202 protein-coding genes, 2 pseudogenes, 1 riboswitch and 1 other annotated feature (2 of these 206 only partly in view) are annotated in these 230,686 nt (G+C 48.3%); of the genes and pseudogenes, 63 read left to right on the top strand and 141 right to left on the bottom strand.

All coding sequences use genetic code 11. The annotated features are described in order from the left end of the window. Positions 1 to 390, bottom strand: the 5' portion of a protein-coding gene (locus GNE05_RS02655; protein WP_160182402.1) for an EcsC family protein. The gene continues 417 nt to the left of window position 1, outside the view; the window shows 390 of its 807 coding nt (coding positions 1-390); the start codon lies at positions 388 to 390; the stop codon falls past the left edge of the window. Positions 391 to 556: 166 nt separating this feature from the next. Here GNE05_RS02655 and GNE05_RS02650 point away from each other — a divergent pair, with 166 nt between their 5' ends. The 3 genes and pseudogenes from GNE05_RS02650 to GNE05_RS02640 form a co-directional block, all read left to right on the top strand. Then, positions 557 to 922, top strand: coding sequence for a DMT family transporter (locus GNE05_RS02650; protein ID WP_007609539.1), 366 nt, complete (start codon positions 557 to 559; stop codon positions 920 to 922). After that, positions 919 to 1,326, top strand: coding sequence for a DUF5360 family protein (locus GNE05_RS02645; RefSeq protein ID WP_015416856.1), 408 nt, complete (start codon positions 919 to 921; stop codon positions 1,324 to 1,326). Before GNE05_RS02650 ends, GNE05_RS02645 begins: the two co-directional genes overlap by 4 nt. 57 nt (positions 1,327 to 1,383) lie before the next feature. After that, positions 1,384 to 1,599 (top strand): annotated as a pseudogene (locus tag GNE05_RS02640) (DUF2188 domain-containing protein); the annotation flags it as partial. 58 nt (positions 1,600 to 1,657) lie between these two features. Here the strand turns inward: GNE05_RS02640 and GNE05_RS02635 are convergent. Further along, positions 1,658 to 2,011, bottom strand: coding sequence for a hypothetical protein (locus GNE05_RS02635; protein ID WP_007410203.1), 354 nt, complete (start codon positions 2,009 to 2,011; stop codon positions 1,658 to 1,660). A 656-nt stretch (positions 2,012 to 2,667) separates the two neighbouring features. Here GNE05_RS02635 and GNE05_RS02630 point away from each other — a divergent pair. The 5 genes from GNE05_RS02630 (at position 2,668) to GNE05_RS21145 (ending at position 6,382) form a co-directional block, all read left to right on the top strand. Continuing rightward, the gene (locus GNE05_RS02630) at positions 2,668 to 3,945 is read left to right on the top strand and encodes an Nramp family divalent metal transporter (protein WP_156240260.1); all 1,278 of its coding nucleotides are present in this window, start codon (positions 2,668 to 2,670) and stop codon (positions 3,943 to 3,945) included. Between the two features lie 105 nt (positions 3,946 to 4,050). Then, positions 4,051 to 4,317 (top strand): hypothetical protein, encoded by a 267-nt coding sequence (locus GNE05_RS02625; RefSeq protein ID WP_014416946.1) that lies wholly within the window; start codon positions 4,051 to 4,053, stop codon positions 4,315 to 4,317. Between the two features lie 515 nt (positions 4,318 to 4,832). After that, the gene (locus tag GNE05_RS02620; RefSeq protein WP_014720743.1) at positions 4,833 to 5,117 is read left to right on the top strand and encodes a hypothetical protein; all 285 of its coding nucleotides are present in this window, start codon (positions 4,833 to 4,835) and stop codon (positions 5,115 to 5,117) included. Positions 5,118 to 5,213: 96 nt separating this feature from the next. Further along, a complete protein-coding gene (locus GNE05_RS02615; protein WP_160182401.1) occupies positions 5,214 to 5,771 on the top strand; it encodes a hypothetical protein in 558 nt (185 codons plus the stop codon). A gap of 380 nt (positions 5,772 to 6,151) precedes the next feature. Continuing rightward, on the top strand, positions 6,152 to 6,382 hold the full coding sequence (locus GNE05_RS21145) for a hypothetical protein (RefSeq protein ID WP_022552619.1): 231 nt from the start codon (positions 6,152 to 6,154) through the stop codon (positions 6,380 to 6,382). A gap of 394 nt (positions 6,383 to 6,776) precedes the next feature. On the opposite strand, the gene GNE05_RS21370 is transcribed toward GNE05_RS21145, so the two are convergent. Continuing rightward, positions 6,777 to 6,911 (bottom strand): hypothetical protein, encoded by a 135-nt coding sequence (locus GNE05_RS21370; RefSeq protein WP_254926347.1) that lies wholly within the window; start codon positions 6,909 to 6,911, stop codon positions 6,777 to 6,779. Next, complete coding sequence (locus GNE05_RS02605; protein WP_160182400.1) at positions 6,911 to 8,041, bottom strand: Rap family tetratricopeptide repeat protein; 1,131 nt, start codon at positions 8,039 to 8,041, stop codon at positions 6,911 to 6,913. The genes GNE05_RS21370 and GNE05_RS02605 overlap by 1 nt, the downstream gene beginning before the upstream one ends. 299 nt (positions 8,042 to 8,340) lie before the next feature. On the opposite strand from GNE05_RS02605, the gene GNE05_RS02600 reads away from it, so the two are divergent. After that, on the top strand, positions 8,341 to 8,619 hold the full coding sequence (locus tag GNE05_RS02600) for a hypothetical protein (protein ID WP_022552616.1): 279 nt from the start codon (positions 8,341 to 8,343) through the stop codon (positions 8,617 to 8,619). Between the two features lie 94 nt (positions 8,620 to 8,713). On the opposite strand, the gene GNE05_RS02595 is transcribed toward GNE05_RS02600, so the two are convergent. The 13 genes and pseudogenes from GNE05_RS02595 to GNE05_RS02530 form a co-directional block, all read right to left on the bottom strand. Then, entirely contained in the window at positions 8,714 to 9,271 is a 558-nt protein-coding gene (locus tag GNE05_RS02595; protein WP_022552615.1) for an SMI1/KNR4 family protein, read from the bottom strand. A 13-nt stretch (positions 9,272 to 9,284) separates the two neighbouring features. Continuing rightward, positions 9,285 to 10,268 (bottom strand): HNH endonuclease signature motif containing protein, encoded by a 984-nt coding sequence (locus GNE05_RS21140; protein WP_076983723.1) that lies wholly within the window; start codon positions 10,266 to 10,268, stop codon positions 9,285 to 9,287. A gap of 121 nt (positions 10,269 to 10,389) precedes the next feature. Beyond that, positions 10,390 to 10,653 (bottom strand): annotated as a pseudogene (locus GNE05_RS21480) (peptidoglycan-binding domain-containing protein); the annotation flags it as partial. 498 nt (positions 10,654 to 11,151) lie between these two features. Continuing rightward, positions 11,152 to 12,873 (bottom strand): pyruvate oxidase, encoded by a 1,722-nt coding sequence (locus GNE05_RS02575; RefSeq protein ID WP_160182399.1) that lies wholly within the window; start codon positions 12,871 to 12,873, stop codon positions 11,152 to 11,154. A gap of 57 nt (positions 12,874 to 12,930) precedes the next feature. Further along, positions 12,931 to 13,377 carry an NUDIX hydrolase gene (locus tag GNE05_RS02570; protein ID WP_061890428.1) on the bottom strand — a complete coding sequence of 149 codons (447 nt, stop codon included), beginning with the start codon at positions 13,375 to 13,377 and terminating at the stop codon, positions 12,931 to 12,933. A gap of 53 nt (positions 13,378 to 13,430) precedes the next feature. Next, a complete protein-coding gene (locus GNE05_RS02565) occupies positions 13,431 to 15,251 on the bottom strand; it encodes an APC family permease (RefSeq protein ID WP_025649980.1) in 1,821 nt (606 codons plus the stop codon). Between the two features lie 156 nt (positions 15,252 to 15,407). Continuing rightward, positions 15,408 to 15,554, bottom strand: a riboswitch (cyclic di-AMP (ydaO/yuaA leader). Positions 15,555 to 15,688: 134 nt separating this feature from the next. Further along, positions 15,689 to 17,794, bottom strand: a complete 2,106-nt coding sequence (locus GNE05_RS02560) for a cellulose biosynthesis cyclic di-GMP-binding regulatory protein BcsB (RefSeq protein ID WP_128496457.1) — start codon at positions 17,792 to 17,794, stop codon at positions 15,689 to 15,691. Positions 17,795 to 17,799: 5 nt separating this feature from the next. Beyond that, positions 17,800 to 19,062, bottom strand: coding sequence for a glycosyltransferase family 2 protein (locus GNE05_RS02555; protein ID WP_061861165.1), 1,263 nt, complete (start codon positions 19,060 to 19,062; stop codon positions 17,800 to 17,802). Next, positions 19,055 to 20,782: a DUF2334 domain-containing protein gene (locus GNE05_RS02550; RefSeq protein WP_160182398.1), complete on the bottom strand. Its 1,728-nt coding sequence runs from the start codon at positions 20,780 to 20,782 to the stop codon at positions 19,055 to 19,057. The genes GNE05_RS02555 and GNE05_RS02550 overlap by 8 nt, the downstream gene beginning before the upstream one ends. Beyond that, positions 20,772 to 21,620, bottom strand: coding sequence for a diguanylate cyclase domain-containing protein (locus tag GNE05_RS02545; protein WP_160182397.1), 849 nt, complete (start codon positions 21,618 to 21,620; stop codon positions 20,772 to 20,774). The genes GNE05_RS02550 and GNE05_RS02545 overlap by 11 nt, the downstream gene beginning before the upstream one ends. Beyond that, positions 21,601 to 22,686, bottom strand: coding sequence for a lipoprotein YdaJ (locus GNE05_RS02540; RefSeq protein ID WP_160182396.1), 1,086 nt, complete (start codon positions 22,684 to 22,686; stop codon positions 21,601 to 21,603). Before GNE05_RS02540 ends, GNE05_RS02545 begins: the two co-directional genes overlap by 20 nt. Before the next feature lie 232 nt (positions 22,687 to 22,918). Continuing rightward, positions 22,919 to 25,105 (bottom strand): DNA topoisomerase III, encoded by a 2,187-nt coding sequence (locus tag GNE05_RS02535; protein ID WP_160182395.1) that lies wholly within the window; start codon positions 25,103 to 25,105, stop codon positions 22,919 to 22,921. A 63-nt stretch (positions 25,106 to 25,168) separates the two neighbouring features. Next, positions 25,169 to 25,603: a transcriptional regulator LrpC gene (locus GNE05_RS02530; RefSeq protein WP_003156263.1), complete on the bottom strand. Its 435-nt coding sequence runs from the start codon at positions 25,601 to 25,603 to the stop codon at positions 25,169 to 25,171. A 175-nt stretch (positions 25,604 to 25,778) separates the two neighbouring features. Here GNE05_RS02530 and GNE05_RS02525 point away from each other — a divergent pair, with 175 nt between their 5' ends. Further along, entirely contained in the window at positions 25,779 to 26,069 is a 291-nt protein-coding gene (locus tag GNE05_RS02525; protein WP_007410179.1) for a DUF3817 domain-containing protein, read from the top strand. Between the two features lie 37 nt (positions 26,070 to 26,106). On the opposite strand, the gene GNE05_RS02520 is transcribed toward GNE05_RS02525, so the two are convergent. The 9 genes from GNE05_RS02520 to GNE05_RS02480 form a co-directional block, all read right to left on the bottom strand. Further along, entirely contained in the window at positions 26,107 to 26,916 is an 810-nt protein-coding gene (locus tag GNE05_RS02520; RefSeq protein WP_014416933.1) for a lipid II flippase Amj, read from the bottom strand. A 497-nt stretch (positions 26,917 to 27,413) separates the two neighbouring features. After that, positions 27,414 to 27,836, bottom strand: coding sequence for a pyridoxamine 5'-phosphate oxidase family protein (locus tag GNE05_RS02515; protein WP_029974297.1), 423 nt, complete (start codon positions 27,834 to 27,836; stop codon positions 27,414 to 27,416). A 6-nt stretch (positions 27,837 to 27,842) separates the two neighbouring features. Next, positions 27,843 to 28,466: a GNAT family N-acetyltransferase gene (locus GNE05_RS02510; protein WP_022552606.1), complete on the bottom strand. Its 624-nt coding sequence runs from the start codon at positions 28,464 to 28,466 to the stop codon at positions 27,843 to 27,845. 86 nt (positions 28,467 to 28,552) lie between these two features. Continuing rightward, the gene (locus GNE05_RS02505; protein ID WP_021495101.1) at positions 28,553 to 29,056 is read right to left on the bottom strand and encodes a D-lyxose/D-mannose family sugar isomerase; all 504 of its coding nucleotides are present in this window, start codon (positions 29,054 to 29,056) and stop codon (positions 28,553 to 28,555) included. Between the two features lie 12 nt (positions 29,057 to 29,068). Further along, on the bottom strand, positions 29,069 to 29,929 hold the full coding sequence (locus tag GNE05_RS02500; RefSeq protein WP_160182394.1) for an SDR family oxidoreductase: 861 nt from the start codon (positions 29,927 to 29,929) through the stop codon (positions 29,069 to 29,071). Positions 29,930 to 30,087: 158 nt separating this feature from the next. Further along, positions 30,088 to 31,602: a class I adenylate-forming enzyme family protein gene (locus tag GNE05_RS02495; protein ID WP_160182393.1), complete on the bottom strand. Its 1,515-nt coding sequence runs from the start codon at positions 31,600 to 31,602 to the stop codon at positions 30,088 to 30,090. A gap of 222 nt (positions 31,603 to 31,824) precedes the next feature. Beyond that, entirely contained in the window at positions 31,825 to 33,909 is a 2,085-nt protein-coding gene (locus GNE05_RS02490; RefSeq protein WP_160182392.1) for a BglG family transcription antiterminator, read from the bottom strand. Between the two features lie 299 nt (positions 33,910 to 34,208). Continuing rightward, complete coding sequence (locus GNE05_RS02485; protein ID WP_021495104.1) at positions 34,209 to 35,111, bottom strand: aldo/keto reductase; 903 nt, start codon at positions 35,109 to 35,111, stop codon at positions 34,209 to 34,211. Between the two features lie 113 nt (positions 35,112 to 35,224). Further along, complete coding sequence (locus GNE05_RS02480) at positions 35,225 to 37,228, bottom strand: penicillin-binding transpeptidase domain-containing protein (RefSeq protein WP_160182391.1); 2,004 nt, start codon at positions 37,226 to 37,228, stop codon at positions 35,225 to 35,227. Between the two features lie 156 nt (positions 37,229 to 37,384). Between GNE05_RS02480 and GNE05_RS02475 the strand changes: the two genes are divergently transcribed. After that, positions 37,385 to 37,705 carry an antibiotic biosynthesis monooxygenase family protein gene (locus GNE05_RS02475; RefSeq protein WP_003156282.1) on the top strand — a complete coding sequence of 107 codons (321 nt, stop codon included), beginning with the start codon at positions 37,385 to 37,387 and terminating at the stop codon, positions 37,703 to 37,705. Here GNE05_RS02475 and GNE05_RS02470 read toward each other — a convergent pair. The 9 genes from GNE05_RS02470 to GNE05_RS02430 form a co-directional block, all read right to left on the bottom strand. Then, the gene (locus tag GNE05_RS02470) at positions 37,676 to 37,891 is read right to left on the bottom strand and encodes a YczI family protein (protein ID WP_369719110.1); all 216 of its coding nucleotides are present in this window, start codon (positions 37,889 to 37,891) and stop codon (positions 37,676 to 37,678) included. The genes GNE05_RS02475 and GNE05_RS02470 overlap by 30 nt on opposite strands. Positions 37,892 to 38,087: 196 nt before the next feature. After that, a complete protein-coding gene (locus GNE05_RS02465; RefSeq protein WP_007609458.1) occupies positions 38,088 to 38,729 on the bottom strand; it encodes a spore germination lipase LipC in 642 nt (213 codons plus the stop codon). Positions 38,730 to 38,793: 64 nt separating this feature from the next. Further along, positions 38,794 to 39,543 carry an IclR family transcriptional regulator gene (locus GNE05_RS02460; protein WP_060563092.1) on the bottom strand — a complete coding sequence of 250 codons (750 nt, stop codon included), beginning with the start codon at positions 39,541 to 39,543 and terminating at the stop codon, positions 38,794 to 38,796. A 17-nt stretch (positions 39,544 to 39,560) separates the two neighbouring features. Then, a complete protein-coding gene (locus GNE05_RS02455) occupies positions 39,561 to 40,568 on the bottom strand; it encodes a 5-oxoprolinase subunit C family protein (RefSeq protein WP_160183183.1) in 1,008 nt (335 codons plus the stop codon). A gap of 2 nt (positions 40,569 to 40,570) precedes the next feature. Next, the gene (gene pxpB / locus GNE05_RS02450) at positions 40,571 to 41,302 is read right to left on the bottom strand and encodes a 5-oxoprolinase subunit PxpB (protein WP_121984521.1); all 732 of its coding nucleotides are present in this window, start codon (positions 41,300 to 41,302) and stop codon (positions 40,571 to 40,573) included. Positions 41,303 to 41,331: 29 nt separating this feature from the next. Further along, positions 41,332 to 42,126 carry a putative hydro-lyase gene (locus GNE05_RS02445; protein WP_160182390.1) on the bottom strand — a complete coding sequence of 265 codons (795 nt, stop codon included), beginning with the start codon at positions 42,124 to 42,126 and terminating at the stop codon, positions 41,332 to 41,334. 4 nt (positions 42,127 to 42,130) lie between these two features. Then, complete coding sequence (locus GNE05_RS02440) at positions 42,131 to 43,345, bottom strand: NRAMP family divalent metal transporter (RefSeq protein WP_121984523.1); 1,215 nt, start codon at positions 43,343 to 43,345, stop codon at positions 42,131 to 42,133. A gap of 22 nt (positions 43,346 to 43,367) precedes the next feature. Next, positions 43,368 to 44,132: a 5-oxoprolinase subunit PxpA gene (locus tag GNE05_RS02435; protein WP_160182389.1), complete on the bottom strand. Its 765-nt coding sequence runs from the start codon at positions 44,130 to 44,132 to the stop codon at positions 43,368 to 43,370. A gap of 205 nt (positions 44,133 to 44,337) precedes the next feature. Beyond that, the gene (locus GNE05_RS02430) at positions 44,338 to 45,087 is read right to left on the bottom strand and encodes a Cof-type HAD-IIB family hydrolase (RefSeq protein WP_003156292.1); all 750 of its coding nucleotides are present in this window, start codon (positions 45,085 to 45,087) and stop codon (positions 44,338 to 44,340) included. Positions 45,088 to 45,214: 127 nt separating this feature from the next. Here GNE05_RS02430 and GNE05_RS02425 point away from each other — a divergent pair, with 127 nt between their 5' ends. Then, entirely contained in the window at positions 45,215 to 45,379 is a 165-nt protein-coding gene (locus tag GNE05_RS02425) for a hypothetical protein (protein ID WP_003156294.1), read from the top strand. 38 nt (positions 45,380 to 45,417) lie between these two features. Here the strand turns inward: GNE05_RS02425 and GNE05_RS02420 are convergent, their stop codons facing one another. The 5 genes from GNE05_RS02420 to GNE05_RS02400 form a co-directional block, all read right to left on the bottom strand. Beyond that, complete coding sequence (locus GNE05_RS02420; protein ID WP_160182388.1) at positions 45,418 to 45,813, bottom strand: 3-hydroxyacyl-ACP dehydratase FabZ family protein; 396 nt, start codon at positions 45,811 to 45,813, stop codon at positions 45,418 to 45,420. A gap of 68 nt (positions 45,814 to 45,881) precedes the next feature. Continuing rightward, positions 45,882 to 47,003 carry a mannitol-1-phosphate 5-dehydrogenase gene (locus GNE05_RS02415; protein WP_017419262.1) on the bottom strand — a complete coding sequence of 374 codons (1,122 nt, stop codon included), beginning with the start codon at positions 47,001 to 47,003 and terminating at the stop codon, positions 45,882 to 45,884. Position 47,004: 1 nt separating this feature from the next. Continuing rightward, entirely contained in the window at positions 47,005 to 47,436 is a 432-nt protein-coding gene (locus GNE05_RS02410; RefSeq protein WP_012116817.1) for a PTS mannitol transporter subunit IIA, read from the bottom strand. A 25-nt stretch (positions 47,437 to 47,461) separates the two neighbouring features. Then, positions 47,462 to 48,901, bottom strand: a complete 1,440-nt coding sequence (locus GNE05_RS02405; protein WP_014720723.1) for a PTS mannitol transporter subunit IIBC — start codon at positions 48,899 to 48,901, stop codon at positions 47,462 to 47,464. Between the two features lie 175 nt (positions 48,902 to 49,076). Further along, positions 49,077 to 49,418, bottom strand: coding sequence for a hypothetical protein (locus GNE05_RS02400; protein ID WP_014416915.1), 342 nt, complete (start codon positions 49,416 to 49,418; stop codon positions 49,077 to 49,079). 176 nt (positions 49,419 to 49,594) lie between these two features. Between GNE05_RS02400 and GNE05_RS02395 the strand changes: the two genes are divergently transcribed. From GNE05_RS02395 to GNE05_RS02385, 3 genes are read left to right on the top strand one after another with little or no spacing between them, the layout of a single operon-like run. Beyond that, complete coding sequence (locus GNE05_RS02395) at positions 49,595 to 50,167, top strand: DeoR family transcriptional regulator (protein ID WP_007609432.1); 573 nt, start codon at positions 49,595 to 49,597, stop codon at positions 50,165 to 50,167. 32 nt (positions 50,168 to 50,199) lie between these two features. Next, entirely contained in the window at positions 50,200 to 51,828 is a 1,629-nt protein-coding gene (locus GNE05_RS02390) for a copper resistance CopC/CopD family protein (protein WP_014416914.1), read from the top strand. A gap of 12 nt (positions 51,829 to 51,840) precedes the next feature. Further along, on the top strand, positions 51,841 to 52,458 hold the full coding sequence (locus GNE05_RS02385) for a YcnI family copper-binding membrane protein (RefSeq protein ID WP_022552595.1): 618 nt from the start codon (positions 51,841 to 51,843) through the stop codon (positions 52,456 to 52,458). Between the two features lie 45 nt (positions 52,459 to 52,503). On the opposite strand, the gene gdh is transcribed toward GNE05_RS02385, so the two are convergent. The 4 genes from gdh to gabT form a co-directional block, all read right to left on the bottom strand. Then, positions 52,504 to 53,289 (bottom strand): glucose 1-dehydrogenase, encoded by a 786-nt coding sequence (gene gdh, locus GNE05_RS02380; RefSeq protein ID WP_015416819.1) that lies wholly within the window; start codon positions 53,287 to 53,289, stop codon positions 52,504 to 52,506. Between the two features lie 20 nt (positions 53,290 to 53,309). Then, positions 53,310 to 54,173: a RhaT/GlcU family sugar-proton symporter gene (locus GNE05_RS02375; RefSeq protein ID WP_060563085.1), complete on the bottom strand. Its 864-nt coding sequence runs from the start codon at positions 54,171 to 54,173 to the stop codon at positions 53,310 to 53,312. A gap of 155 nt (positions 54,174 to 54,328) precedes the next feature. Further along, positions 54,329 to 55,717 (bottom strand): succinate-semialdehyde dehydrogenase, encoded by a 1,389-nt coding sequence (gabD, locus tag GNE05_RS02370; protein WP_100261603.1) that lies wholly within the window; start codon positions 55,715 to 55,717, stop codon positions 54,329 to 54,331. A gap of 105 nt (positions 55,718 to 55,822) precedes the next feature. Continuing rightward, positions 55,823 to 57,130: a 4-aminobutyrate--2-oxoglutarate transaminase gene (gabT, locus tag GNE05_RS02365; RefSeq protein WP_160182387.1), complete on the bottom strand. Its 1,308-nt coding sequence runs from the start codon at positions 57,128 to 57,130 to the stop codon at positions 55,823 to 55,825. 107 nt (positions 57,131 to 57,237) lie between these two features. Here gabT and gabR point away from each other — a divergent pair, with 107 nt between their 5' ends. Beyond that, positions 57,238 to 58,647 carry a MocR-like transcriptional regulator GabR gene (gabR, locus tag GNE05_RS02360; protein ID WP_160182386.1) on the top strand — a complete coding sequence of 470 codons (1,410 nt, stop codon included), beginning with the start codon at positions 57,238 to 57,240 and terminating at the stop codon, positions 58,645 to 58,647. Between the two features lie 27 nt (positions 58,648 to 58,674). Here the strand turns inward: gabR and GNE05_RS02355 are convergent, their stop codons facing one another. Further along, positions 58,675 to 58,989 (bottom strand): ArsR/SmtB family transcription factor, encoded by a 315-nt coding sequence (locus GNE05_RS02355; RefSeq protein ID WP_003156322.1) that lies wholly within the window; start codon positions 58,987 to 58,989, stop codon positions 58,675 to 58,677. A gap of 141 nt (positions 58,990 to 59,130) precedes the next feature. On the opposite strand from GNE05_RS02355, the gene GNE05_RS02350 reads away from it, so the two are divergent. From GNE05_RS02350 to GNE05_RS02335, 4 genes are all read left to right on the top strand, one after another. Further along, the gene (locus GNE05_RS02350) at positions 59,131 to 59,418 is read left to right on the top strand and encodes a putative quinol monooxygenase (RefSeq protein WP_003156323.1); all 288 of its coding nucleotides are present in this window, start codon (positions 59,131 to 59,133) and stop codon (positions 59,416 to 59,418) included. Positions 59,419 to 59,434: 16 nt separating this feature from the next. Beyond that, on the top strand, positions 59,435 to 60,181 hold the full coding sequence (nfsA, locus tag GNE05_RS02345; RefSeq protein ID WP_015416815.1) for an oxygen-insensitive NADPH nitroreductase: 747 nt from the start codon (positions 59,435 to 59,437) through the stop codon (positions 60,179 to 60,181). Positions 60,182 to 60,341: 160 nt separating this feature from the next. Then, the gene (locus GNE05_RS02340) at positions 60,342 to 61,217 is read left to right on the top strand and encodes a TetR/AcrR family transcriptional regulator (RefSeq protein WP_003156326.1); all 876 of its coding nucleotides are present in this window, start codon (positions 60,342 to 60,344) and stop codon (positions 61,215 to 61,217) included. A gap of 17 nt (positions 61,218 to 61,234) precedes the next feature. Further along, positions 61,235 to 62,659, top strand: coding sequence for an MDR family MFS transporter (locus GNE05_RS02335; RefSeq protein ID WP_017419270.1), 1,425 nt, complete (start codon positions 61,235 to 61,237; stop codon positions 62,657 to 62,659). Between the two features lie 41 nt (positions 62,660 to 62,700). On the opposite strand, the gene GNE05_RS02330 is transcribed toward GNE05_RS02335, so the two are convergent. The 4 genes from GNE05_RS02330 to GNE05_RS02315 are packed head-to-tail and all read right to left on the bottom strand — an operon-like array spanning position 62,701 to position 66,309. Further along, positions 62,701 to 63,645 (bottom strand): siderophore ABC transporter substrate-binding protein, encoded by a 945-nt coding sequence (locus GNE05_RS02330; protein ID WP_012116805.1) that lies wholly within the window; start codon positions 63,643 to 63,645, stop codon positions 62,701 to 62,703. Positions 63,646 to 63,666: 21 nt separating this feature from the next. Then, positions 63,667 to 64,425 (bottom strand): iron ABC transporter ATP-binding protein, encoded by a 759-nt coding sequence (locus GNE05_RS02325; protein ID WP_012116804.1) that lies wholly within the window; start codon positions 64,423 to 64,425, stop codon positions 63,667 to 63,669. Then, the gene (locus GNE05_RS02320; RefSeq protein ID WP_014416905.1) at positions 64,419 to 65,366 is read right to left on the bottom strand and encodes an iron chelate uptake ABC transporter family permease subunit; all 948 of its coding nucleotides are present in this window, start codon (positions 65,364 to 65,366) and stop codon (positions 64,419 to 64,421) included. Before GNE05_RS02320 ends, GNE05_RS02325 begins: the two co-directional genes overlap by 7 nt. Continuing rightward, positions 65,356 to 66,309, bottom strand: a complete 954-nt coding sequence (locus GNE05_RS02315; RefSeq protein WP_014416904.1) for an ABC transporter permease — start codon at positions 66,307 to 66,309, stop codon at positions 65,356 to 65,358. Before GNE05_RS02315 ends, GNE05_RS02320 begins: the two co-directional genes overlap by 11 nt. 412 nt (positions 66,310 to 66,721) lie before the next feature. Between GNE05_RS02315 and GNE05_RS02310 the strand changes: the two genes are divergently transcribed. Together GNE05_RS02310 and GNE05_RS02305 are read left to right on the top strand one after the other, a co-directional pair. Next, the gene (locus GNE05_RS02310) at positions 66,722 to 68,086 is read left to right on the top strand and encodes an aspartate kinase (protein ID WP_045508518.1); all 1,365 of its coding nucleotides are present in this window, start codon (positions 66,722 to 66,724) and stop codon (positions 68,084 to 68,086) included. A gap of 79 nt (positions 68,087 to 68,165) precedes the next feature. Next, positions 68,166 to 68,276, top strand: a complete 111-nt coding sequence (locus tag GNE05_RS02305) for a YjcZ family sporulation protein (protein ID WP_369878517.1) — start codon at positions 68,166 to 68,168, stop codon at positions 68,274 to 68,276. Positions 68,277 to 68,426: 150 nt separating this feature from the next. Here the strand turns inward: GNE05_RS02305 and GNE05_RS02300 are convergent, their stop codons facing one another. The 4 genes from GNE05_RS02300 to GNE05_RS02285 all read right to left on the bottom strand — a co-directional run bounded on the left by GNE05_RS02300 (position 68,427) and on the right by GNE05_RS02285 (position 71,933). After that, the gene (locus GNE05_RS02300) at positions 68,427 to 68,546 is read right to left on the bottom strand and encodes a phosphatase RapC inhibitor PhrC (protein ID WP_003156334.1); all 120 of its coding nucleotides are present in this window, start codon (positions 68,544 to 68,546) and stop codon (positions 68,427 to 68,429) included. Beyond that, entirely contained in the window at positions 68,530 to 69,678 is a 1,149-nt protein-coding gene (locus GNE05_RS02295; protein WP_014304340.1) for a Rap family tetratricopeptide repeat protein, read from the bottom strand. Before GNE05_RS02295 ends, GNE05_RS02300 begins: the two co-directional genes overlap by 17 nt. A gap of 157 nt (positions 69,679 to 69,835) precedes the next feature. Continuing rightward, the gene (locus GNE05_RS02290; RefSeq protein WP_100261600.1) at positions 69,836 to 71,263 is read right to left on the bottom strand and encodes a two-component system sensor histidine kinase YclK; all 1,428 of its coding nucleotides are present in this window, start codon (positions 71,261 to 71,263) and stop codon (positions 69,836 to 69,838) included. Beyond that, entirely contained in the window at positions 71,250 to 71,933 is a 684-nt protein-coding gene (locus tag GNE05_RS02285; protein ID WP_014416901.1) for a two-component system response regulator YclJ, read from the bottom strand. Before GNE05_RS02285 ends, GNE05_RS02290 begins: the two co-directional genes overlap by 14 nt. A 212-nt stretch (positions 71,934 to 72,145) precedes the next feature. On the opposite strand from GNE05_RS02285, the gene GNE05_RS02280 reads away from it, so the two are divergent. Both GNE05_RS02280 and GNE05_RS02275 read left to right on the top strand, forming a co-directional pair. After that, complete coding sequence (locus GNE05_RS02280; RefSeq protein WP_061861849.1) at positions 72,146 to 73,579, top strand: ABC transporter permease; 1,434 nt, start codon at positions 72,146 to 72,148, stop codon at positions 73,577 to 73,579. A 14-nt stretch (positions 73,580 to 73,593) separates the two neighbouring features. Next, a complete protein-coding gene (locus GNE05_RS02275; RefSeq protein ID WP_071181529.1) occupies positions 73,594 to 74,277 on the top strand; it encodes an ABC transporter ATP-binding protein in 684 nt (227 codons plus the stop codon). A gap of 103 nt (positions 74,278 to 74,380) precedes the next feature. Here GNE05_RS02275 and GNE05_RS02270 read toward each other — a convergent pair whose 3' ends face one another. The 10 genes from GNE05_RS02270 to gerKA form a co-directional block, all read right to left on the bottom strand. After that, positions 74,381 to 75,727, bottom strand: a complete 1,347-nt coding sequence (locus GNE05_RS02270) for an MmgE/PrpD family protein (RefSeq protein WP_109566693.1) — start codon at positions 75,725 to 75,727, stop codon at positions 74,381 to 74,383. Then, a complete protein-coding gene (locus GNE05_RS02265) occupies positions 75,724 to 76,875 on the bottom strand; it encodes a M20 peptidase aminoacylase family protein (protein WP_053285475.1) in 1,152 nt (383 codons plus the stop codon). The genes GNE05_RS02270 and GNE05_RS02265 overlap by 4 nt, the downstream gene beginning before the upstream one ends. Positions 76,876 to 76,892: 17 nt before the next feature. Next, complete coding sequence (locus tag GNE05_RS02260) at positions 76,893 to 77,642, bottom strand: amino acid ABC transporter ATP-binding protein (protein ID WP_014416896.1); 750 nt, start codon at positions 77,640 to 77,642, stop codon at positions 76,893 to 76,895. A gap of 13 nt (positions 77,643 to 77,655) precedes the next feature. Then, positions 77,656 to 78,330 (bottom strand): amino acid ABC transporter permease, encoded by a 675-nt coding sequence (locus GNE05_RS02255; RefSeq protein WP_007410261.1) that lies wholly within the window; start codon positions 78,328 to 78,330, stop codon positions 77,656 to 77,658. Positions 78,331 to 78,352: 22 nt separating this feature from the next. After that, a complete protein-coding gene (locus GNE05_RS02250) occupies positions 78,353 to 79,144 on the bottom strand; it encodes an amino acid ABC transporter substrate-binding protein (RefSeq protein ID WP_014416894.1) in 792 nt (263 codons plus the stop codon). Between the two features lie 28 nt (positions 79,145 to 79,172). Then, positions 79,173 to 79,664, bottom strand: a complete 492-nt coding sequence (locus tag GNE05_RS02245) for a GNAT family N-acetyltransferase (RefSeq protein ID WP_003156352.1) — start codon at positions 79,662 to 79,664, stop codon at positions 79,173 to 79,175. 13 nt (positions 79,665 to 79,677) lie between these two features. Further along, positions 79,678 to 81,003, bottom strand: a complete 1,326-nt coding sequence (locus GNE05_RS02240) for an LLM class flavin-dependent oxidoreductase (RefSeq protein ID WP_025650003.1) — start codon at positions 81,001 to 81,003, stop codon at positions 79,678 to 79,680. A gap of 168 nt (positions 81,004 to 81,171) precedes the next feature. After that, positions 81,172 to 82,290, bottom strand: coding sequence for an endospore germination permease GerKB (locus GNE05_RS02235; protein WP_014416891.1), 1,119 nt, complete (start codon positions 82,288 to 82,290; stop codon positions 81,172 to 81,174). A 24-nt stretch (positions 82,291 to 82,314) separates the two neighbouring features. Beyond that, positions 82,315 to 83,541, bottom strand: coding sequence for a Ger(x)C family spore germination protein (locus tag GNE05_RS02230; RefSeq protein WP_022552581.1), 1,227 nt, complete (start codon positions 83,539 to 83,541; stop codon positions 82,315 to 82,317). Next, a complete protein-coding gene (gene gerKA, locus GNE05_RS02225) occupies positions 83,528 to 85,168 on the bottom strand; it encodes a spore germination protein GerKA (protein ID WP_014416889.1) in 1,641 nt (546 codons plus the stop codon). The genes GNE05_RS02230 and gerKA overlap by 14 nt, the downstream gene beginning before the upstream one ends. Positions 85,169 to 85,289: 121 nt before the next feature. Between gerKA and GNE05_RS02220 the strand changes: the two genes are divergently transcribed. Beyond that, a complete protein-coding gene (locus GNE05_RS02220) occupies positions 85,290 to 85,511 on the top strand; it encodes a YczF family membrane protein (RefSeq protein ID WP_014720711.1) in 222 nt (73 codons plus the stop codon). 92 nt (positions 85,512 to 85,603) lie between these two features. Here GNE05_RS02220 and GNE05_RS02215 read toward each other — a convergent pair whose 3' ends face one another. Continuing rightward, complete coding sequence (locus tag GNE05_RS02215; protein WP_160182385.1) at positions 85,604 to 87,349, bottom strand: right-handed parallel beta-helix repeat-containing protein; 1,746 nt, start codon at positions 87,347 to 87,349, stop codon at positions 85,604 to 85,606. A 278-nt stretch (positions 87,350 to 87,627) separates the two neighbouring features. Here GNE05_RS02215 and GNE05_RS02210 point away from each other — a divergent pair, with 278 nt between their 5' ends. Continuing rightward, entirely contained in the window at positions 87,628 to 89,106 is a 1,479-nt protein-coding gene (locus GNE05_RS02210) for a peptide MFS transporter (protein WP_160182384.1), read from the top strand. A gap of 42 nt (positions 89,107 to 89,148) precedes the next feature. Here GNE05_RS02210 and GNE05_RS02205 read toward each other — a convergent pair whose 3' ends face one another. From GNE05_RS02205 to GNE05_RS02190, 4 genes are read right to left on the bottom strand one after another with little or no spacing between them, the layout of a single operon-like run. Continuing rightward, positions 89,149 to 89,610 (bottom strand): pyridoxamine 5'-phosphate oxidase family protein, encoded by a 462-nt coding sequence (locus GNE05_RS02205; protein ID WP_160182383.1) that lies wholly within the window; start codon positions 89,608 to 89,610, stop codon positions 89,149 to 89,151. Further along, positions 89,610 to 89,837, bottom strand: a complete 228-nt coding sequence (locus GNE05_RS02200) for a non-oxidative hydroxyarylic acid decarboxylases subunit D (protein ID WP_007410250.1) — start codon at positions 89,835 to 89,837, stop codon at positions 89,610 to 89,612. The genes GNE05_RS02205 and GNE05_RS02200 overlap by 1 nt, the downstream gene beginning before the upstream one ends. A gap of 17 nt (positions 89,838 to 89,854) precedes the next feature. Further along, on the bottom strand, positions 89,855 to 91,276 hold the full coding sequence (gene bsdC / locus GNE05_RS02195) for a phenolic acid decarboxylase BsdC (protein ID WP_012116784.1): 1,422 nt from the start codon (positions 91,274 to 91,276) through the stop codon (positions 89,855 to 89,857). A 2-nt stretch (positions 91,277 to 91,278) separates the two neighbouring features. Further along, the gene (locus tag GNE05_RS02190) at positions 91,279 to 91,893 is read right to left on the bottom strand and encodes a non-oxidative hydroxyarylic acid decarboxylases subunit B (protein ID WP_160182382.1); all 615 of its coding nucleotides are present in this window, start codon (positions 91,891 to 91,893) and stop codon (positions 91,279 to 91,281) included. Positions 91,894 to 91,984: 91 nt separating this feature from the next. Here GNE05_RS02190 and GNE05_RS02185 point away from each other — a divergent pair, with 91 nt between their 5' ends. The 6 genes from GNE05_RS02185 (at position 91,985) to GNE05_RS02160 (ending at position 96,733) form a co-directional block, all read left to right on the top strand. Then, positions 91,985 to 92,857 carry a LysR family transcriptional regulator gene (locus GNE05_RS02185; protein WP_127070444.1) on the top strand — a complete coding sequence of 291 codons (873 nt, stop codon included), beginning with the start codon at positions 91,985 to 91,987 and terminating at the stop codon, positions 92,855 to 92,857. 129 nt (positions 92,858 to 92,986) lie between these two features. Beyond that, the gene (gene tcyA / locus GNE05_RS02180; protein ID WP_003156373.1) at positions 92,987 to 93,784 is read left to right on the top strand and encodes a cystine ABC transporter substrate-binding lipoprotein TcyA; all 798 of its coding nucleotides are present in this window, start codon (positions 92,987 to 92,989) and stop codon (positions 93,782 to 93,784) included. Then, positions 93,771 to 94,475: an amino acid ABC transporter permease gene (locus GNE05_RS02175; protein WP_003156375.1), complete on the top strand. Its 705-nt coding sequence runs from the start codon at positions 93,771 to 93,773 to the stop codon at positions 94,473 to 94,475. The genes tcyA and GNE05_RS02175 overlap by 14 nt, the downstream gene beginning before the upstream one ends. 12 nt (positions 94,476 to 94,487) lie before the next feature. After that, complete coding sequence (gene tcyC / locus GNE05_RS02170) at positions 94,488 to 95,231, top strand: cystine ABC transporter ATP-binding protein TcyC (protein WP_021495131.1); 744 nt, start codon at positions 94,488 to 94,490, stop codon at positions 95,229 to 95,231. 117 nt (positions 95,232 to 95,348) lie between these two features. Further along, positions 95,349 to 95,960, top strand: a complete 612-nt coding sequence (locus tag GNE05_RS02165; RefSeq protein ID WP_014416881.1) for a YczE/YyaS/YitT family protein — start codon at positions 95,349 to 95,351, stop codon at positions 95,958 to 95,960. 98 nt (positions 95,961 to 96,058) lie between these two features. Continuing rightward, complete coding sequence (locus GNE05_RS02160) at positions 96,059 to 96,733, top strand: 4'-phosphopantetheinyl transferase family protein (protein WP_007410244.1); 675 nt, start codon at positions 96,059 to 96,061, stop codon at positions 96,731 to 96,733. Between the two features lie 34 nt (positions 96,734 to 96,767). Here GNE05_RS02160 and GNE05_RS02155 read toward each other — a convergent pair whose 3' ends face one another. The 6 genes from GNE05_RS02155 to GNE05_RS02130 all read right to left on the bottom strand — a co-directional run bounded on the left by GNE05_RS02155 (position 96,768) and on the right by GNE05_RS02130 (position 125,314). Continuing rightward, positions 96,768 to 98,078, bottom strand: coding sequence for an aminotransferase class I/II-fold pyridoxal phosphate-dependent enzyme (locus GNE05_RS02155; RefSeq protein WP_025650007.1), 1,311 nt, complete (start codon positions 98,076 to 98,078; stop codon positions 96,768 to 96,770). Positions 98,079 to 98,199: 121 nt separating this feature from the next. After that, on the bottom strand, positions 98,200 to 98,931 hold the full coding sequence (srfAD, locus tag GNE05_RS02150; protein WP_014416878.1) for a surfactin biosynthesis thioesterase SrfAD: 732 nt from the start codon (positions 98,929 to 98,931) through the stop codon (positions 98,200 to 98,202). A gap of 18 nt (positions 98,932 to 98,949) precedes the next feature. Beyond that, positions 98,950 to 102,786 carry a surfactin non-ribosomal peptide synthetase SrfAC gene (gene srfAC, locus GNE05_RS02145; protein WP_160182380.1) on the bottom strand — a complete coding sequence of 1,279 codons (3,837 nt, stop codon included), beginning with the start codon at positions 102,784 to 102,786 and terminating at the stop codon, positions 98,950 to 98,952. 34 nt (positions 102,787 to 102,820) lie between these two features. Next, complete coding sequence (srfAB, locus tag GNE05_RS21125) at positions 102,821 to 113,584, bottom strand: surfactin non-ribosomal peptide synthetase SrfAB (RefSeq protein WP_160182379.1); 10,764 nt, start codon at positions 113,582 to 113,584, stop codon at positions 102,821 to 102,823. Between the two features lie 21 nt (positions 113,585 to 113,605). After that, complete coding sequence (gene srfAA, locus GNE05_RS02135; protein ID WP_160182378.1) at positions 113,606 to 124,360, bottom strand: surfactin non-ribosomal peptide synthetase SrfAA; 10,755 nt, start codon at positions 124,358 to 124,360, stop codon at positions 113,606 to 113,608. A gap of 591 nt (positions 124,361 to 124,951) precedes the next feature. Next, the gene (locus tag GNE05_RS02130; protein ID WP_007409352.1) at positions 124,952 to 125,314 is read right to left on the bottom strand and encodes a transcriptional activator HxlR; all 363 of its coding nucleotides are present in this window, start codon (positions 125,312 to 125,314) and stop codon (positions 124,952 to 124,954) included. A gap of 231 nt (positions 125,315 to 125,545) precedes the next feature. Here GNE05_RS02130 and hxlA point away from each other — a divergent pair, with 231 nt between their 5' ends. The 4 genes from hxlA to GNE05_RS02110 all read left to right on the top strand — a co-directional run bounded on the left by hxlA (position 125,546) and on the right by GNE05_RS02110 (position 127,922). Continuing rightward, positions 125,546 to 126,181: a 3-hexulose-6-phosphate synthase gene (hxlA, locus tag GNE05_RS02125; RefSeq protein ID WP_160182377.1), complete on the top strand. Its 636-nt coding sequence runs from the start codon at positions 125,546 to 125,548 to the stop codon at positions 126,179 to 126,181. Then, positions 126,178 to 126,735 carry a 6-phospho-3-hexuloisomerase gene (gene hxlB / locus GNE05_RS02120; protein WP_021494205.1) on the top strand — a complete coding sequence of 186 codons (558 nt, stop codon included), beginning with the start codon at positions 126,178 to 126,180 and terminating at the stop codon, positions 126,733 to 126,735. Before hxlA ends, hxlB begins: the two co-directional genes overlap by 4 nt. A 330-nt stretch (positions 126,736 to 127,065) precedes the next feature. Further along, positions 127,066 to 127,503 (top strand): NucA/NucB deoxyribonuclease domain-containing protein, encoded by a 438-nt coding sequence (locus GNE05_RS02115; protein ID WP_003156588.1) that lies wholly within the window; start codon positions 127,066 to 127,068, stop codon positions 127,501 to 127,503. A gap of 20 nt (positions 127,504 to 127,523) precedes the next feature. Beyond that, positions 127,524 to 127,922 carry a competence protein ComJ gene (locus tag GNE05_RS02110; protein ID WP_014416873.1) on the top strand — a complete coding sequence of 133 codons (399 nt, stop codon included), beginning with the start codon at positions 127,524 to 127,526 and terminating at the stop codon, positions 127,920 to 127,922. 40 nt (positions 127,923 to 127,962) lie between these two features. Here the strand turns inward: GNE05_RS02110 and GNE05_RS02105 are convergent, their stop codons facing one another. The 6 genes from GNE05_RS02105 to GNE05_RS02080 all read right to left on the bottom strand — a co-directional run bounded on the left by GNE05_RS02105 (position 127,963) and on the right by GNE05_RS02080 (position 134,145). Then, the gene (locus tag GNE05_RS02105; protein ID WP_160182376.1) at positions 127,963 to 129,399 is read right to left on the bottom strand and encodes a glycoside hydrolase family 1 protein; all 1,437 of its coding nucleotides are present in this window, start codon (positions 129,397 to 129,399) and stop codon (positions 127,963 to 127,965) included. 103 nt (positions 129,400 to 129,502) lie between these two features. Further along, positions 129,503 to 129,781, bottom strand: coding sequence for a YckD family protein (locus GNE05_RS02100; protein ID WP_263612330.1), 279 nt, complete (start codon positions 129,779 to 129,781; stop codon positions 129,503 to 129,505). Between the two features lie 116 nt (positions 129,782 to 129,897). Next, a complete protein-coding gene (locus tag GNE05_RS02095; protein WP_160182375.1) occupies positions 129,898 to 130,332 on the bottom strand; it encodes an RDD family protein in 435 nt (144 codons plus the stop codon). A gap of 14 nt (positions 130,333 to 130,346) precedes the next feature. After that, on the bottom strand, positions 130,347 to 131,483 hold the full coding sequence (locus GNE05_RS02090) for a zinc-dependent alcohol dehydrogenase (protein WP_007609290.1): 1,137 nt from the start codon (positions 131,481 to 131,483) through the stop codon (positions 130,347 to 130,349). Between the two features lie 64 nt (positions 131,484 to 131,547). Further along, positions 131,548 to 132,750 (bottom strand): GTP-binding protein, encoded by a 1,203-nt coding sequence (locus GNE05_RS02085; protein WP_160182374.1) that lies wholly within the window; start codon positions 132,748 to 132,750, stop codon positions 131,548 to 131,550. Between the two features lie 189 nt (positions 132,751 to 132,939). After that, positions 132,940 to 134,145, bottom strand: coding sequence for an MFS transporter (locus GNE05_RS02080; protein ID WP_160182373.1), 1,206 nt, complete (start codon positions 134,143 to 134,145; stop codon positions 132,940 to 132,942). Positions 134,146 to 134,326: 181 nt separating this feature from the next. On the opposite strand from GNE05_RS02080, the gene nirB reads away from it, so the two are divergent. The 5 genes from nirB (at position 134,327) to cobA (ending at position 143,165) form a co-directional block, all read left to right on the top strand. After that, a complete protein-coding gene (gene nirB, locus GNE05_RS02075) occupies positions 134,327 to 136,654 on the top strand; it encodes a nitrite reductase large subunit NirB (protein WP_160182372.1) in 2,328 nt (775 codons plus the stop codon). Then, the gene (gene nasC / locus GNE05_RS02070) at positions 136,647 to 138,779 is read left to right on the top strand and encodes an assimilatory nitrate reductase catalytic subunit NasC (protein WP_160182371.1); all 2,133 of its coding nucleotides are present in this window, start codon (positions 136,647 to 136,649) and stop codon (positions 138,777 to 138,779) included. The genes nirB and nasC overlap by 8 nt, the downstream gene beginning before the upstream one ends. Before the next feature lie 121 nt (positions 138,780 to 138,900). Continuing rightward, complete coding sequence (gene nasD / locus GNE05_RS02065; protein ID WP_114354905.1) at positions 138,901 to 141,318, top strand: NADPH-nitrite reductase; 2,418 nt, start codon at positions 138,901 to 138,903, stop codon at positions 141,316 to 141,318. Between the two features lie 20 nt (positions 141,319 to 141,338). Further along, a complete protein-coding gene (gene nirD, locus GNE05_RS02060; protein WP_007409365.1) occupies positions 141,339 to 141,659 on the top strand; it encodes a nitrite reductase small subunit NirD in 321 nt (106 codons plus the stop codon). 66 nt (positions 141,660 to 141,725) lie between these two features. Continuing rightward, positions 141,726 to 143,165, top strand: a complete 1,440-nt coding sequence (cobA, locus tag GNE05_RS02055) for a uroporphyrinogen-III C-methyltransferase (protein WP_160182370.1) — start codon at positions 141,726 to 141,728, stop codon at positions 143,163 to 143,165. Between the two features lie 54 nt (positions 143,166 to 143,219). On the opposite strand, the gene GNE05_RS02050 is transcribed toward cobA, so the two are convergent. The 9 genes from GNE05_RS02050 to GNE05_RS02010 form a co-directional block, all read right to left on the bottom strand. Next, positions 143,220 to 144,230, bottom strand: a complete 1,011-nt coding sequence (locus tag GNE05_RS02050; RefSeq protein WP_095273262.1) for an NAD(P)/FAD-dependent oxidoreductase — start codon at positions 144,228 to 144,230, stop codon at positions 143,220 to 143,222. A 198-nt stretch (positions 144,231 to 144,428) separates the two neighbouring features. After that, positions 144,429 to 145,664, bottom strand: a complete 1,236-nt coding sequence (locus GNE05_RS02045; RefSeq protein ID WP_021494194.1) for a proline utilization transcriptional regulator PutR — start codon at positions 145,662 to 145,664, stop codon at positions 144,429 to 144,431. A 157-nt stretch (positions 145,665 to 145,821) separates the two neighbouring features. After that, positions 145,822 to 147,276 carry a sodium/proline symporter PutP gene (gene putP / locus GNE05_RS02040; protein ID WP_076983722.1) on the bottom strand — a complete coding sequence of 485 codons (1,455 nt, stop codon included), beginning with the start codon at positions 147,274 to 147,276 and terminating at the stop codon, positions 145,822 to 145,824. A 91-nt stretch (positions 147,277 to 147,367) separates the two neighbouring features. Further along, positions 147,368 to 148,915 (bottom strand): L-glutamate gamma-semialdehyde dehydrogenase, encoded by a 1,548-nt coding sequence (pruA, locus tag GNE05_RS02035; protein WP_160182369.1) that lies wholly within the window; start codon positions 148,913 to 148,915, stop codon positions 147,368 to 147,370. A gap of 17 nt (positions 148,916 to 148,932) precedes the next feature. Next, positions 148,933 to 149,844: a proline dehydrogenase family protein gene (locus GNE05_RS02030; RefSeq protein ID WP_087920787.1), complete on the bottom strand. Its 912-nt coding sequence runs from the start codon at positions 149,842 to 149,844 to the stop codon at positions 148,933 to 148,935. 187 nt (positions 149,845 to 150,031) lie between these two features. Then, a complete protein-coding gene (locus tag GNE05_RS02025) occupies positions 150,032 to 150,817 on the bottom strand; it encodes a nucleotidyltransferase domain-containing protein (protein WP_029973915.1) in 786 nt (261 codons plus the stop codon). Between the two features lie 65 nt (positions 150,818 to 150,882). Beyond that, entirely contained in the window at positions 150,883 to 151,839 is a 957-nt protein-coding gene (gene cah, locus GNE05_RS02020; RefSeq protein ID WP_160182368.1) for a cephalosporin C deacetylase, read from the bottom strand. Positions 151,840 to 151,979: 140 nt separating this feature from the next. Beyond that, positions 151,980 to 152,540 (bottom strand): shikimate kinase, encoded by a 561-nt coding sequence (locus GNE05_RS02015; protein ID WP_003156609.1) that lies wholly within the window; start codon positions 152,538 to 152,540, stop codon positions 151,980 to 151,982. Positions 152,541 to 152,665: 125 nt separating this feature from the next. Beyond that, positions 152,666 to 153,976 (bottom strand): MFS transporter, encoded by a 1,311-nt coding sequence (locus GNE05_RS02010; protein WP_160182367.1) that lies wholly within the window; start codon positions 153,974 to 153,976, stop codon positions 152,666 to 152,668. A gap of 219 nt (positions 153,977 to 154,195) precedes the next feature. Between GNE05_RS02010 and GNE05_RS02005 the strand changes: the two genes are divergently transcribed. From GNE05_RS02005 to GNE05_RS01995, 3 genes are all read left to right on the top strand, one after another. Then, positions 154,196 to 154,984: a sugar phosphate isomerase/epimerase family protein gene (locus tag GNE05_RS02005; RefSeq protein WP_159353751.1), complete on the top strand. Its 789-nt coding sequence runs from the start codon at positions 154,196 to 154,198 to the stop codon at positions 154,982 to 154,984. A 53-nt stretch (positions 154,985 to 155,037) separates the two neighbouring features. Then, complete coding sequence (tmrB, locus tag GNE05_RS02000) at positions 155,038 to 155,631, top strand: tunicamycin resistance ATP-binding TmrB (protein WP_061861825.1); 594 nt, start codon at positions 155,038 to 155,040, stop codon at positions 155,629 to 155,631. A gap of 178 nt (positions 155,632 to 155,809) precedes the next feature. Then, entirely contained in the window at positions 155,810 to 156,088 is a 279-nt protein-coding gene (locus GNE05_RS01995; RefSeq protein WP_007609269.1) for an antimicrobial peptide LCI, read from the top strand. Positions 156,089 to 156,137: 49 nt separating this feature from the next. Here GNE05_RS01995 and nadE read toward each other — a convergent pair whose 3' ends face one another. Together nadE and GNE05_RS01985 are read right to left on the bottom strand one after the other, a co-directional pair. Next, a complete protein-coding gene (gene nadE, locus GNE05_RS01990; RefSeq protein WP_014416856.1) occupies positions 156,138 to 156,956 on the bottom strand; it encodes an ammonia-dependent NAD(+) synthetase in 819 nt (272 codons plus the stop codon). A gap of 134 nt (positions 156,957 to 157,090) precedes the next feature. Next, complete coding sequence (locus GNE05_RS01985; RefSeq protein WP_014416855.1) at positions 157,091 to 157,687, bottom strand: DUF1989 domain-containing protein; 597 nt, start codon at positions 157,685 to 157,687, stop codon at positions 157,091 to 157,093. 124 nt (positions 157,688 to 157,811) lie between these two features. On the opposite strand from GNE05_RS01985, the gene GNE05_RS01980 reads away from it, so the two are divergent. Continuing rightward, entirely contained in the window at positions 157,812 to 159,140 is a 1,329-nt protein-coding gene (locus tag GNE05_RS01980) for an amino acid permease (protein ID WP_029973917.1), read from the top strand. Between the two features lies 1 nt (position 159,141). Here the strand turns inward: GNE05_RS01980 and GNE05_RS01975 are convergent, their stop codons facing one another. The 3 genes from GNE05_RS01975 to GNE05_RS01965 all read right to left on the bottom strand — a co-directional run bounded on the left by GNE05_RS01975 (position 159,142) and on the right by GNE05_RS01965 (position 161,122). After that, on the bottom strand, positions 159,142 to 159,903 hold the full coding sequence (locus GNE05_RS01975) for a YqcI/YcgG family protein (RefSeq protein ID WP_160182366.1): 762 nt from the start codon (positions 159,901 to 159,903) through the stop codon (positions 159,142 to 159,144). Between the two features lie 64 nt (positions 159,904 to 159,967). After that, positions 159,968 to 160,597: a LysE family translocator gene (locus GNE05_RS01970; protein ID WP_007409057.1), complete on the bottom strand. Its 630-nt coding sequence runs from the start codon at positions 160,595 to 160,597 to the stop codon at positions 159,968 to 159,970. Between the two features lie 63 nt (positions 160,598 to 160,660). Next, the gene (locus GNE05_RS01965; RefSeq protein WP_160182365.1) at positions 160,661 to 161,122 is read right to left on the bottom strand and encodes a MarR family transcriptional regulator; all 462 of its coding nucleotides are present in this window, start codon (positions 161,120 to 161,122) and stop codon (positions 160,661 to 160,663) included. Between the two features lie 113 nt (positions 161,123 to 161,235). On the opposite strand from GNE05_RS01965, the gene GNE05_RS01960 reads away from it, so the two are divergent. After that, positions 161,236 to 162,768, top strand: coding sequence for an MDR family MFS transporter (locus GNE05_RS01960; RefSeq protein WP_160182364.1), 1,533 nt, complete (start codon positions 161,236 to 161,238; stop codon positions 162,766 to 162,768). Between the two features lie 41 nt (positions 162,769 to 162,809). On the opposite strand, the gene GNE05_RS01955 is transcribed toward GNE05_RS01960, so the two are convergent. From GNE05_RS01955 to GNE05_RS01940, 4 genes are all read right to left on the bottom strand, one after another. Further along, on the bottom strand, positions 162,810 to 163,763 hold the full coding sequence (locus GNE05_RS01955; protein ID WP_021495277.1) for an L-lactate dehydrogenase: 954 nt from the start codon (positions 163,761 to 163,763) through the stop codon (positions 162,810 to 162,812). 263 nt (positions 163,764 to 164,026) lie between these two features. Beyond that, positions 164,027 to 166,012 (bottom strand): alpha-amylase, encoded by a 1,986-nt coding sequence (gene amyE / locus GNE05_RS01950; protein WP_160182363.1) that lies wholly within the window; start codon positions 166,010 to 166,012, stop codon positions 164,027 to 164,029. Positions 166,013 to 166,244: 232 nt separating this feature from the next. Further along, positions 166,245 to 166,733, bottom strand: a complete 489-nt coding sequence (locus GNE05_RS01945; protein WP_029973922.1) for a DUF6773 family protein — start codon at positions 166,731 to 166,733, stop codon at positions 166,245 to 166,247. Between the two features lie 91 nt (positions 166,734 to 166,824). Further along, a complete protein-coding gene (locus tag GNE05_RS01940) occupies positions 166,825 to 168,258 on the bottom strand; it encodes a YfcC family protein (protein WP_160182362.1) in 1,434 nt (477 codons plus the stop codon). Between the two features lie 135 nt (positions 168,259 to 168,393). On the opposite strand from GNE05_RS01940, the gene GNE05_RS01935 reads away from it, so the two are divergent. Further along, on the top strand, positions 168,394 to 169,515 hold the full coding sequence (locus tag GNE05_RS01935) for a M20 peptidase aminoacylase family protein (RefSeq protein WP_128496421.1): 1,122 nt from the start codon (positions 168,394 to 168,396) through the stop codon (positions 169,513 to 169,515). Positions 169,516 to 169,550: 35 nt separating this feature from the next. Here the strand turns inward: GNE05_RS01935 and GNE05_RS01930 are convergent, their stop codons facing one another. The 10 genes from GNE05_RS01930 to GNE05_RS01885 form a co-directional block, all read right to left on the bottom strand. Next, the gene (locus GNE05_RS01930) at positions 169,551 to 170,432 is read right to left on the bottom strand and encodes a glycine betaine ABC transporter substrate-binding protein (RefSeq protein ID WP_014416846.1); all 882 of its coding nucleotides are present in this window, start codon (positions 170,430 to 170,432) and stop codon (positions 169,551 to 169,553) included. Beyond that, a complete protein-coding gene (gene opuAB / locus GNE05_RS01925; RefSeq protein WP_003156639.1) occupies positions 170,432 to 171,280 on the bottom strand; it encodes a glycine/proline betaine ABC transporter permease subunit OpuAB in 849 nt (282 codons plus the stop codon). Before opuAB ends, GNE05_RS01930 begins: the two co-directional genes overlap by 1 nt. Further along, a complete protein-coding gene (gene opuAA / locus GNE05_RS01920) occupies positions 171,281 to 172,537 on the bottom strand; it encodes a glycine/proline betaine ABC transporter ATP-binding protein OpuAA (RefSeq protein WP_003156640.1) in 1,257 nt (418 codons plus the stop codon). A gap of 381 nt (positions 172,538 to 172,918) precedes the next feature. Continuing rightward, the gene (locus GNE05_RS01915; RefSeq protein WP_137988013.1) at positions 172,919 to 174,121 is read right to left on the bottom strand and encodes an MFS transporter; all 1,203 of its coding nucleotides are present in this window, start codon (positions 174,119 to 174,121) and stop codon (positions 172,919 to 172,921) included. Positions 174,122 to 174,236: 115 nt separating this feature from the next. Then, positions 174,237 to 175,325: a toxic anion resistance protein gene (locus GNE05_RS01910; RefSeq protein WP_007609246.1), complete on the bottom strand. Its 1,089-nt coding sequence runs from the start codon at positions 175,323 to 175,325 to the stop codon at positions 174,237 to 174,239. Positions 175,326 to 175,331: 6 nt separating this feature from the next. Then, positions 175,332 to 176,954: a YceG family protein gene (locus GNE05_RS01905; protein WP_160182361.1), complete on the bottom strand. Its 1,623-nt coding sequence runs from the start codon at positions 176,952 to 176,954 to the stop codon at positions 175,332 to 175,334. Positions 176,955 to 177,027: 73 nt separating this feature from the next. Beyond that, positions 177,028 to 177,801: a TerC family protein gene (locus tag GNE05_RS01900; RefSeq protein ID WP_003156644.1), complete on the bottom strand. Its 774-nt coding sequence runs from the start codon at positions 177,799 to 177,801 to the stop codon at positions 177,028 to 177,030. A 38-nt stretch (positions 177,802 to 177,839) separates the two neighbouring features. Continuing rightward, positions 177,840 to 178,418 carry a TerD family protein gene (locus GNE05_RS01895; RefSeq protein ID WP_003156645.1) on the bottom strand — a complete coding sequence of 193 codons (579 nt, stop codon included), beginning with the start codon at positions 178,416 to 178,418 and terminating at the stop codon, positions 177,840 to 177,842. Between the two features lie 32 nt (positions 178,419 to 178,450). Further along, on the bottom strand, positions 178,451 to 179,032 hold the full coding sequence (locus tag GNE05_RS01890; RefSeq protein WP_003156648.1) for a TerD family protein: 582 nt from the start codon (positions 179,030 to 179,032) through the stop codon (positions 178,451 to 178,453). A gap of 23 nt (positions 179,033 to 179,055) precedes the next feature. After that, entirely contained in the window at positions 179,056 to 179,652 is a 597-nt protein-coding gene (locus GNE05_RS01885) for a TerD family protein (RefSeq protein WP_015239102.1), read from the bottom strand. A 275-nt stretch (positions 179,653 to 179,927) separates the two neighbouring features. Here GNE05_RS01885 and GNE05_RS01880 point away from each other — a divergent pair, with 275 nt between their 5' ends. Beyond that, a complete protein-coding gene (locus GNE05_RS01880; RefSeq protein WP_014416842.1) occupies positions 179,928 to 180,923 on the top strand; it encodes an LLM class flavin-dependent oxidoreductase in 996 nt (331 codons plus the stop codon). Between the two features lie 43 nt (positions 180,924 to 180,966). On the opposite strand, the gene GNE05_RS01875 is transcribed toward GNE05_RS01880, so the two are convergent. From GNE05_RS01875 to GNE05_RS01850, 6 genes are all read right to left on the bottom strand, one after another. After that, positions 180,967 to 181,806, bottom strand: a complete 840-nt coding sequence (locus GNE05_RS01875; protein WP_007409044.1) for a metal ABC transporter permease — start codon at positions 181,804 to 181,806, stop codon at positions 180,967 to 180,969. After that, positions 181,764 to 182,459, bottom strand: coding sequence for a metal ABC transporter ATP-binding protein (locus tag GNE05_RS01870; protein ID WP_021495283.1), 696 nt, complete (start codon positions 182,457 to 182,459; stop codon positions 181,764 to 181,766). Before GNE05_RS01870 ends, GNE05_RS01875 begins: the two co-directional genes overlap by 43 nt. 54 nt (positions 182,460 to 182,513) lie before the next feature. Further along, positions 182,514 to 183,473, bottom strand: a complete 960-nt coding sequence (locus tag GNE05_RS01865; protein WP_029973931.1) for a metal ABC transporter substrate-binding protein — start codon at positions 183,471 to 183,473, stop codon at positions 182,514 to 182,516. A gap of 185 nt (positions 183,474 to 183,658) precedes the next feature. After that, positions 183,659 to 185,338 (bottom strand): glycoside hydrolase family 13 protein, encoded by a 1,680-nt coding sequence (locus GNE05_RS01860; protein ID WP_160182360.1) that lies wholly within the window; start codon positions 185,336 to 185,338, stop codon positions 183,659 to 183,661. Between the two features lie 81 nt (positions 185,339 to 185,419). Beyond that, positions 185,420 to 186,199: a glucose 1-dehydrogenase gene (locus GNE05_RS01855; protein WP_021495285.1), complete on the bottom strand. Its 780-nt coding sequence runs from the start codon at positions 186,197 to 186,199 to the stop codon at positions 185,420 to 185,422. A 115-nt stretch (positions 186,200 to 186,314) separates the two neighbouring features. Continuing rightward, positions 186,315 to 187,436, bottom strand: coding sequence for a response regulator aspartate phosphatase (locus tag GNE05_RS01850; RefSeq protein ID WP_061861817.1), 1,122 nt, complete (start codon positions 187,434 to 187,436; stop codon positions 186,315 to 186,317). Between the two features lie 109 nt (positions 187,437 to 187,545). On the opposite strand from GNE05_RS01850, the gene GNE05_RS01845 reads away from it, so the two are divergent. After that, on the top strand, positions 187,546 to 188,049 hold the full coding sequence (locus tag GNE05_RS01845) for a peptidoglycan L-alanyl-D-glutamate endopeptidase CwlK (RefSeq protein ID WP_021495286.1): 504 nt from the start codon (positions 187,546 to 187,548) through the stop codon (positions 188,047 to 188,049). On the opposite strand, the gene GNE05_RS01840 is transcribed toward GNE05_RS01845, so the two are convergent. After that, the gene (locus tag GNE05_RS01840) at positions 188,046 to 189,404 is read right to left on the bottom strand and encodes a YcdB/YcdC domain-containing protein (protein WP_160182359.1); all 1,359 of its coding nucleotides are present in this window, start codon (positions 189,402 to 189,404) and stop codon (positions 188,046 to 188,048) included. The genes GNE05_RS01845 and GNE05_RS01840 overlap by 4 nt on opposite strands. A gap of 200 nt (positions 189,405 to 189,604) precedes the next feature. Then, entirely contained in the window at positions 189,605 to 191,005 is a 1,401-nt protein-coding gene (locus GNE05_RS01835; RefSeq protein ID WP_160183182.1) for a YcdB/YcdC domain-containing protein, read from the bottom strand. Between the two features lie 122 nt (positions 191,006 to 191,127). Between GNE05_RS01835 and GNE05_RS01830 the strand changes: the two genes are divergently transcribed. Next, positions 191,128 to 192,123: a DUF5105 domain-containing protein gene (locus GNE05_RS01830; protein ID WP_017419346.1), complete on the top strand. Its 996-nt coding sequence runs from the start codon at positions 191,128 to 191,130 to the stop codon at positions 192,121 to 192,123. A gap of 43 nt (positions 192,124 to 192,166) precedes the next feature. Here the strand turns inward: GNE05_RS01830 and GNE05_RS01825 are convergent, their stop codons facing one another. The 4 genes from GNE05_RS01825 to GNE05_RS01810 form a co-directional block, all read right to left on the bottom strand. Next, positions 192,167 to 193,099, bottom strand: coding sequence for an aldo/keto reductase (locus GNE05_RS01825; RefSeq protein WP_060563024.1), 933 nt, complete (start codon positions 193,097 to 193,099; stop codon positions 192,167 to 192,169). A gap of 130 nt (positions 193,100 to 193,229) precedes the next feature. Then, entirely contained in the window at positions 193,230 to 194,300 is a 1,071-nt protein-coding gene (locus GNE05_RS01820) for a helix-turn-helix domain-containing protein (RefSeq protein WP_011996276.1), read from the bottom strand. A 137-nt stretch (positions 194,301 to 194,437) separates the two neighbouring features. Beyond that, positions 194,438 to 195,082, bottom strand: coding sequence for a lipase EstA (locus GNE05_RS01815; RefSeq protein ID WP_011996275.1), 645 nt, complete (start codon positions 195,080 to 195,082; stop codon positions 194,438 to 194,440). A 196-nt stretch (positions 195,083 to 195,278) separates the two neighbouring features. Further along, the gene (locus GNE05_RS01810; protein WP_160182358.1) at positions 195,279 to 196,394 is read right to left on the bottom strand and encodes a type II asparaginase; all 1,116 of its coding nucleotides are present in this window, start codon (positions 196,392 to 196,394) and stop codon (positions 195,279 to 195,281) included. A 177-nt stretch (positions 196,395 to 196,571) separates the two neighbouring features. Here GNE05_RS01810 and GNE05_RS01805 point away from each other — a divergent pair, with 177 nt between their 5' ends. Together GNE05_RS01805 and lmr(B) are read left to right on the top strand one after the other, a co-directional pair. Next, positions 196,572 to 197,138: a transcriptional regulator LmrA gene (locus tag GNE05_RS01805; protein WP_011996273.1), complete on the top strand. Its 567-nt coding sequence runs from the start codon at positions 196,572 to 196,574 to the stop codon at positions 197,136 to 197,138. A gap of 36 nt (positions 197,139 to 197,174) precedes the next feature. Then, positions 197,175 to 198,614, top strand: a complete 1,440-nt coding sequence (lmr(B), locus tag GNE05_RS01800; RefSeq protein ID WP_160182357.1) for a lincomycin efflux MFS transporter Lmr(B) — start codon at positions 197,175 to 197,177, stop codon at positions 198,612 to 198,614. A gap of 35 nt (positions 198,615 to 198,649) precedes the next feature. On the opposite strand, the gene GNE05_RS01795 is transcribed toward lmr(B), so the two are convergent. After that, positions 198,650 to 199,777 carry an aminotransferase class V-fold PLP-dependent enzyme gene (locus GNE05_RS01795; RefSeq protein WP_160182356.1) on the bottom strand — a complete coding sequence of 376 codons (1,128 nt, stop codon included), beginning with the start codon at positions 199,775 to 199,777 and terminating at the stop codon, positions 198,650 to 198,652. Between the two features lie 71 nt (positions 199,778 to 199,848). Here GNE05_RS01795 and pcp point away from each other — a divergent pair, with 71 nt between their 5' ends. Further along, positions 199,849 to 200,496: a pyroglutamyl-peptidase I gene (gene pcp, locus GNE05_RS01790; RefSeq protein ID WP_160182355.1), complete on the top strand. Its 648-nt coding sequence runs from the start codon at positions 199,849 to 199,851 to the stop codon at positions 200,494 to 200,496. On the opposite strand, the gene tatC is transcribed toward pcp, so the two are convergent. The 4 genes from tatC to GNE05_RS01770 form a co-directional block, all read right to left on the bottom strand. Then, on the bottom strand, positions 200,493 to 201,218 hold the full coding sequence (tatC, locus tag GNE05_RS01785; protein WP_160182354.1) for a twin-arginine translocase subunit TatC: 726 nt from the start codon (positions 201,216 to 201,218) through the stop codon (positions 200,493 to 200,495). The genes pcp and tatC overlap by 4 nt on opposite strands. Before the next feature lie 61 nt (positions 201,219 to 201,279). After that, the gene (locus tag GNE05_RS01780) at positions 201,280 to 201,477 is read right to left on the bottom strand and encodes a twin-arginine translocase TatA/TatE family subunit (protein ID WP_003156681.1); all 198 of its coding nucleotides are present in this window, start codon (positions 201,475 to 201,477) and stop codon (positions 201,280 to 201,282) included. A gap of 12 nt (positions 201,478 to 201,489) precedes the next feature. Next, positions 201,490 to 203,241 (bottom strand): alkaline phosphatase D family protein, encoded by a 1,752-nt coding sequence (locus tag GNE05_RS01775; RefSeq protein ID WP_160182353.1) that lies wholly within the window; start codon positions 203,239 to 203,241, stop codon positions 201,490 to 201,492. Between the two features lie 263 nt (positions 203,242 to 203,504). Continuing rightward, complete coding sequence (locus GNE05_RS01770) at positions 203,505 to 203,933, bottom strand: cell wall hydrolase (protein WP_003156683.1); 429 nt, start codon at positions 203,931 to 203,933, stop codon at positions 203,505 to 203,507. A gap of 153 nt (positions 203,934 to 204,086) precedes the next feature. Here GNE05_RS01770 and GNE05_RS01765 point away from each other — a divergent pair, with 153 nt between their 5' ends. Further along, on the top strand, positions 204,087 to 204,470 hold the full coding sequence (locus tag GNE05_RS01765) for a DUF2512 family protein (protein ID WP_003156684.1): 384 nt from the start codon (positions 204,087 to 204,089) through the stop codon (positions 204,468 to 204,470). Between the two features lie 41 nt (positions 204,471 to 204,511). On the opposite strand, the gene GNE05_RS01760 is transcribed toward GNE05_RS01765, so the two are convergent. The 4 genes from GNE05_RS01760 to GNE05_RS01745 form a co-directional block, all read right to left on the bottom strand. Beyond that, positions 204,512 to 204,673: a tryptophan RNA-binding attenuator protein inhibitory protein gene (locus GNE05_RS01760; RefSeq protein WP_014416821.1), complete on the bottom strand. Its 162-nt coding sequence runs from the start codon at positions 204,671 to 204,673 to the stop codon at positions 204,512 to 204,514. Positions 204,674 to 204,760: 87 nt separating this feature from the next. Continuing rightward, positions 204,761 to 205,011, bottom strand: a binding site (T-box leader). Between the two features lie 48 nt (positions 205,012 to 205,059). Further along, positions 205,060 to 205,980, bottom strand: a complete 921-nt coding sequence (locus GNE05_RS01755) for a macrolide 2'-phosphotransferase (RefSeq protein WP_160182352.1) — start codon at positions 205,978 to 205,980, stop codon at positions 205,060 to 205,062. A gap of 295 nt (positions 205,981 to 206,275) precedes the next feature. Then, positions 206,276 to 207,223, bottom strand: coding sequence for a glutamine utilization two-component system response regulator GlnL (locus GNE05_RS01750; protein WP_160182351.1), 948 nt, complete (start codon positions 207,221 to 207,223; stop codon positions 206,276 to 206,278). Between the two features lies 1 nt (position 207,224). Further along, positions 207,225 to 208,517, bottom strand: a complete 1,293-nt coding sequence (locus GNE05_RS01745; RefSeq protein ID WP_022552528.1) for a two-component system sensor histidine kinase GlnK — start codon at positions 208,515 to 208,517, stop codon at positions 207,225 to 207,227. A 243-nt stretch (positions 208,518 to 208,760) separates the two neighbouring features. Here GNE05_RS01745 and GNE05_RS01740 point away from each other — a divergent pair, with 243 nt between their 5' ends. From GNE05_RS01740 to GNE05_RS01725, 4 genes are all read left to right on the top strand, one after another. Next, a complete protein-coding gene (locus GNE05_RS01740) occupies positions 208,761 to 209,744 on the top strand; it encodes a glutaminase (protein ID WP_014416818.1) in 984 nt (327 codons plus the stop codon). Positions 209,745 to 209,768: 24 nt separating this feature from the next. After that, the gene (locus GNE05_RS01735) at positions 209,769 to 211,205 is read left to right on the top strand and encodes an alanine/glycine:cation symporter family protein (protein WP_129090938.1); all 1,437 of its coding nucleotides are present in this window, start codon (positions 209,769 to 209,771) and stop codon (positions 211,203 to 211,205) included. A 115-nt stretch (positions 211,206 to 211,320) separates the two neighbouring features. Beyond that, positions 211,321 to 212,268, top strand: coding sequence for a homocysteine S-methyltransferase (gene mmuM / locus GNE05_RS01730; protein ID WP_160182350.1), 948 nt, complete (start codon positions 211,321 to 211,323; stop codon positions 212,266 to 212,268). Positions 212,269 to 212,381: 113 nt separating this feature from the next. Then, positions 212,382 to 213,785: an amino acid permease gene (locus GNE05_RS01725; protein WP_201741791.1), complete on the top strand. Its 1,404-nt coding sequence runs from the start codon at positions 212,382 to 212,384 to the stop codon at positions 213,783 to 213,785. 40 nt (positions 213,786 to 213,825) lie between these two features. On the opposite strand, the gene GNE05_RS01720 is transcribed toward GNE05_RS01725, so the two are convergent. After that, a complete protein-coding gene (locus GNE05_RS01720; RefSeq protein ID WP_029973949.1) occupies positions 213,826 to 214,893 on the bottom strand; it encodes a branched-chain amino acid aminotransferase in 1,068 nt (355 codons plus the stop codon). A 370-nt stretch (positions 214,894 to 215,263) separates the two neighbouring features. Here GNE05_RS01720 and gltP point away from each other — a divergent pair, with 370 nt between their 5' ends. Beyond that, positions 215,264 to 216,514 carry a glutamate-aspartate/proton symporter GltP gene (gene gltP, locus GNE05_RS01715; protein WP_007409006.1) on the top strand — a complete coding sequence of 417 codons (1,251 nt, stop codon included), beginning with the start codon at positions 215,264 to 215,266 and terminating at the stop codon, positions 216,512 to 216,514. Positions 216,515 to 216,550: 36 nt separating this feature from the next. Here gltP and trhO read toward each other — a convergent pair whose 3' ends face one another. The 10 genes from trhO to GNE05_RS21365 form a co-directional block, all read right to left on the bottom strand. Beyond that, positions 216,551 to 217,519, bottom strand: a complete 969-nt coding sequence (trhO, locus tag GNE05_RS01710) for an oxygen-dependent tRNA uridine(34) hydroxylase TrhO (RefSeq protein ID WP_061861803.1) — start codon at positions 217,517 to 217,519, stop codon at positions 216,551 to 216,553. 104 nt (positions 217,520 to 217,623) lie between these two features. Beyond that, positions 217,624 to 217,899, bottom strand: a complete 276-nt coding sequence (locus tag GNE05_RS01705) for a hypothetical protein (protein WP_022552524.1) — start codon at positions 217,897 to 217,899, stop codon at positions 217,624 to 217,626. 42 nt (positions 217,900 to 217,941) lie between these two features. Then, the gene (locus tag GNE05_RS01700) at positions 217,942 to 218,757 is read right to left on the bottom strand and encodes a phosphatidylserine decarboxylase (protein WP_021495306.1); all 816 of its coding nucleotides are present in this window, start codon (positions 218,755 to 218,757) and stop codon (positions 217,942 to 217,944) included. Beyond that, entirely contained in the window at positions 218,750 to 219,238 is a 489-nt protein-coding gene (locus tag GNE05_RS01695) for a DedA family protein (protein ID WP_003156711.1), read from the bottom strand. The genes GNE05_RS01700 and GNE05_RS01695 overlap by 8 nt, the downstream gene beginning before the upstream one ends. Continuing rightward, complete coding sequence (gene pssA, locus GNE05_RS01690) at positions 219,229 to 219,762, bottom strand: CDP-diacylglycerol--serine O-phosphatidyltransferase (RefSeq protein ID WP_007409002.1); 534 nt, start codon at positions 219,760 to 219,762, stop codon at positions 219,229 to 219,231. Before pssA ends, GNE05_RS01695 begins: the two co-directional genes overlap by 10 nt. Before the next feature lie 477 nt (positions 219,763 to 220,239). Next, positions 220,240 to 221,394: a phosphoribosylglycinamide formyltransferase 2 gene (gene purT / locus GNE05_RS01685; RefSeq protein WP_160182348.1), complete on the bottom strand. Its 1,155-nt coding sequence runs from the start codon at positions 221,392 to 221,394 to the stop codon at positions 220,240 to 220,242. Between the two features lie 81 nt (positions 221,395 to 221,475). After that, positions 221,476 to 222,546 carry an iron-containing alcohol dehydrogenase family protein gene (locus GNE05_RS01680; protein WP_011996251.1) on the bottom strand — a complete coding sequence of 357 codons (1,071 nt, stop codon included), beginning with the start codon at positions 222,544 to 222,546 and terminating at the stop codon, positions 221,476 to 221,478. 72 nt (positions 222,547 to 222,618) lie between these two features. Further along, on the bottom strand, positions 222,619 to 223,089 hold the full coding sequence (locus GNE05_RS01675) for a helix-turn-helix transcriptional regulator (RefSeq protein ID WP_003156718.1): 471 nt from the start codon (positions 223,087 to 223,089) through the stop codon (positions 222,619 to 222,621). Positions 223,090 to 223,352: 263 nt separating this feature from the next. After that, a complete protein-coding gene (locus GNE05_RS01670; RefSeq protein ID WP_160182347.1) occupies positions 223,353 to 223,796 on the bottom strand; it encodes a hypothetical protein in 444 nt (147 codons plus the stop codon). 191 nt (positions 223,797 to 223,987) lie between these two features. After that, a complete protein-coding gene (locus GNE05_RS21365; protein WP_021495310.1) occupies positions 223,988 to 224,122 on the bottom strand; it encodes a hypothetical protein in 135 nt (44 codons plus the stop codon). A 51-nt stretch (positions 224,123 to 224,173) separates the two neighbouring features. On the opposite strand from GNE05_RS21365, the gene GNE05_RS01665 reads away from it, so the two are divergent. From GNE05_RS01665 to hpaB, 3 genes are all read left to right on the top strand, one after another. Continuing rightward, positions 224,174 to 226,381, top strand: a complete 2,208-nt coding sequence (locus GNE05_RS01665; protein ID WP_072177562.1) for a glycoside hydrolase domain-containing protein — start codon at positions 224,174 to 224,176, stop codon at positions 226,379 to 226,381. A 71-nt stretch (positions 226,382 to 226,452) separates the two neighbouring features. Continuing rightward, complete coding sequence (locus tag GNE05_RS01660) at positions 226,453 to 227,340, top strand: hypothetical protein (RefSeq protein ID WP_014416805.1); 888 nt, start codon at positions 226,453 to 226,455, stop codon at positions 227,338 to 227,340. A gap of 149 nt (positions 227,341 to 227,489) precedes the next feature. Next, the gene (gene hpaB / locus GNE05_RS01655) at positions 227,490 to 228,935 is read left to right on the top strand and encodes a 4-hydroxyphenylacetate 3-monooxygenase, oxygenase component (RefSeq protein WP_025284162.1); all 1,446 of its coding nucleotides are present in this window, start codon (positions 227,490 to 227,492) and stop codon (positions 228,933 to 228,935) included. Between the two features lie 55 nt (positions 228,936 to 228,990). On the opposite strand, the gene GNE05_RS01650 is transcribed toward hpaB, so the two are convergent. Continuing rightward, entirely contained in the window at positions 228,991 to 229,233 is a 243-nt protein-coding gene (locus GNE05_RS01650; protein WP_007408994.1) for a DUF2651 family protein, read from the bottom strand. Between the two features lie 334 nt (positions 229,234 to 229,567). On the opposite strand from GNE05_RS01650, the gene glpT reads away from it, so the two are divergent. Continuing rightward, positions 229,568 to 230,686: the 5' portion of a glycerol-3-phosphate transporter gene (glpT, locus tag GNE05_RS01645; RefSeq protein ID WP_003156725.1), read on the top strand. Its footprint extends 216 nt past the window's final position; only the first 1,119 of its 1,335 coding nucleotides appear in the window; its start codon is at positions 229,568 to 229,570; the stop codon falls past the right edge of the window.

Below are 230,686 nucleotides of genomic sequence, written 5' to 3'. Positions count from 1 at the left end.
GAATACGCCGCCGACTCCCGTTGCGGCTCCCTGCACCGTCGCGGCCTTTACGCTTGTACGCGCTATGGCTTCTGCGATTTCGTCCATGACGGCAAGCGGCGCATTGCGGATGTCGCGAAGCGTTTGACATGTACCATGCGGCAGCCGTTTTTGAAACTTTTTCATGATGCGCTTTTCTGATGTCAGGTACTGTCCGCCTGACTGAATAAACGTTCCCGTTTCATCGAGAATGAGTCCGATTTTCCTCTGAATAAATTGCGGTGTCAGCTTGTCCAAAAGCTGAAACGGCAAGCGGGTGAATGTTTGCCAGAACATCACCCTCTGCTGCGCCTTTTCCCATTTTTGAATATCTCTCAGTTGTCTTTCCAGGTCTGTCCGCTCTTCTGTCACCCGTCCTGCACGTCCTTTCTGATTTCTTTGTTCATAGTATACCTTTATGGCGTTTTCTTTTTACACCCGGCCGGATTTTTTATCCGGAAAACATTCCATTGTTTAATTTTCTTCAAATTCTATATATTGTATAATTTTGAATAATACGATTGAAGGAGAATGTTGAATGCAATGGATTTATTTAAGTTTAGCGATCATTTTTGAAGTATTGGGTACGGTCAGCATGAAATTATCAAATGGATTTACAAAACTTGTCCCAAGTATTTTATTATTATTGTTTTATATCGGCAGCCTTTGTTTTCTTACTTTGACTTTGAAATATATAAGTGTCTCCATCGCGTATGCGGTCTGGTCGGGAATGGGGATCGTGCTGATTTCCGCGATCGGAATTTTTTTCTTTCATGAACAGTTCTCTGTCATAAAAGCTGTCTCTGTTCTTCTGATCATCATCGGTGTTGTTTCCTTAAACTTTATTTCTGAAAGTGAAACATCATCAAACGGCATCAGCGTTCATACGGACAGAAACAGATGATGAAAGGGTTAAAGGTTCTCTTCCTCATTACAGATATTGGATTTATCGTTTATTGGATTGTTACTTTTTTTGAGTGGATTCCAAAAAACATGGTGTTTAAAGATTATGATAACGCCATGATAATGGCCTGGAACTGGTCATTCTTTCCCTTAGATATTTTCATTTCGATAACCGGGCTGTACAGCTTGTTTCTTTATAAACGGAAACATGCGTTATGGCGCTCTTTCGCATTAATATCACTTGTGCTGACCTTTTGTTCAGGCCTGCAAGCGATTGCCTTTTGGGTATTTATCGGTGATTTTGATCTTATGTGGTGGGCATTCAATCTGTACTTGCTTCTTTATCCTTTATATTTTATTCGGAAATTGCTGGTCTCTCGTAAAACTAGCTGTCATTCTTTTTGATGAAGCGGTTTTCTTTTTCTCCAGGCGGGAAACACTTTTCATAAAGGAGTGATAGACATGCCTTGGTCTATGAAGGATTATCCGCAATCATTGAAGAATCTCGAGGAACCTGTGAAGAAAAAAGCAATCGAAATCGCGAATGCGATGATAGATGAGGGTTATGAAGAAGGACGGGCCATTCCCATTGCGACAAGTCAGGCGAAAGAGTGGAAAAAAAACGCTTCTAAGGAAGAAATCGATCAGCTGATGAAACACGATGATGAAACGAAACGCGGAAATTGAATCGGAATAAAGGAAAAACCCCGCTCTCAAGAGAACGAGGTTTTTCTGATTATAAACCGTAATAATAAGATAGTGTGGTGACTGAAACGTAGCCTGTCGCTCCTGCATACGTGACTTTCAGCCATTTATTAGAATTGGTGTAGTGGCCTTGAACATATTCTCCGGTTACCCAAGAACCTGTAATTTTTTTACCGCTTGAGAATGTTGTGATCGTTGAACAGCTGACCTTAGAGCATGAGCGCATATTAGCACCGTAAATACCGACTGTGCCCCCGCTGGCTAAAATGGAAACGTCCGGTTCAGCTTTAGGTTTGAAAGCTGCTGCTGATGCAGAGCCGCCAAAAGCGAATAAAGAAACAGCAAAAATCATGGCTAAAGAAATGATCGACAAACGACGTACCAAGAAAATTCCCCCTCTTTTATCATATGGCTGGAAAGCTTTCCTGACGTTATTATACTTTTTTGCCCGGGAAACTGAAATAAGTCTAATGCTCCAACTTCTTTTCTTCGCAAGTGACCATGCCGATTCTTTATTTGATAAATAACAGCGGTTTATTGGACTGGAATCACTGATATATCGTTGATTCAAACGTTTATTCAGAGCGGCCGGAGTTTTTCCGGAGGTCATTTGAATGGTACAGAAAGGTTTTATCTTCCAATGGAAAGAAACATTATTATTCTATTTACCCGGGAAAACGGAGGAAATACAGCGTCTTTTTCTCAGGATCAGTTGGGCGGACAGGAAGTTGTGAAGTTATATGAGCAAGTGTCCTCTTTTCATCTTTTTAAAAGAACGCTCAACGCATCCGCGCATGATCGGACGCGGAAACACGCTTTGCGAACGGCATCGCTTCTTTCCCGGAACGATGCCGTTTTCATTTTCGGACCTTTCTTCGGCGGGATACATACCATAGATAAAACAGGGCATCAATGTACCGGTTTATTGAACATAAAGAACTTGACATCTCATAATAGCGGATTTATGATGTAGATAAAATAATTTGCATCTAGGAAACTTTTTGTTATTTAGCTAAAAATCTATCGGAATTTAGGTGAGACATAATGAGCAAAGACATCTCAGCACAATCACTGCAAGCAAAAGCCGTGCAGGATGCACTTGACGGCAAAAGCAAGGGATTCAAGCGGCTTCTGCCTTTCTTAGGCCCAGCCTTTATCGCGGCGATTGCCTACATTGATCCGGGAAACTTCGCTACGAATATCTCAGCTGGTTCGAAATTTGGGTATATGCTGCTGTGGGTCATCCTCTTTTCAAACTTGATGGCTTTTTTAATTCAAGTTCTTTCTGCGAAGCTCGGCATTGCCACGGGTAAAAACCTTCCGGAAATCGCCAGAGACCGGTATCCGAAATGGGTATCAGCCGGGCTGTGGATACAGGGTGAACTGGTGATTATGGCAACTGATCTGGCAGAATTTATCGGGGCGGCGCTCGGGCTGAACCTGCTGTTCGGCATACCGATGGTTGAAGCGGCCATTATCGCGGCAATCGGATCATTCGCGATTTTAGAGCTGCAGCGCCGGGGTTACCGGGCGCTGGAAGCGGGCATCGCCGGACTTCTGTTTGTCGTGGTGATCGCCTTCGCTCTGCAAACCTTCTTTGCCAAACCTGACGCCGCTTCCGTTCTCGAAGGGCTGTTTATCCCGAAAATTGACGGAATGGACAGTGTGCTTCTGGCAACCGGGATACTCGGCGCAACCGTGATGCCGCATGCCATTTACTTACATTCCGCACTGACACAGCGCCGTGTCGTCGGAAAAACGGATAGTGAGCGGAAAAAGATTTTTAGATTCGAGACGATTGACATACTTATCGCGATGGTGATCGCCGGGGCGATTAACGCAAGCATGCTCATCGTCGCTGCCGCGCTTTTCTTCAAGAACGGGCTGTATGTAGAAGATTTAGACGTGGCTTATCAGCAATTCGGCCACTATATCGGACCGGCTTCAGCCATTCTCTTCGGGATCGGGCTGCTGGCCGCAGGGCTTTCAAGCTCTTCTGTCGGCACATTGTCAGGCGATATTATCATGCAGGGCTTCATCCGTTACCGTATCCCGCTTTATTTGCGGCGTTTCATTACCATCATTCCGCCGATGATCATCATTATCTCGGGGGTCAACGCCACAGAAGCGCTCGTATGGAGCCAGGTCGTTCTTTCATTCGGCATCGCCTTTGCGCTCGTGCCGCTGATTATGTTTACAAGCAACAAACGCCTGATGGGCGCCCTGACGAACCGAAAATGGGTGACGGCTCTCGCCTGGCTGATTGCGGTTTTGGTGATCGCGCTTAATCTGTTTGTGATCTACGATTCCTTCCGTTAGAAAAAAACCGGCCATAGCGGCCGGTTTTTCTTTTGGCGCCGGGTACCGTTCGTATCTTTTTCCGGGCGTTTTTGGTATGATAGAAGAAAAATCGGAGTTTTGCTTATGTCAGTATTTATCCTTTTTTATCTGTGGATTGTGCCGATTGTCATCGGCATCTTCTGTTCTCTTTTTGCTTATCGGACAACGGGTAAGAAACGTCTGATTCCCGGCTTTTTGATGATCGCATTAAGCATCGTTTCCTTAATCACGGGGCTTTGGATCGGCGGGGTGAACTATCATGTGTTCATCGGGGGCATGTTTTTATTCGGTACGTTATTGGCCGGCTCCGCCTTCCCGTTTTTCTTCGCTCTTTCACGCAAACGAAAATAAACAGGCATGCCGCCTGTTTATTTTTATTCATTAACCCTGAATTATAAACCGCTCCGATAATGTGATTCCGCCTCAATCAGCCTGTACATGTGTTATATAGGCTTCAGCCCATGTCCCATCATCGAAACTGCAGCCAAAATGAATCCTGCTAAAGAAGATTTTGAATTATAAGAAAAATACTGTATGAAAATCCTATTTACCCCAAAAATACCTATTGATAGAATGGTATCTGAGAGGGGAAATGTTCAAAGCGGATCATATCGGTCCCGCCTAAATACATAGACTTTCATTTCTCTCTACACTACATTTCTAAAGGAGGATTTCCCATTAGACACGCAGCTAAAGGCATTCTGTTTGCCGCATCTTTAGCCCTTGTAACTACTACTTTTGTCCCCGCATCCTTAGCTAAAGAAAATCATAATAATACTGCCAATGCCACTGGAACGACCAAATCATTTTTTTATCAGACTGATACGCAATTTTCCTACGGACTTAAAGCACAAAGCGATGCATCTGTGTCAAAACCAGTCAAAGATGTAATCAGAGAAGTGCTGAAAAATAAAACAAAATTATTCAATCTTGTTGAAAAATTAGCAGGAAAGAAAATAAGAAATGAACTCGAATCCGTTTTCAATCAACACATAGAACCGGTTTTAAAGAAAATGCTGAACGAGTATGTCGCCTTAAGCTGGACTGACGTGGAAAAGAATCTTTATCTTTCACTTAAAAAGTCCGGACTTTCTGACAGTCAGGCTAAAAACCTCGCTCATTTGACAACTTTAGCAATGAAAGCATTTTAAAATCATTCATAAATGATCGTCAGGAAAATACGTATGAAGTAAATGCAAAGTGCTGTTAGATTCACTCTAATAGCACTTTTTCATTGGAGATGTCACATGACTGTCTTTTTTACTGTTTTGCTCACTTTCTTATGCTGCCTTGTGATTTCATCTCTTATTTTTATGATTCTATTAAAAAAAGAGATCGTGGATACACCGCCAAACCGCTTAGCTCATGCAGCATTCATCGCACTTATTGGATTCTCCCTGTTCTTCGCTATAATTGTACCTAGCCTAGTTATTTATTTTGTAGCTATAACTGTAAATCATTTTTTCGGAGAGTATATCATCTATGGTTCACTTTCAGACTTATACATATTTTCTGTCGTCGTCAGTATCTTAGCTTTAGTTTATATGCTTATCCTTACGGCAATTGTAAAAGGAATGACTCATGTTTTTACATTACCTGCTTGGTCAGCCTATATCCTTGAATTCATTTTTGCATGGGCTGCTGTTTACTTCTCAATCCAATACGTCTCCAATCATATCATTGAGAACATATCTATATTTCAAGGTGGAGAAATTCTTCTTTCATTGTTCATCACTTTCTTATTTTCGGGATTGGATATCCTTTTTACTAATTTGGATAAGATCACAAAAGAGAAATTAGGCTAAGGGGGTAACAAATATGAGGATCATGACATATATATCTTATTTTTCTATTTCTTTAGTTTTGCAGGTGGTATGGCTGCTATTAATAAAAGATACTCCTAATATATTTCTGATAGATATGATTACGGTGTCCTTCTTATTCACCCTCTTTATGTTCATCTTAGATCAAATTTTCCAAAAAAAGCGGACACATTAGGGACTGTTTTTTAATAATCCTCGGGCTTCTCTTTCGTTTTAAAATGATTTCGGATCTGGAGATGTTGCGGCGAACCGTTCATTAATGTTTAATACCAGCCTCTGTAAAATACTTCTCCTTTTATATAACATTCTGACTTTTCCGTCATATATTCAAACGAAAAAACTGCAAAAGGGAGTAATGAAACATGATATTGTTTATTGGCAAATTCATGTTGCTCTTTTTATTCTGTTCGCTGGCATATTATTTATTTAAAATTGTTTATTACAATATAGGGAAGAACATTGCGCTTAAAACCCCGAAAGGGACAAAGACAAACCGTACGGCACTTGTGTTTGTCAAAAATGGAACTACACTGAATGATGGAGATTACTTTATGATCGCTGTTGTGACCGCTCTCTGGCTGTTCTTGAGATGAATTGCACTGAGCACTGGTCCTTCATAAGTTTCTTGATCAGCTATCGCCCGCCAGCTGTGGTTTTTCACAATCTCCGTTTCCGTTTAGGGCGGCTATATGCAAGCCAAGTCGCTCAACAAACAAAAAAAATAAACAGGCATGCAGGCTGTTTATCAAGGTCGAAATCTTCTCGATAGCTCCTTTGTTTTTCCTTGAATGATTGAAGAAAGGCTTAAAAATGGACGGCGTCTTTCTCATGCATGCATAGTTCAAGAAAACACTTCACAGCAAAACGGAAAGGTGAACGCAATACACTCAGCGGTTAAGAACCATATGAGGCTGCGTATGTTGATTACTGGATAAGAAAAAGAAATCCCCCAGTCTTAAAAGGTGGAGGTCAAAAATTGGAGAACACTTAAATATTTATAGCTTTTTCAGCGATGTGGAAAGTTCCAGAATCACTCATTTCAGCAGTATAAACATTTGTTACACTTAATAATCCAGTAAAAAGAATACCGATTAAAGCGGAGCTGATTATAACCTTCTTCATTATATAGCCTCCGTAACCTTAAGTATTTGTGTTTGGGCGTGTATGGTTTTCTTTAAAAAGTTTCTTCCCTCTGCATAGTTTCTCTTCTCAAAATGAAAGTCACCTAATTTTTCAGTCAGCTCTGCGAAATCAGACCAAAGGCGTTTCTCTTCTAAGTAGCCTAAGCTTTGTTTCACTGCTGGTTCATTATATTCTTCGTATAATGAATTAATGATTTTTAATTTCGCCAAATATTCTTCTTCATTAGAAGTCCGAGCACGATTTAAAGCCGTTTCATAAAAGAAACGTGCTTCATTGGCTTTATCACATTGGTACAGGACATTTGCCATCATATATAATGATCTCACACCATACACTGTATCAATATGTTCTTTCACGTCTATTGCCTTTTTGAAATTCTCTTCAGCGGCAATTAAATTTTTCCCTCTTAAATAAACTAAGCCTAAGTTATGAAAGATCACTCCGATAATTCTTTTCACTTTTTCCTCATCCAACCCACGGGCGATACTTAATGCTTCCCGATAATATGATTCTGCCTCCGTCAGCCTGTACATATCGTACATGTTAGCACCGACCATCATATTACAGCCAATCACTTTCACTATATATAATTGATTTTTTTCAAACAATTGCTTGGCTTTTTTCAAATGATTTAGGGAAACAAAGTGCTGATCAATTTGATAATAGGCATCAGCTATTTTGTAATGAAATTCAGCTTGCTCCATTTCATCTGATACAGCATTCAACTCTCTCTCTGCTTTGCGATAATAGCTTATCGCATCAACATACTCTTTATGATCAAATTCATACATTCCACGAAAAAATAATGAGTAATACTTCAAGAGGCCTGTAAGTCTTTTTTGCGGCTTTTCTATTTTTTCAAGTAGTTCGTCGACTGTGGGGCGATCTCGATATCTGTCTTCCGGCTCCAAGGAATCTAACATCAATTGGTGACGAAAGCACATCAATGAATAAAAAACAAGCAAATCCTGATCCTCTTCCATCTCCTCTATTTCCTGTTCGACTTCAGCCTTCAAAATCTCAGCATCAGGCACACTGAACTGGCGAATCATTTTGTACCATTCATTGATCTTGACACCAACTTGGGACGACGGCAAAACTTGATCCATATATACCTCTCCCTCTAATCACTATTTTTGTAATATTATAACTATTTATACAATAAACACAAACGAAAAAATCCCGCAATCATTTTGCGGCTTTACTGCATGCAGCTATTTAGACTCCATTCTAAAGAATCATTTAAGTTAAAAAAACATGTTATTGATCATGTTCCTTTTCAACATGGTAAAATTCAGCCAACATTTTCATTAGGAAAGGATGCTGGACAAAAAGAGACACGGAATATTTAGTAAGAGGCGAAATACCGAGCGAGTATTTCAAATTGCAATCAAAGGAGTGAAGATAAGTGTTCCTTTACTATAAAGATGAGAAGCTGGGCGAAATTCACGACGTCAGCGGAGAAGGCATGTGGATGTACGGAATACTCAGTCCATATGAAAACATCGAGGTTTTTAGAGGCCTCTTTAATGACCTCATTGACGAAGAATGTGATTTCGATGAAACGAAATACGATGAAGATTGGCTAAAGGACGAAAACTGGTTTGTTTCGGATAACGGGAATAAAAGAGGCATCATTGTTCCTGCTGTCTATCCTGATGGGGCTATAAACTGGAGATGGACATAAAAAAGGGCCCTAACAGTGGCCCTTTTTTAGTAAAGTATTTGTTTTTGCCCATACAGGCCAGCTAGAGGCGGGCTACCATTAACTGTAGGAAAGGTTAATCCTCATCACCCTGGTGAGTCCTATAATAATTTTCAGCAGTATAGATATTCCACTCCCAAAAATTTGCTCCTTGAGACAAGATATACCTATCTAAAAATATCTCAAAATTAAGTTGCATTGGTTCATACTCAATAAATCCGCGGAACCATAAATAGTTTGGATCTGTGGAAATTTTGGTTTTGTCAATTAACAAATAACATCCGTCTAACAGATGTGCGACAGGAATAAACTGAGGCTCTAAAAAACCATTTTGCATATACTTTTCAATCTCTTCTAAATTAAGAATATGCAAACCCCCACCCACATTCTCACCGTAAATCAACGATTCAAATATTCTGGCTCCATTATGCAGTTTCAAAAAAGCTTTATAGTCATTAGGGAGCGAAACATTTATTTTCTTTTCAAAAAGTGCAATCTCTTCGTCTGTGGCACCATTAGAAAAGGTACACTCCACTTCAGCCAGATCTCCTTCACTTCGTAAAATTTTTAATTGTCTTTTTTCATTAAGTAATTCTTTTAAGCCATTTAATGTTTTTTCAATAAAAACCGCCATTGCGCCACCTCTTTTAATACTTCATCCACCAAGGGTTTAAAATTTGTTGATGTATATCTCTTGTCAGTGGGTACAAGTTGTTAAAGCTGTTATTCCCTCCATATTCTCTCGGAAGCACATGGTGAATATCAAATTCTGACCATTTCCACTTTGGATTACCATATTTTTCGATATATTTCTTTATATAATTATCTCGATCCTTCGAGCTGTCCCATTTTACTCTATCTTCAAGTGGGATTTTAGGGAAATTTGCTTTAGCCGGTAAAGGCATTGTTTTATTGTTGTGAGTATTTATTATTTTTGGATACAGCCATGCTATTTTATTCGCAAGAGCTGGAGCCAACGTTCCAGTTGAAGTATCGGGTAGTGAGCCTTTCCAGCCGGCTACTGAAGTATGTTGGGACATAAAAAACTTTGTCTTTTTTGGATAATACGACTTTGAATATGATTTACCTACTTTAATGTCTTTTCCTAAAAATTCTCTGTTATGGAGAAAAACCCTTCCATATTTTCCGCTATAAGTGTTACTTTCATATAAATCGTTTCTGGCTTCAATGACTATAGGCTTTTCGCCAACTATGCTTGCTATTTTTATTGTAGTTGTGATGGATTTTTTGTTGGGGTCATATATTGTTGTGTAGGACATCGTAACTAAGCTAGCTGCTTTAGTGTGCGCTTTCTCTTCTTTTTTTTCAACGACTGGCACATTAACAATGTTGTTTTCTTCTTTAGCTAAGGGGTTCTTATACGTTATTTCATTGTGGCTATCCTGCTTGGCAAGTTGTCGTGCCTCCTTAATGGCAGAAACCTGGTCATCATTATTGCTCTTAGCCACTCCATTCTTATCTACTGTTAAAGTTTCTTTTTCTTCAAAGGTTACTGGTTTTGCTAATCCAAACGAGTCCTCTTGTGTTGCTTTCGTTTGTGGCGAAAATCCAATAGTAGCAATCAATAAAGTTACGACCAGAAAGCAAATTGAGTTTTTTAGCAATTTCATACAATTCCTCCTTAATTTGTTTTCTAGTCTAACATACTATTTTTTTACTTTTATTTCAATAATATGTAAACATTTTTCACTACTATTATTAGGTCTTCTCAAAAGAGAAGACCCAGTAGACCTATTTTAGTAGAGATTCCAGCTTTGTTTTCGTTTTCGGTCCGTAAATTCCATCAGCAGTTAACCCATACATAGATTGGAATCGTTTGACCGCGTTTGCTGTTTTCGAACCGTAATAGCCATCTATTCCGTTGTTCTTTGCCCCTTTGTCCGGATAATAATAGAGAGCTGCCAAAGCTGTCTGGATCTGTTTCACGGCCGTTCCCTTAGTTAAGGGGCTTGTCACTTTAAAAACGCCCGATGGCAGCGTGTAAGATGATTTTTTTCCTTTTGTTGGAGAGCTGGCCGAGTCCGTCAGCTTTAATACTTGGCCGACTTTGATAAAATTCGGGTCCTTGATACTGTTCAATCTCTGGATGGTGGCCATGTTTACGGCAGTTTTCTGTGCAATTACAGGGAGGACATCTCCCTTCTTGACGGTGTACGTCGCCACGCCAGTCTTTGTTCCTGTTTTTGCTGATAAGGGCTGTGCGATGCTAATGTGCGAACCACGTTTGTTATGAACTGTCCTGTCCCTCCAAAAGCTTTTTTATCAGCCATCGCTTGCTAGCTGCAGATTTTACGATTTTCTTTACCGTTTCCGCAGATTTTAATACGATATACTTTCGGTTACGGTTCCCGTCCTCTAAGCTTCCAAGCGGGTTCAAACTGCTGACCACTTCCTTACCATGGAAGGGGTCAGTAAAGAAATAATCATCAATAAGAAAGCCTAAAAAAATAAACAGGCATGCTGCCTGTTTATTTTTTTATAACCGCCGGCTTGTTAAAACAGCCGTTTTAAGCTTTTCTTGAGTGACGGCATTTCGATTTTTTGGTTTTCAAAGAAGTTTTTCAGCATGTATTTGCTGAAGCCCTTCGCTTGGCCGTAAGTGATTTTTCCCGGAAGCGGCGGCTCGTCGCCGATGACGGCGTCGATGACGACCGGCTCATTTGAGTTGAGCGCTTCATGAAAAGCGGGAGCCAATTCCTCGTGTTTCGTCACTTTGATCCCTTTTGCCCCGCAGCTTTCTGCAAAAGCGGCGTAATCCATATTTTGCAGCTGGGTGACGTAGTCAATGTTGCCTTTGACCCGCTGTTCATATTCAATCATGCCTAAATTTTCGTTGTTTAAAACGACAACCGTAATCGGCAGTTTATATTTAACAGCCGTCGGCAGGTCCTGCATCACCATTGAAAATCCGCCGTCTCCGCAAATGGCGATGGACTGCCGTTCAGGTTCGGCAAGGCTTGCGGCAATCGCTCCCGGAAGCCCGCATCCCATCGTGGCGAGCCAGCTTGAGACGATAAAGTCCTGCTTCTTCATCTTAAAATGGCGGGCCATCCACACCGTAACCGTTCCGACATCCACCGACAGGACGGCGTCCTCTGCGGCGGCATCCTGAAGCCGGGCAATGACCTGCTGCGGCTTGAGCGGATGAGTCGCTTCGGTTTCATCCTTTTCGATTTCCTTCCACCAATGCTTCATGTGCTCGGTGCAGGCGTCCAAAAATCTTCTGTCTTCTTTATATTCAATGTATTCCGTCAGCTCTTTCAGTCCCAGAGCCGCATCACTGACGATTCCCGCATTGACGGGATAGCGCTTCCCGATTTTCGCCGGATCCGAATCAAGCTGAATAGCAGGCGTATCATCCGGGAGATAATCCCTGTATGGGAACGACGTACCGAGCATGATCAGCAGATCGCATTCCTCCATTGCTTCGTAGGCGGGCTTTGTGCCGATTTGCCCGAGATTCCCGAGAAAGTGGGGATGGCTGTCAGGCACGACGCCTTTTGCCGGAAGGGTAATGACAATCGGAGCGGCCGCTTTATCGGCGAATACCAGCAGCTCCTCTTTTGCCGATTTTAACCCTTGGCCGGCGAGAATGACCGGTTTTTTTGCGTTGTTAATATATTGCGCGCATGTCACGAGATGTTCTTTTTTCGGCTCTATATCGGCTTTGAGGTATATCGGCGATGTGTAAACCGGCTCCCGTTTGATTTTTTGCGCGAATAAATCATCAGAAACGGTTAAAACGGCAACGCCTTTTTTGCTGTAAGCCGTGCGGATCGCCTGATTCAGAAGATCGGGCAGCGCTTCTGCCGTATGTACTTGCTGGTTGAACACCGCCACGTCCTCAAACATTTGCTCTAATTTGATTTCCTGAAAGCTGTCACGGCCGATTTCATCTGAGGCAACCTGTCCCGCAATCGCCAGCACCGGAACACCGTCCGCTTTGGCGTCGTATAAACCGTTCAGCAGATGAACGGCCCCCGGTCCTGCGATTGAAAGGCAGACACCGATCTGCCCGGTCAGTTTTGCCTCAGCCGCGGCGGCCAGGGCTGCGACTTCTTCGTGCCGGGTTTGGATGAATGTCAGGTTATTTCGTTCATGTCTCAGTTCTTCGATAAATTCATTAATGCTGTCTCCGGGAATGCCGTATATATGACCGACTCCCCATTGTTCAAGCAGCTCCGTCATTACGTGTCCTGCTGTTTTACTTGGCATACTGCATCCTCCTTTTACCTGTATTCATCCCCTTTTTCATACGGGTTGAAACACGGGCTATACTCTCAGCTTTTTTCTCAGCAGATCAAGGATGGATAACAGATTTCGGTCTTTAAGGACTGCCTTACGATTTGCCGCCCCATTGAGTCCGTCTTTTATTTGGAGTTTCCTGTTCGGCACCATGAACAGCGGCAGCCGGTTTGGGGAAAACCAGCGTAATGCGGCGGTTTCCGGCCCGTTCATCAGCGGTGTTCCTCCGGTAATGGCTCCGATGAAGACATGTTGTGTATCTTCAAATGCCGGCCTTTCATACTCACCGGCTTTTTTTATGATGGTCACGTTATAACCGGTTTCTTCGAAGGCCTCTCTTACGGCTGCGGATTCAGGTGTTTCACCTTCTGCGATCCTGCCCCCGGGCAAATCCCATAAGGGAATGTCTTTCCGTTTTACGAGCAATATGCCCCGCCCGTCATTTTGAATGATAACAAAAGCGCCTTGAGCCATGGCGTCCTCCTTTACAAAAAAGACCGCGGCATTTCAGCCTGCGGTCTTTGCCGTTACTTTTTAAAATGATACGGCAGGGTGGCGACGATTATGTCCTTCTTCCAAAACAGCCGGACTCGGAGCAAGAAGGCTGATTGGTTGTGAAGGATGGTCTGCCAGCGTTTTTTCGTAATGAATTGCGGAAACAGCACCATCACGGAGAACTGTTCTTTTTTCGCTTTTTGTTCGACCGTTTCCAAAAATTTATCAAACGGGTGAACCAGACTGCGGTATGAGGAATGCAGGGTGACGAGGCGGACGCCGTTATGAAGCTCTTCCCAGCGCTTTTCCACCTTTTTTTCGTTTTCTCTGTCAAAGGAAACATGAACCGCAATGACCTGATCCGATAATGATTTCGCATACTGAATCGATTTTTGGACGACGGTGGTGACACCGGCGACAGGCACGATGACGACGGTTCCCCTGATTTCCTCAGGCTGCTGATCAACGACCCGCAGCTGTTCGCCGACCGCGGTGTAGTGATTTTTAATGACGAAAAACAGCATGACGACAGCAGGCATGAATAACAGCACCGGCCAGACAAGATTGAACTTCGTCGCGAATAAAATACACAGCACCATAAATGAAATGGCGGCGCCGCATGAGTTGATCAGCATTTTTACCGCCCAGCCCTTCGGCTTCTGCCTGATCCACTTGATGCACATTCCCGTCTGCGACAGCGTAAACGGAATGAACACGCCGACGGCATAAAGCGGAATTAAATGTTCCGTGCGGCCGCCGAATAAAAGAATGAGCAAGATGGACGCGATACCGAGAAAGATGATTCCGTTTGAAAATCCTAATCGGTCGCCTCGTACCGTAAACATTCTCGGCATATACTGATCGCGCGCTAAATTAAACGCCAGCTGCGGAAAAGCGGAAAAGCCCGTATTCGCCGCAAGCACGAGAATCAAGGATGTAACGCCTTGAATGAAATAATACACCGTATGCCGTCCGAAAGTTTCCGCGGCGATTTGCGAAATAACGGTCTCGTCATGCTTCGGTCCCGTGCCGTATCCGTACGCCAGCACCGTAATCCCCGTAAATAAGATCGCCAGCAGAATCCCCATCATGGCCAAAGTGCGGGCCGCGTTTTTTGCCGGAGGATTTTTAAAGGCCGGGATCGCGTTTGAAATGGCTTCCACACCGGTCAGTGCCGAACAGCCGGATGAAAAGGCCTTCAGCAGCAAAAACAGCGTGATGCCCGCCACGGGTGTGCCGATCGGCGTGTGTTCGGCCGGATGAACCTGGCCCGTCATGAGCTTAAACAGTCCGACGACGATCAAAAGGACAAGCGCCGCCACAAACAGATAGACGGGATACGCCAAAATGGACGCCGACTCTGACAGTCCTCTCAAATTTAAAATCATAATCAGAATTACAAGCAAAACAGCAATGAGCAAATGATACGGGTGCAGGGCCGGAAATGCCGATGTAATGGCGTCAGTTCCGGCAGAAATGCTTACCGCCACCGTCAGAATATAATCAACAAGCAATGAGCCGCCCGCAATCAGACCCGGCTTCTCACCAAGGTTTTCTTTTGAAACCATATAAGCGCCCCCGCCTTGCGGATAAGCGTAAATAATCTGTCTGTAGGACAGAATCAAAGCTAGCAGCAAAATGAGAACACCGGCTGCGATCGGAATGGAATACCAAAACGCGGCCGCGCTTACCGCAGCCAAAATGATCAGAATCTGTTCCGTTCCGTAAGCAACTGATGACAGCGCGTCTGAAGAAAGCATGGCGAGCGCCTTGAGTTTCGTGAGTTTCTGCTCTCCGGCCGCCTGTGATTTCAGCGGTTTCCCAATCAAAAATCTTTTGATTGAATGGTACATTTGTTGTTTTCCCCTTTTTTTCATTTTCCGTTTGATTTACAAACCCTTACTGCTATGATGTCTCCGAATAACGATTGCATGCCATATTTCAGCACAGCAAAAAGACACAGAGGCAAACGGATGCCCCTGCGCCATAATCGTGCACAGGTTTCATTCATCTCCTCTCATGAACGCTTACGAGGTTAGCTGTCGGATTCGGGCTGATGAGAGTTGGCCCTACCTGAAAAAGGATTCACCCCAAGCGGCATCACGCGCCGCAAATTGGTTCCCCCGCTCTGATTACAGATTAAGCGATATAGATTATAAAAGAGATCATACTCCCGTCCCGTTCAGTTGTAAAGGGGCTTTTATGCTGTTTCAAAAATAAAAAAATCACCGCCAAAAATGGAAATGAAAATACAAAAAAAGAGGCCTGTTAACGGCCTCTTTTTCCTTCATTACTCTTCGCTTTTTTCATGATCCGTTTTTCTTTTTTTCCTTCTTGCCGTCAGCCAGATCAGACCGGCCGCAATGATCATAAGCGCCGCGAAAACAGCAATATACGTAACGTTCAGTGGTGCGGAACGGCTTTTCGTATCAGCCGATGGACTGCTGTCATCGGACTTGATTTGCTGATGATTCGAAAACAGCTGCCGGCCGGCCGTTTCGTTAATGACGGTTGCGGCATCGCTTGTGCTGTCTAAAAAGCTGATCAGCTCTTTTGTGACAGACGCGCCGCTTCCTGATAACGGAGCAAAAACAGCGATGCTCCGGCCGGAGTCCCAAGGTGATTCCTGGGTAAACGCGACTTGTTTCGTTGTCTCATTCAGCATTTGAAACGAAGAAACATCGTACGCGCCGCTGCGGTCTGAGGGCACGAGAAGCTTAGAAGCGTTTGATTTCAAAAGCGGAATTTGCGGCAGGCCTCCGATAAACACAACATTCCGGCCTTTGGCATCCGCTTCCTTCATGTCTGATGCCGTCTTTACGGTAAAGCCGTTTCCGAATGAATCCGCCACCAGAGAAAGCTCTTTCAGTGTCTGCATGTTTACGTCATCCGGGATGACGATCACTGTTTTCTCTTTCCCGCCGCCCGCAAACGGGAGCGGCCATTGCCCGAAATCAGCTTTCTGCGCCGCATCGCTTACCGGATACGTCAGCGTGCTGCTTTTATCAATATAGACCCATTTGTTTTCGTCACGGTCGATACACGGATTGTTATGTTTCAAGCCTGATGTGACAAATTGCAGATCAATGTACCTGCTGCTTCGCAAAAGCTTCGGATCAATCGGGATTGAGACGTGGTAAAAGCCGTCTTTATCTTTATTGCCGAGATCATCAAGACGCACCGCATTCGGCTGTCCGTTGACCATGACGTTCAGCTCCGCTCTCTCGGCGTCATTTGCTGAATCCGCCTTCGTCCGGATCGATTCCGACGTTTTTAATGTAAGTGAAAGCTTGACCTTACCGTCTTTATCAACAGCGGCCGCCGCAGGGTAAAAGAAGTGCTCTGACGCCGTTTTGTTTGATCCGATCGTTACATTTCCCGCGCCGAAGTCCTCTAATGTCAGTTTATTGCCTGTCTTTTCCGCAGCGGGCTGAAGGCGGCCGATTGTCAAAGTATCTCCGCCCAGCTGAGCTGAATAAGCGCTGTCTGTGATGACGCGGATTTTATCCGCCAGCGTTTTGTCTGATTGCGCCGTGACAAACAGGACGGGCTGCCGTTTGTCCCCTGATGTCAGAACCCGTTCAGCGAGAAGAAGTTTGTTGTCTTCCGCTTTGATGTTCCCCTGTTCGAAAAGTTCTTTTATTTTCCCGTTCCAATGCTGATCAGCGCCGATGACAATTGACGGATTGCTGATTTTGCCGGCGTCGGATTCTTTTACATAGGATACCTTCAGCCTGCTGTCTGCCGTTTTCAGAAATGCTTCTGTTTTGACTGCGGCTTCAGCTTCCGCCGAGGTCGGTTTGTCAGGAAGAATAATATCGGTTTCTTCACCCGTATTGCCTGATTGGGCAAACGGATACGGGAAATGGCCGAGATCCGCTCCCTTTGACTTGCTTGCTTCTGAAAGTACAAGGCGGCTGTCCGGATAAATTTTTATCCAGTTGCCTGACGTATCCTGCCTGACGCAGACGCCCTCTTTTAATACGCCGTAAAATCGTAATGATACATTGTGATAGCCTTGGGCGGATTGGCTTTTGCTGAGATTGAGCTTCACCGTTTTCCGCTTGGAACTGCCGTCAAGCTTTATGGATTTGACGGGTTCATCATCAATGACAATGGTTAAAGAAGACGGGGCAATTAATAAGTTTGACGCCTCGTAATCAATCAGAAGCGACTGATCGGCATTCGAAGCTCCCGCAGGAATCTGATAGGTCAGCTCTGCGCTGTCTTTCGCCCCGTACAGTGTCATCAGATCGCCAGTCAGCGCCTGCTGCTCTTTTGCGCCGGCGCTTGTTCCGAGGGCGGAACCGTCCGTTTTCAGTTCCCGGGCCGCGGCCGCCTGCCCGTTATACATCAATAGCAAAAGGCCAGTTATCAATATGATCGCTTTTTTCAAAAAGGTCACCCGCTTTTATTTTGATTGTATCGCTCCGTTTTGTACCACCTGACTTCCTGCTTGAACAAGCGGTGCTTGATCTCTGTGAATAATGACCAGATGACGAGCACGATCCAAGCCTGAGAGTATGTAAAGTACATCAGAAATACGATAAAGAAGTTTTGTTTGTTCATTTCTGTTTTTTCAATGCTTAAAGTAATCATGACCTCAGTCATAAACAGGAAAAAGGCCAGTATCCACAAAATCATCGCCAAAAACCCGACTGCCAGATGCAGGTCGTAAAAAAGATTGATGATAAAAATCGTGTTTGACATGATCACACCGAAGAAAAACAAAAAATACGTAAAAAAGAAATAAAACAGATCGAAGATGATCCGCTTGCGTTTCAGCTTGAAAAATTGGGATAAAAACTTGAGAACAACGTATTGGTTGCCGCGCGCCCATCTTGTCCGCTGACGCCACCACACCTTCCATGTCTCAGGCTCCTGCTCCCATGTCACAGCCGCCGGGAAAAAGCGGATATGGTACCCGAGATTATAGACGCGGATGGTCAGCTCGGTATCCTCCGCCAGCGCCTTATCATCCCAGCCGCCGAGCTGTTCGATAATGCTCCGCCTGATCGCGAAGTTCGTTCCCGGGATGGTGGCGATTTTGAACCATTTCCATCTGCCGCCCTGCGCCATCCACTGAAAGCAGATGGTTTCAATATTGATAAACTTCGTCAGGATCGTTTTGGCCGCGTTGATGACACGGAATTTCCCGACAACAGCTCCCGCTTTCTCATCATTCATCAGACCGAGAACCAGGTAGTACACCGCCATTTTTTCCGGCGTGTTGTCCGCATCATACACGCAGATCACGTCTCCGTTCGATTCCGCGAACCCTGAGTTCAGCGCCGAAGATTTTCCTTTTCCGGCGTTCGGGGGCTTTGTGATGACCATTTTAATGAAGTCATACTGACGGGAAAATTCATTGACGATGTCTCCCGTCCGGTCGGAGGAATTATCATTAACGACGATGATCTCAAGCCTGTCTTTCGGATAATACAGGTTCACCATCGCCTTCAGCGTCTGCCTGATGACGACCTCCTCATTATGCGCGGGAATGAGCACGCTGACCTTCGGGAGCTCCCCCATCTTTGCGCGCCATTTCGGAATGTTCCGTTCGAAGGTCATATAATGCCTGAATCCGCCCTGCATCAGAAACATGTGATAGAGAAGCATCACCCATATTAAACTTAATGAGATAAAAAACAGAATGTTACTCAAGGCTTCTTCTCTCCTTAAAGATTCGTTTTTTTAATGTGGCGCGCAAATAAAGAACGTAGCAGGCGAACATGATGATAAACAATAACACCACGCCGGAGAGAATCCAAAGCGCTTTTTCCAGAGGCGTCTGCTGATGGTGATTGAAAAAGGCCGTTATCGGATGAATCTTGTTTTCCACATGAATGGTTCCGTCTCCGTCCGTTTTGATCCTGACGCTGTCCGACGTTACCGTTTGCTTCGTTTTCTTCAGATCGAGCCACTCGCCGCCGGGAATCCGCTCCATCTGATTGACGAGCTCGGGGAGGTATTTCATGCCGAGATACGGATGGTAGAAACCGCCCGCCACTCCGCCGCCGAAATCAATCATCTGCGAAATATGATTCTCCATATCTCCGAGCGGATTTTCCTTTGAGTTATCGGCATAACCGATTGTTTCAGGGTACAGCGTCATCCCGTCCAGCATAGCCGGCTTTGAGACGAACGGAGGGGCGCCCGAGGTTTTCCACGTCGTGCCGCTGAGCTGCACTTGTCCGAAAATGCTGGAGAAATAAGAAGATGCGATTTTGTAGCCTTCTTCAGACATCGTATAGTGCGGCGCTTCAAATGACAGCGGGTAAAGGCCGAGCTCTGTCAGATCGTCAATCGCCTGCTCCAGCTTCGTTCTCGTGTAGATGTTTTCTTTTTCACGGAAAGGCTTCACATACGTCCGGTACGCTTTTTCATTCGGAAAATCCTGTTCCTTTTCAAGCTTGACCGGAGTATCATCCGCATTTTCTGACGTAATCGGCTGATCCGCTTTGGCATCCCAAAATTCAAAGCCTTCTCCCGTTTCGCTGTATCGGTATGCGTGCGTGTAGCCGTGAACAATGATGCTGCCGCCCATTTGCTGAAGTTTTTTCAGGACGCTGACCATTTTCGGTTTGTCCGCCAAGTATACTTTTTCTCCGTTTTCCGGATTGAGATAGACCGGAATGACCGCCAGAATAAACGGAATGTGTCTTTTATGCAGGTAAGCACCCGCTTCGTAAAGCAATGTTTCATCTGACATCGGACTGATGTCTTCAAGCCGCAAATAAAGGAGGGTGCCGCCCGCTGATTCTCCGAAAGCGCTGCGCAGCGCTTTCGCCGTCAGAAACGAATCATTTAACAGGCTCGTCACACCGAAATAATAGTCAGAGCGCGCCGTTTTCCACATAAAAGGGCGGGTGCCGCCGTCACCGGACCGGTATGTATAAAGGGACTTCCCTTTTACTCCCGATACGCCGAGCACGGACATCCCTTTTTCAAGCGGCATGTCTGTTTTTTCTTCTTTGCCGTAAATGCGGTATACCGTTTCTTTCTCTGTCAGGGACAAACCCGCAAATTGGCGGAACTGTCCGGCGTTATAGCCGATGCTGATAAGCTGCTGCGGCATGCTGCTGATCAGTGACACAAATGATGTGCTGAGCTTTTTTTTCGTGACGCCGTAATAGATGACGCGCCGATTCTTTTTGAGGTCCGCGGCTGTGATGTCTCCGTCGCTTTTCACGGTGACGGCTGATGAGAAATGGCCCGCGGTCAGATCAAGCATTTTGACCTCAGCGGTTTCTTTGCCGTCCGTGCTTGTATAAATAATGAGAATGCCGTCCTTTTTGTCTTTTGCTTCCGCCGTAAGGGGAACATAAACCGCCGAAATCATGAAGAGCGCCGAGAGTAAGAGACGTATCCATTTAGAGTTCATTCATCATCATCTCGTTTTCCAGTTCATTTAAAAATTGCTCGGCCGTTTGTAAATCCTTTCGGTACGCCAAGTAACATACACGGAAGGTGATGGAGACGTATTTACCGTTTTGCAGCCGGTACGTATTCAATTCCTTTTTCAGCTTCGCCAGAACGGCCGGCATGTTTTCTTCAGGCGTATGGGTCAGCACGATGCCGAACCGTTCGGCGGACGGCCTGAATTTTTTGTCTGTTTCCCGAACGCTTGACCGGATTTGGCGGCTGATAAATGCCAGCAGGCGGTCGGTCTCTTTTTCTCCGTAGAGGGATTTGAATTCCTTGAAATAATGCATGTGCAGCAGCAAAAAGACGAAGGAATTGCCGTAGCGTTCCGCCCGCTTGATTTCCTCAGAAAGCTCCAGCTTCATCCGCAGATGGTTGTCAAAGCCGGTCACCCTGTCGACGGCGACAAAGCTCGTAATCTCTTCACGCAGCTGTTTCACTGAGCGCTCAAGCCCCTTCGCCAACTCGTGAATCCTTCCCGCTATGTAAGAAAAGAGCAGCAGCGCAATCCCCCAAATGACCAGCACCTGCAGACTTTCGGCACCGGCAGACGCCATAAAGCCCCCGGTCTGAAACCACAGGAGCAGGCTGCCGAGAACAAATAAGACGAGTAAGGTGATGACGAGCGCGTAGATTGCCCCGAACCATATGCCGGCTCCCGTGACAAGCAATGTGATGCAGGTTATCAGAAGCCCTGCGGATTGCTGAGACGCATAGTAAATAAAAAAAGACAGCAGCACCAGCATAACTGCTGTGTAGCTGCACAGTTTTTGTGATTCATTGAATGATATTTTCATTAAACAATTTCCTTTCAGCCAGAAGCGGCAGCAGGTTATCGAAAGAATGTGTATCGCCCCCGCTCATATAACCGCCGTAATCAGGTTTCAGCGTGTCCAGCGTTTCAAATGAAGTCATTCTTTCATAAAGCGGCTTGATGACAGCCGGATCAGCTTTTTGTTCTGCTAAAAAAAGAACGGCCAGGGCGTAAACGGACGGTGATTCGTACTGAACCGCCGGCTCCTTCGTGTCTGCGCTGTACCGTCCGTACAGCTGTCCGCGCGACTTAAATTCCTCTATCATCCATTTTGACAGCACGGCGGCTTTGTCATCGCCCCGCTTCAGATTCACGGCAGCGTACAGCTGGTCGATGACATTCACTTCGCTGTCATATTTGTATTCCTTTGTTTCAGTATTGAACGATTTCGGCAGAAAACCATTTTTCAGGGGCGCAAGATTGAGAACATCAAGGTTCCGGTTTTCCGTTTTCTCATCGATAATCCCCTTTTCTCTGAGCATCTGTAAGGCGCCGGGGTCGACATAGGACAACGTCACGGTCTTTGATGCGGCATTTGAAGCGGCATCATAATAATCCGTAAAATACCCGTCATTCGTATTGAATTTTTCCAGCGCCTTCCCGATCTGCACCGCTGTTTTCCCGTATTCACTGTTACCCCACAGGGTTCCGGCCTCATTCAGACAGTTCATAATTCTGAAATCGTCAATTAAGGCATTGGTGCCGCTCGCTTTATTCCCGTCAATCTTCCACGACACGAGCCCGTTTTTCGTCAGAAACGAATCGGTGAGAAGCTGATATTGCGCTTGAAACTGCCGTTCATCTTTCCTGTTCAGCAAAAATGCCATCCATAGTCCGAGAGACTCAGATAAATATTCCGGCTCACCGGATATGTTCGTCCGGATCATCCCCCGCCCGTTCATCAATTTATGATAAATAAAATGCTCTGCGGGCTGAAGCGGTCCGGACGGTTCGGCCGCCGCCTGTTTTTCAGTGCCGGCCTCCGCGCACCCCGCCGTCAGAACGATCGAAATCAAAAGGATCATCAGACGAAAAACGAATTGCTTCACAGTCTATCCTCCTATTTTACAAATCCTTTTTTAGACCCATATCTTATTTTTTCACAAAGTATTTTTACTATATAGGAAACGATAAAAGAATACTAGCATTTTTTCACATTGGAAAATTTTAAATGGGAGCACCGCCTGCTCACCTTTTCCCTCTTCACAGGATCGTATTCCCATTACAGTAAAAAACACAAAAAAAGGCAGCATTTCGTTACAAATGCTGCCTTTCTCTGATCTATTTATCCAGGCCGAGTTTTTTCAGCTGTTCTGCCAGCGCGTTGTTCATCGGCTCCTCTTTGTTTTGGCTTTTCATATAAGAGTTGATGTCCCGCTTGGATGCGCGTCCGGATTTATCTTTCGCCTTGCGCTTTTCAAAGACGGACAGTTTCTCCCGGTGGCCGCATACACATGCGAAGGTTTGGCCTTCGCCCTGGCCGCGAAGCTCCATTTTCTTATGACAGTTCGGACAGCGGGCGTTTGTTTTTCTTGCCAGCGTTTTCCGGCTGCCGCACTCACGATCCTGACATACGAGCATCGTGCCGCGTTTGCCGTTGACTTTAAGCATCATTTTGCCGCAATCAGGGCAGGCGGTGCCTGAAATGTTGTCATGTCTGAAAGTTTGGCTGCTGTTTTTGATTTCCTTCACCGTTTTGCCCGCATATGTTTTCATGTCTTTAATGAACACGGCGGATTTCAGTTTGCCCGCTGCGATGGCGGAGAGCTTTTGCTCCCACTCAGCGGTTAAGGCCGGCGATTTTAAATCTTCCGGGACGAGCTGTAAGAGCTGCTTCCCTTTTGACGTAATGAAAATATCTTTTTCTTTTTTCTCGATTAAGAAACTGTTGAACAGTTTTTCAATGATATCAGCGCGGGTGGCGACTGTTCCGAGTCCGCCGGTTTCACCCAATGTTTTCACAAGGTTCTTCTCTTCTCCCTGCATAAAGGCGCTTGGGTTCTCCATTGCGGATAACAGCGTGCCTTCATTAAAGCGCGCCGGCGGTTTCGTCTGTCCGCTCGTTTCTTTCAGTGATGAGACAGTGAGGCGCTGACCCTGCTGAAGATCCGGGAGCGTCTGGTCTTTGTCTTCCTCATGATCGTCGTCATCCTCGTACATATCATACACGGCTTTCCAGCCCGGCGATTGAACCGTTTTCCCTTTTGCGGTAAATGTTTCGCCGCCGATATCGGCTGTAACCTTTGTTTCTTCGTATTCGAACGCCGGCATTAACACGGCGAGAAAACGTTTGGCAATCAGATCGTAAAGTTTTCGTTCTTTGTCGCTGAGGCTTGAAAGGATCAGCGGCTCCTCTGTCGGAATGATGGCATGGTGATCCGATACTTTCGCATCATTGACGAATCCTTTATGCGCCTTGACGCCCCGCTTCAGTATTTGATTGACGTACTGTGCGTACGGCTTAACTTCCATGCCGTTTAAACGGTCTTTTAAAGTCGGCACGATGTCTGCGGAAAGGAATCTGGAATCCGTCCGCGGGTAAGTGACAAGCTTATGCTGTTCATACAGCTTTTGAAGCACGGACAGCGTCTCTTTTGCGGAGAAACCGAAGCGCTTATGAGCGTCCCGCTGCAATTCCGTCAAGTCGTAAAGACCGGGAGCGAAGCTTTTCTTCGCCGTTTTTTTCAATTCTGAAATGACTGCCGGCTTTCCTTGGAGATCTTTTGCCAAACGGCCGGTCACCGTCTGATCGAATGTTCTTGTCTGCTTTGTTTTTTTATCCTGCCATGTCAGCGTCATCTGATCAGCTGCCGCGCGGAGACCGTAATAAGGAACGGGTTTGAACGCCTGAATATCCGCTTCACGCTTGGCGATCATCGCCAGTGTCGGAGTCTGAACGCGTCCGCATGACAGCTGTGCGTTAAATTTCGTCGTCAGGGCGCGGGTCGCGTTGATGCCGACGATCCAATCCGCTTCCGCTCTGGCAACCGCGGAATGATACAGGTTTTCGTACTCTTTGCCGCTGCGGAGCTTCTGGAATCCTTCTTTAATCGCCTTATCTGTCACAGAAGAAATCCACAGCCGCTTAATCGGTTTGCGGACGTTTGCCTTCTCGATGATCCAGCGGGCCACAAGCTCCCCTTCCCGTCCTGCGTCTGTAGCGATTACGATCTGGCTGACGTCTTTCCGGACAAGCTGAGCTTTGACCGCATTGAACTGTTTTCCTGTTTTTTTAATGACGACGAGCTTTAAAGGCTCCGGAATAATCGGCAGATCCTCAAGCCGCCATGATTGAAATTCTTTGCCGTATCCTTCAGGGTCAGCGAGCGTTACCAGATGTCCGAGCGCCCATGTGACGATGTAGCGGTCGCCTTCAAGATACCCGTTTCCTTTTTTATAACACTTCAGCACGCGGGCCAAGTCCCGGCCGACTGAAGGTTTTTCAGCTAATACAACTGTTTTTGACATGCTTTTCACTTCTCTTTCTTTCACAATCATCCTGTTATTATAACAGACTTCCTCACGCTCTCTCTAATCGAGGACGTTTTTTGTGTCAATTTCTGAGAAAATGACGTGGGTCACGGTTTGGGCATACGGAGAGGTGCGGTTAATGAAGTGTTCGATCGTTTCCAGGCTGTCCGCGTTAATCTTCAGCATATAACACGCCGCGCCGGCGACCCGAAAACAAAATTCAATGTTGGGAATGGATTGAATGTAGGTTTTGAATTGATCGTATTTTCCGTTTTTCACCGTCGCTTCGACAATGCAGGAAACGGGAAGTCCGATCTTTTTTTGATCAATGTCCAATGTATAGCGTTTAATAACGCCGAAGGATTCAAGCTGTCTGACACGCTCTGTGACGGACGGGGCTGACAATTTGATTTTTCTGCCAAGCTCCCGCATGGACAGGCGGCTGTCCCGCTGCAGCTCTTTAATGATGCTCAGATCAACATTATCTAGTTTCATGACTGTAGTCCTTCCTTACCCTTTTGGCTATATTATCAAGAGAAATCCGAAAAATGACAAGAACAACAGGCTGAAATCATGCAGGTTTTTTAGGAACAGACGCGAAATGGTCATATTAGGACTGCCCTTTGCTTATAGTATAGAGGAAAAAAGATGTCCGACAGGAGGGAGCTGTATGTTACACACGCCGATCGGCAGACTTCGCACGATGGGGTTTATTGAAGGAATGTCGCTTTTGGTGCTGCTGTTTATCGCGATGCCGCTGAAATATTGGGCTCATCATCCGCTCGCCGTCACCATTGCCGGTTCCATTCACGGCGGTTTGTTTATCATTTATCTGGCGGTGCTGGCGTATGCGGCGTTTACTGTCAAATGGCATGTGAAATGGTCAGCCGCCGGTTTTATCGCGGCCTTTATTCCGTTCGGTAATTTTATTTATGATCGCGGCCTGAGACATTATCAATAAAAAAGCTCCTCTTCTGCAGAGGAGCTTTTTTCATGCGTTACATCCATTTCGTCACCCAGGCGATATAATAAGCGCCGGGGATGAATACGAGCTGGGCGAGAAGCGTGCCCGCGACCCTTGATGTGACCATCGTCAATGATGTCCATTTTAAGGAGACGTAGCTGCGCTTGCCCTTCGCCACATCGTCTGCCAGTACGGAAACTTTCGGATCAACAAACACAGCCAACAGCATAGTCGCAACTCCGTTGATTAAGCCTGATGCCATCACGGCCGTCGTGCTGTGCTCAGGCGCCAGAAGGCCGGCGTACAGAGCGGACAGAACACCGATCGTGTAAATAGACGTAATGACCATATTAATGACAAACAAGCGTTTCGGGATCATTCGGAATTGAAGCCCCTTTAAATAGGAGACTGACGGCAGTCTGATATAAGAACGCGCATGCTTCAGCCCGTTCAGTGAAAATCCTTTTTTAAATACCTGCATAACGGAGCCTCCTCCGTCCGCCAAGTGTATAATCGCCCTGGTGAATAACGCGACGAATGTCGGCAAAAGACAGATGCCGAGTATCGTTCCGACCGTGGAGCCGAATATTAAAAATCGAAACTGGGCGCCCACAAGAGACAGGGCGTTTGATCCGGCGGCATCAATCAGATGTCCGGTAAACGGCTGCTGAACCATGTTTGACATGCGCGACACGATGACCATGACATTAAATAATGACAGCGCGGACGCGATAAAACCGACTCTCGCGCCGGAAAGGCGTGTTGCATAGGCAAGCGTTTCAATCGAATGTATCAGCAGCAGAAAACAGAAGATAAACAGTACTTGTGAAGTAATAACGTGCAATGTATGATTCCTCCAAATCTTTTCTACTGATTAGACTCTGCAGACTGCGGCGAGGTTTCGGCCGGTTACATAAAAAAACCGCCCGGATGCCCGGCGCGGTTTTGTCTTATTCTTTTCTTACGCAAATAAATAATATATGGTTGCCCGCCTTAGCCCGCGGGTGATTCGTATTAACAGTTCCGACAGAATCATTCTTCGAAAGTAAACACCATGGAAGTTCTTGAACACAAGACAACGAAAGCCCTACCTCTCAATCGTCACTGCGGCTCCGAAGCCGCGCCGGTGTGAATTGTAAAACAAAAAGTCTTTTTTCCATCTCTTCGTTAGGGGCGAATGTCAGAAGGAAAAGAATAAGCTCAGCTTTTTTTCAAGCTGTCCGTTGAAGCCTGAAGCTTCTATATCAAAACAGAAAAAAGAAGTTTACTTTCTTTTTTATTTGCATGTTGTCACTTAGCAATTAAGTATAACAGATTGCCCCTGAATGATCAAATGATTTATTAAAGTTCCAGCTCGGCCGGCGTTTTTTCACCCGCGTTCATGAGCTTGATCTGCTTCGGTTCAATTTCAAGAATCACCATGTTCGGATCGTCTTTTCCGTCAAACCAGCGTTCCAGTTTCGGATCCCACAGCTTTTCTTTTAAATCGGCTGAGTTGTTCAGTTTGGCGGTTCCGGCCACTTCCACATAAGCGTCACCGAATCCTTCGCAGTCATACCCTAACAGAATATGAACATTCGGATTGTTTTCAATTTCTTCCGCTTTATGAGTGTCTTTGCTCGTCGGCGTGTAAATCGTTAAGCCGTCATGGAAAAATGTCATGTAGCGTGAATGCGGTTTGCCTTGCTCTACCGTCGCAAGCGAACCGACTTTATGATGATCCAGTACTTCAAGCACTTTTTCTTTGATTTCATTTTGATTCATGAAGAATCACTCCTTTTTAACGTCTCCGCTGTTACTTTTCCACATTGGGGAGACATTTAAACCAAGAAATGTGCTCTTCTGCCGATCTTCGCTCCATTCCCGCTTCAGCATGCTGTAGGTCACCGTGTCATGATAGGCGCCCTGTACGAAAATGCCTTCTCTCGTCAGTCCTTCTTTCTGAAATCCGAGCCGCTCCGCCACCGCCCTGCTTTTCGTGTTTTTTTCAGCCGCGCTGATCATGATGCGGTTCAGGCCGAGATCCTGAAATGCATGGGTGATGACCGCCCGGCAGCTTGCGGTGATAATGCCGAATCCTTCATGCTCTCGATCCAGCCAGTAGCCGATCTCTGCTTTTTGATTGACTGGATCGGCATTATGGATGCTGATCATGCCGCAAAACCGGCCCTTCACAAAAATTCCGGCGTCAAACCCATTCTCTTCCGCGTATTTATAACGCCATTCAGGGATGATCACATCTCGGTACGTATCGATATCAGCCAGTTCTTCCGCCCAGCTGAGCCATTCGCTGAGATGGTTTTGATTTCGCTTCATAACAGAATACAATTCGTCCGTATCTTCTTTGGCAAGCAATCTGATCGTCAGATGTTCCCGGATTTGACAGGAAAACACGACCACACCTTCTTTCCTTTATTAGCCATTATACAGGTAAATTCATTTTTTTCCATACAAAAAAGATGAGGCGAGCAGCCTCATCCTTAAATGCGCGGGTCGGTGAAAACATCGTGATCATCCGTGCTTGTCGATGACATTTCCGTAATGACCGCCCCTTCTTCTCCCGCTTGAAACCAATGCTTCGTATCCGGCGGAATGGTGTATTGTCCGCCCGGCTCAAGCACAATCTCATGCCAGACGGTGTAGTATTCCTTGTCTTCTTCCGGCGGGAGGACGCTTGGGTTCTCTGTCTTTTCACCTTCCACGTAGAGGTACACCTTCCCCCAGCGGCAGCGGAATGTCTCTTGTTTTCCCTTCTCGCCGCCGACCGGCGGATGGCGGTGTTCCGGACACGTCTGGCCCGGGAAGAGCACCAATTCTTTCGAACAGTAGCGGTCGGTATTCACGTAAATAAACAGCTGAAGCCCGGTTTCCTCAAGCTTGTCTAAGCCGTAATCCATGATTTGAATGTCTTCGACTTCATCATCAGTCAGAACGATTCCCGCTTTTTGATAGTATGCATTCACGTCATGTTTCGATATCGTCATGCTTCAGCCCCCTTATGTGGTCACAAATCTGCCGCCGTTGACATGCAGCGTCTGCCCGGTCATATAAGATGATTCATCTGAGGCCAAGAGCACATAGCAGCCGACATGTTCAACAGGCTGGCCTGCCCGGCCCATCGGCGTAGTCTGACCGAAGGAAGCGACTGTTTCTTCTGAGAATGTCGCCGGAATAAGCGGTGTCCAGATCGGCCCCGGCGCCACGGCGTTGACACGAATACCGTCGTTGACGAGCGCTTGCGCCATGGATCTCGTAAAACCGTTAATCGCGCCTTTCGTAGCCGTGTAGTCAATCAGCTGCGGATTGCCTGTGTAAGGATTAATGGATGTCGTATTGATGATCGCGCTGCCCGGCTTCATGTAATCAATCGCTTTTTTAGTCAAATAAAATTGTGAGTAAAAGTTTGTCTTAAAGGTTCTGTGAAGCTGCTCGCTTGTGATGTCTTTAATGCTTTCTTTCGGATGCTGTTCCGCGGCGTTATTCACGAGAATATCAAGACGCCCGAATTCTTCAACCGTTTTTTCAACGGCTTCATTACAAAAGTCTTCCTCACCGACATCGCCGGGGATTAACAGACATTTTACGCCTTCTTCTTCCACTCGTTTTTTTGTATCTTTCGCATCATCGTGTTCATCAAAATAGACGATCGCGACATTTGCGCCTTCCTTCGCGTAAGCAACCGCTACGGCGCGTCCGATACCGCTGTCGCCCCCTGTGATAAGTGCGGTTTTCCCTTTTAATTTATCAGCGCCTTTATATTCTTTGTATTCATAAACAGGCGCCGGATTCATTTCGCTCTCAATGCCCGGCTGGCGGTTTTGTGATTCCGCCGGGAATTCCTTCGGATAGTTTTCCATGTCAAGTTCCTCCTTCTTGTTCGATCTCATATTTCTTGTCTACCTCGGCTGTCTTTTGGATAAACATGAATGAGACAGTTCAAAACGTTTTCGGAGAAAAATGTTTCACATGGAACGCAAGAAAAAAACCCGGCTGGCAGCCGGGTTTTTATTTTCTATTATGAACGTACCGCTTGTTTGCGGAGCACGTCTTTTCTCACTTTTCCAAGGTTGTTTTTCGGAAGTTCGCTGACGAACTCAATTTCCGGAATTTTAAAGGCGGCAAGACGTTCTTGAAGGAATCGGGTCACTTCTTCTTCTGTCAGGCCTTCTCTGCCGTTTGTCACGATGAACGCTTTCGGCTTTTCGCCGTAGAGCGGATCAGGGATACCGACAACCGCCGTTTCGAGAATTCCAGGCACTTGCTGAATGACCTCTTCAATCTGGTCGGGATAAATATTGTCGCCGCCGTAGATGATGACATCTTTATAACGTCCGGTGATAAAGATAAATCCGTCTTCATCCACATAGCCGGAATCGCCGGTATGGAACCAGCCGTCTTTCAGCACTTTTCGTGTCGCTTCTTCGTTACCTTCATAGCCTTTGAATAAAAACGGACTTGTCACAACGACTTCTCCGATTGAGCCTTGCGGAAGGACTTCGCCTGTTTCCGGATCTACAACGTGGACGTCCACTTCTTCCATCGGTTTACCCGCGGAAGCGGCTTTATCCATTCCCATTTGCGGATTCCAAGAGCTGATGCCCCACGCTTCCGTGCTTCCGTATCCGTGCATGAGCGGGATGCCGATGTCGAGATACTGCTGGATCAGACTGCTTGGCACCTTTGTGCCTCCCGTCATCATATAAACGATAGAAGACATGTCAGTCTGATGCGTTTCCCATGCTTTCAGCAGGTATGTGTAATAGACAGGCAGCGCCATCACGGTTTGAATTTTCTCTTTTTCGATGAGCTTCAAGTTTTCCACAGGGTCCTGATTGTCTGTCATAATGAATGTCGTTCCGCTCATCGTGCCGACCATCTGGCAGATAATCGCGCTCGTATGGTAATTCGGATGGCATGCTAAGAAGCGGACATGCTGCATTCTCCCCGTGTATGCCAATGTCGCGTTTACGTAGTTGTATATGCCGCCGTGAGTGATCATGCAGCGTTTCGGATTGCCGGTTGTACCTGAGGTAAACATCAGCAATGCCGTATCGTTTTCAGACACCGTTTCGACATCCGGTGTATCACCGGAGCCTGTCAATAAAGCGTCAAACTCAGGCGTTGTCTCCGCAGCTGTTCCTGTTACGACCTTCAGTTTAAGAGAAGATGCAAGCGCAGGAAGCACTTCTTCCATGATCTCTTTAAATTCAGTGCTGTAAAAAACAGCTTTCGGTTCACAGGCTGCTAAAATGCCTTTCATTTCGTAAGGTGTTAATTGCCAGCTGACCGGCACAACCACCGCGCCGATTTCGAGTGCCGCAAACATGACAATGGATGCCGCGTGGCCGTTTTTGCAAAGCATCGCCACTCTGTCGCCTTTTTTTATTCCTTTATCAAGAAGCGCTTGTGCAAGCTGGTTGATTCGTTTTCGATATTCCGCGTAGGTCAGGGTATACGCACCGCTTTTTACAGCTTCGATCTCTTCGCTATTTGAAATGTCATGCAGAATCAGATGCTGTAATGTCTCCATATTTTCATCTCCCATAATGATAAATCAAAAAAAAACTCTGTCAGATTTTCTTTCTCACGCAACCCATTTTAAACCAAAAAATATAACTTGTAAAACTATTTTGTTTTAGAACTATTCCATCAGTGAATGATACAATAGTCCCGTGTTTTTAGTTTCTTCCCTTCCCCTTACCCTCATACATGCACAAAAAAACACACCCCACATGAGGTGTGCGCTTCCTGTTTACCGCTGTCCTTTCTCCTGAATGAAATGATAAAACAGCTTGTTTAAACGTTTGTATAAATCGGCCTCATCCTCAGTCTGGAAGGCTTTTATACTGTCTTCAGACTCGATAATGGCCGAGCTGACCGCACTTAGTATTTCCGACCCTTCAGCGGGCATATCAGCCGGCGCCATCATCACCAAAGCGCGGTCGGCGGTCAGGGAATTTCCGTCCATGCCTTTGACACTGCATGGAGCTGTCAAATCATAAATTTTGAAAAAAGGCGTGACAATTTCTTCATTTTTGAGATGGTACAGGGCCATCGCCGTTCCCGGAATGCCGAGTCCGCCCTGTCGTTCACGCTCAGCAAGGCGCTGTGCGGTTTTTTGGGCATTATGAACCAATCCTTCTTGCTCCAGCATGTCAAACATACGGTTCAAAAACAGCTCATACGCCGTGTTTGAATCAATGGATTTGACCGAAAAGTTCCGCAGCACGCTTTGGATAACCGCCGCGTAATGCGCCATACGGCCGGCCGCTTCCAGCATATCAGGCGTCTCCGGCTGCTTCTCTTCTCTTTTACCGTTTCTTTTTTTGTCAAGAATCAGCGGAATTTTTCTTTTGATGTACTGCTTGACCTGATCAGCGTCTTCTTCGTTTAAAAGCGGACTGACCATGACGTAATCAATGTTTTCATACGGGATCGGAACAGTGGATACGATCATGTCATACGCAGCGGTGTCTCGGTCCTTCAGTTCGATGAGGGAAGACATATCAAAGGAACGGATTTCCGGAAGCTCTTTTTTCAGCCTGGATGCGAGCATTTTGGACGACCCGATGCCGCTAGAACAGACGATCAGCGCTTTGATCTTCGCTTCTTCCCGTTTGATTTCCAGAGCGGAGCCGAAGTGAAGAACGATGAAAGCGATCTCATCATCAGAGAAAAGAAGCCCCGGAAAGAATTTTTCCATTCCTTCTTCTACGGCCATGTACAGCAGAAAGTAGTCGCGTTTAATTTGCTCGGTCATCGGGTTGTACATGTCGATATTTTCTTTTACCCGGTTGATCGCAGGCTCCAGATGGGCGATTAAACCGTCGTATAAAGAACCGTTTTCCGTCAGATCAATTTTAATTTTTTCAGAAATGAAGCCGATCAGCTGCTTCGTTTGCAAGGCCGTTTCAACCTCTATGTCTTCCGGTTTGAATTCCGTTTTGTATTTGCGGTTGGCGCTCCGCAAATGAATGGTGATATAACCGATCTCAGCTTCCGGAATTGAAACGCCGAACGCTTTTTCAAGCTCTTTTGCCATTTCCAGCGCAGAGCCGTACTCCCTCGTCTGCTGCAGCGCTTTTAGTTCTGAAGCCTCCATCGTGATGGTTTCTCCGAGCCTGATCCGGTCCATCGCAAAGGTTAAATGAACCGCAAGCGCCATGTATGAGCTGTCAGATAAGGCGATCGCGATTTTTTCCTTGAGCTGAATTAAGAGCCGGTCCATTTTCAAAAGTTCCGCTTTATTTACGACGCCGAACATTTTTTCAGCATCGTCCGGTTTTCCTTTAATATTCAATTCAACCGCTTCCAAAAAGCTTTGAATATCAAGGCGGTTGACGATGAGATTGCCGACGATTTTCCGTTTCGCATTTTCCGGCCCCGTCAGCTGAATGCCGAAGCCCCTTTTTCGGATCAGCGTCAAGCCGAAGGGCGCAATCCAAGTCTCCAGCTCATCCAGGTCATAGCTGATCGTCGCGTTTGTCACTTGCAGTTCGTTCGCCAGACTGTAGAGCTTGATCGGCTCTTGAGACTCTAATAGTGAACATAGAATTAAAAGTTTCCGCTCCTCAGCGCTGTATTCATGCTGTTCATAGGACAGGTCTGACAGGAGTTTTTGTTTGTCCTCCGGGTTTCCTACCGCTTTCAGTCCTTTGCCGGGCTGTTTATCAAGTGCCAGACCGAATGATTCCATCATCGGTTTGATTGTTTTCAACTCGCGGTGAACGGTTCTTGTGCTGACTTGTAAAGCTTCCGCCAGTTCATGCACTGTCTCGTACCGGTTCTGCAGTAAAAGATGTTTCATTAATTTTTGTTCTCTCGCTGTCATATACATGAAACGCGCCTCCAGATTTTCTAGTTGTGAGAAGTATGGCATATGGGGAGTGCTGCCGGGGAAAGTGGTGTAAGTTATAATATAAAACGCTTTCAATGATTATTCAACCATTTTCAAATGGCAATTTGGCACTGGGCCGTGTGACAGTATTGAAAAAGAAAAATGTGTCAGATAATATGCCATGACGCTTGTTACTCTTGATCCGCACGGCTATACTTCAAAGTGACCTTACTTGTTTTTAGACATTGCACACCACATAAACAAACGCCCGGAAGATAGCTTCCGGGCGTTTGTTCTGTTTATGGAATATCGCAGCCTTGGACACCGGTATAAATCCGGAACCACTGATCATGGCTGAGTTTGTACGCGGATGCACGCACCGCGGCGGAAATGCGGTTCTTTTTTCCGCTGCCGACAATCGGCATAATGTCTGCCGGGTGGGTGAACAGCCATGCGTACATGACTTCGTCAATGGAAGCGGCGCCGATTTCTTCCTGTACGGAACGAAGTGCGGCACGGATTCGGACGTCCTTATCTGATTGTCCGGTAAAGACGCTCCCGCCCGCAAGCGGTGACCACGCCATCGGCGGAATGCGTTTTTCCTGACAGAAATCCAGCGTGCCGTCATGAATATTTTCCAGCTCGTACGCCGAGATTTCAATTTGGTTTGTGATGAGCGGATCATCCAAATAGGATTCGAGCATTCTGTACTGGTGCGCTTTAAAGTTCGACACCCCGAAATATCTGACCTTTCCCGAGCTTTTCAGCGCGTGAAACGCTTCAGCCACCGCCTCCGGGTCCATAAGCGGGTCCGGTCTGTGAATGAGCAGCACATCCAGATAATCCGTATTCAGATTCAAAAGCGACTGCTCCGCCGACGCTAAAATGTGAGACTTCGACGTATTATAATGATGCGACTTGTTTCCGGGCCGTTCCGGTGATTCAATGACAATCCCGCATTTTGTGACGATTTCGATTCGCTCCCTTATTGAAGGCGAAAGGGACAAAGCGCCGCCGAACAGCTTTTCACACGTATAACCGCCGTATATATCGGCATGGTCGAAGGTGGTGATGCCTTGGCTGATACACCATTCAATCAGATTCAGCAGCTCTCCGTCTGAAACATTCCATTCGTTCAAACGCCAAAGCCCGTGTATCACTCTTGAAAATTCCAGGTCTTCAGCCAATTGAATGCGCTGCATGTGAAATCCCCCTTTTTCTTAGAGCCTCTTGTATCTCTGTTTTCAGGAATTGCCCATGCTGTTTCATTCTGCTTCGGCGGCCGATTTTCCTTTCAGCCCGCAAAAATCGTCATTTAATGATTCTGAAACTGCTTTTTCGCTTTTTCAACGACGTAATGGCTTCCGCCGCGTTTTTTGACGTCTTGAATCATCATCGCGATCAAGAGGTCTTTCTTTTTATAATCGTAACCGACAAACCAGCCGTTTTCTTTGCCGTCTTTATCTTCTTTAGACGTTTTCAGCTCGGCTGTGCCGGTTTTTCCTGCTACGGTAATGCCGCTTACGGCCGGCTGATATGCAGAGCCGCGCGGATCTTCAACGACGCCTCTCAGCCCTTTTGTGATTTCTTCGGCATTGGCTTTCGACACCACTTGCTTATGCCAGATTTGCGGTGTTTTTTCTCCGTCTTTGATCAATGTCGGTTTGACGAGATTTCCGTCTGTTACAAATGCGGTATAGTCAGCCGCTAAGTGCAGCGGAGACATCAGCATCTGCCCCTGGCCGTAGCCCGTATCTCCGAGAAGGATCTCGGAATCAAGCTTGCCGTTAGCGATTGAGGACTTTTCAATCGGAAATTGGTACGGAATCTCTTCATCAAAGCCAAATGTTTTTAATCCTTTTGTAAACGCGTCCGCTCCGGCATCTATGGCATTTTGCGCAAAGTAGATGTTGTCCGATGTGATCAGCGCGTTTTCGAGATCCACTTCATTCAGGCGCTCTGATACGCGTGTGACATGGTAACCGCCCCAGCTCGAATCTTTCTGCCACTCTTTTCCGGTAATTTTTTTCTTTTCCGACGCTTTCAATGTGCCGTTTGTCAGGCCGACTGCCGCAGCAATCGGTTTAATCGTTGATCCCGGCGCATAAAGTTTGTTGAATTTCGCTGAAAACGGATTGTTTTTATCTTCATTCAGCTTTTTCCACTCTTTTCCGCTCCAGCCGAAAAGAAAGCCGTTCGGGTCATAAGACGGTGCGCTGACGAGCGCGAGTGTCTCTCCCGTTTGCGGTTCGAGGGCGACTGCCGCTCCGCTGTCATCTTTCATAGAATCATACAGCTTCGTCTGCGTTTTCATGTCAATCGTTACATGAATATCCTGCCCGCTTTCGGCTTTCTTTTCAGCAATGACCTCACCTGTTTGCGGGACGTAAATTTTCCAGCCGGTCGTGCCGCGCAGCTTGTCTTCATATACATTCTCAAGGCCGGCGATGCCGATTTTGGAAGTATCGCTGTATTGGCCGTCTTTCGCTTTTTTCAGCTGCTCCGCTGTGATGGTTTTAATATAGCCGGTCAGATGGGCCGCTTTTTCGCCGTACGGATAGTAGCGGGAGCTGACTTTCGTTTTCGTCACGCCGTCTAGTGCGAGCAGGCTTTTGACCTTGCTTTCATCATCCGGTCTGATTTTTTGAATCGGGACATAGGAGTCGTCTTTTACCCAGCCCTGGTTCAGTTTGCTTTTGATATCGTCTTCAGAAAGGTCCAGTTTTTCAGACAGTTTTTTGATCACGCTGTCTTTATCCTTGCCGAGTTTTCCAGGGATAATGCCGATTTCCGGCACCTCGGTATTCACGGCGAGACCTTTTCCGTCTTTGTCGTAAATTTGTCCGCGCTTCGGTTCCTCATTTGCGATCTGCACGGTTTTGTCATCGGAAAGCTGTTTGAAAATAAAAGAAGGATTCCAGTCGATATTCCATGATTCTTCATCGTCTGTTTTTTCTTTTTTCAGGACGGCCGTGTTTTCAAAAGCGACCTTCCCTGCTTTTGTATCCATGCTGACTTTATAATCGATGTGCTGGAGGTCATCTTTTTTCTTATCGTCTTCGTCCTGTTTTTCGGCAGTGACTTTCAGATTTTTGACCCCTGCTTGTTCATAAATGGTTTCATATCGTTTTACAAAATCCTTTTTGGATCGTTTTTTCTTTTCATCTTGGGTGAGGCTTTGGTACATCTTATCGTAATGACCGCCGTTCCAGTCTTTCACGAAATCTTTCATTCTGTCTTCGGCCGATTCCGTTTTCGAGCAGCCGATCAAACCTATGATTCCTGCGAGTAAAAGTAATAGGTATAACCCTTTTTTCACTGTCTATTCCCCTGCCTTCCAACTGTTATTTTCTCCTAAACCAAATCAGGCTGGCAAGGATTTTTTTCTCATAGCGTTTAAAATTTTTTTGTTTTTCCGGCCGTCACGGCCCATATTCTTATACAATGTATCTATTAAAAAAAGGAGGAATTTCAGATGATCAGAGAAGCAGCCATGCTGTATGTAAAAGAAGGCCTTGAGGGGGAATTCGAAGAGGCATTCCGCCGGGCGGAGCCGATTATCGCGGGCATGAAAGGTTATCTGTCCCATTCCTTGTCCAAATGTATGGAAAAGACGCATAAATATTTGCTGCTTGTGGAATGGGAGACATTAGAAGATCATACAAAAGGCTTTCGCGGATCGCCGGAATATCAGGAGTGGAAAGCCTTACTGCACCGTTTTTATTCACCATTTCCTGTTGTGGAGCATTTTCAGGATCTATCAGACTCAGATCGCGTGAAGCGTAAAACCGATTAAGGAGATTGACCATACAAAAACGGCGGTATAGATATTGAATTTCCCGGAGCCGTCGTTTTCTTTCCGTTTTTCCTCCAGCCCCTGAATGAACATGACCGCACCGAGAAACACGAGCATAACCGGCTGTATGACAGAGGTATGTTCCGCATACGTAAATGCGGCGGCCGCAAGTATAATAATCAGCATCGCGAGTGACAGTTTTAAGGCGCGCAGCAAAGCAATCCATCCTTTCTGTTATCATTTTTTGAACACAATTCTATTTCTGTCTTTATCCCCCATTATTCTAGCGTACTTTTTGTGCGGATAGAACGAAAGTCGGACAATTTTAAGTTTGTTTTAAGGAGCACGAAAAGCGCGCTCCCCATGAAAAGGAGCGCGCGGTTTATGAGCGGGCGAGGCTTCCGTATCCGAGCCCCCGCAGGACGCATGCCATGACTTCATACCCCTTGCTGTTGGGGTGTACGCGGTCATGAGAAAGATATTCATTCATTTTTCCTTTGAAAGCGCTGTGGACGTCGGCAATTTTGACGTGCGGCGCCGATGCGAGTGTGCTGAGGTGCGCATTATAAGAGGATATCCATTTTTCTGCAATGGAGATGCCCGGGAAAGGATTGTATAAATTGAAGACGCGGATCTCATAAGGAGACGGGTGCGGCCCTTTTAAGGCAGCGATCTTGGCTATCATCTTTTCAAAGTTCTCATGGCAGTGACTGGACACGCTGGTGAATACCGAAGCATCCGATGTTTGCTGATATGCCTGAACCGAATCAATCAAATCGTTTCCGCAGCCTGTAATCGTAATCATATCAGCAGCCTGAATCCGCCTCTGAATGTACGGCAAGGACATAAGCCCGAGAATTTCTCCCGTCTCAAGGCCTGATTTGGCAAAGATGGATACGTCGGTTCTTGTCTGTAAATCTTCTGCCATCATGCGCCCGAACCGCTGGACAAAACCGGCGGAAAACGGCCCGGATCCCCTCCCCGTCGTCAAAGAATCCCCCAGCGCCGTATAAACAAGTCCCATTTACTTTCCTCCACTCGTTACTATCGATATTGTAATGTACGCGAGTGAAGAAAAATTGGCTCGGTCAATAACCTAATTTCTCAGAAATATGCTGTGCGGCGTTTTTGACCTTTTCGGTTAAATACGGCAGCCTGTCCTCTGAAAACCGGGCTTCGAAGCCGGCGATGCTGATTCCGGCAGCCACCTTACCTTCGTGATTGAAAATCGGCGCCCCGATCGCCGCCGTATAATCTTCTAATTCCGAATAGCTGATCGTATAACCTGATTGCAAGGATCTTTCAATGGAGTGAAGCAGCTCAGCCCGATCCGTCATCGTGCCTGAGGCGATTGCGGCAAGCTTTGTCTTCTGAATGTATGTGTCAATCTCCTCTTCCGGCAGAAACGATAAAATGCTTCTGGCGCACGCTCCCGCGTACAGCGGCGACCGGCGGCCGATTGCCGTATACAGGCGGACGGTTTGGGTGCCTTCAATTTTTTCGACGTAAATGGCTTCATCCCCGTCCCTCATGATCAGCTGAACGGCCTCATCCACTTCGCCGCACAGCTCTTCCATAATCGGTTTGGCTATTTTCCTGATATCCAGACGTTCAGAGACGAGCTGGCCGAATTGTAAAAAGATCAGGCCAAGCTGATAACGGCCGTCCGCTGCCCGGGTGAGAAATCCCGTTTCTTCCAGTGAGCTTGCCATCCGGTGAACCGAAGTCTTCGGCATTTCCGATAGAGAAACCAGCTCATTTAAGCTCAGGCTCGGTTCAGTCAGAAACAAATGAAGCAGTTCCATTGATTTGATGACGGTTTTGTTTTTGTTTTCCATGGTCTTTAGCCCCTTTGTCAGATCAGCCATTCCATTTTGAGCCTTGCTTTCAGCTCCTTCAGCTGCTGTTCCTTCTCCAAAAGCAGCATTTCCGCTTCCTCCAGCGCAACGGCCCGGAACGTAATATGTTCCCCCGGCATCGTTTGGGCGACTAGAGGAAGATCGGCGGTTATGATATGCGCCATTCGCGGATAGCCCCCCGTCGTCTGTCTGTCAGCCAGCAGAATAATCGGATTGCCGTCCGGCGGCACCTGCACCGTTCCGAACGTCACAGCCTCAGATACCATTTCCAGCGGCTCCCGCAATTCAAGCGGAGCGCCCTTCAGCCGGTAGCCCATTCGGTCGGATTGAGGCGTGACCGTATATGACTCTTGATAAAAACGTAATTTTGCTTCTTCTGTAAAAGCGTGAAATTGAGCGCCTTCAAGCACTCGTATGACCGGATTTTTTTTCAGCGGCAGAAACCCTCTGCTGCTGACAGACCAATCAGGCGCTGAGAAACCATGCTGTCCGAAAGAATCGCTCAGACGGTACGCGATTGATTCCGAACATGGCGTCATACGGCCGAGCGGCAGCTCATCATCTTTTTGCAGCGCTCTTCCGCAAAAGCCGCCGATCCCCGCTCTGACATACGTGCTTTTGCTTTCCATGACGGCGGGCACGTCAAATCCCCCCGCGACGGCGAGATATGCGCGGCTCCCCAGCTTGCACGGCCCGAATGAGACGACGCTGTTTTCCTTTATCAAAACCGGTTTCCACAGAGGGGCGGGCTCCCCATTAATATGAAAGGCGAAATCCGCCCCCGTGACGGCAATAACCGCGGGTTCTGAGAACTCAAAGGAAGGCCCGGGCCCCATGAGCGTAACTTCAAGCCCCGCCTCTTTTTCTTGATTTCCGGCAAGAAGATTGGCGATGCGCAGAGAGATCGTATCCATTGCGCCGCTTCCCAATACACCGTATTTCTGATATCCCGTCCGTCCCGTGTCCTGAACCGTCGTCAAGAGACCGGGTTTTACCACTTTCATACTCATTCGGCTCCCTCCTTGATGCGGCTGTACTCCTCTGCTGTGATCCGGACGAATTTCACCGTATCGCCCGCTCTCAAAAGACTCGGCGGATGTTCTTCCGGCCTGAAAAGCCGGAGCGGGGTGCTGCCGATCAGCTGCCAGCCGCCGGGAGTGGATATCGGATACACACCGGTCTGCATTCCCGCGATTCCTACTGAACCGGCCGGGATGGACGGCCTTGGCGACGCCTTTCTCGGCGCTCTGATCCGCTCAGACATTCCTCCTAAAAACGGAAACCCCGGCGCAAATCCGAGCATATAAACGAGATATTCGCCTTCAGTATGAATGCGGATGACGTCTTCCGGGGTCAGATCGTTCATCTCAGCGACCTCTTCTAAATCGGGACCGAAATCACCGCCGTAGCAAACGGGGATTTCCATCACCCGGCGCTCTTCTTTGCGGCCGGTCATTATATGACTGAGACGTTCTGTCACTTCTTTCTTGACCAGGGCAAAAGGAGAGACGCCTTTTTTTATGTTTGAGACGGCATACACGTCATAAAAGATCGTTAAGCTTGTGAATGCCGGAATACATTCAACGAAGCCCGGAAACGGCCGTTCTTCCAGACAGGCTGCCGCCGCATGCACCCGGCTGTTGACCTCTTCGCTGATGTGCCCGCCAAAGCGGATGATAACGGCGGAATCACCATACGGCTGTATATCAAGCGCTGTATTTCCGCTATACTGCATCATTGTCATCACCTCGTTGTATTCTTTCTCACTTACAGGACAGCAAGCGATTCATTTCGTATATCGGTGATCAGCATGTGCCCCGGTGAATGTGTTATTACGATATCAGGCTTTGCTTCCATGATCACCGCCTGGGGTGTAACGCCGCAGGCCCAGAATACGGGAACTTCACCTTCCCGCACCGTTACGGCATCTCCGAAATCCGGCTGATGCAAATCGCTGATGCCGATGCTTTGCGGATTTCCGATGCGGACGGGGGCGCCGTGTACGGCGGGAAAACGTGACGTAACCTGCGCCGCGCGAACTGCAAGCCTTTCCGGAATCGGTCTCATGCTGACGACCATCTTTCCTGAAAACGGGCCCGCCGGAACACAGTCAATATTTGTTTTATACATGGGAACGTTCACGCCTTCATCGATGTGCCTGATTGAAATGTGCTGATTGATAAGGGCCTGCTCGAATGAAAAACTGCAGCCGATCAAAAACCCGATATAATCATCCTTCCAATACGGTGTAATATCCGTTACCTCTTCAGTAAGCACGCCATGCCGATAAATCCTGTATTTCGGAAAGTCCGTCCGGATATCAGCTCCCGGCGCCGCTATTGCCGGAACAGGTGAACCCGCATCCGTCACATCAAGCACCGGACAAGGCTTTTGATTACGCTGGCAGAATAAAAGAAAATCAAAGGCAAGATCCTTTTGCAAAACGACGAGATTGGCTTGTGCGTAAGAAACGGCCACCCCCGCCGTCGGCCCGGTCATCTGCCCTTTCCTGATAAGCTGTCTGACTTCTTCGGGACTCGTATCTCTCATATGGTTTTTCATATCATCAGCTCCATAGCTGCGGCATTTGCGAGAATAATGTAAAGATGCCCATAACCGCCATGACAACCACTACGATCGCCCCTGCAATCGTGAGCCAGATCGGATGCTTGTAATCGCCGACGATTTTTTTCTTATAAGCGCCCAACAGAATCATCGCTAATGCAAGCGGCAGAATTAAGCCGTTAAGCGAACCGACCGCGACCAGAATTTTGGCAGGCTGGCCGATCGTGACAAAAATAAGAGTGGATACGATGATAAAACCGATAATTACGCCATGTGAGTGCTTTTCGATTTTTGCCGAAAACGATTTGAAGAATGACACCGATGTATAGGCGGCGCCGATGACAGACGTGATAGCGGCAGACCACATGATGACGCCGAAAATTTTATAGCCGACATTTCCCGCCGCAAGCTTGAACACAGAAGCCGCGGGATTATCAGGATCAATGCGCAGGCCCTTTGAAACGACGCCGAGCACGGCGAGAAACAGGGCAATCCGCATAACAGATGTAATCAAGACGCCCGTGATGGAGCTTTTCGTCACCTGAGGAATGACTTCCTTCCCTTGGATGCCTGAATCAAGCAAGCGGTGGCCGCCGGCAAATGTAATGTATCCGCCGACCGTACCGCCGACAAGCGTCACGATTGCCAGCACACTGATATGATCAGGCATAAAAGTTTTCACAACGGCGTGTCCGACCGGCGGAGCCGTCGTTACGGCAACATACACCGTCAATACGATCATGACGATTCCGGCGATCTGCATAAAACGGTCCATGACTTTTCCGGCTTCCTTTATGACGAAAATCAGAACCGCAATCGCAGCGCTGATTAAAGCGCCGATCTCCGGTTTGATTCCGAATAATACTTGAAGACCGAGACCCGCGCCGCCGATGTTTCCGATATTAAACGCAAGTCCGCCGAGCACGACCAGAAAAGCAATGGCATAACCGGCGCCCGGAAGCACCATATTGGCAATCTCTTGGCCGCGCTTTCCGGAAACCGCGATAATCCGCCATACATTGGTTTGCGCGAAGATGTCCAAAATAATAGAGATTAAAATGATAAAGCCGAAGCTTGCCGCCAATGTATTGGTAAACGTGGCCGTTTGCGTCAGAAAGCCGGGCCCGATTGATGATGTCGCCATCAAAAATGTCGCGCCTAAAAGAAGCGACCATTTCCCGGAAGCCTTTCCGGCTGTTTTTTTCTTTTGCTCCATGCTGTCTTCCTCCCTCTGCTGCTCAGTCTTTTGCAAGCGCGCTGATTTGAATGTCTGCTGCTTTTAATTCTTTTTTGATTGTTTTTGCGAATGTCAGCGCGTGGGCGCCGTCTCCGTGAATGCAGACCGTGTCCGCTTTCAGGTTTACAGCTTGTCCCTTACGTGATGTCACCGTGCTGTCTTTCACCATTTGAATCACTTGACCGACCGCTTTTTTGTCATCCTGAATCAGCGCATCCGGCTCTGAACGCGGCGTCAGCGTGCCGTCTTCCTGATAGGTGCGGTCCGCAAACACTTCGCTTGCCGTCCTCAGTCCGATTCGATCTCCCGCTTTAATCAGCTCGCTTCCGGAAAGCCCGAAAAGAACGAGTCCGGGATCAAAATGAAAGACCGCCTGAGCGATGGCTTCTGACAGGCCGGGATTGACGGCGGCCATATTATATAAAGCGCCGTGCGGCTTCACATGCTGCATCTCGACACCTTCTGCTTTTAAAAACCCTGACAGCGCGCCGATTTGATACAGCGTCAGATCATACGCTTCCTCGGGCGTAATCGCGATCTGCCGCCGCCCGAATCCCTGCAGATCGAACAGCCCGGGATGAGCGCCGATTTTCACGCCTTTTTCCGCCGCAAGCGCAACCGTTTTGCGCATCACGCTGGGATCCCCCGCATGAAAGCCGCAGGCGATGTTTGCAGATGTCACATAATCCAAAATCTCTTCATCCAGTCCGATTTTATAAGCACCGAAACTCTCTCCTAAATCACAATTGATGTCAATCTGAAACATAAGCTCCCTCCTGTATTGTAAACGTTTTATTTTATTATCATTCCGATATTCGGAACGATTATTCCGAATTGTTGAATTTCTCTTCATTATATTTAATTCTGACAGGTTTGAACATCCTTTTGTCAGAAAACCTACCATAGACCTAGTCACAAATCTGACAAAACAAAAAAAGAGAGCCTCATGCTGAGACTCTCCCTTTTTTCTATTATAACACCCAGTGGCGGATCGCTTTGGCGACCCCGTTTTCCGTGTTGACATCAGTCACCCAGTCAGCTGTTTCTTTCACGATGTCCTGCGCGTTCCCCATGGCGACGCCGACACCCGCTTTTTCAATCATGGCAATGTCATTCAGACTGTCACCCATGGCCATCACATTTTCCATCGTGAAGCCGAGTTTTTCCGATACCTTCGCCAGCGCAGCCGCTTTGTTGATACCGAGGGCATTGACTTCGATGTTGATCGGACTTGAGTTTGTGATTTCGAGCTCCTTGTATTCTTTGAGCTCTTTCAGCACCTCATTCCGCACTTCGTCATCCTCGATTTCGAACCCGAACTTGAGCCACTGATGATCCGTAATCGTTTCCGGGAATTCCCCTCTCCACACTCTATCGACGGTAGAAGCCCAGAAATTCGTGTTGTGCTTATTCCTCAGATCCCATAATTTTTGAATATGATCGGTATGAAGAAGCTTGCGCTCAACCAGCTCAAAGTTGGAATCCCAGATTTCGCTGCCGTTTGCCGTGATTAAAAAGGATGACAGCTCGAGAGACTCAGCCAGTTCGCGGCAGGTCATCAGCGTGCGTCCTGTGCTGATGACGACGTGAATTCCTTTCGCCTCCGCTTCCTTGATCGCCCGCCGGTTTTCCTCCGGGATGAGCTGCTCGTCATTGAGCAGGGTTCCGTCCATATCAATCGCGATCAGTTTAATATCTGCGTCTTCTCTTTGTATCGGCATATATGTACCTCACTTTTTATATTGTAGTCGTCTCTATTTTAATACATATGACCCACAGGAACAAAAAACCGCTTCCTGCGTTTGGCAGGGCGAGCGTTGAGGAAAATAAATATTGAGGTGATGGAGGATGAAAGAAAGAAAACAAAAGAATAAACCGAATGAAAATCCTGAACATCATGATTTAACCGATCCGATTCCGCTGGAAGAGCTGAAGGAAAACGCCAATGACGAAAAACACAAACATGACCAAAGGGACAATTCACAAAGTGAAAGAGATTATGATACAAAATAACACGCTTGTCCGAAAGCCGCCGCTGGAGGCGGCTTTTTTTACGATGGCTGGATAAATATGCTGAGCTCCGCTTCCGCCACAGGCTTCCTGGCAACGGACGCTTTCGCCCGGCCGAACACAAAACCGCGTCTGATTCGCGTGACCTCAAAAAAAAGATCCAGACGGTCTCCCGGCAAAGCGGCACCTAACCTTTCCGCTTTCTTCACCGCGGATAAGAGACCGAGACCGTCACCGCCGGTAATTCCCGCGCAAGCCGCCGTTTGGGCCATTGCTTCAACGACGAGCGAAAATGGCATCTCTTTTTGGGATTCAGTTATAAACCAGTCATTTTCACTGATGTTTTTGTAAGCAGCCGCCCATTTTCCGGCTTCACTGTTCGTCGTGCCGTCAATCAAAAGAAACGGAAAACGATGGGGCAATAGCTTCTGATTCATCACGCAGCCTCCCTTCCCTCTCATTATAACGCAAGAAAAAACCCGCGTCCCCCGACGCGGGTTCATTTTTATTGATTGAGCTTTTTGAGCACGATGCCGTGCAGCGGCTCATGCGGCTGAATACCGCAAATGTCTTGAAGAACGCCGCTCGTGCCTTTTTCCGTGATAAGCTTTTGCAGCTCAACCGCTTCCGGATCATCCTGATAGTCAAAGCGCAGGGCGGCGGCGATGCCTTCTGCCAGCGCGTTCGGTTCTTTTATTTTTTTGGCCGGCCCTACTAATCTGTCATTCGCTCCGAGTTTTCTGAGCGGTGATCTGGCGACTCTTGTCACATCATCCGTGATGTATTCATTTTCAAAGCGGCCGATGATTTTCTTCATGTACTGCTCGTGTTCGGCTTGCTTAAAGCCGTACGCTTTCACCAAGTACTCGCCCGTTTCTGAAAGTGCATCGTACACGACACGCCGGATTTCCGGATGGCCGATGGCCTCTTTGACGGTTTTTAATCCGCGCTGATAGCCGACGTACGCCGTAACGGCATGGCCGGTATTGACGGTAAACAGCTTTCTCTCGATGAAAGGCGTAAGATCATCCGTAAACAACGCACCTTCCAGTACCGGCTGGCCGCCGGCAAAGCCGGTTCTGTCTATGACCCATTCAAAAAACGGTTCTACGGATACTTTCAGCGGATCTTCATGGTGCTGAATCGGCACGATCCGATCCACCGCAGAATCCGGGAAGCCGACCGTCCGGTTCACGAGTTCCCGCTCCGCTTCCGTCAAATGTCCGAAAACTTCTTTTTTCAGAAAACTGCTGCCGCCGATCATATTTTCACAGGCAATGATATTGAGAGGCTCAGAGGACGTTCTGCGCTTCAGCCCTTCCGCGATGGACGGGGCGATGAGTCTGAGAACGTTCGGGCCCACCGCCGTCGTAATGATCGCTGCTTCATTGATCAGCCCGTACAGCTCTTGTTCTTGCACCGCGCTGTTGATGGCTGAAACGGGGCCGATGATTTCGGTCTGCCGGCCGCCGTCGGCAAGCTCCACGGTATATTCCTTCTTTTCATTGAGAAGGCTGACCATCGTTTCATTCACATCAGCGAAAACTACGTCATAGCCGGAATGATGGAGCAGGGCGCCGATAAAGCCCCGCCCGATGTTTCCCGCTCCGAAATGAAGGGCAATCATGTCAGTTCACCTCGCTGAAAATAGCGGCCAGTTCTTCTTCCGTCTTTGCACTGATCAGCCGTTCGATGTTTTCTTCCTCTGAGCAGATGATGGCGATGTTTGACAGGATGTCTAAGTGTTCATTGTTTTTTCCGGCGATACCGAAAACGACCTTTGCCGTATTGCCTTCACCGTATTCAACACCGTCCGGAATCTGGATGACGGAAATGCCTGAATGAAGCACCTCATCCTTTGCATCTTCCGTGCCGTGCGGGATCGCGATGAAATTCCCCATAAACGTGGATGATGTTTCTTCACGTTCGAACATTTTTTCCACATAGCCGTTCTTCACGTAGCCGTTATCAATCAATGTCTGTCCCGCGAGGCGGATGGCATCCTCTTTTGAGTTCACCGTCTGGTTCAGTTTGATGTTCGCTTTAGCCAATACTTCCATGATGAAGATCCCTCTTTCTGTTTGATTAGTTTTTAAGCTTTTCAATCAGTTCATCGTATTTCGGACTGTTCAAGAAATTATCAACCGAAATGTGCACCGCCTGCGGCAGCTTCGCTTTCGCGCGGTCAGTCAGGTCCTTATGCGTAATGACGATATCCGCGTCATTCGGCAGATTATTGATCGACGTATTTGTCACATCAATATCCAGGTCTGCTTTTTTCACTTTGTTTCTTAAAATGGAGGCGCCCATTGCGCTCGATCCCATACCTGCGTCGCACGCGAAGATAATGCGGCTGACTTGGTCGGCGGAAATATCAGCGGCGCTGTTTTCCGGCTCTTCCTCTTTGTCTGCCAACGCGGCCGCCGCTTCGCTTTTCCTGCCTTTCATTTCCTGCATTTTTTCCGCCGCGGCTGTCAAATCTTCTTCACCCGCTTTAGACGATTTCAGAATAAGCGCCGAAACGATAAACGATACGGCCGCGGCAACGATGACGCCCGCCAGCACGCCGAGATAGCTTCCTTTCGGCGTCAGCGCCAAAATGGCGATGATGCTTCCCGGAGATGATGCGGCGACAAGACCCGCGTTAAAGATCGAGAATGTAAGCAGTCCGCTCGCTCCCCCGGCGATCGCCGCGAGGATCAGCATCGGTTTCATTAAAATGTAAGGGAAATAGATTTCATGAATCCCCCCGAAGAAATGAATGATCGCCGCTCCCGGAGCCGTCGATCTTGAAGAGCCTTTCCCAAAGAACATATATGCCAGTAAAATACCGAGTCCCGGCCCGGGGTTCGCTTCCACTAAGAACAGAATGGATTTACCCGCTTTGGCGGCCTGCTCGATTCCGATCGGACTTAAAATGCCGTGGTTGATCGCGTTATTCAGGAACAGGACTTTCGCCGGTTCTACGAAAACGCTTGCAATCGGCAGCAAATTCGCGTGGACAATGACTTCCACACCCGCCGCCAGCAATTTGTTAAGAGACAGGACGACCGGGCCGATCGCATAAAACGCGATAATCGTCAGCACAGCTCCGATAATTCCCGCCGTGAAGTTGTTGATCAGCATTTCAAAACCCTGTCTGACTTTATCTTTAAACACACGGTCTAATTGTTTAATGAGATAACCGCCCAAAGGCCCCATAATCATTGCCCCTAAGAACATCGGAATGTCCGCTCCGACAATGACTCCGATGGCCGCCGTCGCTCCGACGACTCCCCCGCGGTGATCGTAAATCATTTTTCCGCCCGTATATGCGATTAAAAGCGGCAGTAGATACGTAATCATCGGGCTTACCAATGTATTCAGCTGCGGATTCGGAAACCATCCCGCTGGAATAAACAGCGCGGTGATAATTCCCCATGCGATAAATGCGCCGATATTCGGCATGATCATACCGCTTAAATAACTGCCGAACCGCTGTATCTTCACTTTCATGCCAGCTTGCTGTTCTTGCTGCATGTTCATTCCCTCCCTGTTTGCTTGCCTTCAGATGAAAATAAATAAGACACGGGGTTTCTCTCTCCCCTGTGTCTTCATCATAAAACGCTTACAATCCCCATTCAATGAAAAGTAAAGAGGAGTTTGGCACAGAGACTGTGACAAATCCTTAACAAAAAAAAGACACCTCATCAAAGGTGTCTTACCGCTTTCTGTATATAATGTGTCCTTTTGTGACAACGAGTTTGGCAATGAGCCGCTCACTGATAATAAACACCGGATACGCACATACGAGCGCGAAAATGGCGGCCGGCACATACCGCGCTGCCGGAAACATCGGCATGACGGCGGTTCTGGCCATCTGCACAAGATAAATCAAAAGCACCGTGATCGCAATGGCCGCAGCCATAATCGGAGCGGATACTTTATATTCACGCAATTTCACATGGCAATGCCCGCACTGAAACTGGCACGGGATCATGGATGATCTGACCATGTCGCCTGTAATCGGCTTGCCGCAGTTCGGGCAGGTCGTTTCTTTCATGTTTATTCCTCCATTCAACTCTTCTATTATAACAGAGTCTGACTACGTCTTTTACACTTGTGATTGTTCAACATTTTTTCACATATTTTATCATCAGGCTCTTGTGTGCATTTGTGAAAACATCTACTCTTAGAGGGAGGTTCATCACTCATTCGCATAAAAAGGAGGATGCAGAATTGCTTCCGATTCACAGACAGCAAACCTTGCTTGAATGGCTGAAAGAAGAGGGCGCGCTGAAAATCTCTGACATAAGCGAGAGATTCGGCGTCTCCGAGATGACCGTGTACAGAGACGTCAATCAGCTGGCGGATGCAAACCGGATTATCCGGACACCCGGCGGCATTACGCTCCCTCCCGCTTCAGAACGAAGCGCCAATCAATGCGGCTATTGCCTGCGGCCGATTCAGCATTCATATTCTGTTCAGCTTATTACCGTTTCACAAGCCGTTGAGCAGATGTGCTGCATTCATTGCGCGATTTTGCGGTATGAGGATAAAAAGGAAGAAGTGTCCCACGTCATTTGTAAAGATTTTCTTCTCCAGACGACACTGACGGCAGCTTCCGCATACTTTTTAGTCCATGCCGATATTGACCTTCACTGCTGCCGGCCTCAGGCGATTCCCTTCTCAACGCTTGATTACGCAGAACGGTTTCAAAAAGGATTCGGCGGGGTCATTTGCACCTTTGACGAGGCGGCGGACATCATCTTACACGACAGGCAGAAGGGATGCACCTGCAGCAAGACATAACAACAACCAACCGGAAGGCGGTGTCATCATCCATGAGACAGAACAAACGCTGGCTCATCTTTTTGCTGTTCCTTGTTTTGATTCCGAAAACAAGCTTCGCCCACGCCTACATCACAAACTCAAATCCGGGTGAGAACAGCGAATTAAAACAAGCGCCGAAGCAGATTGAAATTGAGTTTAATGAACAGATTGAAGAAGGCTTCCACTCCATTAAGGTCTATAATTCATCCGGCGAACGGGTTGACGCGGGCAAAACGGTGATTCAAAAAAATGATGCCCGCATCATGACCGCGGCATTGAAAAAAAACCTGCCGCATGATATTTACAGAGCGGAATGGAACGCGGTATCGGCCGACGGACATCCGGTATCCGGCGTCATCCCTTTCAGTATCGGAAAAGCCGGCGGAGAACTTCAGGAGCAGACATCATCGCAAGCGGCGCTTCATCCCGAAGCGGCCATCGACCGCGGTATTTTGTACACCGCTCTCTCCCTGTTTATCGGCACGGCTTTTTTCCATCTGTTTTGGTACAGAAATAATAAAGATTCATCAAAAGCAAAACGAACTGTAAAGCTGCTCGTGATTTCTTTGTGTTTAACGGGGCTCGCGCTTATCTGCCAGCTCCCGATCCAGACGAAAGAAAACGCGGGCGGCGCTTGGAGCGCCGCGTTTCAGCCGGACTATGTAAAAGAAACGCTTCTGAAAACGGCAGGCGGGTACGTCTGGATGATCCAGATCAGCTTATTTATCCTGCTCGCCCTGTCCATGATCCCGCTGTTGAAGAAGAAAGCATTCCGGTCATTTGCGTACTGGACGGCGCCGCTTTTGTTCTTCTTCGCTTCGCTTTTGGCAAAAGCATTCGCCGGGCATGCGGCCGTTATCGACGAAAAAGCGGTCGGCATCGCAATGGACTTTCTCCATTTATCGGCCGCGTCTGTATGGATGGGCGGTATCGCCGCGCTTGTGCTGCTTCTTTCATCAGAGTGGAGAAAACCCGATAAAACCATCGCTTGGGAAACGGTCAGACGGTTTTCTCCTTGGGCGTTCGCCTCTGTCGGCGTGCTGTTATTTTCAGGTGTGCTGAACGGATTTTTCATTATCCGCACGTTTGATTCACTCTTTCACACCGCTTACGGTAAGACGCTCCTTTTGAAAATCGGACTGTTTGTCATCATGCTTGCGCTCGGCGCCGTTCACGTATGGATGACGAAGTTCAGCAGAAAAAGGAGCATCAGCGCAACGATAAAGGCCGAATGGGCACTAGGCATCGCGGTATTATTCACAACCGCCGTCTTCACAAGCCTGCCCAGCCCGCCGCCGCCTGCGCCATTGCCTTTTAACGGCTCAGAAACGATCGGAAACGGGGAGACCCTGTCCTTGCACATTACGCCGAACCAGCCGGGTAAAAATGAATTTCAAGTCATTGTCACCGATCACAACGGCAGCTTGGTAAAAGACATTCAGCAATTTACGGTCACTGTTTACCAGACGGGCTTCAGCGGCAAACAGCATGAAAGCACCTTTGATTTGAAGAAGACGAAGGAAGGCACATTCGAAGCCGCCAACCTGTCCATCACCGAAAAGGGAAACTGGAAGATCAAAGTCCACGGGCTGACAAACGATTTTAATGAAATCAACCAAATATTCTCAACGACAAACTAAGGAGTGTATCTCATGTTGAAAAAAAAGGCTTTATTATTCATATCCGCCGTGACCCTGTCACTCGTCGGTTTTACGGCGACAGCAAGCGCCCACGTCTCAGTCAAACCCGCGGAATCCGCGGCCGGTTCTTGGGAAACGTACACGATGAAAGTGCCTGTGGAAAAGAATGAGCCGACAACGAAAGTCGTGCTGAAAATGCCCGCCGGCGTTGAATTTCAGCAGTATCAGCCGATTCCGGGCTGGAAAACATCCGTATCCAAACATGATGACAAAGCGGTCTCCGTCACTTGGGAAGCAAAGGACGGCGGCATTCAGCCGGGCCAATTCCAGCAGTTCACGTTCGTTGCGAAAAATCCTGAAAAGAGCGGAGATGCCGCTTGGGACGCTTACCAATATTACAAAGACGGCAGCATTGTAGAATGGACGGGTGATGAGAAAGCCGACACGCCCCACTCGATTACGAAAATCACGAAATCGGCCAGCGTGACGGATGCGCACGGAGCTGAACAGTCAAACGAAGAAAGCAAATCCAAATCCGGCGTATCAGCGCTTGATATTGCGGCCATCGTTCTGTCAGCTGCGGCGATTATCCTTTCCATCGCGGCGCTTGTAAAGAAAAAACGCGCGTAAGCAAAAAGCGATCCGGCTCTAAAGAGCCTGCGATCGCTTTTTTTCTTATCCGCGTCCTGCCTGGAATGACGGATATTTTGTCATTCCGCCGTCAGCAAACAGCGTAATGCCGGTTACGTAGCTTGATTCCTTTGAGGCGAGCCAGACGGCGACAGCCGCGATTTCTTCCGGCTCACCGATATATCCCATCGGAATCATGCTTTCCACATCTTTTCTCTGAACGGGATCCGCAAATTTTTCCGCGTTGATCGGCGTATTGATGGCGCCCGGCCCGATGTTGTTGACACGGATGCGCTTCGGCGCGTACTCAAGCGCCAGCGTTTCCGTCATCAATTTGATGCCGCCTTTACTTGCCGCGTAGTGAACAAACAGCGGCCATGGAATCATTTCATGTACGCTTGACATGTTAATGACGTTTCCTTGAATATCATTCTCTACGTAATATTTAATGGCTTCGCGGCTTCCTAAGAAAGCGCCGGTCAGATTGGTATTGATGACTTTGTTCCAGTCTTTGAGCGGCATTTCATGCGACTGAACCGGATTTTCCATGCCGGCGTTATTGATCATGACATCCAATGTGCCAAATTCCTTCACTGCGGTCTGCACGATGTTTTTGACATCTTCTTCTTTTGTGACGTCTCCTTGAATGATGACCGCTTCGCCTCCCGCTTTTTGAATCTCTTCTTTAACGGTTTGGGCGTCTTTTTCATTACTATAGTAGTTAACCACGACTTTCGCCTGCTCCTGTCCGAAGCGGATCGCCATCGCTTTTCCTAATCCTGATGAAGCTCCCGTAATGGCAACGACTTTTCCTTTTAAATCCGTGTACATGTTCAAACCTCCTGCATATGTTATGAATTTGATTTCGCAACGCCTAAGAATACCGCGGCCACAATGATCAGGATAATCCCGATGGCAATGGCGACCAGCTGACGCTTCGTTTTGCTCTCACGGAGAATGAAGATTCCGCCGAGCGTGCTGATGACGATCCCCATTTGAGAGAGGGAAAAACTTGTCGCAACTCCGACGCGCGGCTGTGAGATGAACAGAAACATATTCCCGAGCGCCCAGATGATTCCCGGCAGAATGTTCTTGAGGGCGTACTTATTAAACGGTTTATGCTTGTACGTCAGGAGCAGTCCCCCGATGACCATCCCGATCGCCTGCGGCAGAAGCGCTGACCATCCGGATACGCCGAACAGCCGGGCCACAACGACATAGACCAAATAACCGAGCGTGGAGATCAGCAGGATGACAATGCCTTTTTTAAAGTTTCCCGGTTCTCCGTCCGCCCGCCCCTTTTTATCTTCTAAAGATGTGAGCACAATCCCGATGATGATAAAAATAAGGGCGAGAATACCCAGCGTAATCGCGATCGGGGTTGACCATTCTTTGAATACGATCACACCGAACAAAGAAGTCGAGACGAGCTGCATTCCCGTTGATATCGGCATCGTTTTTGAAACGCCCATCAGCTGTATGCTTTTAAGCTGATTGCTTTGGCCGAGCGACCAAAACAGTCCCGAGATGATGCCGACAATAAAAATGCGCCCAGACAGCACCGGGTGGACAAACAGATACAGCACAAACGAAACGATGAGCGCCCCGATTGTCGTTCCCAGCGTCTGGCTGTAAGGCCCGCCGCCTAATTTGACGTTAAATAACACGATGCTCCCCCAAAATAAAGCCGGGAGAAGAGCCAGTAATATATCCATGATGGCGACCTTCTTTCAATCGTATTTGCTGTTATTTTGTCTGGAATCGAACCGATTATTCCCGCAAGATCAAAAAAGCCTGCCGGGCGATATTCACCGGCAGACTGCTCAATAAAAACAGCCCCGCTTAGAAGCGGGGCTTTCTTTTCGGCTCATTAAAGTCCGATAGACATGTATTTGGTTTCCAGGTACGGTTCAATGCCTTCCGTACCGCCTTCACGGCCGATGCCGCTTTCTTTCATTCCTCCGAACGGCGCTTGAACCGCGGACGGACCGCCGTCATTCCAGCCGATGATGCCGTATTCAAGCTGTTCAGAAATATAGATGCCGCGGCGGTAGTTTTCTGTGAAGAAATAAGCCGCAAGCCCGAACGGCGTATCGTTCGCAAGCTTGATCGCTTCATCAATATCTGAGAACGTAACGATCGGCGCAACCGGGCCGAATGTTTCTTCATGCATGATGTTCATGGATGTATCTACGTTTGACAGCACGGTCGGCGTCACGAAATAGCATCCTTTTTCATCGTTTTGGTCATACGTTCCGCCCGTCAGCACTTTTGCGCCTTTTTCCACGGCGTCATTAATTTGGCCGACGATTTTATCGAAGCCTTTTTTGTTGATGACAGGGCCGACGTTTACGCCTTTTTCAAGACCGTTTCCGACTTTGAGTTTCGCAGCTTCTTCACTCAGTTTTTTCGCAAACTCGTCTTTTACGGATTCGTGTACGATCAGCCGGTTCGCACAGACGCAGGTTTGGCCGGCGTTTCTGAATTTAGAGGCCATTGTTTGGGCTACCGCCAGATCAAGATCAGCGGCTTCATCCACAATCAGCGGCGCATGTCCGCCAAGCTCCATTGACATATGTTTTACGGTGTCGGCGCTGTTTTTCATCAGGATTTTGCCGACAGGCGTTGAGCCGGTAAAGGTAATTTTGCGGATTTTCGGGCTGCTGGTGAAGACGTTTCCGATTTCAGCTCCGTCACCGATCACCACTTGCAGCACGTCCTTCGGAATTCCCGCTTCATATGCGAGACGCGCAAGGGCGTAAGCGGAAAGCGGCGTATCCTCCGCCGGTTTGATGATGAACGTACAGCCTGCCGCCAAAGCGGGCGCGGCTTTTCTTGTAATCATCGCATTCGGGAAATTCCACGGCGTGATCGCGGCTACCGGGCCGACCGCCTGACGGGTGACGACAATCCGTTTGCCCGTTGTCGGCGCAGGTACGGTTCTGCCGTAAATCCGTTTTGCTTCTTCGGCGAACCATTCAATATAGCCGGCGCCGTATAAAACTTCTCCGACCGCTTCTTCGTACGGTTTGCCGTTTTCTTTCGTAATTAATTCCGCAAGTTCTTCTTTATTTTCAACAATCAGCTCATACCATTTTCTCAAAAGTGAGGCTCGTTCTCCCGCTGATGTTTTGGACCATGATTGAAACGCTTGATGTGAACGTTCAATCGCTTTTTCAACATCATCGGCCGTCTGCTGGGGGATGCTTTCGATCGCCTCTCCCGTTGCCGGGTTGTACACTGTTAATTGTTCTGGCATATTGAACATTCCTTTCTTTCCTATAGTAAAACCATTGAATGCTTGTTGATGTATCTCACACTTTCATGATAGCAGACACATCCGGCGGCATTCCAATAATTGAACTCACAGAGCTGCTTCGATAATGGAAAGGCCTTCTTTGAGCTGCTCATCCGTCACCACAAGCGGCGTCAGGAATCTGATAATGTTGCCGTTAATGCCGGCCGTCAGCAGCAGCAGTCCGTTCTCGTTCGCCGTTTTAGCGATCGCCGCGGCTTTTGCTTTGTCCGGTTCCCGCGTGTGCGGATCTTTGACAATTTCGATGGCCGCCATCGCGCCGAGTCTGCGCACTTCTCCGATGCAGGCATGCTCTTTTTTCCACTCGAGCGCTTGATGCTCGATGATCCGGCCGATCTCTTCGGAACGCTGATTCAGCCCTTCTTCTTCAATAATATCCAAGACCGCGAGCGCAGCCGCACATCCGAGAGGGCTTCCCGCATATGTGCCCCCGAGTTCACCCGGCGCGGCGGCATCAAGCATTTCCGCCCGGCCGATGACGCCGCTCAGCGGCAATCCGGCCGCAAGTGATTTGGATACGGTGATCAAATCCGGAACGGCTTCGAAATGTTCAATCGCGAAATACGTTCCCGTTCTGGCAAAACCGGTCTGAATCTCATCCGCTACAAAAACGATACCGTGTTTTTTACAAAAAGCGGCGACGTGCTGCACGAAATGTTTTGAAGGAATGATGAAGCCGCCTTCTCCCTGAACCGGCTCCATTACGACACAGGCGACGGTTTCCGGTGCAACTGCGGCGATAAAGAAATCCTCAAAAGCGCTGATGATAAAGTCGTCATACTGCTCGTTAGTCATGCCGGCCGGCTTTTGATAATAGTAAGGAAACGGCGCTTGATATACCTCTGAGGCAAACGGGCCGAAACCGAATTTATAAGGCTTCACCTTGCTCGTCATGCTCATCGTCATGTTCGTGCGGCCGTGGAACCCTCTTGTAAATGACACGACAGCCTGGCGCTTCGTATATTTTCTGGCGATTTTCACGGCGTTTTCCACCGCTTCCGCCCCCGAATTGAGAAAAATCGCTTTTTTCGCATGATCTCCCGGCGCAAGGGCGCAAAGTTTTTCGGCCAGCTCAATATAAGACGGATACATCATGACGTTAAATCCCGGGTGAATCAGATCCTCCGCCTGTTTCTTCACGGCCTCCACCACTTTCGGATGGGAATGGCCGACATTCAGCGTTCCGATCGCTCCGGCAAAATCAATGAATCGTCTGCCGTCCAAATCGTACAAAAGCGCCCCTTCCCCTTTTACCGCCATGCTGCGGTTTCCGTTGCCGACCCCCTTGGAAACGAATTGATCCCGTTTTTGCTGCCACTGGGCTGTTGTCACTTCCGATGATGCTGTTCGACTCATAGATTCCATCCCCCTATATTGTTTTCTTATCATTCTGACTTCTTTTTGGTATGATGAAAAGTACCAAAATCAATTTTTCCATGGTGTCAGAAAGGAGCAGGGTCTGGATGCTGACGATTTCCATTGATCATTCGGAAACGGCGGATTATATATACCAGCAGATCTATCAGCACATAAAAGCGGCCGTTTTGAAACGCAGCCTGATGCCTCATACAAAGGTGCCGTCTAAACGGGAGCTTGCCGAGACGCTGAAGGTCAGCGTGAATTCAGTGAATTCAGCTTATCAGCAGCTGCTTTCGGAAGGTTATTTATATGCAGTCGAAAGAAAAGGCTTTTTCGTGGAGGAAATTGATACGGTTTATCATGAAGAAACGCCTTCGCTCTCATTGCCTGAAGATTTAAAAGAGCGGGAGCCGGATAAGAGCGGCTGGATTTCGTTTTCTCATATGAGCGTGGATACGGCGCATTTTCCCCTGAAAAGCTGGTTCCGCTGTGAGCATAAAGCAGCCGCCCGTTCATTTCATACACTCGGAGACCTCGTCCATCCGCAAGGCTTATATAAAGTCCGTGAAACCATTTCGCGGCTTATTTCCCTGACAAGGGGCGTTACATGCCGCCCGGAACAAATCGTGCTCGGGGCGGGCACGCAAATGCTGATGCAGCTGCTGACGGAACTGCTGCCAAAAGACGCGCTGTACGCCATGGAGAACCCGGGATATATGAGGATGTACCGGCTGCTGCAAAACCTCGGGAAAAAGGTTGCGACGATCAGCCTTGATGAAAAAGGCATGTCCATGGCCGAAATCGAAAAACGCCGGCCCTGTGTATTGATCACCACGCCTTCCCATCAATTCCCCTCAGGCGTGATCATGCCCGCTTCCCGGCGGATTCAGCTTTTAAACTGGGCCGCCGAACAGAACGGCCGCTTCATCATTGAAGATGATTATGACAGTGAATTTAAATATGACGCCGATACGATACCGGCGCTTCAAAGCCTTGACCGGTTTCAAAATGTCATCTACATGGGGACCTTTTCAAAATCCCTTTTCCCAGGTCTGCGCATCAGCTATATGGTTCTGCCGCCCGGGCTTTTGCGGACGTTCAAAGAGAGAACGTATGACCTGCATACGTGCAGCACGCTTGCCCAGCTCGCGCTGAAAGAATTTATCGACTCAGGTGAATATCAGAAACATATTAAAAAGATGAAGCAGCATTATAAGAACATGCGGGAACGCCTCATTTCGGCTTTGGAAGAAACATTCGGAGAAAGAATCAGTGTAAAGGGCGCCAATGCGGGGCTTCATTTTGTCACTGAGTTTGACTGCGCCCGTTCAGAAAAAGAGATATTGGCACGGGCGGATGCAGAACAGCTCGATCTGTTTGCGATGAGCCGGTTCCGTCTGAAAGCAGGAGGCGATTCAAATAAGCCGCAGCTCATTCTGGGGTTCGCCCGCCTGAAGGAGAGCGATATTCAAGAAGGCGTCCTCAGGCTTTACCGGGCGGTTTTCGGCGCATAAAAAAACCCCCGGAATTCGGGGACTTATTTACCAGCGGTCCGGTTCTGTCTGCAAAATCGCCTCCAGCAGGCCGGGAAACGCCGCTTGTAAATCATCTTTGCGCAGGGAATAATAACGGTGCTTCCCGTCTATGCGCACTTGGGCGATCCCCGCTTCCCGCAGCACTTTGAAGTGATGGGACAGCGTTGATTTGGCGACCCGGACATCAGCGCAGGTGCCGCACGTTTTTTCTGTTGTTTCCGCCAATTGTTTGACCAGCTCTAAGCGGAGCGGATCACTCAGAGCATGAAGAACCTTTGTCAACTGTAAGCGGTCGGTTTCAGGATGGTTTGGAATGTTCATGAGTCAAATGTAACACATAAAAGCGGCGGGTGACAATTTAGGCGGTGAGGGTTTTTCCTTTACCATTCACTGCGAAACATGTTACAGTTAGTTCGATAATATTCGAACTATAACAAATAAACCCAATCAGGAGGAATAACAATGATCGTCTTACAGGCTTACATGAAAGTAAAAGCGGATAAACGCGAGGAATTTTTAGGAGAAGCGCAATCACTTGTTCAGCATTCACGCGCGGAAGAAGGAAATGTGCAATACGACCTTTTCGAAAAAGTCGGTGAGGAAAATACATTCGTTATGCTTGAGCAATGGAAAGATGAAGAAGCGATGAAATTCCACAACGCAACTGACCATTTCCAAGGATTCGTGGCAAAAGCAAAAGAAGTGCTGAGTGCGCCGCTTGACGTCGTCCGCACAGAACTGTCAGAGTAACGAAAGGATGAATGACATGAACGAAGTCCTTCAAATATTAACAGACCACCGTTCCATCCGCAGCTACACAGATGAACCCGTATCGGATGAGCAGCTGGATCTTATCATCCAAGCAACTCAGGCAGCGCCGACTTCCATTAACGGCCAGCAATTTACCGTTATTGCGGTGAAAGATAAGGAGCGGAAGAAAAAAATATCCGAATTGGCCGGCGGCCAGCCGTGGATTGACCAAGCGCCTGTTTTCCTTTTATTCTGCGCTGATTTTAACCGCGCCAAAATTGCGCTTGAAGAATATAATGATACACCGCTTGAGATCACGAACGGTTTAGAGTCCGTTCTAGTCGGAGCCGTAGATGTCGGGATTGCGCTGGGTACGGCAACGGCTGCGGCTGAATCAATGGGACTCGGCACTGTGCCGATCGGCGCCGTGCGCGGCAAGCCTGACGAACTCATTGAATTGCTGAAACTTCCGAAATACGTTTTCCCGGTTTCCGGTCTCGTCATCGGCCATCCGGCAGACCGCTCCGCAAAAAAACCGCGTCTGCCGCAAGCAGCCGTTCTGCATCATGAAACGTATCAAGAAGAAGATGTAAGAACCCATATCGAGGCCTATGACAAGCAGATGTCCGAATACATGAAAAAACGCACCGACGGACAGGAAACAAGAAACTGGTCACAAGGCATCACTTCCTACTATAAGCAGGTTTATTATCCTCACATTCGTGAAATGCTTGAAAAACAAGGATTTAAGACGGATAAATAAACGTATCAGCCTGCCGGAACACTCCGGCAGGTTTTTTCTATTTCTCAAACAAAAGCGTTGACACTATGTAAAAATTTTTGTTAATATTTTCATCATATACTCATTGGTTTTCTGTGAACCGATGGGTTTTCTATTGTGACGAAAGAAGGAATCTGGGCTTATGAATGATAAGAAAACGGATATTCTGCTGGCGGCAAGGAAGCTTTTTTCCGGGAAAAGCTTTTCGTCGGTTTCGATGCAGGCGATCGCAGAGGAGTGCAAAGTCTCCAAAGCATCTTTATATAAGCTGTTTGAATCAAAGGAAGACCTGCTCCTGGAGCTGCTCGATTTTAACCAGAAACAGATGGTAGCGGCCGCTTCATTATTGAATGAAGAAACGAGCCTCTCCCCTGAGGAACGGTTTGCCAAAAAACTGATGGCTGAGCTTGAAGGCTTCAGGCGCAATCAGCAGTTTTTTAATATGCTGATGTACGGAAGCCCCTCTTCCATTAATGAGCGGGTAAAACGGCATATTCACAGGGCCCGCTCCACCTTTATCTGCTGGCATCGCGATTCACTGATTCAGACGTACGGCGAAGACATTATTCCTTATGTATGGGAGCTGGTGATCGTCCTGCAGGGGCTCCTGAGAGAATGCATCACGCTGATTAAGCTGGAAAAAGAACCGCTCGCTCTGGAGCCGCTCACAGACTTTATCATCCGCCATCTCAATCTCATCGTCGAAAACAGGAAAACCGAAACGGCTTTGCCTCAGGAGATGATTGACCTTTATACCGCCTCCGCTTCCTCATTTGAGCCGAAAGACAAAACCGTATTGCTGGCTGAAAGCCTGAAGGAACTGAAAGAAGCTGTCTCAGCCCTTCCGGAGGAAAAATATGATGCCGCAGGACTCGCTTCCGCGGCGGTTATGCTGGAGAAAGAATCAGCGGACAAACAGCCGCGGGATTTTCTTATAAAAGCGCTCATCGGTTATTTGGAGCAGGCCGGACCGCTGCACCAGCCGCTTGCAGCCGTTAAAACATTGCTCAAACTATAAAGAAAGAAGGAATCAGCTTGAATAAGAGTATTAAAACTGCACCATACAACCGCTCTGTCATTGTCGGGATTCTTTTGGCGGGAGCGTTCGTCGCCATTTTGAACCAGACACTGCTTATCACGGCGCTGCCGCACATTATGAATGACTTCAATATAGATGCCAACAAAGCGCAATGGCTGACAACATCGTTTATGCTGACGAACGGGATTTTAATCCCGATTACCGCATTTTTAATAGAGAAATTTACGAGCCGCACCCTCCTGATTTCCGCTATGAGTATTTTCACGGCGGGCACCATTGTCGGCGCATTCGCCCCGAACTTTCCGGTGCTCTTAACGGCCCGGATTATTCAGGCGGCCGGCGCCGGAATTATGCTGCCGCTCATGCAGACGGTATTTCTCACGATTTTCCCGATGGAAAAGCGCGGCCGCGCCATGGGTATGGTCGGCTTGGTTATTTCGTTCGCGCCGGCGATCGGCCCGACGCTTTCCGGATGGGCGGTTGAAGCATTCTCTTGGCGGTCTTTGTTTTACATCATCTTCCCGATCGCAGTCATCGATTTGCTTTTAGCGATTATTCTGATGAAAAACGTCACGACATTACGAGAAACACAGATTGATATTTTATCCGTGATCTTATCGACCCTCGGATTCGGCGGGCTGCTTTACGGCTTCTCAAGCGCCGGTTCATCAGGGTGGACCAGTACTGAAGTGCTGACTTCGCTGCTTGTCGGAGCGGTCGCGCTGATTTTCTTTATCGCAAGACAGATGAAGCTCAAAAAACCGATGCTGGAATTCCGCGTGTTTTCTTTCGGGATTTTCAGCCTGACCACCCTGCTCGGAACGCTTGTTTTCGCGCTGCTGATCGGAACGGAAACCATTCTCCCGCTTTACACGCAAAAAGTCCGGGGCGTATCCGCGTTTGATACCGGATTAATGCTTTTGCCGGGCGCGATTGTGATGGGGATGATGTCTCCGTTTATCGGCCGGGTGTTTGACAAAATCGGCGGAAAAGGCCTTGCGATGACCGGATTCTTCATCATCCTGCTCACGTCCCTGCCGTTTATGAATCTGACGGACTCGACGTCTCTCATTTGGATTGTCGTCGTTTATACCGCGCGGCTTTTGGGAACAGCCATGATTATGATGCCGGTAACGACAGCGGGAATCAACGCCCTGCCGCGCCACTTAATTCCGCACGGCACAGCCATGAACAATACCGTCCGCCAAGTCGGCGGTTCTATCGGTACGGCACTTTTAGTTTCCGTGATGAGCAGCCAGGCCGCGCACGCAAATGCGTCAACTCCGGCAAACGCCGCCCTGCACGGCATGAATGCGGCATTTGTCGTAGCCGCCTGCATCGCGCTGGCCGGCTTCCTCCTATCTTTTATATTGAAGAAAAAACCGCGTCAGCCCGAGCAGCAGCAGGCCGTTACGCGGTAAACCAAAAAGAACCCGATCACGTATGTGACCGGGTTCTTTTTTTACTTCTCGATTCCGTCTTTTACTTCTTTCACCATTTGCGCCATGGATTCCAGGCCGCCTCCTGATAAATACCATGTAGCTGAATCAAGGTAGACAACATGGTTGTTTTTCACGGCTTTCACCGATTTTACATAATCATTCTCAACCACTTGTTTTGTTGAAGATTTTGTGCCGATCGCTGTTCCGCGGTCAACGACAAACATGTAATCAGGGTTTGTTTTGGCGATATATTCATAGGAAATGCTTTGTCCGTGCAGTGAGGCTTCAATGTTTTTGTCAGCCGGTTTGACGCCGAACACATCATGAATGAAGCCGTATCTTGATTTAGATCCGAACGCGCTGATTTTGCCGTCGTTCGCCATCACCACTAACCCGTTTTTATCCGTGCTGCTTGTCTTTTTCTTCAGATCCGCAATGGATTTGTCAATTTTCGCAAGCTTATCTTTCACTTCATTTTCTTTGTTAAAGATTTTGCCGATCACTTCGGTGTTGTGCTTGAATCTGTCAACGTAGTTTGTATAGTCATCATCAAGATAAATCGTCGGCGCGATTTTTGAGAACTCTTTATAAGAATCAGATTGTCTGTGGGCGATAATGATTAAATCCGGATCAATATCCGCGACTTTTTCAAAATCCGGTTCTTTTAAACCGCCGGTATTGGCGTATTTATCACTTTTATATGAAGATAAGTATTTTGGAAGGTTTTGTTTCGGAAGTCCCGCCACGTGATCCTGTAAACCGAGTTCATCCATCGTGTCCAGCATTCCGAAGTTGAATACGACGACTTTTTTCGGATTCTTCGGCACTTTGACTCCTTCTTTGTTCAGGTCATCTTTGATTGTGATTGTTTCTTTTGATTTGCCTGATGTTTTGTCCCCGTTTCCGCATGCAGAAACAACAAAAATCGTAACTAGCGCAATGAATAGCAATGCGAATTTTTTCATGATTTTCACCTCATCTGGTTTTTAAGAAAAGTACACACCGATCCGCTGACTGTCAATCTCTTGAATCGGGATGGTCATATCATAAATATCTTCAAGCACGGAGGTTTCAATGATCTCCTCCGCCGGCCCTTCTTTGACGATCCGGCCGTTTTTCAGAGCGACGATATGGTCTGAATATACGGATGCGAAGTTGATATCGTGAATCACTACGACGACCGTTTTTCCGAAGTCTTCCACAAGCCGCTTCAGCAGCTTCATCATTTCAACGGAATGCTTCATATCTAAATTGTTCAGCGGCTCATCGAGAAAAATATAGTCGGTATCCTGAGCGATGATCATCGCGATAAATGCCCTCTGGCACTGGCCTCCGCTGAGCTGATCGAGGTATTTATCCTTTAATTCATCCAGCTTCATATAACTGAGGGCCTGGTTGATATGCACCCAATCTTCATCCGTCAGTTTCCCTTGGGAATACGGAAATCTGCCGAAGCTGACCAGGTCTTTAATTGTCAGTCTGATATTGATTTGGTTCGTCTGCTTCAAGATGCTGATTTTTTTCGCCAGATCGTTGCTTTTACAGGCCCCGATCTCTTGCCCGTCGACCGTGATTTCCCCGGAATCCGTCTTAATCAGCCGGCTCATGATAGACAGCAGCGTGCTTTTTCCCGCGCCGTTCGGACCGATAAATGAGGTGAGCCTGCCCTTTTGAATGGATAGAGACGTTTTCTCAAGGACGGTTTTCCCTCCGTATTGTTTGCTTACATTTTTGACCTCTACCATGATTTATTCTCCTTTAACAGCAGATAGATAAAATAAATCCCGCCGGCAAAATTAATGATGACGCTCAGCGTCGTGGAAAACGTGAACACTTTCTCCACGACGAACTGGCCTCCGACGAGCGCGACGATGCTGATCAGGACAGAACCCGCGATTAAATACGTGTGCCTGTAGGTTTTTAAAAACTCTCTCGCCAGATTGACGACAAGCAGTCCTAAAAACATAATCGGCCCCACAAGAGCCGTAGAGACAGACACAAGAATGGCGACGACAATGAGCATCTGTTTCACAAGCTTATCGTAATCAATCCCCAGGTTGACGGCGTGCTCCCTGCCGAGCGACAGCACGTCAAAAAACCGCGTGAACCGCCAGACATAAATGCCCGTCAGAAGAAAGACAGCACCGGCAAACCATAAAAGATCGGTGTTGATATTGTTAAAGCTGGCAAACATTTTGTCCTGAACAACCTGGAACTCATTCGGATCAATCAGCATCTGCATAAAGGATGACAGACTGTTGAACAGCGTGCCGAACACGACGCCGACAAGCAGAAGGAAAAACACGTTCCGCCCCTCGCCTTTAAACATGAGCTGATACAAAACGAGTGACAAGAGCACCATCAGCCCGACGGAGATGACGAAATTAAGATTTTTGTTCATCATGACGATATTCATTGAACCGAACAGGAACACGATGACGGTCTGAATGAGCATATACAGGGAATCGAGGCCTAAAATGCCCGGTGTCAGTATGCGGTTATTTGTAATCGTCTGGAAGATGACCGTTGAAAACGCGATCGCTCCTCCGGTGAGCATCATGGCAAGCACTTTGAAGCATCGTCTCGGCAGGGAGTATTCCCAATTGCCCAGTCCGTAGAACAGGAAGAATCCGATACATATCATGGCGAGCGCCGCCAGCAGCGTAATTTTTTTATTATGACTCATATGCTTTTCTCCTTAACAGCATATACAGGAAGATGCCGCTGCCGATAACACCGACCATCAGGCCGATGGAAATTTCGTACGGGAAAATGATCAACCTTCCCAAAATGTCGCAAAACAGTACAAAAACAGCGCCCAGCAGAGCGGTGTGGGGCAGGCTGCTCCTCAGGTTGTCCCCTTTGTAAATCGACACCATATTGGGAATGATCAAACCGAGAAACGGCAGCATCCCGACGGTCAGGATCACCAGTGAAGCGATGAGCGACACGATAATCAGACCGATATTAACGACGCGTTTGTATTTCAGGCCGAGATTGACGGAAAAGCTCTCTCCCATTCCCGCCACCGTAAATTTATCCGCATACACATAAGCGATGATCACCAGCGGGATACTCAGATATAAAAGCTCATACCGGCCTTTGACGACCAGTGAAAAATCTCCCTGCAGCCAAGATGACAGGTTTTGGATCAGATCGTATTTATATGCGATAAACGTGGCGATTGAGCTGACGATGTTCCCAAGCATTAAACCGACGAGAGGAATAAAAATCGCATCATTGAACTTGATTCTCTCGAGGATTTTCATGAAAAGGAAATTTCCCGCCAACGCGAAAACGAAAGCGATAGACATTTTCACAAGCGGACTCGCTGACGTAAAAAGCATTAATGAAATCAAAATTCCGAGCCTTGCCCAGTCCATCGTTCCCGCAGTCGTCGGCGATACAAATTTATTCCGGCTGATCTGCTGCATGATTAATCCGCAGATGCTCAGGCTCATGCCGGCGATGATAATGCTCACCAAACGCGGCAGCCGGCTGTCAAATAATGTACCTGCCTGTTCTTTATTTAAATGAAAAATATCCAGCGGCGACAAATCTTCTACACCGATAAATATAGAAGTACACGCCAAAACCGCCAGTAGCAAAAGTAAGTAACGTAGCTTCATGCTGCCTCCCTGCACCCATCACAAACGGTATGACTGATTGCCAAACAACTCCCATATATCCCACTCGTAATGATTATCATTATCAACGACAATTATAATCTTATCATCTTTCCAAGCGCAGTCAATACAGTTTTGCTTTCAAAAGCGGTCATCCGCGGGCCGTACACTAAATTGTCTTACAATCAGTCTATCAAGAATTTGCAGGATTTTCTATAACCTTCATTTGGCTGCTTATCATTTTTTGCACATGATGACACGCTTGAGGGAAACAATCTGACAAACAGCGGCAAAATTCCTCCATGAAAATACAAATGTTCTTCCCACGTAGAAAAAATCCTTGATTTACATGTTTGAAAGAGAGATAATAAAAATTAAATTTGTGAGAAAATTTAAATATTAGGGGATGTAAATCATGAAAGTTGTAAAATTCGGAGGCAGCTCTCTTGCGTCAGGAGCCCAGCTTGAGAAAGTGTTTCAAATCGTGACGGCTGATCCCGCGCGGAAAGCCGTCGTCGTATCGGCACCGGGAAAACGCTTCTCGGACGATACAAAGGTGACGGATCTGTTAATCCGCTGTGCGGAGCATTATTTACAAAAAGGTGCAGCGCCCGAGCTTGCCGAAACGGTCATTGAGCGGTACGCCGCCATCGCGCGTGAGCTGAACCTGGATTTCTCTATTATAGAAAGAATCCGCAGTGACCTATTCGCTCTCTTAAACAGCTGTAAAACCAATCCCGAACAATATATGGATGCGGTGAAGGCGAGCGGCGAGGACAACAACGCGAAGCTGATCGCAGCCTACTTCCGGCGCCAGGGCGTGAAAGCGGAATACGTAAGTCCGAAAGAAGCGGGGCTGTTTGTGACGAATGAACCCGGAAGCGCGCAGGTGCTCCCTGAGTCTTATGATCATTTGTACCGTCTGAGAAACCGGGAAGGCTTGATCATTTTTCCGGGATTTTTCGGTTACACGAAGGAGCATGAGATTGTGACGTTTTCCCGGAGCGGTTCTGATATTACCGGCTCCATTCTCGCTAACGGCTTAAAAGCCGACCTGTACGAAAACTTTACTGATGTGGACGCCGTCTATTCCGTCAACCCGTCAATCGTGCGGCATCCGAAAGAAATTAACGAACTGACGTATCGGGAAATGCGTGAGCTCTCCTATGCCGGATTTTCCGTTTTTCATGATGAAGCGCTGATTCCCGCATTTCGGGCCGGCATCCCCGTTCAGATTAAGAATACGAATAATCCGGATGCGAAAGGAACACGCGTCGTCAGCAGCCGTGACAATACGAACGGGCCAGTCATCGGCATCGCAAGCGACACGGGCTTTTGCAGCATTTACATAAGCAAATATTTAATGAACCGGGAAATCGGTTTCGGCCGCAAAGCCCTTCACATTTTGGAGGAAGAAGGGTTGACGTATGAACACGTTCCATCCGGCATTGACGACATCACGATCATCCTTCGGCACAATCAGATGGACTCAGAACTGGAACACAGGCTCGTCACCCGTCTGAAGCAGGAACTTCAAGCAGATGAAGTCACAGTCAGGCACAATCTGGCGCTGATTATGGTCGTCGGGGAAGCGATGCGCCATAATGTCGGCACAACCGCCAGGGCATCCAAAGCACTGTCGGAAGCGGGCGTCAACATCGAGATGATCAATCAAGGGTCCTCGGAAGTCAGCATGATGTTCGGAGTGAAAGAAGAACAGGAAAAACACGCGGTGCGGGCGCTGTATGACGAATTTTTCGCCGGAGTTTTACTCTCATAGGACACCGCCTCTTTTTTCTCTTGTCCACTAATATCCCTTACAAAGCAGCTTCTTTTACATATTGTATGGTATAGACAATATGGAGGTGAAGCTCATGTCAGGATATTCAGGAGTCAGCTCTTTCGCTTTGATCGTTGTTTTATTTATCCTGTTGATTATTGTTGGTACTGCCTTCGTTGGCGGTTTCTAAGCATCACTCCGTCTATATGAGGACGCTGCGGGTTTTGACCTGCGGCGTTTTCTTTTGTTTTCCGCCGCTGTCCGAGTCCGGCCGCGCAAAAAAAAAGACTGCCGGGAACATTCTCGGGCAGTCTTTTCCTTTGTTCAGGTTATTTTCTTCTCACGTCATTCCTCTTTCAGCTACATGGAATTCAGCCTGATCTGTCTGGCCTGCACCTGTCACTGTAAAAATCGCGGCGGCTGCTAAACAAATAACAAACCATTTAGATTTCAATTTCATACAAACCCTCACTCCTTTGTATTTGTTTCCTTGCCTCTTCGACTTTCAGAAAATAGTCAGAAGAAATTTTAAAGCAATTTTGTTCATAGTAATATTTAGCTGCTTCTAGTGCTAAATCCTCTATATCGGCGTATAAATTTTTATCTTCCAGGTAACGGAAACACGCGCTGATTGTTTCCTCATCCGGTTTCGCCTGATACAGAGCCTGCAGCCATTCGAATTTTACCGTGTAAACGGGATCGTCTGTTTCTTTAGCATATTCATATCCCCGCTTGTGATATTCCGACGCTTTTTCTTTTTTTCCGAGTTTAAAGTAAATGAGTGTGATTAGAAAATATGCTTGAGGAAGAGAATTGACGATTCTTTGTGATTCAAATGTATCGACCGCCCGTTCAAAGTACGGAATCGCTTCACCGATGCGGTCCTGATTGTAGTAGCACAGTCCGAGGTTATACAGCGCCCTCCCGACAAGCTGCGCTTTTTGTTCTTTTTCGGCCATTTGCAGAGCGTGCTGAAAATGTTTGGCCGCCTGTTCAAAGCGCCTTTCATCCATTAAATTGACGCCGAATACAAAATGGCATTGAATGATCCGGACGTTATATGTGTCCTGCTCTACGTAAATTTCATAAGCGTTTTTTATATGTATCAAAGAAAAATACGTTTGTTTCATATGATAATAAGCTTCGGCCACTTTAAAATAAAACTCCGCCCGTTCCACGTGGTCCGATACGAAGGCCAGTTTTTTCTCAGCTTGTTTATAATATGTAATCGCTGAGATAAATTCTCTTTTATCAAATTCAAACATGCCTTTGAAAAAGTTGACGTAATAATCGAGAAGCCCTTTGAGGCCGGCCTGGCTGTTATCAATGTTATCAAGAATTTCCGACAGGGTCGGCTGGTCTTCTATCTTCAGTTTTTCCAGCGGCTCCAAGTAGTCCAGCATCAGCTGATGGCGAAATTCCATGAGGGAATAATAAAGCACTAAGTTCGAATCAGGCTCCATACGGTCAAGCTCTTGTTTGATCTCGGCTTTCAAGATCTCCGCATCCGGCACGCTGAATGTTCTGATGTATCGATACCACTCGTTAATTTTCTGCCCGACTGCTGAAGAAGGAATTAACCCGCTCTTCATTCCTTCACCCTCCCCATCCAAGACCTGTTTACCAGTTATTTTATCACGTTTCCGTCTCTTTCCATCCCGAAAAACACGCAAACTTTGTTTCGGCAGAGCGCAATTTTCCGAGTGGAGTTAAAACAGACGGCGGCCAGACGGGACCGCCGGTTCAAGATTATTCATTTTTCGTATTCAGCGGAAGGCGGATTGTAAAGGTCGTGCCTTTTCCTTTTTCGCTGTTAATATCTATCGTGCCTTTGTGCATTTCGACGAGCTGCCTGACGATGGACAGGCCGAGTCCGTATTCGCCGTATGCCGTATTCCTCCGGGACACGTCCGCCTTATAAAACCGCTCCCATATATGCTCAATTTCCTCTTTGGAGATGCCGATCCCGGTGTCTTCGATTTCAATCACCGTTTCTTTATAGCCTTCATACCCGCGCAGCGTGATGTCTCCCTTTTGCGTAAATTGTATGCTGTTTTTCGTGATGTTGACGAGAATCTGGATCAGCCTGTCATAATCGGCGAACACTTTGACGCCGTCCTCCACTTGAATCCGCAGCTGATTTTGTTTTTCCTCCGCCTGCTGATTGAGATGCTCTTTAATAATTTCAAACACCTCGATGAGCGGCAGGCTGAGCTTATCCAGTTTGATTTGCTGGGATCTGATTTTTTCATAATCCAGGTTTTCTTTCACGAGCCTGAGCATCCGCTTCGTTTCTTCGCTGATCAGCGAGAAGCATTTCTCTTTATCTTTTTCCGGGATGGTGTTGCTGTTAAGCCCCTCCACAAGTCCGTTAATGGTCGTCAAAGGCGTTCTCAGCTCATGGGAGACATCGGCGATAAATTGGCGCCTCCGTTTTTCAAGGCGGTCAATCTGCTCTCTCGATTGCTTCAGATTTTTGGCCATGATGTTGAAATCGGACGCCAGCATGCCGATTTCATCGCCGCCGCTGTTTTTAAGAGAAATATCGTAATCACCGGATGCCACTTTTCCGGTCGCATCCCGCAATGTCTGAATCCGCTTGACGTGAAATTTAGATAAAAGCCAGCTCAGCAGAATCGTGATGATAAGGGTGCTGATGATCGCGTAAATCATATAGCGGTTGACCTGACTGATCATCTGCTCGACCCCTCTGACGGGAGACACGAGCAGCACCGCTCCTTTAAATTGATCGTTGATAAAAAGCGGTTTTGCGACAAGCGATACTTCCAATCCTTCCGTATTAAAACGGTTCATTTCTGCTCTGATCTGAACGGTTTTCCCTTGCTTCAGCATGTGCCACTCTTTACTTTTCAGCTTCTCGCGCGGCGGCATATCGTCAGGAAAAAAGTAAGGCTGCTGATGTTCATCAAAAATAATAAATCTGGTCTCGCGCGTTTTTAACATGTCCTGATACGGATACAGGCGGCGCAGATCAAGATCGCGGCCGTTCAGCTCACTTGTGATCTGCTGGGCGTAAGATGACAGCTCATCCACTTTATTTTGATACGCAAAATCTTTCACAAAGTGCGAAAACAGGGAAATGATGATGAAAAAGGCCAAAATCAAAATGCTGACATGGCTTAACAGCAGCTGATATAAGTATTTAATCCTCATCAAATTTGTATCCTACCCCCCACACCGTGTATAAAAACGGTTTTTCGTCACTGGACAGTTTTTTGCGCAGCCGTTTAATATGAACATCAACCGTACGTTCATCGCCATAAAATTGATAGCCCCACACCTGCTCAAGCAGCTGCTCTCTCGAAAAAACCTGGCGCGGGTTTTGTGCGAGATAAAAGAGCAGATCGAATTCCTTCGGCGTCAGATTCTCGACAGGTTTTCCGTGCAGAAACACTTCCCGCGTCTTCTTATTGATTGAAAAACACGCCGTTTCGATCAAGTCGTCGCTTTTTACGGCCTGCCCCGTCGCCCGGTATCTTCTGATCACCGCTTTAATCCGCGCTACTAGTGTCAGCGGGCTGAACGGCTTGGTGACATAGTCGTCGGCCCCCATTTCAAACCCGATCACCTGATCAGACTCCGTGTCCTTTGCGGTCAGCATAATAATCGGCACACTGCTCGTCTCTCTTATTTTCCGGCAGATCGTCACTCCGTCCATGGATGGAAGCATAATGTCCAGAATGACCAAATCCCAGTCCTCTTCCGTAAACCGCTGATAGCCTTCCACTCCGTCATGGACAAATTCGGCTTCAAACCCTTCTTTAAAAAAGAACATTTCCGTCATGGTGCATACGCTTATATTATCTTCTATCATTAATATCTTCATTTGTTCCTCCGCTTATCTTGACGCTTTTTCTTATAATAGCACCATTTTACCCGGATGTTTTCGGGTTTCACAAATGTTAGTTTTTATTTCATCACCCGGAAATAGTTTGTTCATATTTTTTTCATACATTTCTCCTACTATATACATATCGGATGGCCGGTGCTAAAGAAGGCCGGTTTTACAAGATCTGACATCCATACGGAGGAACAGACATGAACTTTATAAAAAGAGCCTTTTGGAGCATGAAGGCAAAAAAGGGAAAAACATTTTTGCAGCTGGTTGTGTTTTCAGTGATTTGCATTTTTGTCCTGTCCGGTCTTGCGATCCAGTCAGCGGCAAAGAAATCAAGCGAACTGGCAAGGCAGCAGCTCGGCGGGAGCGTCACACTCCAGGCTGACCGCCAAAAGCAAATGGCGCAGCAGCAAAAAGACGGTGAAAAGAGGACGTTTGAATCAACACCGATTTCCGTCTCAGATGCCAAGAAGCTTACATCTTTACAGCATGTTAAAAATTACAATTTCCTCACGACAGCGTCAGCAAATGCAGAAAGCTTTGATGCGATAAAAAGCTCAGGCGAATCAGCCGATAACAGTTCCGGCGCCGGCCGTTTTCAAGGCGGCGGAAGACAGATGATTTCAGCGGATATCTCGATCGAAGGCGTGCTCTCTACGGCATTGCTTGATGATTTCACGGACGGGAGCTCAAAAATCACTGACGGACGCGCCATCACAAAAACAGATGCGGACGCAAAAGTCGCCGTGATTAATGAAACGCTGGCAGATCAAAACAAGCTGAAGGTCGGCGGCTCCATTACCGTTTCTTCAGCAGCGGATGATTCTGTGAAAACGAAGCTTAAAATTGTGGGAATCTATAAAACAACATCATCAGGAGACGATCAGGCACAGCATTTTTCATTCTTAAATCCTGACAATAAAATCTATACGCCTTACACCGCCGCGGCGGCGTTAAAAGGGTCTGATAACAAAAACAAAATCAGCTCAGCCGTTTATTATATGGATGATGCCAAATATATTGACTCATTCGTTGCGGCTGCGAAAAAAACATCTGTAGATGATAAAACCTACGCGCTGACGACAAATGATCAGGTGTATCAGCAAATGGTCGGCCCGATTGAAAATGTCACGTCATTTTCTAAAAACGTGGTATACCTTGTATCCATCGCGGGCGCGGTCATTCTTGGGTTGATCGTGATGATGTCGATCAGGGAACGTAAGTATGAAATGGGTGTCTTGATGGCGATCGGCGAAAAGCGCTGGAAGCTCATCGGACAATTCTTAACGGAAATTCTGGTTGTCGCGGTTATCGCCATCGGGATCGCATCCGTCACGGGCAGCCTTGTGGCGAATCAGCTCGGAAATCAGCTTCTTTCCCAGCAGGTCAGCTCAGCCGGTGATTCGCAGCAAACAAGCGGCTGGGGCGGAGGAGAAATGCTGCGGGGAGGCGGCATGTTCGGTCAGCATTCATCCGGCGCGGATGTCATCAGTACAATGCAGGTAAACGTCTCGCTGAATGACCTTCTGATTCTTAGCGGAATCGGCGTCGCAATTGCCGTCATTGCCACATTACTGCCGTCTGTATCAGTCATGCGGCTTCACCCTAAAACGATCCTGACCAAGCAGGAATAAGAGGAGGCAGCATAATGAGCCTATTAACCTTTCAACAGACCGGCTACTGGTACCAAGACAAATCACAGCCGCTGTTTCAGGATATAACGATCAGCTTTGAAAAAGGGAAGTTTTATACAATTGTCGGCGCCTCCGGAACGGGAAAAACAACGTTTCTGTCTCTGGCGGGCGGCCTTGACACACCTAAAGAGGGAAGCATCCTTTATAACGGAGAAGACATCTCCAAAATCGGATTAACCAAATTCAGAAATCAATATGTCTCTATCGTCTTTCAATCTTATCATCTGATCCCGTATATGACGGCGCTCCAGAATGTCACAACGGCGATGGAGATCACCGGCTCTAAGGAGAACAACAAAGATGCGTTCGCGCTCAGCATGCTGAAAAAAGTCGGCTTCACCGAACAGCAGGCCCGTCAGCGGGTGCTGACATTAAGCGGCGGACAGCAGCAGCGCGTTTCAATTGCGCGGGCTTTCTGCTGTGACACGGATTTGATTTGCGCGGACGAGCCAACGGGAAATCTCGACGAGGATACGTCAAAGGAAATCGTCCGGCTCTTTCAGGACTTGGCGCATAAAGACGGCAAATGCGTCATCATGGTTACGCACGACGAACAAATTGCCAAAGTTTCGGATATCAACATCCGCTTATCAAGAGGAAGTTTCACGGTAAAAGAAAACGGCACGGCCGTTTCCTGATACCGCGCCCCTGCCAGCGCAGACAGGGGCGCACCCTATATCCCCCTATTCAATAGAAGTGAACGTAAAAAGAGCGAGGGCTGCATCCCCCCGCTCTTTTTATTTATATCAGCTGTAAATAACGGTCCATATTTGATTGTCCGGCTGCTTTGATCAATTCTTCCGCCTTTTCCTCTTCCCCCGGCAAAGCGAGCCGGAGTTTGTCTTCAATGTCTTTTTCAGAAAGGCCGTTTCCCGGCGCTCCCTTCGGACAGTCGATACGTGTTTCATAGACATGACCGCCGGAAGCCGTAACCCGTACAATTGTAAAACGGCCCTTCGGAACGGCGTTTTCAGCCGGCAGAATTTGGTCATCGGAGCTGCGGTGAATCCGCTCAAATCCTTTTTGAAAGGATTCCGGAATCGGCTCGGATGTGAAATGTTCAACTGAAAAATCCTTACCGTGCAAAGCTAAGGTGATCACATATTCCACGCTGAACCGTCCCGCTTCGCCTGTTTTCGGGCGCCGTTCTGTCAATGCGGCGTCCCCGCCCGGCGGATAAATCACGTCGATCCGTTCCGTTTGGCCGAAAGTGAGACCATGTTCGGCCTTCAGCTTGAGAATGGCGTCCGCCGCATGATGAGCCGCCGAGCAAAACGGATAAACCTTAAACCAAAGTCCCGGGCTCACAATCCGCCAAGGTTTTCCCCACCCGTTTACAAGCAGGGTTTCTGCCCGTTCAAGATCGCCGTACAGTCCGAAAAAACCTTTCTCCCCGTCGAGCGCATGAACTGAGCCGCCGAAACCGGCCTTTGCAAGCGTTACGGCGAACAACCCGGCTTGAGCAGCCAGTCCGGCGTGGAGCGGCTTCATTTCTGTCCCGAATTGCACTCTCATGCCTCCGGAGCGGGCAGCCGCAAACCCGATTGCTTTCTGCAATTGGGTTTGATTCAGATTCTCCGCGAATCCGACGGCGCATGCGGCCGCAATGGCACCTAACGTTCCTGTATTGTGCCAGCCTTTCTCGTAATGATGCCTTCCAGCTGACTCACCGAGCCGCGCCATCACTTCGATTCCCGTCACATAAGCACCGAGAAAACGGCTTTTGTCTATACGGCCGGCTGATGCGGCTGCAATCAAAGCCGGAAGGATGACTGCGCTCGGATGTCCTCTTACATCAGAATGAACATCATCAAAATCAAGCGCATGTGCGATGAAGCCGTTAATGAGCGCGGATTGGGACGGCGCGGTTTTTTGATTTCTGCCGATAAGCGGCGCTATCGGCACCCCGCCTTCTTCTTCGGCCAGTTTTACCAGCTTTTCAACTCCTTTATCCCGTCTCCCCGCAAAGGCTGCCGCTGTAAAATCAAGCAGTCCTTTGCGCGCTTCTTTCATCGCTTCAGCGGATGTTTCCGGCACAGACGACATGACGGCCTGAGCAAGCCCGGCCGTCAGATTTTCCGTATTCAATCCGTCTGCTCCAATACGTTGACGGTCAGCCGGGCGAAAAACTCAGCCGCTGCCGGGAGCGCTTTTTCGTCGAGTGTGAAGGCGGGATGGTGCCATTCTTCTGTTCCGTTTGTTCCCATCCAGACGAAGAAGCCGGGGATTTTTTCTTGATATAACGCGAAGTCTTCGCCGCCGGGCGACTGTTCTGCCCGAACGGTTTGAAGCCCGAGATCTTCAGCCGTTTGTTCCGCCGCCTGAATGAAACGGGCGTCGTTCATCACTGACGGAAGGTAAGGATACCAGCGGAATTCGGCTTCTGCCCCGAACCCTGCCGCGATTCCTTCGGCAACCCGCTTCATATGTTTCGGAACAGCGTCACGCGCTTCCTTTTGAAACGTCCGGACGGTGCCTTCCATTTCAACATGGTCCGGGATGACATTCCAAGAGCTGCCGCCCTGAACTCTTGTGATGCTGACGACGGCATTGTGAAGCGAGCTGATATTTCTGCTGACAACTGATTGCAGGCCGCCGATGATCTGCCCTGCCGCCTGAATCGGATCAATGCTGTTATCAGGGATTCCGGCGTGGCCGCCTTTTCCTTTAACGGTGATTTCAAAGCGGTCGACACTCGCCATCAGCGGGCCTTCTTTCAGTCCGACCGTGCCGACGGGGAGGTCAGGTTTGTTATGCATGCCGAATATCGCCGATACACCGTCAAGCGCGCCGGCTTCAATGACCTGTCTTGCTCCGGCGGCGATTTCTTCTGCGGGCTGAAAAATAAACCGCACCGTTCCTTTCAGCTCATGCTTTCTCTCATTTAATAAGAAAGCCGTGCCGAGAATAGATGCCGTATGGAAATCATGGCCGCAGGCGTGCATCACGCCGCTGTTTCGCGAAGCAAACGGAAGGTTTGTTTTCTCTTCGATCGGCAATGCGTCGATGTCCGCTCTGACGGCGATGACGGGGCCGCTTTTGTCTCCTTTGATTTCAGCGATCACTCCGGTTTGAAGTTTCGGCACATCAAGAACCGTGATTCCTTCTTCCTCCAGCCAGCGGCGGATTTTATTCGTCGTTTCGTATTCCTCGCCTGACAGCTCAGGGTGTTCATGAAGGTCGCGGCGGATATTGATTAAACGTTTGTTTAATGATTCATACGTTTCATTTGCCATTTCTTCTTCTTCCCTTCTTAGACAAGTTCGGCGGGCTCTCCCACTTGCTTAATGAATTTTTTCGTCCGTTCGTTCTGCGGATTGTCAAACAGCTCTTCCGGCGTTCCCTGTTCGATGATGCGTCCGTCTGCCATAAAAATAACCTTGTCGGCCACTTCACGAGCAAAAGCCATCTCATGCGTGACAATGATCATGGTTGTCTGCTTTTCGGCAATTGATTTGATGACTTGGAGCACCCCGGCTACAAGCTCAGGGTCAAGGGCCGAAGTCGGTTCATCCAGTAAAATCGCGTGAGGATCAACAGCCAAGGCGCGCGCAATCCCGATCCGCTGCTGCTGCCCGCCTGACATCGTAATCGGGTAGCTGTCCGCTTTGTGTTCTAAACCGACTTGCCGCAGCAGATCCATACCGATCTGTTCCGCTTCTTTTTTCGGTTTCTTTTGCGCGGTGATCAGCGCCTCTGTCACATTTTGCAGGGCGGTTTTGTTTTTGAACAGGTTGTAATTCTGAAACACCATCGCCGTCTGCTGGCGAAGCTTATGAACGTCTTTGCGCGAATAGGACGAGGCATTCAGCTTTGCATCACCGATTTCAATGATGCCGTCATCCGGGCGCTCCAGCAGATTCAAACAACGGAGGAGCGTTGATTTTCCCGAGCCTGACGGGCCGATGATGGCCGTGACTTCGCCGCTTTTGATCTCAAGATCGATCCCGTCAAGTACGGTAAGGTCTTTAAATGCTTTTCGAATATGTCTGACTTGTATCATCCTGAGCCTCCTCCTATGTGCGATAAGGCTTGCTGATCGCCCGTTCGAGCAGATCCTGCAGCACACTGTAAATAATCGTAAGAATCCAGTACATGACCGCGACGGCTAAATACGTCTCAAAATATTTGAGGTTGCCTGATGCGTACATTTTTCCTTGGGCGAACATTTCCATCACTCCTAATGTAAAGGCGAGCGATGTTTCTTTTAACAGGCCGATAAACGTATTTCCCGTCGCGGGAAGCGCGTTTCTGACGGCTTGCGGGAAAATGATCCGTCTGTACGCCTGGGATTTTGTCATTCCGACAGACAGACAGGCTTCAAGCTGCCCCTCATCGACTGAGTTGAGCGCCGCGCGGAAGATTTCAGCCAAGTAGGCGGCATTTTTCAGGCTTAACCCGATAATCGCCGCAGTTAACGCCGTCATCTTGCTCATTCCGGGAAACAGCTGAGGCAGGCCGTAATAAATTAAGAAAAGCTGCACGAGCGTCGGCACGCCCCGGAAAAATGAAATATACACCTTTGACAGCTGGTGAAGCACAGGAACACGATTTTTTGTGATAAGCGCTAATATAAGGCCGCCGATCACGGCAAATACCATGGCCGCGACGGCCATAAGTAATGTGATCGGCAAGGCTTCGATTAACGCGGGAAAAGCTGAAAACATAAATCCCCAATCAATGCTGTTCATTCTCGATTTTCACCGCCGTTTCTTAATGCTTTGCTTCCGTTGTGATATCTTCGTTAAAGTACTTTTCAGACAGCTTTTTCAGCGTGCCGTCTTTCCGCAGGTCTTCAATGGCTTTGTTTACTTTTTTACGGATTTTATCGTGAGCCGCATCTTTCGCAAACGGGAAAGCGACTTTTTCATAGACAATCGGGTCTCCTGCTAATTTCAGAGGCAGACCGGTCTTTTTGATCTGGGCGATCAGGACGCTGCGGCTGTTTACATAAGCGTCAACCCGTCCGTAAGCCACGTCTTTCAGCGTACCTTCTTGTGTTTCATATGTTTTAATGTTGATTTTTTTATCCGGGTCCTTGCTCTCAAGGTTTTTCGCGTGGTTTGAGCCCAGAACGGCCGCCACTGTTTTTCCTTTTAGATCGTTGACTGATTTGATGTCTTTGTTATCGTTTTTGACGACGATTTGAGTGCCCGCATACGAATACGGTTCTGTGAAGTTATACGTTTTCTTGCGTTCGTCCGTGACAGCGACCTGGTTAGAGATGGTATCGAGTTTGCCGGTCTGGAGCTCTCCCATCAGACCGCTGAATTCAAGCAGCTTCCAGTCCAGTTTCATGTTGATTTTTTTCGCGACGGCTTCCATGACATCCACGTCAAAGCCGGTCAGCTTGCCGTTTTCTTTATATGCGAACGGATAGCTTTGTCCGGTGGCGCCTACATGCAGTACGTTATCGCCGCCTTCGCTTTCTTTTCCGTTTCCGCATGCTGATAAGACCGCCAAAAGCGCGGCAGACAGCAGCAAAGCCCATGTTTTCTTCTTCATTGAAATCCCGCCTTTTCCTATTAAAATGTTAATCCTGCAATTGTTTTTTTAAATAAATGGTGATGTGCCCTTTTCCTAAATCCTTTTCGCCTGCACGGACGTAGCCTTTCCGCTCGTACATGCCGATCAGCCACGGATGCTTGTCCGCTGTGCCCAGTGACACGAAAGGCGCTTTTAATGTATCGCGGAGCACTGTATTCTCCAGCCACTCCAGCATGTCCGAGCCCGTCCCTTTTTTTCCGGTTTCAGGATCGACGGCGAACCACCAAATATGAGGGACACCATACGGCCCGGGATTCGGCCCCCACGGCATCCGCAGAGAAATCGTCGCCAGAATCCGTCCGTCTTCTTCCAAAACGTAACAGGCGTTTTTTTGTATGTTATTCAAAACGAGCTCCTTATCCGCCGTGGCAGCGGCAAAGTTGATGCCGAGCTTGCGGATCGGTTCATACGCCCGCAGTGTCAGTGAAAGCAGCTCATCAGCGTCTGCCTCCGTTGCGAGCCGGTATTGTCTTGACATGATGAGCCCTCCTTTAGCCGGCATATCGGTTTGCCGGTTTTTCCAGTCCGAAATGTTCTCTGAGCGTCGTTCCTTCATACTCTTTTCTGAACACGCCCCGTTCTTGTAAAATCGGAATCACTTTGTCTACAAAAAGAGTGAGACCTTCAGGCAAAAGCGGCGGCATGATGTTAAAACCGTCACAAGCTTGTTTTCCGACCCATTCTTCCATCTTATCGGCAAGCTGTTCCGGCGTTCCGACAAAGATATGATGGCCTCTTGAACCCGCCACATATTTGTAAAGTTCGCGGATGGTCATGTTATCGCGTTTGGCCATCTCCTGAACGAGCTTGAACCGGCTTTTAACGGCATTCGACGCATCCGCATCCAATTCAGGCAGCGGGCCGTCAAGCGGGAAGGCGGAAAGGTCGACGCCGCCCAGATAGTTTTGCAGAATGTTCAGGCCGACAGACGGAATGATGAGGTCTTGGAGCTCTTCATATTTTGCCTTTGCTTCTTCTTCGGTATCGGCGATAACGGGAAAAATTCCCGGCATGATCGCGATTTTTTCAGGATCACGGCCGAAAGAAGCCGCTTGTTCTTTAATAGATTGATAGAAATCCTGCGCGGATTCCAAATGATTTTGCGCGGTGAAAATGACCTCCGCCGTTTTGGCGGCCAGCGCTTTTCCGTCTCCTGATGATCCGGCCTGAATAATGACCGGGCGCCCTTGAGGTGTGCGGGCGACATTTAACGGCCCTCTCACGGAGAAATATGTTCCTTTATGGTTCAATTCATGCATTTTGTCTTTATCAAAAAATGCTCCTGATTCTTTGTCACGGATAAAGGCGTCTTCCTCCCACGAATCCCATAATCCTTTGACGACTTCAACGAATTCTTCCGCGCGCTGATATCTGAGATGGTGCTCAAGATGCTTTTCGCCGCTGAAATTAAGCGCGGTCGATTCAATCGAAGATGTGACGACATTCCAGCCCGCGCGGCCGTTGGAAAGATGATCAAGTGATGCAAATTGCCTCGCGATATGGAACGGTTCGCTGTATGTGGTAGATGCGGTCGCCGTCAGACCGATGCGGGATGTGACCTGAGCGAGCGCCGACAGCAGCGTAAACGGCTCAAAGCGCGTCAGCACATTCGGATGTGATTTGCCGTCTATTGATAAACTGTCCGCCAAAAACAGCATGTCCAATTTCCCCCGCTCAGCCGTTTTCGCCAGTTCTTTGAAATAATCCAAATTCATGCTCGCGTCCGCCGGTGCCTGAGGATGTCTCCAAGAAGCGACATGATGGCCGGTGCCCGCGAGAAACACACCGAGTTTGATTTCTTTTTTCTTTGTCATGATGGATCTCCTTCTATTCTGAAATACGGTTCGGAAAATATTAACACCACTAAACCTATATTTCCTAGTAATTTTATAAGAATAAATCAAAATGTACAATTGTCAGGCAAGTTTGTCAATGCATTAAGACAAAAATCATGATATTTAAAAAAACCCGGCGCACCGGCCGGGTTATTTCTTCGAAACTGTATAGACGGTCCCTTTGACCTTTTTCTTAATAACGGCAATGATAAGCAGCAAAACGGGGAACAGCACTTGAAATGGAAGATGAATATAGATCGGCACAATGTTTAAGCCTTCATTCATGTGTTCCGAAAAATTGCTTGCGATGCTGATGGAGAGAATCAGCACCCCCAATCCGACCGGGAAGGCCAGCTGGGACGGATTTTTTTCTTTAAACAGCGTGGACACGCCCACGACAACCGCATATGTAAAAAGGCTGACTTTGAAAAAACCGCCGATGACGAGCACGAGCATGAAAAAGACATCCAGCCGGTCTAAAAACTCTTCCACTTTAATTGTCTGTATGGTGCTCAGCAGCGGAAATTGAGAGCGGAGCATTAAGTTGACGTCCAGCACACAAATATTAATCGCCACTGACATCGCCAAAAACAGCCCGCTGATGATAATCGCCAGAAATCCGGTTTTCTTCACCTTTTTCCGATCTTTTAAATAAGGGAAAATCATGACAAACACGATTAATTCACCGAATGGGATGAACATCGTCTGTTTAAACACGGAATAAATGACCGTTCCTGCACCCTCCGCTAAAACGGGCTGGAGAAATCTGAGGTTTATCGTGCCTGAGCTGATAATGAGGATCAGCCCGACGGCTGTCAGGAAATACATAATGCCAAACAGCAGCTCGCCGGCTCTCGCTATCACTTCAATTCCCTTTCTGACCGCAAATATCGCGGCGATCATCAGCATGGCATTCACAATTAAAAGCGGCGTGTCCTGGTAGGCGAAGGTGACAAGCATTTCGCCAAAATCCCGCAATACGCGGGCCGCGATATAAGCAAAATAGAGAATATAAAGAAGGGAGACAGCCCAGCTCAGATGTCTGCCGATCAGTTCGTTCATGTAATCTCTCGGAGAAGACTCAGGAAAAAATTGATACAGCGCCTGATAAACGTAGAAAAGCCCGAGACCGATAACGCACCCGAGAAGCACGGACAGCCACGCATCCCGCCCGGCCATCGTTCCCGGCGGGATCAATAACGAACTGCCCAATTCAAACAAAATGATCATAATAAACAGCTGACGCGTGCCGATTTTCGCATTTTCCATACGCTTCGCTCCTTTCTCCTCAAATCAATCATGCTCAAGCTTGTCTGAGAGAGGATTATTCCGCAAGCCCGTTCTTCTGATAATGACTTCCGTTTTGACATCTACGGGGAGATTTGGGAAATATTCTTCATCCCACTTCCCTTTGAACTTTTTCCATTTGTCCGGATGCTTCCGATAGATCAGGTCTCCGAAGCCGACGAAGTCATTCTTATGGGCTTTTATATCTTCAATCGATTTGGTGATATCTTTCTCAAGCTGCACGCTGAGCGCCTTTTGCATCGTCATCAGCACTTGCGGATCAGACAGATGGAAAGGGTATCTGACAGCGTCCACCAGCCCCTCGACCTGAGCATGCACGTGAATATACGGTTTTCCGTTCGGAAAAGTGGCCGTCACCTTTGTATTCTGGCGGGTGACCTGCAGACTGATTGCATGCTTCACGTTCTTCCAATCCGCATTGATGAACGTATGCTTGATCCTATTGAGCAGCCATACAGCCCCCACACTGTCGTCATCCTCAATCCAGTAATCCAGCCTCCCATCCTTTTTGAACACCGCCAGTCCGTCCGCTGACAGCACTGCTTTCGGTTCAGTTGTCTGCGTATTTTCCATCGTAGGACCGGCTTTATCGTCTCCGTGCATTTCATAACCCGGAATAAACGGCGACCCGGCCGGAGAAGCGAGATCAATCAGAACGTCCTGAAGGCTGGTTTTAATGACCCTGCCGTATTGTTCCTGCGTGAAGCTGAGCGTCTTGTTCACTTTATTGGAAGGGATTTTATCAATCGGCGTCAGCACTTTAATAATGTCTTCAGCCTTGCAATTATGCGCGATCACAACGGTTGCGGTCGTCCTGAATTCGGTGTCGCGGTCAAGATTGTCCAGAATAAAACTGAGCCCTTCCTCTTTCGCCAGTTTTTCACTGAACACCACGAGATTCGTATGGGCAAAATAGAGCCTTCTGGACACTTTCATCGAGCCTTTTCTCAAAGCTTCCGTCATATTGTCTCCGGACACCGAATAGACGGAAACCGGAGGCCGGTCTCCCGCTCCGCCGCCCTGCAGACCGCCGGCCACATTTCCCGGATTGATAATTTGGAAATGAAGGACGTATTTTCCCGTTTCGGTCCGGTCAATACCGATGGCGGAGATCACCGCTAAATCGGTCAGCTCCCTTTTATCCCAGCATCCGGATACAAACATAAGGGAAACCATCGTACAAAGGATAAGCATCCATTTACGTCTTTTCATTACCGTCGCCCTCTTCTACATCTTTATTAACCATTCCTCTGGATGTCTCCGGTTTCGGTCTTTGATGTTCCCCTTGGCGCCTGTTGTTTTCCTGCACGAGCAGTCCCGGCCTTTTTTCATCCGCCCATAACGGAGCGCGGAGGAGGGAATCTTTCAGCCCGCCCGGGGTTAAAGGAGCGAGCGGGGACATATACGGAAATCCGAATGAACGCAGGCCGCACAGATGGACAAACATCATGATAATGCCCAGAATCAGCCCGTAAAATCCCATAACCGCCGCCGACAGAATAAAGAGAAACCGGATCAGCCGCGCAGATATCGCCATGTCAAAAGCCGGGGTCGCAAAGCTGGCAATCGCCGTCAGCGCGACGACGATAACCATGGCCGGGGAGACGATGCCGGCCTGCACGGCGGCCTGGCCGATGACAAGCGCTCCGACGATGGAAACAGCGGAGCCGACAACTCTCGGAAGCCGGACACCCGCCTCCCTGAGAATCTCAAAGGCCACTTCCATCGTCAGCGCTTCAATCACGGCCGGGAACGGCACGGTCTCCCGCTGGGCCGCGATGACAATCAGCAGCTGGGTCGGAATCATTTCCTGGTGAAAGGTCGTCGCCGCCACATAAATCCCCGGCGCCACCAGTGAAATGAAGAAGATCAAAACCCGCAGCACCCTGATGCTGGTGGCGATATCAAATCGTGAATAATAATCCTCAACGGATTGAAAAAATTGAATAAATAATGCCGGCGCGAGAAGAACGAACGGCGTTCCGTCCACGACAATCGCAAATCGTCCTTCCAGCAGATTCCCCGCCACAACGTCCGGCCGCTCTGTATGATATACGGTGGGAAACACAGAAAACGGCGCGTCTTCAATGAGCTGTTCAATGTAGCCGGATTCCAGAATGCTGTCGATGTCAATGTGCTTCAGCCGCTTGCGGACTTCCTTAATCAGCTTTTTATCGCAAATTCCGTTAATATACATCAGCGCGACATCCGTATTCGTTTCGTGTCCGATCTCCATTTTTTCAACCCATACATCAGGCGTTTTTACATACCTGCGGATCATGGAAATATTGGTTTGCAGAGATTCAGTGAATCCCTGCCGCGGGCCGCGGAAAGAGACCTGGGTGCTCGGCTCTTGAATGGACCGGTGCTCTCCCCCTTCCGTGCTGGCGATCAGCGCCTTGTCAGCCCCGTCGACAAAAATGAGCGTGCTGCCCGCCACCAGCCCGGCATAAAGACTTTTCCATTTTTCTTCCTCTTTCACCCCGCCGATCGCAAGCGTTTTATCGTATATCAGGCAGACCGCTTGTTCCGGCTGAACGGACGGGATGTCGATTAAATCCTCCAGAAGGGATTGGCTGACAAGCTGTTCGTCTACCAAACCGGCGATATACACAATTGCGGCCGGAAGCTCTTCTTTTCCGATTTTCAGCCGGCGGATGACGACATCGGCACTGTTGCCGAACCTCTCAGACAGTTTCTTCATATTTTGCTTTAAGCTGAGGGAGATCGGCTCATCCCGCTCTTTGTCCGGCTGGCTGTCCGCTTCTTTTCTGCCTTCATTGTCACGGTCGTTTTGATCGGCTTTTTTTTGTTTCTTCTGCTTAAAAAATGGCGGCATATCGCAAAAAACCTTTCCTCGTTTTTTTCATATTCTTCCTGTACGGCAAAAGATTATGCACGGCGGAAAGTCTGTATAAGTTCTGCGTAATCGAAAAGGATAAAAAGGGAGAGTGATGCGCATGAAAATATTGGGGGTTTCATTTTTTTTGCTTGCTGCCTGTCTGATCATTTCAGTGACGATGGATATGCTGCAAGGTTTCAGTTTCTATGGAGCGGTCCAAAACAACCTGTCCGCTTTTAAATTGACCACCTTCTCAGAATGGCTGATGCTGTTTTTATTCGCCCTCTTTTTAATCAGAGAAATGATCGTTTTATATAAATCAGGTAAAAAAGATGCCTGACAGGCGCACGGCTGTATTGTGTCAAAAAAGAACACATCCCTCCTTCTTTCGGAGTTCATGTGTTCTTTTTATGTTTCCGGCGCAGATTGTTTTCAGATGAGGATATTTCCGCTTTCCGTATCTGTCGTGTGTTTCACAATGACGCCTTTGATAATGCGGTTGCCGATGATTTTAGTACTTACGGAGGAATTGGTTTGGATGGCGGAAGCAGAAGCGGCGGAAAGGTTGTTGATGGTATTGCCCGACACGAGGGAATTGGAGGCTCCGTTCAGATAGATGCCGATCGGGCTGCCCGCCGTTCGATTGATCGTGAGCGTATTGTCTATGACTTCATGCGTGCCTGAGTTCAGATACACGGTAACGATAAGCGGTGATGATTCAAAGCGGTTGCTGATGACAGAGGTTCCCGAGGATGTTGAACTGAACACGGGATAGTTTTTGTAGCTTTTGAAGAGATTTCCCTTGATGACAGCCCCGGCATCATTTGTCACAGATACGGCATAGGACTCCGCGGCGCCCTGATACGCATTCGGAATCAGCGTATTTCCTTCAATAACGGCATTTCCGCCTGTGACCCATATGCCCCGGCTGAACGATGTCAGCACATTTTGTTTTACGGTGATATTGCCGGCCGACATGCTGATTCCGTCTGTCACCTGATTCAGAGTGTTATTCATAAAGACGGCGTTTTCCGACAGCGTCGCCCGCATCCCCGTGCTTCGTCTCGTTTCGGAACGTCCGTTTTCAATGACATTGCCGTCAACGGTCACATCTTCTGCCTGATAGACGGAAATGCCCGTATTTTCAAATTGATTGATTTTGTTATGGGTGACGAGGACGCTTTTTCCCCTTACATCTATTCCGGTGGAAAAACCGGTAATCAGATTGTTGGAAATGACGGCATTGCTGCTGTCCTGTCCTTGTGACACACCTTGTCCGGCGACTGCGGTCCTTGAGCCGCCGTCTGACCGAAAGAAAACATTCCCCGAAATGACGGTATGTGCCCCATACCCGTAGCTGATTGTGTTATCGGAATGATTTCCTTCAATTAACACATTATATCCGTTAAAGTTGGTGACTGAGCTTGCGGCGTTTCCGGAAAAGAAGTTGTTGCGGACCGTAATATGAAGAGCTTCTTCATAATCAATATCGCCTTCTCCGTACGATTCAATATCGATTCCGAATTTCGGAGCCGTTCCGTTCCCTTGCCCGGCGTCTTCAATCACGCATTCTTCCACCGTAACGGTATGGCAGCCGGTGATTGAAATGTTGTTCCGCCTTGACTGCCTGATCTCACAGCGGCGGATGGTCACCTGTTCTGAAGTTTCGTAATCACTGTTTGTTTTTAACCCGAGCGGGCTGACAATTATGCCGTCTCCCGTAAAATCCGAAATCTTCACATTTTCGATCAGCACATTGCTGCTGCCTTCAATACAGATTCCAAACCCCCATTCATGGGTCGACCGCAAAGGGACATTGGTATACGTGTGTTCATCCCGTTCGCCGATGATCCGGCCGCCGGTGATGGTGACATTTTCACGCCTGCCTATATAGAAAGCCGAATAGCCCCAGGAGCTGTTCGGCGCCACTTTAATCGTGCATTCCGGATCTAAAACGATGGTGAGATGGCTCGGCACGTTAATCCCGGCGTTCCGAAACGGCTGGCTGCTGTCCCCGCCAAGCGTGCCGTTGATTTTATACGTTCCGGGCGGAAAAAACACCGTATGACAGCCTTCGCTTACGGCCCTGGCCAAGCATTGGTTGATGGCGCCCGTCACGTCGGTTTTTCCGTCTGCCGCCACACCGCAATCCGTAATATCCAATATACGATTCGACAAGTGATAATCTCCTCCTTCCTCTCTTATTGTCATCTTATTCCGCCATATCCCGCTCCGCCTGTACATACTTTAAATTTTATTAAAAAAGTTTATAAAGATAGTTTAGTCAGATAATATAACAAAATAAGTCATTGGAATTAGGAAAATTCGTCTATATTCAACGTTTTAATATCTTTTCATTCTGGAATTTTTTGAATTCAGTATAAATTATATTGACACAAGTATTATATAAGAATATGATTTTTGTAATACACTTTTTTAAGAAAGGGTTGGCTCAGGTGGCATCTATTGATAAGGACTCTATAACAGAAACTGTGCCGCAACGAGGCTTTTTCGGTCATCCCCGCGGCTTGTTAACACTGTTTTTCACCGAATTTTGGGAGCGTTTCTCCTACTATGGTATGAGAGCCATATTGCTTTACTATTTATACACGGAAGTCGCTCATGGCGGTCTCGGCTTTGATAAAACGACCGCAGTTGCCATCATGTCCATATACGGGTCTCTCGTATACATGTCGAGCGTCATCGGCGGATGGCTGGCCGACCGGGTATTCGGCACGGCAAACACCGTATTTTACGGCGGAATTTTAATTATGTTCGGGCACATCGCTCTTGCCTTCCCTGGCAGCACGGCGGCGTTTTTTACCAGCATGGCTCTGATCATTATCGGAACCGGCCTGCTTAAACCAAACGTATCCAGCGTTGTCGGAGATTTATATACGAAGGAAGACGAGCGCCGCGACTCAGGTTTCAGCATCTTTTACATGGGGATCAACCTCGGCGGATTGCTTGCGCCGCTAATTGTCGGAACACTCGGACAGAAGTACAACTACCACTTAGGCTTCGGATGCGCCGCGGCCGGTATGTTCCTCGGACTGATTGTTTTCGCTCTTACGAGAAAGAAATACCTCGGCAAAGCAGGCTCCAATGTACCGAATCCGATTTCTAAATCATCAGTGATCGGCACGGGAATCGGAGTGGTCATCGCAGCAGCCGTTATCATCGTTCTGATCCAAACCGGCTGGCTGACGATCCAGCGTGTGATTGACACCGTCAGTATCCTCGGCATTGTCATTCCGGTTATTTACTTTATCGTGATGTTCACGAGCAAAAAAGCGACGAAAACGGAAAAATCACGGCTTGCGGCTTATGTTCCGCTGTTTGTTGCAGCGGCAATGTTCTGGGCGATTCAGGAGCAGGGCGCGACGATTCTTGCTTTATATGCGGATCAGCGCACGAGACTTTCCTTTGCGGGCATGCATCTTGAGTCTTCATGGTTCCAGTCTCTGAACCCATTATTCATTGTTATTTTCGCGCCGGTGTTCGCCTGGATCTGGATGAAGCTCGGCAAACGCCAGCCTTCAACACCGATTAAATTCGCGATCGGCATTATCCTTGCCGGATTATCATTTTTAGTCATGGTGCTTCCGGTTATGGGCGGAAGCGGCGAGCTTGTGAGCCCGCTTTGGCTTGTGCTCAGCTTCCTTTTGGTTGTGCTTGGTGAGCTTTGCCTTTCACCGGTCGGTTTATCCGTCACAACAAAACTTGCGCCTGCCGCTTTCTCAGCGCAGACGATGAGCATGTGGTTTTTAACAAACGCCTGCGGTCAAGCCCTGAACGCAAAAGTAGTCGGTTTGTTTGATAAGATTTCTGAAGCGGCCTACTTCGGCTCAATCGGTCTTGTTTCGATCATTCTCGGTATTATTTTGATTCTTCTGTCTCCCGTCATTAAACGGGCGATGAAAGGCGTACAATAAAAGAAAAGCCTGCGGAATCGTCCGCAGGCTTTTTTTATGCGTCTATCGTTTTAACTCCTCAAGTGTTTCTCTCCATCTCTTCAAGACATCTTCCGGTTCGTGGAGCTGGATGGCCGGTCCGGATGTCAGATCCGCGTATTTCGCCCGATCTTCCTTGACGGTGATCACGCGGCAGCTAAACTGTTCCCGCTCGTGTTTCGCCTCTTTCAGCGGCGGAAGCGCCTCACATTCCAATGTGACGTAATATGCGGCTCCTCCGTGCCAGGCGATGAAAAGAGCTTGTCCCGAATGCAGAAGGCTTCTTACGGTCGTCGTGTTTTTCCATAAGGCGAGCCGGAGATTTGTTTTGCTCACGGCCACGATTTCACCGGCGCTGATCATGGCCGCGTGCGGACGGCCTTCTTTTGTCACGGATTGGAGCACAAATGCGTCGTGCTGCTTTTTTTCAAGCTCCATCCCGTCTAAAAGCGTGTAAAGCGCCTCGGGCAAGTGCTCCGTCAGCATTACGCTTTTCTTTCCGGAACAGCGGGAACATGTGCGGCCGTCTCCGTTTCTTTCGGATCAATTTTAAATGCCGGGTTGAATGCCGCCGGATTCGTGATGCTTTCCGGTTCACAGGATCTCCATGTGAAAAAGCAGGTTTGGCATTGGTAAATTTCCCAGGCGCCTTTGACCGGCGATTGGCTGACGGTTTCTCCTTTTTTCGATTCACAGCGCGGGCATGTTTTCATTGCAACCTCATCCTTTCTTATTGATTCATTAAGTCCATCAGTTTTTGTTCCCACTCTTTCGTTGTCAGCGGAGAATCAAGCGGCTGCGAATAATGGCCTCTTGTTTCCGGCGCGACAGGCGTCGTGGCGTCAAGAATCATTTTGTGTGTCATCCCTGCCGGATCAGACCCCGGGTCAAGCGGAAGGACGGACAGGTCAGGAATGATGACTGCATCGTGTTTCGGATGCATTTTCGTTGAGAGCGCCCACATGACTTGCGGCAGGTTAAACGGATCGACATCCTCATCCACGACAATGACCATTTTGCAGTAGCCGAGTCCGTGCGGCGTGGTCAGGGCGCGCATGCCGACCGCCTTGGCAAATCCGCCGTAGCGCGTTTTCGTTGAAATGATGGCGATCAGGCCGTGCGTATACATCGCGTTCACGGCGACAATTTCGTTCGGATAAGCTTCCTTGAGCTGCTGGTAAAGCGGCACGCACGTATTAATGCCGATCATATAATCGCACTCCGTCCACGGCATGCCTAAGTATAAATGTTCAAAAATCGGATTGTTTCTATGATATACCCGTTTGATTTTGATCACCGGCATGCTGCGGCCGCCTGAATAATGGCCCGTGAACTCACCGAAAGGTCCTTCGTATTCCCGTTCTCCCGCAAGGATCTCTCCTTCCAGAACGACTTCAGCGCCCCAAGGGATGTCTAAATCAGACAGTTTAGATTTGACGATTCTGTAGGGCTCCCCTTGAATCGCGCCGGCCATTTCATACTCGGATTGATCGTATAACAGCGGAGTTGACGCAGCTGTCGTAATCACCGGCTCACAGCCGAGCGCGATCGTAACGGGAAGATTCACGCCGCGTTCTTCAGCTTGGCGAAGATGAATCGCAATATCATGCTGAGGCACGGGCTGAATGCCGAGGCGGTCTTTTCCCTTTACCTGCATTCTGTAAATACCGACATTCTGCTTGCCGAAATTGTCCGGATCTTCAAGATCGCGGGAAATGACGCACGCTTTATCCAAATAGTAGCCGCCGTCCCCCTGGTTGATTCTGAATAGCGGAAGGATGTCAAATAGATTGATATCTTCCGTTATTTCATTTTCATGAAACGGCGCGGTTTCTTCCCGCTTGACCGGTACCGGAAATGCATCGTACCGTTTGGCGAACTCAAAGAATTGTTCCTTTACCGGCGTATCTTTCGGCATGCCGAGCATCATCGCGTGATTCGGCCACGAGCCGATGACATTCAGAGCCACCTGCGCATGGTGATGTCCGTAAATATTGTTAAACAAAAGCGCAGGGGTTTTATCCCCGAGATTGCTGGCTGCACGCGCGGCGGCGCCCAGATCCGGCTCCGGTTTCACCTCTTCGTTGACTGTTAAGAGCTGCCCTTCTTTTTCAAGAGCGGCGAGAAATTCCCTAAAATCCTGATAGGCCATTATCAGGTTCCTCCTTTTTGTTTTTCAATTCCGTACCACCGTTTCGCTTCCGGCAGACGGATGCCGAACTGATCGAGCGTCCGGAACACAATATGGTCGATCAATTCATCCATGTCAGCCGGCTTGTTATAAAATGCCGGCATCGGCGGAAGAATGACGGAACCCATTTTTGTAAGCGCTAGCATATTTTCTAAATGAATTTGGCTGAGCGGCGTTTCTCTTGTCAGCAGCACAAGTTTTTTCCGCTCCTTCAAGATGACGTCAGCCGCCCTTGTCAGCAGATTGTCAGCCATTCCGGTGCGGATGCTTGCCAGTGATTTCATGCTGCAAGGAGCGATGATCATCCCGTCCGTTTCAAACGAGCCGCTTGAAATCGCCGCCGCTTGGTCTTTGTGAGAATACGTATAGGATGCGAGTTTCTCGACATCTTTTAACGTATAATCGGTTTCATGTGTAATGGTGACATTTGCCCAAGGAGACACGACAAGATGGGTTTCGATCTCCGCGGCTTTTAAATATTCTAAAAGCCTGATCCCGAATATGGCTCCCGTTGCCCCGGTCATTCCGATGACGAGCTTCATATTGACCCCTCCTTTACGCTTGAAATGTGGTGTCAAAACCATCATACTCCTGATATATCCATATGAAAAATATTCGTTAAATCTATGTATCATACCTTAAAGGTATAAAAGAAAGGAGCGCGTTCTCATGGATATCCGGCAATTGCGTTATTTCATCACCATTGCCCAAGAGCAGAAAATCACGACGGCCGCCAAAAAGCTTCATATGGCACAGCCGCCTTTAAGCAGACAGCTGAAACAGCTCGAAGAAGAATTGGGCGTCATTCTGTTTGACCGCAATAAAAAGAAACAAATGACCCTTACATATGAAGGAAATGTCTTTTTGAAAAGAGCGAAAGAGATTCTTCATAAGTTTGAGGATGCCATTATCGAGGTACAAGAGCTGAAGGAGGCGGTGGCCGGGACACTTGCCGTCGGGTCAACCATTTACTGCGCAGCGCTCATGCTTGAGAAAGTGTCACAGATGAAAGAGCGGTTTCCGCATCTCACCTTTAACATTTGGGAAGATGAGCCCGTCTCACTGCTCGAGCTTCTGGAAACCCGGCAGATTGACGCCGCCGTCACCACCACCTTGATTAAAAACGACGGAATTGAATCGAAGGAGCTTGAAGACATTCCGTGTGTATTGGTGCTGTCCGAGCATTCAAAACGACTGTGCGGAGAAACGATTAAACTGAATGACATCGCCTCTTTGCCTTTGATCCTTTTGCGCACCGTCAATGGAAGAGGTGTGTATGACCAAGTCCTCCAAGTTTGTGAACAGTATGGTCTCGACCTTCAGGTTGTCTGTGAATGCCATGACTCCGCGACGCTCTTGAGCCTCGTATCATCAGGGTTCGGCGCCACAATTCTGCCTTTGACGATGATTCCCGTCCATATGCGTTCGCATGTCAAAACGGTTATCATCGAAGACAACCCGTTTGTCATGACACCGGCCGTCATCTGGAGAAAAGACAGCTATCTGCCGAAGCCGGTCAGACAGTTTTTGGAATTATTTTGATCTCGGAACACGAAGAATTCCCGCTTATGAAAACCAATTACTTGACTCATACTAAAAAAAAGTTATCCTTTACAATTGGGAGCTATTTTTTCTCAATAAAACTACTCAGAAAAGTGGGGAATAAAGAAGATGAAAAAAGCATTATTCGCTTTGTTCATGATGGTCAGCATCGCAATGCTTGCAGCCTGCGGAAACTCACAGGACAGCGGATCTAAGTCAAAAGACGGCGATCTTTGGGCTTCTGTCAAGAAAAAAGGCGTACTGACCGTCGGCACAGAAGGAACGTACGAACCGTTTACCTTCCATGATAAAAAGACTGACAAACTGACCGGATATGATGTTGAAGTGATTCAAGAAGTCGCGAAACGCCTCGGTCTGAAAGCTGACTTTAAGGAAACACAATGGGACAGCATGTTTGCCGGATTAAACGCGAAACGGTTTGACGTCGTCGCCAACCAAGTCGGCAAAACAGGCCGTGAGAACCAATATGATTTTTCTGATAAATACACAACGTCAAATGCAGTCGTCGTGACGAAAAAAGACAGCACGATTGCGAAAGAGGCTGATGTCAAAGGAAAAACAGCGGCTCAGTCATTAACAAGCAATTACAATAAATTAGCGAAAGAAGCCGGCGCGAAAATTGAAGGCGTTGAAGGCATGGCGCAATCCCTTCAGCTCATTCAGCAGGGCCGCGCTGATCTGACTTACAATGATAAGCTAGCCGTACTGAACTACTTAAAAACGTCCGGCAATAAAAACGTGAAAATCGCGTTTGAAGCAGGCCAGCCGCAGCAGACGTATTTCGCATTCCGAAAAGGAAGCGGTGAACTTGTGACTCACGTCAACAAAGCGTTAAAAGAAATGAAAGAGGACGGGACTCTTTCTAAAATAGCGAAAAAATGGTTCGGCGAAGATGTTTCTAAGTAACATGCCGGAACCCGTGATTGCAACAGCCATTCCGTGGGATTTGGTGCAGCAGTCATTCTGGCCGATTCTTTCCGGGGGAATCTATTACTCGATTCCCCTTACCATTCTTTCCTTTATTTTCGGAATGATCATCGCGCTGATTACGGCGCTCGCCAGAATGTCAAATATGAAACCATTGAGATGGGTGTTCAGCGTATACGTATCAGCGGTGCGCGGCACTCCTCTTCTCGTTCAATTGTTCATCATTTTTTATCTGTTCCCGACATTTAATATTACGCTGGACCCTTTCCCAAGCGCAGTCATCGCGTTTTCATTAAACGTGGGCGCCTATGCTTCTGAAATCATCCGGGCATCTATTTCATCCGTGCCGAAAGGGCAATGGGAAGCCGGTTATACGATCGGCATGACCTATCGCAAGACATTGTTCCGCGTGATCCTGCCGCAGGCGTTTCGCGTGTCCATTCCGCCATTATCAAATACATTTATCAGCCTGATCAAGGATACATCTCTCGCGTCACAGATTCTCGTCGCGGAGCTGTTCAGAAAAGCGCAGGAAATCGGCGCGCAAAACCTTGATCAAATCTTGGTCATCTATATTGAAGCCGCCTTTATTTATTGGATCATCTGCTTCTTGCTGTCAATCGTACAGCACGTGATCGAACGGCGTCTCGACCGTTATGTGGCCAAATAAGGAGGTTTCGATATGCTTTCCGTCAAAGGATTAAATAAATCATTCGGACAGAATGAAATTTTAAAAAAGATAGATATGGAGATAGAAAAAGGGAAAGTCATCGCCATTCTGGGACCGTCCGGTTCAGGAAAAACGACGCTTCTGCGCTGTCTGAACGCGCTTGAGATCCCCAATCGCGGCGAGCTGGCATTCTCCGATTTTGCAATAGATTTCTCCAAAAAAGTGAAGCAGGCTGATATTCTTCGCCTCCGCCGCAAATCAGGCATGGTCTTTCAGGCGTATCATCTGTTTCCTCACCGCACGGCGCTTGAAAACGTCATGGAAGGACCCATTCAAGTGCAAAAGCGCGACAAGGAGCAAGTCAGAAAAGAAGCGATGGAGCTTCTGGAAAAAGTCGGACTGAAAGACAAAATGGATTTATATCCGTTCCAGCTTTCCGGCGGTCAGCAGCAGCGGGTCGGCATCGCCCGCGCGCTTGCGATTCAGCCCGAGCTGATGCTGTTTGACGAACCGACATCAGCGCTTGATCCGGAGCTGGTCGGCGAGGTGCTCAAAGTGATTAAGGATCTGGCGAACGAAGGCTGGACGATGGTTGTCGTCACGCATGAAATCAAATTCGCGCAGGAAGTGGCCGATGAAGTCATCTTCATTGACGGCGGCGTCATTGTGGAACAAGGACCGCCGGCCCACATTTTTTCCGCGCCGAAAGAAGAACGCACGCAGCGGTTTTTAAATCGTATACTGAATCCTTTGTAGGAGCGGGAGAAGAAGCGAAACACTGATTTCGCTTCTTCTTTTTTTTGGCGGTTATGCTACAATGACAATTAATGAAATTTTATGAAAGAAGGGACCTCTTTGAAGCGGGAATTCTGGATGCGCTGGACGTTTTATTTTGCCGGTCTGTTGATTTTGTCTTTCGGGGTATCGTTAACCATTAAAGGAAAAGCTCTCGGCATCAGCCCTTGGGATGCCTTTCATTATGGGCTTTTTCAGCATTTCGGGCTTTCTGTCGGCCAATGGTCCATCGTGGTCGGCGCGGTCATCGTCGCTTTAACCTGCCTGTTCACGAGGACGCTCCCGAAAATCGGTGCTATCTTAAACATGGTGCTGATGGGAATGTTTATTGATTTCTTTTCGTTTCTGCTTCCTGAGGCGCACGCTTTTTCCTTAGCGGCCGTGTTCTTTTCTATCGGATTGCTGCTGATCGGCTGCGGCGTCGGTATTTACGTATCAGCAGGGCTCGGCGCGGGCCCCCGGGACTCTCTGATGATGCTGATATCTGAAAAAACGGGCTGGAACGTACAATGGGTGCGGAACGGCATTGAGCTGACGATTCTTGCCGCAGCCTGGATGATGGGCGGACCGATCGGCGCCGGAACCATTATTACGGCTGTTTTGACGGGGCTGATTCTGCGTTTTTCTTTGCCGCAGTCCTCTAAACTGTTAACATACGCGATCTCCGGGCGGGCAACGTCCGTTCATTAAAAACAAAGCCGAAACGGTTTTGTTTTTTTATTTTCGGACAGCTTTCGTCTGATATGATAGGATGGTTTTGACAATATTTTCAGACGGAGGATCTGGACATGAAGATTTACGGAGTATATATGGACCGCCCGCTTTCTGCAGGGGAAGAGGATCGGATGATGGCGGCCGTGTCCGCCGAAAAGCGGGAAAAATGCCGGCGCTTTTACCATAAGGAGGATGCTCACCGCACCTTGATCGGCGACATGCTGATCCGCACCGCTGCGGCGAAGGCTTACGGACTTGATCCGGCCGGGATTTCATTCAGCGTCCAGGAATACGGAAAGCCGTACATCCCCGCGCTTCCGGACATGCACTTTAACATTTCCCACTCCGGGCGCTGGATCGTGTGTGCCGTTGATTCAAAACCGATCGGCATTGATATTGAAAAAATGAAGCCCGGCACGATTGATATCGCCAAACGGTTTTTTTCACCGACGGAATACAGTGATCTGCAAGCGAAACACCCCGATCAGCAGACCGATTATTTTTACCACCTGTGGTCGATGAAAGAAAGCTTTATCAAGCAGGCCGGAAAAGGGCTTTCCCTGCCGCTTGATTCATTCAGCGTCCGCCTTAAAGACGACGGCCATGTGTCCATTGAGCTCCCGGACGGACATGAACCTTGTTTCATCCGCACATATGAGGCGGACGAGGAGTATAAGCTGGCCGTTTGTGCGGCGCATCCCGATTTTTGTGACGGGATTGAGATGAAAACGTATGAAGAGCTGCTGTAAGCATAGAAAAAGGAGGGTGTCCCCTCCTTTTTTGTCAGCCTGATATTTCCGCCTGTTTCTGCAGCTGCTTTGCTTCTTGATAAATTTCTTCGAACAGATCCGCGATGTGTTCTTCTTCAACACATGAAAATGCGATTCGCAAATCGGTTTCATTAATGGATATCGTTCCGATTCCTCTCTTTTCAAGCAACGACACTCTCAATTCGCCGGCGTTTATGTCTTTCAGCCGGACACACATGAAATAGCCCGAGTTAAACGGATAAGGCGTCCATACGTCTTCATAATGCTTGTTTTCTGCAAGAACGGCTTTCACTTTGTCAGCCCGTTTTTTCATGATGTTATATTTCAGCGATTTTTCTTTCTCGTATTCCGGTGACTGCATCGCCCGAAGCATGAATGTTTGGGACGGGTGCGGGGCGCTTGAAATCGTTCCCCTGATAATCCCTTTTGTTTTTTCCTCGAGCACGCGCAGCGCTTTTTCGCTTTTTGTGCTGTACGTAATAAAACCGACGCGGAATCCCCATGCGTAATTTTCCTTCGTCGCGCCGTCTATTTTCACGCAAAGCACCCGGTCGTGCACTTGGGCGAGTTTGCTGAAGATGGATTCCTGAATGGCCGTTTCATCGTAAAACAGATTGTAATACGCATCATCTACGAGCACGACAATCTCTTTGCCGGCCTCCGCCGCCTCCAGAATCACGCTGACGATTTCTGACGCTTCCTCTTCCCCCGGCGTATAGCCTGTCGGATTATTCGGGAAATTCAGCACAACAATCGCCTTTTCTTTCTGCTTTTTCAGCAGCTCGGACAGCCCCGCCGCATTAAAACGCCCATCCTGCTGAAAAAGCGGGTACGTCTCAATGGATGCCTTGCGCCGGACACCGAAAATGAAATTGTAATTTCCCCAATATTTATCAGGCAGAAGCAGCGCATCCCCTTCATTGACGAACAAGTCGGCGGCAATGCTCAGCCCGTGTGTTAAAGCGTTTGTCACGATCGGCGTGCTGATGTCTTTGCCGGCTAATGAAGGATTTTCGAGACGCATTTTTTTCAGCCATTCCTGTCTGAGCGGCTCTTTTCCCTGCGGCGGAGCATAATCGTAGATATCATCGGGGTTATAGGCGGACAGTGTCTCTTGAATATGGGAAAAGTGCATGGACTCGCCTTGTGAGGTGGCAATCCCGATCGTGGCATTATACTTTCCGGCCTTGGCTTTCGCTTCCGCCGATTGTGTCAGCACCCCTTTCGGATAAAACAACTCTCTGCCCAAATCAGAAAGCATATGAAGCACGTACGGGTTTTCTTCAGATAATGTTCTGTTCAGCTCTTTTGCTGCATCATTCATGTACGACAATCCCTTCAAAATTATATTCCATCAAATCATAACATAAAATTTTTGATAAATGAGAAAACTCACGGGCGGATTTTGTTACAAAAAACAGACAGCGAATGCTGTCTGTCATATCCTATAACAATTGGCCTGCAGTGCTCCTGTTAATAATCTCATAGATTCGTTCCGCCACTTTTTCAGTTTCACTTAATATGAACATGTGGCCGTCCGAAAACTCATGAAATACGGGATTGCCGGCCCATTTTTTCCATCCGTCCGCATCTTTGATACATTTTTTATCCTTCCGCCCGTTAAAAATATGGACGGGTGATTGAATGATGTGAGAATCAGACGGACGGAAGCTTTCAAGCGCGCGGTAGTCGGATCTGAAAGAAGGCAGGAAAAATGACATGACCTCCTTATTCTCCACTAACTCCTGCGGCATTCCGCCAAGCTCAATAATATGGGCGAGAAATTTTTCATCATCAAGATGAGACACTTTTTTCCTTTCCACATGCGGCGGCTGAATGGCTGAGATGATCACGGCCTGCGGGTAAATGCCCTCCCGCTCCAGCTTTTGCGCCAGCCTGAAAGCGACCATGCCTCCCATACTGTGGCCGAACAGCACAAACGGGCGGTCAGGATGGAGATTCAACTCCTGCTTGTATAAACTGACAAGCTGTTCAAAATCCTCAACGGGGGACATTTGATTTGTTCCGTGTCCCGGCGGTTCCGCGGCAAGCATCTCACACTCACCTTGAAGATAGGTGTGGAGCGGGCGGAATGATGCGGAATAGCCTCCTGCGAACGGAAAACAGATGAGCTGCGTTTTTTCTGTGGTATCGAACGATTTAAAGAGCTGGACCATTGGCGGCTTCCTCCTTTTCTATCGTGAAGTTGTCAGCTTCGGATGTTCCTTCTTTAGGAATTCGAGCAAATATGCCGCATTCCTTTCAAGACATTCTCCCTGAAGCATTTCTGCGTGAGTGCCGCAGCCTTTTTTCACACGGTATTCACCTGTCGTGGCTTCCTCCCACGAAGCGAGCCACGGCGGCATCGCAAAGTCCGGTTCTGACGTTAATAGATCTATATCCGCATTGACCGTGCCGGTGCTGACGGTATGCACGAAATAAGAATAAAACGCGTTTGTTTTTTTGGCGAGACCTTCTTTGACGGCTTCGTTATTCAGCGCTTCATTGTCCCGGTTTACCTTCATCAGCGCCTGGACATCACTTTCTACGGTGCGGCCTTCTAAGTCGCTGACGCCTTGTTTTTTATAGGAATCGACCATGATCAGCCGCTCCACTTTACGTCCTTCGGCTTCAAGCTGTTTGGCCGTTTCAAAGGCGAGCGTGCAGCCTGCCGAGTATCCGAACAGCTTGACCGGTCCTTCCGGCTGGAGCTGATTGATCAGCTCTGTGTAGCGTTCGATGCGGTTGTCTTCCTCGATAAAATCAAACGCACAGATTTTATAGCCGGACAGCTGTTTTGCCAGCGGCTGGTACATCAGCCCGTAACCGAGAACCGGCGGGAACGCAAACAGTGTGTCAGACTGATTTTTATTCATGATGGTGAGATCTTTCATTCCTTTTTCTTCACCGTGAAGCAGATAACCGGCAATGTCTGCGATTGTCGTCGCTTCGAATAACAGCTGCACCGGAATGTCCGCACCGAGCTCTTTTTTAATGCGTGACGCTGCCGTCATCGCTTTTAAGGAATGGCCTCCGAGCGCGAAGAAATCATCATGAATCCCGATCTGCTGTCTGCCGAGGATGTCGGACCAGATGTGCGCAATTGTTTCTTCCGTCGCGTTTCGAGGCCCGATCCATTCTTTCGCCGGCTGAGCCTGATCCGGTTTCGGCAGCTGCCGTTTATTGACCTTCCCGTTTGTCGTTAACGGAAGCTCCTCTAAGAAAGTAAAGGTTTGCGGCACCATGTAAGCAGGAAGCTGTTTTTTCAAGTGCCTCTTTACGTCATCAGCTGAAAGCGGCGTCCGGTTCACGAGGTAGGCATTGATTGATGCATCTCCGGACTCATGGCGGTCTGCAACAACGACCGCATCTTTCACACCCGGGTATTCCTGCAGCTGCTTTTCGATTTCTTCAAGCTCAATCCGGTGTCCGCGTATTTTGACCTGGTCGTCAATACGCCCGGCGTATTCAATTGTTCCATCCGGCAGCCAGCGTGCTAAATCCCCTGTGCGGTAAAGCGTTTCTCCCGGCTTGAACGGATTTGGGATAAACGTTTGCTTCGTCAGGTCATGACGGTTCAGATACCCTTTTGATACACCCATTCCGCTGATGCACAGTTCACCGACAGCCCCAAATGGCTGAAGCTGATTTTGCCCGTTCAGAATATAAACACTGGCATTGCTGATCGGCTTTCCGATCGGCAATGAGGAAATGGAATCCGGTATGTCGTGCACGACGTGAGCTGTCGCAAACACCGTGCCCTCAGTCGGCCCGTAGCAATTAATCAGCTTGCCAGGCCCCATGATCTCAAGCGCTTTTCTGACGTGAGGCACAGAAGCGCGCTCACCCCCGAATAACACACAGCGGAGCCCCTTCAGCCACTCCTCTCCCGCATCGGTGAGAAGATTAAAAAGTGCGGTTGTCGCAAACATGACATTGACATTCTCCTGCCGGATCAGATCAGTGAGCCGTTCTGTATCAAGCAGTGTATGTTCATCTGCGATAATGAGCCGTGCCGCATTCAGTATTGATGCGTAGAAATCAAAGGTAAATGCGTCAAAGGCGTAATTGGAAACAGATAAGAACGTATCTTGTTCAGAAAATGCCATGTAATCTACATGCTTGACCAATCCTTGAATATTGGCATGAGTGGTGATATTGCCCTTCGGCTTTCCGGTTGTGCCGGACGTATACATAATATACGCCGGATCATCGGGATCAATTGCGGCTGCAGGATCGCTTGCCTGTTCCTCAAACCGTGCCCGATCATCGATGATGAGTGTTGTTCCTGTATACGGCAGCTGAGCCGCTTTTTCTTTCATCTCCTGATGTGTCAGCAGACAGGCTGCCGCACTGTCAGCCAGCATATACGAGATTCGGTCTTCCGGCAGCTTCGGATCAACCGGCAGATAAGCCGCTCCTGCTTTTAATACGCCGAGAATGCCGATCACCAGTTCAAGCGAGCGCTTCGTGTACAACGCGACAACGGAGCCTTTGCCCGCACCTTGCTTTTGCAAACGGCGCGCAAGACGGTTCGCTTCCTCATCTAATTCACGATAGGAAAGAGTCTGGCCGGAATACGTAAGCGCCGGCGCATCAGGATTTACATTCACCGCTTCCTTGAACCAATCCGTCAGAGGCTTCGCCTGATGAGTCTGAGCCGGCGGGTTTAAGCCGGTAAGCAGAAGCTCTCTTTCCTTTTCATCAACAAGTCTGATCGTATTGACAGGCTGATCCGGCTTCTGGATGAGCTGCTGAATCGCTGTGAGAAGCTGAGATTTTAAGCGCAGGATAAACGCCTCATCAAACACATTCCCGTTATAGGCAAGCTTAATCAGCATCTCATCACCTGGAGAAGCCATCAGGTTGAGATCATAATTCGATTTCTCAAAAACGTGTACATCCTCCATATCAAAGCCGTTTTCACTGTTCTCTTCATTTTTTGCATCCTGAAGCGGATAATTTTCAAACACAATGATGTGGTCAATCAGCTTTGGCTGATCGGCCTGGCTTTGGATGTCATAGAGCGGCACATATTGATGCGGCTCAGACTGCAGCGATTGCTCCTGCAGCTGCTTGAGCAAGCCGTTAAATGTGGTATCCCCAGACAGCTTCACCCGCCTCGGGACAGCATTGATAAACAGCCCGACCATATGTTCAACGCCTTTGATTTCTGCGGGACGCCCGGAAACGACTGTGCCGAAGATCAAATCGCCGGACTGCTGGTAGCGGCTGATCAATACGCTCCAGACTGCCTGCAGCGCCGTACTTAAAGTGGTATGCTGCGATTTTGCAAGCTCGGTAAATGCTTTTGTTTCCGCCTCCGGCAGTGAGAAGAGCAGCTCTTTCGGCTCATAGCCGTCCTTTTGTTTCTTTCTTTGCTCCGCAAATGTCGTTTGTCCTTCAAAATCTTCTAAGTACTCACGCCAGTAATGCAGTGATGCTTGTTTATCCTGCTTTTCAAGCCACTTGATATAGTCTTTATACGGTTTGACCGGCGGCAGGCTGTACGGTTTTTGTTCGCGCAGGGCATTGTATACCTTAAACAGATCCTGCACGACGATACCGAAGCACCAGCCGTCCAAAATGATGTGGTGGTAGCTCCACACCCATTCAAAGCTTTCTTCCGATTTTTTGAAAATGGCTGCCCGCATCGGAATATCCCGCGTCAAATCAAAGCCCTTGATCTTATCCTGTTCTTTGTATTCATTAATTTTGGATGCTTGCTCGCTGCCCGTTAAGTGTGTCAGATCGATTTCTTCTATCTGAAACTGCCGTTTTTTTAATACGACTTGGACCGGCCTTTTTACTTTTTCGTGAATGAACACGGTACGAAATACATCGTACCGGTCCATGATCACATTCATGCTTTCTTCAAGGCATTTGATATTCAAGCTGCCTTTTACTTTCATTGTCATTTGTTCGATGTAAAAGCTTTGGCCGGGATTCAGGAGAGTATGAAACAGCATTCCCTCCTGCATCGGCGACAAATAATACATGTCCTGAACTTGATCTTTTTTGAACTGGCTCATCTGCTCCGCTCCCCCCTTCTGTTAACTGTTTTTGTCACGTTAAATTCTCCTCAAGCATGTCAAAGATGTCTCCCATTTCATCCATCTCAAGATCCTGCGCGCTGAAATCGCTCGGCGTAAATTCTTTCTCCTCTTTGGCCGTGCAATGGCGGATGATCATTAAAAGATTGTCTTTAAACCGCTGCATCTGTGTTTCGACGGTGCTTCTTTCATATTCTTCCTGATTGTATGAGCAGGAAATGACGAAGCGGCCGCCTGTAACCATCCCGCTGAAGCTCAGTGCGTATAACGCTTCTGACTCTTCGCTGACTTGACGTCCCATATCATATGGAGACGGCTCAAACCATTCCGTTTTCACTTCATTGTCAAACTGCCCCAAGTAGTTAAAACTGATTTCAGGCGTGACGCCTTTTTCTGTTTCATCGGATGACAGATACCGGAGAATCCCGTATCCTACACCTTTATCAGGAACGCGCCGCACTGTCTCTTTTACCGTTTTAATGACGGAAGAGACGCCGTCTTCCTTGCTGATCTGCAGAATCAACGGATATTGGGCCGTAAACCAGCCGACCGTCCGTGAAATATTGACATTCGGTATGATTTCTTCCCGGCCGTGTCCTTCTAAGTTGATGCCGACTTTGCCGTTTTCCGTCCATTCACCGATCGTTAAGCCGAGCGCGCTGAGCAGAATGTCGTTGATTTCCGTTCCGTACGGATGATGAACATCTGTCAGCAGCTGTGCCGTTTCTTCCTCAGTTAATTCACATTTCACGGCCGCCGTATGTTTGACGAGTCGTTTGTTCTGATCATGATCTTTCGGCAGCGGCCGGAGTTCTTCCGCATCTGCCTGCGCCCAATAATCCGCCTGCTTTTTCAGCTCTTCTGATTGCGCAAACGTGTTCAGCGCCTCCGCCCAATCTTTAAAGGAGTGGGTTTTTTGCGGGAGGACGATGTCGTTTTGCTGCTGCGCCTGTTTATAACCTGAAGCGAAATCCTCAAGCAGAATTCTCCATGAAACCCCGTCCACGACGAGATGGTGAACCGCGATTAACAGATGATCGCCTTGTTCTGTCCGGTATTGCTCCGCTTTTAACAGCGGGCCGTTCTCCAGATCCAGACTTCCCTGAAGATGATCGGCAAGCCGCTGAATCTGGCTTTTCAGCATATCCTCGTCAGTTCCGTACAGATCAACGATGTCAAAGCTTGCCTTGCATTCTGTGACAGGGAGGTATGTCTGAATGATGCCGCCTTCCCTTTCTTCACGGTAAACCATGCGGAGCGCATCATGGTGTTCAATCAATGCTTGCAGGGTTTTTTCCACCAGGTCCGGATCAAAGCCGTCTTTCGCGTGAAGCATGACGGATTGATTCCAGTGGTGTTTGTCCGTGAAGTTTTTCTCAAAGAACCAGCGCTGGATCGGCGTTAACTCCGCTTCGCCTTCGACAGGGCCCTGGTCGGCCTGCTTGCCTTCCGTCCGCTCCACATAAGAGACGAGTTCTTCGATGGTCGGGTGCTGGAAGAGGTCTTTCATCTCCAATTTGTAGCCGTGCTGGTTCAGACGGCTCGCCATTTGGATGCCTTTGATCGAGTCGCCGCCGAGCGTGAAGAAATTATCGCTTACGCCGATCTGGTCAAGACCGAGCACTTCCTGCCAAATGTCAGAAAGCAGCGTCTCCATCTCCGTTTCCGGCGCTTTGTACGCGACGCTTCCCGCTTCAATGTCAGGCGCCGGCAGGGCTTTTTTGTCAATCTTGCCGTTTGCGGTGACCGGAAGCTCGTCCATCTCCACCCAGAACGCCGGAACCATGTAGTCCGGAAGCATGTCTTTCAGCGCGGCTTTGAGCGCTTCAATATCCGCCTGCTGAGGCGCGACATAGGCGCAAAGCGCGGTATTGCCCGCTTTGTCTTCCACCGCCGTCACCGCTGCGTCATGAACGTCCGCAAGCTGAGCGAGGCGGACTTCGATTTCTGAAAGCTCAATCCGGTAGCCCCGCACTTTGACCTGCTGGTCAATACGCCCGATGTATTCGATCCCGCACTGCGCGTTCCATTTGACGAGGTCGCCGGTCCGGTACATGCGCTCGCCGGGCACGAACGGATCTGCGGTAAACCGCTTCGCCGTTTCTTCTTCACGGTTCAGGTATCCGCGCGCCAGACCGCGGCCGGCCACGCACAATTCACCGGCAATGCCTTCCGGCTGCACCTGATCGCCGCCGCCAAGAATATAAACTCTCGTATTGGCAATCGCCCGTCCGATCGAAAGCGATCCTTCCTCCGGATTGATGACGCCGCTTGTCGCGACGACGGTGTTTTCCGTCGGGCCGTAGTTGTTGACGATCGTGTACGGCTGTTTCACCGCCCGCTTCAGCTTATCGCCGCCGACGAGAAGCATGCGGAGAGAGGTATTTTCCAGCTCCATAAATTGTTCGGCGAGCTGCGTCGGCAGGAAGGTGATGGTCACGCCGTGCTCTTCGAAATAGTGATTTAAGCGGGTGATATCCAGCCGGATCGCTTCGTCAATGACGTGAAGTTCCGCGCCGATGGTCCATGCCGGGAACATTTCCCAGATGGAGGCGTCAAAACCGAAGCCCGCGTATTTGGCGCTTTTATCATCCGCCGTCATGGCGAATGCGTCGTGATGCCAGAAGCACAGGTTCACCAGCGCATGGTGTTCGACCATGACACCTTTCGGCTGTCCGGTCGTTCCTGACGTGTAAATCATATAAGCGAGATGATCCGCCGTTGTTTCCGTCTGCGGGTTCGCTTCATCATTTTCATCAAGCGGCAGGCTCAGAATGGAGCGGCTGCCGTCAAGCAGGATCGTTTCTCCTTTGTAGCTGTCCGGCACGTCCAGCGCTTCCTGTGTGAGAAGAAGCTTGGCGCCGCTGTCCAGCAGAATGTAGCTGATCCGCTCTTCCGGATAGTCCGGATCAATCGGCACAAATGCCGCGCCCGCTTTCAAGACGCCGAGTACGCCCGCGGCCATTTCCAAGGACGGTTTCGTCAAAATGCCGACACGTTCGTCAGCCGTGACGCCGCAGTCCATGAGAATGCGCGCGATCCGGTTCGCCCTTGCGTTCAGCTCGCCGTACGTCCATTTCGCGCCGTTATATGCCGCGGCCGGCCGGTTCGCGTAGCGGGCGGCCGTTTCTTCAAAGAGATGGTGAACCGTTTTGTCCTGCGGCACAGAGAGTGTTTTTCCTTTCCATGCGTTGAGGAGAGCTTGTTTTTCAGCATCGCTGATCAGTGAAAGCTCAGGCAGCTTTCTGTCCGGGCTTTCTGCCGCTTGCTTCAGAATCCGCAGGAACCCGGCGCTCCACTTTTCAATTGTTTCTTTTTTAAACAGATCAGCCGCATATTCAAACTGAAGGCCGAGGCCTTCTTGATCCGTAAATCCGCCGAGTGTCAGATCGAATTTCGCCGTGCCTTGGTTTGACTCATACGGAGTGATGCGCAGGTTCTCCAGTTCCAGTGTTTCTTTATCCGGATCTTCTGTCGTCACCATGACTTGGAACAACGGATTTCGGCTCATATCTCTCGACAGGTCAAGCTTTCCGATCAGATCCTCAAACGGATAATCCTGATGCGCCAGCGCGTCGAGATTGGTTTGTTTCACCCGTTCGAGCAGCCCGGCGAAGGTCTGCTCTTTGCGCGTTTCATTGCGAAGCGCAAGCGTATTGACAAACATCCCCGGCATTTCCTGAACTTCGGCGTTCGTTCTTCCGGCGGTCACCGAGCCGATAATGATATCGCGCTGCCCCGTGATTTTGCTCAAAAAGACATGGAACGCGGCGTGAAGCACCATATGAAGAGTCGCTCCTGATGATTCCATTAATTCACGCACCGCTTTTTCCGTTTCACGCCCCGCTCTGAAACGGACGTATTGTCCTTTAAAACTTTGAACCGGCGGACGGGGGAAATCAGTCGGCAGATTCAATTCAGGAAGCTCGCCGGAAAATGCGGAGAGCCAATAACGCTCATGGTCTTTCATCCGTTCGGCCTGCTCAGGTTCATTCTGCCAGACGGCGAAGTCTTTATAGTGCAGGTTCGGCGACGGCAGACTTCCCCCTTTATAAAGATGAGCGAGCTCTTTGACCAGCATGCTTCTGGATACGCCGTCGGCAATAATATGATGCATATCCATCAGCAGCAGGTGTTTCTTTTCGTTCAGTCTGACAAGAGCGGCCCGAATGAGCGGAGCCGCGCTCAGATCAAACGGCTTAATGAATGCCTGAATGATAAGATCCGCTTTCTCCTCGTCCGCTGCTTCAAAGATGTGCAGGTCAATGTCAGCCTGTTCTGCGATCTGCTGCATCGGGCGGCCGTTTTGATCGATAAAGGACGTCCGCAAAGACTCGTGGCGATTGATCATCTGATTGAGCGCTTCCTGAAGCCTTGAAATATTGACTTCTCCTTCCATCAGAAGAACGGACGGCATATTATAGCTGATTGTCTCCCGGTCAAGCTGGTTCAGGACGTACATCCGTTTTTGGGCGGATGATAACGGGTACGCGTCTGCACTGTCTGCCGGTGAGATCATCCGATATCCCTCAGATACCGCTGATTTTTCGATATATGCGGCAAGCAGGCGGACAGTCGGCTGTTCGAACAGCGCTTTTAACGGAACCGTTTTGTCCAGTTCAGCCTGAATATTGGCGAGGAGCATCATGCCTTTTAAAGAGTGCCCGCCGTAATCGAAGAAATTATCGTCGATGCCGAGCGTATCCGTACCGAGTGTCTGTTTCCAAATGCGGCACAGTTTTTCCTCCAATTCCGTTTCCGGCAAGGCTGAAGCTGTTTGCGCCGTTTGGCTGACGCCCGGTTTCGGGAGGGCGTTTTTATCGGTTTTTCCGTTGGCTGTGAGCGGAATGCGCTCTACCTGCACGAAATAAGCCGGAAGCATATGAGACGGCAGGGTTTCGGAAAGCCGTTTGCGAAGCTCAGAGCCTTTCAGCTCACTGTCGGCTTTATAGTACGCGCACAGTTCCGGCAGCCCGCCTTCGCTGACTGCGAGAACGACCGCCTCCTGAATGCCGTTTACGCTTAACAGCACGGTTTCAACCTCTTTTAATTCAATGCGGTAGCCCCGGATTTTCACCTGATCATCCGCACGGCCGATAAATTCAATCGTCCCGTCAGAAAGCCTGCGGACGACATCTCCCGTTTTGTACATCAGGCTGTCCGGTGAAAAAGGATTTGAGAGAAATTTCTCCGCCGTCAGCTGCGGACGGTGAAGATATCCTCTGGCAAGCCCCTTTCCGGTAATATAAAGCTCGCCGCTTGCGCCCGGAGGCACGAGCTGCATTGCTCCGTCCAATACAAGCGCGCCGGTATTCGCAATCGGGCGGCCGATGACGGGACGCTGCTCATATTGATCAAGGCGCTCCATATTGATCCGTCCGGCAATGGCACCGATCGTCGTTTCCGTCGGCCCGTAGTGATTGATGAAGTCGGTATGGGCGTATACGTCATGAAACTTGCGGACATCGGACGTGATGATCTTTTCTCCGCCGAGCACCACTAAACGAAGCGGGCTGAAACGGCGTTCTGCCGCAAAGCGGGCTGTATTGACGATCATATGGAACAATGACGGCGTCAGTTTCATATACGTAATGCCGTTTTTCTGTATATACTCACCAAGCTGATCAGGCGCGGTGTACGTCTCTTTCGGCACAATGTGCAGCTCGCCGCCCGCCTGAAGAATCGGGAATATAGCCGTATAGCCGAGATCAAATGCGTAAGAAGACAGCAGCACAGATTTGTCAGCTTCGGTCAAACCGGCTTCACGGCTGAACCATGTGACATAATTGATTAGATTGCGGTGCTCCAGCTGGACGCCTTTCGGTTTGCCCGTTGTTCCCGAGGTATAAATGATATATGCAAGCTGGTCGGCGCCGGGCTCCGTTTCAAGCCGGCCGGCGCTTTCGTTCTGCCATTCTCCGTCTTCCATTACGACCGTTTTTCCTTTATAAACGGCGGCCGCGGTCATGTTTCTCTCATTGACGACCAGAAGCTTCGTTCCGCTGTCTTCAAGAGAGTAGCGGATTCTCTCTTCAGGAGTCTCCGGATCAATCGGGAGAAATGCCGCTCCGGCTTTCATGACGCCGAGAAGCGCGGTAATCAAGTCCGCCGAACGATCCATCATAATGGCCACGATGTCCTCACTGCCCGTTCCGCAAGCCTGAAGGTGGCGGGCAAACCGGTTCGAGCGTTCATCAAGCTCACGATATGTCAGACTTGTTCCGCCCGCAACCGCCGTGAGATCAGGCGTTTTTTGCGCTTGCCGTTCAAACAGCGAAACAAAAGTGCCCTCAGGCAGATCCGCTTCCGTACGTTTTTCATCAGAAAGGAGCGCTTCCCGTTCAGGAGCGGACAGCAGGCTTGCGTCGGACAGCTGAATATCCGGATTTTCAGCGCAGGCTTTAATCAGATTGACAAAATGAGCGCTCCAGCGGCGGATGGTTTCGTCCGCAAATAAGGCTTTCGCGTAATCAAAGCTCAATCCGACCTCTTCTCCGCGTTCAGCCGCTTCTAAGGAAAGATCAAATTTAGCGACATGATGATGCATGGAGTATGAAGAAATCTCCAAATCTCCGAGCCGCAGGGCCGGGATCTCCATGTTCTGCATATTAAATAACACGCTGAACAGCGGACTCCGGCTTGTGTCCCTCGTTAACGGCAGTTTTTCAATTAATTCTTCAAGCGGATAGCTTTGATGCTCAAAAGCTTGAAGGCTCGCCGTTTTCACCTCATCCAAAAATTGTTTGAACGTTTTTTTGCCGGCAGGATGCGACCGAAGCGCAACTGTGTTGACAAACATGCCCGGCACGTCTTGGAGATCAGGATGCTGTCTTCCGGCCGCCGGAGACCCGACTATGATGTCTTCCTGCCCCGAATATTTGGACAGCAGCACTTGAAAAGCGGCCAACAAGAACATGTACATCGTCGTATCCGTATCAGCCAGCAGCTTCTTAATCTGCGCCGTCACCTGTTTATCAAGCCCGAAGATGACGCGTTCCCCTTCAAAACTGCGCTCGGCAGGACGCGGGAAATCAAGCGGCAGATCCAGCACCGGCAGATCGCCTTTGAACGTCTCAAGCCAGTAGGCTTCGTGCTGATCGAGATTTGCTTTTTCACGCTGCCAGACTGAAAAATCCTTATAATGAATCTTTGGCAGCGCAAGCTCCGTGCCTTGATAAAGCTTCGCAAGATCACCGATGAAAATGCCCATTGAGCTTCCGTCCGTAATAATGTGGTGCATGTCAATCAGCAGAAGATGCCGGTCTTCTTCAAGCCGGATCAGCTTCGAACGGACAAGCGGCGCGCGGTTGAGCGCAAAAGGCCTGATAAAGTCTTTTGTCAGCTCTTCTGCATCTTCTTCCCGGCCCTCGGCGGTTTCAAGCTCAAACGACACATTTTTATGAATGGTCTGCACAACTTCTCCATCTGCCATGTCAAACGACGTACGCAAGGTCTCATGACGGTTGATTAATGCCTGCATGGCCTCCTCAAGACGCTTTTTGTCTACTGATCCTTCCAGCAGAAGTACAGCAGGGACGTTGTAGCTCGTGCTGGCCTGTCCGAGCTGATTAAGGATATACATCCTGCGCTGTGCTGAGGAAACAGGATAATGCTCCTGATAAGGCGCTTGTCGGATCGGTTCAAACTGCTGCTCCTCCTCGCTCTCATGCTGCAAATAATGCGCAAGCTCCTGAATGGTCGGCTTTTCAAATAACACTTTAATCGGCACTTCTTTTTGAAAGTGCTCCTGAATTTTAGCGGTCATCATCATGGCTTTTAAAGAATGTCCGCCAATCGTGAAGAAATTGTCAGTCACACCCGCTTTTACACCGAGAATGCCTTCCCAAATGTCCGCGAGTTTCTGCTCCGCTTCCGTTTTCGGCGCTACGTATTCTTTTTGAACGGCTTCAGCCTGAGGCTCAGGCAGCGCTTTTTTATCAATCTTTCCGTTCGCCGTCAGCGGAAACTGATTCATCTGGATGAAGTGCGCCGGAATCATGTATTCCGGAAGTGATTCCGAAAGCGTTTTGCGCAGGTCTTCCGGCGAAAGGGCTTGGTCTGCGGTAAAGTAAGCGCAGATTTCATTTTCATCCGCTTTATTTTTCCGGATCACAGCCGCAGATTCCGTCACATTCTCCGCCTGGCTGATTTTCGCCTCGATTTCGCCGAGCTCGATTCTGAAACCGCGGACCTTTACTTGGTTGTCAATTCTGCCGAGAAACTCGATCGTGCCGTCCGGAAGCCACTTCGCCAAGTCCCCCGTCCGGTATATCATTTCATCCGGTCTGAACGGATCGCGTACAAACTGCTTCTCCGTTAATTCAGGCAGATTCACATAGCCTCTTGCCACTCCGCTTCCGCCGACGCACAGCTCACCGGGCGCGCCGATCGGCTGGAGGCTGCGGTTTTCATCCATAATGTACGCAGTGGAATTTCCTATCGGCTTCCCGATCGGGATCGAACCGTCGTAGTCCTGATCAATGAGAAAACTCGTCGAAAACGTCGTATTCTCCGTCGGCCCGTAGCCGTTCCAAAGCGACAGCTCCGGTGATGCCTTCCTCACTTTGCTGACGATATGCGGCACAAGCGCATCACCGCCGATGATGAGGTGCCGGAGCGTGTTAAACATGCCGGCATCCTTTTGGGCAAGCTGATTAAACAGCGGAGACGTCAGCCACATGGTCGTGATCCGCTGCTCTTTCAGAAATTGGGCGAATTGTCCGGCGTCAAGCAGCGTCTCTTTTTTCACCGGGTGCAATGACGCTCCGTTCAGCAATGCGCCGAAGACTTCGAAGGTTCCGGCATCAAAGCTGACGGCTCCCGTTTGCGCCATCCGGTCTTCTTCATGAACCGGCACGTAATTCGAATGTTTGACGAGCCTGATGATATTTCTGTGTTCAATCATGACGCCTTTCGGTTTGCCGGTCGATCCGGATGTATACATGATATACGCCAAGTCGTTGCCGCCGGCCGGAAGATTCAAGTCTGTTCCGCTTACCGTTTCATCCGTGCTTTCATCCAGCATGACGACCGGGACTTGCAATGCGCCCGCTTGTTCTTGATAGTCCTGAACTGTCAGCACGAGCCGAATTGAGCTGTCTTCCGCCATAAAGCGGAGACGGTCCTCCGGAAAAGCCGGATCAATCGGCACATATGCGCCGCCTGCTTTTAGGACGGCAAGCATTCCGATAACGGTTTCCGCAGACCGGTCGTTCATAATAGCGGCGGTCCGGCCTTTTTCCAGCCCGCTCTTCACAAGGCGTCTCGCCAGGCGGTTGGCCGCTTCGTTCACTTCACGGTAGGTCCATTCGCGTCCCGCTTCTTTTATCGCGATGCTTGCAGGCGTCCGGTTTGCCTGTGCTTCAAACAAACGGTGAACGGTCTCCTCTTCCGGAAGCGCCGTTTTCGTATCATTGAATACCTCAACAATCTGCCGCTCTTCTTCACCTGAAACAAGGCCGAGTTCCCGCACGGGCGCGTCAGGCGTTCCGACCGCCGCTTTCATCATGCGGGTCAGATGATGCGCCGTTCGTTCGATGGCATCATGGGCGAAAGCCGCTCCGTTGTATTTGATTTTGACAGTCCACGTTTTTCCCGGATACACGATGAGATTGAAATCAAAGCTCGTCTGCTCAAAAGCATGTTCAACTTTAATGGAAAAGCCGAGTCTTTCCTCCATGCCCCCGTTTTCCAGCTCTTTGTCCAGCGGATAGTTTTCAAACGCGACCAAATGATTTAAGAGGCTGCCGTCCAGGGCGGAGCGCTTTTGAATGTCATAGAGCGGCACATAATCATAGCGCTCGGCTTCCACGGCGTTTTTCTGAACTGCCGCCATCACGTCCGAAAAGGCTGCACCTTTGTCAATCTTGATTCTGACGGGAATCGTATTGATGAACAGCCCCGCCATCGTTTCTATGCCGTTGATTTCTGAAGGACGGCCTGATACAACGGTGCCGAACACCACATCGTCTGTATAGTTGTATTTGCTGAGCACCGCACCCCAAACGGCCTGAAACAGGTTAGGCCCCGTGACTTGATGCCGGTTGGCGGTCTGCTGAATCTGCGCGACCAGCTCTTCATCCCAGACAAAAGAATATTCTTCATTTTGGTAGTCTTTCTTTTCTGCTGCCAGACGGCCCGGGAGCAGGCTCGGCTGTTCGAAATCCGCCAGGCGGCTGCTCCAATATTGTTCCGCCTCCTCATAATCCCGGCCTCCGAGCCATTTGATATAGTCAGAGTAAGGTTTGCCCTGGCTTCCCCCGGCGGGCCGGCCGGTACGAAGCGCTTCATAGTTTTGGAACAGGCTTTTCATCAAAACGCCCATACTCCAGCCGTCCATGACGATATGATGATTGCTCCAGACGAGATACAGCTCCTTCTCACTGAGTCTGAACACCGCCGCTTTAAAGAGAATATCCTTCGCCAGATGAAAGCCCTGCTGCTGCACGCTGCGTTTATAACGTTCAATATATTCGGTTTGGCGCGCTTCATCTAATTGACTGATATCTTCATAGTGCACCTTCGTCTTCCGCTCCGCCAATACGACTTGGCGCGGTTTTTGAAGCTGCTGGTGCACGAATACCGTACGCAGGATGTCATATGTCCGGATCAGCTCATTGACGCTTTTTTCAAAAAGCTCCAGCTGAAAGCTTCCGTGGATCCTAAGCTCTAATTGTGTGAAGTAGGAGGAAGAATGCGGATCAAGCAGCGCATGATACAGCATTCCCTCCTGCATCGGTGTGAGTGCATACACCTTTTGAATCGATTTTTTGCTCATATGTCACCTCTGTCTTTTCTGTTAGAGAATTTCCATTAATTTATCAAGTTCATCAAGCGTCAGATCATCATCGCCAAGATCACTAGGCGTAAGCTCAGGTCCGTCTTGGGCCAGGCAGTGATCTATGATTTTCAAGAGGTGCCCTTTAAAGCTGTCACTGAACGATTGAATGGTTTTTTCATGAAATTCGAGAGAATGATAGGCAAACGTCATCGTCATCTGCCCGTTTTCTATAAATCCGACAATATCAAGCGCATTCGGCTTCTCTGTGTCAGGGCTCAGCGATTGTCCTGACGGCATCCCGGATCTTGTAAATAAGCCGGAATCCGACATCTCATTAAACTGGCCTAAGTAGTTAAAGCTGATATCCGGATCAATCTCAAATGAAAGATTCTCTTTATGCTCAGGCGCCGTTACATAACGCAGAATGCCGTAGCCGACTCCTTTGTTCGGGATGTGTCTGATGTCTTCTTTCATTTGTTTAAGCTGATATGAAAGATCGTCGGCGTGCTTCATCTCAAGGATCATCGGATACATGCTCGTAAACCATCCGACCGTCCGGGTGATATTCAGGCCGTCAAGAATATCTTCGCGCCCGTGGCCTTCCAAATGAACGCCGATCGTGTCTTCACCCGTCCACTCTTTCAGCGCCAATCCGAGCGCCGTGAGCAGGATGTCGTTCATTTCGGTGTGATAGGCTTCATGTACGTTTGTCGTCAGCTGTTCAGTTTGTTCAGGCGTCAGAGAGAAGCTGACCGTTCTCGTATGTTTCATGCGCTGATCACCAGACTGCCTGTCTTTCGGAAGCTGAGTGCACACCTCTTTTTCCTCAAGCTCTCTCCAGTAATCCGCTTCTTTCAGAAACGCCTTCGTATTTGCGTATTCTTTGATTCTTTCAGCAAATTCGGCGAATGAATGTGTTTTCGGCGGCAGCGCCGGTTCATTGCCTTGCTTCAGCTGCGTATAAACGGACGTAAAGTCCTCCAGTAAAATCCGCCAAGATACACCATCCACGACTAAGTGATGGATTGCGAGAAGAAGGTGGTCTCCATCTTCAGCCTGGAAGAGCCCGGCCTTCAGCAGATGTCCTATTTCCAGTGAAATACTGCTTTGAAGACGGTCTGCTTCCCTTTCGATACGGTCCTCATGGTCTTCAGCAGGTCCGTTCAGCTCAAAGACGTTCAGTTCAACAGACACATCCTCAAGCCCTCTGTAATACGGTTTTTGTTCACGATAAATCATCCGGAGCGCATCATGGTGCACCGTCAGGACATGTAATGTTTTTTCTGTTATCTCCGGATCAAAGCCGTCTTTCGCGTGAAGCATGACGGATTGATTCCAGTGGTGTTTGTCGGTGAAGTTTTTCTCAAAGAACCAGCGCTGGATCGGCGTTAACTCCGCTTCGCCTTCGACAGGTCCCTGGTCGGCCTGCTTGCCTTCCGTTCGCTCCACATAGGAGACGAGCTCTTCAATGGTCGGGTGCTGGAAGAGGTCTTTCATCTCCAGCTTGTAGCCGTGCTGGTTCAGACGGCTTGCCATTTGGATGCCTTTGATCGAGTCCCCGCCGAGCGTGAAGAAATTATCGCTTACGCCGATCTGGTCAAGACCGAGCACTTCCTGCCAAATGTCGGAAAGCAGCGTCTCCATCTCCGTTTCCGGCGCTTTGTACGCGGCGCTTCCCGCTTCAATGTCCGGTTCCGGCAGGGCTTTTTTGTCAATCTTTCCGTTTGCGGTGACCGGAAGCTCGTCCATCTCCACCCAGAACGCCGGCACCATGTAGTCAGGCAGCGTGTCTTTCAGCGCGGCTTTGAGCGTTTCGATATCGTCCTGCTGAGGCGCGACATAGGCGCAAAGCGCGGTATTGCCCGCTTTGTCTTCCACCGCCGTCACCGCTGCGTCATGAACGTCCGCAAGCCGGGCGAGGCGGACTTCGATTTCTGAAAGCTCGATCCGGTAGCCCCGCACTTTGACCTGCTGGTCGATACGCCCGATGTATTCGATGCCGCACTGCGCGTTCCATTTGACGAGGTCGCCGGTCCGGTACATGCGCTCGCCGGGCACGAACGGATCGGCGGTAAACCGCTTCGCCGTTTCTTCTTCACGGTTCAGGTATCCGCGCGCAAGTCCGCGGCCTGCCACGCATAATTCACCGGCAATGCCTTCCGGCTGCACCTGATCGCCGTCGCCGAGAATATAAGCTCTCGTATTGGCAATCGCCCGTCCGATCGAAAGCGACCCTTCCTCCGGATTGATGACGCCGCTTGTCGCGACGACGGTGTTTTCCGTCGGGCCGTAGTTGTTGACGATCGTGTACGGCTGTTTCACCGCCCGCTTCAGCTTATCGCCGCCGACGAGAAGCATGCGGAGAGAGGTATTTTCCAGCTCCATAAATTGTTCGGCGAGCTGCGTCGGCAGGAAGGTGATGGTCACGCCGTGCTCTTCGAAATAGTGATTTAAGCGGGTGATATCCAGCCGGATCGCTTCGTCAATGACGTGAAGTTCCGCGCCGATGGTCCATGTCGGGAACATCTCCCAGATGGAGGCGTCAAAACCGAAGCCCGCGTATTTGGCGCTTTTATCATCCGCCGTCATGGCGAATGCGTCGTGATGCCAGAAGCACAGGTTCACCAGCGCATGGTGTTCGACCATGACACCTTTCGGCTGTCCGGTCGTTCCTGATGTGTAAATCATATAAGCGAGATGATCCGCCGTTGTTTCCGTCTGCGGGTTCGCTTCATCGTTTTCATCAAGCGGCAGGCTCAGAATGGAGCGTCCGCCGTCAAGCAGGATCGTTTCTCCTTTGTAGCTGTCCGGCACGCCCAGCGCTTCCTGTGTGAGAAGAAGCTTCGCGCCGCTGTCCTGCAGAATGTAGCTGATCCGCTCTTCCGGGTAGTCGGGGTCAATCGGCACAAATGCCGCGCCCGCTTTCAGGACGCCGAGTACGCCCGCGGCCATTTCCAAGGACGGTTTCGTCAGGATGCCGACACGCTCGTCAGCCGTGACGCCGCAGTCCATGAGAATGCGCGCGATGCGATTCGCCCTTGCGTTCAGCTCGCCGTACGTCCATTTCGCGCCGTTGTATGCCGCGGCCGGCCGGTCCGCGTAGCGGGCGGCCGTTTCTTCAAAGAGACGGTGAACCGTTTTGTCCCGCGGCACAGAAATTGTTTTTCCTTTCCATGCGTCAAGGAGGGCTTGTTTTTCTGTTTTATTCACCAATGAAAGCTCAGAAAGCTTCGCGGCCGGATTTTCCGCTGCGGCTTCTAACAGTTGAAGCCAGTAATGCTTCCATGTCTCTGCCGTTTCCGGTTTAAACAGCGCGGTGTTATATTCAAGCACAAACGTTAAGCCTTCGTCTGTGTCCTCAGCCGTCATTGTCAGGTCAAACTTGGCTGTTTTTCTGTCAAACGGATGGTGCTTCAGCTCAATTCCTTCCATGACCAGATTTTCCGCATTTGCATTTTGCATTGAGAATACCGCATCAAACAGCGGATTTCTGCTCGTATCACGCTGCACCTCAACCTTTTGCAGAAGGTCTTCAAGCGGATAATCCTGCGCGTCAAATGCATGTAAAGCGGTTTGTTTCACTTCTTTAAGATAGTCCGTGAACGTTTTGTCCGCTTCCGGATACGTACGAAGCGCGAGTGTATTCACAAAAACACCGATGACGTTTGTGAGATCCGCATGTGACCGTCCCGCAACCGGCGAGCCGACAATGATGTCATGCTGTCCGCTCAGTTTTGAGAGAAAGGCGCTGTATGACGCCAGCAGCACCATGTACATGGTAGAATCCGTTTGTTTCGCAAGACTGCGAAGAGCCGACGTCTGTTCCTCAGTCAGAGAAAAGACCAGCTTGTCTCCTTCAAAGGTTTGCACGGCCGGACGGCTGTAATCAGCCGGCAGCGTCAATACCGGAAGCTCGCCGTCAAGCTCCCGAAGCCAATGCTCCTCCTGCTTGCGGTACTGCTCTGATTGAATAAATTTCTGCTGCCATACCGCATAGTCTTTATAATGAATCCGCAGCGGCTCAAGCGTTTCGCCGCCATATAAGCGGGACAGTTCATCTATCAGCACGCCGACTGAAGCGCCGTCCGAAATGATATGGTGCATATCAAACAGCAGCAGGTGGTCATGTTCAGCCAGCTTGACCAGTCCCGTTCTGACGAGAGGAAGCTGATCCAGGCGGAACGGCCGGATAAAGCTCTGAATAATCCGTTCAGCATCTTCTTCAGAGGCTTCATAATATTCCATGTCGATATCAGCTTCCGCCCATATGCGCTGAACCGTTTCTCCATCCTTTATGTCAAATGTCGTTCTGAAGGCTTCATGGCGTTCTGTCAGCTGTTTCATGACGGATTTCAGCTTTTCTGCATCAAGCTTTCCTTTTAAGCGGAGCACAGACGGCATGTTATAGCTTGTTTCAGCGCCTTCCAGCTGCTGAAGCACGAACATCCGCTTCTGCGGTGAAGAAACCGGATACGTTTCCCGCTCGGCCGCCGGTGTGATGCTCTCAGCCGCCTTCCGCTCAGCCCCTTCAATCAGCTGCGCCAGCCCCGCAGCCGTCGGAGAAGTGAACAGATCCTTTAAGGTAAGCTGCACGCCTAATGTCTTCTGGATAAGGGCCAGCAGTTTCATCCCCGCTAACGAGTGGCCCCCGATCTCAAAGAACTGATCATGGACGCCGACACGTTCCATTTGCAGCACCTCAGCCCAAATATCCGCCAGTTTTTGTTCTGTTTCGTTGCGCGGCGCCGTATAAGACACGGCATTCGCTGCGGTCACATCCGGCATCGGCAGCGCCCGTCTGTCGATTTTTCCGTTCCCTGTAAGAGGCAGTTCATCCAATTGAATAAAGACGGACGGAATCATATAAGCCGGCAGATCCTTCGCCGTATGCTCCCTCAGCTCCCGGGAAGAGATTTCTCGGAGGCCGACAACATACGCGCAAAGAAGTTTGTCACCCGCGCCCTGATCCACAGCGAGCACAATGCATTCCTGAATCTGGTCATGGCTTTGGAGCTGATGCTCAATTTCGCCAAGCTCAATCCGCTGACCGCGGATTTTCACCTGATGATCGATACGTCCGATAAACTCGATATCGCCATTCGGAAGCCATCTGGCCAAATCGCCCGTTTTATACATCCGTTCACCTTCCTTAAACGGATGCTTTACAAATTTTTCTTCCGTCAGTTCAGGACGGTTGTAGTACCCTTCTACGAGACCTTCCCCGCTGACGCACAGCTCTCCCGGGATACCCGCCGGCTGAATGCGTCCGGCTGAGTTCATGATAAAGACTTCCGTATTGCTGACCGGTTTCCCGATCGGAACGGAGAGCGTATCCTCTTCAATGACATCCACCGGATGGTATGTCGCAAACACTGTGCTTTCCGACGGGCCGTACATATGAAGCAGTCTTCCTTTTCCGACTGCCGCCAGCGCCTTTTTGACATGTTCTACAGACGCTCTTTCGCCCCCGAACATGATTTTCCGAAGCGTCGTCAGACAGGACGGCTCCATATCAACAAGCAGGTGGAACAGGGCCGTCGTAATCATCAGAATGCTGACGTTCTCCCGTTTGATCACACGGGACAGGCGTGACATATCCAGCACCGTATCTTTCGGGACGATCACAAGCTTTGCACCGTTTAACAGCGAACCGAACATATCAAACATAAAAGCGTCAAAGACGTAGTTTGACAGACCGAGCACTGTGTCCTCTTCAGAAACGGTCAAATAGTTCGTATTTTTTACCGTCCGCAAAATGTTGGCATGTGTGACGATGTTTCCTTTCGGCGTTCCCGTCGTGCCTGATGTATAAGTGAGATTGGCAATCGTTTTGGAATCAAACGGCAATGCTGGATTGCGAGAGTCCTTTTCATAGCTCGCCTCATCATCAGCAAGCACAATGACGCCTTGAAAACCGGCCTTTTCCGCAAGCGGCTTGAGGCTTTGCTGAGTCATGAGCACATTCGCCCCGCTGTCGCGGAAGAAATGCTGAATCCGCTGAACCGGATGCTCAGGATCAATCGGCACATAGGCGGACCCCGCTTTTAACACAGCCATAATGGAAACAATCATATCCATTGACCGTTCACACAGAACAGCCGCGGTTTTTCCGCCGCCTCCGACCGAAAGAATATGCCGCGCAAGCCTGTTGGCGCGTTCATTCAGCTGCTGATACGACAGGGTTTCCCCTTCGAACTGAAGAGCCGTCCGGTCAGGGTTCTTTCGGGCTTGTTCTTCAAAGATCTGCACGATCGTTTGCTCTTTCGGGTATGCCGTGCGTTCCGGGTTGAACCGCTGTAATTGAGTCAAAGCCTCCCGTTCAGAAAGCAGATCATATTCGCTGATTTTCGCATCCGGCTGAGCTGCCGCTCTCTCCAGCAGACGGACATAGTGCGCAAGCATGCGATCCGCAGTTGAGCGCTTAAACAGCTTCGTGCAATAATCCAAATCAAGCGCAATGCCTTCCGCTGTTTCCCGGGCCTGCATGGTCAGGTCGAATTTGGCGATGTTGAAGTTTGTTTCATGAAGAGACAGCGTCAGATTACCGATCTCCGGAATTCCGTCCGAAGCATTTTGCAGACTGAACATCGTGTCAAATATCGGATGCCTGCTCATGTCCCGGGGCACGTTCAGTTCCTCGGTCAGCCACTCAAACGGATAATCCTGATGAGAAAACGCATCCAGCACCTGCTTGCGCACATGACCTAACAAGCCGGCAAATGTCTGATCCTGCTTCACGGAGCTTCTCAGCGCGAGCGTGTTGACAAACATCCCGATGAGCCCCTCGGTATCGGAGTGATTTCTTCCCGCTGACGGTGTTCCCACGATGATGTCTTCCTGTCCCGAATACTTAGAAAGCAGCGTATAGTATGCCGATAACAGCACCATGTAAAGGGTGGCTCCGTTTTTCTCGGCAAGCTTCTGCAGCCGTTCCCGCAGCATTTTCGGCAGCTTGGCGGACACGCGGTCACCTTCAAAGCTTTGCACCTGCGGCCGCGGATAATCAGGGAGCAGCTGAAGCACCGGCAGTTCCCCGCTGAAGACTTCTTTCCAGTACGCCCGCTCCTTCTTGTAGCCTTCTTTCGCCCGTTCCGCCTGCCATACGGCATAATCTTTATATTGAATGCGCAATTCAGGCAGCTGATTTCCGCCGTAGATGTCAGCCAGTTCCTTCAGCATGATGGAAATAGACACCCCGTCAGAAATCAGGTGATGCATATCAAACAGCAGCAGATGGCGATTGTGACCGAGCGTTTGCAGGCCGATTCTGAACAGCGGCGCCTCAGATAAATCAAAACGGCGCACAAAGTCCTTCATGACCTGTTCATTCGTTCTTCCGCGCGCTTCGATCATTTCAATATGAAACGGAACATGCTCGCCAATCACCTGTCTCGGCGTGCCGTCCTCTGATTGAAACGATGTTCTGAGCGCTTCATGCCTGCTGATTAAGGCAGAAAATGCACGCTCAAGCTTTTCTCGGTCTAAAACGCCCTCAATCATGGCCGCAGCCGGCATGTTATATCCGACTCCCGCGTCTTCAAATTGGCTCGCGATATAAGTCCGCTGCTGAGCGAGCGAAAGCGGATAGCTCGCCTGCTTCTCAGCCGGCTCAATTGCACTGAATGCCGGTCCTTCGTTTCGGTTTTCCGCATAATCGGCAAGCGCCGCAATCGTCGGATGCTCAAACAAGTATTGCAGCGGAATTTCAACGCCCATTTGCTTATGAATTTTCGTCAGAAGCGTCATGGCCTTTAATGAATGACCGCCTGACTCGAAGAAATGATCATAAATGCCCGCCTTGTCCATTCCGAGGACTTCCTGCCAGATGACGGTGAGCATTTCCTCCGTTTCATTTCTCGGCGCGGCATATTCGGATGAGCTGACAGCCTGCACATCAAGCGCAAACAGCTTTTTGCGGTCCGCCTTCCCGCTCGGCGTGAGCGGAATTTCGTCCGTTTTTGTAAAGTAAGCGGGCACCATGTAATCAGGAAGGTGCTTGGACACATACTCTCTGTACTCGGCAGGGTGAAACTCGGTTCCTTTTTCCTGAACGATATATGCGCAGACATCTAAGCTGCCCTGCTGATCCGGCCGTGCCAGCACGACGGCCTGCGCCGCGCCCGGAGCTTTTCTGAGCACCGTTTCAATTTCTCCCAGCTCAATACGGTAGCCGCGGACTTTCACCTGATCATCTTCACGGCCGATATATTCGATCGTCCCGTCCGGCAGCCAGCGCGCCATATCACCCGTGCGGTACATGCGGCCGCTTCCGTTAAACGGGTCCTGCAAAAACTTCTCTGCGGTCAAATCCGGAAGATTTAAATAGCCGCGGCCTACACCATCACCCGCGATATACAGCTCACCGGCCGTGCCGTCGGGCTGAAGCCGCTGGTGCTTATCCAATATATACAGACGGGCGTTGCCGAGCGGTTTTCCGATCGGAACGTACGCCGCCTGTTGATTCATTCCGTTATCGGCTGACATCTGATGCACGGACGCATCTACGCACGTTTCTGTCGGCCCGTAGACATTCGTCAGACGCGGCGTCCTGCCCGATTGATGAAAGAGCGTCATCAGCTGTTCAGCAACAGCCGCGGACAGGCCCTCTCCCCCAATGAGCATGTGGCTGAGTTCAATTCCGCTGACATCTCCCGCCGCAACCATCATCTGCAGATGCGCAGGCGTTCCGTCAGTGGCTTCAATCCGGTTTTGACGATAATAGTCCAGCAGTGCCGAGCCATTCGTTACAGTCGTTTTCGGCACGATATAAAGCGTCTGTCCCAAAAGAAGCGAGGCGAATATCTGTTTGACGGACGCATCAAAATGAAACGGAGCCAAAAGCGCCATTCTTAATGTCTGCTCACCGCATTGATAAATCTCCTGCTGCAGTGATTGCACCAGATGATGAACTTGCCGGTGCTCAATCATCACGCCTTTCGGCCGCCCCGTTGTACCTGACGTGTAGATGATGTAAGCCAGCCGGTCTGATTGTGTGCTGACACCGTCCGCAGCCGTCTCATACTGAACAGCCTCGTCAAAATCAATCCGTTCGGCATCCGCTGCAGGCGCCTGTATTCCGGCTTCCGTCAGAACAGCCTTCGCTCCGCTGTCCTCCAAAATGTACTGAATCCGATCCGCCGGAAAGTCAGGATCTATCGGCACATAGGCGCCGCCCGCTTTCAAAATTCCCAATATTGCCGCAATGACACGCTCAGAACGGCCAAGCAGCACCGCGACAGGAGAATCGGCTGATATCCCGGCTTGAAGAAGGCGTCCGGCAATACGGCCTGACTGTTCATGCAATGTGCGATAGGACAATGTTCGGCCTTCATACACAACCGCGGGTTTGTCAGACAGTGACTTCACTTTCTCTTCAAACAGCCCCGGAATCGTCATCTCCTTGCGGTAATTCACCGGATTGCCGGAGGCCCGTTTCAGCAGCCGCTCTTTCTCGGATTCAGAAAGAAGAGTAAGTTCATCAATTATGCGATCAGGAGATGAAATCGCATCTTCAATCAGCGTGATCAAACGTTCAGAAACAGATTCAATCTCTTCCCCCTTGAAAATGTCGCTGCGATAGTCAAAATCAATTGTCAATTTCCCGGTGTCCCATCGTTCCTTCACATGAATTGAAATATCATTTGTACCGCTTCCACTGAAAATAGGGTCTGTCAGGAAGGACAGATTCTCTTTTTTCTGCCACTGCATCACCTGGTACTCCAGAGCCACCGTAAACAATCTGCTCAGCGAACTTTTCGAAGCGCGCAAATCATTGACAAGCAGGTTATACGGATACTTTTGGTGGCGGAGAATTTTCATCAAATCCTTCATCCGGCCTTTAACGAATTCCAAGAACGACTGTCCTCCGTCAACGCTTGTCCGCACAGGCACCGTAGATACGAACATCCCGAGCATCTGCTTTTCTTTCGCATTCGTCCGGTTTCCCATAAACGTACCCGTGACAACGTCATCACGACCGGTCACTTTGTAGAGATAAGTGATCAGAGCTGACTGGAACAGAGATAGTACGCTGACTTTATGCTCCTCGCAGAATGAATGAATGCGGCCATATAAGTCGTGAGGAATTTCTTGAGAAAACCGTTTCGCATTAAGACCCGCATCTGCCTGGCTCCGTTTCAAGGACACAAGCTCCGGCACGGTCTCAAACTGCCCGTTCCAAAAATCCCGATCCTTTTTAAACCGCTTCGACTGCACATATTCCTGCTCTGTCAGCACGTGCTCAATAAAAGAAGGAATCTCCGTCTGTTCCTCACTTGTCCCGCCTGAAAGCTCCAAATAAATATCAGTAATCGCATTGCCCAGAATCGTCATGGAAATCCCGTCTGAAATAATGTGATGCACATTAGCGTAAAACCAGACCTCATTTTTACTGATCGTGTGCACGGAAAAACGGAATAAATCCTGATCATATAACGCCAGAGGCTTGCCAGCTTCTTCACGCCCCCATTTGGACAGCTCGTCCGCAGAGCAGCCGGCTTGCCTGATATCCGTGTGCCCGATAGAGAGCGGACGGTATTCGCTCACATATTGAACGGGCTCCCCCTCATCATCAAGCCGCAGACGGATTCTCATCGACTCATACCGCCGGACGAATTCCTGTATCGCTTTCTCAACGTAATGAGCCTGTACGCCGTCTTCAGAAATGAGTTTCCCGAAACCGGCTAGATTTGAAATGCTTGTGTTCGGATAGAATTTTTCTGTATACCAGATACGTTTTTGAGCATTTGTTAAAGGATAAAAAGTTATTTCCATATGTGTGCGCCTCCCCTTTTTAAGATAAAGTTGTCAATTCTCCCTTAGAAACAGCCTCCCTCTATGTCCCTAACTCATTCTCAAGCCAAAAGAACCACTTACCTCCAAAAACGATCCCGATTCAATCACCGCCGAAATCCGTCATCCGTTCACCCGCGCAGTCCGAAATGCGGCATCAAATTTATGAGAAATCAAGACAAAAAGCCATTGATTGTAAGCACGAAAGGTTTACCTATTTCTGCATGTATTTCTATATATCTACTTACGTTCACTTTATATGAAAATATTGTTTTTATCACCGAAAAATGGGTGAAAAGTTTCATGCGGCACACCGAAAAAAAATCCGACGAATCCAGAGGGTATTTTGCGGCATCCCGCAATTTATTTTCAAAAATATTATTTACGTAAAATTAAAAATCTTTAAACTATAATGAAAATCTGTCGAATATCCAGTTATGGCAGAATGAAAAAAATTTACGTACGTAAGCTGACCCGGAAAAAACAGCGCAAGAACCGAAACAGACGGCCCGAATGTTCGCAATATGATTTCATTAAACCGCAAAAAAAGCACTCTATTTTACATAGAGCACTTCAAAAAGATTCCTTTATTGCAGTTTTATCAATGTTGATTAATTCCATATAATCTTTTCCCCACTTATACATGGCGTCCAGAATCGGCATAAGGCTTTCTCCTTGCGCCGTTAAAGAATACTCCACTTTCGGAGGGACGACAGGGTAAACTTCCCTGTGAACGATCAGATCCTGCTCCAGCTCCCTGAGCTGATTCACAAGAATTTTGTGCGTAATATCCGGAATTAAAGCTTTCAGCTCATTAAACCGCTTCGTCCCTTCTTTTCCCAAGTGCCACATAATCAGCATTTTCCACTTCCCGCCTATCACGGCAAGCGTCAATTCCTTTTCGCAATTAAACGTTTTCTCATCCATTCGGCTCACGGACAATTCTCCTTCCTCTTACTTTTTGTACGGTCATCATCTATTCATACACGCTTACTTTTTCACACAACTTTCGTCAGTTTATACTACCACGCAGTTTTGCTGAAACAAAGCGCATTGCCTGCGGGGACAGTATCCTCAAAGTAACTATTAGACTTCAAAGTGCGTACTTCTCAACATGCGGGGCACTCTATAGAATGGAAATACATGAAAAAGAGGAGTGGATATAAAGTGGAATTACAGCTGGCATTAGACTTAGTAAATATCCCGGAAGCAATTGAACTTGTGAAAGAGGTCGAACAATATATAGATGTTGTAGAAATCGGCACTCCCGTTGTCATTAATGAAGGACTGAAAGCCGTGCAGGAAATGAAAACAGCCTTTCCTCACTTGAAAGTGCTTGCCGATCTTAAAATCATGGATGCAGGCGGTTACGAGATCATGAAAGCGGCAGAAGCGGGAGCCGACATCATCACCGTTTTAGGGGCGACAGACGACTCAACAATCAAAGGGGCGGTTGCCGAAGCAAAAAAACAGCAGAAAAAAACCCTCGTCGACATGATTAACGTAAAAAACCTTGAAACACGGGCAAAAGAAATTGACCAACTCGGTGTTGATTATATTTGTGTTCACACAGGTTATGATCTTCAAGCAGAAGGAAAAAATTCATTCGAGGAACTGACGGCGATTAAAAAAGCGGTCAAGAGCGCTAAAACCGCAATTGCCGGAGGCATCAAACTTGATACGCTTCCTGAAGCCATCAAACAAAACCCAGATTTAATCATTGTCGGCGGAGGCATTACGGGAGCTGACAATAAAGCGGATGCTGCTGCTAAAATGAAACAGCTGATCACACAAGGATCATGAAAACGACTGAATACTTACATGAAATACTAAATGAAATATCCCGCACCGCAGCATTAATATCCGACAGTGAAGCTGACAAGCTTGCGGATCAGATTTTATCGGCAGATCAAATCTTCACGTCCGGAGCGGGACGTTCCGGCTTTATGGCTAAAGCGTTCGCCATGAGGATGATGCACATCGGCCTGAACGCTTACATCGTCGGTGAGACGCTTACCCCTCCCCTCCAAGAAGGCGGTCTCGTCATCATCGGCTCAGGCTCAGGCGAAACAAAAAGTCTGCTTCATACGGCTGAAAAAGCCAAAAACCTTAACGGCATCATCACTGCATTAACGATTAACCCCGCTTCAAGTCTCGGCAAACTTGCGGATCTTACAATAACGATTCCCGGCTCTCCTAAGGAAGAGACCGGCGGAGACAGAAAGACGATTCAGCCGATGGGTTCTTTATTCGAACAAACTCTTCTGCTGTTCTACGATGCGGTTATTCTAAAAATCATGGAGAAAAAAGAATTGAATTCAGCAGACATGTTTACAAAGCATGCGAATCTGGAATGATTTGCTGACGGCCTTCTTATCAGATGGCCGTCTTTTTATCGTCCTGTTTCGCACGACACTCGCAGACGAAGATACCTCGCCGGTGAGCTTATCGCTATAATAAGTCAATTGACGATACGGCCGCAACCGTTCATTTCTGAATAGGGAAACGGCAAAAAACACTTTCTGATCGAATTTTTAATGAATAAAGTTGATTTGTGCGGATGGTTTTACAGATATTCAGCTGAATTGCGGCTGAGAAATATATTTTAACAGCTTTACAGCCGGCCGATTCTGCTTTATTCTTGGACCAGCTTAACAGCAATTTATAACTGGAGGTGATTGATACTCTTGAAAACATTAAAAGCACTGCTGCTTGTTCTTATCATCATTGCCGGAGCAGTCGCGGCCCTGATCAAGGGTGATCTTTTCTCAGATAACGAGCAGACCGTTCAGAAGAGTGATTACGACAAGGTAATCCTATTTCCGTCCGATCGATATCCGGAAACAGCAAAGCATATTAAGGACGCGATAAAAGAAGGACATTCCAGCATATGCACCATTGACAGAGACGGAGTACATAAGCGGCGTGAGCAATCTCTTAAACATGTGCCTGTCAAAACGGGATACGATAGGGATGAATGGCCGATGGCGGTTTGTAAACAGGGCGGAAATAATGCCTCCGTAGAATATATTTCTCCGGCAGACAACCGCGGAGCCGGCTCTTGGGTCGGACACCAGCTTACCAATGATCCCGACGGAACGAGAGTATTATTTAAAATCAAGTAAAAAACAGGAGGAACAGCGCATTGATTAAATCATGGAAACCGCAAGAACTGGCCATTTCTTATCATCAATTTACAATCTTCCAAAAAGATTCAGAACCGCCTGTTATCGATTGGACCGATGAAGCCATTGAAAAAGGATATGCGGAAGCTGACGGAGCTGTTTCATTTGAGGCAAGGAGAAATACGAGGGCATTTATCGTCCTCAGGCTTAACACAAGTGAACCGGTACCATCCTATGAGAAAAAAGCGACTGTTCCCTTTGAGGCTGTAAAAGATGGAATTGAGATTGAAAGCGTGATGTCAAAGCGGCTTTCTTTTAATATTCCGAAAGGCCGATACAGCCTTACCTGTTATTCAGTGCCTGCCGAAATATCCGATCTTCATGCGGATACGTATATTATTGATGCAGCCGCAATGTAAAAGAAAGCCCTGAGAGAATCATATTTCTCTCAGGGAACTTTTATAAACTTTTACCGTTTGTTTCAATTACATTTCGGTACCAATAAAAACTTTTTTTCCTGATCCGTTTCAAATCCTTTTCATCTTCTTCATCTCGATTGATATAGACAAAACCGTAGCGTTTTTGATAGCCGTTCAGCCAGCTTAACAGATCCGTGAATGACCAGCTGCAGTAGCCGATGAGACGAACTCCGTCACTAATGGCCTCTCTGCACTGTTCAAGATGGGAGCGTAAATAGTCAATTCTGTAGTCATCCTGAATTGAGCCGTCTTCTTCTATTTTATCGAATTCCCCCAGCCCGTTTTCTGTTATAAAAACCGGCAGATCATAGCGGCTCGTTATACGCCGGAGGCCGATGCGCAGACCTATCGGGTCAATCGTCCAATCCCAATTACTCGTCACGAGATTAGGATTCTTTTTCGTTTTAAACAGCCCCGGTATACCGGTATCCTGGTTTGTCCCTTTCTGACCAGTCGTGTTCATTTTCCCCTCCGATACACCGCCAAGAGGATTTCTTTCGTACGTAATCGTCTGATAATAATTAACACCGATAAAATCCGGCTTGCCTTTCGCAAGCAATTCCATATCCCCGGCTTCAATGGCGGGCGCCCAGCCCTTTTCCTTTAAATAATTGAAAGGAATTTGCGGATAAGTCCCCCGGCAATACATATCAAGCCACCAATGGTTCATAAATTCCTCTGCGTTTTCAAATGCAGTTATGTCTTCAGGGTGACTTGTAAGCGGATAAGCCGGTGAATAAGCGAAGCTCGGGCCGATCAAACCGTCAGGAACATATTGTCTGAAGGATTCAATCGCTTTGGCATTAGCTAAAAATGCGATATGATTCGCTGCATAAAATCGTTTTCTGTCCTTTACGCCGGGCGGATGTGCAGCTGTTATAAACCCGTTATGAAAATTATAATTCTGCTCATTTAACGTGACCCAGTATTTCACCTTGCCGGCAAATCTTTTGTATAACGCAATGCAGTAATCATTGAAATCATCAATAATTTTTCTTGATTCAAAGCCGCCGTATTCATCCATCAGCGCCTGAGGCAAGTCCCAATGATAAAGAGTCAGCACCGGCTCAATATCGTTAGAAATCAATTCATCGATCAGGTCTTCGTAAAATGCGACCCCTGATTCGTTAATTTCCCCTCTGCCATTCGGAAAAATTCTCGGCCAGCTGACAGAAAATCGGTAAGCTTTCAAACCCATTTCTGCCATCAAGACGATATCTTCTTTATAGCGCTCATAATGGCCGACTGCTGTATCACCATTTGAGCCTTTAAACGTTTTACCCGGTATTTTCGTGAATAAGTCCCATACTGAAGGTCCTTTACCGTCTTTATTCCAGGCTCCTTCAACCTGATAGGCAGCCGAGGCTGACCCCCATAGAAATGTATCAGGGAACAGGCCCTGTTTTTTATGTATCATGTGTTTCATCCTCCTGATGCGTATGATATTGATATCATACGTTATGAAACGCGTTTCAGAGCAATCCCGATAAAAACAAAAAAGCATCCGGCTTGCCGGATGCTTAAGAATGATGATGCCGCTTTTCCAATTTATGAGGCGGAGGCTTCGGGACAAACCCATTTTGTTTCATCATGTTAAAGCGCCTGTCCATATGCTGTTTAATATGTTCTGCTTTTTCTTTCGGCAGGACCCCGTACTCAACATATTTGGATATGACATGTTTTCGTTTTTCGAGCACTTCTTTTTCAAGTGATTCAATTTCTTTTTTCTGCTGTTCCGTGAGTGACATTGTTGAAGGCATTTTTGTTCCGGCGGCGTGTGCCGGCATTGTGAAAACCATTGCTGTAATGAAAAACGCAGCTAAAGACAATGCAGCTTTTTTCATGACTCTTTCCTCCTTTAACGTTTGTTATATGTTGCTCCCCCATCCATTTTTTATGCAAAAAAAGAGCGAAATTATTCGCTCTTTTCAATCGATTCGTCCGGCAGCGCGTATGTGACATACGTTCCCGCTACAAAATCGTGGATTGACCGTTTGTCTTCTCTCATACCGACCATGAATGCGCTCACGATCACACCGATTCCAAACGTCACCCCATATATCAGGCCGCCCACAAGCACTCTCAAAATCATAGTGAAAAAGCCTACCTGAGTTCCGTCTTTTTTGACGATGCGGATACCGCAGATCTTTTTGCCGATAACATAACCGTTCCAGTATACAGGGAGCAAAATACCATAAAGAGTCAAAATGATGCTGATCATTGCGCTCTCATTCGGATCTTTTCCTGTTGCCAGCATAAAAATAATCGCCAAAGGCACTGAAGTAATTAAATAGTCGAGTACCACGGCTCCCAATCTGATCCAAAATCCCGCCGGTCTGTAAATATTCATCGTGTTTCTCCTCGCTATGGCTTCAAAATCACTTTAATGTTGCCATCTTCTTTTTTGTCAAATATATCATATGCAGCAGGAGCTTCCGCAAGACTCATTTTGTGTGTAATGATATCCGTCGGATCAATTTCATTTTGTTCGATCATTTGATACAGCATCGGCATCAGATGAATAACGGGTGCCTGGCCCATTTTTAAAGAAACGTTGCGTGTGAAAAAATCGCCGAGCGGAAAGCCGTCCGCTTCAGAAATGTATGCGCCCGTGAGCTGCACGGTTCCGAACTTCTTAACGGCTTCTGATGCTGTAAGAATCGGACTGATCGTTCCGAACTGATTCGGTTTTTGCTCTGTTTTTTCTTTTGAAAGCGGCGTGCCGTCCATTCCGACACAATCAATCACTACATCCGCGCCCCCTGACGTTTGTTCATGCAGCAGTTTCCCGATCTCATCATGTTCTGAAAAATTGAAGGTCTCTGCTCCGTTTATGCGTCTCGCATGTTCAAGGCGGTGCGGGACTTGATCAACTGCGATAACCCGTTTAGCTCCTTTTTTCCACGCGAATTTTTGCGCCATTAAGCCGATCGGGCCTGATCCCAGAATAACGACTGTATCCCCTTTTTTCACTCCGCTGTGCTGGACGCTCCAAAAGGCGGTCGGCATGACATCTGACAGAAGCAGCACCTGCTCATCTTCAAGCTCACTGTCTGCCGGAACCAGAAAAGAAGAGAAATCAGCATAAGGAACACGTAAATATTCAGCCTGCCCGCCGGGATAATTACCGTTAAACTCCGAGAAACCGAATAAGCCGCCGGCATCTGTATGAGGGTTTGGATTTGATTCATCACACTGGCTTTCCATCTGGTGCTTGCAATAATGACATTCTCCGCAGCCGATGTTAAAAGGAATCACGACCCGGTCGCCTTTTTTCAGCTTTTTGACTTGACTGCCCGTTTCTTCAACGATTCCCATCGGCTCATGCCCGACGATATAACCCGGATCGGCGGGTATTCCGTTTTTATATAAATGAAGGTCTGAACCGCATATCCCGGTTGCGGTGATTCGAACGATGACATCTCTCTCATCTTGAATGGCGGGTGCCGGGACTTCTTTCACTTCCATATGTTCTTTTCCTTGGTATGTCAGTGCTTTCACACTTGGTCAGCTCCTTTTTCATCACTCCTTCCCTTTTCACCTGCTTCTAAACTTGGCCGGTATGTTATTCGGCCCGCTGAATATCCCATTGAAAAGGATCTTCAAGCTGCGACCAGTCGGAATCGAACTCAGACGGCGTGAGCAGGCACTGATCCAATTCCTTTGTAATGGCTGCTTCATCTAAATCTGTTCCGATAAACACCAGGTTCGTATGACGATCTCCGAATTGGTCGTCCCAATCTTCCAGAATCTCCGGTTCCTGCTGTTTGATCTGCTCCTGCTCAAGTTTCGGCATTGCCGCCACCCAATAAGAAACAGGCTCAATCGAAACCGCCGGACCCGCCTGAGACATCAGCAGCGCAAGGCTGTTGCGGGTTGCGCACCAAGCAATTCCTTTTGCGCGCACAATGTTGTCAGGGATTGATTGATGCAGCCAGCTGTCAAAACGAGCGGTATGAAACGGCAGACGCCGCGAGTACACAAACGAAGTGATGCCGTACTCTTCCGTTTCCGGAGTGTGCGCTTCATGACCTGCCGTCAGTTCCTTTATCCATCCTGCTGATGAACTCGCTTCCTCAAACTCAAATAAACCGGTATTCAATATGTATTCGGCGGGCACTTCTCCGCGGACGGACCGGATCAGTCTGGCACGGGGCTGTAATGCGCGAAGGACCGTTTCCAGCTGTTCAAGCTCTTTTTCGCCCACCATGTCGCATTTATTTAAAATGAGCACATCACAAAACTCGATTTGGTCAATTAATAAATCGGCAATCTCCCGTTCATCCTCTTCTCCCGCCGCTTCCTTCCGGTCAAGAAGGCTGTCACCGGACTGGAAATCATGCCAGAAGCGGTTTGCATCCACCACGGTCACCATTGTGTCCAGCCTGCAGAATGTTGTCAGATCAATACCCATTTCTTCATCTATATAAGAAAATGTCTGGGCAACGGGAATCGGTTCGCTGATCCCTGTTGATTCAATCACAATATAATCAAATCTGCCGTCTTTCGCGAGTTTCTCAACTTCGACTAATAGATCCTCACGCAGCGTGCAGCAGATACAGCCGTTGGATAATTCTACGAGTTTCTCATCCGTCCTTGACAAGCCGCCTCCCTGCTTCACCAATCCCGCGTCTATATTTACTTCGCTCATGTCATTGACGATGACGGCAATTTTTAAACCGTTGCGGTTTTGTAAAATATGATTCAAAACGGTCGTCTTTCCGGCACCAAGATAGCCGCTCAATACTGTAACCGGAATTTTTTTCATATAAATAGCCTCCTGACAAAATAGAATGATTACGATTTATATCCCGCACCTGCCCCTTTTTCATCATGATGTACATTGTTACAAATCGTAACCGTTACTATTTATTCTGATATATTCTCCGTTTAAAATCAAGTGAAAAATAATCAATCATAAAAAAGACACGCTGTCATACGTGTCTTCCGCCCAAACTTAAACATCCGCAGGACTGTTTTCAGTGCCATAGCTTTTTCTCCAAAAATAGCCTGCGGCCAGAACAAGCACAAATGCGAGCAATGCGATACATGAAAAAGAGATAAAACCGATCGCATAAGTTCCCGTCATCTGCTTCAATGATCCTAAAATATTGGGAAGGAAAAAACCTCCTATGCCGCCGGCCGCTCCGACGATTCCCGTCACCATTCCGATTTCTTTTGCAAAGTGCTGAGGGACAAGCTGAAATACTGCTCCGTTGCCCATACCGAGCGCCATCATTCCGATAAGCAACAGAACGATAACCGTTGTAAGCGGAGGCAGGCTGCTGACTCCCGCCATACACAGAGCCGCGATGACAAACAGTACAGCGAGAACTTTCGCACCTCCCGCACGGTCTGAAATCCAGCCTCCTGCAGGGCGAAAGAAACTGCCCGCTGCAACACATATTGTGACGAAATCACCGGCATGGATTTTTGACAATTGATATTGATCAACGAAAAAAATCGCCAAAAAACTTGATAATCCCACAAAACCTCCGAAAGTGACGCCGTACAAAAGACAGAAACACCATGTCTCCTTCTGCCTGAAAACGTGAAGATAGTTTTTAAGCGGCTGCGGTGCGGGCTGTGCAGGAGAGTCCTTCGCCATGACGATAAACAGTATAAAAACGATCATCAACGGAAGAAGCGCAATTCCCATTACACTGTGCCAACCAAACTGTTCCGCAAGGCGGGGACCGAACAATGTCGCAAACAAAGTGCCGCTGTTGCCGGCACCTGCTATCCCCATCGCAAGCCCCTGCAAGTGAGGCGGATACCATCGGCTCGCCATCGGAAGCGCGACAGCAAAACTTGCGCCCGCCACGCCCAGCAGAATGCCGATCGCATACAGCTCAGTCAAAGAACGGCCGCCGAATGCCCCCCAAAGCAGCGGGATCATCGTGATCAGCATCCCGATCACGGCTGTTTTCTTCGGCCCGATCCTGTCCGTTAACACGCCTAATATGATCCGAAACACAGATCCTGATAAGATCGGCAGAGCCACGACAAATCCTTTTTCAAAAGAAGATAACCCGAAATCCTGAGAAATATAAACGCCGAGCGCCCCCAGCATGACCCAAATCATAAAACTCACATCAAAATATAAGAAGGAACAGAGCAGAGTGAGCGGATGGCCGCTTGTTTTTAATTCCGACAGCTTCATAACATTCTCCTTTCCGGTCTTCTATCATTTCAAATTGCTGAATCAAGAATATATGACCGGCATTCACCGGAAAAGACATGTGTAAGATAATGCGACACATTTAATGCGTTAATCAGGCAATGTGCCATAATTTCTCATAGAGAAGCAAAACTTACAGGCAGCTGCAAAGGAGGTTTGGCGAATGAAGAAACAACGATTAATTGCAGCAGGGAACGGAATGGCCGGAATCCGCTGTATTGAACACATTTTAAAGATGAACCGTGACATGTTTGAGATTGTTATTTTCGGAAGCGAACCTCATCCCAATTACAATCGCATTCTCTTATCCTCCGTTTTACAAGGTGAGGTTTCGCTTGATGACATTACGCTGAATAGCCGCGAATGGTACGAAAAAAACGGAATTACGCTTTACACGGGAGAAACGGTTGTACACATTGATACAGAACGGCAGGTTGTCACAACGGATCGAAAGCGCAGCATGACTTACGATCATTTCATCGCGGCAACTGGCTCCACTCCTTATATTCTCCCCATACCCGGAGCAGAGAAAGAAGGCGTCTGCGGCTTTCGGACAATAGAAGACTGCCAATCCCTTATCAATGCGGCCGGCCGGTATCAAAAGGCGGCGGTCATCGGCGCCGGTTTATTAGGTCTTGAAGCGGCCGTCGGCTTACGGCAGCTCGGCATGGACGTCAGCGTCATTCACCACTCTTCCGCCATTATGCAAAAACAGCTTGATCAAACGGCATCCCATCTGCTGCAGAAAGAACTGGAGCGAAAAGGCTTAGTCTTTCTATTAGAGAAAGACACGGCATCCATTACAGGAAACTCACGGGCGGAAGGCATCCGTTTCAAAGACGGTTCTTCCATAGAAGCAGACCTGATTGTCATGGCCGCCGGTGTGAGGCCCAATATCCGATTGGCTGCATCTGCCGGACTTTCAGTGAATCGAGGTATCATCGTCAATCAATTCATGCAGACGAACAAACCGAATGTGTATGCCGTCGGTGAATGCGCGGAGCATGACGGGATTGTATACGGATTGGCTGCACCGCTTTATGAACAGGGAAAAGTGCTCGCACAGCATCTATGCGGTGTTCCGTGCGAAGGGTTTCAAGGCTTTGCACAATCTGCAGCCTTAAAAATAGCCGGTATTGATGTATGGTCGGCAGGAAAGGTGCACGAAAATGAGCACACAGCCGGCATATTGTTCCATGATGAGCATGCAGGCATCTACAAAAAAGCGCTCTTTGAGGACGATAAACCGGCCGGCTTTATTTTATTCGGGGACACGCGCGGTAAACAGCGGCTTCTCGACAGTCTTGTGAAGCAAAGGGACATTTCCATCGTGAAAAAACAGCTCATGGAACCGGATCAAGGCGGCATATCCTTTGAATCTATGCCTCCCCATGAAACCATTTGCCAATGCAGCTCAGTGACCAAGGGCTCCATTGAAGAAGCGGTGAACAAATATGGCTTAAAAACCGCGGAGGAAGTGAAGCACATGACAAAAGCGTCCGGGTCTTGCGGGGGATGCAGGCCGCTCGTCGAAGACTTGCTGAAGTATATGGCAAGCGATGATTACACAAAACCTTCCCGCCAGCCTTCGTTTTGCGGCTGCACCGATTTGACGGAAGAAGAAGTCATCGCCGAACTTCGGCGCCGTCCATTCACTGATGCCGCCGAGGTGATGGAAGTGATCGGCTGGAAAACAGAAAACGGCTGCCGCATTTGTATTCCGGCGCTTCACTACTACCTGGAAAGGATGCGGCCTGATTTTATGCAGTTCAATGAAATATCGGCAGAAGAGACATGCACCCTGATTCCGCAAATGTACGGCGGACTGACAAGTGCGGCAGAGCTCAAAAACATCGCAAACGTCATTGAAACATACGGCATCCCCGGCGTTTCAATTACTGACAGTCACCGGCTGAAGCTTTCCGGAATCAGGCCAAATGACCTTGCAAGCATCAGAAAAGCACTGAACATGCCGGTTTTCTCCCCCCGGCACCGCTGGACGATTCAAATCAAAGCATGTACGTGCGGACAGCATCGCTCCTTTCAAGAGCTGGCAAGCAGGATTGAACGAGATACCGACATGCTTGCCGTCCCCGCTTATGTATCCGTCAGCTTGTCATGTGAAAACAATTGCACCGATGTTTACATTCAGGATATCGGCGCGCTTCAGACACAAACTTGCTGGGAAATTTATATCGGGGGCGTCCGCGGAAAACAAGCCCGCGCCGGCAGCCTTTTTTGTGTGACGAATAACGAAGACAGTACCGCCGCTATGATGAAAGGCCTTATTCAATATTATCGCGAAACGGCTCACTACAACGAAGCGATTTATCAATGGGTTGACAGACTCGGCCTCGTCCATATCAGAGAAATGCTGTTTGAAGAAGATATGCGGACACAGCTTCTGAAAAATCTCCGTTCAGACATATCCCTGCTTCAAAACCTGTCTGCCGGGAAAACGCCATACGAAAGGATGAAGCTTTTTGACTGAACCGATGCTCCGTTATTTCCGTGACAAACTGCAAGATGTCCAATCGGAAAAAACATATGAGACGCAATGCCCGTTCTGCAGCATGCAATGCAAAATGCAGCTTACGGAACAAACCTTCGCGGCACGGAAGAAATACACTGCAATCGGCATTGATAATCCGACGACACATGGCCGTTTATGTACAAAAGGCATGAATGCCCATCAGCATGCCGTGCACTCTTCCCGCATTACACGCCCCCTGCTTAAAAAAAACGGTGAATTTGTGCCTGTCTCTTGGGCTGAAGCACTGAATCGCATAAAGGAACAAATCAATCTGATCCAAACCGAACACGGCAATGATGCGATGGCCGTCTATGGGAGCGCCTCAATTACAAATGAAGAAGCCTATCTGCTTGGAAAGTTCGCACGGGTCGGCTTACAGACGAAATACATCGATTACAACGGGCGGCTCTGTATGTCTGCCGCAGCAACGGCGGCCGGCCAGACATTCGGCGCGGACAGGGGCCTGACGAATCCATTATCGGACATTCCGCATACACGTGTCATCATCCTGGCAGGCACCAATATCGCGGAATGCCAGCCGACGATCATGCCGTATTTTGATAAAGCGAAAGAAAACGGGGCTTACATTATCGCCATTGATCCCCGGGAAACGGCGACGACTAAAATAGCCGATCTTCACCTGAAAATCAAGCCCGGCACAGACGCCGCTCTGGCAAACGGACTCGTCAAAATCTGCATTGACGAACAGCTTACAGACAAAGACTTTATCCGCACACGCACAAACGGATTCGATAAGCTCAAACGGCATACCGACGCTTTGGATCTGGAAGAGATCTCCGAGCAGACAAGTGTTCCTTTGGAGCTTATGCGAAAGGCCGCCGTGAAGTTTGCCAAGGAAACATCCGGCATGCTGTTTACAGCGCGGGGGATCGAACAGCAGACTGACGGTACCGCAGCGGTGAAAGCTTTCTTAAATATGGTGCTGATCACCGGAAAAATCGGCAAGCCCTTCTCAGGTTACGGGACGATTACCGGTCAAGGCAACGGACAAGGCGCGAGAGAACACGGCCAAAAAGCGGATCAGCTTCCGGGCTACCGTTCTATCGAAATTGAAGAACACCGGGCGCATATTGCGAAGGTGTGGGGGATTCATCAGGATGAGCTGCCGCGAAAAGGCGTCTCAGCCTATGAAATGATAGAAAAAATAGATAGCGGCGACATCAAAGGACTGTTTCTCATGTGTTCCAATCCGGCTGTTTCCGGCCCAAATGCGAATTTCGTCAAGCAGGCAATCAAGAAACTGAGATTTTTTGTCGCAGTTGACTTATTTATTTCTGAGACCGCGGCATTCGCGGATGTGATTTTACCCGCCTCCTCTTATTTGGAAGACGAAGGCACGATGACAAATGTAGAAGGCCGCGTGACATTAAGAGAAGCGAGCCGCACCTGTCCCGGAGAAGCGAAACATGATTGGCAGATCATCTGTGACATTGCCTCGGCTCTTGGTAAAGGGCATTATTTTCCCTATACCTCGTCGGAGGAAATCTTTAACGAACTGAGAGAAGCAAGCCGCGGCGGAATTGCTGATTACTCTGGCATCACCTATGACAGGCTCAGGCGGGAAGGCGGCATTCAGTGGCCATGTCCTGAAGCGGATCACCCCGGAACCGGGCGATTGTTTGAGCACTCATTTGCCCATCCCGATCACAGAGCTGAATTAAGCGTGATTCCAAATGAACCGGCCGTCCCGAAAGAGAAACCGAGCGCCGGCTATCCGCTCTATTTAACCACAGGAAGGGTGATGTCTCATTACTTAACGGGTGTCCAAACGAGAAAAAGCTCTGCCTTGGCTGCAAGACATTTTGAATCCTTTGTGGAAATCCACCCAAAAACGGCGGCCGACTATCATATCGAAGACCGTGTTCTCGTGAAGATAGAATCCCCCCGGGGCAGCATCACGGTCCGGAGCAGATGGTCGGAGAACGTACGAAAAGACACGTTGTTTGTTCCCATCCATTGGTCTGACACGCAAAACGTCAACGACTTAATTGGTGAAGCCTTGGATCCGGACTGTAAAATGCCCGGTTTTAAGATGTGTGCGGTACGAATCAGCCCTATATAATTTTTCATAAAATTTTTAGATTTTTTAGTATTTTTTGTTACATTTCATAACATGCATCTTAAATATTTGTTTTTGCTGTGCTACGCTAAAAAAAAAACAAAGATAAGGAGCGGATCATCTGATGGGAAAAAAACAGCTAGTCCTTGTTGGAAATGGAATGGCCGGGGTAAGAGCGATTGAAGAAATACTGCGTGTTTCAAAAGACGAATTCGAGATTACAATATTCGGGGCCGAACCTCATCCCAACTATAACCGAATCCTCCTGTCAAAAGTGCTGCAAGGCGATACCGACATTCAAGACATTACGTTAAACGATTGGAACTGGTACAAAGAAAACAACATTCAGCTGTATACCGGTGAAACAGTCATCAAAGTCGACACGGAAAACAAAACCGTCATCACCGATGCAGACAGAATCCAGCCTTATGATGAACTCATCCTGGCGACAGGCTCTGTCCCTTTTATCCTTCCGATTCCGGGCGCAGACAAAAAAGGCGTCACGGCTTTCCGGGATATAAAAGATACAGACACGATGCTCGCCGCGTCAAAACAATATAAAAAAGCAGCTGTCATCGGCGGAGGACTGCTGGGTTTGGAAGCCGCACGCGGACTGCTGAATCTCGGAATGGACGTGTCTGTCATCCACCTCGCCCCATTCCTGATGGAGCGCCAGCTTGACGCTGCGGCGGGACGCCTGCTGCAAAACGAATTAGAAAAACAAGGCATGACCTTTTTCCTTGAAAAGCAAACCGAAGAAATTCTCGGTACTGACCGTGTCGAAGGCGTACGCTTCAAAGACGGCACAAGCATCGAAGCTGACCTGGTCGTCATGGCGGTCGGCATCCGCCCGAATACACAGCTTGGCACAGAAAGCGGCATTCCGGTAAACCGCGGAATCATTGTCAACGATTATATGCAGACTGACATTCCGCACATTTACGCGGTCGGTGAATGTGCCGAGCACCGCGGAATCGCATACGGTCTTGTGGCACCGCTCTATGAACAGGCAAAAGTGCTGGCCAAACATATTTGCGGCATTGAAACAAAACCGTATGAAGGCTCCGTTCTCTCCACTCAATTAAAGGTATCAGGCGTCGAAGTCTTCTCTGCCGGTGACTTTAACGAATCAGAGGACAAAAAAGCAATTAAAGTGTTCGATGAGCAGGACGGCATTTATAAAAAAATCGTCCTGAGGGGCAATCAAATTGTCGGCGCTGTTTTGTTCGGAGACAGCAGCGAGGGCAGCCGCCTGTTTTCAATGATTCAAAAAGAAGCCGATATCTCTGAAACCTCCAAAATATCAATCTTACAGCCTCTTGATCAGGAAGCAGGCGCAAGCATGACCGCGGCGATGAGCGACGATGAAATCATCTGCGGATGCAACGGCGTATCAAAAGGCGCGATTATTCAAGCCATTCAGGAAAAAGGCTGCACATCTACGGACGAAATCAAAGCATGCACCGGGGCATCCCGTTCCTGCGGAGGCTGTAAACCGCTCGTGGAAGACATTCTTCAATATACACTGGGCTCAGAATTTGACGCGTCCGCGCAAAAAGAAGCGATTTGCGGCTGCACATCACTGTCGAGAGATGAAGTCGTAGAAGAAATCAAAGCCAAAGGGCTGTCCCATACAAGAGAAATCATGAACGTGCTCGGCTGGAAAACGCCGGAGGGATGCTCCAAATGCCGTCCTGCCCTCAACTACTACTTAGGCATGATTAATCCGGCTACATACGAGGATGACAGAACATCCCGTTTTGTGAACGAACGGATGCACGCCAATATTCAAAAAGACGGAACATACTCAGTCGTGCCCCGGATGTACGGCGGCGTGACCAACTCTCAAGATCTCCGCAAGATCGCCGATGTCGTCGACAAATATGAGATCCCGCTCGTTAAAATGACAGGCGGCCAGCGAATTGATCTCATCGGCGTCAAAAAAGAAGACCTGCCGAAAGTATGGGCCGAGCTTGATATGCCGTCAGGCTACGCGTACGGAAAAACACTCCGCACGGTAAAAACGTGCGTAGGCGAACAATTCTGCCGCTTCGGCACGCAAGACTCCATGGCACTGGGCATTGCGCTTGAGAAAAAATTCGAAGGGCTCAATACGCCTCATAAGGTCAAAATGGCCGTGTCCGCCTGCCCGCGGAACTGTGCGGAATCAGGCATTAAGGACCTTGGCGTTGTCGGCATCGACGGAGGCTGGGAGCTTTATGTCGGCGGAAACGGCGGAACCCATTTGCGCGCCGGTGATTTGCTGATGAAAGTAAAAACGAATGAAGAAGTCTTAGAATATGCGGGGGCTTACCTTCAGTACTACAGAGAAACGGCAAACTATCTGGAGCGGACATCCGCATGGCTTGAGCGCGTCGGTTTATCTCATGTCCAATCCGTATTAAACGATCCGGAAAAACGGCAGGAGCTCAACGACAGAATGAATGAAACACTCTCTGTTCACAAAGATCCGTGGCAATACTTCCTTAAAGATAAAAAAGCATCTAAAGATCTATTCGAAAATGTCGTCACGACTTCATAAAACAGTAAGGGGGAACGGACATGGTTAATAAAGATATGACAAAGGTTTGCATAGGCAAAGTAAACGAATTACCGGAGGAGTTAGGAAAAACCGTATATATAGAAGATAAAGAGCTTGCCGTATTTAAGCTTTCTGACGGGAGCGTCCGCGCCGTCGAAAACCGCTGTCCCCATAAAGGGGGCGTCCTGGCTGAAGGCATCGTCAGCGGAGAATACGTCTTCTGCCCGATGCATGACTGGAAAATCTCCTTAGAAGACGGAAAAGTCCAAGAGCCGGATCATGGCTGTGTCAAAACATACGAAACACTGATTGAAGGAGAGAATGTATACCTCCTGTATTGAGCAAAGACCGGATCACTTTTTCAAGTGGTCCTTCATTTTTTAAATTGCTGAAGGGATGACGCCATCATGAAAAACGGAATCGTATATTTTGTCGGTGCCGGACCAGGAGACCCGGGGCTGATCACCGTAAAAGGAAAACAGGCTCTGGAGAAAGCGGATATCATTTTGTATGACCGGCTCGCAAACCCAAAGTTTCTTGAATATGCCTCACCGGACTGCCGGTTCATTTATTGCGGAAAGCTGCCCGACCGCCATTTTATGAAACAGTCTGAGATAAATGCCCTGCTGATTGAAAAAGCGGCGGAGGGCTGCACCGTCGTCCGCTTGAAAGGCGGAGACCCAAGTGTGTTCGGCAGAGTCGGCGAAGAAGCAGAGGCGCTTCATCAGCACGGCATCAGCTACGAAATGGTGCCCGGCATCACCTCGGGAATCGCAGCGCCGCTGTATGCGGGAGTCCCCGTCACCCATCGTGATTTCGCTTCGTCCTTCGCGATGATCACCGCTCATGATACATCATTGCAAGGCAGGCCGAATCTCGACTGGGAAGGGCTTGCCCGAAGCGTTCAAACGCTTGTGTTTTACATGGGCGTTAAAAATCTGTCATTTATATGCCGGCAGCTTACGGAGTACGGAAAATCCCCTTCCGTTCCCGTACTCGTCATTCAATGGGGGACGTGGGGGCGGCAGCGGAGCGTTAAAGGAACGCTTCAGGATATCCATGAAAAAGTTCAAAGCCAAAACATCACCAACCCTGCCATTATCGTCATCGGTGATATTGTCAATTTTCAAACACACAGCTGGTTTGAAAGCAAACCGTTCATCGGGCGGCATATCATGGTTGTCACTCATGGCGATGAAGAACATACATTGACAGACAAGCTGCGCGAGTATGGCGCCGATGTTATTGAATGGCCGAAGCGGATCGTTAAAAAAATGCCCGCAAACGAAAACATCCTGAAACAGATCAGCGCCTTTGAACAACTATTTTTCACATCGCGCCTTGCGGTATGCGAATTCTTTGACACACTGGCTTTCAAGCAGATCGACATCCGCCGGGTGACCGCAAGCCTGAATGCAGCAACTGAGGCCGCAAAGACGGAACTGACAAAACGGGGCTTTCTCCTATCCGAATGTCAAATTGATTCTCCGCATTCGCTCATTGTAGGAAGCCGTCAAGCAGCAGAAAACTTGTCAGACTCAAAATCATGCCCGCTTTATATCACCCATGAACATATCGCAGATGAGCGGTTCACTTCCATGATCGAACGCACGATCAGTGAGTCTCCTCTGCAAATGATTATCTGTACGGGCAAAGAATCCGCTCAGCATTTGATCAGCGCCGGAAAACAAATCGGCATATCACCGGATTCGTCAGCAAACCGCCCTCCCGTCATCTGCATGGGCGAAGACGTCCCCGCCGGCTGCGGGTTTACCGCCGTGAAAAACCAGGAGCAGTTATTTGCGTTTATACGAAATGAAATGAAAGACATGCTCGTTCACAGCTGATACGCCGGAATGCTTTTCTGACCCCCCAGACTCAACATCGGGGGTCAGCCTTTTTTATTGTGTCACCAATTTTTTATGGTGAGTCGAATACATCGCCATCTGATCCGCCTGCGGGTCCAAATAGGCTTTGGCGCTGTTCACGGCGGTCGGCCCCTCCGTGAAACCGCCTGCAATCAATCTGAGCTTGCTTTCATAATGGGCGGCGTCACCGGCGACAAACACGCCCGGAAGATTCGTCCGCATATGTCTGTCAGCTTTAATCCTGCCTTCTTCAATCTCAAGCCCCCAGTCCTTCATCGGGCCGAGATCAATTTTAAACCCGTGGTTGATAATGAGCTCATCAAGCTTGATGTCTTCACAAAGTCCGGACTCAGTTTGGCAAACGGTGACGCTCTCGATCCGTTCCCCGGTGCCGTTGAGATGCTTCAGACGATACGGCGCAAGCACCCGCACGGAAGACCGCTTCATTTTCGCCACGCTGCTTTCCAAACCGCCGAACTCCTCCCTGCGGTGCAAGACGGTAACAGACGCCGCAATCGGTTCCAGCTCATTCGCCCAGTCAACCGCGGTATCTCCCCCTCCGGAAATCACGACATGCTTATCTCGAAACGCATCAAGCTTCTCTACCTTATAATGAAGGTTCTTTCCCGAATAACGGCTCGCATCCGCGCTGTCAAGTTCATTGACCTCAAGCGTTCCCATGCCGACGGCCAAAATCACCGTGCGCGTATAGTGCTTTTCCCCTTTGGAACTTTCCAGCACAATGGTTCCGTCTTCCAGCCGTTCAAATCCGGTCACCCGCTGATTCAACACGATATCCGGCTTAAATGTCGCAGCCTGTTCCTTCAGCTGCTTAATCAGCTGTTCTCCGGCAATCCCGGGTATTCCGCCGATATCACGGATGATTTTTTCAGGGAAAAACATAGACACTTTCCCTCCGAGCCGCGGCAAAAACTCGATCACTTTCGTTTTCAGCTCGCGCATCCCGCAATAAAAAGCCGCAAACAGGCCGATCGGGCCTCCGCCTATAATCGTGACGTCGTACACCTCATGATTTTCCGCCATCGTTGTGCCTCCCGTTTATATCTATACTTCATAAATTTTTAATTGAGAATCAATATCAATGAAAGTATAACACATATTGAGGATCAGTGTTTATTCATTTCTCATCTTGCGGGAAAGGAGTGATTCAGAAGTGAGGTTCTGAGATTGATAAGCGGGAAGGTATTAAAACTGAAACCAGTACGGCGACTGGTTTCTTTTTTATCTCTTTTTCATCAGCATAATATCGAGATACAGCTGGCACCTTGTCCTGAAGTCGTTTAAATTAATTGATGTCATGTCAAGAATCTGTTTGATACGGTAGTTCAATGTGTTTTGATGAATAAAAAGCTGTTCTGCGGCTGGTTTTGTTTTGCAGTTATTGAGGAGATAGATTTCTAACGTTTTCAGCAGTTCTGTACTGCTTTCTCTGTCTTTGGCTTTTAATAACGCTAAATCATTGTTTACATATTCCAGTGAGGCGTTTTTTTCTTCGATACTTTCAAGATAGCGGTAAATCCCGAGCTTACTGTATTCGTACGGGATATTTTCCTGGTTTCCGGTAATTTCGGCGGCCTTTATGACTTCAAGGGCCTCTATATAACTTTTGCCGAGCTTCAGGATGCTGCTGTATTCATTGCCGATTCCGATATAGATGGGAGTGGGGATCTTCTGAAAGTGAAAATGAGTCAGCAGTTTGTGGATGAATTCAGATGCTGCCGAAGTGCCGGAGCTTTTTTGCGAGAAGCTTGCGACGACGATGACAATATTGGAATCAATGGTTAAGACGTGACTGACTTTATCCCGCAAATTCAAGTACGATTTGATGTTTTCCTTCACATCTTCGACTGCCTCCCCATCCCCATTTGCGGCGTGCAGGACGACTACCGAAAAAACCGATGGCAGCACGGCGTTCATCTTTTCCGCTTCCCGCCTGAACTCCTTTTCAGAGGAGAATTGCTGAAAGATCGCCCTTTTCACCAGGTCTTCCGCTCTCTCTTCTTTTTCCTGTTTCAGCCGGTTCGTTTTATAGATGATTTTTCCGACATGGAATGAAGTTTCATATAAAAAGTCGAGCTCCTCGTCCGTCAAGTTTCGGTCGAGCTCCTGAATCCAGATGTAGCCCATCACTTCCCCTTTATGTTTTGCGCTTACAACCACTCTCTGATTCAGTCCGATACTGTCTATTTTTTCGACACGGAACGGTTCAGGAACGGTTTTCAGCTTTTCGATCACCCCGTCTTTCAGAAACCTTTCAAAAATCTGCACGGGGCATTTTTTTGAAAATATCGTCTGCTGGTTGGCGGAGTCGAAGTGATTAATGTAATAAGAATTATAGGCAAGCAAAAAGAAATCCGCGCTTTCCAGAATAACGGGCTTCTGCAATTCATAACTGATGAAATCAATTAATTTATCAATGTCCGTAAATGAAAAAACTCTCTCTAAAAGCTCTTCCATACCTATTTCTCCTATGCTCTTTTTATCTTTATCATACTCTGCGGGGTGACTTTTTGTATAGAAAAAAATTCACATATTCCCAAAACGGAACGATCCGAAAGCCTGTATCGTGAAAAGAGGAAAAAGGGCGGTCCCTTCTTCCTCTCGTTCCTTGCTTTTATTGAGAAAGTGTATCACGGTACTCATGAAACTGATCTGTGACATCTTTTGACGGAGCCTGTGTCAATAAGCTGACGACAAATACAGCGGCAAGGCTTACAGCAAAGCCCGGAATGATTTCGTACAAAAAGTCTGAAAGACCGGCATTCGCCCAAATGATTACGGTAATCGCTCCCGCAATCATGCCGGCGAGTGCCCCCCATTTCGTCATCCGTTTCCAAAATAAACTGAGCAGTACGACCGGCCCGAATGAAGCGCCGAATCCCGCCCATGCATAGCTGACAAGACCAAGTATCGTGTTGTTTTTCTCCCAGGCGAGCACCAAAGCGATGATTGACACCGCAAGCACTGCCATTCTCCCCAGAAATACGAGTTCCTTATCAGAAGCCGAACGCCTGAACATGGACTTATACAAGTCCTCCACTAAAGAACTGGACGTAACGAGCAGCTGAGACGAAATCGTACTCATAATGGCCGCTAAAATCGCAGAAATGAGAAATCCCGTAATAATCGGGTGGAACAGAATGTTGCCGAGCTGAATAAAAATGGTTTCCGGATCAGCCAGCTTCAGTCCGTGCTGGTGGTAATACGCGATTCCCGCAAGACCCGTAAACAGCGCGCCTAGTGCAGACAAAATCATCCATCCCATTCCGATCCGTCTGGCGCGTTTGATTTCTTTCACAGATGTGATCGCCATAAAGCGCACAATAATATGCGGCTGCCCGAAATAGCCGAGCCCCCACGCAAATAAAGAAATAATGCCAAGGACGGTCGTCCCTTTGAACATGTTAAACAGTTCCGGGTTGACGGAACGGATATCGGCAACGGTTTCTCCCGGGCCGCCCGTATGGAAAATCGTCACAATCGGCACAAGAATAAGCGCCGCAAACATAATGATCCCTTGGACAAAGTCCGTCCAGCTTACCGCCAAAAAGCCCCCGAACAAGGTGTAGGCGACAACGACGCCTGTCACGACCCACAGTCCCGTGTGGTAATTCAACCCTAAAATGCTGTTGAATAAGACGCCTCCGGATACCATGCCGGATGATACGTAAAATGTGAAAAAGACGAGAATGACAAGACCCGAAAACAGTCTGAGAAGCTTCGTATGATCACCGAAACGATTTTCAAGGAAACCCGGAATGGTGATGGAATTCCCCGCTTTTTCAGTATACGTTCTCAGCCTCGGCGCCACGAAAAGCCAGTTCGCCCATGCCCCGAGCACAAGCCCGATCACAATCCAAGCGCCGCTTAATCCTGTCGAGAACATGGCGCCCGGAAGCCCCATCAAGAGCCATCCGCTCATATCCGCCGCTCCCGCGCTGAGCGCTGTGACGGCAGGGCCTAAAGAACGCCCCCCGAGCATGTAATCCGTCAGATTTGACGTCCGTCTGTAGGCGAAATAACCGATAAACAGCATGCCCGCCATATAAATACAAATGGAAATAATCAACTGAATGTTTGCTATGGCATTTCCTCCTCCGCTTTATATGTTTATGGTGAAATGGACACCCCCCGCGAGGAGGATGTCCATTCAGTCCCTCTTAAAACATTTCACTGATTGTTTTCGCCTGCATGTGGAGGGCCAAATAATCCGGGCCGCCCGCTTTTGAATCAGTGCCGGACATTTTGAAGCCTCCGAACGGATGATAGCCGACAATCGCTCCCGTACAATTGCGGTTGAAGTATAGGTTGCCGACATGGAATTCCTGTTTCGCCCGTTCAATATGTTTGCGGTTGTTTGTAATGACCGCGCCTGTCAGACCATATTCAGTATTATTTGCCAATTCTAAAGCTTCATCAAAGTTTGACACTTTAGAAAATGCAACGACAGGCCCGAAAATTTCTTCCTGCATGAGTCTGGCTTTCGGATCAAGGTCAGCGAAGATCGTCGGCTTAATAAAGTAGCCTTTTGAATCATCTCCGGTGCCGCCGCTTACTAAACGGCCTTCTTCTTTTCCGATTTCAATGTAGCTCATGATCTTGTCGTAAGAACCTTGGTCGATGACAGGTCCCATATACACGTCAGCGCTGTCAGGGCTTGCCGTCACTTTTGATTCAGTGATTTCGATGACGCGCTCTAATACTTGATCATACACTTTTTCATGGACAACTGCACGTGAACCTGCAGAACATTTTTGTCCCGCGAAGCCGAATGCTGATGTAAAGATGGATTGAGCCGCCAATTCAATGTCCGCATCTTCATCAACGACAACTGTATCTTTACCGCCCATTTCTGCAATGACGCGTTTCAGATGCTGCTGTCCCGGCTGCACTTTCGCCGCACGTTCGAAAATTCTCGTACCGACTTCACGTGATCCCGTAAACGTAATGATGCTTGTTTTCGGGTGATCGACGAGGTAGTCTCCCACTTCCGCTCCGCTTCCCGGCACAAAGTTGACAACGCCCTTCGGAAGACCTGATTCCTCAAGCACTTCTACGAATTTCGCCGCGATGACCGGTGTCGCGCTTGCCGGTTTAAGAACGACCGTGTTGCCCGTTACGATCGGTGCCACCGTCGTTCCCGCCATAATCGCAAAGAGGAAGTTCCATGGGGGAATGACGACCGTTACGCCGGTCGGTGTGTAGACATATTGGTTCTTCTCGCCTTCGCGGCTGTTGACCGGCTTGCCTTTTGCCAATTCAACCATCTGGCGCGCGTAGTATTCCATAAAGTCGATGGCTTCCGCCGTATCCGCATCAGCTTCGTTCCAAGGTTTTCCCGCTTCCTTGACGAGCAGGGCGGAGAATTCGTGCTTTCTGCGGCGGACTTTGGCAGCTGCGCGGAACAAAACGGCCGCTCTTTCTTCAGGGGAGGTGTATCTCCACTCTTCGAACGCTTTCGCAGCTGCTTCAATCGCTTGCTCAGCGTGCTCCTGGGACGCCTTTGACACTTTTCCGACGACTTCTTCTTTATCAGCCGGATTGATTGAAACGATTTTCGCTTCCGTCTCTACCTTTTCACCGTTGATGACAAGCGGATAATCTTTTCCCAGATACTCATTTACCGTCGCAAGCGCTTTCTTAAATTCTTCAACGTTCGATTGATCTTGGAAATTTGTGAATGGTTCGTGTTTATAAGGTGTAGTCATTGTCATCTCTCCCTTTTTTACTTCTTAGTCATCCCTTTAAAGGCGAATGCGATGTTTGAGGGGCGTTCGGCGAGCCGTCTCATGAAATAGCCGTACCAGTCATCCCCGTAAGGCAGGTAGACTCTCATGCGGTATCCTTCTTCCACCAAGCTGAGCTGGGTTTGCGAGCGCATGCCGTACAGCATCTGAAACTCAAAACGGTCGTTTGGAATGCCGTGCTCTTTGGCAAGCTGTTTTGTAAACTCGATCATTTTGTCATCATGCGTGGCAACTGCCGTATAATGTCCTTTTAAAAGCTGTTTGCGGATGAGTCTTTTATAATTTTCATCGACGTCGCTTTTTTCAGGATAGGCCACCTTTTCCGATTCTTTATAGGCCCCTTTGACAAGCCGCAGAAACGGATTCAGCGGGCTGAGGTCATCAAGATCCTTCTCCGTTCTGTACAGATAAGCCTGCACCACGGTGCTAACATATTCATACCGGCTCCGGAAGTCTTTAAAGATATCCAGCGTCTTCTGGCATCTCGTTTCATCTTCCATGTCAATCGTCACCATGACTTTATGTTTTTCAGCCGTCTGGAGGATTTTCGTCATATTTTCATAGACGAGATCGAGATCTATATCAAGACCTAAAGACGTCATTTTTAATGACACTTGGGAATTCAGCTGTTCATCAGCGATTAAGGCGATGGTCTGCATGCACTCCTCGGTGCGTTCTTTCGCGACATCACCGCTGTTGACAAATTCCCCCAAATGATCGACAGTAACTGACAGCCCCTGGCTGTTCAAATGTCGGATTGTCGGGATAGAACTGCGGAAATCCATTCCTCCGATGATTTTGCCGGCTGCCACACGGCTTCCCCAGCTTCGCGCCATCTTATTGAGAAAGCTGCTCTTGGATAAAAATAAGAAAAAATCTCTTGTAATCACTTCCAACCTTAACACCCCGCAATCTAAGAAGTATTTGTATGAGTCTATTGTAAATGGACAAAACATCCTCTCACAATATTCTAAAAATACAAAGATTCTGATAAATTTTTGTGGTTTTACCACAATCAGCTTCTTAGATAGCAGGCGGATTATGCCGAAAAAAGGCGGACGGAAGTGACGGCAATCGTCAATTTCCGCCTTTTTCCTCCCACGCCTCTTCGACGGTCTGAATCAATAGCCGATTCAGTTCCTCCGTTATGTCAGGTTTCGGCGTTTTGATCGTTTTGACATAGTGCCCGATGCGTTCTATTTCTTCTTCTATAAATGCATGAATGATCGTATTTCTCGGTTCCGGAGCCAGCTCCTGACCGCTTTTTTTCCTTGTAAGCAGTGTATTGATTTCAGAAATGAGCGCTTCATCCGTCAATAAGGCATCGGCCAGTACGGGAAATGACATCGGCGGTACGGAGCCGAATGTTTCAATCCATCTGCAGGCAAGGAGAGGACGCAGAACGTAAAAATACTTTTTAATCTTCACTTCACTGCCCCGCAGTTCCGTTTTTTCATTCCGTTTTGCCATATTGAGATAATGATAGATGCCGGCTTCAGGCGAAAAGGCGCGGATTTTCAGTTTTCGAAGCTTTTCAGCCGCTGAGAAAGCTTCATAATAGATCATCTCCGAAGAGAGCCATTCCAAAAGAGGCGGATTTGATTTTTTAAAAAGCCTAAGCGCTTTTCTCAGTTCCCAGCCGCTGATGTCAAGCATGTCATGAATCGGCTCTTCTATGACATCCCTATGCGGTTCGATCGAAAAGTACCATTCTTTTTTCGGCACATAGAGAAACCGTACATCGTAGTCGCTGTCGCTTGACGGAAATCCCCATGCGCGGCTCCCTGATTCTACGGCGTAAAGCACCTTGACGCCGTGCTGTGCTTCAATTCGTTTTAATTCTTCGATGATCCTTTGTTCCATCTGTATCCGTCCTTTTCCGTGATTATTCCTGAAAAAAGCCCAAGTACTTGGGCTTTTCGCTGTCGTCAGCCTTTCAGATGCGCTTTCAGAAAGGCCAGCTTTTCCGTATGGAAAGAAGGTATGTATTCATGTCCGAAATACCGGTAAACCTTCAATTCTTTTTCCGTTTCCAGATGATTGTAAGCGGCAAACACCGTCGACGGCGGAGTCACGCGGTCAATCAGCCCGATGGACATGAGCACCGGAACTTTTACGCGGTCCGCCAGATTCATGATATCAAAATAGGCCAGTGTATTCATCGCGGTCTTCTCCGTTTCAGGGCTGCCGTTCTTTCTGAAAAAGGAGTTAATCTCAAGATACGGCTCATCAAGAGCAACATCAATGGCCCGCTCAAAATTGCTTAAATAAGGATAATCGGCCGCAACCGCTCTCGGAATATCAGATAGTGCCGCCGCAGCGATTGAAAGTCCGCCTCCCTGGCTCCCGCCGATGACGGCGATCCTCGTTTCATCCACTTCATCAAAGCCGCTGATGACTTCCAAAGCCCGGACGGCGTCTAAGTACACGCCGCGGTAATAATATGTATCTTTATCTAAAATCCCTTTCGTCATCCAGCCGGGAACGTGTCCGTGCGGTGAGACGCTTGTATCTGTGCTGCTGTGCTGGCCGCGGACAAGCATGCCGAACGCGGCATATCCGTGAAGCGCCCAATTTACGATGTCATGTATATCCCCGTCATAGCTCGCGTTATAGCCGTGATATTTCACGATGGCCGGATGCGGTCCTTGCCGGTCGGGAACGGCGTACCATCCCTCAATTTCCGCCTTGCCGAAGCTACGGTATGTCAGCCGGAATACTTTCACGCCGTCAGCCGGGTAGCTTTCAGCCTTCAATTCAGGCTTTGCCTCTTCCTTTGCAAGATCATGTAATGATGATGCCCAAAAATCCGAAAAGTCATGAGGAGCGGTTTTATTTGGTTTATAGGTTTGCAGTTGGTCGAGCGGCAAGTCGTATAATTGCATATCCGATTATTCTCCTTTGTTTTATAAGATTTAATTTTCTGACTCTATCTTAACACGATTTTACACTCATTTTCTAAACATTTTAATAAACGTTTGTTTAAAAACAAAAAAGCCGTGCGCTCACAGCGTCACGGCTCTTTTTACATCGGCTGATACAGGTCCCAGCCGATTTTTAACGTTTCTACGATATAATCGGCTATTTCTTCTGGTTCCAGATTATCCGTCGCCACTTTTGAATTATGTTTATCATAGATGCTTTGGCGCTCGTTAAAGAGCTGCTGCATTTCATCCATGGAACGGTTATGCAGAACGGGACGGCTTTCAATCAGCAGATCAGCCCGCTGCTTCCAATTCTCCCATGATAAATCAAGATGGAGCACGAGACAGTTTTCAAGGCAGCACTGTCTGATTTCCTCTTGTTTAAACGAACCGCCCCCAAGCGACACGATCTTGAATTTCGTATTGCGGCAAATATCTAATATATAATCCTTTTCGGTCTGACGGAAAAAGGCTTCACCTTTTTTCTCAAACATTTCAGGGATGGACATATTGAAATCTTTCTCAATCTGCAGATCAATATCAATGAAGTCTCTGTATAATTTCTTAGCGACCAGCTGGCCGATTGTTGTCTTTCCGACACCCATGAATCCGATCAGTACGATATTTCTTTCTCTTACGGGAATGGCACGTTTTGCGTTCATCTTCGGCGAAATCCTCCTAAGAAATGAAAAAGTTATGTTTATTATATGATAACTCAATATTGAAATATAGAGATAATGCAATGAAAGAAAACCCATCCTTTATAAGAAGAGATGAGTTTTTCTTTCTATCGGAGCGTAATGCGTTCCACCTTTCCGACAATGAAAATATAAGAAAATGCCCCGATAAATGCGACAGCGCCGACAAACAGAATCGCTCCGTTATATGAACCGGTCGCAGAAACGATAAACCCGATGATAAGCGGGGTGATAATACCGGCCATATTGGCGAAAAAGTTAAACACGCCTCCTGCCAATCCGATTGTCTCGCTTGGCGCCACCTCACTCAGCATCGTCCAGGATATATTGGACATGCCCTGCGCAAAAGAAGCAATGGATAAGATCGTCAAAACCGCAGGAGCAGAATCCGTAACATTCGCGAGCACGATGGAGCCTGTCAGCAGAAGACCGAGGATGACGGGCGTTTTCCGGGCAACGTTCACCGACACCCCCCGTTTCATCATGCCGTCAGACCAAAATCCGCCGAACAATACGCCGAAAAAAGCAGCGATATACGGGATTGATGCAGCGAAGCCGACTTTTAAGAAAGCCATGTGCTTTGCCTCCGCCAGATAAGTCGGAAACCATGTCAAAAAGAAGAACAGCGTGGAGGCTACGGCGAATTGGCCGATATACAATCCGACAAGCTTGCGGTATTTTAGAAGCTGGACGAAATCCGCCCACGATATCCTGCCGGCTGAATCAGACACCTCAGTCAGTCCGCCGCCTTCTTTAATATAATCAAGCTCCTCACGATTCACTTTCCGATACCCGTTCGGCTCGTGATACATTTTAAACCAGAAAATGGAGAAAACAATTCCGAGCACCCCTGAGGAAATAAATACGGCGCGCCAGTCAAATGCCGTTAACACCCAGAATAAAACCGGTGTGGCAAACGCCAGCCCGACATATTCCCCCGCCGTATAAACACCCGTCGCAAAGGCGCGTTCCCGCCTTGGAAACCATGTCGTGACAATCCGGTTGTTTGCCGGAAACGCCGGCGATTCAGCTATGCCGATGAGCAGGCGGCAGCCGAATAGAAACCCGAAACTTGTCGCAAAAGCTTGTACTCCGGTAAAAACCGACCACACAAATAAAGAAATTCCGTACGTCCGTTTTGACCCGAATTTGTCCAAAATGAGCCCGCCGGGAATCTGCATTCCCGTATAAGTCCAGCTGAATGCGGAAAAGACGACGCCCAAAAGCGCGGGGCTTATGTTCAGCGATGTCTGAATGGACGGGGCGGCGATAGATACACTGGCACGGTCTATATAATTAATCGCAGTGATAAAAAACAAAAGAATCAGTATCACATAACGAGCGCGAGTCGGTTTATTGCGGACGGGACTGAAGTCCGTCAGCTCCGTTTCATTTTTCAATGGCTTCTCCCCCCTTACTCGAATGAAATTAATTGTACAACACTTCGGTCAATTATTTAATACTTTGACGCAAAAAAGCGCTAAACAATTTGTGTGCCGCACTGACCTGATGCAGACACACCCCGCTTATAAAAAAGTGTCTGCCCTTTTCACCTGTTTATCCGCATCGCACCCGGGGAAAAAGTACACATATGATAGACAGTTACGGGAGGATTACCGATGAAACTGAGTTTTTGCACGACAGGTTTTAAAAAAAAGCATATTCTCGACATCATTTCTTTCGCGAAGGAGCACTCCTTTGAGGGAATCGAACTGTGGTACGGACATGCTAAACAATATATAGAGGAAATCGGCCCGCTCGACAGGCTTGATCAGCAGCTTCAGGAGGAAGGCATCGGGGTGCCTGCCGTCAGTTTGTACACTGACTTCGCCACTCAGGATGAAAGGCAGGCGTTAAAGGATGTTCAAAGGGCATTAAGCGCGGCACGACAGCTGCACAGTCCCTTGATCAGAGTCTTTGCCGGCAATCTTCCTTCGCATCGGACGTCACCGGAAAAGTGGCAACGTGCGGTTGATCAATTTCAGCAGGCGGCACGGCTCGCAGATGACTATGAAGTCGATATCGGGCTTGAGATTCATTACGATACGTACGCGGATACACCGGAGGCGGCGCTGGCATTTTTGGAGGATGTCGGACATCCGCGGGTCCGCACCATTTTTGACGGCTCCAACCTACACGTCAATCACGTTGACCAAATGCCCGCTTTAGAAAAACTGTATCATACCGTCAGCCACATTCATCTGAAAAACTATCACTGGAATTTTGACAACTGGTATCTCAGCAAGCCAACTCCGATTTTTCAAGGAGATCTCGATCAAAAAGCATTTTTAAAAGAGCTGATGAACAGACAATATGACGGTTTTGTTTCTCTTGAGTATTTTGGAGAACATGCCTTTACGCATATAAAGGAATCGCTCCGCGAATATACGTCTGTTTTTTCCCGCTGACTCTTCGATCGAAGGGTCTTTTTTTGTATCATATAGAAAAAGGGGGATACATGATGATCATTTGGATAAATGGGGCTTTCGGTTCCGGAAAAACACAAACAGCGTTTGAACTGCACAGAAGACTGAAACCGTCTTACGTATATGATCCTGAAAAGATGGGGTTTGCGATGCGTTCGATGATACCGCCGGATATCGCTGAAGATGACTTTCAAAGCTACCCTCTGTGGCGGGAATTCAATTACAGCATGCTTTCCTATTTGTCAGATACATATCAGGGCATCATCATTGTGCCCATGACCATTACGAACGATCAATACTTCCATGACATGATCAGCAGGCTGAGACAGGATGGCCGGACCATTCACCACTTTACCCTGCTGGCTTCAAAGGAAACATTGCTGAAACGCCTGCGCACCAGAGCGGAAGGAAAAAACTCCTGGGCCGCAAAACAAATCGACCGCTGCATCAACAGCCTGTCTCATAGCCTCTTCACAGAACATCTCCATACAGACCAAATGTCTATTCAGCAGGTCGCAGAAACGATCGCTGCCCAAGCAAATCTGCCTCTTGAGCCTGATTCGAGAGGCAGCCTTCGAAGATTCACCGACAGATTGATGGTGAAGCTGAATCATATCCGCATCAAATAAAAAAACGTTTTGAAAACATGTCCCTGACCCATGCAAATGGATCAATAAATAAAAAGTCCCTCTGAAGGAATGTTTTTCAAATGAAGAAAAAAATTTTAGAAACATAGAAGGTATTTTATGGATAATAATCTAATTATTAACACTGTAATACATTTCATTTGAAAAGGGAGTGCTCGAAATGAAATTCAAAAAAGTGTTAACCGGTTCTGCACTGTCTCTTGCCTTACTGATGTCTGCTGCTCCTGCCTTTGCCGCATCACCAACAGCATCCGTGGAAAATAGCCCAATCTCAACGAAAGCAGATGCCGGCATTAATGCCATCAAACTCGTTCAAAGCCCTAACGGCAACTTCGCTGCTTCTTTCGTTTTAGATGGAACAAAGTGGATTTTCAAAAGCAAATACTATGACAGCAGCAAAGGGTATTGGGTAGGGATTTATGAAAGTGTAGATAAATAAAAATGAGATAAACAAAAACCTCCCTTTCAAAAGGGAGGTTTTTTTCATTCTATTTCCACCAATCATCAAACATCGATGCCGGCACCTGGCGCTTATGCTCCGTACTGAGGTAGCGTTTTTCCAGCGCCTCAATCACTTCGGAAGAAACGTCCTTGCCTTCTAAATAATCATCAATGTCATTGTATGTGATGCCGAGTTCGGTCTCATCAGTCTGCTGCGGTTTTTCATCAAGCAGATCGGCCGTCGGTAATTTCAAATACAGGCGTTCCGGCGCGCCGAGCTCTTCTAATAAACGTCTGCCCTGGCGTTTCGTTAATCCGGTCAGCGGCAGCAGATCAGCTCCGCCGTCACCGTATTTCGTGAAGAAACCGGTCACCGCCTCGGCCGCATGGTCGGTTCCGATGACAAGCAGCCCCTCTTGTCCGCCAATGGCATATTGAGCGATCATTCTCATTCTGGCCTTTACATTTCCTTTGTTAAAGTCAGACAGCTGATCGCCCGTGTCTTTTTTGTACTGATCAGCGAACGCGCTGACAGCGGACTTAATATCAAACGTCCAAGATTTATCAGGCTTAATGAATTTGAGTGCCATTTGGGCGTCATCCTCATCCTGCTGTGTGCCGTGCGGAAGGCGGACGGCGATAAATTCCGCGTTTCCGCCTTCTTCTCTGATGCTTTCAGCCGCCAATTGGGCGAGGCGTCCCGCAAGCGTGGAATCCTGCCCCCCGCTGATGCCGAGCACAAAGCCTTTGGCACCTGTTTTTTTCAAATATTGTTTCAGAAAGTTCACTCTGTCCTCAATTTCTTGTTTCGGATCAATTGAGGGCTTTACATGGAGATCATTCATAATTTGTTTCTGGATGCTCATCCCAATCACTCCTCCTGCATTGTTTCTTTATGATTCATTTCCCGTTCATGCTGAAAATGAATCATGCCACTATGTACGACTCTCTGTTAAATATAGCACAGGTGCGGATTTTAAGTGAATCAAATACACCGGGATCAGCTGATTTCCACCCGCAGCGCCGTGATGCTGTCTCCGTTGCATTTTCCTTTTTCGATCGGACAGGATGAAAACGCGACGAGGAGATCCATTTCCGCACGGAGCCGTACATAATCACCCGCGTCAGAAAGAGGCGTTTCGACTGATAAGTTCCCCTTCTCATCGAGCACCGTGTTCATAAAGATGGCAAATGGGTAATGCATATGCGGCCGCGGCACCCCGAACGGCTCAAGCGCCCCGCTCATATTGTCATAGCACGTATCCTGGAGCTCGTCTTTATGCTTTCCGTATAAAAGCCTGTTCATATCCGGACGGCAGGCGGGAAGCAGCAGGTCATGCTTGCCGACTGTATCCTCAATCAGCGTCAGCATCGGCTTGTATAAATTCGAATAAATATGATCACCCGTTTTTACATGAATGGACTGGTTGGCATCAATCGTCGCGCCCTGATCAAGATGTTCATAAAAGTCCTTGGCATGATACGCCGTGAAGTCAGCCACCTGCTGTCCTTCCACATCGACAACTTTTATAATCTGCCCTTTGTGAACCTTTAGACCAAGCCCTTTTTTCGGCGGTACGATAAATTGCTGTGTCATCAGACTGCTCCTTTTTTTCTTCTATTATGAACTCCGGCCGTTTGTTTCATGTAAAGCAATTTATTGGATGTATATTCCCCTTCTGACGGCTGCAATCTAAGCTTTGATAAAGGGGTTGAACTTCATGGGTAAATCACAGGACCAGCCTAAAGGAAATCTCGCTTGGTGGCAGCTCTCCTTAATCGGCGTCGGCTGCACAATCGGGACGGGCTTTTTTCTCGGGTCCAGCATTGCTATTGTCAAAAGCGGATATTCCGCGCTGATCTCATTTCTTATTGCCGGGCTTGGCACCTATTTTGTCTTTGAGCAGCTTGCGAAGCTTTCGGCTAAACAGCCCGAAAAGGGGTCTTTTTGCGCTTATGCGAGAAAGGCTTTCGGCACTTGGGCCGGTTTCAGCAACGGATGGGTGTACTGGTCGTCCGAGATGCTGATCACGGGAAGCCAGCTGACAGCGATCTCGCTGTTTACGAAGCATTGGTTTCCGAATGTGCCGCTGTGGATTTTCGCCTCCATCTATGCGGTGCTCGGTCTTTTGATTATATTTACGGGGCTGTCCGTTTTTCAAAAAACGGAAAATGTGCTCGCTGTTGTCAAGACGGCGGCGATTTTTATGTTTATCGTGATCGCCATATTGGCGCTGTGCGGTATATTTTCTCATAAACCGGATGTGCAGGTGCCGAACGAATCAAAGGATTTGTTCCCGCACGGAGCGATGGGGTTATGGACGGGACTGATTTATGCGTTTTACGCCTTCGGAGGAATTGAAGTCTTGGGGCTGATGACCGTACACTTGAAAAAACCGGAGGAAGCCTCAAAATCAGGCCGGCTGATGCTTGCCGTACTTGCGGTCATTTACGTCATTTCTCTCGGCCTGGCGCTGCTGTTAGTGCCGCTGGGCAAATTCACCGAACAGGACAGCCCGTTTATTACATCGCTGAAGGGTTTTCATTTAGATATCATTCTTGATATTTTTAACGGGATTTTTATTATTGCGGGATTTTCCACGCTCGTCGCCTCGCTGTTTGCCGTGACGACATTGCTTTGTACAATGGCCGATGACGGGGATGCGCCGAAATGCTTCAGGTTAAAGGAAAACAAAAAAATCTGCTGGCCTGCGCTCGGATTGACGTTTGCCGGACTCATCGTCTCCATCATCCTGTCACTGGTGCTGCCAAAAAACATATATGAACACATGACAACCGCGGCGGGCCTCATGCTTCTTTATACGTGGCTGTTCATTTTGTTCTCGGGCAAGAAACTGCTCGAAACGACAAAGATGGGAACCGCACAGATTGTTATCGCCCTTGTGCTGATCGTCGCGGCCGTCTCCGGGACGCTGTTTGAGAAATCGAGCCGGCCCGGTTTTCTGGTCAGCCTTTGTTTTCTCGCCGTCATTGCGATCGTGACATGGATCGTACAAAAAAAGCAGGGACACAGCCCTGCCGGATCATAGCTTATTTCGTCGGTTTAAACAGTCTTTTCAAATAAGAAAAGGGACACTTTGACACTTGCGTCTCATCATCACGGAGGAAATATTGCTTCCATTCTAAATTGTCTTTTCCTCCGTACCACCCCAATCGGGGATGAAGAGGGGCTTCATCATACGCCTCTAAGCGTTTTCTGATCAGCCGGCTCATGTTTCGTCCGAACGCGGTTGAATCATTTAATCCTTCGAAAACCCATCTCGGCTGAAACGCGAGCATAAAAAACGGGAAGCTTCTGCTTTGTCTCGCTTCATGCGCAGGCGTCGCGCACAGAATAAAATATGGCTCGCCGTCAAAGCAGAACTCCCATTTATAATGTTCAGGGTCTTCCGGCATGTCTTCCGGCCAGTCATTCGGGTCGCAGCCGCTCAGCCGGTTTAAAAAAGACCAGAACAGCTCTTCATACGCCTCAATGGAATAATGCTCAGCTAAATCCTCAGGCGTATCAAAAATCACAAGCAGCGACGCGTATCTTCCGGTATCCCTTGAGATCTTTCCGTACTCTGACAGCAGCATCCCCACTTCCTCCGGGGTTCCCTCTTCGCGGGGATCACCCGCAAAGGATATCCGGAGCTGATCTGTCAAAAATCCCTGACGTCCGGGAATGCACGGAAACGTATCCGCTTTATCGCCTACTTTTTCTGATAGAAGCTCAAAAGCGATTCTCTGCCAATTTGGCAGATCCAATAACTTTTCCTCAAGGCAACTTTTTGTGTACAGCCCGCTTGCCATCGGCCCACCTCCAGTATCGTCATGATACGTTATGACGGAGATAGGCGATGGGTGACTCTTCTATTTATGAGATGAGCATTTGAATCCCCTGCCATCCGAAATAAAACCCGAAAACGATTAAAGACACACCCGCCGCTCCCGTCAGCCAGCGGAGCGCTTTTTCATGAAGGAGATTTCTGAAAGTGCTCGCGGCGACCGCCATGCAGAAATCCCAGATCAAAATGCCGAGAAGAATGCCGGAGCTGTAAATCAAAAGCTGATTTGCATCGAAGGATTCAGCGGTTTTGGCGAGAATGCTCCCGTATATGCCGAGCCAGAATAAAATGCTCAGCGGATTGGAAAGAGAAATAAAAAATCCCGCGCCGAATGTTTTGTAAAAAGCCGGTTTTCCTTTTCCGCTTCTGACATTCATGGCTTCCCTGATATTTTTTAACGTTTCGACTCCCGTATAGGTCAGCACGAAAAAACCGAAGAGCCACAAAAACGTTTTTACAAAAGGAGCGGTCAAAAATTGAGACAGCCCGAAATAGATCAGAATCATATACAGCCCGTCCGCGGCCATGGCGCCAAGACCGAAAATCCATGCATGCCAAAAGCCGTTTTTGATGCCTTTGTCAATTTGCGCCGCATTGACCGGTCCGACAGGTGCTGACAATGACAGCCCGAGAACTATGTAGCTTAAAAAGATGTTCATTGGCTTCCCCCTCATTCATGCAACTTGTACAAGTTATTCATGAATGGGCCGTGCTATGATACATTATTTTAATTTCTCAAGCTCGTCTTCCATCATGTCCGTCGCTTTTCCTAAAAAATCGAATATCAGCCGCAGTTCTTCTTCTTTATATTGCCGGCAAAGGCTGATCGTGGACTGGGATAAGGAGCTGAACAATTGCTTCACATTCGCCTTTCCGGCTGTCAGCGGCACGATAATCACCCGACGTTTGTCTTCGAGGTCTTTTTTCCTCATAACATATCCCGCTTTTTCGAGCCGGTCAATGAGCGCCGTTACCGAACCTGTGCTGAGACCGGTTTTTTTCCCAAGCTCGCCTGCGGTCATCGGGCCTGCTTCATTTAAGATATCAGCTGATTTTAAATCGGTCGGAAACAGACCGAGAGATTGAGCGGCCGCCTGATGAAACAGGATCGTCCTTGTGGCCATCTTTCGGAATAACTGTATGGCGGTTTCCTCCGTCTCGCTTCTGGTATTTCTTGTTGACAACTGACAGGCCTCCCTATAAAATCAATTTATCTTGACGGTCAAGATAATTTTCGGCAAATCTAATATGATCATAGCAAATTTAATGATCAAAAGTAAGTATGGGAGGAAAAAGCATGGAACAAACAGCCGCGAAGGACGCCTCGACGAAGTTTGTCGTCATCGGTCTTTTGCTGGGCATTTTAATGTCGGCTATGGATAATACAATCGTTGCCACTGCGATGGGAAATATCGTGGCGGACCTCGGAAGTTTCGATAAGTTCGCGTGGGTGACGGCATCATACATGGTAGCCGTTATGGCCGGTATGCCGATTTACGGAAAACTGTCCGATATGTACGGACGCAAGCGTTTCTTTTTATTCGGTCTTATACTTTTCTTAATCGGATCTGCATTATGCGGAATCGCCCAAACAATGGATCAGCTTATTATTTACCGCGTCATTCAGGGAATCGGCGGAGGCGCGCTGATGCCGATCGCCTTCACGATCATTTTTGATTTATTTCCGCCGGAAAAACGCGGAAAAATGTCGGGCATGTTCGGTGCCGTTTTCGGCCTGTCCAGCGTTCTCGGGCCGCTTTTAGGCGCGCTCATTACCGACTCCATCAGCTGGCACTGGGTGTTTTACATCAACGTGCCGATCGGTATTTTATCATTGTTTTTCATTCTGCGTTATTATAAAGAATCCCTTGAACACAAGAAGCAGAAAATCGACTGGGCCGGCGCAATCACGCTGGTGGTTTCCATTGTCGGTCTGATGTTCGCTCTTGAGCTCGGCGGAAAAACATATGATTGGAACTCCGTGCAGATCATCGGTCTGTTCGCTGTGTTCGCCGTGTTCTTTATCGCCTTTTTTATTGTGGAAAGAAAAGCGGAAGAACCGATTATCTCATTTTGGATGTTTAAAAACCGTTTATTTGCTACGGCACAGATTCTGGCGTTCCTTTACGGAGCCACGTTCGTCATTTTAGCGGTGTTTATCCCGATCTTCGTTCAGGCTGTGTACGGAAGCACCGCGACAAGCGCGGGCTTTATTTTGACGCCGATGATGATCGGTTCTGTTATCGGAAGTATGATCGGCGGAATTTTCCAGACGAAAGTGCGGTTCCGCAATTTAATGCTGATTTCCGTGGTCGCTTTCTTTATCGGAATGCTGCTGCTTTCCAATATGACACCGGATACGGCGCGTACGATGCTGACGGTATTCATGCTGATCTCCGGATTCGGCGTCGGCTTTAACTTCTCACTGCTGCCGGCCGCGTCCATGAACGATCTGGAGCCGCGTTACCGCGGAAGCGCCAACTCAACAAACTCGTTTTTGAGATCATTCGGCATGACGCTCGGTGTGACGATTTTCGGAACCGTCCAGACGAATGTGTTTACCAATAAGCTCACAGATTCATTCAGCGGCATGAAAGGAGCGGGCGGCGCGATGCAGAACATCGGAAATCCGCAGGAGATCTTCCAGGCCGGCACGCGCGCTCATATTCCGCCGCACATTCTTGATCGCATTATTGACGCCATGTCGCAAAGCATCACATATGTATTTACGCTTGCGCTGGCGCCGATCGTCATTGCGGCCGTTACCATTTTGTTTATGGGAAAAGCGAGAGTAAAAACCTCTCAGGAAATGGCGAAAAAAGCGAATTAAAAAAAGCAGTACATGGCGTTTGTCATGTACTGCTTTTTTGTTTACTCTGCGAAATGCGGAGCGAGAATATCTTTCAGCACGTTTGCGCTGCGGCTGAATTGAGCCTGTTCTGTTTCATTCAGCTCAAGTTCCGTCACACCTGCGATGCCGTTCCGATTGACGACGGCCGGAACGCCGATAAAGACGTCGTTTACACCGTATTGGCCGTCCAGATATGTGCTGACGGTTAAAATGCTGTTTTCATTACGCAAAATCGCTTTTGTGATGCGGGCGAGGCTCATCGCCACTCCGTAATATGTCGCGCCTTTTTTCTCGATAATATGGTAGGCCGCGTTTTTCACATCGTCCACGATCTGATCCAGCTCGTCCTGTTTGTAAGCTGCATTTTTCTCCAGCAATTGCTGCACCGGCACTCCGCCGATATTGGCGTGACTCCATACAGGAAGCTCGGTATCGCCGTGCTCGCCGATAATGTGGGCGTGTACGTTTTGCGGAGCGGCGCCGAAGTATTCACTCAGCATATAACGGAATCGCGCAGAATCCAGTGTCGTGCCGCTGCCGATGACGCGTTCTTTCGGAAGGCCGCTGAATGCCCATGTCGCATAAGTGAGAATGTCGACCGGGTTTGTGGCAACGAGAAAGATGCCGTCAAATCCGCTTGCCATTACTTCACCGACAATGCTTTTAAAAATGGCGAGATTTTTTTCGACCAGCTCAAGTCTCGTTTCGCCCGGTTTTTGATTGGCCCCTGCACAGATGCACACGATATCGGCATCCTTGCAATCCTCATATGTGCCGTAAGACGTTTTGACCGGATGAGGCGCAAATGCCTTTCCGTGATTTAAATCCATGACATCTCCCATGGCTTTTTCTCTATTTACATCAATGATCACAAGCTCATCTGTGATCCCTTGGTTAATTAACGCAAATGCATAACTGCTTCCAACAAAACCTGCTCCGATTAATGCTACTTTGTTCACTCGTTCGTTCATCATGTATGCTCATCCTCCAGTGTTTCGTGGTGTCTGTTTTTATCTTGTGAAGTATTTCACATTTATATTGTGCAACACTTCACAAACTTTTGCAAGAGAAAAGTTTGATTTTTGGACAAAAAAATACCGGTGATAGTTTCCAGATTGTTGACAACATCCTAAAACGGAACCGTTTTAGGATGTTGTCATCTTTTCAGCGTGATTGAAGACGCGCTGTCCCTTTCTCAGAAGCGAGGGTTTGTCGGCACGCTGATGTGATGATGGCCCTATCCATTAATGCGAAGATAACCATTCAAACCAGAGTTGTTATACAAACCATTCTGCACATAATCAAAGCCGGGATGGTTCTGTCCGGGCACTTGGGCGCTGCCATTGTTAAAAATCACTTTGGCGTCGGCCGTATCCGAATTCGCAGGCAGCGTCAGCGTGTAAATTCCATCTGCATTCTTAGTCATGGCTTTCCCCGGCCACGATCCGGTTAATTCTATGGCCCCGCCTCCATCATGTTTGTAAATATAAGCATTTACATTGCCCCAATGATCCGGATTTTGATAGCCAATGATGTTGGTTTGGGACGGGTCTTTTTTGACAAACGTGTATTCTTGGGTTCTCGATGCACCCTCGCCGTTCGTTCCGGTTAACTTGACGTTGTATGTCGTGCCGATTGGATCTTCTTTCCCGATCGTTAATCGGTCTCCATCCTTAAATGCTGTCTCCTGCCCATTATTGATTTGGTAAACGGCTTTTGCTGTTTTCGCATTTGCACGCAGGGTGACCGTCAGCTGATCATTGAAAGAATGGACTGCCTCTGTTTGGTAATTCTCAAGAAAGACATGAGGCGCATTTCCAATATCGTCAGGATAAAGGACAGCCGCGGATCTGGCATTGATGGTGCCTGTCAGTTTGCCGTTCGCTACTTGAAATGAACCGGCGCCGGCCCTATTATCATACCTGCCGTCAGGCAATTTCGTTGAAGTATTGATGGTGACAGAAGATGATCCTGCATTTGCCAGCACAACGCCTTTTGAGCCGCGCTGATTCATAAATATTTGATTGTTCCCATTCGGATTTGAGAGTTCCTCAGGCTGCCCGGCCATTTCATTGTGAAATTGGTTGACCGCAGTGATCGCCTGATCTTTAAATAAGGCGCTCCCGCGATCTCCTATTTGACTTTTTCCGGGAAATCTTACACCATTTCCTCCGCCCTCAGGTCTGGAAAAGAAAAGAGGCGTGCTTCCTGAGCGGGAACCAATCACTGCCCAGCCTAAACGGATATCGTCATCACTCATCCATGTGGACTCTTCCTCATCATTGGCATACGTATCATGTGATTCCACCCATGTGACTAACTTGTCCGCAGACACGTCAGATGCATAATGGGAGATATTCGACACACTCAGATTACGGTTCTTTAAAGCGGATCTGATGGAATGCCCATAGTTAGAAGCCGTCACATTCATATAATTCGCATAAGCAGTATCTCTGGACGCGCTGTCTTGCAGGATTTCTCCGTATTGGAACTCCGCCGATGTATTTGTGATATTCGGCCAAAATCGGCTGCCGTAATTCCCATCATCCGGAAGCTCTATATGCTTGGCGGCATCATAGCGGAACCCGTCCGCTCCGTCATTCAATGCTCTTTCCAAGAAACGTTTCAGATAGGCCTGCACCTCAGTATTCTGTGTATTCCAATCATACAGCCCAAGCAATGAATTTTGAGTGACGTCCCACCTGTCCGACCAATTTTTAATTTGTGTATTTCCATGGGTCCAGTTTGGAATACGCTTAATCTCGTCAGAAATCGCGGCGTAATCGCTGGTGGTATGATTGATAACCGCATCGACAATGACTTTTACGCCATACTTTTCCGCGGCTGCACACATGTCCTTAAATTCTTGTTCAGTGCCTAAGTAACGGTTGCCGATTTGGTACGATGTCGGCTGATACAGCCAGTACCAGTTCCTCATGCTTTTATCTCCTTGGTTCCCTTCCTTTACTTGGTTAATCGGAGACGTCTGAATGGCTGCATAGCCCGCATCACGAATATCTTTCATATTTTGTGTTAACGTATTGAACGACCAATTCCAGGCATGAAGGATGGTCCCGTTTTTGACCGATGACGCGGCCACCTCATTCGATTTGTTTGCAGTTTCAGCGTTTGCACCCGCTGGGCCTGACAAAACCAAATGAAACAGCAATAAAAATCCGGCGAATAACGGCAGTAAAGAGGTTTTGAATCGTTTTTTAAACATTTTTGACACTCCTTATTTGATTTTTGAAGACTGACTGCGGAGTCAAAAATTCCTCTTACTCTTTCTTCAGCTTCCTCCTTTCAATTGTTGTGAAGACTGGATAATTCTGTTAACGCTTACATTTGAACTTACCACACACTCTCTATCAAAGCAACGCGGCAGAGTGAATTCAAATCTATATTCCTATCAAATTAAAAGACTTTTCTCTTATAAACAAAAAAAGAAACCACCATCAAGATGATTTCTTTTTTATTTCTTTTATCGCTCTTCTGTAAGACAGCTTCACAATGACATACCGAAGCAGAAACAGAATGCCTCCGCAGACGATAAAAAGAAAGATCATTTTCAGCCAAGCAAAGAATGTATGGGGAAACCCCCTGTCGTACATCGTAAGCGCCGCTGCCGCAAAAGTGACCGCAATTGAATCTATCCGCTGCTGCTTCACCCGCTTTTGCAGTTCTTCTTTGGTGTCTATTCTCGGCATGAGCATTCCCGACGCTCCCGCCCTGATGCAATAATAAACAATTATAATGAAGAAAACCGCCAAGCTTCCGGCCCATTCCCTAAACGGACAGTTCAGAACAAGTCCGCGTACGATGATGTCAAGCAAAGACAGTGTGCCCACAAGCATTCCGACTTCTGACCAAATCATTCGTTCTTTCTCTTTCACACTCTCACTCTTTCCATTCACGTTTGAAAGTCCGTTCCGACGCTGATTCATGACTTCCTCCCGTACTATTAAGAATGGCTTACAACTCCCATTATATCTTGCCGATTCATAATGATAAACCGAAATATCATTGACAAAAATATTAATAAGGACCCCAATTGATCAGGACGCCTATGCAGATAAACACGAGACCGATGACAAACCAAATCAGCGCCAGCGGAATCATGAAGCGAAGCCACTTTACGTACGGAATGCCGCTGGCAGCCAGTACGGCCATCAGCACGCCGGAAGTCGGATTGACACAGTTTACGACGCCTTCTCCGAGCATGACCGCTTCAACCGCGACCTGTCTCGTGATGCCTATCAGATCGGCAAGCGGCGCCAAGATCGGAATAAATACGACCGCCTCCCCTGAGCCCGATGAAATCAGAAAATGAAGCAGGGCGCTGGAAATATACATCCCGATTGCGCCTGCCATCGGGCTGAAACCGTGCAGCAGTGACGCAAGTCCATTGACTACCGTATCAAGCAGCTTTCCATGTTCCAGGATAACGGAAATGCTTCTCGCCATTCCGACGATCAGCGCGCCGTAAACGAGCCCCTGACAGCCTGTAATAAATGTTTTTGCGACATCATTTGCCGCCATTCCCGCAATCAGGCCGGACACGATTGAGATAAAAATGAACACGGCGGCCATCTCTGAATCAGACCAGCCAAGAGTAAGCGCACCGTATAAAAAGCCGGCAAGCGACAAAGCCGCGACAGCCAGAATCAATTTATGGCGGACGGTAAACGGGACATGCTTGTCCTCCGGCTCAGAAACCTGCGGGAGTGAACCTGCCGCCGGAAACCAATCGTTCCCCAGCAGACTGGCGTCCTTTGCTTTTCTGAGTTTTCTCGTATACCGATAAATATATAAAATAGATGATAACAGAAAACAAATGTAGACGGCAATCCGCAGGCCGATACCGGAAAACAGCGGCAGCTCCGCGATGCTTTGTGATAACCCGAGCGGTGAAGGCGATAAAATCGTCGCGTTAAACCCGGCATAACAGCCGATATAAATGACGGCCGCTCCGGCCACGGCGTCCCATTTCAGCGAACGGGCGACAATCAGGCCGATCGGAATAAAACCGATCACGGAATTAACGACGATGCCGGTTGTGCCGAGGATCGAAAATAGAGATCCGACAATCGCAATAAACAGCAGCTGTTTTGTGCGGAACGTACTGATGACATTACTGATCAATCCATTGATGGCGCCCGTTTTCTCCAAAATCGCAATGGTGCCGCCCGTAAACAGGATTAAAAAAATAATCGGCGCGGAACTTGTCATCCCTTCCTGAATCGCGGTAAAAAAAGCGATCGGGCTGACAGGAGACTGGTCTAAAGAATGATAGCTTCCCGGGACGGCGGACGTCACACTGCCCTTTGTCACCCTGTCAAATTCCCCCGCGGGAACGATGTACGACGCTATCGCGCATAGTAAAGCGGCAATGAACAGCAGCACATAAGCATCAGGCATCACAAACAATTTCTTCTTTTTCAATACAGGTTCGGCCTTGGGAACAGCCATACCATCACCATCCTGGTTTAAATTTATAAACTATTCAGAAAATACAGATATGTGTGCTATATTATATACAGACCGATTGCCTGTTTTCAATATCAAAAATAAAAAACAGACAGCTTTTGAAGGAGGACTTACGGCATGAACAGACTCACAGAGCATGAGAAGCAAGTCATTATGGATATTTTTGACCACCTGCACGCCAATCCCGAAGTAAGCTGGAAAGAATATCAAACAACTGAATATCTGACTGAAAAACTGAAAGAGGCCGGCTGCCGGACCCGCACGTTTGATGATTGTACCGGTGTTGTCGGCGAAATCGGAGAAGGCTCGCCCGTTGTGGCTGTCCGGGCGGATATTGACGCGCTGTGGCAGGAAGTGGACGGTGTCTTTCAGGCGAACCATTCATGCGGACATGATTCACATATGACGATGGCGCTCGGCACGATGATGCTTTTAAAGAGTCAGCCGAAACTTCCGAAGGGCACCATCCGCTTTATTTTTCAGCCGGCGGAAGAAAAAGGCGGCGGAGCGCTGAAAATGATTGAAAAAGGCGTACTGGATGATGTTGACTTCTTATACGGCGTGCACGTGCGCCCCGTACAGGAAACGGCAAACGGCCGATGCGCACCGTCCATTCTGCATGGCTCAAGCCAGCATATTGACGGCCTGATTATCGGAGAAGAAGCCCACGGCGCGAGACCGCATCTCGGCCTTAACAGTATCGAAATCGCCGCTCTTCTCGTCCAAAAACTCAGCTTCATTCATCTTGATCCCGGCATCCCGCATTCCGTGAAGATGACAAAGCTTCAGGCAGGCGGAGAGAGTTCCAATATCATTCCGGGAAAAGCATCGTTCAGCCTTGATCTCCGCGCACAGACCAATGCCGCCATGGAGAAATTAACCGCCGAAACCGAAAGAGCCTGCGAAGCGGCTGCTGCCGCATTCGGCGCAAAAATTGAACTGCAAAAAGAACACAGCCTCCCGGCAGCCGAGCGAAACAAGGAGGCGGAAGCCATCATGGCATCTGCGATCAGCGGCATTCTCGGAGAAAAACATGTGGATGAACCTCTTGTGACAACCGGAGGAGAGGATTTTCACTTTTACGGGTTAAAGGTGCCGAACTTGAAAACGACGATGCTCGGCCTGGGATGCGGTCTGGAGCCGGGACTTCACCATCCGCATATGACATTTGACCGAAGCGCCATCTTTACTGGCGTTGAGATATTAACGGCCGCCGTCCTCAAATCGTTTGAAGCTTAAAAAAAAGCAGCCCGTTACAGGGCTGCTTTTCTTCATTACTTCTTCAAATCTTCAATTGAATTGACGTTTTTCATATACTGAGGAACGACCAGACCCATCTTGACGCCTGTCAGACTCGTTCCTACATCTTCATATTTGCCTTTATATTTAGACGCATATGCCTTATGGGTATTCGGAAGCCAAGCAGACAATGACGCATCCGCGCTGCCTGTCGCAATCGCAGTCCACATCGGTCCTGCCTCCACTTGCGTCAGCTTCACGTCATAGCCGAGGTCTTGAAATACTTTTCCGACCACGTTCGTACTTGCGATTTCACTGTCCCACGCCACATAAGCCAGGTTGATTTTATCCCCTTTGACTTTATGAGCGCCTTTTGTCCATTGAGCTACTTGATCTTTGTGTTTTTTCACATATTCAGCAGCGGCTTTGGCCGGCTTTTCGCCTTCCTCAACGGCAATCATGACTTCTCCCATATCGTCCTGCGTCCATTTGAACTGGCTGAGAACTTTGGCCGCGTTAGGCTGTTCCTTACTGAAGCCGGTTCTTGTAATCGTATGAATCTGCTCGGCAGTTCCGTACGTTTTTTTCGGATCATCAAGGAACTTCAGCTTGTATCTGGAGAACATCCAGTGCGGCGTCCAGCCCGTTACGATGATCGGCTTTTTCCGGTCATATGATTTCTTCAATGTCGCCGTCATGGCAGCACTTGACGCCGTGACGACATTCCAGTCTTTCAATCCGTAATCGTTCACGGCCTCATCCGTCAGGGCCATGATCCCCGATCCCGGATCAATACCGATAATGGTTTTGTTCACCTGGTCCGCAGCCGTTGCCTTACCATCAGTCTGCGAACCGCAGGCAGCCAAAGAAAGAGCCAGCGCAGCGGTAACGCCGACACCGATGATTTTCTTAAGCATCAGGCATTCCCCCTGCTCTTCTTCTTCACTTTAATGTTTTGCGTGATACGGTCGAGTGTAATCGCTACGATGACGATCGCGATACCCGCTTCCACTCCGACACCGGTTTTCAACTGTGTCACGGCGCTGTATACTTCAGAACCGAGGCCCGGCGCACCGACCATGGCCGCGATAACGACCATTGACAAAGCAAGCATGATGCTTTGGTTAATACCGGCAAGAATCGTTTTTGTGGCAAGCGGAAGCTGGACCTTGAACAGACGCTGAGACGTCGTTGAACCGAATGCTTCCGTCGCTTCGATCAAATCAGCCGGTACTTGTTTAATACCGAGAACCGTCATGCGGATCGTCGGAGGCATCGCGAAAATAACAGATGCTACGACGCCTGGCACAACCCCGATATTAAAGAAGAAAATTGCAGGCAGCAGATATACGAAAGCCGGCATGGTCTGCATTAAATCCAGAATCGGTGTGACAATGCGGCGGACCGTTTCTTTCTGAGACGCCCATATGCCGATCGGAACCCCGATAATAATGGAAATCAAAACAGATGTGACGACAAGCGCCAACGTTTGCAGCATCGGCGACCAATAGCCCAAATAATCAATAACAAGGAATCCGATTAACGTAAAGAGTGCAATTCCTCTCGTACTGATCCACCAAGCGAGAGCTGCAAAAATAACAGTCAATAAAATAGACGGGATGAAACCCAAACCGCTCACAATCGCGTTTACGAAAGCGGCCAAACCGTTTGAGATTCCGTCAAAGAAACCTCCGAACGTCATGGTAAGCCAGTCAACAAACCGGTCAACGATATCTGCTAACGGAATTCTAGGCAATCTGTCCATTTACTTCACCCCCTGAACAGAAGAATCCTGAGCTTGTTCAGCAGAATCTTCAACATTTATATAATCGTTATTTCCTGAAAGCGCGCCGATTAATGCGCCTTTCACGACAATGCCTTTCATGCGGTCCTTATCGTCCGTGACGGCGATCGGAATATTCGCATCAGACACGACATCGAAAATTTCCGTCAAGTACGTGCTTTCGTGCACAGTCGTAAATTCAGTATTTAAAATATCCTGAAGCGATAAGTCGGATTCCACCGCTTTTTTCGCATCCGCCGCGTGAATGACGCCGAGAAGCTGTTTCTGTTTATCAACGGCGTAAATAGAAGAAATACCGAGATTCTTCATGAGCTGCAGCGCTACACGAGGCCCTTTGTCAATCCGCACGGTTTCAGCGCGCTTCATGATGTGGCCCGCTGTCAGAACTTTGGATAAATCAACGTCCTCAACGAATTTCTCAACGTATTCATTGGACGGGCTCATCAGAATTTCTTCAGGCGTCCCGATCTGAACGATGTTACCGTCTTTCATCAGCACGATTCTGTCGCCGATGCGCAATGCTTCATCAAGATCATGCGTGATGAAGATGATCGTCTTGCCGACAGAGTCATGAAGGTCTAAAAGCTCATCCTGCATGTCTTTGCGGATCAGCGGATCAAGCGCACTGAAAGCTTCATCCATCAGAAGAATGTCAGGATCATTCGTCAATGCGCGGGCAAGTCCGACACGCTGCTGCATTCCTCCGCTGAGCTGATCTGGGAATTGGTGTTCAAAGCCTTCAAGACCGACAAGTTTAAGCGAATCAAGCGCTTTTTGCTCACGCTCTTTTTTGTCGACGCCTTGAAGCTCCAGGCCGTATTCCGTATTTTCAAGAATTGTTCTGTGCGGAAACAGTGCAAATTTTTGAAAGACCATGCTGATTTTTTTCCGGCGCACTTCCCGGAGCTGGTCTTTTGACATATTTGTTATCATGTCACCATCAATATAAATATTCCCGGCAGTCGGTTCAATAAGCCGGTTTAACAGCCGAACTAAAGTTGATTTACCGCTCCCCGATAGACCCATGATGACAAATATCTCCCCATCATATACATCAAAGTTTGCTTGATTGACACCAACGGTTGATCCGGTCGCTTTCAGGATCTCTTTTTTGTTTTTTCCGCTGGACAGCATCTGAATGGCTTTTTTTGTCTGTTTTCCGAAAACCTTAGATACATTTTCGACTTTTATCTTAATTGGTTTCTCATCCAAATTCATATTTTCCCTCCATAATAAGCAATCTTTAATACCGTAACACGTTTGTAATAAGTCAAACAAACATCATAATCCCTTTTATTTTGTATCATTACTTTAAAAACATCCCTGTGTCTTATTTTCCTCTGGTATGCTTCTAAATACTCTCTAATCCTCCTTATTGAGGATAAATTATAAAGGAAACCGGGCTTTTATCAGGCTTGAGAACGTTTCCATCGAATGTGCTGCAAACTGATTTCCTATCCTTTTTTTACAAATACAAGAATTTTTTTGCGACATTGTCCCGGAAAAAGAAGTTTTCGCCTCCTGAAAATAAGGAATTTTAAGGAAAAATATAGGTCTGCCAACAGACAGCTCACTAAAAAAAGCACCCCAAAAGGGTGCTCATTGCGCAAGCTCTGTCTGTTTCGTTTCTTTTCCGAGAATAATAATGGTGATGACGGCAATCAGGATGGCCGCACAAAAGACGGCGAAAATTGCTGTAAACGAAACGTTCCGGGCTGCAAGCGATCCGACGAGAAGCGGACCGAAAATGCCGCCGATTCTGCCGACCGCCGCCGTTGTTCCGGAACCGGTCGCACGGATCGCCGCAGGATACTGCTCCGGTGTATAGGCGTAAAGCACGCCCCATGCGCCGAGATTGAAGAAGGACAGCAGCATGCCGGCCGCGAGCAGCATGGCCAATGAATCCGCGGCACCGAAGAAATAAGCGCTGCCCGCCGTTCCGAGCAAATAGATGACTAAGATGGTCTTCCGCCCCGCTTTTTCGATCAGCCACGCCGCAGAGAAATATCCGGGAAGCTGAGCAAGTGTCATCAGAAGGACGTATTCGAAGCTCTCAATCATGCTGTAGCCTTTCATCAGCATCACGCTCGGCAGCCATAAAAACATGCCGTAATATGAAAAGACGACGCAGAACCAAACGACAGACAGCAGCACCGTCGGCCGGATATACGGTTTCGTCCAGACACTTCCCGCCTGCCCGCGTATGCTTTTTTTCTGCGGCAATGCCTGATGCGCCGGTGATTCCGGAAGGCTTTTCCGCAAGTACAGCGCATAAAATGCGGCCAGCGCCGTTAAGAGCAGCGCGGCCTGCCAGCCGAATGACGGTATGACAAAGTAGGAAATCACCGCCGCAAGAAGCCAGCCCGCGGCCCAAAAGCTCTCAAGCAGCACGATGATCCGTCCCCGCTTTTCGGGAGCGGACGCTTCTGACACGAGCGTCGAGGCGACAGGCAGTTCCCCGCCAAGCCCCATTCCGATCAGAAAACGCAATATGAGAAAAACCGTCAATCCCGTTGCGAAAGCGGATATGCCGCTTCCGACAGAAAAGAATAACAGCGTGATCATAAACACTTTTTTCCGGCCGATCCTGTCGGCCAGCATTCCGAATACAAAGGCGCCCGCTGCCATACCGATGGAATTGACGCTTCCGATCCATTTCATTTGATCGGGTGTTAAATTCCAATCAGTGTGAAGCGCGGCGATAATAAACGACAAAATTCCGACATCCATCGCATCAAACAGCCAGCCCATTCCGGCAATCGCCAGAAGTTTTCGCGGAGTGACGGCAGGTTGTTTGTTCATAAGCAGCACCTCAAATCGAAAATGATTACCGTATAAGTTTACACCTGTCTTTACACATTGTCATTATCTTTTTTCGCAAAAAAATCCCGCTTGCCGTAAGCAAGCGGGGTGTGTGTTAATTCTTTAAGACTGCGTTTTTAATATTATCCTGAAGCTGTTGAATCCGTTTCGCGCCGTCTTCTCTGATACGTCTGTTCTCTTCTTCGATCTGTTTCGTTTCCTGCATACCGCTGACAATCGTATTCCAAGACGTTTCAATCGTCTCAATGTCAATGCTCGGACGGCCTGCCATACGGGCAATCTCCACGCTTTGGTTTGAAATATTTTCAGCGTTGCGCTTCAGCATTTCATTCGTGCGGCGGTCAAGCTCGCTCATTGAATCAGCCACAAGCTTTTGCCGTTTGACTGTGACAGCCTGAATAATGCCGTTTTTGAATATCGGAATCGTAATGACGAAAGCGGAATTGATTTTCCCGATGAGCTTCGTATTTCCGCGCTGAAGGAGGCGGATCTGCGGCGCCGTTTGCAGCGCCACCATCCGCGCCATATCTAAATCATAGACACGTTCCTCAAGCGCCTGAAGCCCGTCACGAAGCGTATCGAGCTGCATTTGCGCAAGCTGGTTTCCGCCTGCCGCTTTTTCTTCATAAGAAGGAATGAGCGCCTGCATTTCCTCAAGCTTCATCTGCCCGGCAACGACATATTTTTCAAGCTCCATGTAGTAGTTAATGTTGTTTTCATACATCTCTTCTAGCGTATGGTTCGTCTTTGCCATTTCATCTTTGTATTTTGAAATTTCGACGTGGATTTTTTCAATTTCTCCGCCCAACGTGCGGTACTTTTGAAAAATCTTTTCAATCATGCTGTTCCCGCGTTTGAACATTTTAGCGAGAAATCCTTTTGGTTCATCGAAATCATTTTTGTCGAAACGGTCCATGATTTTTCCGAGCTGCGTCAGCATTGTGCCTGAATCCGTGACACTTGTTGTTTTCATCATATTTAAGATGCGGTCTGAGAACTTCGAGATTTCAACTGCCGGTTCTTTTCCGTACTCAAGCAGCTCCATTTGGTTTTTCACGTCAATCTGCTGCGAAATACGCTGCACCTCAGGGTCTTGGCGCAGCTGCACCCTGATGTCATCTGCTTTTTGTTCAGAAATCTCTTCATTTTTATCAAGAACAAGCGGATTTTGATTTTCTGTCATGTTTATTTACTCTCCCTGCTTTTGCGTAATGGTTCTAAACAGCTTTCTTACGAGTGACGGCTCCTTATATTCCTGCCGAAACACCATGTCCTCCAGCCAATGGACATCAAATTGGCTTTCTTCAATATAATGCTCAATGTCCTGATGGCCCGGCGGATTATACAAGATGATATCGACGCCGAATTTATTTAAAAACAACAGAGCGGCGGCGTCAGAACGTGTGAGTTCGCCATTTTGTTCCGTATGATATAAAACGAGTTTCGGAACGGTTTGGGCGTAATCAAACGTCTGAATCAATTGCAGCAGCGAAGCGGGCAGGTTCGTCGCCTGGCGGAACAAATAGATTGCGGCATCCCTTGCCTGCTCGCCGGGCAAAGCCTTCAGCCCGGGGTTTCTGCACATGTCAGAAATCACATTGGCGATGGCGCTCTGCACACCTGAAGGCAGATGCTTGTACTGCCAGATGTTGCTTCTTTTCAGCCTTTCCGCGTCAATCGCTCCTTCTTCGTTCAAAACCTGACTGTAGTGATACTGGTAGTTGGCTTTCAGCTCTTCCGTAAACGGAAAACTGCGGATCATGTGTGTCTCCTGATAGTCTGCGGCGGTATGGAGTCTGTTCCAATATTCTTTCGTATCTTTGGAAACCCCCATCACTTTCGCAAAAAGGTTCGGAACGGCCACCCGCTCCCTGTCCGCTTTAAATTGCGGCCGGATAAACGCCCGCTCCTTCGCAATGAGAAATAACTCATCATACGTCGTTTTTAATGTCACGGACTGCGGGGTATGATCCCTGAACTGCCAAGGCTTATACATCATAGATTCCTCATGATTCAGCACATGCTCAATTTCTTTCGTTGACCGGTAGGCCGTCGTGGACGTTCTGTCCGGCTTTTCTTTCGGGAATGGCTCAAGGCCGCCTGTTGCGGGGAGCTTTATCACAAAGCTGAGTTCCTCATCCGGATCAATCAAGCTGAACGGATCTTCCGCAGCCGGATGAAACAATAGGACGTCACAGCCGATCAGCATTATATAATAGAGAAAATAGAGCTGGCTTTTGGTAGCGTCTCCATACCACACCACCTTCGGCATCTCACGCTCTATATCGGCTTGTTCAAGCCATGGATTCAGGTGGTTCAGCGAAAACTTTGACACATCCAAGAGCACACGCCGGAAATCGGGATGATTCAGCCCGTTTTCATGCCGGTCCGCAAAGGTTTCCAAAAGCGTCATAAACGCGGTTCTCAGCCGGCGGTGCATAAGCGGATCAGCGTGTTTGGCAAGCAGCCTGCCTCCATCGAGAAACGCGACAAACCTGGAAACCGAAAGCCCTTTCTCTTTTTGATTGACGGAATGAATGTGCTGGAGCGCCTGAAACGTTTCAGGCGCGATGGTCTTATCCAGCGTCTCGCTTAACACATGGATGTTTTCATGAGAAGACAGCTCGAAAAGCTTATTGTAATACTCCGTCTCATCATAAGGAGTGCCCAAAATCCGGACGGCAAGCCGGGTAAACGCCAGCCCGTTTTCCCGCTCATAACCGGGACGTTCCGGCAGCGGCCGCATCAGAAACGTTTCCCAGTCACCGTTTTCCGGCTCGGCCTTTCGGATCACCAATTCTTCCTGCTTCATCATTTTCCTCCTTTCTCTTCATGATTATCGGTACAAAAAAGGAAGGAAATGAAACTCTCCCTCCTTTTTTGTTTTATTCTTCTTTAGATGCAGCCGTTTGCTCCTGAACCTGCTTTTGTTTGTTGAAATAGTGGATAATAAACGTTACCACAAACGCAGCGATGATGATTCCGAAGAACACAACGTGCGGCATTTCATAATCAAAGGCGCTCGCCGCCATTTTCACGGCGATGATCCCGATCAGCACGAAAGCCGTGTTTTCAAGCTCAGGGATTTTATCAATTAAAACAAGGAATACTTTTGCGACTGTACGCATCATGAGAATGCCGAGCATACCGCCGATCAAGAGCACCCACACTTTTTCCGATACCGCAAACGCGGCCAAAATGCTGTCAACAGAGAAGGCCAGATCCATTAACTCAACTGAAACGACAGTGGCCCAGAAAATTCCAAACGTACGGACCATCCATGAATTTTTCTTCATGCCTTCCGTATCGTCATCACCTTCTCCGATCCAGAAATGCTTAATGACGAGCCAAGCCAGGTACAGCGCGCCAAGCACTTTGATCCACCAGAACTTAATGAGCAGCATTCCGATCCCGATAAAGATAAAACGGAAAATATATGCCCCGAACAATCCGTATGTTAATGCTTTCTTCCGCTGTTTTTCAGGCAGATGCCTTACCATAACCGCAAGCACTAACGCATTGTCGGCCGACAGCAGCCCTTCCAGCAGAACCAAGGAACCGATCAGCCCCCATGATACAGGGTCAGTCAGCACCTCACCCCACATTTTCCAATCAAAAAAGGAAGCGTAGGTCGACATAATATGATGTAGAAAATCCAAGTTTTTTCCTCCTATTTAGTAAAACGGTAATTTCCTGCTTACACCTGCAAGCCGTAATTCCGGCAAAGTGATGCCAGACCGCCGGAAAACCCGCTGCCGATGGCGTTAAACTTCCACTCAGCCCCATGGCGGTAAAGCTCACAAACGACAACCGCCGTTTCAATCGAGAAGTCTTCCCCTAAATCGAAACGAAGCAGTTCATTCTGGCTGTTTTCATCGACGACGCGCACGAACGCGTTAGACACTTGTCCGAAATTTTGGCCGCGCGCTTCCGCATCATGAATCGTGACGGTGATGCCGATCTTTTCAATATTTGCGGGTATTTTTGAGAAGTCGACGATAATTTGTTCATCGTCTCCCTCGCCCTCGCCCGTCCGGTTGTCTCCCGTATGGATGACGCCCCCGCTCGGGTGTTCCAGGTTATTGTAGAAAACAAAATCAAGATCATTTACACAGTTGTCATGGGCATCGACAAGAAAAGCCGACGCGTCAAGGTCAAAGTCATGCCCTCCGGAGTACTTGTTCGTATCCCAGCCTAAGCCGATCACCGCTTTTGTAAGACCGGGGTTCGTTTTTGTCAGATCAACACGCTGTCCTTTCGCCAATTGAATAGCCATGTGCTGTCTCTCCCTTCTGTGTTTGATATGGTTCAGCCGATTTGCAGGCCGTAATCTGTCGCAATACGGGCCAGTCCGCCTTGGTAGCCTGAGCCGATCGCGGAAAATTTCCATTCGCCGTTATGTCTGTAAAGCTCCCCTGCGATAATGGCTGTTTCAATTGAGAAATCTTCAGCCAGATCATAACGGATCAGCTCTTCATTTGTTTCTTCATTGACAATGCGCACGAACGCGTTGGAAACTTGTCCGAAGTTTTGGCCGCGCGCTTCCGCTTCATGAATCGTGATGACGAATGAAATTTTGTCAATAGCGGCAGGCACCGCGCTCAGGTTGACCCTTACGCTTTCGTCATCGCCTTCGCCCTGGCCTGTCAGGTTGTCGCCTGAATGTGCGACAGAGCCGTTTCCGCCTTCAAGCTGATTATAGAAAATGAAATCATCGGGCGACGCGCATCTTCCTGCTTCATTTAATAGAAAGACGCTGGAATCTAAATCAAAGTCATGTCCGCCGTCGTATTTGTTTGTATCCCAGCCAAGGCCGACAACGACTTTAGAAAGACCCGGATTTGTTTTAGTCAAATCTACTTTTTGTCCTTTTGCCAATGAAATTGCCATGAGTGCACTCTCCTTTTTATCGTTTAGGCGTATCGGTTAACGATATCGCCGATTTTTGTATCGTTTGTGCCTTCTCCTACTGCGGCGAATTTCCACTCGCCGTCCTGGCGGTAGATTTCAGCCGCGATCAGGCTCGTTCTGCCTGAATAGTTATCTCTTAAATTGTAAGTCACCAGTTCTTCGCGATTAGCCTGATCAACAACGCGGATGAACGCGTTTTGAATCATGCCGAAGTCCTGTTTTCGTCTGACGCAGTCGTAAATATTGACGACAAACACAAGTTTATTAATCTGAGCGGGCACTTTCGCTAAATCGATGAGAATTTGTTCATCATCGCCGTCGCCTTCACCCGTCAGGTTGTCACCCGTATGTACGACACCGCCGCACCGGCTTTTCAGATTGCCGAAATAGATGACGTTTTTGCTGTCTGTCATTTTATCATTTTCAAGCATCAGTACGGAAGCGTCACAGTCGATATTGGCACCGCCTCCGCCGAACAGCTTTCCGAAAAAGCCCCCGGATGATACAGGGTCCCAGCCGAGTCCGACCAGCAGTTTTGACAGGCCGGCTTTTCCTTTTGTTAAATCAATCCGCTGTCCTTTTTGTAAAGAGATCGCCATATGATTCACTCCTATTCTGTAAGGGTGCCGCTAAGCACGCCGCAAGTGCGCATTTTTACTAAATTCCGGGACAAGAATCCCGGTGTTTATTAAGATATACGTCTTTTATTATATCAAAGTTTCATAAAACATAAGAATTTTTGGCGAAAAACGGCGAAAAATCACTTCCTATATTCTCCTTCGTTCCGGAGAGAATAGAGAAAACAAAGAAATTGACGGGGACTGAACATTTTTCCTATCCTTGTATCAATACATGTCAGGAAAGGGGCAGACGAGTGATTGATTTAAGCATACTTGATCAGGCGCCCGTATCCAAAGGAAACGGGCCGCACGAGACGCTCCGCCGTTCAGCGGAGCTCGCCCGCCTCAGTGAAGGATGGGGCTATAAGCGGTACTGGTTTGCCGAGCATCACGGCACAAGAGGGCTCGCAAGCGTTTCGCCGGAAATTATGATCGCTCATACCGCCGCAGCCACAACGTCCATCCGTGTCGGATCAGGCGGCGTGCTGCTGCCGCAGTACAGCCCCTATAAAGTCGCGGAAACTTTCCGTCAGCTTGAGGCGCTGCATCCGAACCGGATTGACCTCGGGGTCGGACGCTCACCGGGCGGCACAACGAAAATCCGGCTCGCCCTCACAGACGGGGTAAAGAAAAGCATGACCGAATTCAACAGGCAGCTTGAGGATTTATCATCCTTTCTGACAGATTCGATTCCCTCGAACCATGCTTATGCAGGAATAAAAACAGCGCCTTTGATTGAAACAGCTCCGCAGCTTTGGGTGCTCGGACTCGGGGAAAACAGCGCCAGACGCGCCGCTCTTCAAGGTGCGGGCTATGTCTTCGGCCATTTCATTAATCCGGAACGCGGGGAAAAAGCTTTTCAGATCTATCGGGACCATTTCCGGGCCTCCGCCCATTTTTCCGCTCCCGCCTCGCTCTGTGCCATTTTCGTCATATGCGCGGCTACGGATGAGAAAGCGGAAGAACTCGCCTTAAGCCAGGATTTATGGCTTCTTCGTGTCGGAAAAGGCGCCGACAGCCGCGTGCCGAGTGTGGAAGAAGCGAAGGCTTATCCGTATTCGCCGGAGGATCGTAAACAGATAGAAGAAAACAGGAAGCGGATGGTGGTCGGCTCTCCTGCCGCAGTGAAACGCCGTCTGCTTGAACTTTCCGAGCGGTATCAGACAAAAGAGATAATGGTGCTGTGCAACGTCTTTGATTTCGAAGCAAAAAAAGAGTCATATGAGCGTCTTGCTGATATATTTCTGTAAAAAAAGCCGTCAAACGGAGCAGCAGATGAGACTGCTGCACCGCTTAACGGCGGTTTTTTCGTTCTTTTCCTTTTTTAAACGCATTCCAAATCCCCTGCAGCGTAAACCCGAGCAGAAGCAGAATGATTAACAGTAAAGTGATTGACGGCCCCGGAGGCGTTCCGAGCTGGTACGAAGACGTCAGCCCCATGAACACACTGAAAAGAGAAATAATAATGGCCGCCGCAAACACCCATTTAAACCCTTTGGCAATACGGATTGCAAAAGCCGCGGGCAGTACGAGGAGCGCGGAAACGAGCAGCACGCCGATAATCGGAATAATGACCGAAATCGCCAGCCCCGTCACGATGCTGAATGACATTGACAGGAGGTTTGTGTTAATGCCTGATGTCTTAGCCGTCGCCTCGTCAAAGGTAAGCAGGTAGAGCGGTCTGTTTAGTATAATAAAATAAAGCAGAATCAGCAGGGTAATGCCTCCGATAATATAGACCTGCTGCTGGCTGACCGTGACAAGCGATCCAAATAAATATTGATCGATGCTCATCGACGCGCCGCCTTTTGACAGGCTGATCAGAAACATCGCAAACGACAGCCCGGCCGCCATTAAGATTGCGATAGATACCTCTGAATATGTACGGTACGCCCGCCGCATGTATTCAATGCCGATCGCTCCGATCGTGACGACAACGATGCTCGCCGCCGTAATATTGGTACTGAGAAAAAAACCGATGGCCACGCCCGACAATGAAATATGAGACAGCGTATCCGCCATCAGCGCCTGTCTTCTCAGCACGAGATATACGCCTAATATCGGCGCCATAATTCCGATCATGCTTCCCGCTAGAAAAGCTCGTCGCATGAATTCCAAGTCAAACATTTCCATCCGCCTTTTTCCCCCCTCTCAAGCCGTATGACTTTATCCAGATACTGCTGTACTTCGTTTTGTTCGTGTGTCACCATGACGACGGTGCGGTTGTGATTTTTCACCTGATGGTGCATAAATTCGTAGAAACCCTGTCTGCTTTCATAATCAACCGCGGTTGTCGGCTCATCAAGCATCAGCAGATCCGGATTGCTCGCAAGCATTCTCGCAATGCAGATTTTCTGCTTCTGTCCGCCGGATAAATCGCCGATTTTCCGGTGGCGGAAATCCCACATTTCCACCATCTTCAGCGCGTTTTCCACCTCGTGGTGATCCGTTTCGTTCAATCGTTTAAACCATTTTCCTTTCGTATAACGGCCTGATTGCACAAGCTCCAGAACCGTGCTTGGGAATCCTGCGTTAAATGAAGAAATCTGCTGCGGAACATAGCCGATTGTCAGGCGTTTTCCGGCTGCATTTTTTTTACTGATCTCGGCCGTTCCTTCCCAAGGTCTGAGCATGCCAAGCATGACTTTCATGAGCGTCGATTTTGACGCGCCGTTCGGTCCTGTAATGCCGACGAATTCGCCGCTTTTGATTTCCAGCGACACGCCGTCAAGCACCGGTGTATGCGAATAACCAAAAACGATATCTTTTAATGTAACGAGATTCATGCTGACCTTCCTTTCCCGCATAGAAATAGTGTGCACCCCGCGGCGCACACTATGTTATTTAACCAATAGCGAATCTTTCAGTGCATCAAGGTTTTTCTCCATAATGTCGATATAACCGATGCCTTTATCCCGTTCTTTTTGGCTTAAACCTTCCAGTGTATTGAGCACTTCCGTTTTCGCGCCGATTTCACCGGCAAGTGTATCTGCAACTTTAGGCGATGCAACTTCTTCAAAGTAGATGATCTTCACATCATGCTTTTTGGCAAACGTTTTGAGATCCGCCAGTTTGGCCGCACTCGGCTCTTCTTCAGGAGAAAGGCCTGCAATCGCGACTTGTTTTAAGCCGTATTCTTTGGCGAGATAGCTGAATGCCGCGTGCTGTGTGATCAATTCTTTTTTCGCCGCTTTATTTAATGTTGTACGGTATAGTTTATCAAGATCCTGCAGTTTTGCAATATATTCTTTACTATTTTTCTCATAGTATGCTTTATTCTTCGGGTCCTGTTTTACGATCTGCGCCGTAATGGTTTTGACCTCTTTTTGCGCAAGAACCGGGCTGAGCCACACGTGAGGGTCCATGCTGTGGCTGTGGTCATGACCGCCGTGTCCATGTTCCTCTTCCTCTTCATCCGAACCTTCGAGTAAGTCAATTCCTTTTGACGCCTTTACAAACTTCGCATGATCAGAGCTCATGCTTTTTTCCGCTGAAGGAACCCATGTCTCCATATATTCGCTGTTGTATACGAAAAGATCGGCGTTTTGAATGCCGGCGATATCTTTCGGCGTCGGCTCCCAATCATGGGGTTCGACCGAAGACGGGATGAGAATGTCTACATCGCCTTTGTCTTTGACAATTTGTTTCGTGAATTCGTACATAGGATAAAAGGTCGTCACGACGTGCAGTTTGCCGCTTTTCGAAGAACCTGACGAACCTTTTGAAGATGAATTGCCGCAGCCCGCCGCGATTAAAAAGCATGCCGCAATGACAATGATTCCGCTCCATTTTTTAAACAAGCCGTTTCCCCCTGTTCTGTAAATCAGAATGATGACGATTTCCAAAGCGTACTTTCTCTTTCATTTGTTACCTATACCATAATAAAACGAAGTAATTACGTTTTGCAAGATATTTTTTTCTAAATTGATATCCGATTTACCTAAAAAGCCCCCGCCATGTATGGACGGGGGCGTCGTATCACATATCAGGCAAGCAGATAAACTCTTGTTTCATAAGGGCGGAATGTGATGCGGGATTCCGTGCCGCCGTCATTTTCATAGTTGCTGAGAAGCAGCTCGGCCCTTTCAGGTTCGGAGCCGTCCGGCCAATAAAAGGCGGCTTCTTCTTTCGATACGTTGCTGATGGACATGAGTTTTTGTCCGTTTGCCTGTCTTTCATACACAAACAGCTGCGGGTCATCAGGAAGCAGCAGGGTGTAGCTGCCTTTTATGATATCAGCATACTGTTTTCTCAGGCGGATCAGTTTTTTGTAAAAGTTCAATATAGAATCGGGATCATCCTGAGCCTCGGCCGCATTGACGGTTTTGTAATTGGGATTGACCTTCAGCCACGGTTCGCCCTCCGTAAATCCGGCATTCTTGCTGCCGTCCCACTGCATCGGTGTACGGGCATGGTCCCGGCTTTTCGCCATAATGGACGCCATGACTTCTTCTCTGTTGCGGCCCATTTCAAATACCCTTTTATGATACATATTGACGGTCTGAATATCTTGATAATCCTCTATTCTGTCAAACGGAGCGTTTGTCATGCCGATTTCTTCCCCCTGGTAAATGTACGGCGTGCCTTTCATGAAATAAAGCAGGGCGGCAAGCATTTTGGCGGATGCTTTGCGGTATGTTCCTTCGTCTCCGAAACGGGATACGATCCGGGGCTGGTCATGATTGCACCAATACAGCGTATTCCAGCCTTGATGTTCCAGTTTTTCCTGCCAGTCTGTGAGCACTTTCTTTAAATCGGACAGCTCAAGCGGTTTTACATCCCAATGCTCTTGGCCCGGCTTTTGATCAAGCTCCATATGCTGAAAATGAAAAATCATATTCAGTTCATGCTCATCGGTTCCCGTGTAGACCAGCCCTTCCTCAGGCGTCACTGATCCGGCCTCGCCGACCGACATCACGTCATATTTGGAAAATACCTCTTTCGTCATTTCTTTTAAGTAATCATGTATCCGTGCCCCGTTTGGCCGGAAAGGCTTCGGATCGGCTCGGCGGGCGATGTAATCTTCATATGGCGGCAAATATTCTTTTTTTGACAGAAGATGAAGCTGGTCTATTCGCAATCCGTCCACGCCTTTATCGAGCCAAAATCTCATCATCTCGTATACTGATTGCCGAACCTCGGGATTTTCCCAATTCAGATCGGCTTGTTTGACGGCGTTCATATGCAGGTAATATTCGCCCGTATGTTCTTCGTACTGCCAGACGGATTGTCCGTAATCCGACACCCAATCGGTCGGCGGGCCGTCCGCGGTGCCCGGCCGCCAAATATAATAATCGCGGTATTTGCTGTCCGGATTCATTTCCGCCTCTTTGAACCAAGGATGCTCCGTGGATGTATGATTTAAGACGAAATCCATCACAAGCTTTAATCCGCGGCTGCGGCATTTTGTAAGCAGATCGTGAAAATCCTCCATCGTTCCGTAGGATTCCATAATCGCTTGATGATCCGTCACATCGTAGCCGTTATCAACGTTTGGCGACGGGTAAATCGGGCAGATCCATATCACATCAGCGCCAAGTTCTTTTATATAATCGAGACGCGCGATAACCCCCCGCAGGTCGCCTATGCCGTCGCCGTTCGTATCTTGAAAGCTTCGCGGATAGATTTGATAGACAACGGCGTCTTTCCACCAGTCACTTGCCATCTTGCGGCCCTCCTGTTTTTTAGAGAACCATTTCCTTTATGATCCTTCCCTAAACAAAAAAGAGAAGGTTTCCCCCCTCTTTTATCTGTCCAGCTGAGACGGATAAAGCGTCATGCCTCCGTCGACGAAAAGTGTCGTTCCGGTCACGTAACTCGCTTCTTCCGACACCATCCATGCGGCGGCCGCGGCGACTTCTTCCGGTTTGCCGAAGGCGTTCATCGGAATTTTTTTCAGCTGGGCCTGTTTATGTGTTTCATCTTCCAGATCCTTATTGGACTCCGTGGCGATCGTGCCGGGAGCGATGGCATTCACCCGGATGCCTTTGTCTGCGTAATTGAGCGCCATCGTTTCCGTCATCATTTTGATTCCGCCTTTGGATGCCGAGTACTGCACGTTTTCAGGACGCGGTATTTGCTGATGAACGCTCGATATGTTTAAGACCGTTCCTTTTTTGCCGCGCTCGAGCATATGTTTCAGTGCCGCTTTCGCCCCCAAAAAGGTGCCGGTCACGTTGACGTCGATGACCCTTTGCCAATCCTCCAGGCTCATTTCATGGGGCATCGCTTCGGCTCCGTTAAAGCCGGAATTGTTGACCATCACGTCCACGCCCCCGAAATGCTCCTGCGCGGCATGAAACAGCGCCTGAATCCCTTCTTCTGAGGATACATCGGCTTTTACGGTGACGGCTCGGCCTCCCGCTTTCTCAATGATGTCCGCCGCTTCTTCCGCTCCGGCGGAATCACCGAGGTAGTTCACAACCACATTCATCCGCTCCTTGCCGAAGCGTTCGGCAATGGCCTTTCCGATTCCTTTCGAAGAACCTGTTACGATTGCTGTTTTTCCCTGTAAATCCTGATACATTGTCTCTTTTCCTCCCTGATGTTAATACAGAGCATGTACCCGGTTTTGATCGGCTGAAAACAAAAGGGATCATAAAAAGAACGATGAAACCGAAGCTCCCTCGTTCTTTTTTTCATTATGCGTAGTTGTTCATTTGCAGCCTTTTTTGCACGCCGACAAGCCTGCTGAAAAAATAAGATGCCGCTTTGTAGTTCTCCCGTTGATGAAAGAAATGAGCCGCGTCCTGAAGCAGTTCCTCTGTGTCAGCCAACAGCTCTTTTGATTCCAGAATGTCAAAATACTCTTTGAGCGAATCCTGTCCGCCTTCCCCCTGATAAAGCTCTTTAATCAGACGGAATTTCGTCAGATAGATCTCATCTTCCCATTCCGCCGCGCTTCTCATGCCCCGCGCGCAGCTGGCGGCGGCTTCACTGTATTTTTCCGTTTTAAAGTAGATATGCGTGAGTGAAAAAACAGCCTGGATGACCTGCCGGAAGCTGTGTGCTTCAAATCCGGCGGCCGCCCGTTCAAAATCCTCCGCCGCCTTGCAAAAGTCACCCAGACTGTACATACAGTGCCCGATATTATAATAGGCCGCAGCAATCATATATTGATCATCAAGCCGCTCCGCGTGCTCCAAGGCGCATTCGAGGTATTCCAGCGCTTTTTTATGCTGCTGGGCGTCCATCAGATTTCCGGCAATGATAAATTTGCACTGCACCCTTCTCATTCCGTATAATTCATATTTCTTGTAAATATCAAGCGCCTGTCCTGCGTAATTCATCGAAAAGAAAGTCTGCTTGATATGATAGTACACCTCAGAAATTTTATACAAAAACTCGGCTTTCTCTATGTCATCTTCCACATATTCAAGCTTTTCCTCAGCCCGCTTATAATGAGAAATCGCTGAGATGAAGTTTTTCTGCTTAAATTCATACATTCCCCTGAAATAGTAAAAATAATATTCCAGTAAGCCGGTCAGCTTTTGCTGGTTCATCTCAATCTCAGTGAGCATTTCAGAGAACGGAGGCTGGCAGTCGCCGTCTTTCATGGGTTTTAATTTATCCAGCATGATGCGGTGCCGAAATTCCATCAATGAAAAATACAACAATAAATCCTGGTTCTCTTCCATATCTTCGAGTTCATATTGAATCTCCCGCTTCAGCGCTTCAGCTTTATCGGCTTCAAACGCGCGGATCAGCTTATACCATTCATTCATCTTTACGGCCACTTCTTCAGATGGAATCTTGGATTTCATAGATTTGCCTCCTTCCTCCGGCTACTAATTATGTTATATTTTATCATAGCAAATTTATGGCAGTGAGCAAACAAAGATTTTAACCAATTAAAGAAAGAGAGAATTCACCATGAAACTATCAGTCAGAATTGCGCTGCTTTTGATCCTCTTCTTTTCCGCAGACCTATGTTTTTCCTATGTGCAGAAAGAATTGAGGCCGCAGACGGCATTACAAGACAGAGCCATTCCAAACGCTCTTCATCCGCTCGTGAAACAGAATGCGGAGCTATTGCAGACGGCCGCTCTGAAAAAAGGCATCACCGTCGTTATCACAGAGGGTTTCAGATCAATTGAGGAACAAAACGAATTGTACCGTCAAGGACGTTCAAAAAAAGGAAATATCGTCACCTACGCAAAAGGCGGGGAATCTTACCACAATTACGGCCTTGCGATCGACTTCGCCCTGCAAAAAAAGGATGGAAGCCTGATTTGGGATATGACGTACGACGGAAACCGAAACGGCACGCCCGATTGGCTTGAGGTCGTATCGATTGCCAAAACGCTCGGTTTTGATTGGGGAGGCGATTGGAGAGGCTTTAAAGATTATCCTCATTTACAAATGATCCCTGGCTAATAAAACCTTTTCTTTTTTCGCTTTTGCGCATCAATGTACGGAGGATAGACAGGCCTGTACACAAGCTTATATCCTTCATTGCCGGACGGCGTAAAATCGCGCTGCCACTCCAGCCGCAGATGGAAATCGGATAAAAAAGCGGCCTTTGCTTCTTCGGGAGTAACGGCCGGCACCGGATTGATCTTCTCCAGCTGCTCCGGGTCAATGTCAGGCGCCATGTAAGCTTCCACAAGCCCCGTTACGGGACTGACAAGTATTCTCGCAGCGCCGAACCGCAGCGGAATATCCTGATGCCATATGGAAAAATGGAAGCGGAACCTGCCCCTTCCGTCCGTTTTCACCGGGTTCATTTTAAAAAACTCGTCCGCTCTCGGATAAAGCTTGTATAAAAATTGAAGCGCGACGGCCTCACACTCTTCCGCAGAATAAAAGGCCGGGCCCTGATGCTCAATAAAAGATTTAAAGGCTGTCATTTTCCCTGTCTTTTTGTCCGTTTTCATCTTCATTGTATTTTTGTTGCTGCTTTCAAAATAGCTTTCGATACTCAAATCTTTCCGTTCCGGAACCGACCCTTTCCGCCATGTCGTTCCGATCTCATCCCCGAGATCGCGCCGGCGCGTCTGAACCATATCCGAGGTAAACCCCATTAATTCATCCAGGCTGATTTCCCGTTTATGTTCAAACGCGGGAAGCGGTTTTGCCGGCTCATTCCTGTCTTCGCAAAGCTGCTGATCCGGCACGATATCATCTTCACCGGCCGGATAGCTGTAAGCCGGCAGAATCGGTTCATAGACGAGACGCGGTATTTTCTCAAAATTGACCACATCATAGACGAGACTGAATGTCAGCACACTCATATAATGCGAGACGACTTTTTCCCGATCGACGAATGTTTCCGGGACGGGCGCTTCACCCTTATCCCCGTAATAGATAAACTGCACGACGAAGCCGCTCCTGGTTACATCAACGAAAAAACCTGAATCGGGAAGCGGCCGGCCGAGCACTTTTTTTGTATAGATAAATCGGATGCACCCATTGCGTTCTTCCCTCGCCTGAAAGATGAAATTCATAAAAGTAAGCGGGCGGTGTCTCGCCGCAAACCGAAGAGCCGTCAGCTTTAATTCGGCGTCTGACAGCTGCATGTCTGAACTCGGACAGTCGTTGCGTGAATAGGTAAGCAAAGATCCGTCGTCGCCCAGCTCAATCGTGACCGTTTTATCCGGCTGGTTACGATCTTTCCATATATAATAGGCTTTCGTTTTTTGTTTTTCATCATAATCTTCTATTTCAAGCTCATAGTCCGGCGGTATGTTCCCGATTTCCAGCGCTTTTTTTCTCAGATGTTCTTTCAGCAATGGGGTCATCCTTTCAGAAGAGTGTATAAAAAAGAACTGTTTTTTATTATATAAAAACGTCCTTATCCTTTTAAAGGGAAGAAAGTGCCTTTTATGTGTCTATTTTTAGCAAAGAGGGAAAAGAGCCGTATTCAGAGCGGCTCTTTTTCATACAAATGTCACATTCCCCGCGAAAGCCCCGGGACGAACGCCCATGACCTTCAGCCTATTAAACTCGTGATCGCTTCCCCTGTATGAGCCTCAATAAACAGCGGGAAAACCGGCTTGTATACGAGCCTGTACACTTTTCCGCAGCTGTCGTCATCGTAACAACGATCCCAAGCGAGCTCGGCTTTGATGGCCCGGCGGATCGCGTCTTTCGCCTCTTCCATTGTCAATGAAGGAACGGGATCGATTTCCTGGAGCTCTTTCGGATCAATTTCCGGCGGCATATAAAAAGTGACAAGACCCGTCTTTTTGCTGACACAGATTCTCCCCTCTCCGAATCGCAAATCAACGCCGCCCGAACAAGCCTTATATGTAAGTCCCACGTTTTCTCCTTCATCATCCGGTTCATCATATTGAACCCGGAAATACTGATCCGCTTCCGGAAACATGGCGAATAAAAAGCGGATGGCCATGTGATGGCATTCTTCCTCGGAAAACACCGGTTCGCCTTCAACCTTTATAAATGACATCGCCCCGGTGAGCCGGCCCGATTCTTTATCATGCATTGTTTTCAATACGTGTTCATTCCGTTCTTTAAACAGACTTTCAAAGCTTTTATCTTCCCGTACGGATTTTGTTTTTTCAGGACGCCAGGCAATGCCGATACGGCCCTCTCCAAGGTCGCTTTCCCTCTCTTTATAAAAACCGTCGTGCAGCCCGATCATGTCATTGATGCTCATCTTTTCCGCTTCAGGTGCAGGGCGCGAAATCGGGACATACGGCCGCGTGTCGTCTTCCAGCTCTTCATATTCGTCTAATTCTGCATTCTCTTCCTTCAGGTCGGCCGATATCGGCCGCGTCGGAGACACGATTTCATAGACGAGATGGGGCTTGTCATCCCCCTGCACATAGACGGACTGATGCAGCACGGTGAACAACAGCTCTGCTTCAATATGTTTGACAAAGTGAGCCAATGCTTCCCGCTTGTCCGCAATTGTTCCGGGTCTTACAAGATTATCGGCCTTCCCATGGTAAGAAAAGCCGGTTACTTCCCCTGTCAAAGACAGATCGACGTAAAACCCGGTCAGCGGGAGCGGCAGACCGTCAGCCATCTGAACATAGGAATATCTCACATCACCATCATTGGCGGAGCCGCTGTTTTCCAATTCGAACTCAGCCAATGCCCCAGGACGATGGGTTTCTAAAAACGCCCGCATCCGTTCTTCTATGTCCGATTCCGAAAGAGGCGGCAGATCAGTCCGGAAAGCCGGACGGGATAAGTATTTCAGTTTTCCGTCCCGGTCTAATTCGACCATGATGCCGGCTTCCGGATCATTCTTATCTTCCCACCAAAACAGAACCTCATCTTCCTGGTATTCTTCCACATTACTCTCATAGCGGGCAGGTACGTTTCCGATTTGGAGAGCCAGCTGTTTCAACTCTTCTTTTTTCATCATAACACTTCCTTTTCTTCCAAAAAGATTGATGATTACCAAGACTCTTTTATACAAAACTAGTATAATTAACCTGTCTGTCTTCATGACTATCGAATTAATAACAACAGGGGGTAAACCAGATGTCCATCAAAAAAATGAGCGCCGTGTTTTTCATTCTGCTTCTCACGGCATTTACCGCCGCATGCAGCAGCGAAACGAGCGGCGGCCAGGAAAGCAGCACGGCGAAAGTGAAAATAAAAGAGACGGCATGGGCCGCTTCAGACGATACTGAACATTCGGCCGCGCTGAAAGTAACGGTCACCGTCAAAAATACGGGCAAAGACCCGCTTACCGTCAAAAGCAGCGACTTCTCGCTTTATCAGGATGACGCAAAAACAGCCAAGGCCGATAAGGAAGACTTGTTGCAGAGCGGCACGCTTCATGCGGGTAAGACAGTGACGGGCAATCTGTACTTCACGGCTGACGAAGGCAAATCCTATGAATTGGTATATCAGCCGCAGGCAAAAGACGCGAAGCCTTTATCTTATAAACTGAAAGTCAAAGGCACAGCCTCAAACGCAAAACCTGACCCGGCGGACGCATTATCCGCCTACATTGATGTGATGCTGTACGGCAAGCACAATAAAGATTTCACCCGCCTGACCGGTGTAAATGAAAAAATGACGGCCGCCGCATATCAGGAATCGGCGAAAGCCAGCTTTATCACCTCAGCAGGCATTTCACAAGAACAGGCGGATTCAAAAGCCATTACCGCTATTATTGACGCCATGTCATCAGCGCTTCGGGATAACACGGAGCTCAAGGTGCATACCAAATCCATGTCAGGCAAAAAAGCCGTCCTTGAAGCAAAAGTGACGCCGCTTGATATGTCTCCGCTTGCGGGCCAGCTGCAAGACCGCGTGCAAGACTATGCCGGAAAGCACCCTGATGCTGATGAAAACGAAATTGTCAGCCACCTTCTTTCTGTCTATCCGGAAGAGTTTATGCGCCTGAAACCGGCTTCTTCTTCTGTTACAAGAGAAATTGAGATGAAGAAAAACGCCCGCGGCCAGTGGTATCTGGATACAGACGCCGATCTGGAAGGATTGACAGAAGCGTTTTTGAAAACGTCCTGACAACAAGAAAGGAAATAGCGCAGGCTATTTCCTTTTTTTATTTTCACTTAAAGATGTCACTGATATATTGAACCTCATCCTCGGTTAACTGCACATTAAGCGCGTCCAGATTGTGTTTCAGCTGGTCGGGGCGTTTGGCTCCGGGAATGATCGCATCCACCGCCGGCTGCGACAGAAGCCATGCGAGTGCGATATGCGCTGTCTGCGCCCCTTTTTCCTCCGCAACGGCCCGAAGCTTATCCACTCGCTCCAGATTTTGGTGAAAAGCTTCTCCCTGAAACGGCGGCCTGTTCTTTCGGTTGTCCTCAAAGACTGTGTCTTTTGTAAACTTTCCCGTCAGCAAGCCGGAAGCAAGCGGAAAATAAGGAATAAAGGAAATGCCGTTCTTTTCACAATAAGGCAGCAGATCATGCTCCGCCTCACGCTGAATCAGTGAATATTCCGATTGAAAAACCTCTAAATAGCCGTCGGCGTTAAACTCCTGCAATTGCCGGAAGCTGAGATTGGACGCGCCGATTGCTCTGATTTTCCCTTCGTCCTTCAGTTCTTTTAGCGTGCCCGCCACTTCGGAGAGCGGTGTTTTGCCGTCAGGGAAGTGGACGTAATACAAATCAATCACGTCTGTTTTCAGCCGCTTCAGGCTGTTTTCCGCCTCACTCCGGAGAAATTCACGGCTGTTGTCCAGCTCGATTTGTCCGTTGACCTCTTTGTGCGCGCCTTTTGACGCAATCACGAGGCTGTCCCGCACGCCGCGCTCTGCGACAACTTCACCGATTAACTCTTCGGAACGCCCCAAACCGTATATAAACGCCGTATCAATAAAATTGACGCCGCCGTCCAATGCTGTGCGGATGAGTTCTTTTCCCGTTTCATCATTAAGATTCGGAAACAGATTATGTCCTCCGACCGCATTTGCGCCAAAACCGATACGCTTTACCCGTAAATCCGTCCTGCCCAGCGTACGTGTCTCATCCATGGCTCAGGCTCCCTTCCTTTTATCGCTCTGTTTAGTATTAGATAGACGGTAAGAATTATCCTGCATGAGAGCCTATCTGCAAAAAAAACCTTGAAAAGCGTTTGCCCTTCAAGGTTTTTTTGGCTGTGTATTAAGATGTCAGAGCTGCGGCGAAGCGTTCGGCTTCATCCGTGAGAGCACCCTCGATTTCCTTATAGCGGCTGGAAATCGTTGAGGCGCTGACGCCGTACTTCTTCGCCAGCTTGGCTTGAGAAACGGACGCGCCGTTCAGAGAAATGCTGTTTACGTAATATTCGACCGCCGCCGCGAAAGCTTCAGGCTTTCTGATCGTCGGTGTTTTTTTGACACAGAACGTTTTCCACAGATCAATTACGGCCGGAACCAGCTCAGCCGGGTATTCATCCCCGCTCAGGCCTTTTTCAATGGCGTCTGCCGTTTCCTTCTCCATGTCGTTGGCCCACTCTGTCTGTTTTTCTTCAGCAGCCTGCTCAGGCTCTTCCGCCGTTCCTAAAAGAGCGGCCAGCACAATGTCGAAGTTTTCCTGCATAAAGCGCTCAGGCGATTTTCCTTCCGCAAGAGCCGGGGCAGCCGCCTTTTTCACTTTGCTGATTAGAGCTTCGGCCCGCTTCACAGGGAAGATCGTAAATTGCATGAAGAACTCCGCTTTTTCCGCTTCGTGGATCGGATAGCCGAGAATCAGGCTTCCCGCCGGCGGAAGATCCTGCTGGCTGACGTCCATTTCCACTTTGAATTGTTTCTTGGTCATCACATCTTCAAAGTGAATCATTCCTTCTCTCACATCTTCAAGCACCATAACCGCAGGTGTCATGCTTTTCCATGATTCAACGATTTCCCGTGTTTTCGGGCGGTTGATGCCGCCGGCTTTTTTCTGAAGATATTCTTCAAAAATCGTCTTGCCGCCTGCCAGCGGACGGAAGAAAATTCCCCAGATGCCGAGGTTGAAGACTCCGATGTCTTTTGTCTGTCTGTCCAGCTCCGTAATGAACGCGTGCTGGTTAATAAATGATGATATGCCGTCTCTATGTGCTGTAAAGGCGTACTCCATTAGGCTTTCCTGAATCTGTTTCGCTTCTTTTGCCGCGATGTCTGCCGGAATGGCAGCTTCTTTGCTTCCGCAGCATTTTTTATATTTCTTCCCGCTGCCGCATGGGCAAGGGGCATTTCTTTTCACTTTTCCCACAATAAACCCTCCGAATTCTGATATAACTTTATTATTTTAACAAAAATAACTTCAGAGGGCTTGGTTTACGGCGAAAAAAGAATATGGAAGAAAAAAAAGACCCCGGGAGATTCTCTATCTCCGGGGCTTTGAAACTGTTAATTTGTATTTTGTCCGCCGCCGTTCAGACCTTCTTTAATCAGCCCGTTTACTTGGCTGTTCATCAAAAGTCCGATGTGTCCGACACCGTGAATCTGCACGTTTTTCCCGCCGATCAGCCGTGACAGCGGGTTCAGGACGATTAAGTCCGCTGAGCTGTAAATCGATGTATATAAAATCTTTTGGTTCGGATCAGTCCCCGGAAGCGCCCGGTTGGTCACAAGGCCGTTCGCTCCGCCCAGTGTGACGACGTTTGCGATTTTGTCTCCGCCGTCAAGATTTTTAATGTAATAGAGCGTGTTGGCGCCGCCCATGCTGTGCGCGACGATATCGACTTTTTTCGCACCTGTTTCGCTGAGCACTTTTTTCACGTAATTGGACAGTCTCGGCGCATTGTGTCTGTTGTTTCCGGTTTTGTCTAAGAAATCGATGGCGTACATCTCTTTTCTTGACCAGCCTTGGGATGCCAAGTATGTTTTGATTCCCGCGAAGTTAAAGGACGCCCCGCCGATTCCGTGGACCATGACAACAGGGTTATGCCCTGAGGAGGCTTTCGATACGGTCGGCTGGAAGGCAAATACGGAAATGACGGACAGCATACAAACTGTAAGGACAACTAGAATTTTGTTTTTTATATGTTTCATGAACTTTCCTCCTGCTATGTAATATTTTTGCAGTTTTCATTCTATTAGAGAAGAAAAGGAAAAAATAGTGTATTTTTTACTGTTTTCAACAATTAAAAAAAGAGCGGAAAAATGAGAAAGACGCCCCTTTCCCGAAAGCACTCTTATGCTTTAATACGGCATACCAAAAAAGGAGAGAACACCCGGTTCTCTTCTCCTAGTACTCATTGAAATAGGTTTGAATCCGCTTAGGGTCATGCGTTTTTGTCAGCGCAAGCATCAGAAGAATCCGCGCTTTTTGAGGGTTGAGAGAGTTTGAAGCTGTCAAATGGTCTTTTTCATACTCTCGATTAGGTGTTACCGCCCCGTTTCCCGTCTTTGTGGAGCGGACGACCGCCAGCCCGCTTTTGACCGACTTTACGGCGCCTTTTTGCGCCGCATCAGACATTGAGCCGTTTCCCGAGCCTGCAAAAATAATGCCTTGCGCCCCTGATTTTACGGCAGCTTCAAAGAGATAGCTTCCGTCATTTTGATAGCCGTATATAATATCGACCTGCGGCAGTTTATCAAGTTTATCTATCTTGAAATCTGTATCCTTCGTATGCTTTCGGGTCATGATGTTATTAAAATAGATGTCATCAGCAATTGTTCCGATATAACCCATTTCTTCCGATTTGAATGTGTCGGCCGCGGTTGTATTGGTTTTTGTCACATAGCGCGCCGAAGCGATTCTGTCATTTAATACGACAAGCGTCCCCTTGCCTTTCGCATCAGGCGCAGCCGCTGTTTTTACAGCGTTATATAAGTTGGACGGCCCGTCCGCTCCGATCGCCGTGGACGGCCTCATTGACCCGGCGACAACAACGGGCTTGTCACTTTTGACCGTCAGATTGAGAAAGTAGGCGGTTTCCTCAAGTGTGTCTGTTCCATGTGTAATGACAATGCCGTCTGTATCATCAGACTTGAGCAGCTTGTTTACCCGTTTTGCAAGTTTCAGCAGTGTCTCGTTATTCATATTCTGGCTGCCGATATTCACAACCTGTTCTCCGCTCACATGCGCGACCTCTTTTATCTCCGGAACGGCCTGAATCAGGGCATCAACTCCGATTGCCCCCGCCGTGTACTCCGTAGCGGACGTCTTTGAAGGAGCAGCGCCTGCAATTGTGCCGCCGGTGGCAAGAATTTTAACATTCGGAAGTCCGTCTTTTTTCGCTGGGGCTGCGGCTGCCATCCGGGGCGGTGTTTCTTTCGCTTGAGGAGATTGGGAGCAGCCGGCCGCGATGAAGAGCAGAGCCGTGATAAATGTAATGAAGGGCATGAATTGTTTTTTCATTCTTTTCTCTCCTTTTCTTTATTTATGAAGATTTTCCTCTCACCGGTCAACGCGCTTGTCAGGCAACCTCCCGAAGAAAATAACCGTTAAAAAACCTTGACACCATCATGTGAAATCAAGATAATAGACCAGTCACTATATTTTAAATTTGTCAAAAATCAGTAAGGTGGGAACATTATGAGCTATGGAGATTCTCGTGAAAAAATCCTCGCCGCGGCAACCAGGCTGTTTCAGCTTCAGGGGTATTACGGCACGGGGCTGAATCAGATTATTAAAGAAAGCGGTGCGCCGAAAGGTTCTCTTTACTATCATTTTCCGGACGGCAAAGAGCAGCTCGCCATTGAGGCTGTCAATGAAATGAGCCATTATATCCGTATGAAAATAAAAGAAAGCCTTGATGCCCATCCTGATCCTGCGGAAAGCATTCAAGCGTTTTTACAGGACTTATCAAGCCAATTCACATGTCCGGAGAACTTTGAAGGGTTTCCTGTCGGTTTACTGGCTGCCGAGACTGCTTTAAAGAGCGAAAAGCTCCAGCAGGCCTGTCAAAGCGCTTATCAGGAATGGGAGAATCTGTTCGCGGGCAAATTGAGATCAGCCGGTTTTTCTGATGAGAAAGCGGCGGAAATCAGCACTGTTTTAAATGCCTTGATAGAAGGCGGCATCATTGTGTCCTTAGCCAAAAAAGACAAAATGCCGATCCTCCATATTTCTAAACAAATCCCGAACCTGCTGAAGACATAAAATACGAGAGACATGTACGTATAGAAAGAGAGGAGAATGATTTTGGAAAACGCTCAGCCTTCCAAACAATATAAAGTCATGCCGATCATGATTTCTTTACTGACGGCAGGGTTTATCGGCATGTTCAGTGAAACGGCGCTGAATATCGCCCTGACTGACCTGATGAAGGAGTTACATATCACTCCTGCGACCGTCCAGTGGCTGACGACGGGCTATCTGCTCGTTCTCGGTATTCTTGTCCCGGTATCGGGTCTGCTTTTGCAATGGTTTACGACGAGACAGCTGTTTATCGTTTCACTTGCTTTTTCCATTATCGGCACGCTGATTGCAGCGCTTGCGCCGAGCTTTCCGTTTCTTTTGGCGGCAAGAATCGTGCAGGCTTTAGGAACCGGTCTGCTGCTGCCGCTGATGTTTAATACAATCCTCGTCATCTTTCCGCCGCATAAGCGCGGAGCGGCGATGGGGACGATCGGGCTTGTCATCATGTTCGCTCCTGCGATCGGTCCGACATTTTCAGGGCTTGTGTTAGAGCATTTGAACTGGCATTGGATTTTCTGGATTTCCCTGCCGTTTCTTGTGTTGGCTCTTTTATTCGGCATCGCCTACATGCAGAACGTGTCCGACATTACAAAACCGAAAATTGACGTGCTTTCCATTATTCTGTCTACGATCGGGTTCGGCGGCATCGTATTCGGATTCAGCAATGCGGGCGAAGGATCAGACGGCTGGTCAAGCCCGACGGTTATCGGTTCGCTCACTGTCGGTGCGATCGCGCTCATCTTATTTTCCATCAGGCAGCTGACAATGAAGCAGCCGATGATGAATCTGCGCGCTTTCCGCTATCCGATGTTTGTTCTCGGTGTCGTGATTGTGTTTATCTGTATGATGGTTATCTTATCGACAATGCTTCTATTGCCTATGTATTTACAAAGCGGACTGATGCTGACGGCGTTTACGTCCGGGCTCATCCTGCTGCCGGGCGGTATTTTAAACGGCTTTATGTCTCCGGTGACGGGGCGCCTGTTTGATAAATACGGACCGAAGTGGCTTGTCATTCCCGGGTTTGTCATCACGGCAACCGTGCTTTCGTTTTTCTCAAACATTACCGGCACTTCAACGGCCATTCTCATCGTCGTGCTCCACACATGCCTGATGATCGGCATTTCCATGATCATGATGCCGGCGCAGACGAACGGCTTAAACCAGCTGCCGCCGGAATTTTATCCGGACGGAACGGCCATTATGAATACGCTCCAGCAGATGGCCGGCGCAATCGGCACTGCGGTGGCGGTCAGCATCATGGCAGCCGGGCAGAAGAATTATATGAGCACCGTGAAAAACCCGAATGATCCTTCCGCATACTCTCACGCGCTGATTGCGGGCGTCCAGCACGCCTTTATCTTCGCGATGATTGTCGCTGTTATCGGCTTGATCAGCGCCTTGTTTATGAAACGGGTCAAAGTGAATCACTCATAAGAAAACAGCAGGCTCCCCGTGAGTCTGCTGTTTTTTTATATACCGCGCGCTTCAGCCAGTTCATCAATCGCATACATCAGATCATCGGCCGTGTTATAGAAATGAGGCGCCAGCCGGATGATTTGTCCGCTGGGTGCGCATACGATGTTTTTCCGCCTCAACAGCGCAGCCGTTTCCGCCGCTTTTTCATCCCGTATGGAAATCATGCCGGGTCTGTCATCGGCAGACGGCGGCCCTGTGAGATTCAGTCCTTTTTCAGAAGCGTATTCATACGCAAATGCGCTGAGTTTTTTTACTTCTTGGTGAATGCGGTCTGTGCCGGCATCATTTAATAGAGATAAAGCCGCCTGTGCCGCATATATGCTGATAAATGCCGGGGTTCCGGTCTCAAAGCGTTTGGCTCCGTCCGCATAAGAAAAACGGGTTAAATCCAGCATCGACGCCCGCTGCTGCCCGAACCACCCGGTGACTTTCGGCTTCAGCCGTTCGGCGAGTTCCTTTCTGACATAAAGAAACGCCGTTCCCGGTATGCCGAGCATATACTTTCTCGCACCCGCGGCCAGCATATCAACTCCCCAGTCTTTTACATCAATCGGGATGTGCCCCGCCGATTGATAAGCATCGACAAAAAGAAGCGATCCCTTCTTTGCGGATATCTCGGCAATGCGCTTCATATCCTGGACAAAACCGGACGTATATGACACATGGGGCACACAGGTGAAAAGCGTCTGTTCCGATATGTACGTCTCATACCGCTCTAACGGGATCATTCCGTCTTCAGACGGCACGACTGAAAGCTCCATCTCAGTCTGTGCCTTCAAAATGTGGGCGATCGCCGGAAAATCCAATTCCGTATACACCGCCTGTTTCTTTCGGCAATCCGGCAAAGCAGAAACGACGGCAGAGACAGCAGCCGTTACTGAAGGTAAAACGGCGATTTCTTCAGGATGGGCGCCGATCAATTTCGCAAATTCACACCTTGCCCGCTCCGTTCGTCCAATGGCTTCTTCCCAGTTTCCGCCATGTTGAAGCAGGCTTTCCTGATAGTCATTGACCGCTTTTGAAACCGGCAGGGCAAGAGCGCTTTGAGAGCAGCTGGCGAGCATCGTATGTGTGCGGAGCGCCGGAAATAAAGATCGGTATTGCACCAGAGGCGAATTCAAGACTTGTTTCCCCCTTCGGCAGGAATATATGTCCATTATAGAGTATGGTAAAAAGAAAAGGAGGGTTTTATATGGAGAAAAAAGTATTGCTGACAGGCTTTGACCCCTTCGGCGGGGAAACGGTCAATCCTTCATGGGAAGCGGTCAAACGGCTGAATGGTGCCGCTGAGGGCCCTGCCTCTATCGTATCTGAACAAGTGCCGACCGTTTTTTATAAGTCTCTTGCCGTACTGCGCGAGGCGATCAAAAAGCATCAGCCTGACATTATCATCTGTGTCGGACAGGCAGGCGGCAGAATGCAGATCACGCCGGAACGGGTCGCGATCAATCTCAATGAGGCGCGCATACCGGATAACGAAGGAAACCAGCCTGTCGGGGAAAACATTTCTCAAGGCGGTCCCGCGGCCTATTGGACCGGCCTTCCGATCAAACGGATCGTTGAGGAAATCAAAAAGGAAGGCATTCCCGCGGCTGTATCCTACACGGCGGGGACGTTTGTATGCAATCCCCTCTTTTACGGCCTGATGGATGAAATCACCCGCCATCATCCGCACATCCGCGGCGGGTTTATACACATCCCGTACATTCCGGAGCAAACTTTGCAGAAGTCTGCGCCGAGCCTCAGCCTGGATCTCGTGACAAAAGCGCTCAAAATCGCCGCGGTGACCGCCGCGGCGCATGAGGACGATATTGAGACCGGCGGAGGCGAACTTCACTAAGCTGCAGACGGCGCCTCGGCCCATTTCTTCCGGTAAACGATGCGGGACAGCGTCACACTGATTTCATAGAGGACGAGCAGCGGAATCATGACGAGAAAGTCAGACATAAAATCCGGAGGCGTAATCAGCACAGAGACGACGATCAGCACAAAATACGAAAGCTTCCGCGCCTTTGCCAGCCGGGTTGGATTCACGATTCCGAGCCGTGTCAGAAACATGACGGCCAGAGGCATTTCAAATAAAAATCCGAACGGCAATGTAAGATTCAGCATAAAGGTAAAATACTTGTCCGCCGTAAATACCATGTCAAAATGGCCGGCGGACAATTGTGTTAAAAATCCGAGCACAATCGGAAACAGCACAAAATACCCGAAGGAAATTCCGATGATAAACAAAACCGAAAGCCCCGGAATGTAAAGCAAAGCGGCGCGGCGTTCAAACGGGGTCAAAGCCGGCGCCGTAAAACGCCAGAGCTGAAAGGCCGCAACCGGAATCGCTGCCGTAAGGGCGCATATTCCCGCAATCATCATATACACCCATAAAATCTCGCTCGGCCCTAAAACGGCCAGCCTGCCATCCAAATCCTTGATCAGCCAGTCATAAATATCCTGCACAAACCAGCAGGCGCCGATAAAACACACGAGAAAGGCGATAACGGTTTTAATGAGACGCTGCCGGACTTCCTCTAAATGCCCGACCAAGTGGGTTTCTTTTTTATCCAATCGTACATCCTCCTTATAGAGAAAGAGGCAGAAGCGGATTCGTCTGCCCCCATGTCAGGATTCAGCCTGCCGTTTTGTCTTTCTCAGCCGTCTGCTTGTCCGGCTCTTCATTTGAGACCAGTGTTTTTGCGGCGCTTTTAAATTCAAGCAGCGTGCGGCCGGCGGCACGGCCGATTTCCGGAAGCTTTGAAGGTCCGAAAATGATGAGAGCGATGACGAAAATCAGGATCAACCCGGGAATGCCGATATTTGAAAACATGAGTGTGCCTCCTTATTGTGAGATTTTGGCCCGTTTCTTTCTCATTTGCTTTTCATGCGCATTGTTATGGGCGAAGAAACGATCCTCTTCCACCTCGTTTGACTGCTTTAAACCGCCTGCAACCGCCGCTTGAGAGACCTTCCGAATCCCCGTCTGGTCTTTCTGATAAATGAATGAAGCCCGCGTGGATACCTCAGCCCCCGGCTCCGTCACGTACGGCACCACTCTGTAATCCGCTCTCCATTGGGCAGGGTTCACCGTACAGCGGACATAGCCGCGGTAATCGTTGAAAAACTTAATATGCGGGTTTTGTTTTAAGATCTGATCCGTATCGGCCCGTTTATCCGCCCCGTTTCCTCCAGATGTAATGGAAGTCCCGACGAATTCGGCTCCGAAAATCTTTGAATTCGTTTGGTTAAAATCGGTATGCAGGTTTGACGCCCAGCTTGCGTGAACATCACCCGTCAGCACGATGACATTGTTCAGGTTTTTGCTTTTTATAAAATTGATGACCCGCTCCCGCTGCGCCGGGTAGCCGTCCCATGAATCCATGCTGTATATCGGATTGGCGGTTGTTCCGAAATTCCATTGCGCGAAAAAGATTTGCTGCGCCAGCACATTCCACTTCGCTTTTGAGGCGGCTAAATTGCCGAAGAGCCATTGCTCCTGTTCTGTCCCCATCAATGTACGCTTCGGGTCTCTCCACTCATCAGAAGGCGGCTTATTCCCGTCGCCGTTGGCCTGATCATCTCTGTACTGTCTTGTATCAAGCACATTGAACGATGCCAAATTGCCATAAGAAAATTGCCTGTACAGCCGCATATCAGGACCGTTCGGCAATGACATGCGCCTGAGCGGCATGTGTTCATAATAAGCCTGATAAGCGGCGGCCCTCCTGAGCACAAACGCTTCCACGGATTGGCCTTTTTCAGGGATAATATTGGCATAATTGTTTTCCACCTCATGATCGTCCCACGTCACGACCCACGGAAATGCGGCGTGGGCGGCTTTCAGATTGGCATCAGAGCGGTATTGGGCATGACGGTTGCGGTAATCTGACAGTGTATACACTTCAGCGCTGCTGTGCGTCCTGACATTTCCCGTTTTTGACACATATTCGTTCGGTCCGTATTCATAAATGTAATCTCCGAGATGGAACACGAGATCAAGCTTTTCCTTCGCCATATGTTTATACGCCGTATAATAGCCGTGTTCATACTGCTGGCATGAGGCAAATGCAAACGTCATGGCGGATACGTCAGCGCCGGGAGCGGGCAGCGTTTTCGTCCGGCCGACGGGACTGAGCTCATGCCCGCTTTTAAACCGGTAATAGTACACTTTATTGGGCTTGAGCCCGTCCGCCTCGACATGGACGGAGTGTCCGAGATTCGGCTTGGCCATTTCCGTTCCGCGTTTGACGATGTGACGGAAATGTTCATCAGTAGCGATTTCCCATTTTACCGGCACGGCCTGCTTCGGCATGCCGCCCCCATTCAGCGGGTCCGGGGCAAGACGCGTCCAGAGAATGACGCTGTCAAACAGCGGGTCGCCGGAGGCTACGCCGAGGGTGAACGGATAGTTTGAAAATTTCGGAGCGGCATTCACTTCAAACGCGCCGATGGATTGCGCGATCGCTAACCCGAGGGAAAGACCGGCGATTTTCCCGGCGCCTTGTATAAATGCGCGGCGGTCAAACGTATTGTTCTGAAAGCTTTTGTTCTCCAATTCCTTGATCCATTCATCTAAACGGCCGTCATGTGTCATGTCAGTTCCCCTTTCGTCTCATTGATCGCCCTTATTATAAAAAAGAAATGTTAAACCGCTATGAAGAAGTGTGAAGGGTTTGTAAGGCTGAAAAATGGACGGCGGGAGACATTTTTCACATTGTTTCGACAAACCTTGCCCCGCCGGGAGAAAACCCCCTCTGTTTCTTTTTGGCTTGTCATCCGTCAAGCGCACTTTTTTCCTATTTTTCTTCACAAAAAATTAAAAAAACACCGTTCATTTTAAGAACGGTGCGCCCGGGATTAAAATGTATTGTACACGTTTTCGCACGTCTCACCTGTCGGCTGATAGAAGCAGTGGGATCTGAATCTGGCGACGAACGGCTGGCCATACCAAGTCTGCGGGCAGTTGCCCGGCGGCTTAAAATACCACAGGCTGAATTTAGCCGGCCAAAACCGTTCTCCATTAATGTTCCTGCGGGCAAGCCTCCGCTCGGATTCACGCGGTCTCTGGTAAAAGTATCCGTGAGTCACCGCTTCAAACGCGTGCGGCTGAAACACCATCTGCCTGATGGTGCGCAGGCCTTTAAAATCAGAACAATTCGCCCGCACCCTATTGATTCCCACATTGCCGACCAAAAGCATTCCCTGCTTCCCTTCGCCTTCCGCTTCCGCCCTGAGCAGCCTTGCCATTAGATCGACATCGGCGCTCGACGCTTTTACGACTGCCATCATGACACCTCCCGTATTTTCTCCTTTCATCATATTCAGCAGCGGCCCAGTGATGACAGCCAAAAGCCAGAAAACAAATGTTCACGAAAAAAGGGTTTATATTTCTCGTTATGAGGAAACATACTAACATGATTTCCATAAGGAGGAATTCGCATGGAACACATTAAAGCGCTTGCCATTAAAGGCATTATGACCATCATTATTCTGTATCTGATACTCGGCTTAGGTTTTCGCTTTACATTCGGCGACGTGCTGCTGATGACCATTGTGCTGGGAGCCGTTTCCTACTTTACGGGCGACTTGTACGTGCTTCCGAGATGGAATAATATCACGGCGGCGTCCGCTGATTTCGGAATCGCGTTTCTTGTTGTCTGGCTGATGGGAATGCCGCTGTCCATGGGCATTTCCGGGGGAAGACTGGCGTTTGCCGCCCTTATTTCCGCCGTCATCATCGCCGTCGGAGAATATTTTTTCCATATCTATCTGATGAGAAAAGACTTGGGCGGGTCCCGTTTTTTAGAACCCCGGTCCGAATAACGTAAAAAAGGCCGGATAACGGCCTTTTTCGTTTGATTTCACTAATCAATATGCTTTCTGATAAAATGCAGCAGCGTGTTTCCTTGAGCGGTCAATATGACGCCCTTCGCGCCGCACTTCGGACAGGGCGTCCCTTCCTTCTCCTGGCCGGTTCCTTCACAATGCGGACACGTGAGCTCAAGATCGTCGGTTGCGATCACCATGAATATCCCTCCTTTTTTGATTGTCTGTCCGTCTCCATTCACTTTCCATGGCCATCACCTCCTTAACAACACAAAAAACCCCGTCCATCAAAGGACGAGGTTTTCGCGGTGCCACCTTTATTAACGGCTGAAGAGCCATTCTCTCAAAAAGTACAGAAACACACGGTTTCAATACTCCTTTCTTGATAACGGGGAAAGAATCCCGGCACCGCCTACTGTCATTTCAGCGCAGCAATTCAGAAGCCCATTTGGCACCGGACGGGGATCGGTTCACAGCGGCCACCGACTCTCTGAACCCCGCGCGCTGATGCGTACTTACTCTTCCTCAGCATTGTTCATCCGTTCTTTTATTTTAAAATGTATCATACGCTGTCATCCGGCGGAAGTCAATAACCTTTCGGATTGGACAGGCCGAGCATGTCCCGCGCCATTTGCATATGCTCCTCTTGCCCCGTCTGAAGCGCGAATTTCGCCGTTTCCACAGGGTAAGCGGCCTGCCATTCTGTCACATGCTCCTGCATTTTCGGCCAGACGCGCCCGCCTTCAGCTTCGTAGCTCTTCATCAGCCGTTTTGTTTCTTTTTCTCCTAATATCACTTGATAAAGGACAAAATCCTTGGCCGGATCGGCAACCTTTGCCTCCGTCCAATCGAGGAGACCCGTCACACGCTGATTTTCGCCGATCAAAATATGCGGAGGATGCAAGTCGCCATGGATCAGCGCGGAAAAATCAGGCCAGTACGAGCTGTCATTTATCCACGTTTGCCATCTTTTCCAAAGCGGCTCTGAGACCCCGATTTCTTTTTTTATGTGATCCATTGATTCCGCCGCCCTTTGCCTGACGTCATCCGGTTTTATGATTTCAATTCCGGATCTGGAGGCCGCATCCGGGTCTGCCCCGTGCAGCTCAGCTAATGCCGCGGCAAGCGAGCCGACAAAACCGTTTGAAGGCGGCTCGTGTTCCATATTCCAGACATACTGTTTCTTATCCAGATCAATTGCGGCAGCTGGTATTCCGTCCAGTTTCGGATAAGCGATCAGTTCCGGTGTATGAATCCGCCAATCAGGCACTGCTACCGCGGCATGGCTGCGGAGAAACGCGAGAACGCCGCTTTCTGCAGCCGCTCTTTCGATAACATCGGGACGGCGCGGCTTTCGGAGCACCCATGTCATGCCGCTGTCATCTTCAGCAAATACGACTTGGAAGTCCATACCCGTTTCATTTATGTCCGCCCCTTCATATTTTAACCGTAAGCCATTTTCCTTTGCGATGTTCAGAACGGTTTCTATTTCCCTTTGTTTTGTCATTTCGTTTCCCCATTTCCCTTATTTACTGACACAGAGCTTCGCCTGAGGCGGAGGAGAAAGAGATATGTGAAGACGCCAAAAAGAGGGCGGCATAATCGCCGCCCCCTCATTATTACTTCAGGTTCCTTTATTCAGGCAGACAATCCCGGTTTCCTCCGCGCTCAAGGCAGAGACATTGACACTATTTTATTAGTGCGAAAACCGGATTTTGACTTGCCATCAGGACCCCTCCGTTCTTTCTTAGTTAACATTATTTTACACAAAAACCTTATATATGTAAACCTTATTTATCAGCTTACCGGATGCCTCCGCTGACAAATTTTGATCCTTCGCGTAAATCTTTCGCCTCCAAAAAGAAGACGTGAATGAATTTTTTCATATTCACTTTAACCGGAGAAAGCGGCACGGTTTCCTTAGCCTGCATTTCTTTCATTCTCTTGCTGACAGCGGGGAAATCAAAGAATTTCGAGGCGTAATATTCAAATTTGGGGTTTGAAAAATCAGTTGTGCCCAATGAAGCGAAGTGGTTTAACGAATGAATGACGGCCCTTCTGATCCGCTGTTCCGAGGCCTTGATTTCTCTGTTAACCTCGGCTTGTGCCGCCGCAGGCCCCAGCTTCCGGATGGCGACGTTTGTAAACATCTGCTTTAAAGACGGGATGTTTCTTTCCGCCTGTTCATCCTCAAATAAATAGTGAAGGACAGCCATGAGGTCATGCGCCCCGCTTTCTCCCACGATGCCTAATTCCGATAAAAGAAATTTTACTGTTTCTTTGATTGATTTCTCGTGCATCCCCCCCGGCCCGCTTTTTTTCGGCTCATTCCGCTGAATAAGACGGCTTAACGAGTGTTGGATGTCGCCGATCGAGGTTTCCAGTTCAATCCGCTCTTTTACTTTTCGCAAAACGGTGACGATCTCGATTTTGTTGATCGGTTTGTGGATAAAGTATTCGATGCCGAGAGAATAAGCTTCTCCCACCATTTCCTTTGCCTCCACCTGCGATATCATCACCGCTTTTCCGTTGTACGATCCCTGAAGATGCCGGATCGTCTCAATCCCGTCCCGACCCGGCATCAGCAGATCAATTAATAAAATATCGACTTGTTTAAAATGGAGATAATGCCCTTCAATCTGGCTTCCGTCCTCTGCCTCACCGACGACTTCGCCTAAGTCCTCGTCCTCGATCATCTGTTTTAAAATGGAACGGATCGCCCGGTCATCATCAGCTATAAAAAAACGCATATTATGAGTTCATCCTTTCTGCAATCAAATGCTTCACCGGCAGTTTAATCGTAAATATGACGCCTTTTGGCTTGTTATGAAAGGAAATGTCTCCGTCAAGTTCAGTTACGATTTCCTTCACGTAAGTAAGCCCGATGCCCGTTGAAGGTGTGCCGAATTCATCGTATTTGGACGTAAATCCGGGATCATAAACGACCTCTCCGATTTTTTCCGGAATGCCGGGACCGTCATCTTCCGCCTCAAATTCGGCCATCTCCCTCTCCGCCCTGCGCAGCGCGAGGCGGATCTCACCCCTGTCACCCATGGCTTCGACGGCATTGGCTGTCAGATTATTTAAGATCGACAAGACGGTAAAGACGTGATAATCGGGATGTTCTCCTTCAATCACGCTCCGGAATTGAATGTCCTTGCCTAAAGATTCGGCGTATTTTTCATTGATTCGGATGACGATGCCGACCAGAGCGGCGGCATTCATGTAATCCCGGAATCTCTCATTGGAAATCAGCTTCGACAGGCCGGCGAATATTCGCTGATTGTCTTTTTTCACTTCATGAATTTCTCCCGCAAGGCGCAGCATTCGGCTCCCGAGCTCCCGGTCGTTCCCGCTCATTTCCCGATATAGCTGATAGGATTCTTTCGTCACATGCTCCGTCGTTTTCAGCGTTTTTTTCAAATGAATCGTTTCTTCATATAAGTTAGACACAATCATCAGCATGTGCTCATGCTGCTTTCTCGTTTGTTTTTCCCTGACCTGAGATTCGTGCAGCTTCATCACGTTGAAAAAACTCAGCACAATAAATGTGTGAGAAACAGCGATAACCGCAATATCCGCCAGCTTGTCCGGCATCATAATCTGCCGGCCGCCGGAAAACTGAACCGTCATTTCAACGGCATCGGACGCAATTTCAATGAGAAAACCGAGAAACCCGATCATCAGCGGCCGATCCCAAAAAAGCCTGACCTTCAGCACATAAAACAAGCAGGCATATGTAAAGTAAAAAAAGAAACTGGGATATTGGCTGAAAAAAGCCTCCGTAAAGCCGGCATGCTCTCCTCCCCAGCACGCCAGGCCGATCCGGAAGGCCACAACGGCTGCACCTGTCAACAGCCCTGACAATACTGCCGGCACATGCCGAAGCAGCAGCAGAAAAAAGAAAAAAGCCGGGGCGCCGAAGCTGATCCGATATACCTCATTCAGGGGGTAAAATTTCAGTTCCCCCGCCAGCGGCACGGTGATCAGCATAAGGGCGAAAAGATAGCCGTCTTTTTTCAGTAAATAGTCGAGCCTGATCATAATCACTTCCTTCTTCTGTCTATTTTGAACAAGACCGATACAGTCCGCAAATTTCTTTAGACCCGAATGGCGGGACACTCCGGCTGATTTATAAATCTATCGGCTTATTTTAAGAATGATTTTGTCGTATTTTGTATGATTCTGTAGATGTCATTATACATTAACATGGAACACGCTATTTTTGAAAACGTTTTCCAAGACCGATTTCCGCTTCGGACAGGCTTGCAATAGAGGAGGAATGTTATGAAAGATATGGTCAGAGAGCGCCTTGAAAAAGAGGAACTGGCTTCACTTTTACAAGATTGGGTCGAGCATTACCGACCGTTTTCCGTCAATGGAAAAAGCGCAAATTATATACCCGCCCTCGGAGAAATCAACGACTCTCAGCTGGGCATTTGCATATTAGAGCCGGATGGCTCAATGATTCATGCCGGTGAATGGAATGTCCCGTTCACATTGCAGAGCATCTCAAAAGTCATCAGCTTTATTGCCGCCTGCATGAACAGAGGCATTTCTTACGTGCTGGATCGTGTGGACGTGGAACCGACGGGTGATGCGTTTAATTCTATCATCCGGCTTGAAATCCATAAACCCGGGAAGCCCTTCAACCCGATGATCAATGCCGGCGCCATTACCGTCGCCTCGCTGCTTCCGGGTGAAACGGCGCATGATAAATTAGAATATCTCTTTTCCGTTTTTGAAAAATTAATAGGAAAACGGCCTCACGTTCACGAGGAGGTCTTCCGTTCTGAATGGCAGACCGCGCATCGGAACCGAGCGCTCGCCTACTATTTAAAAGAAACGAACTTTCTCGAAGCGGATGTGGAAGAAACGCTTGAAGTCTATTTAAAGCAGTGCGCCATGGAGGGTACAACCGAGGACATCGCTTTAATCGGATTGATACTTGCGCATGACGGCTACCATCCGATCCGACGGGAACAGGTCATTCCGAAAGATGTCGCGAAACTCGCCAAAGCCCTGATGCTGACGTGCGGGATGTACAATGCGTCAGGCAAATATGCGGCTTTCGTCGGCGTCCCCGCCAAAAGCGGGGTATCCGGCGGCATTATGGCATTGGTTCCCCCAAGCGCCAGAAGAGAACAGCCTTTTCATAACGGCTGCGGCATCGGCATTTACGGTCCGGCCATTGATGAATACGGCAACAGCCTGACCGGCGGCATGCTGCTGAAACATATCGCACAGGAGTGGGAGCTCAGTATTTTTTAATCAAACGAACCAAGAGGTGATTGGATGCAGGAATTCCTTGAAAATGTAATCGGCTCGGCAAATGATTTTTTATGGTCAAAACTGTTAATCGTACTGCTTCTTTCTCTGGGACTGTTTTTTACGTTCAGATCAAAGGGTCTGCAAGTCCGCATGCTGAAGGAAATGATCCGGGTTTTGAAGGAAGGCGCGGCCGCCCGGACAAAAAACAGCATTTCCCCGTTTCAGGCATTTTGCATCAGTATGGCGGCGCGTGTCGGAACCGGGAATATTACCGGAATCGCCATTGCGATCGCACTCGGCGGTCCGGGCGCTATTTTCTGGATGTGGATTATCGCAGTCATCGGTTCGGCTTCAAGCTTTGTTGAAAGCACGCTGGCCCAAATTTATAAAGTAAAAGATCAAAACGGATTCCGCGGGGGCCCGGCCTATTACATGGAAAAGGGCCTGAAGAAACGCTGGATGGGCGCGCTGTTCGCCGTATTAATCACACTGTCATTCGGAGTTGTTTTTAATTCCGTTCAATCCAATACGATCAGCGTCGCCTTTCAAAACGCGTTCGGCACCAGCCGGCTTACATTGGGCATTATGTTAATCTTGGTTTTCGGCGGCGTAATCTTCGGCGGCGTCAAACGAATTGCGAAAATGGCGGAATACATTGTAGTCGTTTTGGCCGTTTTATATATCGGTGTCGCTTTCTTTGTCATTCTGACGAACATCACCCAATTGCCCGGCGTTCTGTCCCTAATCGTAAAAAATGCGTTCGGCATTGATCAAGCAGCGGGCGGCGCTTTAGGTGCGGCCTTGATGCAAGGTGTAAGACGCGGGATTTTCTCAAATGAAGCGGGTATGGGAAGCGCTCCGAACGCGGCGGCGACAGCTACGACGAGCCACCCGGTGAAACAGGGGCTCATTCAGGCATTCGGCGTCCTGACGGATACGCTTGTCATTTGTACAAGCACGGCGCTTATCATTTTATTTTCAGACGCTTATCACCAGCCGGGACTGAGCGGCATCGCGCTTTCTCAGGCCGCCTTGAGCGACCATGTCGGCGCGTGGGCGTCAGGTTTCCTTGCCGTCTTAATGCTTTTGTTCGGCTTCAGCGCTCTGATGGGCAACTATTATTACGGAGAAACCAATATCGGATTTTTAAGCCAGAACAAAAAATGGCTGTTCATTTACCGCATCTGCGTGCTCGGAATGGTACTGTTCGGCTGTATTTCCAAAGTCCAGCTTGTGTGGGATATGGCTGACTTGTTCATGGGCTTAATGGTGGTCGTGAACTTAATCGCGATTTTCCTTCTGTCGAAAAAAGCGTTTGCCGCTTTGAGCGATTATGTCCGGCAAAAGAAAGCCGGAAAGGACCCCGTCTTTTACAGAGATGTGCTCCCTGATGATGACGGGATCGAATGCTGGGAGTATTCAGACATCGCGAAAAGTGAGAAAGGCAAACACATTTCCTAAACAAAAGGTGTTCGGGCAGCGTCCTGAACACCTTTTTTCTGCCGGTTCATTGACAAAGAGAAAAGCGTCCATTACCCTTTTTATATATTTTCAGTAAAGTCAGAAAGGAAGGCCTATGAATCCCATTACACAAATATTAAATGAATACCCGGTAATGATCATAGACGGCGCGATGGCAACCGAGCTTGAGCGGATGGGCTGTGATTTACATGACGATCTGTGGTCGGCCAAAATTCTTTTGGAGAGGCCAGAACTGATCAAACAGGTGCATGCAGAATATTTTGCCGCCGGCGCTGATTGCGCGATCACCGCCAGTTATCAATCGACAATCGAAGGATTTGCAGCGCGCGGCATCCCGGAAACCGATGCGATACGTCTCATTCAGACATCTGTTGAACTTGCCGCACAAGCACGCGATGAATTTTGGGCGCATGAAGAAAACCGTTTACACCGGCCCAAACCTTTGGTCGCCGCTTCTATCGGACCTTACGGCGCGAGCCTCGCTGACGGCTCAGAATATCGCGGGCATTACGGACTGACGGAGGATGAGCTGATCAGCTTTCACCGCCCCCGGATGAAAGCCCTCATAGAATCCGGCGCCGATCTTTTGGCCTGCGAGACCATTCCGTGCCTGTCAGAAGCAAAAGCGATCACAAGGCTGCTGGAGGAATTCCCCGGCACTTATGCATGGATCAGCTTCAGCGCCAAAGACGGACGGCATATCAGCGAAGACACGCCTATTTCCGAATGCGCGGCCCTGCTTGACTCCTGCAGCCAAATCGCAGCGATCGGCATCAACTGCACACCGATCGAACATATTCCGCAGCTGGTACAAGAAATCAAACGGGCAACGTCCAAACCGATTATCGCCTATCCGAACTCCGGCGAACAATATGACCCAGTGACAAAAACCTGGAAAGGCGCAGCGTGCGAAAACCATTTCGGAAAAAGCGCGCAAAGCTGGTACGAAAACGGCGTGAGCCTGATCGGAGGCTGCTGCCGGACGAAACCTGCGGACATTCAGGCCATTGCCGATTGGGCCAAGACCTTAAAAACAACTTGACTAATCGGAATAGTTTGTATATTCTATTCAAAAAGCCGGTTCGCCGGAATCTCGTGCCGTTCGCCGGCATGAGATTTTTTATTAGAACGGCCCTCGCAGAAAGTTGGAAAACAATGAACAACAAGAACGAGACGAATTTTCAGAGAAGTATGAAAAGCAGACACCTCTTTATGCTATCACTCGGAGGTGTGATCGGAACGGGGCTGTTTTTAAGCTCTGGGTATACCATTCATCAGGCGGGTCCGGCGGGCACCATTTTCGCTTACCTTTTGGGCGCGGGCATCGTCTATCTTGTCATGCTTTGCCTCGGCGAACTGTCAGTGGCCATGCCGGTGACGGGCGCATTCCACACCTATGCGAAAACCTATATCGGGCCGGCGACGGGCTTTACGGTCGCATGGCTGTACTGGCTGACGTGGGCGGTGGCGCTGGGCTCTGAATTCACGGCGGCCGGGCTTTTCATGCAGCGCTGGTTCCCGCATACTTCAGTTTGGATGTGGAGTGCGGTATTCGCTCTTCTCATCTTTTTATTAAACGCCTTCTCCGTGAAATTTTTTGCTGAATCGGAGTTTTGGTTCTCAAGCATTAAAGTCTTAGCCATCTTACTGTTTATTTTATTGGGCGGAGCGGCGATGTTCGGCATCGTCCCGATGAAAAGCGGTGAGGCCGCACCTATGCTGTCGAACTTTACGGATGGCGGCAGCCTTTTTCCAAATGGCTTTTTCCCGATACTGATGACGATGCTTTCAGTAAACTTCGCTTTTTCAGGGACGGAATTGATCGGAATCGCCGCAGGGGAAAGCGCCGATCCGGAAAAAACCGTTCCGCGCGCCATTAAAACCACAGTCTGGCGGCTGGCGCTTTTCTTTATCGGAACGATTTTTGTGCTGTCAGGGATGATCTCCATCAAGGAAACCGGTGTGATTGAAAGCCCGTTCGTCACGGTATTTGACAGAGTCGGCGTGCCTTATGCGGCCGATCTGATGAATTTCGTCATTTTAACGGCGCTTCTGTCTGCGGCCAATTCAGGGCTGTACGCGTCATCACGCATGCTGTGGTCCCTGTCTAAAGAAGGGGAGCTTCATCCCGCCTTTGCCAGGCTGACCTCTGGAGGCATTCCTTTTAACGCTCTGATCTTCAGTATGATCGGCGGCATTCTGTCGTTGTTGTCAAGCGTATTTGCAGCGGATACAGTCTATCTTGTTCTCGTCTCCGTCTCAGGATTTGCGGTAGTGGCTGTGTGGATGAGCATCGCCGCATCGCAATTTTTGTTCAGAAGACGGTTTCTTACAGAAGGGCACCAGCTTTCAGACTTGAAATACAGGACGCCGGGATATCCGGCCGTACCGATAGCGGCCTTTCTGCTGTGCCTCGCCTCCTGTATCGGCATCGCTTTTGATCCGAACCAGGCCATCGCCCTTTATTGCGGAATTGCATTTATGGCCGTTTGCTACAGCGCTTATTACTTGAAAAACCGGAAAAGCAGAGCCCGCGTGCAAGCCGTAAAATCCCAATAACCGAAAAAAGAACCCTGCAGCGCAAGGGTTCTTTTTTCATTTATACTTCAACCACCCATCTGAACGAATCCCGCACCTTCCCGACTTGGATGCCGGCAATCGTTTCATAGAGCCTTTCTGACACTTCACCGATCAAACCGTTATTCAGCTCAATCGTTTCTCCGTGAATGTGCAGCGCGCCGACCGGCGAGATGACGGCCGCGGTTCCCGTACCGAATACCTCTGACACCTCGCCTCTCATCGCAGCCTCATAGATGTCATCAATGGCGACCTGTTCTTCCCTGACGCGGATGCCCCAGCTTTTTAACAGCTCTATCACAGATGCGCGGGTGATGCCCCCGAGAATGCTTCCGTTTAATGACGGCGTTACGGCCTCTCCGTTTATGATGAAAAAGATATTCATACTCCCTACCTCTTCGGCATATTTCTTTTCCACCCCGTCGAGCCAAAGCACCTGATCATACCCCAGTTCTTCGGCTTTCCGCTGAGCCTGTAAGCTGGCCGCATAATTTCCGGACGTTTTGACGTCGCCCACTCCGCCGGTGACGGCACGCACATACTCATCCTCCACATAAATACGGATCGGTTTCAGCTGATCGCCGTAGTACGAACCGACAGGCGTCAGAACAACCATGAACTTGTAACGCTTTGAAGGCCGGACGCCTAAAGAAGGCTCAGTCGCAATCACAAACGGACGGATATATAAAGAGGTTCCTTTTTCTATCGGTATCCATTCCTGCTCCAGCTCCACCAATTGTATCAATGCTTCCAGCGCCAGCTTCTCGTCAAGAGGCGGCATGCTCATCCGCCGTAACGATTTATTCAGCCGTTTTATATTTTGGTCAGGACGGAACATCAACACCCGGCCGTCTTCTGACCTGTAAGCCTTCAGCCCTTCAAATACGGCCTGCCCGTAATGGAAAACCGATGCGGAAGGATCCAGATGGACCGGTTCATAAGGTGTGATTCTCGGATCATGCCACCCTCTCTCCTCTTCGTAATCCATGACAAACATGTAATCTGTGAAGTACTTGCCAAATCCCAATGAAGCGGAATCCGGTTTTTCTTTTCTTGCTGTGACCTTACGTCTTTCAATCAGTTGATTCAACAAAAGCACACCTTTCTTGTAATTGTTTAAATTTTCAGTCTTTTATAAGCTGCCTGTTTTCTCTGTCCCGAATCTTGTATGCACAGATATATGAGAATGCAGTTGACCGTATCATATCAAATATACCACTTATAAGAGGATAATTATCACAATTTTTAATATTTTCAAGCGAAAATCTAACTTTATTTTATTCTCCTTCATTTTTTTCAATGCGGACTTTCTGTCATATTAAATGATTGCGCTTACATAATGTAAAGCAATCCTTTCTTTCGCACAGTCAATAATGTGACAAATTTATGGCGGATAGGAAGGTGGTTGCCGCCTGCTTCACGAATTACGTATGAAATGCGCAAGTAAAAGGGGGATTCGCTTGAAAAAATTTATCGCATTCCAGATTTTGATCGCTTTAGCCATCGGAGCATTGATCGGCCATTTCTTCCCGGATTTCGGGATGGCGCTGCGGCCCGTCGGAGACGGATTTATCCGCCTGATTAAAATGATTGTCGTGCCGATCGTGTTTTCAACCATTGTCATCGGAGCCGCCGGCAGCGGCAGTATGAAAAAAATGGGCAGTCTCGGCATCAAAACGATTATTTGGTTCGAAGTGATTACGACGCTTGTTCTGGCGCTCGGTCTGTTATTGGCGAACGTGCTGAAGCCGGGAGTCGGACTTAACCTCTCCCATCTTGCTAAAAAAGATATTCACGAGCTTTCCGGCTATACGGAAAAAGTAGTCGACCTGAAACAAATGCTTCTTGATATTATCCCCGTTAACATCATTGACGTCATGGCGAAAAACGATCTTCTCGCCGTCATTTTTTTCGCGATTTTATTCGGTGTTGCCGCAGCCGGCATCGGCAAAGCCTCCGCACCTGTCATGAGTTTCTTCGAATCCACGGCAAATATTATGTTCAAACTGACGCAGATGGTGATGGTCACCGCTCCGATCGGCGTTCTCGCCCTGATGGCCGCCTCCGTCGGGCAATTCGGAATCGCGCTTTTGCTTCCGATGCTGAAGCTGATCGGCACTGTGTTCCTTGGGCTGTTCCTGATACTCTTCGTTCTGTTTCCGATCGTGGGGCTTATCTTTAAAATCAAGTACTTTGAAGTGCTGAAAATGATTTGGGATCTGTTTTTGATCGCTTTCTCCACGACAAGCACAGAAACCATTCTGCCTCAGCTGATGGATCGGATGGAGAAATACGGCTGTCCGAAGCGGGTCGTCTCCTTTGTGGTTCCGTCAGGTTTATCGCTGAACTGTGACGGCTCAAGCCTCTATTTATCGGTGTCCTGTATTTTCCTGGCGCAGGCGTTTCATGTGGAGATGCCGCTTTCTCAGCAGCTTCTGATGATGCTTGTCCTCGTGATGACAAGCAAAGGCATTGCCGCCGTCCCGTCAGGCTCACTCGTCGTGCTTCTGGCGACAGCGAATGCCGTCGGTCTCCCCGCGGAAGGCGTCGCCATCATTGCCGGTGTCGACCGCGTCATGGACATGGCGAGAACCGGCGTCAACGTGCCCGGCCATGCGGTCGCCTGCATCGTCGTGTCCAAGTGGGAAAAAGCATTCAAATATAAAGGACCCGTCACGGCAGACCAGACCGCCCGGACAGAAAGTATGTAAACACAAAAAAGACCACCTCATTGGTGGTCTTTTCTATTAATCAATCGCCGCATGATCCTCTTTTTCAATCAAAGCAAGGCGTTCATTGATTTCTTCCTGAGTCATTTCGTGCTCTTTCACATACATGTTGCGTTCGTTCGTACGGCATTCGTGACTGCAGCTGCGCATGTATTTGTATTCATTCTCAGGTGTGCAGATCATTTTTTTATTACATGCCGGATTTGCGCAGTTCACATAACGCTCGCACGGCTCACCCGTGAAATAATCTTTTCCGATGATAACGTGCTCTACGCGGTTGACCGGTACGCTGATTCTTTCGTCAAACACGTAGCACTGTCCGTCCCACAGCTGCCCTTGCACTTCAGGATCTTTACCGTAAGTGACGATACCGCCGTCAAGCTGGGACACGTCTTCAAAGCCCTTCTTCAGCAGCCAGCCGGAAAATTTCTCACAGCGTACGCCGCCTGTGCAGTACGTGAGGATTTTTTTGCCTTCAAGCATGTCTTTGTGCTCTTCAATCCAGTCCGGCAGCTCACGGAACGCCTCAATATCAGGTCTGACCGCTCCGCGGAAATGACCGAGATCATACTCATAGTCGTTTCTGGCGTCGATCACGATCGTGTCAGGGTCCTGCATTTGCTCATAAAAGTCTTTCGGTTTCAAATGCTTGCCCGTCGTGACATTCGGATCAACATCATCTTCGAGACGAAGCGTCACCAATTCTTTTTTATGGCGCACAAACATTTTGCGGAATGCATGTCCGTCAGCCTCGTCAATTTTGATCGGCATGTCGGCAAAGCGCGGATCAGCTTTCAGCGCATTCATGTATTGATCCGTCTGTTCAACCGTTCCGGACACCGTACCGTTAATGCCTTCCTCAGAAATCAAAATACGGCCTAACAGACCGAGCTCCTTACAAAACTTCAAATGCTGAGCCGTGAACTCCTCAGGCTCATCAATCTTTACATATTTATAATAAAGTAAAACTCTATATTGTTTTTCCATGATTTATACACCCTGTTCAATTATATTAATGATCGCACACTCTACTATATCATACAGGAAAACGGGCGAAAGATGAACATTTCCGTCCGTACTCTTTCTTCCAGTCACGCTTCGCCTTTTAAAACCTGCTGAAAATAAAACCGATACGTATTGCGCAAAAAGGTCTCAAGCGAAAGGCCGGCCGCGGTCTGATACTTGCCGATAATAAACGGAAAACGTTCACGGCCTTTTGTCCGCAGAAGATCGGCGCTGTCTTCAGCCAGTTCTGAGATGAGCGCCTCAATGACAGGCCGGCATGCGTCCCGCACGGCTTCAAGAATTTGCTGATCCCCTGTATGCTGGTACTGCTCTATCAGCTTTGCCAAATCCTTTTCTTCCATAATGTTCACTTCCTTACACCATATAAAAAAGAGGAGCAGCTTTTATAAAGCGGACGCCTCCTCCTGTGACTCCGCATAACCGATGATCTGGCCGACCTGTAATTCACGGCCTTCAGTCAGGTTATCCGAAGGGGTAAACATATCTTTCTCGAATACTAAAATAACGGTCGATCCAAATGAAAAATAGCCCAGCTCTTCCCCCGTCTCAAGCCTGTTTCCGGTATTTGTCTGAACGATCGAGTTAATATTCATCGCACCTACCGGAATCATGAGCATCTGCTGATCAGCACGGGTCAGCTCGTACACATAACGGTAATTTTTTGAGAGCACATCTTTCCCGTACTTTAACCCCATCGTATTAACGGGATAGGAGCGTTTCCCCAGCTCGGCCAGCTTCTGATACGTGCAGCTGACGGGAGAATGGAAGCGGTGGTAATGTCTCGGGCTCAGGTAAAGCACGGCAAAACACCCGCCGTTATACTTGTGATCGGCGCTTTTAAACCCCGTCAGTTCGGCGAACGAATAATCCTTCCCTTTTACCATGAAAGTTTGATTGGGATTAATCATGCCCACCGTCTGAACGACGCCGTCCACCGGGCTGACGATGGCGTTCTTCTCTTTTGCCACGGGGCGGAGATTCAAATTAATATCACGAATAAAAAATGACGCCAGTGAATCAAAGTCAGAAGCCGTGCGTTCCGTTTCATTCCAGTTGATGCGATAGTGTTTGGAAAACAGCGGAATCACCGGCTTGCTCAGTTTCGATTCACAGAAGTTTTTAATGAGATAAGACGTCAATCGATTATTAGTCAGTTCAATCAAAGAACGGTAAAGAACTTTAGCGGCAGTATTAAACATTGATTACTCCTATGAATTTTCCTATAGTAATAAAAATAAAACACCATAAAAACGCTCCGATGGCGGCGAAGCATAAGTAGGTTTTGAATTCCATTCTGCCGATTCCGGAAAAGTAGCAGGTCACGTGTCTGATGCCGGGGATGAAATAACCTAAAATAATGGTGTACGGCCCGTACTTCTTCATCCACCTGTCTACTTTCTCCATCCTCTTTTCCTTCAGGCCGACCCATTTTCCGAACTTATTAATAAACGGCCGGCCGGCTTTTCTGCCGATGAAGTAGCTGATAATCATCCCAAGGAGCGCTCCGATAAAGCTGATCAGAATGGAGAGCCCGTAATTCAGCACGTTTAAATGAGCGAAGTAGCCCACAAGCGTCATCATGACTTCATCCGGAATAGGCAATCCGATAATACCGAGTGTCAGCATGAGAAAAATCGCGATATATCCGTAATCGGATATTAATTGCTGAACTAATTCCATCTTCTGCTCTCCAGGTTTTCAGGCGCCTGTTTTTTAAAGTGCGGAAATTTAATGTTGCTGACCATTAAATAACCGAGCGCGATCGTTCCCGCCCCCAGAAGAAAAGCGTTATTGATAAAGCTCAAAATGACAAGACACATACCCGCAAACGGAATCGGCATCCCGATAAACGTCGGCAGCTTGCTTTGTTCAATATTAAATCTGGAAAGACGGATCATCCCGCAGATGCTGTAGGAAAGCGCGATTAAAATTCCGATAAACGGAATCGTATATAGTGAAACACTGTAAGCGAGCATGGACGGCGCTACGCCGAACGTCACGAGATCAGCAAAGGAGTCAAGCTCTCTTCCCATCTCCGATACCGCGTTCAGCTTACGGGCGGCCAAACCGTCAAAGAAGTCAAGAAACATCCCGGTGAAAATAAAGATCACCGCAGAGTGTATATTATGATACAAAAGGGAATGAATCGATAAGAGCCCGCAAATAAAATTTCCAATTGTAATCATACTAGGTATATAATTCACAGTTTACACAAACCTCCAATTAAAACCATATCAAATCGGACTGCGTATGAATAAAGAATTCATTTTACGGAAACATAAAATGGAATTCTTTCAATGCTATCATTCAAATTCTTTTATTATACAGCATTTGGTGTTATTTGAACAATCTAATCTGGTGATTTTTGTTTTTTCGCCGTTCATATTAAGGTAAGCAATCATGGTTTCCTCTATTCCGGATTACCCTGCTTAAATATTCCATGCTGCGATCCGGATTGTCCGTTCTTGATGAATGAAAAGCCGTATGATGTATTGTTATTTCCTTCTCCGTGAAATGAGAACATTACATATAACGATTGCGGACATAAAAAGTTTCATGAATTAAAAAGCCGGCACAAAACGGCCTCATACATTATCTCACAACCCCGTTTTCCAGTATATAGTCTGTCCAAACAAAAAAGGCGCCTTACCATTACGGTAAAAACGCCTTTTAAGATCATTTTATGTAATTGATAAATGACTGAGTGCTTCGGCCGCTCTTTCTCTGGCCTCTTCAACGGTCTCAGCTGCAGAAAGCGCAACCGCCATACGGCGTCCTACTTTCGTGACGGGTTTACCGAATACGCGGACCTGAGTGCTTTTTACCGCCAAAGCCTTCTCCACACCTTCAACCGCATAATCAGCAAGCTCTTCTGGCGCCTTCAGCGGACGGCTTGCCCCCGGCGACAGCTGAGTGATTTCCGGAATCGGGAATCCCAATACCGCGCGGACATGCAGCGCAAACTCTGACAAATTTTGCGTTACAAGCGTAACGAGCCCCGTATCATGCGGACGGGGGGACACCTCGCTGAAATATACTTTATCTTCAGTAAGGAAAAGCTCCACCCCGAACAAACCGTATCCGCCGAGCTCGTCCGTTATGCTTTTCGCAATGTGTTTCGCCTCTTTGACCTGCTGTTCCGTCATATGATGAGGCTGCCATGATTCAATATAGTCACCGTCTTTTTGTTCATGTCCGATCGGCGCGCAAAAGGACGTACCGTTCGCCGCGCGCACTGTCAGAAGAGTGATTTCTGATTCAAACGGAATGAATTCCTCAACGATGACCCGGCCGTTTTTCACCCGGCCGCCTTCCATCGCCATGTCCCAGCAGCTTTTCAGCCCGGAAGCCGAGCGGCACACGCTTTGCCCTTTTCCGGAAGAGCTCATCAGCGGTTTTACCACGCACGGAAAGCCGATTGTTTCCGCCGCTTCTTTAAATTCTTCATATGTATTCGCGAATTCATAGCCGGCAGTCGGAAGATGAAGCGTCTCTGCCGCAAGCCGTCTGATGCCTTCACGGTCCATCGTCAGCTTTGCCGCACGCGCATTCGGAATGACGTGAAACCCTTCTTCCTCAAGCTTCAGCAGCTCATCCGTCGCAATGGCTTCCACTTCCGGCACGATCAAGTCTGGTTTTTCTTTCTCAATGACTTCTCTGACCTGCGCTTTATCAAGCATATCAATCACATAGCTTTTGTGCGCGGCCTGCATGGCGGGAGCATGCTCATAGCTGTCAACGGCTGCAGTGACAACCCCGAGCCGCTGCGCTTCAATGACGACTTCTTTCCCCAGCTCGCCTGATCCTAATAACAACATCTTCTTCGCCTGATACATGTCCTTTGGCTCCTCCCTTTCTATACCCCACTCATTATAACGGAAATATTCAAAAAATAAAGACAAGATAGATAACAAGCTCTATCCTGTCTTTTGCGCTGATTCGAGCGATTCAATCGCCGCTGACACATCCTTCTCGCGATATTGCCCCATTAAGCATAACGATTCTTCCGCCCGGCAGGCGTGAGAAGCAATGCAGCGCTTGGCTTCCTCATGGTTGTCAAGGATGCCGAGATCACAGAGACTGACGGGGAAACCGAGCCGGCGGTAAAACGGAAGCAGCTCTTCAATCTCAGGTCTCCGATTCTCAAGCGCGAGCTGCACCAATATGCCGTAAGCAACCTTCTGGCCATGCAGCACCTGATGTGTCTCCTGAAGAAAACTGAGTCCGTTGTGGACCGCATGCGCCCCTGCCATCCTGCACAAACGGCCGCCATACCCGCCGACCGTTCCCGCAAGCATAATGATCGTTTCCGCCGTATGGATGAACGGCACGGACAGCTCGCCTTTCTCCATGCTTCCGACGGCCGCTTCACTGTAACGCAATAACAGATTACGGATATATTCCGCCTGTCTCAGCCCCGCCTGCGCCATCAGCGGCGCCGCCTCCTCCGTATTTCTGATGACCGCCTCGGCCTCATACCATTTCGCCAGCGTATCACCGATCCCGCTTTTCATATATTCAATGGGAGAGGAAAGCAAAAACAGCGGATCAACAAGCGTCAAATAGCTTGAACGCTTATGATAATCAACTCTGATAAAATTGCCGCTCTCATCATATATGACACTCAACGGCGTACTTGCCGCACACGTCCCCGCAATGGAAGGAACCATCACAGCCTCTATATCAAGCCGGTCTGCCGCCGCTTTTGCCAAATCCAAAATCGTGCCGCCTCCGATACCGATGATCACATCCGCGTCTTCCGCCTGCTCACAGACCTTACGCACCGCCTCAGGTGAACAGTATCCTTTATGCTGAATCACATCCCAGGAAGAACCGCCGCTGTAATCGGAGAACGCCTGATAGGATTTGATTCCGGTCACAATAACGGGTTTTCTGAATGTCTCCAGCAGCCCCGGAAGTTCTTTTGCGATTCCTTCCTTGCATATGTACTGATTCGGGCCGCTTCGGACGATATCTTCAGGCTTCATTCGAATCTCTCCTTTGGCTGGAATTTATATATATTTTCCCACTTGTCAGAAAATACATCAACCGGAGGTGCGTCAGCGCTTCGCTTCTTCCGCCTCCAAGAACAGCTCATCAAGCCGCTCCAAAGCCTCTGCCTTTTCAAAACTGCTGAACCACAGATCATCATAGGAATCAAGGATGCGGTAATGGTGGGAAATCAAATGCTGCTGCAAGCGGAACTCGCCTTTTTTCTCGATGGCTTTCCACCACACCTTGCCGCCCATCGTCTTCCCCTTCGGCCTGTCAATTGTGCGGTGAGCAACCGTTTCAATGACCTCCAGCGGATCATCTCCTAATACGGATTGCAGTGTTTCACTTGATCTGAAAAGCGCGCAAACCGCCACAACGTGCGGCCATTCCGCAAGCGCCCGCCCTTTCTCAATCTGCACCAGCGACTTTTTAGAAAGGCCGATCACATCCGCCATTTTCTCCTGTGTGTAGCCTCTCTCCGACCGGATTTTCTTCAGCTGGACTGAGACAAGCTCAGTCATATAATCTTGATCCATCTCAACCTCCATATTTATCAATATAGCCATTTTACACCGCGGCACGCCTTTTTTATATCAGAACATTTTCAAACGAATCAAAAGAACCCGGGATTGGCTTATCATTGAAGCGATGTACCTTTCCGCATAATCCAGAATGATGCGGTGAATACAAACGTACGCCCGAAGAGACAGGTGCGGGCTCCCTGGCGGTTGAGCTCCGGAGAAAATAAAAAGCTGCCGCAGCTGCAGCAGCTAAAACTTTATAGACCGGAAAATCGGCATTATGAAGCGAATACAATCCATTTTGCACTATAATTGACACGTTTTTTCGAACCCTGATTGACCAATTTAAATCTGTATGAATCTCCTTTTTTTAACGAAGGTGTTTCAAAATAAGTCGTTCCATTTTTCTTTGCATTGGCGGTTTTGATTGTTTTCCAGGCACCTTTGCCGTTGACTTGCTTTTGGACGGATATTTTATACGTGCCCTTCCCTTTACTGTTGGATTTAAAAGTCACGGCTCTCAAGCTGTACTTTTTTGTCGTTTTAGTGAATTTAGGGTGATATGTATTGATCACATAGTTAGTGAAATACCCGCTTTTATAAGTATGAAGCCAGTCTTTAGCCTCTGCTTTTTGCGGAGAAGAAAAACCCATAAAACCAATTCCGCTGATTAAAAGAGTAAAAATAATGATGAGCGACTTAAAAATCTTTTTGCTTTTCATCGAGAAAATCCTTCCTTCCTGTAACTATTTACCCTATTTATGTTAATGACAATATAGCCAATCATAAATCCGTCCAACTAACCATTTTGACCGCAGGAAGAGATGTGAACAGTCCTTAAAATGACTATATGACTACTACTTATGATTCTTGTTATTTTTGATTAAGTGATAAAGTTACTTTAAACCGCTATTCATTTTGTTGTTTTTGTATCAATTGTCATAGCGAGGTCTTTTCCTATCAATGCCTCTTTCGGCGTTTGTGCTGCGGCTGTATGATGGGGCTGTCCCTGCTTGAACAAACTCATAAACCCATGACAAGCTGTCATACGTTTGCCACCTATGAATGAACGCACACTACACGTAATGGAGGGATTGCAATGGACGAAATGGTCCTGGAAACACAACAATGGCTGAATGAGACGTACAAAGGCAGACACGGGTACAACAAGGTGCCGGAAAATGGAAAAACGGGCTGGGATACCATTTACGGTCTGACACGGGCGCTTCAAATTGAGCTTGGTATTTCAGAACCTGCCGATAACTTCGGACCGACGACACAAAGATTGTTTAAACCGTTGAAAAAGCAGGCTCCCGATTCTAAGCCGACAAACATGAATTACATTCTGCAAGGGGCGCTGTGGTGTAAAGGTTTTAACCCCGGCGGATTTTCAGGCGTTTTCTATGAAAATACCGAAAGCGCTGTAAAAGAGTTTCAAAAAGCGGCCGGGCTCACTAAGCAAGACGGCATCGTCACGGCACTCATTATGAAAGCCTTGCTGGATATGAGCGCTTTTCGGTTAGTAGAGGGAGGCGACAAAAGAATCCGCCAAATCCAGCAGAACCTGAACCGGGATTACAATGACTACATCGGCTTGATGCCTTGTGACGGCTTATATGCCCGCGGTACAAACAAGGCTCTCATTTATGCTCTGCAAAAAGAAGAAGGCATGAGCACAAGCGTCGCCAATGGATTTTTCGGAAACGGAACGACCAGCTTATGCCCTACCTTGACTCCCGGCGATTCACGGACAGGCTTTGTTTTGATTGTTCAATACGCGCTTTACTGTAATGGGGAAGCGTTTGATCCCGGTGAATTCGACGGGAAATACGGCGTCGGAGTTGTATCGGCAGTGAAAGCTTTCCAAAAGTTTATGTGCCTGCCGCAGACTGGTTATGCGGACATGCCGACGATTAAAGCTTTATTATCAAGCTCAGGCGACACAACCCGTGCTGCTTCAGCTTGTGACACCGCTGCCATTTTGACGGCAGATACGGCTAAAACTTTGCGTGAGAATGGCTATAAGATCGTGGGAAGATATCTGACCGGGAATGTGCGGACAAGCAGCGGACTGACATCGAAAGCGTTAACGAAAAAAGAACTTTCCACGATTTTCAATGCCGGCTTAAGCGTGTTTCCGATTTATCAGGACGGCGGCTATGAATCTTCTTATTTTGTAAAAGACCAAGGAACGAGAGATGCGTACAGCGCTGCATCAGCCGCCCGAAGATTAGGCTTTCCGTCAGGAACGACCATTTACTTTGCCGTCGATTTCGATGCGTATGATTATGAAGTCACAGATAAAATCATCCCTTACTTTCAAGAAATCAAGTCAGCTTTTATGAAAATGCAGGCTTTCTCAACTGCGCCGAAATATGAAATCGGGGTATACGGACCGAGAAACATTTGTATCCGGACGTCAGAAGCAGGTCTGACCAAATATAGCTTTACGGCTAACATGTCGACCGGTTTCAGCGGCAACCTCGGGTACCCGATGCCGAAAAACTGGGCTTTTGATCAATTTTATGAAGGAACGATCGGAAGCGGAGCGGGAAAAGTCGCCATTGACAAAGACGGATACTCCGGAAAAGACTCGGGTGCAAGCAGCGTCCATCCGCCTTCTGATCCTGTGTATGATGCAAGACTAAACACATTAACCAATATCCTGTCAACAATTCCAGATTTAGAGAATGCATCCGGTCTTGCCAATATGATGTTCGAATTCGGTACAACCGAAACCATTTTAGCCTCTCCAACTTTAGATATCTTATTGTCTACTTCAATTCTGTATACGATCCCAAGTGAGGGGTCTGCTAATACAATGACAATAACGAATGGAAAGCCCGGCGCTTATGTTACTGGTTTACTGGGAGATACACAAACAATACTTACGGCTTCAGACATCCGTTCTTATCAAAATTTATTAGACAATCTGAGCCTATCTGTAAGAAACGGTTATCTGGAAATGGCAGTGACCCCATCTGCTCAATCATTAGATGTTTCAATTAAAATCTATACACCTGACATTCCAGTTGCCGATGGGTCCACAACTGGACTTACGACCATGTTTACGTTTAGAATTAAAACGTATAAAGGTGTACCGGTTTCAGCTGCAGAAAGTGAATTAGCGAAGGACTGGGATCTTCTCCCTTCAGGCCTCGTTATTGTTGCAGGCCTGTCTGCTTTCTATTTTACCTCTAAAATCCTTACAGTTGAAAAACCGACTGGGGATAAAACTGTAGAAACGGTAACTGAATTTGCCGTATTTTTGTTAGCTCTTTACGCTTATATGACTGATCTCTACTAATCAAAGAAAAACTGCATGAATATCTCATTCATGCAGTTTTATTCCTATTATTTTTTTGGAGGTTTCACTCATTGAATGAAAATCAATCTGCATTTAACACAGCAAAGCAAACCGCACAAAGATTGTTAAAATGTAAGAATGAACAAGAAATGATGGACTTTTTAGCTGAACAGGATGTACATACGCTCAGTCTTTTAAAGTACTATTACTCTGCTCCGGCTCTTCCTTTTCAAATGCTCATGAAGATTGCTTTTTGCTGTATAGTGATGGCGTTGATCTTCACTTCATTCTTGTTTATTCAAGTCAAAACACTCATACCTATTCCCATTTTATCTGATCTGTTGCCGGCAGTGTTTTCACTGTTTACAATCGGATGTATTGTCGCGTTTTATATGTTTTTTTCGCGCGAAAAGAAAGACCGGTTACCTGACAGCCGCTTAAGAAGAAACACTTACTCCTTCCGGGTTATAAATATGATAAATACAAATCTGGAAAAGAAATATCGTACACTGGCTTCTTTAGCGGGCGGTAAACAAAGTGATGATACACTCGAAGAAAGCATGAAGCAGATTAGCTCTTGTAAAAATGATGAAGAACTGATGAAATGTCTTGAAGAACAAGATACTGAGAAGTTATTCAAGCTGAAAAATCAGTTTTCCAAACCTGACTCCTCATTATTTGATTTTATGAAATGGATTTTTATCGGAAGCGTTATTGCTATGTTTCTGACTGCACTTTTCTCAGGTCAAGTCAGCTATGTTCATGTTCCCCGCCTGCTTCCGTATCTCCTGCTTTTTTTATTCGCCAGGGGCTTAATATATCTAATAAAACTGCTGAAACTGTACCAAAAAGGGCCTTTGCACTCCATTCCTCACTTTACAAAGAACGCTGAAAACATCCGTATCACCGGAATGATAGACTTTGTCCTCGAACAACGATACAAAGACATGATCAGTTAAAAACCCCTCTGCTTAAGGGGTTTTTTATTATGCAATTCCTTCACCCCCCTTATCAAAAAAGGCTCTTCCTCTTTGGAAATAACCGGAACACCCAATTTCGTTTTCAATATAATGAGGTAGTGGATCTGCAAAGAAAGAAGGGCGACATGATGGGTATCATTAACGGCAAAATGTTCATTGACCGATTAAATCAGCTTGGAAATGAGATTTGGCTTGATGGTGAAAAGATCGAGGGACAGATTTCTGAACATCCCGCATTTAAGGGCCTTCTGGAAACGAAGCGCTCTCTTTATGATTTGCAAACGAAACCGGATATGAAAGATCAAATGACTTACAGTCTTCCCGGTAAAAAAGAACGGGCCGGGCTTTCATACCTGCAGCCGAAAACGAAAGAAGACGTAAAAAGAAGAAGAAACATGTTCGAACATTGGGCCAGACACACGCACGGAATGATGGGACGAAGCCCGGATTATATGAATACCGTGCTGATGAGCTTCGCCTCCTCCGCCGCGCTTTTGAAAGACCGCGATCATTGTTTTCCGGAACATGTTCAAGCGCTGTACGAACGCGCTGCTGCACAGGATCTTTCTTTTACGCACACGTTTATCACCCCTCAGGTGAATCGTTCACAAATGGGTGTAAACGTATCGCCGACACCTATCTCGGCAAAAGTCGTCGATAAAAATGAAAAAGGCCTCATCATACACGGCGCCCGGATTTTAGCCACACAAGGCGGCCTGACGGATGAAGTGCTCGTGGTTTCTCTGCCTAAAATGTATTTTGAATCGGATGAAGCGTTCGCTTTTTCAATCCCTTCCAATACAAAGGGAGTAAAATTCATCTGCAGGGAATCTTTCGTACTCGGAAAATCATCGTTTGATTATCCGCTCAGCTCAAGATATGAAGAAATGGATTCTATCGTTGTATTTGATCACGTTTTGGTCCCTTGGGAACGCGTATTTTTTTATAATAATTACGAGGCGGCTTTTGATTTTAATATGAAAAGTTCTTTTAACGCCTTCGCATTTCATCAAGTTATCACGAGACAAATTGTAAAGACGGAGTTTCTCCTGGGCCTCGCCCAAACGCTTGTCGAAGCGATAGATGTGGGCGAATATCAGCATATTCAGGCTAAGATGGCTGAAATCATCACCGGTCTGGAAACGATGAAAGCCCTTTTGGAAAAGTCGGAGAATGATGCGGAAACAGATGAATGGGGTTATATGCGCCCGAGTGTCACTCCGCTTCGTGTGGTCAGCGCGATTTTTCCCGACATCTACCCGCGCTTCACGGAAATCATTCAGCTGATCGGGGCAAGCGGAATGGTGACTTTGCCGACTGAAAAAGCGTTCCGTTCTGACATCAGAGGAGACCTTGACCAATATTTGCAGGCGGCCGAATTGAACGCTGAAGACCGGGTAAAAGTGTTCCGCCTCGCATGGGATTTGACCATGAGCCCCTTCGGAACAAGACAGACACAATATGAGCGGTACTTCTTCGGTGACCCCGTCCGCTTAACCAGCCATCTGTACAGAAGCTATCCGAAAGAAGAACAGACCGCGGTCATCAAGGAATTCCTGCACATTCATAAATAAAACAAAGCAGAGAGCGCATCTCTGCTTATGATAGCTGGATCGGCTGCCGCCGATCCTATTTTTTATTTTGGCTGATCACCACCATCGTAATATGCGATAACGCGAAAGAGACAAGCGTATACACGACGGCCCACCCGATAAACGAGAAATTCAATACGGTAAAGGTGCATATAAGGCAAACGGCCAAAGCGGCAGCCGGCATAATGAACGCGTTTTTAAACAGGTACGTTCCGGCGACTGACAAGATGATGATACAAAGCGGCAGAACACCGAACGCAAAATCCAATTCATCAATCAACAGATGCACTCCCTTCGCTTTTCTTAGTCCGGCCTAACACATCTTATGCCTGAGTACAAAATCGAGTACTTCAAATCTTTCGCGCTCCGGCTGATTTTCCCTCCGGTTATTTATTCAAAAAAATGAAAACTTTCCTTAAAGCGTTTACATTCACGTCAGACTGTGATAATTTAAGAAAGCGCTATCATACACAAGTTAATGATTTTTGGATGGAGATGAGGAGAACCAGGAAACCCCGCCCTTTCACAAGGGTGATTTCTGGTTCTTTTTGTCATTTTCAAGGAAAGGAGTCATACATACATCATGATAGACGTTCAGCAAAGGGGAGGATATGATGTTTCAATTGTTTAAGCCGGCTCCGCATATTGAGAGATTGGATGATTCAAAGACGGATGCGGCCTATAAACGGCTCAGGCTGCAAGTATTTTTGGGGATTTTCATCGGGTATGCCGGGTATTATTTGCTTCGCAAAAACTTTGCCTTCGCTATTCCTTATTTTCAGGAACAAGGGTTTTCAAAAGGGGAACTTGGCTTGGTGCTTGCGGCCGTATCAATCGCTTACGGCTTCAGTAAATTTATTATGGGGATGGTGTCTGACCGCTGCAACCCGAGGTATTTCCTTGCGACGGGTCTGTTTTTGTCAGGTGTCGTAAACATTTTATTTGTTTCCATGCCGTGGGTCACGTCAAGCGTGACGATTATGTTTATTTTTATGTTTATTAACGGATGGTTTCAAGGAATGGGCTGGCCGCCTTGCGGACGGACGATGGCTCATTGGTTTTCCATCAGTGAACGCGGCACGAAAATGTCGATATGGAATGTCGCCCATAACATAGGCGGAGGTATTCTCGCCCCGCTCGTGACTCTCGGCATCGCCATGTTTGTTACTTGGAAAAGCGTGTTTTTCTTTCCGGCGATTATCGCCATCGTCATTTCATTTGTGATTGTTCTTCTCGTTCGGGACACGCCGCAATCCTGCGGGCTTCCGCCGATTGAAGAATACCGGAATGACTATCCGAAACATGCGTTCAAAGACCAGGAAAAAGAGATGACGACCAAAGAAATTCTTTTCAAATACGTGCTGAATAATAAATTTCTGTGGTATATCGCATTTGCCAATGTCTTTGTTTATTTCGTTCGGTACGGTGTCGTTGACTGGGCGCCGACTTATTTGACGGAAGCGAAAGGATTCTCTCCTGAAGATTCCAGATGGTCTTATTTCCTTTATGAATATGCGGGAATTCCGGGAACGATTTTGTGCGGCTGGATCAGCGACCGGTTTTTCAAAAGCCGCCGCGCGCCGGCAGGCGTACTGTTCATGGCCGGCGTATTTATCGCTGTATTGGTCTACTGGCTTAACCCTGCCGGTCATCCGCTCATCGATAATATCGCGCTGATCAGCATCGGCTTCTTAATCTATGGACCTGTCATGCTGATCGGGCTTCAGGCCATT

The organism is Bacillus sp. AM1(2019), assembly GCF_009906915.1.
GTDB lineage: Bacteria > Bacillota > Bacilli > Bacillales > Bacillaceae > Bacillus > Bacillus velezensis.
Note: the sequence above shows the minus strand (reverse complement) of the source record. Positions and strands in the feature narration are given on the sequence as shown.

Bases quoted from the DNA above. Each gene is read 5' to 3' on its own strand.
- GNE05_RS02650 (WP_007609539.1), top strand. From the start codon at position 557: ATGCAATGGATTTATTTAAGTTTAGCGATCATTTTTGAAGTATTGGGT.
- GNE05_RS02645 (WP_015416856.1), top strand. From the start codon at position 919: ATGATGAAAGGGTTAAAGGTTCTCTTCCTCATTACAGATATTGGATTT.
- GNE05_RS02625 (WP_014416946.1), top strand. From the start codon at position 4,051: ATGTCAGTATTTATCCTTTTTTATCTGTGGATTGTGCCGATTGTCATC.
- GNE05_RS02615 (WP_160182401.1), top strand. From the start codon at position 5,214: ATGACTGTCTTTTTTACTGTTTTGCTCACTTTCTTATGCTGCCTTGTG.
- GNE05_RS21145 (WP_022552619.1), top strand. From the start codon at position 6,152: ATGATATTGTTTATTGGCAAATTCATGTTGCTCTTTTTATTCTGTTCG.
- GNE05_RS21370 (WP_254926347.1), bottom strand. From the start codon at position 6,911: ATGAAGAAGGTTATAATCAGCTCCGCTTTAATCGGTATTCTTTTTACT.
- GNE05_RS02605 (WP_160182400.1), bottom strand. From the start codon at position 8,041: ATGGATCAAGTTTTGCCGTCGTCCCAAGTTGGTGTCAAGATCAATGAA.
- GNE05_RS02595 (WP_022552615.1), bottom strand. From the start codon at position 9,271: ATGGCGGTTTTTATTGAAAAAACATTAAATGGCTTAAAAGAATTACTT.
- GNE05_RS21140 (WP_076983723.1), bottom strand. From the start codon at position 10,268: ATGAAATTGCTAAAAAACTCAATTTGCTTTCTGGTCGTAACTTTATTG.
- GNE05_RS02575 (WP_160182399.1), bottom strand. From the start codon at position 12,873: ATGCCAAGTAAAACAGCAGGACACGTAATGACGGAGCTGCTTGAACAA.
- GNE05_RS02570 (WP_061890428.1), bottom strand. From the start codon at position 13,377: ATGGCTCAAGGCGCTTTTGTTATCATTCAAAATGACGGGCGGGGCATA.
- GNE05_RS02565 (WP_025649980.1), bottom strand. From the start codon at position 15,251: ATGTACCATTCAATCAAAAGATTTTTGATTGGGAAACCGCTGAAATCA.
- GNE05_RS02550 (WP_160182398.1), bottom strand. From the start codon at position 20,782: ATGAACTCTAAATGGATACGTCTCTTACTCTCGGCGCTCTTCATGATT.
- GNE05_RS02545 (WP_160182397.1), bottom strand. From the start codon at position 21,620: ATGAAAATATCATTCAATGAATCACAAAAACTGTGCAGCTACACAGCA.
- GNE05_RS02535 (WP_160182395.1), bottom strand. From the start codon at position 25,105: ATGTCAAAAACAGTTGTATTAGCTGAAAAACCTTCAGTCGGCCGGGAC.
- GNE05_RS02530 (WP_003156263.1), bottom strand. From the start codon at position 25,603: ATGAAACTAGATAATGTTGATCTGAGCATCATTAAAGAGCTGCAGCGG.
- GNE05_RS02525 (WP_007410179.1), top strand. From the start codon at position 25,779: ATGTTACACACGCCGATCGGCAGACTTCGCACGATGGGGTTTATTGAA.
- GNE05_RS02515 (WP_029974297.1), bottom strand. From the start codon at position 27,836: ATGAATCAAAATGAAATCAAAGAAAAAGTGCTTGAAGTACTGGATCAT.
- GNE05_RS02505 (WP_021495101.1), bottom strand. From the start codon at position 29,056: ATGACGATATCGAAACATGACGTGAATGCATACTATCAAAAAGCGGGA.
- GNE05_RS02500 (WP_160182394.1), bottom strand. From the start codon at position 29,929: ATGGAAAACTATCCGAAGGAATTCCCGGCGGAATCACAAAACCGCCAG.
- GNE05_RS02495 (WP_160182393.1), bottom strand. From the start codon at position 31,602: ATGGAGACATTACAGCATCTGATTCTGCATGACATTTCAAATAGCGAA.
- GNE05_RS02490 (WP_160182392.1), bottom strand. From the start codon at position 33,909: ATGTATATGACAGCGAGAGAACAAAAATTAATGAAACATCTTTTACTG.
- GNE05_RS02485 (WP_021495104.1), bottom strand. From the start codon at position 35,111: ATGCAGCGCATTCAATTGGCTGAAGACCTGGAATTTTCAAGAGTGATA.
- GNE05_RS02475 (WP_003156282.1), top strand. From the start codon at position 37,385: ATGATCAGAGAAGCAGCCATGCTGTATGTAAAAGAAGGCCTTGAGGGG.
- GNE05_RS02470 (WP_369719110.1), bottom strand. From the start codon at position 37,891: ATGCTGATTATTATACTTGCGGCCGCCGCATTTACGTATGCGGAACAT.
- GNE05_RS02465 (WP_007609458.1), bottom strand. From the start codon at position 38,729: ATGGGACTTGTTTATACGGCGCTGGGGGATTCTTTGACGACGGGGAGG.
- GNE05_RS02460 (WP_060563092.1), bottom strand. From the start codon at position 39,543: ATGGAAAACAAAAACAAAACCGTCATCAAATCAATGGAACTGCTTCAT.
- GNE05_RS02455 (WP_160183183.1), bottom strand. From the start codon at position 40,568: ATGAAAGTGGTAAAACCCGGTCTCTTGACGACGGTTCAGGACACGGGA.
- pxpB (WP_121984521.1), bottom strand. From the start codon at position 41,302: ATGATGCAGTATAGCGGAAATACAGCGCTTGATATACAGCCGTATGGT.
- GNE05_RS02445 (WP_160182390.1), bottom strand. From the start codon at position 42,126: ATGAAAAACCATATGAGAGATACGAGTCCCGAAGAAGTCAGACAGCTT.
- GNE05_RS02440 (WP_121984523.1), bottom strand. From the start codon at position 43,345: ATGGAGCAAAAGAAAAAAACAGCCGGAAAGGCTTCCGGGAAATGGTCG.
- GNE05_RS02435 (WP_160182389.1), bottom strand. From the start codon at position 44,132: ATGTTTCAGATTGACATCAATTGTGATTTAGGAGAGAGTTTCGGTGCT.
- GNE05_RS02430 (WP_003156292.1), bottom strand. From the start codon at position 45,087: ATGCCGATACAAAGAGAAGACGCAGATATTAAACTGATCGCGATTGAT.
- GNE05_RS02425 (WP_003156294.1), top strand. From the start codon at position 45,215: ATGAAAGAAAGAAAACAAAAGAATAAACCGAATGAAAATCCTGAACAT.
- GNE05_RS02420 (WP_160182388.1), bottom strand. From the start codon at position 45,813: ATGAATCAGAAGCTATTGCCCCATCGTTTTCCGTTTCTTTTGATTGAC.
- GNE05_RS02415 (WP_017419262.1), bottom strand. From the start codon at position 47,003: ATGATTGCCCTTCATTTCGGAGCGGGAAACATCGGGCGGGGCTTTATC.
- GNE05_RS02410 (WP_012116817.1), bottom strand. From the start codon at position 47,436: ATGGAAGTATTGGCTAAAGCGAACATCAAACTGAACCAGACGGTGAAC.
- GNE05_RS02405 (WP_014720723.1), bottom strand. From the start codon at position 48,901: ATGAACATGCAGCAAGAACAGCAAGCTGGCATGAAAGTGAAGATACAG.
- GNE05_RS02400 (WP_014416915.1), bottom strand. From the start codon at position 49,418: ATGAAAGAAACGACCTGCCCGAACTGCGGCAAGCCGATTACAGGCGAC.
- GNE05_RS02390 (WP_014416914.1), top strand. From the start codon at position 50,200: ATGAGACAGAACAAACGCTGGCTCATCTTTTTGCTGTTCCTTGTTTTG.
- GNE05_RS02385 (WP_022552595.1), top strand. From the start codon at position 51,841: ATGTTGAAAAAAAAGGCTTTATTATTCATATCCGCCGTGACCCTGTCA.
- gdh (WP_015416819.1), bottom strand. From the start codon at position 53,289: ATGTACACGGATTTAAAAGGAAAAGTCGTTGCCATTACGGGAGCTTCA.
- GNE05_RS02375 (WP_060563085.1), bottom strand. From the start codon at position 54,173: ATGGATATATTACTGGCTCTTCTCCCGGCTTTATTTTGGGGGAGCATC.
- gabD (WP_100261603.1), bottom strand. From the start codon at position 55,717: ATGCCAGAACAATTAACAGTGTACAACCCGGCAACGGGAGAGGCGATC.
- gabT (WP_160182387.1), bottom strand. From the start codon at position 57,130: ATGAGTCGAACAGCATCATCGGAAGTGACAACAGCCCAGTGGCAGCAA.
- gabR (WP_160182386.1), top strand. From the start codon at position 57,238: ATGCTGACGATTTCCATTGATCATTCGGAAACGGCGGATTATATATAC.
- GNE05_RS02355 (WP_003156322.1), bottom strand. From the start codon at position 58,989: ATGAACATTCCAAACCATCCTGAAACCGACCGCTTACAGTTGACAAAG.
- GNE05_RS02350 (WP_003156323.1), top strand. From the start codon at position 59,131: ATGATCGTCTTACAGGCTTACATGAAAGTAAAAGCGGATAAACGCGAG.
- nfsA (WP_015416815.1), top strand. From the start codon at position 59,435: ATGAACGAAGTCCTTCAAATATTAACAGACCACCGTTCCATCCGCAGC.
- GNE05_RS02340 (WP_003156326.1), top strand. From the start codon at position 60,342: ATGAATGATAAGAAAACGGATATTCTGCTGGCGGCAAGGAAGCTTTTT.
- GNE05_RS02330 (WP_012116805.1), bottom strand. From the start codon at position 63,645: ATGAAAAAATTCGCATTGCTATTCATTGCGCTAGTTACGATTTTTGTT.
- GNE05_RS02325 (WP_012116804.1), bottom strand. From the start codon at position 64,425: ATGGTAGAGGTCAAAAATGTAAGCAAACAATACGGAGGGAAAACCGTC.
- GNE05_RS02320 (WP_014416905.1), bottom strand. From the start codon at position 65,366: ATGAGTCATAATAAAAAAATTACGCTGCTGGCGGCGCTCGCCATGATA.
- GNE05_RS02315 (WP_014416904.1), bottom strand. From the start codon at position 66,309: ATGAAGCTACGTTACTTACTTTTGCTACTGGCGGTTTTGGCGTGTACT.
- GNE05_RS02310 (WP_045508518.1), top strand. From the start codon at position 66,722: ATGAAAGTTGTAAAATTCGGAGGCAGCTCTCTTGCGTCAGGAGCCCAG.
- GNE05_RS02305 (WP_369878517.1), top strand. From the start codon at position 68,166: ATGGAGGTGAAGCTCATGTCAGGATATTCAGGAGTCAGCTCTTTCGCT.
- GNE05_RS02300 (WP_003156334.1), bottom strand. From the start codon at position 68,546: ATGAAATTGAAATCTAAATGGTTTGTTATTTGTTTAGCAGCCGCCGCG.
- GNE05_RS02295 (WP_014304340.1), bottom strand. From the start codon at position 69,678: ATGAAGAGCGGGTTAATTCCTTCTTCAGCAGTCGGGCAGAAAATTAAC.
- GNE05_RS02285 (WP_014416901.1), bottom strand. From the start codon at position 71,933: ATGAAGATATTAATGATAGAAGATAATATAAGCGTATGCACCATGACG.
- GNE05_RS02280 (WP_061861849.1), top strand. From the start codon at position 72,146: ATGAACTTTATAAAAAGAGCCTTTTGGAGCATGAAGGCAAAAAAGGGA.
- GNE05_RS02275 (WP_071181529.1), top strand. From the start codon at position 73,594: ATGAGCCTATTAACCTTTCAACAGACCGGCTACTGGTACCAAGACAAA.
- GNE05_RS02265 (WP_053285475.1), bottom strand. From the start codon at position 76,875: ATGGCAAATGAAACGTATGAATCATTAAACAAACGTTTAATCAATATC.
- GNE05_RS02260 (WP_014416896.1), bottom strand. From the start codon at position 77,642: ATGATACAAGTCAGACATATTCGAAAAGCATTTAAAGACCTTACCGTA.
- GNE05_RS02255 (WP_007410261.1), bottom strand. From the start codon at position 78,330: ATGAACAGCATTGATTGGGGATTTATGTTTTCAGCTTTTCCCGCGTTA.
- GNE05_RS02250 (WP_014416894.1), bottom strand. From the start codon at position 79,144: ATGAAGAAGAAAACATGGGCTTTGCTGCTGTCTGCCGCGCTTTTGGCG.
- GNE05_RS02245 (WP_003156352.1), bottom strand. From the start codon at position 79,664: ATGTCAAGACAATACCGGCTCGCAACGGAGGCAGACGCTGATGAGCTG.
- GNE05_RS02235 (WP_014416891.1), bottom strand. From the start codon at position 82,290: ATGGAAAATGCGAAAATCGGCACGCGTCAGCTGTTTATTATGATCATT.
- GNE05_RS02230 (WP_022552581.1), bottom strand. From the start codon at position 83,541: ATGAAAAGACGTAAATGGATGCTTATCCTTTGTACGATGGTTTCCCTT.
- gerKA (WP_014416889.1), bottom strand. From the start codon at position 85,168: ATGCCGCCATTTTTTAAGCAGAAGAAACAAAAAAAAGCCGATCAAAAC.
- GNE05_RS02220 (WP_014720711.1), top strand. From the start codon at position 85,290: ATGAAAATATTGGGGGTTTCATTTTTTTTGCTTGCTGCCTGTCTGATC.
- GNE05_RS02205 (WP_160182383.1), bottom strand. From the start codon at position 89,610: ATGCTGACGGAGCACTTGCCCGAGGCGCTTTACACGCTTTTAGACGGG.
- GNE05_RS02200 (WP_007410250.1), bottom strand. From the start codon at position 89,837: ATGAAAACATGCCCGCGCTGTGAATCGAAAAAAGGAGAAACCGTCAGC.
- bsdC (WP_012116784.1), bottom strand. From the start codon at position 91,276: ATGGCCTATCAGGATTTTAGGGAATTTCTCGCCGCTCTTGAAAAAGAA.
- GNE05_RS02185 (WP_127070444.1), top strand. From the start codon at position 91,985: ATGGATATCCGGCAATTGCGTTATTTCATCACCATTGCCCAAGAGCAG.
- tcyA (WP_003156373.1), top strand. From the start codon at position 92,987: ATGAAAAAAGCATTATTCGCTTTGTTCATGATGGTCAGCATCGCAATG.
- GNE05_RS02175 (WP_003156375.1), top strand. From the start codon at position 93,771: ATGTTTCTAAGTAACATGCCGGAACCCGTGATTGCAACAGCCATTCCG.
- tcyC (WP_021495131.1), top strand. From the start codon at position 94,488: ATGCTTTCCGTCAAAGGATTAAATAAATCATTCGGACAGAATGAAATT.
- GNE05_RS02165 (WP_014416881.1), top strand. From the start codon at position 95,349: ATGCGCTGGACGTTTTATTTTGCCGGTCTGTTGATTTTGTCTTTCGGG.
- GNE05_RS02160 (WP_007410244.1), top strand. From the start codon at position 96,059: ATGAAGATTTACGGAGTATATATGGACCGCCCGCTTTCTGCAGGGGAA.
- GNE05_RS02155 (WP_025650007.1), bottom strand. From the start codon at position 98,078: ATGAATGATGCAGCAAAAGAGCTGAACAGAACATTATCTGAAGAAAAC.
- srfAD (WP_014416878.1), bottom strand. From the start codon at position 98,931: ATGGTCCAGCTCTTTAAATCGTTCGATACCACAGAAAAAACGCAGCTC.
- srfAC (WP_160182380.1), bottom strand. From the start codon at position 102,786: ATGAGCCAGTTCAAAAAAGATCAAGTTCAGGACATGTATTATTTGTCG.
- srfAB (WP_160182379.1), bottom strand. From the start codon at position 113,584: ATGAGCAAAAAATCGATTCAAAAGGTGTATGCACTCACACCGATGCAG.
- srfAA (WP_160182378.1), bottom strand. From the start codon at position 124,360: ATGGAAATAACTTTTTATCCTTTAACAAATGCTCAAAAACGTATCTGG.
- hxlB (WP_021494205.1), top strand. From the start codon at position 126,178: ATGAAAACGACTGAATACTTACATGAAATACTAAATGAAATATCCCGC.
- GNE05_RS02105 (WP_160182376.1), bottom strand. From the start codon at position 129,399: ATGATACATAAAAAACAGGGCCTGTTCCCTGATACATTTCTATGGGGG.
- GNE05_RS02100 (WP_263612330.1), bottom strand. From the start codon at position 129,781: ATGGTTTTCACAATGCCGGCACACGCCGCCGGAACAAAAATGCCTTCA.
- GNE05_RS02095 (WP_160182375.1), bottom strand. From the start codon at position 130,332: ATGAATATTTACAGACCGGCGGGATTTTGGATCAGATTGGGAGCCGTG.
- GNE05_RS02085 (WP_160182374.1), bottom strand. From the start codon at position 132,750: ATGAAAAAAATTCCGGTTACAGTATTGAGCGGCTATCTTGGTGCCGGA.
- GNE05_RS02080 (WP_160182373.1), bottom strand. From the start codon at position 134,145: ATGAAGCTGTCGGAATTAAAAACAAGCGGCCATCCGCTCACTCTGCTC.
- nirB (WP_160182372.1), top strand. From the start codon at position 134,327: ATGAAGAAACAACGATTAATTGCAGCAGGGAACGGAATGGCCGGAATC.
- nasD (WP_114354905.1), top strand. From the start codon at position 138,901: ATGGGAAAAAAACAGCTAGTCCTTGTTGGAAATGGAATGGCCGGGGTA.
- nirD (WP_007409365.1), top strand. From the start codon at position 141,339: ATGGTTAATAAAGATATGACAAAGGTTTGCATAGGCAAAGTAAACGAA.
- cobA (WP_160182370.1), top strand. From the start codon at position 141,726: ATGAAAAACGGAATCGTATATTTTGTCGGTGCCGGACCAGGAGACCCG.
- GNE05_RS02050 (WP_095273262.1), bottom strand. From the start codon at position 144,230: ATGGCGGAAAATCATGAGGTGTACGACGTCACGATTATAGGCGGAGGC.
- GNE05_RS02045 (WP_021494194.1), bottom strand. From the start codon at position 145,664: ATGGAAGAGCTTTTAGAGAGAGTTTTTTCATTTACGGACATTGATAAA.
- pruA (WP_160182369.1), bottom strand. From the start codon at position 148,915: ATGACTACACCTTATAAACACGAACCATTCACAAATTTCCAAGATCAA.
- GNE05_RS02025 (WP_029973915.1), bottom strand. From the start codon at position 150,817: ATGGAACAAAGGATCATCGAAGAATTAAAACGAATTGAAGCACAGCAC.
- cah (WP_160182368.1), bottom strand. From the start codon at position 151,839: ATGCAATTATACGACTTGCCGCTCGACCAACTGCAAACCTATAAACCA.
- GNE05_RS02015 (WP_003156609.1), bottom strand. From the start codon at position 152,540: ATGAACGCAAAACGTGCCATTCCCGTAAGAGAAAGAAATATCGTACTG.
- GNE05_RS02005 (WP_159353751.1), top strand. From the start codon at position 154,196: ATGAAACTGAGTTTTTGCACGACAGGTTTTAAAAAAAAGCATATTCTC.
- tmrB (WP_061861825.1), top strand. From the start codon at position 155,038: ATGATCATTTGGATAAATGGGGCTTTCGGTTCCGGAAAAACACAAACA.
- GNE05_RS01995 (WP_007609269.1), top strand. From the start codon at position 155,810: ATGAAATTCAAAAAAGTGTTAACCGGTTCTGCACTGTCTCTTGCCTTA.
- nadE (WP_014416856.1), bottom strand. From the start codon at position 156,956: ATGAGCATCCAGAAACAAATTATGAATGATCTCCATGTAAAGCCCTCA.
- GNE05_RS01985 (WP_014416855.1), bottom strand. From the start codon at position 157,687: ATGACACAGCAATTTATCGTACCGCCGAAAAAAGGGCTTGGTCTAAAG.
- GNE05_RS01980 (WP_029973917.1), top strand. From the start codon at position 157,812: ATGGGTAAATCACAGGACCAGCCTAAAGGAAATCTCGCTTGGTGGCAG.
- GNE05_RS01975 (WP_160182366.1), bottom strand. From the start codon at position 159,903: ATGGCAAGCGGGCTGTACACAAAAAGTTGCCTTGAGGAAAAGTTATTG.
- GNE05_RS01970 (WP_007409057.1), bottom strand. From the start codon at position 160,597: ATGAACATCTTTTTAAGCTACATAGTTCTCGGGCTGTCATTGTCAGCA.
- GNE05_RS01960 (WP_160182364.1), top strand. From the start codon at position 161,236: ATGGAACAAACAGCCGCGAAGGACGCCTCGACGAAGTTTGTCGTCATC.
- GNE05_RS01955 (WP_021495277.1), bottom strand. From the start codon at position 163,763: ATGATGAACGAACGAGTGAACAAAGTAGCATTAATCGGAGCAGGTTTT.
- amyE (WP_160182363.1), bottom strand. From the start codon at position 166,012: ATGTTTAAAAAACGATTCAAAACCTCTTTACTGCCGTTATTCGCCGGA.
- GNE05_RS01945 (WP_029973922.1), bottom strand. From the start codon at position 166,733: ATGAATCAGCGTCGGAACGGACTTTCAAACGTGAATGGAAAGAGTGAG.
- GNE05_RS01940 (WP_160182362.1), bottom strand. From the start codon at position 168,258: ATGGCTGTTCCCAAGGCCGAACCTGTATTGAAAAAGAAGAAATTGTTT.
- GNE05_RS01935 (WP_128496421.1), top strand. From the start codon at position 168,394: ATGAACAGACTCACAGAGCATGAGAAGCAAGTCATTATGGATATTTTT.
- GNE05_RS01930 (WP_014416846.1), bottom strand. From the start codon at position 170,432: ATGCTTAAGAAAATCATCGGTGTCGGCGTTACCGCTGCGCTGGCTCTT.
- opuAB (WP_003156639.1), bottom strand. From the start codon at position 171,280: ATGGACAGATTGCCTAGAATTCCGTTAGCAGATATCGTTGACCGGTTT.
- opuAA (WP_003156640.1), bottom strand. From the start codon at position 172,537: ATGAATTTGGATGAGAAACCAATTAAGATAAAAGTCGAAAATGTATCT.
- GNE05_RS01915 (WP_137988013.1), bottom strand. From the start codon at position 174,121: ATGAACAAACAACCTGCCGTCACTCCGCGAAAACTTCTGGCGATTGCC.
- GNE05_RS01910 (WP_007609246.1), bottom strand. From the start codon at position 175,325: ATGACAGAAAATCAAAATCCGCTTGTTCTTGATAAAAATGAAGAGATT.
- GNE05_RS01905 (WP_160182361.1), bottom strand. From the start codon at position 176,954: ATGAAGCAGGAAGAATTGGTGATCCGAAAGGCCGAGCCGGAAAACGGT.
- GNE05_RS01895 (WP_003156645.1), bottom strand. From the start codon at position 178,418: ATGGCTATTCAATTGGCGAAAGGACAGCGTGTTGATCTGACAAAAACG.
- GNE05_RS01890 (WP_003156648.1), bottom strand. From the start codon at position 179,032: ATGGCAATTTCATTGGCAAAAGGACAAAAAGTAGATTTGACTAAAACA.
- GNE05_RS01885 (WP_015239102.1), bottom strand. From the start codon at position 179,652: ATGGCGATCTCTTTACAAAAAGGACAGCGGATTGATTTAACAAAAGGA.
- GNE05_RS01875 (WP_007409044.1), bottom strand. From the start codon at position 181,806: ATGGAAATGTTTGACTTGGAATTCATGCGACGAGCTTTTCTAGCGGGA.
- GNE05_RS01870 (WP_021495283.1), bottom strand. From the start codon at position 182,459: ATGAATCTCGTTACATTAAAAGATATCGTTTTTGGTTATTCGCATACA.
- GNE05_RS01860 (WP_160182360.1), bottom strand. From the start codon at position 185,338: ATGGCAAGTGACTGGTGGAAAGACGCCGTTGTCTATCAAATCTATCCG.
- GNE05_RS01855 (WP_021495285.1), bottom strand. From the start codon at position 186,199: ATGTATCAGGATTTACAGGGAAAAACAGCAATCGTAACAGGTTCTTCG.
- GNE05_RS01850 (WP_061861817.1), bottom strand. From the start codon at position 187,436: ATGAAATCCAAGATTCCATCTGAAGAAGTGGCCGTAAAGATGAATGAA.
- GNE05_RS01845 (WP_021495286.1), top strand. From the start codon at position 187,546: ATGAAACTATCAGTCAGAATTGCGCTGCTTTTGATCCTCTTCTTTTCC.
- GNE05_RS01835 (WP_160183182.1), bottom strand. From the start codon at position 191,005: ATGAAAAAAGAAGAGTTGAAACAGCTGGCTCTCCAAATCGGAAACGTA.
- GNE05_RS01830 (WP_017419346.1), top strand. From the start codon at position 191,128: ATGTCCATCAAAAAAATGAGCGCCGTGTTTTTCATTCTGCTTCTCACG.
- GNE05_RS01825 (WP_060563024.1), bottom strand. From the start codon at position 193,099: ATGGATGAGACACGTACGCTGGGCAGGACGGATTTACGGGTAAAGCGT.
- GNE05_RS01815 (WP_011996275.1), bottom strand. From the start codon at position 195,082: ATGAAACATATAAAAAACAAAATTCTAGTTGTCCTTACAGTTTGTATG.
- GNE05_RS01810 (WP_160182358.1), bottom strand. From the start codon at position 196,394: ATGAAAAAACAATTCATGCCCTTCATTACATTTATCACGGCTCTGCTC.
- GNE05_RS01805 (WP_011996273.1), top strand. From the start codon at position 196,572: ATGAGCTATGGAGATTCTCGTGAAAAAATCCTCGCCGCGGCAACCAGG.
- pcp (WP_160182355.1), top strand. From the start codon at position 199,849: ATGGAGAAAAAAGTATTGCTGACAGGCTTTGACCCCTTCGGCGGGGAA.
- GNE05_RS01780 (WP_003156681.1), bottom strand. From the start codon at position 201,477: ATGTTTTCAAATATCGGCATTCCCGGGTTGATCCTGATTTTCGTCATC.
- GNE05_RS01775 (WP_160182353.1), bottom strand. From the start codon at position 203,241: ATGACACATGACGGCCGTTTAGATGAATGGATCAAGGAATTGGAGAAC.
- GNE05_RS01770 (WP_003156683.1), bottom strand. From the start codon at position 203,933: ATGGCAGTCGTAAAAGCGTCGAGCGCCGATGTCGATCTAATGGCAAGG.
- GNE05_RS01765 (WP_003156684.1), top strand. From the start codon at position 204,087: ATGGAACACATTAAAGCGCTTGCCATTAAAGGCATTATGACCATCATT.
- GNE05_RS01760 (WP_014416821.1), bottom strand. From the start codon at position 204,673: ATGGTGATCGCAACCGACGATCTTGAGCTCACGTGTCCGCATTGTGAA.
- GNE05_RS01755 (WP_160182352.1), bottom strand. From the start codon at position 205,980: ATGACAAAACAAAGGGAAATAGAAACCGTTCTGAACATCGCAAAGGAA.
- GNE05_RS01750 (WP_160182351.1), bottom strand. From the start codon at position 207,223: ATGCGTTTTTTTATAGCTGATGATGACCGGGCGATCCGTTCCATTTTA.
- GNE05_RS01745 (WP_022552528.1), bottom strand. From the start codon at position 208,517: ATGATCAGGCTCGACTATTTACTGAAAAAAGACGGCTATCTTTTCGCC.
- GNE05_RS01740 (WP_014416818.1), top strand. From the start codon at position 208,761: ATGAAAGATATGGTCAGAGAGCGCCTTGAAAAAGAGGAACTGGCTTCA.
- GNE05_RS01735 (WP_129090938.1), top strand. From the start codon at position 209,769: ATGCAGGAATTCCTTGAAAATGTAATCGGCTCGGCAAATGATTTTTTA.
- mmuM (WP_160182350.1), top strand. From the start codon at position 211,321: ATGAATCCCATTACACAAATATTAAATGAATACCCGGTAATGATCATA.
- GNE05_RS01725 (WP_201741791.1), top strand. From the start codon at position 212,382: ATGAACAACAAGAACGAGACGAATTTTCAGAGAAGTATGAAAAGCAGA.
- trhO (WP_061861803.1), bottom strand. From the start codon at position 217,519: ATGGAAAAACAATATAGAGTTTTACTTTATTATAAATATGTAAAGATT.
- GNE05_RS01705 (WP_022552524.1), bottom strand. From the start codon at position 217,899: ATGGAAGAAAAGGATTTGGCAAAGCTGATAGAGCAGTACCAGCATACA.
- GNE05_RS01700 (WP_021495306.1), bottom strand. From the start codon at position 218,757: ATGTTTAATACTGCCGCTAAAGTTCTTTACCGTTCTTTGATTGAACTG.
- GNE05_RS01695 (WP_003156711.1), bottom strand. From the start codon at position 219,238: ATGGAATTAGTTCAGCAATTAATATCCGATTACGGATATATCGCGATT.
- purT (WP_160182348.1), bottom strand. From the start codon at position 221,394: ATGTATCAGGCGAAGAAGATGTTGTTATTAGGATCAGGCGAGCTGGGG.
- GNE05_RS01680 (WP_011996251.1), bottom strand. From the start codon at position 222,546: ATGAAGCCTGAAGATATCGTCCGAAGCGGCCCGAATCAGTACATATGC.
- GNE05_RS01675 (WP_003156718.1), bottom strand. From the start codon at position 223,089: ATGGATCAAGATTATATGACTGAGCTTGTCTCAGTCCAGCTGAAGAAA.
- GNE05_RS01670 (WP_160182347.1), bottom strand. From the start codon at position 223,796: ATGAAAAGCAAAAAGATTTTTAAGTCGCTCATCATTATTTTTACTCTT.
- GNE05_RS21365 (WP_021495310.1), bottom strand. From the start codon at position 224,122: ATGACAGCTTGTCATGGGTTTATGAGTTTGTTCAAGCAGGGACAGCCC.
- GNE05_RS01665 (WP_072177562.1), top strand. From the start codon at position 224,174: ATGGACGAAATGGTCCTGGAAACACAACAATGGCTGAATGAGACGTAC.
- hpaB (WP_025284162.1), top strand. From the start codon at position 227,490: ATGGGTATCATTAACGGCAAAATGTTCATTGACCGATTAAATCAGCTT.